199 protein-coding genes, 1 tRNA gene, 3 rRNA genes, 1 other RNA gene, 16 pseudogenes and 1 other annotated feature (1 of these 221 running past the window's edge) are annotated in these 230,686 nt (G+C 53.3%); of the genes and pseudogenes, 137 read left to right on the top strand and 83 right to left on the bottom strand.

Features of this window, described 5'->3' with window-relative positions; translation table 11 throughout:
• Positions 1 to 222 precede the first annotated feature (222 nt).
• The gene (locus ACQG19_RS18915; RefSeq protein ID WP_077681899.1) at positions 223 to 1,629 is read right to left on the bottom strand and encodes an MFS transporter; all 1,407 of its coding nucleotides are present in this window, start codon (positions 1,627 to 1,629) and stop codon (positions 223 to 225) included.
• Between the two features lie 340 nt (positions 1,630 to 1,969).
• Here ACQG19_RS18915 and ACQG19_RS18910 point away from each other — a divergent pair, with 340 nt between their 5' ends.
• The gene (locus tag ACQG19_RS18910; protein ID WP_013098383.1) at positions 1,970 to 2,884 is read left to right on the top strand and encodes a LysR family transcriptional regulator; all 915 of its coding nucleotides are present in this window, start codon (positions 1,970 to 1,972) and stop codon (positions 2,882 to 2,884) included.
• On the opposite strand, the gene ACQG19_RS18905 is transcribed toward ACQG19_RS18910, so the two are convergent.
• Positions 2,868 to 3,461: an L-threonylcarbamoyladenylate synthase gene (locus tag ACQG19_RS18905; protein WP_013098382.1), complete on the bottom strand. Its 594-nt coding sequence runs from the start codon at positions 3,459 to 3,461 to the stop codon at positions 2,868 to 2,870. The genes ACQG19_RS18910 and ACQG19_RS18905 overlap by 17 nt on opposite strands.
• Positions 3,462 to 3,499: 38 nt before the next feature.
• Positions 3,500 to 4,279 (bottom strand): L-threonylcarbamoyladenylate synthase, encoded by a 780-nt coding sequence (locus tag ACQG19_RS18900; protein ID WP_023620864.1) that lies wholly within the window; start codon positions 4,277 to 4,279, stop codon positions 3,500 to 3,502.
• A 235-nt stretch (positions 4,280 to 4,514) separates the two neighbouring features.
• Here ACQG19_RS18900 and ACQG19_RS18895 point away from each other — a divergent pair, with 235 nt between their 5' ends.
• The 7 genes from ACQG19_RS18895 (at position 4,515) to ACQG19_RS18865 (ending at position 11,160) form a co-directional block, all read left to right on the top strand.
• Positions 4,515 to 4,991, top strand: a complete 477-nt coding sequence (locus ACQG19_RS18895; RefSeq protein ID WP_013098380.1) for a YbhB/YbcL family Raf kinase inhibitor-like protein — start codon at positions 4,515 to 4,517, stop codon at positions 4,989 to 4,991.
• A gap of 10 nt (positions 4,992 to 5,001) precedes the next feature.
• Positions 5,002 to 6,228 (top strand): HlyD family secretion protein, encoded by a 1,227-nt coding sequence (locus tag ACQG19_RS18890; RefSeq protein ID WP_058660435.1) that lies wholly within the window; start codon positions 5,002 to 5,004, stop codon positions 6,226 to 6,228.
• A gap of 12 nt (positions 6,229 to 6,240) precedes the next feature.
• The gene (locus ACQG19_RS18885) at positions 6,241 to 6,846 is read left to right on the top strand and encodes an L-threonylcarbamoyladenylate synthase (RefSeq protein ID WP_038980932.1); all 606 of its coding nucleotides are present in this window, start codon (positions 6,241 to 6,243) and stop codon (positions 6,844 to 6,846) included.
• Complete coding sequence (locus tag ACQG19_RS18880) at positions 6,843 to 8,069, top strand: MFS transporter (RefSeq protein WP_246932870.1); 1,227 nt, start codon at positions 6,843 to 6,845, stop codon at positions 8,067 to 8,069. The genes ACQG19_RS18885 and ACQG19_RS18880 overlap by 4 nt, the downstream gene beginning before the upstream one ends.
• A gap of 108 nt (positions 8,070 to 8,177) precedes the next feature.
• Complete coding sequence (locus ACQG19_RS18875) at positions 8,178 to 9,533, top strand: 3-isopropylmalate dehydratase large subunit (RefSeq protein ID WP_246932872.1); 1,356 nt, start codon at positions 8,178 to 8,180, stop codon at positions 9,531 to 9,533.
• A complete protein-coding gene (locus tag ACQG19_RS18870) occupies positions 9,523 to 10,062 on the top strand; it encodes a 3-isopropylmalate dehydratase small subunit (protein ID WP_013098375.1) in 540 nt (179 codons plus the stop codon). The genes ACQG19_RS18875 and ACQG19_RS18870 overlap by 11 nt, the downstream gene beginning before the upstream one ends.
• A gap of 87 nt (positions 10,063 to 10,149) precedes the next feature.
• The gene (locus tag ACQG19_RS18865; protein WP_023620869.1) at positions 10,150 to 11,160 is read left to right on the top strand and encodes a TauD/TfdA family dioxygenase; all 1,011 of its coding nucleotides are present in this window, start codon (positions 10,150 to 10,152) and stop codon (positions 11,158 to 11,160) included.
• Between the two features lie 112 nt (positions 11,161 to 11,272).
• Here the strand turns inward: ACQG19_RS18865 and ACQG19_RS18860 are convergent, their stop codons facing one another.
• The 3 genes from ACQG19_RS18860 to ACQG19_RS18850 form a co-directional block, all read right to left on the bottom strand.
• Positions 11,273 to 11,662: a DUF7079 family protein gene (locus ACQG19_RS18860; RefSeq protein ID WP_246932879.1), complete on the bottom strand. Its 390-nt coding sequence runs from the start codon at positions 11,660 to 11,662 to the stop codon at positions 11,273 to 11,275.
• Between the two features lies 1 nt (position 11,663).
• Complete coding sequence (locus ACQG19_RS18855) at positions 11,664 to 11,951, bottom strand: hypothetical protein (protein ID WP_350415384.1); 288 nt, start codon at positions 11,949 to 11,951, stop codon at positions 11,664 to 11,666.
• 358 nt (positions 11,952 to 12,309) lie between these two features.
• The gene (locus ACQG19_RS18850) at positions 12,310 to 12,612 is read right to left on the bottom strand and encodes a hypothetical protein (protein ID WP_426725977.1); all 303 of its coding nucleotides are present in this window, start codon (positions 12,610 to 12,612) and stop codon (positions 12,310 to 12,312) included.
• 278 nt (positions 12,613 to 12,890) lie between these two features.
• On the opposite strand from ACQG19_RS18850, the pseudogene ACQG19_RS18845 reads away from it, so the two are divergent.
• From ACQG19_RS18845 to ACQG19_RS18835, 3 genes and pseudogenes are all read left to right on the top strand, one after another.
• A pseudogene (locus ACQG19_RS18845) lies at positions 12,891 to 13,678 on the top strand (nucleotidyltransferase domain-containing protein).
• Between the two features lie 138 nt (positions 13,679 to 13,816).
• Complete coding sequence (locus ACQG19_RS18840; protein ID WP_426725976.1) at positions 13,817 to 14,593, top strand: isocitrate lyase/PEP mutase family protein; 777 nt, start codon at positions 13,817 to 13,819, stop codon at positions 14,591 to 14,593.
• Positions 14,577 to 15,624: pseudogene (locus ACQG19_RS18835) on the top strand (bifunctional transcriptional activator/DNA repair enzyme AdaA). Before ACQG19_RS18840 ends, ACQG19_RS18835 begins: the two are co-directional and overlap by 17 nt.
• Positions 15,625 to 15,655: 31 nt before the next feature.
• Here the strand turns inward: ACQG19_RS18835 and ACQG19_RS18830 are convergent.
• On the bottom strand, positions 15,656 to 15,796 hold the full coding sequence (locus tag ACQG19_RS18830; protein ID WP_426725975.1) for a hypothetical protein: 141 nt from the start codon (positions 15,794 to 15,796) through the stop codon (positions 15,656 to 15,658).
• 267 nt (positions 15,797 to 16,063) lie between these two features.
• Here ACQG19_RS18830 and ACQG19_RS18825 point away from each other — a divergent pair.
• From ACQG19_RS18825 to ACQG19_RS18790, 8 genes and pseudogenes are all read left to right on the top strand, one after another.
• Positions 16,064 to 16,909 (top strand): annotated as a pseudogene (locus ACQG19_RS18825) (DUF6387 family protein).
• A gap of 280 nt (positions 16,910 to 17,189) precedes the next feature.
• Complete coding sequence (locus ACQG19_RS18820) at positions 17,190 to 17,396, top strand: helix-turn-helix transcriptional regulator (protein WP_000795663.1); 207 nt, start codon at positions 17,190 to 17,192, stop codon at positions 17,394 to 17,396.
• A 20-nt stretch (positions 17,397 to 17,416) separates the two neighbouring features.
• Positions 17,417 to 17,719, top strand: a pseudogene (locus tag ACQG19_RS18815) (hypothetical protein).
• 295 nt (positions 17,720 to 18,014) lie between these two features.
• Positions 18,015 to 19,214 (top strand): annotated as a pseudogene (locus ACQG19_RS18810) (tyrosine-type recombinase/integrase).
• Positions 19,207 to 20,514: pseudogene (locus ACQG19_RS18805) on the top strand (tyrosine-type recombinase/integrase). Before ACQG19_RS18810 ends, ACQG19_RS18805 begins: the two co-directional pseudogenes overlap by 8 nt.
• Positions 20,511 to 22,381, top strand: a pseudogene (locus ACQG19_RS18800) (DNA-binding protein). Before ACQG19_RS18805 ends, ACQG19_RS18800 begins: the two co-directional pseudogenes overlap by 4 nt.
• A 14-nt stretch (positions 22,382 to 22,395) precedes the next feature.
• Positions 22,396 to 22,783: pseudogene (locus ACQG19_RS18795) on the top strand (hypothetical protein).
• Between the two features lie 89 nt (positions 22,784 to 22,872).
• A pseudogene (locus tag ACQG19_RS18790) lies at positions 22,873 to 23,296 on the top strand (hypothetical protein).
• 50 nt (positions 23,297 to 23,346) lie between these two features.
• Here ACQG19_RS18790 and ACQG19_RS18785 read toward each other — a convergent pair.
• The 9 genes and pseudogenes from ACQG19_RS18785 to ACQG19_RS18745 form a co-directional block, all read right to left on the bottom strand.
• A pseudogene (locus ACQG19_RS18785) lies at positions 23,347 to 23,659 on the bottom strand (cell wall-binding protein).
• Between the two features lie 19 nt (positions 23,660 to 23,678).
• A complete protein-coding gene (locus ACQG19_RS18780; RefSeq protein ID WP_426725974.1) occupies positions 23,679 to 24,065 on the bottom strand; it encodes a hypothetical protein in 387 nt (128 codons plus the stop codon).
• 41 nt (positions 24,066 to 24,106) lie between these two features.
• Entirely contained in the window at positions 24,107 to 24,379 is a 273-nt protein-coding gene (locus ACQG19_RS18775; RefSeq protein WP_007666384.1) for a hypothetical protein, read from the bottom strand.
• A 295-nt stretch (positions 24,380 to 24,674) separates the two neighbouring features.
• A pseudogene (locus tag ACQG19_RS18770) lies at positions 24,675 to 25,823 on the bottom strand (IS3 family transposase).
• A gap of 66 nt (positions 25,824 to 25,889) precedes the next feature.
• Positions 25,890 to 26,213: pseudogene (locus ACQG19_RS18765) on the bottom strand (relaxase/mobilization nuclease domain-containing protein); the annotation flags it as partial.
• Positions 26,182 to 26,613: a hypothetical protein gene (locus tag ACQG19_RS18760; RefSeq protein WP_074169554.1), complete on the bottom strand. Its 432-nt coding sequence runs from the start codon at positions 26,611 to 26,613 to the stop codon at positions 26,182 to 26,184. The gene ACQG19_RS18760 and the pseudogene ACQG19_RS18765, both read right to left, overlap by 32 nt.
• 182 nt (positions 26,614 to 26,795) lie before the next feature.
• Positions 26,796 to 26,981: a hypothetical protein gene (locus ACQG19_RS18755; protein WP_426725973.1), complete on the bottom strand. Its 186-nt coding sequence runs from the start codon at positions 26,979 to 26,981 to the stop codon at positions 26,796 to 26,798.
• A gap of 1,017 nt (positions 26,982 to 27,998) precedes the next feature.
• On the bottom strand, positions 27,999 to 28,205 hold the full coding sequence (locus tag ACQG19_RS18750) for a hypothetical protein (protein ID WP_426725972.1): 207 nt from the start codon (positions 28,203 to 28,205) through the stop codon (positions 27,999 to 28,001).
• Between the two features lie 3 nt (positions 28,206 to 28,208).
• Complete coding sequence (locus ACQG19_RS18745; protein ID WP_426725971.1) at positions 28,209 to 29,111, bottom strand: hypothetical protein; 903 nt, start codon at positions 29,109 to 29,111, stop codon at positions 28,209 to 28,211.
• 308 nt (positions 29,112 to 29,419) lie between these two features.
• Between ACQG19_RS18745 and ACQG19_RS18740 the strand changes: the two genes are divergently transcribed.
• From ACQG19_RS18740 to ACQG19_RS18715, 6 genes are all read left to right on the top strand, one after another.
• The gene (locus ACQG19_RS18740) at positions 29,420 to 30,214 is read left to right on the top strand and encodes an AAA family ATPase (RefSeq protein ID WP_426725970.1); all 795 of its coding nucleotides are present in this window, start codon (positions 29,420 to 29,422) and stop codon (positions 30,212 to 30,214) included.
• Positions 30,169 to 30,954, top strand: a complete 786-nt coding sequence (locus tag ACQG19_RS18735) for an ATP-dependent nuclease (protein ID WP_426725998.1) — start codon at positions 30,169 to 30,171, stop codon at positions 30,952 to 30,954. Before ACQG19_RS18740 ends, ACQG19_RS18735 begins: the two co-directional genes overlap by 46 nt.
• 240 nt (positions 30,955 to 31,194) lie before the next feature.
• The gene (locus ACQG19_RS18730) at positions 31,195 to 31,566 is read left to right on the top strand and encodes a hypothetical protein (RefSeq protein ID WP_426725969.1); all 372 of its coding nucleotides are present in this window, start codon (positions 31,195 to 31,197) and stop codon (positions 31,564 to 31,566) included.
• Between the two features lie 3 nt (positions 31,567 to 31,569).
• Positions 31,570 to 31,725, top strand: coding sequence for a UvrD-helicase domain-containing protein (locus ACQG19_RS18725; RefSeq protein ID WP_426725968.1), 156 nt, complete (start codon positions 31,570 to 31,572; stop codon positions 31,723 to 31,725).
• The gene (locus ACQG19_RS18720) at positions 31,700 to 31,939 is read left to right on the top strand and encodes a UvrD-helicase domain-containing protein (RefSeq protein ID WP_426725997.1); all 240 of its coding nucleotides are present in this window, start codon (positions 31,700 to 31,702) and stop codon (positions 31,937 to 31,939) included. Before ACQG19_RS18725 ends, ACQG19_RS18720 begins: the two co-directional genes overlap by 26 nt.
• 101 nt (positions 31,940 to 32,040) lie before the next feature.
• Complete coding sequence (locus tag ACQG19_RS18715; protein ID WP_426725967.1) at positions 32,041 to 33,444, top strand: UvrD-helicase domain-containing protein; 1,404 nt, start codon at positions 32,041 to 32,043, stop codon at positions 33,442 to 33,444.
• Between the two features lie 32 nt (positions 33,445 to 33,476).
• On the opposite strand, the pseudogene ACQG19_RS18710 reads toward ACQG19_RS18715, so the two are convergent.
• From ACQG19_RS18710 to smpB, 7 genes and pseudogenes are all read right to left on the bottom strand, one after another.
• A pseudogene (locus ACQG19_RS18710) lies at positions 33,477 to 33,701 on the bottom strand (integrase); the annotation flags it as partial.
• A gap of 127 nt (positions 33,702 to 33,828) precedes the next feature.
• A pseudogene (locus ACQG19_RS18705) lies at positions 33,829 to 34,722 on the bottom strand (plasmid partitioning protein RepB C-terminal domain-containing protein).
• A pseudogene (locus ACQG19_RS18700) lies at positions 34,719 to 35,616 on the bottom strand (ParB/RepB/Spo0J family partition protein). Before ACQG19_RS18700 ends, ACQG19_RS18705 begins: the two co-directional pseudogenes overlap by 4 nt.
• A pseudogene (locus ACQG19_RS18695) lies at positions 35,606 to 37,171 on the bottom strand (recombinase family protein). The pseudogenes ACQG19_RS18700 and ACQG19_RS18695 overlap by 11 nt, the downstream one beginning before the upstream one ends.
• A 281-nt stretch (positions 37,172 to 37,452) precedes the next feature.
• Complete coding sequence (locus ACQG19_RS18690; protein WP_168697770.1) at positions 37,453 to 38,682, bottom strand: integrase domain-containing protein; 1,230 nt, start codon at positions 38,680 to 38,682, stop codon at positions 37,453 to 37,455.
• A 165-nt stretch (positions 38,683 to 38,847) separates the two neighbouring features.
• Positions 38,848 to 39,211, bottom strand: a transfer-messenger RNA (tmRNA) gene (ssrA, locus tag ACQG19_RS18685).
• Positions 39,212 to 39,300: 89 nt separating this feature from the next.
• Positions 39,301 to 39,783: an SsrA-binding protein SmpB gene (smpB, locus tag ACQG19_RS18680; protein WP_008502505.1), complete on the bottom strand. Its 483-nt coding sequence runs from the start codon at positions 39,781 to 39,783 to the stop codon at positions 39,301 to 39,303.
• Positions 39,784 to 39,939: 156 nt separating this feature from the next.
• Here smpB and ACQG19_RS18675 point away from each other — a divergent pair, with 156 nt between their 5' ends.
• Both ACQG19_RS18675 and ACQG19_RS18670 read left to right on the top strand, forming a co-directional pair.
• A complete protein-coding gene (locus ACQG19_RS18675) occupies positions 39,940 to 40,377 on the top strand; it encodes a type II toxin-antitoxin system RatA family toxin (RefSeq protein WP_008502504.1) in 438 nt (145 codons plus the stop codon).
• On the top strand, positions 40,367 to 40,654 hold the full coding sequence (locus ACQG19_RS18670) for an RnfH family protein (RefSeq protein ID WP_028028154.1): 288 nt from the start codon (positions 40,367 to 40,369) through the stop codon (positions 40,652 to 40,654). Before ACQG19_RS18675 ends, ACQG19_RS18670 begins: the two co-directional genes overlap by 11 nt.
• 108 nt (positions 40,655 to 40,762) lie before the next feature.
• On the opposite strand, the gene bamE is transcribed toward ACQG19_RS18670, so the two are convergent.
• The 3 genes from bamE to nadK form a co-directional block, all read right to left on the bottom strand.
• Complete coding sequence (bamE, locus tag ACQG19_RS18665; RefSeq protein ID WP_003863121.1) at positions 40,763 to 41,101, bottom strand: outer membrane protein assembly factor BamE; 339 nt, start codon at positions 41,099 to 41,101, stop codon at positions 40,763 to 40,765.
• A 138-nt stretch (positions 41,102 to 41,239) separates the two neighbouring features.
• A complete protein-coding gene (gene recN / locus ACQG19_RS18660; RefSeq protein ID WP_058682797.1) occupies positions 41,240 to 42,901 on the bottom strand; it encodes a DNA repair protein RecN in 1,662 nt (553 codons plus the stop codon).
• 85 nt (positions 42,902 to 42,986) lie between these two features.
• Complete coding sequence (nadK, locus tag ACQG19_RS18655; RefSeq protein WP_013098356.1) at positions 42,987 to 43,865, bottom strand: NAD(+) kinase; 879 nt, start codon at positions 43,863 to 43,865, stop codon at positions 42,987 to 42,989.
• 122 nt (positions 43,866 to 43,987) lie between these two features.
• Here nadK and grpE point away from each other — a divergent pair, with 122 nt between their 5' ends.
• Positions 43,988 to 44,581, top strand: a complete 594-nt coding sequence (grpE, locus tag ACQG19_RS18650) for a nucleotide exchange factor GrpE (RefSeq protein WP_048970717.1) — start codon at positions 43,988 to 43,990, stop codon at positions 44,579 to 44,581.
• Positions 44,582 to 44,633: 52 nt separating this feature from the next.
• On the opposite strand, the gene ACQG19_RS18645 is transcribed toward grpE, so the two are convergent.
• Together ACQG19_RS18645 and ACQG19_RS18640 are read right to left on the bottom strand one after the other, a co-directional pair.
• Complete coding sequence (locus tag ACQG19_RS18645; RefSeq protein ID WP_028028086.1) at positions 44,634 to 45,920, bottom strand: HlyC/CorC family transporter; 1,287 nt, start codon at positions 45,918 to 45,920, stop codon at positions 44,634 to 44,636.
• An 18-nt stretch (positions 45,921 to 45,938) separates the two neighbouring features.
• Positions 45,939 to 46,730 carry a cytochrome C assembly family protein gene (locus tag ACQG19_RS18640; protein ID WP_014832951.1) on the bottom strand — a complete coding sequence of 264 codons (792 nt, stop codon included), beginning with the start codon at positions 46,728 to 46,730 and terminating at the stop codon, positions 45,939 to 45,941.
• A gap of 166 nt (positions 46,731 to 46,896) precedes the next feature.
• Here ACQG19_RS18640 and ffh point away from each other — a divergent pair, with 166 nt between their 5' ends.
• The 7 genes from ffh (at position 46,897) to ACQG19_RS18605 (ending at position 52,313) form a co-directional block, all read left to right on the top strand.
• A complete protein-coding gene (gene ffh / locus ACQG19_RS18635; RefSeq protein WP_013098351.1) occupies positions 46,897 to 48,258 on the top strand; it encodes a signal recognition particle protein in 1,362 nt (453 codons plus the stop codon).
• A gap of 116 nt (positions 48,259 to 48,374) precedes the next feature.
• The gene (rpsP, locus tag ACQG19_RS18630) at positions 48,375 to 48,623 is read left to right on the top strand and encodes a 30S ribosomal protein S16 (protein WP_003863133.1); all 249 of its coding nucleotides are present in this window, start codon (positions 48,375 to 48,377) and stop codon (positions 48,621 to 48,623) included.
• Positions 48,624 to 48,638: 15 nt separating this feature from the next.
• Complete coding sequence (rimM, locus tag ACQG19_RS18625; protein WP_013098350.1) at positions 48,639 to 49,178, top strand: ribosome maturation factor RimM; 540 nt, start codon at positions 48,639 to 48,641, stop codon at positions 49,176 to 49,178.
• Between the two features lie 31 nt (positions 49,179 to 49,209).
• A complete protein-coding gene (trmD, locus tag ACQG19_RS18620) occupies positions 49,210 to 49,977 on the top strand; it encodes a tRNA (guanosine(37)-N1)-methyltransferase TrmD (protein WP_008502493.1) in 768 nt (255 codons plus the stop codon).
• Positions 49,978 to 50,020: 43 nt separating this feature from the next.
• On the top strand, positions 50,021 to 50,368 hold the full coding sequence (gene rplS / locus ACQG19_RS18615) for a 50S ribosomal protein L19 (protein WP_002914145.1): 348 nt from the start codon (positions 50,021 to 50,023) through the stop codon (positions 50,366 to 50,368).
• Positions 50,369 to 50,500: 132 nt separating this feature from the next.
• Positions 50,501 to 50,905, top strand: a complete 405-nt coding sequence (locus ACQG19_RS18610) for a DUF2946 domain-containing protein (RefSeq protein WP_246932909.1) — start codon at positions 50,501 to 50,503, stop codon at positions 50,903 to 50,905.
• A gap of 37 nt (positions 50,906 to 50,942) precedes the next feature.
• Complete coding sequence (locus ACQG19_RS18605; protein WP_246932907.1) at positions 50,943 to 52,313, top strand: PepSY-associated TM helix domain-containing protein; 1,371 nt, start codon at positions 50,943 to 50,945, stop codon at positions 52,311 to 52,313.
• A 2-nt stretch (positions 52,314 to 52,315) separates the two neighbouring features.
• Here the strand turns inward: ACQG19_RS18605 and ACQG19_RS18600 are convergent, their stop codons facing one another.
• From ACQG19_RS18600 to ACQG19_RS18585, 4 genes are all read right to left on the bottom strand, one after another.
• On the bottom strand, positions 52,316 to 52,801 hold the full coding sequence (locus ACQG19_RS18600; RefSeq protein ID WP_013098347.1) for an OmpA family protein: 486 nt from the start codon (positions 52,799 to 52,801) through the stop codon (positions 52,316 to 52,318).
• A 12-nt stretch (positions 52,802 to 52,813) separates the two neighbouring features.
• The gene (dgcN, locus tag ACQG19_RS18595) at positions 52,814 to 54,034 is read right to left on the bottom strand and encodes a diguanylate cyclase DgcN (protein WP_246932904.1); all 1,221 of its coding nucleotides are present in this window, start codon (positions 54,032 to 54,034) and stop codon (positions 52,814 to 52,816) included.
• Positions 54,027 to 54,563, bottom strand: a complete 537-nt coding sequence (locus ACQG19_RS18590; RefSeq protein ID WP_028028085.1) for a YfiR family protein — start codon at positions 54,561 to 54,563, stop codon at positions 54,027 to 54,029. The genes dgcN and ACQG19_RS18590 overlap by 8 nt, the downstream gene beginning before the upstream one ends.
• A gap of 154 nt (positions 54,564 to 54,717) precedes the next feature.
• A complete protein-coding gene (locus ACQG19_RS18585) occupies positions 54,718 to 55,092 on the bottom strand; it encodes a DUF2799 domain-containing protein (protein WP_020690780.1) in 375 nt (124 codons plus the stop codon).
• A 214-nt stretch (positions 55,093 to 55,306) separates the two neighbouring features.
• Between ACQG19_RS18585 and aroF the strand changes: the two genes are divergently transcribed.
• The 3 genes from aroF to ACQG19_RS18570 are packed head-to-tail and all read left to right on the top strand — an operon-like array spanning position 55,307 to position 58,448.
• Entirely contained in the window at positions 55,307 to 56,377 is a 1,071-nt protein-coding gene (gene aroF / locus ACQG19_RS18580; protein ID WP_246932902.1) for a 3-deoxy-7-phosphoheptulonate synthase AroF, read from the top strand.
• 10 nt (positions 56,378 to 56,387) lie between these two features.
• On the top strand, positions 56,388 to 57,509 hold the full coding sequence (gene tyrA, locus ACQG19_RS18575; RefSeq protein ID WP_013098342.1) for a bifunctional chorismate mutase/prephenate dehydrogenase: 1,122 nt from the start codon (positions 56,388 to 56,390) through the stop codon (positions 57,507 to 57,509).
• Positions 57,510 to 57,569: 60 nt separating this feature from the next.
• On the top strand, positions 57,570 to 58,448 hold the full coding sequence (locus ACQG19_RS18570; RefSeq protein WP_246932901.1) for an SMP-30/gluconolactonase/LRE family protein: 879 nt from the start codon (positions 57,570 to 57,572) through the stop codon (positions 58,446 to 58,448).
• Here the strand turns inward: ACQG19_RS18570 and pheA are convergent.
• From pheA to bamD, 4 genes are all read right to left on the bottom strand, one after another.
• Positions 58,445 to 59,605, bottom strand: a complete 1,161-nt coding sequence (gene pheA, locus ACQG19_RS18565) for a bifunctional chorismate mutase/prephenate dehydratase (RefSeq protein ID WP_013098340.1) — start codon at positions 59,603 to 59,605, stop codon at positions 58,445 to 58,447. The two genes, ACQG19_RS18570 and pheA, sit on opposite strands and share 4 nt — an antisense overlap.
• Before the next feature lie 30 nt (positions 59,606 to 59,635).
• Positions 59,636 to 59,761: a sequence feature (Phe leader region), on the bottom strand.
• A complete protein-coding gene (gene pheL / locus ACQG19_RS18560; protein WP_100249759.1) occupies positions 59,713 to 59,760 on the bottom strand; it encodes a pheA operon leader peptide PheL in 48 nt (15 codons plus the stop codon). It overlaps the preceding feature by 48 nt.
• A 103-nt stretch (positions 59,762 to 59,864) precedes the next feature.
• Entirely contained in the window at positions 59,865 to 60,206 is a 342-nt protein-coding gene (gene raiA, locus ACQG19_RS18555; protein ID WP_008502470.1) for a ribosome-associated translation inhibitor RaiA, read from the bottom strand.
• Positions 60,207 to 60,474: 268 nt separating this feature from the next.
• Positions 60,475 to 61,212 carry an outer membrane protein assembly factor BamD gene (gene bamD, locus ACQG19_RS18550; RefSeq protein ID WP_013098339.1) on the bottom strand — a complete coding sequence of 246 codons (738 nt, stop codon included), beginning with the start codon at positions 61,210 to 61,212 and terminating at the stop codon, positions 60,475 to 60,477.
• 131 nt (positions 61,213 to 61,343) lie between these two features.
• Here bamD and rluD point away from each other — a divergent pair, with 131 nt between their 5' ends.
• The 8 genes from rluD (at position 61,344) to ACQG19_RS18510 (ending at position 72,708) form a co-directional block, all read left to right on the top strand.
• Complete coding sequence (rluD, locus tag ACQG19_RS18545; protein WP_029882082.1) at positions 61,344 to 62,324, top strand: 23S rRNA pseudouridine(1911/1915/1917) synthase RluD; 981 nt, start codon at positions 61,344 to 61,346, stop codon at positions 62,322 to 62,324.
• Complete coding sequence (gene yfiH / locus ACQG19_RS18540) at positions 62,321 to 63,052, top strand: purine nucleoside phosphorylase YfiH (RefSeq protein WP_023621743.1); 732 nt, start codon at positions 62,321 to 62,323, stop codon at positions 63,050 to 63,052. The genes rluD and yfiH overlap by 4 nt, the downstream gene beginning before the upstream one ends.
• Before the next feature lie 129 nt (positions 63,053 to 63,181).
• Positions 63,182 to 65,755 (top strand): ATP-dependent chaperone ClpB, encoded by a 2,574-nt coding sequence (gene clpB, locus ACQG19_RS18535; protein ID WP_038980873.1) that lies wholly within the window; start codon positions 63,182 to 63,184, stop codon positions 65,753 to 65,755.
• A 429-nt stretch (positions 65,756 to 66,184) separates the two neighbouring features.
• Positions 66,185 to 67,724, top strand: a 16S ribosomal RNA gene (locus ACQG19_RS18530).
• A gap of 84 nt (positions 67,725 to 67,808) precedes the next feature.
• Positions 67,809 to 67,884 (top strand) — tRNA-Glu (locus tag ACQG19_RS18525).
• A 183-nt stretch (positions 67,885 to 68,067) separates the two neighbouring features.
• Positions 68,068 to 70,971, top strand: a 23S ribosomal RNA gene (locus tag ACQG19_RS18520).
• 64 nt (positions 70,972 to 71,035) lie between these two features.
• Positions 71,036 to 71,151: ribosomal RNA gene (gene rrf / locus ACQG19_RS18515) — 5S ribosomal RNA — on the top strand.
• Together the 16S, 23S and 5S rRNA genes with 1 tRNA gene alongside form the textbook arrangement of a ribosomal RNA operon.
• A 261-nt stretch (positions 71,152 to 71,412) precedes the next feature.
• Positions 71,413 to 72,708, top strand: a complete 1,296-nt coding sequence (locus ACQG19_RS18510; protein WP_013098335.1) for an MFS transporter — start codon at positions 71,413 to 71,415, stop codon at positions 72,706 to 72,708.
• Here ACQG19_RS18510 and ACQG19_RS18505 read toward each other — a convergent pair.
• From ACQG19_RS18505 to trxC, 5 genes are all read right to left on the bottom strand, one after another.
• Entirely contained in the window at positions 72,705 to 73,028 is a 324-nt protein-coding gene (locus ACQG19_RS18505) for a YfiM family lipoprotein (RefSeq protein WP_020685902.1), read from the bottom strand. The genes ACQG19_RS18510 and ACQG19_RS18505 overlap by 4 nt on opposite strands.
• 44 nt (positions 73,029 to 73,072) lie before the next feature.
• On the bottom strand, positions 73,073 to 74,428 hold the full coding sequence (gene pssA / locus ACQG19_RS18500) for a CDP-diacylglycerol--serine O-phosphatidyltransferase (protein ID WP_029882218.1): 1,356 nt from the start codon (positions 74,426 to 74,428) through the stop codon (positions 73,073 to 73,075).
• Positions 74,429 to 74,538: 110 nt separating this feature from the next.
• Positions 74,539 to 77,202 (bottom strand): bifunctional acetate--CoA ligase family protein/GNAT family N-acetyltransferase, encoded by a 2,664-nt coding sequence (locus tag ACQG19_RS18495; RefSeq protein WP_246932013.1) that lies wholly within the window; start codon positions 77,200 to 77,202, stop codon positions 74,539 to 74,541.
• A 35-nt stretch (positions 77,203 to 77,237) separates the two neighbouring features.
• Positions 77,238 to 77,936 (bottom strand): tRNA-uridine aminocarboxypropyltransferase, encoded by a 699-nt coding sequence (gene tapT / locus ACQG19_RS18490; protein ID WP_058678283.1) that lies wholly within the window; start codon positions 77,934 to 77,936, stop codon positions 77,238 to 77,240.
• A gap of 70 nt (positions 77,937 to 78,006) precedes the next feature.
• The gene (gene trxC / locus ACQG19_RS18485) at positions 78,007 to 78,426 is read right to left on the bottom strand and encodes a thioredoxin TrxC (RefSeq protein WP_058678282.1); all 420 of its coding nucleotides are present in this window, start codon (positions 78,424 to 78,426) and stop codon (positions 78,007 to 78,009) included.
• A gap of 204 nt (positions 78,427 to 78,630) precedes the next feature.
• On the opposite strand from trxC, the gene ACQG19_RS18480 reads away from it, so the two are divergent.
• On the top strand, positions 78,631 to 79,716 hold the full coding sequence (locus tag ACQG19_RS18480) for a tRNA/rRNA methyltransferase (RefSeq protein WP_246932012.1): 1,086 nt from the start codon (positions 78,631 to 78,633) through the stop codon (positions 79,714 to 79,716).
• A 38-nt stretch (positions 79,717 to 79,754) separates the two neighbouring features.
• On the opposite strand, the gene ung is transcribed toward ACQG19_RS18480, so the two are convergent.
• A complete protein-coding gene (gene ung, locus ACQG19_RS18475; RefSeq protein ID WP_029882221.1) occupies positions 79,755 to 80,444 on the bottom strand; it encodes a uracil-DNA glycosylase in 690 nt (229 codons plus the stop codon).
• A 314-nt stretch (positions 80,445 to 80,758) separates the two neighbouring features.
• On the opposite strand from ung, the gene grcA reads away from it, so the two are divergent.
• Positions 80,759 to 81,142, top strand: coding sequence for an autonomous glycyl radical cofactor GrcA (grcA, locus tag ACQG19_RS18470; RefSeq protein WP_013098327.1), 384 nt, complete (start codon positions 80,759 to 80,761; stop codon positions 81,140 to 81,142).
• Between the two features lie 53 nt (positions 81,143 to 81,195).
• On the opposite strand, the gene srmB is transcribed toward grcA, so the two are convergent.
• Positions 81,196 to 82,524, bottom strand: a complete 1,329-nt coding sequence (srmB, locus tag ACQG19_RS18465; protein WP_058678281.1) for an ATP-dependent RNA helicase SrmB — start codon at positions 82,522 to 82,524, stop codon at positions 81,196 to 81,198.
• A gap of 132 nt (positions 82,525 to 82,656) precedes the next feature.
• Between srmB and trmN the strand changes: the two genes are divergently transcribed.
• A complete protein-coding gene (trmN, locus tag ACQG19_RS18460; RefSeq protein ID WP_058678280.1) occupies positions 82,657 to 83,394 on the top strand; it encodes a tRNA(1)(Val) (adenine(37)-N(6))-methyltransferase TrmN in 738 nt (245 codons plus the stop codon).
• On the opposite strand, the gene nadB is transcribed toward trmN, so the two are convergent.
• Complete coding sequence (nadB, locus tag ACQG19_RS18455) at positions 83,379 to 84,998, bottom strand: L-aspartate oxidase (protein ID WP_013098324.1); 1,620 nt, start codon at positions 84,996 to 84,998, stop codon at positions 83,379 to 83,381. The two genes, trmN and nadB, sit on opposite strands and share 16 nt — an antisense overlap.
• 349 nt (positions 84,999 to 85,347) lie before the next feature.
• Between nadB and rseD the strand changes: the two genes are divergently transcribed.
• The 12 genes from rseD (at position 85,348) to acpS (ending at position 94,800) form a co-directional block, all read left to right on the top strand.
• The gene (gene rseD / locus ACQG19_RS18450; RefSeq protein WP_225368419.1) at positions 85,348 to 85,428 is read left to right on the top strand and encodes a rpoE leader peptide RseD; all 81 of its coding nucleotides are present in this window, start codon (positions 85,348 to 85,350) and stop codon (positions 85,426 to 85,428) included.
• Positions 85,425 to 86,000 carry an RNA polymerase sigma factor RpoE gene (gene rpoE / locus ACQG19_RS18445; protein WP_006176728.1) on the top strand — a complete coding sequence of 192 codons (576 nt, stop codon included), beginning with the start codon at positions 85,425 to 85,427 and terminating at the stop codon, positions 85,998 to 86,000. Before rseD ends, rpoE begins: the two co-directional genes overlap by 4 nt.
• Positions 86,001 to 86,031: 31 nt before the next feature.
• A complete protein-coding gene (rseA, locus tag ACQG19_RS18440; RefSeq protein WP_023620106.1) occupies positions 86,032 to 86,682 on the top strand; it encodes an anti-sigma-E factor RseA in 651 nt (216 codons plus the stop codon).
• The gene (gene rseB / locus ACQG19_RS18435; protein ID WP_013098322.1) at positions 86,682 to 87,635 is read left to right on the top strand and encodes a sigma-E factor regulatory protein RseB; all 954 of its coding nucleotides are present in this window, start codon (positions 86,682 to 86,684) and stop codon (positions 87,633 to 87,635) included. The genes rseA and rseB overlap by 1 nt, the downstream gene beginning before the upstream one ends.
• The gene (gene rseC / locus ACQG19_RS18430; protein WP_038420411.1) at positions 87,632 to 88,108 is read left to right on the top strand and encodes a SoxR-reducing system protein RseC; all 477 of its coding nucleotides are present in this window, start codon (positions 87,632 to 87,634) and stop codon (positions 88,106 to 88,108) included. The genes rseB and rseC overlap by 4 nt, the downstream gene beginning before the upstream one ends.
• Before the next feature lie 185 nt (positions 88,109 to 88,293).
• Positions 88,294 to 90,093, top strand: coding sequence for a translation elongation factor 4 (gene lepA, locus ACQG19_RS18425; protein WP_013098320.1), 1,800 nt, complete (start codon positions 88,294 to 88,296; stop codon positions 90,091 to 90,093).
• Between the two features lie 15 nt (positions 90,094 to 90,108).
• Positions 90,109 to 91,083: a signal peptidase I gene (lepB, locus tag ACQG19_RS18420; protein WP_013098319.1), complete on the top strand. Its 975-nt coding sequence runs from the start codon at positions 90,109 to 90,111 to the stop codon at positions 91,081 to 91,083.
• Between the two features lie 222 nt (positions 91,084 to 91,305).
• Positions 91,306 to 91,986 carry a ribonuclease III gene (gene rnc / locus ACQG19_RS18415; RefSeq protein ID WP_003860711.1) on the top strand — a complete coding sequence of 227 codons (681 nt, stop codon included), beginning with the start codon at positions 91,306 to 91,308 and terminating at the stop codon, positions 91,984 to 91,986.
• Positions 91,983 to 92,888 carry a GTPase Era gene (gene era / locus ACQG19_RS18410; RefSeq protein ID WP_013098317.1) on the top strand — a complete coding sequence of 302 codons (906 nt, stop codon included), beginning with the start codon at positions 91,983 to 91,985 and terminating at the stop codon, positions 92,886 to 92,888. The genes rnc and era overlap by 4 nt, the downstream gene beginning before the upstream one ends.
• A gap of 17 nt (positions 92,889 to 92,905) precedes the next feature.
• Positions 92,906 to 93,613: a DNA repair protein RecO gene (recO, locus tag ACQG19_RS18405; protein ID WP_013098316.1), complete on the top strand. Its 708-nt coding sequence runs from the start codon at positions 92,906 to 92,908 to the stop codon at positions 93,611 to 93,613.
• A gap of 75 nt (positions 93,614 to 93,688) precedes the next feature.
• Positions 93,689 to 94,420, top strand: coding sequence for a pyridoxine 5'-phosphate synthase (gene pdxJ / locus ACQG19_RS18400; RefSeq protein WP_013098315.1), 732 nt, complete (start codon positions 93,689 to 93,691; stop codon positions 94,418 to 94,420).
• Positions 94,420 to 94,800, top strand: a complete 381-nt coding sequence (acpS, locus tag ACQG19_RS18395; RefSeq protein WP_013098314.1) for a holo-ACP synthase — start codon at positions 94,420 to 94,422, stop codon at positions 94,798 to 94,800. Before pdxJ ends, acpS begins: the two co-directional genes overlap by 1 nt.
• Here acpS and ACQG19_RS18390 read toward each other — a convergent pair.
• Positions 94,797 to 95,057 carry a YfhL family 4Fe-4S dicluster ferredoxin gene (locus ACQG19_RS18390; RefSeq protein ID WP_020690052.1) on the bottom strand — a complete coding sequence of 87 codons (261 nt, stop codon included), beginning with the start codon at positions 95,055 to 95,057 and terminating at the stop codon, positions 94,797 to 94,799. The two genes, acpS and ACQG19_RS18390, sit on opposite strands and share 4 nt — an antisense overlap.
• Before the next feature lie 56 nt (positions 95,058 to 95,113).
• A complete protein-coding gene (locus ACQG19_RS18385) occupies positions 95,114 to 95,962 on the bottom strand; it encodes a MurR/RpiR family transcriptional regulator (RefSeq protein WP_013098313.1) in 849 nt (282 codons plus the stop codon).
• Between the two features lie 118 nt (positions 95,963 to 96,080).
• Here ACQG19_RS18385 and murQ point away from each other — a divergent pair, with 118 nt between their 5' ends.
• Genes murQ through tadA form a run of 4 tightly spaced genes read left to right on the top strand, consistent with a single transcriptional unit; the run spans position 96,081 to position 99,552 of the window.
• The gene (gene murQ / locus ACQG19_RS18380; protein ID WP_013098312.1) at positions 96,081 to 96,974 is read left to right on the top strand and encodes an N-acetylmuramic acid 6-phosphate etherase; all 894 of its coding nucleotides are present in this window, start codon (positions 96,081 to 96,083) and stop codon (positions 96,972 to 96,974) included.
• Positions 96,975 to 96,987: 13 nt separating this feature from the next.
• A complete protein-coding gene (locus ACQG19_RS18375; RefSeq protein ID WP_020690049.1) occupies positions 96,988 to 98,349 on the top strand; it encodes a PTS transporter subunit EIIC in 1,362 nt (453 codons plus the stop codon).
• Between the two features lie 3 nt (positions 98,350 to 98,352).
• Complete coding sequence (yfhb, locus tag ACQG19_RS18370) at positions 98,353 to 98,988, top strand: phosphatidylglycerophosphatase C (protein WP_013098310.1); 636 nt, start codon at positions 98,353 to 98,355, stop codon at positions 98,986 to 98,988.
• A 24-nt stretch (positions 98,989 to 99,012) separates the two neighbouring features.
• Positions 99,013 to 99,552, top strand: coding sequence for a tRNA adenosine(34) deaminase TadA (gene tadA / locus ACQG19_RS18365; RefSeq protein WP_246932010.1), 540 nt, complete (start codon positions 99,013 to 99,015; stop codon positions 99,550 to 99,552).
• Here the strand turns inward: tadA and mltF are convergent.
• Complete coding sequence (mltF, locus tag ACQG19_RS18360; protein ID WP_013098308.1) at positions 99,440 to 100,990, bottom strand: membrane-bound lytic murein transglycosylase MltF; 1,551 nt, start codon at positions 100,988 to 100,990, stop codon at positions 99,440 to 99,442. The two genes, tadA and mltF, sit on opposite strands and share 113 nt — an antisense overlap.
• Before the next feature lie 267 nt (positions 100,991 to 101,257).
• On the opposite strand from mltF, the gene purL reads away from it, so the two are divergent.
• The 5 genes from purL (at position 101,258) to glnB (ending at position 109,584) form a co-directional block, all read left to right on the top strand.
• Entirely contained in the window at positions 101,258 to 105,145 is a 3,888-nt protein-coding gene (gene purL / locus ACQG19_RS18355) for a phosphoribosylformylglycinamidine synthase (RefSeq protein WP_246932008.1), read from the top strand.
• 529 nt (positions 105,146 to 105,674) lie between these two features.
• Complete coding sequence (gene qseE, locus ACQG19_RS18350) at positions 105,675 to 107,102, top strand: two component system sensor histidine kinase QseE/GlrK (protein WP_246932006.1); 1,428 nt, start codon at positions 105,675 to 105,677, stop codon at positions 107,100 to 107,102.
• A 1-nt stretch (position 107,103) separates the two neighbouring features.
• Entirely contained in the window at positions 107,104 to 107,841 is a 738-nt protein-coding gene (qseG, locus tag ACQG19_RS18345) for a two-component system QseEF-associated lipoprotein QseG (protein WP_040023388.1), read from the top strand.
• Positions 107,828 to 109,165: a two-component system response regulator GlrR gene (gene glrR, locus ACQG19_RS18340; RefSeq protein ID WP_013098304.1), complete on the top strand. Its 1,338-nt coding sequence runs from the start codon at positions 107,828 to 107,830 to the stop codon at positions 109,163 to 109,165. Before qseG ends, glrR begins: the two co-directional genes overlap by 14 nt.
• Before the next feature lie 80 nt (positions 109,166 to 109,245).
• Positions 109,246 to 109,584 carry a nitrogen regulatory protein P-II gene (gene glnB / locus ACQG19_RS18335; protein ID WP_003860685.1) on the top strand — a complete coding sequence of 113 codons (339 nt, stop codon included), beginning with the start codon at positions 109,246 to 109,248 and terminating at the stop codon, positions 109,582 to 109,584.
• A gap of 81 nt (positions 109,585 to 109,665) precedes the next feature.
• Here the strand turns inward: glnB and hmpA are convergent, their stop codons facing one another.
• Entirely contained in the window at positions 109,666 to 110,856 is a 1,191-nt protein-coding gene (hmpA, locus tag ACQG19_RS18330; protein WP_246932005.1) for an NO-inducible flavohemoprotein, read from the bottom strand.
• 303 nt (positions 110,857 to 111,159) lie between these two features.
• On the opposite strand from hmpA, the gene glyA reads away from it, so the two are divergent.
• Positions 111,160 to 112,413: a serine hydroxymethyltransferase gene (gene glyA / locus ACQG19_RS18325; RefSeq protein ID WP_058650752.1), complete on the top strand. Its 1,254-nt coding sequence runs from the start codon at positions 111,160 to 111,162 to the stop codon at positions 112,411 to 112,413.
• A gap of 53 nt (positions 112,414 to 112,466) precedes the next feature.
• Here the strand turns inward: glyA and ACQG19_RS18320 are convergent, their stop codons facing one another.
• Positions 112,467 to 112,889 carry a DoxX family protein gene (locus ACQG19_RS18320; protein ID WP_013098301.1) on the bottom strand — a complete coding sequence of 141 codons (423 nt, stop codon included), beginning with the start codon at positions 112,887 to 112,889 and terminating at the stop codon, positions 112,467 to 112,469.
• Between the two features lie 172 nt (positions 112,890 to 113,061).
• Between ACQG19_RS18320 and ACQG19_RS18315 the strand changes: the two genes are divergently transcribed.
• Complete coding sequence (locus ACQG19_RS18315; RefSeq protein WP_013098300.1) at positions 113,062 to 114,201, top strand: 3-phenylpropionate MFS transporter; 1,140 nt, start codon at positions 113,062 to 113,064, stop codon at positions 114,199 to 114,201.
• Here ACQG19_RS18315 and csiE read toward each other — a convergent pair whose 3' ends face one another.
• Complete coding sequence (gene csiE, locus ACQG19_RS18310; RefSeq protein ID WP_246932003.1) at positions 114,202 to 115,479, bottom strand: stationary phase inducible protein CsiE; 1,278 nt, start codon at positions 115,477 to 115,479, stop codon at positions 114,202 to 114,204.
• A 125-nt stretch (positions 115,480 to 115,604) separates the two neighbouring features.
• Here csiE and ACQG19_RS18305 point away from each other — a divergent pair, with 125 nt between their 5' ends.
• On the top strand, positions 115,605 to 116,243 hold the full coding sequence (locus ACQG19_RS18305; RefSeq protein WP_023620117.1) for a DUF1007 family protein: 639 nt from the start codon (positions 115,605 to 115,607) through the stop codon (positions 116,241 to 116,243).
• Complete coding sequence (locus tag ACQG19_RS18300) at positions 116,234 to 117,214, top strand: nickel/cobalt transporter (protein WP_246932001.1); 981 nt, start codon at positions 116,234 to 116,236, stop codon at positions 117,212 to 117,214. Before ACQG19_RS18305 ends, ACQG19_RS18300 begins: the two co-directional genes overlap by 10 nt.
• 61 nt (positions 117,215 to 117,275) lie before the next feature.
• Here ACQG19_RS18300 and suhB read toward each other — a convergent pair whose 3' ends face one another.
• Positions 117,276 to 118,079: an inositol-1-monophosphatase gene (gene suhB / locus ACQG19_RS18295; protein ID WP_013098296.1), complete on the bottom strand. Its 804-nt coding sequence runs from the start codon at positions 118,077 to 118,079 to the stop codon at positions 117,276 to 117,278.
• A gap of 131 nt (positions 118,080 to 118,210) precedes the next feature.
• Here suhB and trmJ point away from each other — a divergent pair, with 131 nt between their 5' ends.
• From trmJ to sseB, 11 genes are all read left to right on the top strand, one after another.
• The gene (gene trmJ / locus ACQG19_RS18290) at positions 118,211 to 118,936 is read left to right on the top strand and encodes a tRNA (cytosine(32)/uridine(32)-2'-O)-methyltransferase TrmJ (RefSeq protein ID WP_013098295.1); all 726 of its coding nucleotides are present in this window, start codon (positions 118,211 to 118,213) and stop codon (positions 118,934 to 118,936) included.
• A gap of 236 nt (positions 118,937 to 119,172) precedes the next feature.
• Positions 119,173 to 119,664 carry a Fe-S cluster assembly transcriptional regulator IscR gene (gene iscR, locus ACQG19_RS18285; RefSeq protein WP_013098294.1) on the top strand — a complete coding sequence of 164 codons (492 nt, stop codon included), beginning with the start codon at positions 119,173 to 119,175 and terminating at the stop codon, positions 119,662 to 119,664.
• 117 nt (positions 119,665 to 119,781) lie between these two features.
• Entirely contained in the window at positions 119,782 to 120,996 is a 1,215-nt protein-coding gene (gene iscS, locus ACQG19_RS18280; protein WP_003860663.1) for a cysteine desulfurase, read from the top strand.
• A 24-nt stretch (positions 120,997 to 121,020) separates the two neighbouring features.
• The gene (iscU, locus tag ACQG19_RS18275; protein ID WP_003860661.1) at positions 121,021 to 121,407 is read left to right on the top strand and encodes a Fe-S cluster assembly scaffold IscU; all 387 of its coding nucleotides are present in this window, start codon (positions 121,021 to 121,023) and stop codon (positions 121,405 to 121,407) included.
• A gap of 13 nt (positions 121,408 to 121,420) precedes the next feature.
• The gene (gene iscA, locus ACQG19_RS18270) at positions 121,421 to 121,744 is read left to right on the top strand and encodes an iron-sulfur cluster assembly protein IscA (protein WP_003860659.1); all 324 of its coding nucleotides are present in this window, start codon (positions 121,421 to 121,423) and stop codon (positions 121,742 to 121,744) included.
• An 80-nt stretch (positions 121,745 to 121,824) separates the two neighbouring features.
• Complete coding sequence (gene hscB, locus ACQG19_RS18265) at positions 121,825 to 122,340, top strand: co-chaperone HscB (RefSeq protein ID WP_020690034.1); 516 nt, start codon at positions 121,825 to 121,827, stop codon at positions 122,338 to 122,340.
• Positions 122,341 to 122,354: 14 nt separating this feature from the next.
• Positions 122,355 to 124,205, top strand: a complete 1,851-nt coding sequence (hscA, locus tag ACQG19_RS18260) for a Fe-S protein assembly chaperone HscA (RefSeq protein ID WP_102752277.1) — start codon at positions 122,355 to 122,357, stop codon at positions 124,203 to 124,205.
• 1 nt (position 124,206) lies between these two features.
• Positions 124,207 to 124,542, top strand: a complete 336-nt coding sequence (fdx, locus tag ACQG19_RS18255) for an ISC system 2Fe-2S type ferredoxin (RefSeq protein ID WP_003860652.1) — start codon at positions 124,207 to 124,209, stop codon at positions 124,540 to 124,542.
• A 1-nt stretch (position 124,543) separates the two neighbouring features.
• Positions 124,544 to 124,744 carry a Fe-S cluster assembly protein IscX gene (iscX, locus tag ACQG19_RS18250; protein WP_003860650.1) on the top strand — a complete coding sequence of 67 codons (201 nt, stop codon included), beginning with the start codon at positions 124,544 to 124,546 and terminating at the stop codon, positions 124,742 to 124,744.
• A 53-nt stretch (positions 124,745 to 124,797) separates the two neighbouring features.
• A complete protein-coding gene (pepB, locus tag ACQG19_RS18245) occupies positions 124,798 to 126,084 on the top strand; it encodes an aminopeptidase PepB (protein WP_013098291.1) in 1,287 nt (428 codons plus the stop codon).
• 112 nt (positions 126,085 to 126,196) lie between these two features.
• Entirely contained in the window at positions 126,197 to 126,973 is a 777-nt protein-coding gene (gene sseB, locus ACQG19_RS18240) for an enhanced serine sensitivity protein SseB (RefSeq protein WP_102752275.1), read from the top strand.
• 17 nt (positions 126,974 to 126,990) lie between these two features.
• Here sseB and ACQG19_RS18235 read toward each other — a convergent pair whose 3' ends face one another.
• The 4 genes from ACQG19_RS18235 to ACQG19_RS18220 form a co-directional block, all read right to left on the bottom strand.
• Positions 126,991 to 127,761 carry a MurR/RpiR family transcriptional regulator gene (locus tag ACQG19_RS18235; protein ID WP_013098289.1) on the bottom strand — a complete coding sequence of 257 codons (771 nt, stop codon included), beginning with the start codon at positions 127,759 to 127,761 and terminating at the stop codon, positions 126,991 to 126,993.
• Positions 127,761 to 128,606, bottom strand: coding sequence for a 3-mercaptopyruvate sulfurtransferase (sseA, locus tag ACQG19_RS18230; RefSeq protein WP_058651812.1), 846 nt, complete (start codon positions 128,604 to 128,606; stop codon positions 127,761 to 127,763). The genes ACQG19_RS18235 and sseA overlap by 1 nt, the downstream gene beginning before the upstream one ends.
• Positions 128,607 to 128,696: 90 nt before the next feature.
• Positions 128,697 to 130,064 carry a 6-phospho-alpha-glucosidase gene (locus ACQG19_RS18225; RefSeq protein WP_222168700.1) on the bottom strand — a complete coding sequence of 456 codons (1,368 nt, stop codon included), beginning with the start codon at positions 130,062 to 130,064 and terminating at the stop codon, positions 128,697 to 128,699.
• A gap of 12 nt (positions 130,065 to 130,076) precedes the next feature.
• Positions 130,077 to 131,621, bottom strand: a complete 1,545-nt coding sequence (locus tag ACQG19_RS18220; protein ID WP_045293487.1) for a PTS transporter subunit EIIC — start codon at positions 131,619 to 131,621, stop codon at positions 130,077 to 130,079.
• Positions 131,622 to 131,895: 274 nt separating this feature from the next.
• Between ACQG19_RS18220 and ACQG19_RS18215 the strand changes: the two genes are divergently transcribed.
• The 16 genes from ACQG19_RS18215 (at position 131,896) to ACQG19_RS18140 (ending at position 155,150) form a co-directional block, all read left to right on the top strand.
• A complete protein-coding gene (locus tag ACQG19_RS18215; protein ID WP_246931999.1) occupies positions 131,896 to 136,848 on the top strand; it encodes an alpha-2-macroglobulin family protein in 4,953 nt (1,650 codons plus the stop codon).
• A gap of 1 nt (position 136,849) precedes the next feature.
• Complete coding sequence (gene pbpC, locus ACQG19_RS18210; protein ID WP_038420379.1) at positions 136,850 to 139,177, top strand: peptidoglycan glycosyltransferase PbpC; 2,328 nt, start codon at positions 136,850 to 136,852, stop codon at positions 139,175 to 139,177.
• A gap of 88 nt (positions 139,178 to 139,265) precedes the next feature.
• Positions 139,266 to 141,644 (top strand): DMSO/selenate family reductase complex A subunit, encoded by a 2,379-nt coding sequence (locus ACQG19_RS18205; protein ID WP_222168702.1) that lies wholly within the window; start codon positions 139,266 to 139,268, stop codon positions 141,642 to 141,644.
• Positions 141,641 to 142,270 (top strand): DMSO/selenate family reductase complex B subunit, encoded by a 630-nt coding sequence (locus ACQG19_RS18200; protein WP_013098282.1) that lies wholly within the window; start codon positions 141,641 to 141,643, stop codon positions 142,268 to 142,270. The genes ACQG19_RS18205 and ACQG19_RS18200 overlap by 4 nt, the downstream gene beginning before the upstream one ends.
• A complete protein-coding gene (locus ACQG19_RS18195; RefSeq protein WP_246931997.1) occupies positions 142,263 to 143,051 on the top strand; it encodes a dimethyl sulfoxide reductase anchor subunit family protein in 789 nt (262 codons plus the stop codon). Before ACQG19_RS18200 ends, ACQG19_RS18195 begins: the two co-directional genes overlap by 8 nt.
• A complete protein-coding gene (locus ACQG19_RS18190; protein WP_246931995.1) occupies positions 143,051 to 143,926 on the top strand; it encodes a 4Fe-4S binding protein in 876 nt (291 codons plus the stop codon). The genes ACQG19_RS18195 and ACQG19_RS18190 overlap by 1 nt, the downstream gene beginning before the upstream one ends.
• A gap of 124 nt (positions 143,927 to 144,050) precedes the next feature.
• Positions 144,051 to 144,482: a nucleoside-diphosphate kinase gene (ndk, locus tag ACQG19_RS18185; protein ID WP_003860625.1), complete on the top strand. Its 432-nt coding sequence runs from the start codon at positions 144,051 to 144,053 to the stop codon at positions 144,480 to 144,482.
• A 169-nt stretch (positions 144,483 to 144,651) separates the two neighbouring features.
• Positions 144,652 to 145,818 (top strand): bifunctional tRNA (adenosine(37)-C2)-methyltransferase TrmG/ribosomal RNA large subunit methyltransferase RlmN, encoded by a 1,167-nt coding sequence (locus tag ACQG19_RS18180; RefSeq protein ID WP_013098279.1) that lies wholly within the window; start codon positions 144,652 to 144,654, stop codon positions 145,816 to 145,818.
• Positions 145,819 to 146,109: 291 nt separating this feature from the next.
• Positions 146,110 to 147,123, top strand: coding sequence for a cytoskeleton protein RodZ (gene rodZ / locus ACQG19_RS18175; RefSeq protein ID WP_095439776.1), 1,014 nt, complete (start codon positions 146,110 to 146,112; stop codon positions 147,121 to 147,123).
• 26 nt (positions 147,124 to 147,149) lie between these two features.
• Positions 147,150 to 148,268 carry a flavodoxin-dependent (E)-4-hydroxy-3-methylbut-2-enyl-diphosphate synthase gene (gene ispG / locus ACQG19_RS18170; RefSeq protein WP_013098277.1) on the top strand — a complete coding sequence of 373 codons (1,119 nt, stop codon included), beginning with the start codon at positions 147,150 to 147,152 and terminating at the stop codon, positions 148,266 to 148,268.
• A gap of 81 nt (positions 148,269 to 148,349) precedes the next feature.
• Positions 148,350 to 149,624, top strand: coding sequence for a histidine--tRNA ligase (gene hisS, locus ACQG19_RS18165; RefSeq protein WP_222168705.1), 1,275 nt, complete (start codon positions 148,350 to 148,352; stop codon positions 149,622 to 149,624).
• Between the two features lie 13 nt (positions 149,625 to 149,637).
• Positions 149,638 to 150,258: a YfgM family protein gene (locus ACQG19_RS18160; RefSeq protein ID WP_013098275.1), complete on the top strand. Its 621-nt coding sequence runs from the start codon at positions 149,638 to 149,640 to the stop codon at positions 150,256 to 150,258.
• Between the two features lie 10 nt (positions 150,259 to 150,268).
• The gene (gene bamB, locus ACQG19_RS18155) at positions 150,269 to 151,447 is read left to right on the top strand and encodes an outer membrane protein assembly factor BamB (protein ID WP_029882244.1); all 1,179 of its coding nucleotides are present in this window, start codon (positions 150,269 to 150,271) and stop codon (positions 151,445 to 151,447) included.
• A 112-nt stretch (positions 151,448 to 151,559) separates the two neighbouring features.
• Entirely contained in the window at positions 151,560 to 153,035 is a 1,476-nt protein-coding gene (gene der / locus ACQG19_RS18150; protein WP_023620376.1) for a ribosome biogenesis GTPase Der, read from the top strand.
• A gap of 296 nt (positions 153,036 to 153,331) precedes the next feature.
• A complete protein-coding gene (locus ACQG19_RS18145; protein ID WP_058651804.1) occupies positions 153,332 to 154,876 on the top strand; it encodes a peptide MFS transporter in 1,545 nt (514 codons plus the stop codon).
• A gap of 52 nt (positions 154,877 to 154,928) precedes the next feature.
• Entirely contained in the window at positions 154,929 to 155,150 is a 222-nt protein-coding gene (locus ACQG19_RS18140) for a zinc ribbon domain-containing protein (protein WP_023620378.1), read from the top strand.
• On the opposite strand, the gene ACQG19_RS18135 is transcribed toward ACQG19_RS18140, so the two are convergent.
• Both ACQG19_RS18135 and ACQG19_RS18130 read right to left on the bottom strand, forming a co-directional pair.
• Positions 155,147 to 155,497, bottom strand: coding sequence for a protealysin inhibitor emfourin (locus ACQG19_RS18135; RefSeq protein ID WP_048972584.1), 351 nt, complete (start codon positions 155,495 to 155,497; stop codon positions 155,147 to 155,149). The genes ACQG19_RS18140 and ACQG19_RS18135 overlap by 4 nt on opposite strands.
• Positions 155,498 to 156,517 (bottom strand): M4 family metallopeptidase, encoded by a 1,020-nt coding sequence (locus tag ACQG19_RS18130; RefSeq protein WP_023620379.1) that lies wholly within the window; start codon positions 156,515 to 156,517, stop codon positions 155,498 to 155,500.
• A gap of 162 nt (positions 156,518 to 156,679) precedes the next feature.
• On the opposite strand from ACQG19_RS18130, the gene ACQG19_RS18125 reads away from it, so the two are divergent.
• Positions 156,680 to 157,813, top strand: coding sequence for an MFS transporter (locus ACQG19_RS18125; protein ID WP_038985669.1), 1,134 nt, complete (start codon positions 156,680 to 156,682; stop codon positions 157,811 to 157,813).
• On the opposite strand, the gene xseA is transcribed toward ACQG19_RS18125, so the two are convergent.
• Entirely contained in the window at positions 157,814 to 159,187 is a 1,374-nt protein-coding gene (gene xseA / locus ACQG19_RS18120) for an exodeoxyribonuclease VII large subunit (protein ID WP_214453312.1), read from the bottom strand.
• Between the two features lie 159 nt (positions 159,188 to 159,346).
• Between xseA and guaB the strand changes: the two genes are divergently transcribed.
• Together guaB and guaA are read left to right on the top strand one after the other, a co-directional pair.
• Entirely contained in the window at positions 159,347 to 160,813 is a 1,467-nt protein-coding gene (guaB, locus tag ACQG19_RS18115; RefSeq protein WP_013098265.1) for an IMP dehydrogenase, read from the top strand.
• A 67-nt stretch (positions 160,814 to 160,880) separates the two neighbouring features.
• Positions 160,881 to 162,458, top strand: a complete 1,578-nt coding sequence (gene guaA, locus ACQG19_RS18110; RefSeq protein WP_013098264.1) for a glutamine-hydrolyzing GMP synthase — start codon at positions 160,881 to 160,883, stop codon at positions 162,456 to 162,458.
• A 983-nt stretch (positions 162,459 to 163,441) separates the two neighbouring features.
• Here guaA and ACQG19_RS18105 read toward each other — a convergent pair.
• Entirely contained in the window at positions 163,442 to 164,182 is a 741-nt protein-coding gene (locus ACQG19_RS18105) for a hypothetical protein (protein ID WP_246931993.1), read from the bottom strand.
• A gap of 496 nt (positions 164,183 to 164,678) precedes the next feature.
• On the opposite strand from ACQG19_RS18105, the gene ACQG19_RS18100 reads away from it, so the two are divergent.
• From ACQG19_RS18100 to ACQG19_RS18090, 3 genes are all read left to right on the top strand, one after another.
• Positions 164,679 to 164,939 carry a YcgJ family protein gene (locus ACQG19_RS18100; protein ID WP_161669597.1) on the top strand — a complete coding sequence of 87 codons (261 nt, stop codon included), beginning with the start codon at positions 164,679 to 164,681 and terminating at the stop codon, positions 164,937 to 164,939.
• A 217-nt stretch (positions 164,940 to 165,156) separates the two neighbouring features.
• Positions 165,157 to 166,353, top strand: coding sequence for an NAD(P)/FAD-dependent oxidoreductase (locus ACQG19_RS18095; protein ID WP_246931992.1), 1,197 nt, complete (start codon positions 165,157 to 165,159; stop codon positions 166,351 to 166,353).
• Positions 166,353 to 166,733, top strand: coding sequence for a DUF1641 domain-containing protein (locus ACQG19_RS18090; protein WP_161669595.1), 381 nt, complete (start codon positions 166,353 to 166,355; stop codon positions 166,731 to 166,733). The genes ACQG19_RS18095 and ACQG19_RS18090 overlap by 1 nt, the downstream gene beginning before the upstream one ends.
• A 71-nt stretch (positions 166,734 to 166,804) precedes the next feature.
• On the opposite strand, the gene ACQG19_RS18085 is transcribed toward ACQG19_RS18090, so the two are convergent.
• Entirely contained in the window at positions 166,805 to 167,638 is an 834-nt protein-coding gene (locus ACQG19_RS18085; RefSeq protein WP_024908667.1) for a MurR/RpiR family transcriptional regulator, read from the bottom strand.
• Between the two features lie 292 nt (positions 167,639 to 167,930).
• Here ACQG19_RS18085 and ACQG19_RS18080 point away from each other — a divergent pair, with 292 nt between their 5' ends.
• From ACQG19_RS18080 to iolB, 10 genes are all read left to right on the top strand, one after another.
• Positions 167,931 to 169,436 carry a CoA-acylating methylmalonate-semialdehyde dehydrogenase gene (locus tag ACQG19_RS18080; protein ID WP_029882251.1) on the top strand — a complete coding sequence of 502 codons (1,506 nt, stop codon included), beginning with the start codon at positions 167,931 to 167,933 and terminating at the stop codon, positions 169,434 to 169,436.
• An 11-nt stretch (positions 169,437 to 169,447) separates the two neighbouring features.
• A complete protein-coding gene (iolD, locus tag ACQG19_RS18075; protein WP_246931990.1) occupies positions 169,448 to 171,373 on the top strand; it encodes a 3D-(3,5/4)-trihydroxycyclohexane-1,2-dione acylhydrolase (decyclizing) in 1,926 nt (641 codons plus the stop codon).
• A gap of 300 nt (positions 171,374 to 171,673) precedes the next feature.
• Positions 171,674 to 172,660, top strand: a complete 987-nt coding sequence (iolG, locus tag ACQG19_RS18070; protein WP_057071783.1) for an inositol 2-dehydrogenase — start codon at positions 171,674 to 171,676, stop codon at positions 172,658 to 172,660.
• Between the two features lie 31 nt (positions 172,661 to 172,691).
• On the top strand, positions 172,692 to 173,621 hold the full coding sequence (locus ACQG19_RS18065) for a sugar ABC transporter substrate-binding protein (RefSeq protein WP_013098256.1): 930 nt from the start codon (positions 172,692 to 172,694) through the stop codon (positions 173,619 to 173,621).
• Between the two features lie 48 nt (positions 173,622 to 173,669).
• Positions 173,670 to 175,217 carry a sugar ABC transporter ATP-binding protein gene (locus ACQG19_RS18060; RefSeq protein ID WP_029882255.1) on the top strand — a complete coding sequence of 516 codons (1,548 nt, stop codon included), beginning with the start codon at positions 173,670 to 173,672 and terminating at the stop codon, positions 175,215 to 175,217.
• Positions 175,218 to 175,228: 11 nt separating this feature from the next.
• On the top strand, positions 175,229 to 176,257 hold the full coding sequence (locus tag ACQG19_RS18055) for an ABC transporter permease (RefSeq protein ID WP_013098254.1): 1,029 nt from the start codon (positions 175,229 to 175,231) through the stop codon (positions 176,255 to 176,257).
• 8 nt (positions 176,258 to 176,265) lie between these two features.
• A complete protein-coding gene (locus ACQG19_RS18050) occupies positions 176,266 to 177,399 on the top strand; it encodes a Gfo/Idh/MocA family protein (RefSeq protein ID WP_246931988.1) in 1,134 nt (377 codons plus the stop codon).
• A gap of 12 nt (positions 177,400 to 177,411) precedes the next feature.
• The gene (locus ACQG19_RS18045) at positions 177,412 to 179,316 is read left to right on the top strand and encodes a bifunctional 5-dehydro-2-deoxygluconokinase/5-dehydro-2-deoxyphosphogluconate aldolase (protein WP_038420357.1); all 1,905 of its coding nucleotides are present in this window, start codon (positions 177,412 to 177,414) and stop codon (positions 179,314 to 179,316) included.
• Between the two features lie 11 nt (positions 179,317 to 179,327).
• Positions 179,328 to 180,218: a myo-inosose-2 dehydratase gene (iolE, locus tag ACQG19_RS18040; protein WP_246931987.1), complete on the top strand. Its 891-nt coding sequence runs from the start codon at positions 179,328 to 179,330 to the stop codon at positions 180,216 to 180,218.
• Positions 180,219 to 180,227: 9 nt separating this feature from the next.
• Positions 180,228 to 181,052, top strand: coding sequence for a 5-deoxy-glucuronate isomerase (iolB, locus tag ACQG19_RS18035; RefSeq protein WP_139936592.1), 825 nt, complete (start codon positions 180,228 to 180,230; stop codon positions 181,050 to 181,052).
• Between the two features lie 89 nt (positions 181,053 to 181,141).
• Here iolB and ACQG19_RS18030 read toward each other — a convergent pair whose 3' ends face one another.
• Together ACQG19_RS18030 and ACQG19_RS18025 are read right to left on the bottom strand one after the other, a co-directional pair.
• Positions 181,142 to 181,885, bottom strand: coding sequence for an alpha/beta fold hydrolase (locus tag ACQG19_RS18030; RefSeq protein WP_013098249.1), 744 nt, complete (start codon positions 181,883 to 181,885; stop codon positions 181,142 to 181,144).
• Positions 181,886 to 181,896: 11 nt separating this feature from the next.
• A complete protein-coding gene (locus tag ACQG19_RS18025; protein WP_013098248.1) occupies positions 181,897 to 182,358 on the bottom strand; it encodes a DUF6130 family protein in 462 nt (153 codons plus the stop codon).
• 212 nt (positions 182,359 to 182,570) lie between these two features.
• On the opposite strand from ACQG19_RS18025, the gene ACQG19_RS18020 reads away from it, so the two are divergent.
• Complete coding sequence (locus tag ACQG19_RS18020; RefSeq protein WP_080314660.1) at positions 182,571 to 183,296, top strand: SDR family oxidoreductase; 726 nt, start codon at positions 182,571 to 182,573, stop codon at positions 183,294 to 183,296.
• Between the two features lie 32 nt (positions 183,297 to 183,328).
• On the opposite strand, the gene ACQG19_RS18015 is transcribed toward ACQG19_RS18020, so the two are convergent.
• On the bottom strand, positions 183,329 to 183,517 hold the full coding sequence (locus tag ACQG19_RS18015) for a YfgG family protein (protein ID WP_086528036.1): 189 nt from the start codon (positions 183,515 to 183,517) through the stop codon (positions 183,329 to 183,331).
• A 351-nt stretch (positions 183,518 to 183,868) separates the two neighbouring features.
• On the opposite strand from ACQG19_RS18015, the gene ACQG19_RS18010 reads away from it, so the two are divergent.
• The gene (locus ACQG19_RS18010) at positions 183,869 to 186,109 is read left to right on the top strand and encodes a bifunctional diguanylate cyclase/phosphodiesterase (RefSeq protein ID WP_350389293.1); all 2,241 of its coding nucleotides are present in this window, start codon (positions 183,869 to 183,871) and stop codon (positions 186,107 to 186,109) included.
• Positions 186,110 to 186,113: 4 nt separating this feature from the next.
• Here the strand turns inward: ACQG19_RS18010 and ppx are convergent, their stop codons facing one another.
• The 4 genes from ppx to purM form a co-directional block, all read right to left on the bottom strand.
• Positions 186,114 to 187,652 (bottom strand): exopolyphosphatase, encoded by a 1,539-nt coding sequence (gene ppx, locus ACQG19_RS18005; protein ID WP_014832869.1) that lies wholly within the window; start codon positions 187,650 to 187,652, stop codon positions 186,114 to 186,116.
• A gap of 3 nt (positions 187,653 to 187,655) precedes the next feature.
• Positions 187,656 to 189,716: a polyphosphate kinase 1 gene (gene ppk1 / locus ACQG19_RS18000; protein WP_013098243.1), complete on the bottom strand. Its 2,061-nt coding sequence runs from the start codon at positions 189,714 to 189,716 to the stop codon at positions 187,656 to 187,658.
• Between the two features lie 206 nt (positions 189,717 to 189,922).
• Positions 189,923 to 190,564, bottom strand: a complete 642-nt coding sequence (gene purN / locus ACQG19_RS17995) for a phosphoribosylglycinamide formyltransferase (RefSeq protein WP_246931983.1) — start codon at positions 190,562 to 190,564, stop codon at positions 189,923 to 189,925.
• Positions 190,561 to 191,598 carry a phosphoribosylformylglycinamidine cyclo-ligase gene (gene purM, locus ACQG19_RS17990; RefSeq protein WP_013098241.1) on the bottom strand — a complete coding sequence of 346 codons (1,038 nt, stop codon included), beginning with the start codon at positions 191,596 to 191,598 and terminating at the stop codon, positions 190,561 to 190,563. Before purM ends, purN begins: the two co-directional genes overlap by 4 nt.
• A gap of 247 nt (positions 191,599 to 191,845) precedes the next feature.
• Here purM and bglK point away from each other — a divergent pair, with 247 nt between their 5' ends.
• The 5 genes from bglK (at position 191,846) to ACQG19_RS17965 (ending at position 197,207) form a co-directional block, all read left to right on the top strand.
• Complete coding sequence (gene bglK / locus ACQG19_RS17985; protein ID WP_246931981.1) at positions 191,846 to 192,739, top strand: beta-glucoside kinase BglK; 894 nt, start codon at positions 191,846 to 191,848, stop codon at positions 192,737 to 192,739.
• Positions 192,740 to 192,749: 10 nt separating this feature from the next.
• The gene (locus tag ACQG19_RS17980; RefSeq protein ID WP_161657329.1) at positions 192,750 to 194,180 is read left to right on the top strand and encodes a 6-phospho-beta-glucosidase; all 1,431 of its coding nucleotides are present in this window, start codon (positions 192,750 to 192,752) and stop codon (positions 194,178 to 194,180) included.
• Between the two features lie 227 nt (positions 194,181 to 194,407).
• The gene (gene upp, locus ACQG19_RS17975; protein WP_003860560.1) at positions 194,408 to 195,034 is read left to right on the top strand and encodes a uracil phosphoribosyltransferase; all 627 of its coding nucleotides are present in this window, start codon (positions 194,408 to 194,410) and stop codon (positions 195,032 to 195,034) included.
• 86 nt (positions 195,035 to 195,120) lie between these two features.
• Positions 195,121 to 196,410 (top strand): uracil permease, encoded by a 1,290-nt coding sequence (gene uraA / locus ACQG19_RS17970; RefSeq protein WP_013098238.1) that lies wholly within the window; start codon positions 195,121 to 195,123, stop codon positions 196,408 to 196,410.
• Between the two features lie 95 nt (positions 196,411 to 196,505).
• Positions 196,506 to 197,207, top strand: coding sequence for a DnaA inactivator Hda (locus tag ACQG19_RS17965; RefSeq protein WP_211944493.1), 702 nt, complete (start codon positions 196,506 to 196,508; stop codon positions 197,205 to 197,207).
• A gap of 77 nt (positions 197,208 to 197,284) precedes the next feature.
• Here ACQG19_RS17965 and ACQG19_RS17960 read toward each other — a convergent pair whose 3' ends face one another.
• From ACQG19_RS17960 to celB, 3 genes are read right to left on the bottom strand one after another with little or no spacing between them, the layout of a single operon-like run.
• Entirely contained in the window at positions 197,285 to 198,706 is a 1,422-nt protein-coding gene (locus ACQG19_RS17960) for a leucyl aminopeptidase family protein (protein ID WP_222168862.1), read from the bottom strand.
• A 2-nt stretch (positions 198,707 to 198,708) separates the two neighbouring features.
• Positions 198,709 to 199,662, bottom strand: a complete 954-nt coding sequence (locus ACQG19_RS17955) for a N(4)-(beta-N-acetylglucosaminyl)-L-asparaginase (protein ID WP_023620392.1) — start codon at positions 199,660 to 199,662, stop codon at positions 198,709 to 198,711.
• Positions 199,663 to 199,665: 3 nt separating this feature from the next.
• Entirely contained in the window at positions 199,666 to 200,985 is a 1,320-nt protein-coding gene (gene celB, locus ACQG19_RS17950; protein ID WP_020689980.1) for a PTS cellobiose transporter subunit IIC, read from the bottom strand.
• Positions 200,986 to 201,132: 147 nt separating this feature from the next.
• Here celB and ACQG19_RS17945 point away from each other — a divergent pair, with 147 nt between their 5' ends.
• Positions 201,133 to 201,957, top strand: a complete 825-nt coding sequence (locus tag ACQG19_RS17945; RefSeq protein ID WP_246931979.1) for an XRE family transcriptional regulator — start codon at positions 201,133 to 201,135, stop codon at positions 201,955 to 201,957.
• On the opposite strand, the gene arsC is transcribed toward ACQG19_RS17945, so the two are convergent.
• Positions 201,954 to 202,310: an arsenate reductase (glutaredoxin) gene (gene arsC / locus ACQG19_RS17940; RefSeq protein WP_013098232.1), complete on the bottom strand. Its 357-nt coding sequence runs from the start codon at positions 202,308 to 202,310 to the stop codon at positions 201,954 to 201,956. The genes ACQG19_RS17945 and arsC overlap by 4 nt on opposite strands.
• Before the next feature lie 13 nt (positions 202,311 to 202,323).
• Positions 202,324 to 203,787 (bottom strand): beta-barrel assembly-enhancing protease, encoded by a 1,464-nt coding sequence (gene bepA / locus ACQG19_RS17935; RefSeq protein ID WP_222168718.1) that lies wholly within the window; start codon positions 203,785 to 203,787, stop codon positions 202,324 to 202,326.
• A gap of 221 nt (positions 203,788 to 204,008) precedes the next feature.
• On the opposite strand from bepA, the gene ACQG19_RS17930 reads away from it, so the two are divergent.
• Positions 204,009 to 205,073, top strand: a complete 1,065-nt coding sequence (locus ACQG19_RS17930; protein WP_013098230.1) for an AI-2E family transporter — start codon at positions 204,009 to 204,011, stop codon at positions 205,071 to 205,073.
• A 129-nt stretch (positions 205,074 to 205,202) separates the two neighbouring features.
• Here the strand turns inward: ACQG19_RS17930 and bcp are convergent, their stop codons facing one another.
• Entirely contained in the window at positions 205,203 to 205,673 is a 471-nt protein-coding gene (bcp, locus tag ACQG19_RS17925; RefSeq protein ID WP_013098229.1) for a thioredoxin-dependent thiol peroxidase, read from the bottom strand.
• Positions 205,673 to 206,242, bottom strand: coding sequence for a glycine cleavage system transcriptional repressor (locus tag ACQG19_RS17920; RefSeq protein ID WP_013098228.1), 570 nt, complete (start codon positions 206,240 to 206,242; stop codon positions 205,673 to 205,675). The genes bcp and ACQG19_RS17920 overlap by 1 nt, the downstream gene beginning before the upstream one ends.
• 145 nt (positions 206,243 to 206,387) lie before the next feature.
• On the opposite strand from ACQG19_RS17920, the gene dapA reads away from it, so the two are divergent.
• The 6 genes from dapA (at position 206,388) to ypfH (ending at position 212,871) form a co-directional block, all read left to right on the top strand.
• Positions 206,388 to 207,266 carry a 4-hydroxy-tetrahydrodipicolinate synthase gene (gene dapA, locus ACQG19_RS17915; protein WP_013098227.1) on the top strand — a complete coding sequence of 293 codons (879 nt, stop codon included), beginning with the start codon at positions 206,388 to 206,390 and terminating at the stop codon, positions 207,264 to 207,266.
• A gap of 16 nt (positions 207,267 to 207,282) precedes the next feature.
• Positions 207,283 to 208,317 carry an outer membrane protein assembly factor BamC gene (gene bamC / locus ACQG19_RS17910; RefSeq protein WP_013098226.1) on the top strand — a complete coding sequence of 345 codons (1,035 nt, stop codon included), beginning with the start codon at positions 207,283 to 207,285 and terminating at the stop codon, positions 208,315 to 208,317.
• A 109-nt stretch (positions 208,318 to 208,426) separates the two neighbouring features.
• On the top strand, positions 208,427 to 209,140 hold the full coding sequence (purC, locus tag ACQG19_RS17905) for a phosphoribosylaminoimidazolesuccinocarboxamide synthase (protein WP_008501631.1): 714 nt from the start codon (positions 208,427 to 208,429) through the stop codon (positions 209,138 to 209,140).
• A gap of 119 nt (positions 209,141 to 209,259) precedes the next feature.
• Positions 209,260 to 210,129, top strand: coding sequence for a KPN_02809 family neutral zinc metallopeptidase (gene ypfJ / locus ACQG19_RS17900; RefSeq protein WP_102752252.1), 870 nt, complete (start codon positions 209,260 to 209,262; stop codon positions 210,127 to 210,129).
• A complete protein-coding gene (locus tag ACQG19_RS17895; RefSeq protein ID WP_246931977.1) occupies positions 210,129 to 212,102 on the top strand; it encodes a tRNA(Met) cytidine acetyltransferase TmcA in 1,974 nt (657 codons plus the stop codon). Before ypfJ ends, ACQG19_RS17895 begins: the two co-directional genes overlap by 1 nt.
• A 73-nt stretch (positions 212,103 to 212,175) precedes the next feature.
• Positions 212,176 to 212,871 carry an esterase gene (ypfH, locus tag ACQG19_RS17890; RefSeq protein ID WP_013098223.1) on the top strand — a complete coding sequence of 232 codons (696 nt, stop codon included), beginning with the start codon at positions 212,176 to 212,178 and terminating at the stop codon, positions 212,869 to 212,871.
• A gap of 91 nt (positions 212,872 to 212,962) precedes the next feature.
• Here ypfH and ACQG19_RS17885 read toward each other — a convergent pair whose 3' ends face one another.
• Genes ACQG19_RS17885 through ACQG19_RS17875 form a run of 3 tightly spaced genes read right to left on the bottom strand, consistent with a single transcriptional unit; the run spans position 212,963 to position 214,673 of the window.
• Positions 212,963 to 213,160 carry a YpfN family protein gene (locus tag ACQG19_RS17885; RefSeq protein ID WP_013098222.1) on the bottom strand — a complete coding sequence of 66 codons (198 nt, stop codon included), beginning with the start codon at positions 213,158 to 213,160 and terminating at the stop codon, positions 212,963 to 212,965.
• Positions 213,161 to 213,184: 24 nt separating this feature from the next.
• Positions 213,185 to 214,312: a succinyl-diaminopimelate desuccinylase gene (gene dapE, locus ACQG19_RS17880; RefSeq protein WP_013098221.1), complete on the bottom strand. Its 1,128-nt coding sequence runs from the start codon at positions 214,310 to 214,312 to the stop codon at positions 213,185 to 213,187.
• A gap of 10 nt (positions 214,313 to 214,322) precedes the next feature.
• Positions 214,323 to 214,673, bottom strand: coding sequence for an ArsC family reductase (locus tag ACQG19_RS17875; protein WP_020689972.1), 351 nt, complete (start codon positions 214,671 to 214,673; stop codon positions 214,323 to 214,325).
• Between the two features lie 387 nt (positions 214,674 to 215,060).
• Here ACQG19_RS17875 and ypfM point away from each other — a divergent pair, with 387 nt between their 5' ends.
• A complete protein-coding gene (ypfM, locus tag ACQG19_RS17870; protein ID WP_015572204.1) occupies positions 215,061 to 215,120 on the top strand; it encodes a protein YpfM in 60 nt (19 codons plus the stop codon).
• A gap of 109 nt (positions 215,121 to 215,229) precedes the next feature.
• On the opposite strand, the gene acrD is transcribed toward ypfM, so the two are convergent.
• Together acrD and narQ are read right to left on the bottom strand one after the other, a co-directional pair.
• Positions 215,230 to 218,343, bottom strand: a complete 3,114-nt coding sequence (gene acrD / locus ACQG19_RS17865; protein WP_246931975.1) for a multidrug efflux RND transporter permease AcrD — start codon at positions 218,341 to 218,343, stop codon at positions 215,230 to 215,232.
• Positions 218,344 to 218,489: 146 nt separating this feature from the next.
• Complete coding sequence (gene narQ, locus ACQG19_RS17860; protein WP_058679511.1) at positions 218,490 to 220,178, bottom strand: nitrate/nitrite two-component system sensor histidine kinase NarQ; 1,689 nt, start codon at positions 220,176 to 220,178, stop codon at positions 218,490 to 218,492.
• Positions 220,179 to 220,330: 152 nt separating this feature from the next.
• On the opposite strand from narQ, the gene aegA reads away from it, so the two are divergent.
• From aegA to ACQG19_RS17845, 3 genes are all read left to right on the top strand, one after another.
• A complete protein-coding gene (aegA, locus tag ACQG19_RS17855; protein WP_281506464.1) occupies positions 220,331 to 222,307 on the top strand; it encodes a formate-dependent uric acid utilization protein AegA in 1,977 nt (658 codons plus the stop codon).
• 67 nt (positions 222,308 to 222,374) lie between these two features.
• Positions 222,375 to 222,968, top strand: coding sequence for a GDP-mannose pyrophosphatase NudK (nudK, locus tag ACQG19_RS17850; RefSeq protein ID WP_023620399.1), 594 nt, complete (start codon positions 222,375 to 222,377; stop codon positions 222,966 to 222,968).
• Between the two features lie 105 nt (positions 222,969 to 223,073).
• Positions 223,074 to 224,117 (top strand): DUF1176 domain-containing protein, encoded by a 1,044-nt coding sequence (locus ACQG19_RS17845; protein ID WP_020689967.1) that lies wholly within the window; start codon positions 223,074 to 223,076, stop codon positions 224,115 to 224,117.
• Between the two features lie 42 nt (positions 224,118 to 224,159).
• Here the strand turns inward: ACQG19_RS17845 and tkt are convergent, their stop codons facing one another.
• Together tkt and tal are read right to left on the bottom strand one after the other, a co-directional pair.
• Entirely contained in the window at positions 224,160 to 226,148 is a 1,989-nt protein-coding gene (gene tkt / locus ACQG19_RS17840) for a transketolase (RefSeq protein ID WP_222168722.1), read from the bottom strand.
• 19 nt (positions 226,149 to 226,167) lie between these two features.
• Positions 226,168 to 227,118, bottom strand: a complete 951-nt coding sequence (gene tal / locus ACQG19_RS17835) for a transaldolase (protein WP_013098213.1) — start codon at positions 227,116 to 227,118, stop codon at positions 226,168 to 226,170.
• 246 nt (positions 227,119 to 227,364) lie between these two features.
• On the opposite strand from tal, the gene maeB reads away from it, so the two are divergent.
• Positions 227,365 to 229,644, top strand: coding sequence for an NADP-dependent oxaloacetate-decarboxylating malate dehydrogenase (gene maeB, locus ACQG19_RS17830; RefSeq protein WP_058679513.1), 2,280 nt, complete (start codon positions 227,365 to 227,367; stop codon positions 229,642 to 229,644).
• Between the two features lie 107 nt (positions 229,645 to 229,751).
• Here the strand turns inward: maeB and hemF are convergent, their stop codons facing one another.
• Together hemF and amiA are read right to left on the bottom strand one after the other, a co-directional pair.
• Positions 229,752 to 230,651, bottom strand: a complete 900-nt coding sequence (gene hemF / locus ACQG19_RS17825) for an oxygen-dependent coproporphyrinogen oxidase (protein ID WP_038420320.1) — start codon at positions 230,649 to 230,651, stop codon at positions 229,752 to 229,754.
• Positions 230,651 to 230,686 carry the end of an N-acetylmuramoyl-L-alanine amidase AmiA gene (gene amiA, locus ACQG19_RS17820; RefSeq protein WP_013098210.1) on the bottom strand. The gene runs 840 nt beyond the window's last position, so 36 of the gene's 876 nt are visible here — the last part of the coding sequence; its start codon lies off the right edge, out of view — the gene reads right to left on this strand; it ends in the stop codon at positions 230,651 to 230,653. The genes hemF and amiA overlap by 1 nt, the downstream gene beginning before the upstream one ends.

Raw genomic sequence — 230,686 nt, 5'->3', positions numbered from 1 at the left:
TATCCAATCTCGGCCAGTGCTGCCAGCGTCAGTAGAATAAAAAATACTATGGTGAAGGGTCTGTACATTGCTCTCTCCTTGTTTGCGCAAATATCATCCGTGTTGTTCCTGGTATGCTCCCGCCCGATGTTATTAGGGGCAACGTTATTATCTACAGGGCAGCGAAAATAATCATGGATGCCGCTCACAAGTTGTGAGACGGCATTTTATTAGTCACCGTGATTAAATATTTTCCAGGTCGATACCGCGCGTGTTGGGACCAAAAATACCAATGGTGAGCATAACAATCAGCATACTGATCACAATAAAGGCAATGACCGCCGTTGAGCCGCTATATTGCAGTATCAGACCGATAATTATACTGCTGAAGACGGTGGATAAACGGCTAAAGGAGTAACAAAAGCCGACCGCTCGCGCCCGGATACGGGTGGGGAAAATCTCTGACTGATAGGAGTGGTAGCTGTAAGTCAGCCAGGCATTGGACCAGGTAATAAAAAAGCCGCAGGCAATGAGCAGCAGTGGGTTGCTCTGAAACGCAAACAGCGAACCAAAGATGACCGTGGTCAGACAGGACAACACGATTTGCCATTTATTTTCCATTCGATCGGCATAGCGGCTGCAGATAAGCGCGCCAAGAGGATAGGCCAGCGTGATGAAAAAGGCGTATAACAAACTGTGCGTGACGGATGTCCCGCTGCCGGACAGCAGGGCGGGCAGCCAGTTTCCGAAGCCAAAAAAGCCAATCGCCTGAAAGATATTCATCACCACCAGCATCGCAACCCGGCCACGGTAGCGCGGAGACCAGATATCTTTAAACCTGCCCTTGAGTGAAACCTGTTCGTTGTGCTGCCCGGCGCGGAGAGGGAAATCAGCCTGTTCGCCGCTGCCGCAGCGCTTCTCCATCTCCTGCATGACGGTTCTTACCTCATGAAAGCGCTTTTGCTGCAGCAGCCAGCGCGGAGATTCCGGCAGCCCCTTGCGTACCAGCCAGATAATGATGGACGCCAGCGCGCCAGCGATCACCACGAACCGCCATCCGCTCAGGCCAAACCACATCTGCGGTACCAGCCACCATGACATCAGCGCGACGGCAGGAACCGAGAGAAACTGAATGAAAAAGGCGAAAGCAAAGGCGCGGGTGCGAAGGTGAGCAGGTACCCACTCTGTCAGATAGGTATCAATGGTAACCAGTTCAACGCCGAGGCCGATGCCTACCATAAAACGAAAAAAGATCACCCATTCCGCCTGATGCTGAAACGCCATGACGAGGGAGAACAGCCCGTACCAGAGCAGGGCATACATAAAGGTCGCGCGTCGGCCAATGCGATCAGCATAGGGGCTGAGCAGGCTGGCACCGATAAAAAGCCCCAGAAAAGTTGCGGACGCAAACGCGGCCTGGTCGGCCATACCGAACACGCCCTGCTGGCCGGTGTGGAAGATGCCATCAGCAATGAGACCGGCGCTGATGTAGCCTGTCTGAAACAGATCGTAAAGCTCAAAAAAACCGCCAAGGGACAGCAAGGCGATGAATCGCCAAAGTCCGGCGGAAGCCGGTAAGGCATCGATCCTTGCCGCAAGATCGTCCTCGCGGATGGGGTTTTGTGCCCCCCACTGTGTTCCTGAAACTATGCATTCACTCACGGTTAACCCTCTCGTAACATTCACCCTGAGTCGTTATGCTAGAGGGAAATCAGCGGATTTAAATTTTTAATTCGTATTCAGAAGCAATAAATAAAGCATAAAAAACCAGATATTTTTCTTTTAGTGCGTGGATATTCACCCTCTGAGTTAACCCATTTTTCGAAGAAAATATATTCTTGTTACGCGGTGAAAAATAGCTGTGCGGCGCTACGGAGTTATTATCGAGCCGGGGCAGAACGACAATGCTGGAAAATTTTCACTTGACGATAGCAAGGACTTTTGCCACTAATTATCGGGTGATGTTTGCTGACCTGGTGCAGATTGTAGAATGGAAAAAATCGAGAATTTAATTCCGATGGTGGTTTTCGCGCGTGTCGTCGAAACCCTGAGCTTCACCGAGGCCGCACTCTCTTTGGGAATGTCGAAGTCATCAGTTAGCCGGGATATTTCAACGCTGGAAAAACGTATTGGTGCAATGCTGCTTAAGCGCACCACCCGGAAAATAGAGATTACGGAGCTGGGGCTGAGCTACTATCAGCACTGCTTCAAAATATTGAATGAACTGCGCGCCGCAGAACGCTTTATACGGGATTATTATGAGGAACCAGCGGGGACAATAAAAATACTTGCCCCGGTGACGTTCGGAAAAGAGTATGTTGTGCCAGCATTAAATGCGTACTTAGAACGAAATATTATGGCCAACGTCGATCTCGATTTATCGGATAAAGCGGTGGATATCAAAGAGAGCCAGTACGATCTCTCTATCATTGTGGCGCAGGACACGCCAACCCATGAGCACACCAAATTTTTATGCTCCATCCAGTGGGGGCTTTATGCCACCCCTGACTGTATCGCCCGGATGCGTCCTGTTCTGACGCCGGGCGATCTCCCGGCCCACAACTACATTCTGTTTCGCGGTGTGGCGCGTACGGTTTCGCTGCCGTTCAGAAAAGAGAAACAGAAGGTCAATATTGACGTTCATAGCCGCTTCAGAAGCAACAACAGCGTGGCGCTGATCAGCATGGCGCTTTCCGGCCTCGGCATTGCTTACTTGCCCAATTACATTGCGCGAGAAAGCCTCGCCACCGGGAAACTGGTCCGGCTTTTACCCGGCTGGCAGATGGATGAATATAAAGTGTGGCTACTGTCCAAAAATAAAAACACGATGACCTCAGGCATTAAACGCTTTAGCGACGAACTTCAGCAGCTGATCGCCGGGGCCGAGGTCAAAGCAGGCTACTGATATCCAGCTCGCCATGACGCAGGATCGAGACTTTGTCATCCAGCAAAGAGATATGCGTGGTGGCGGTACGGCTGGGGTTTTTGCAGTTGGACGGGACAACCAGATCGACACAGTCTCCCATATCTTCCCGGGCGAGCGTAAAACTGACAAGATCGCCCTCATCCTGCGGATACCCTGCCGGGATCACCACCAGGGGCCTGCCTAAGCGGCTGATGATGGTTCGCATCTGACTGTTTTTCACGCAGACGACCGGGAGAATATCGCCTGCGCCGGGAAGAAAATCGGCGCGCTGTTTCTTTCGCAGGCTGATTTTAAGGGTGCCGGGCCAGCAGGCCCGGCTGAGCATTTCAATTTTGCTTCTTTGCCACGGGCTGACATCCACCCATTCCCATATGTCCGCCAGTTCGCAGAAGCAAAACGTCATCTCTCTGGTACAGGGCGATCTTTTTAACAGCGTCAGTTTTTCCACGGCATCCGGGCTGTAAGGATCGGCTGCCAGGGCAAAGTGGGTATCGGTAGGGATCAGGATGATCCCGCTATTACGCAATACGGTAATGGCCTTGTCTATAAATGACATGATTATCGATATCCCTGTGACGCGGTTAAACCCAAAAATTAATAGTAATCGCCGTGGCGATAGTCCCAGGTATTAAACTGGGCGGACATGAAATTAATAATTTTATTCACGTCGAGACCTTTGCGAATTAATACCGGGCAAGGAGTTACTTTTCTGGCACTACCCTGTTCAGGGACCAGTTTCCCTTCGCTGTCCACCATGGACACCATCACGCCTTGTTCATAGCGACTCTCCTGGGTTTCATCAGGCTGAATAGACTTAACGTACTCGTTGGCACAAATAATTAAGTCTGCACGCGATTCGATGCGTTCCCCAATGAATTCCACCATGCCGCGGTTGCCTTTTCCTGACGGATTCGCCGAGCTGGCAAAAGAGAATTTCTGATGATTTTCCCACAGCTCTTTAGCAATCATTTCGCCGGGTTTGCCAAATTTAATCACGAAGCAGCTGGTTTTTCTGCCGTCCATCATCAGCTCTTTAAGGCCGTTATCGGGTAATCTGGCGATGGCATCTTCTCGCCACGGTAAAATACAGCCCAGTAATACGTCTGCATCCCAGTGGGCCTGATAAAATGCCTCGATTTCCGGGTTCATCTCCGCCAGCGATTTCAGCTGTTCCATACTGCCGCACAATACCACGCCGGGTTTATTACGGTTTCGCTGTTTGGCTTCGAATTTTCTCTCCAGCCCCTCTTTATCTGAGGTCATAATGATATAACCCACTTTCGTAGGGCAAACAATCATTCCGCCTTCAGCCGATAATACGTTAATCGCTTCCGGCTGAACCTGACCATTCCACGCGACTTTCTTATTCATCATTCAATTCTCCCTGCACCGCACTGGTGTCATAAATTTAGGGAAAGGATGTCGTGTAATAAGAGGCTTCGCAATCAGCAGAGAAATTTTCACCGCATTGTTTCAGTGTTGGAACAATATCGCGTTATTCCTGGGCAATATGCCGGGTTGGTTAATTCTGTTACCGGTTTTGCTTTCAATCGGTTACCAATAGAACAACCCACCGGTAAATACCGATTTTCAAACAGAGGTTAACGCTATGAAAGTATCTATTGCAGGTTTAAGTGACTACGCTTTTCTCTCCAAAGCGAACGAATATCATAATTTTGGGGGGAATGGCGATAATGTCTCTCCCGCCTTGTCCTGGGAAAATGTCCCGCAGGGAACCAAAAGTTTTGCCGTAACCGCGTACGATCCTGATGCGCCAACGGGCAGCGGTTTCTGGCACTGGGTGGCGTATAACATTCCTGCCAGCCTGACCGGGCTTGCGGCAGGCGCGGGAAACCCGGCGAACACACCCGACATCAAACACGCCAGCTCCGATTTTGGTGCGCCTGGCTACGGCGGTTGCTGCCCGCCAGAGGGGGATATTCCGCACCGCTATATCTTCACCCTGCACGCCCTGAGCTGCGATGACCTGGGCGTGACGCCGGATCTGCCAAACGCGGTGATACGTTTCCTCATCAACATGCATACCCTTGAGAAAGCCAGCGTCGTCACGCTGTATAAGCGTTAATGAGGCGTGTGTGATTAACCGAATCAGAGCGGTTTTCGCCCGGCATAGCCTGCTCAAATGGGGCGTGGCGGGTGGCGTGCTGGTGGCCATTGTTCTGCTGTTTTTTGCGGGAATGGGGGTCTCCAGCAAGGAGGCCTTTATCAATGGCCGAATATCCACGGTGCTCTCCCCGCTGCCGGGACAGCTGGTGCTGGCGAAGAACATCGCGCCGGGACAGGCGGTCCGGGCCCGACAATCGCTGGGAAATGTGGTCACCACGCAGGCGAACGACCAGATCCCCGGCCTGGTGGCCCAGCGCAGCGTGCTGGAGATCCAGCTTGCTGAACTCGACAAGCAAATTTCGGGGATCGATCAACGACTGCAGGTTTATCAGCAGCAGCGGCAGCAGTACCTCGCCGAGAGCAGGATGCAGCAGCAGTTAGGTGAGAAACAATCGGCTGCCACGTTTGTGCAACTGAAGGAGGAGCTGAGCGCGATTAAGGCGCAAACCGCCTTCTCCCGACAGCAGCTTCAGCGCTATGAAAATCTCTACCAGCAGCGTTTCATCAGCCGCATGGAGTATGAAGAGCGTAAGAACAACACCCGGGTGTTGCAGGCCAGCCAGGAGGCGAAAGCAGCCGAGCTGCGTCAGCGTTTACTGGACGTGAATGCCGCCAAATCCGGCCTTCAGCTGACAGGGCCAAGAACGCTGGATGCGCCACAGCAGAATCAGCGCGATATGTCGCTCACAATTGAGAATATGCAGCAGGAGAAGCTACAGCTGATTGCCCGCAAGCAGGCGACGACGCAAAGCATTCAGGAAGTCGCTGCGCTCCTTCACTCCCGTCAGCAGGCGGCGCTCAACAGCAGCACGGACGGCGTGATCTGGGACGTGACGGAGGAGAGTGGTGCGAGCGTCCAGAACGGCACCCCGATTGTGCGCATTCTGGATTGCCGCACTCGCTGGGTTGAGGCGTTTTTTGATGAGGCTGACGCCGGCAGTCTGCGCCCGGGGATGGCGGTAACGGTGCGTCTGACCACCGCATCCGCCACGCGCTGGAAAGGAACGATAAGAACCCTCCGCGCTGGGAGTGGACGCGTAGCGGTCGGGGAGAGGGACGTACAGCCCCCGCCTGAAATCGCGCGCCGGCAGTTGCCCGTAAAAGTGCTGACTGCACATATCGATATCGACTGGAAAGACGTGCCGGATCCCGCCAGTTTCTGCCTCGCGGGACGTAGCGTAACCGTCAATATTTAAACAGGAAAAGAGATGCAGCATATACACAATACGGTCGCCGCCCTGAAGCGCGGCGAGGTGGTTCTGGTCCCCACGGACACGAATTACGCCCTGGCGGCAGACCCGTGGAACATTGACGCCTGCCAGAAAATTTACGATCTCAAAAAACGCGAACGACAGAAACCGCTGACGCTTTTCGTCGCGGAACCGGCGCAGGCATGGGATTACATCGCCGTCGATAAGGTCCAGCACCGCGCTGCGCTCGACAAACTGATTGGTGCCATGCCCGGCGCGCTGAATGTGGTGGTTCCGGCATCGGACAATGTGCCGCAGAACCCGTATCTGAAGCCGGAATCCATCTCTCTGGTGTGCAATCATCAGAGCGTGTTGCGAGAGGTGATTGCGCTGTTTGGCCGCCCGCTGGGGATGAGTTCTGCCAATCTTTCCGGCGTGGAGTCTGACTGCCTGATCGACATTGATGCCGCCCGCCAGACGTTTGGCGACCGTGTGGGCTATATTCTGCCCGCAGCCCAGCGTCCGGTGACAACGGTCTCCAGCACCATCGTCTCGTTACTGGAGAAGGAGATTAAAATCCTTCGTGCGGGAGATATGGATATTATGGCGATGCTGGCGTCATGACGACGCGCCGGTTTCATCCCGGGTCTGGCAACCATGGCCTGTTCCTGGCCTACCGTATTATTTCCCGTTGCTATTTCCATCTTCCCGTCTTGCTGCTCTATTTCTGGACAATAGACATGGGGATGTACCGGATTATTTTCCTGCTGGCGCTGTATGGATTGACCAGCACCTTCAGCAGCGGCATACCCGGCTGGCTGCTGCGCTTTTTGTCACCCAGACAGACGGTGATTGCAGGCGAACTGATGAAGGCGCTGGGAATGGCGCTGATGCTCTGGAGCACCCGGCAAAGTGAGGTTAACCTCTCTCTGCTGGTGGTGTCGCAGCTGCTTGGCGGCGCGGGATTTACCATTGCGCTGACCACGGATGCTGCCCTGCTGCGCCAGCTCACCGCAGGCGATCAGCACCGGTTTATGCAGATCCAGACCACGTCGCAAAGCGGGATGTTTATTGCCACCCTGATCGCCGGATCGCTGGGGAGTATTCTGTTTGACTACAACCCCCAGTGGCCGTTTATCACCGCCATTGTGGTGAGCGTTATCTCCGCCGGATGCGTGGCGTTGATTCGTGTGCAGGAGGCAGAGCCCGAAACTGCCCGGCCTGTTGAGCGGGTCTCTTTTTCGCCCAGAGGGGACCAGCTCTTCTGGATGCTGTTCTATTCCATCTCACGCGCTTTTACGCTGGCGCCGTTCATCGGCTTTATCCCGTTCTACTTTATTATGGTGAATGTCGACCCGCTGCTTTTCGGTGCCGTGCTGAGCTGCTTTACGCTCTCGTCCTGGGGAGCGATCAAAATAGCCGGGCCGTTTATCGCACGGTTTGGGGTAACGGCGTTACTGGCGACGACAAGCCTTTTTATGACGGCGGCGCTGGGGCTTTTTGCCAGCAATGAATGGCTTGCAGCGAGAGGCATGGACTATTTTGTCTCCGGGCTGCTGGCGCTGGTGCTGCTGGGGTTTGGCTCCGGGACGATCCGGCCCGTCACGCTTGCTAACCTCGATCTCTCTGCCAATACCCCGGATGAACGTATGCGCGTGTTCGGGCGCATGGAGCGTGATTTCGGGCTGGCCAATGCTTTTTTACTGGCCGTTGGGGCGTGGCTGCTGGTGAGCCGGGACTTTTCCACGCTGATGCTGATCTTCTGCCTGATCTATATTCTGGTGGTATGCATATCTGCACTGCTTTACTTAAAGAATTTGCGCAGCAGGGAGCACAGTTCCACCTGAGGAACAATTCATACGCAAAATGAAACTAATCTGACGAATAACGGATTCCCGTTGAAAGCCCCTCCTCTGTACGGTGTAATTTCCCCATCAGATAAAGAGGAGAGAAAAATGAATATTCACGAAACTGATGATTATGCGTCGGTAAATATAAAGCCGGGGATGACGTTAACCGAAAAAATAATCGCCAGAGCCAGCAAGAGATCGCATGTTTCACCGGGTGAAGTGCTTTTCGTGAATGTTGATGTATTAATGTCCCACGATCCCTGCACGCCTGGCGTCGCCAGCGTATTTAAAAAAGAATTTGGTGAAGAGGCAAAAGTCTGGAACCCGGATCGCTTTATTATGATCCCTGACCACTTTGTTTATTCCGCCGACCCGCAGGCGAATCAAAATATTCGGGTAATGCGGGAATTCGCAAAAGCACAAAATATTACCCATTTTTATGATGTGGGCACCCCGGACTATAAAGGCGTGTGTCATATCGGCCTGGCGGAAGGGGGACACACCCGGCCGGGAGAGGTGTTGTTGGGGACCGATTCTCACACCGTGACCGCCGGGGCCTTTGGTACCTTCGCCATTGGCGTGGGGATCACCGACGGGGCGTATGCCCTGGGTACGGGGGAGATCCCGTTGATGGTTCCCGCCACCATAAAAGTGAATTACTACGGTAAAAAAGCGAAAAGCGTTCAGGCGAAAGATTTAATTCTGGTGTTAATGAAAGAGCTGGGCGTGGAAGGGGCGACCTATAATGCCATCGAATTTACCGGCAACATCATCGATGAATTATCGGTCGAAGAGCGAATGACGATGTGCAATATGGTTGTGGAGTGCGGGGCTAAAAACGGCATTATGGTGCCAAACCAGGCCACGCTGGATTACCTGGCGACCAGAACCACCGTCCCGTATTCCGTGGTGACGCCTGATGAAAATGCGCATTACGTCCGCACGATTGATATTGACGTCTCGGCATTAACCAGCGTGATTGCGCGGCCACACTCCCCGGATAATGTGGTGGCAGTGACACAGCTGGAAAATATTGCCATTTCGCAAGCCTATATTGGCTCCTGCACGGGCGGTAAAACGGATGATTTTATCGCTGCTGCGGAAATACTGTGGCAGCGCAAGGTGGCCATCCCAACCTACGCCGTTCCCGCGACCAAAGAGGTTTTTCATAATCTGATCACCACCCAGGTGAAGGGCCGATCCGTGTATGAAATCCTGACCCGGGCTGGCGTTAAATTATCTTCTGAACCCGGCTGCGCGGCTTGCTGTGGCGGGCCAGCGGACACCTTTGGGAGAGTCAGGGATCCGATAAGCGTGATTTCCACCACCAACCGTAACTTTGTGGGGCGGATGGGAAATAAAGGCGCGATGATTTATCTGGCCTCACCTTATGCAGTGGCTGCTGCGGCAGTGACCGGTTTTATTACTAATCCAGAACGGTACTTAACTAATGACTATTAATAACGTAATGCGCGGTACAGTTTATGTGTTAGGCGATAATATCGATACCGACCAGATATTAACTGCTGAATATTTGAAAATTAACCCGGCCTCTGCCGAGGGGCGTGAAGAGCTGGCAACGCTCGCCATGTGCGGACTGCCGGAAGGGGCGCTGCCGTTTATCAATCCGCAGACGCAGCGAGCAGGGTATGACTTTATTGTGGCCGGGAAAAATTTCGGCTGTGGCTCATCGCGCGAGCATGCGGTGGTGGCTCTGGGAGCATCCGGCGTGAAGGCCGTCGTCGCCCAGTCGTTCGCCCGCATATTTTTCCGCAACTGTGTATCCACGGGGCAAATCATGCCCGTCACGCTGAATGAAGGCTGTGATATCCGTGCGCTGAAAACGGGGGATACCATTGAAATCGATTTAGACGCTCATCAGATTGGTACTGCTGATGGGATTCTGAAAACCGCTCCGGTAGGGGAACTTGCGAACATTGTCGCCGCCGGTGGCTTGTTCGCTTACGCAAGGCAAACAGGAAAGATTTAATCCAATACAACCATAAGACTCAAAACAAGACGCCTTACTTTCTCAGGGTGCAGCGTCTGTTTTGAGCGTACATAAGGCAATCAAACTATGATCACCCAGCTAGAGTTTAACGATCTTCAAAAAGATGAGCTATCAAAACTTATCAGCCGTGTCACCATCAGCCCTTATACAGACTACAAACTCTTCAAGCAGTCCATCACCGAACTCATCGAAAATGGTCTGGTGCCCACTTTTTTTGTTCAGGCCTGCGAGCGCGTCAGGCAAGAGCGCAAGGATCAAGGCATTAACGCGCATTTATTAAAAAACGTACCACTTGACACCATCATTCCTGAATTTGATCAGTCCAATCCCGTTAACGATAAGTACGCCAAAAAGCTCACCTTTGTAGGAGAGGCCCTGCTGGAGCTGTTCGCTCAGCTCACCGACTCCCCGTTACTGGCCTACCGTACGCGCAACAACGGTGATTTTTTCCATGATGTTTATGCCGACAAAAAATACAGCAACACACAAACGCAAAAGACGGACGGCGAACTTTATTACCACAACGATCGCACCGCTCACCCGGTGCGCGCTGATTTTCTCAGCTTATTAGGCATGCGTTGCAGCGAAGAAAACCTGATTTTTACCGGCTACCTGGACGGTAAAGCGATTCTGGATAATTTGAAAGCTGAATCCCAGGAGTGGTTACGCAAGCCACTTTTTATTACCCCTTTTGATGAATACTCTCGCGACTCGAACGCCAGCCAGATTGATTCTGAGCTGCATCCGATCCTGGAGAATATTCATACTTTCCGTTACTACGACACACGCACAACGTATTCTCCGGATGCGCCAGCAGAGGCGATCAAAGCATTAATTGACCTTAAGGTGGCCATCACCAAAGCGGCAAAAGGCCGCGTTGCTATTAACAAAGGCGACCTGTTCTCCTTCGCCAATCAGGACTCTTTACACAACCGGGAAATCATCCAGGTGAGAGATCCATACTCAGCGGAAAAACGCTGGTTGCTGAAAACCTACAGCTTCCGTAATCCCGAAGTGATGAATATGTATCACAACTACTTCGATGCCGATCTGCCGGGGTTTGTGATCGCCGAGTAAGAGTGACCTTGCTGGTATAAAAAAGCCCGCATGCCTGAGGTGTGCGGGTTTTTTGTTTGTGCGAGAAGACCTGTGCTAGTAACGTTCTTTGGTCATCATCTCGCTTTATAACTTATGACAAGCCGTTATCAAGCTTAGCGGATAGCCTGTTAAGTTCCTTGCTGATGTGTTTGCGCCGTTGTTTTAACAGTACCCGGGCCGGAATGATGCGCTCGATAAATGTCGGCTTTCTGTTCAAATACGCTGTCACAAGCCGTTTGATGTCTTCCTCTGACCAACCGTCCATCACCGGCGTTGGGTTGTAAAGCAGATTAGCCTGTAGAGCAGGGGCGACTTCCTCATCCACAATTCTGAAGATCTCTTCCTGGTTTAATCCGGATTTTTTCAGCACCTCTGCTATCCATTGATAGTCATACTCCTGGAGTTCGCGCCCGGTAAAAAGTTCTGATAAGGCGTGCCAGACGGGGACGCGGGCGATCAGCTGGGTTTCAGTCAAATGCATTTTAATTTCTCCCTTGCGATGAAACATACACGGTTCCGAACAGGAGGTCTGTTCCAATCGACGCAAGAATTCCGCCCACTAATGCCGCAACACCAATACAAACGGGCGCAGTTGCTGCGCACACACCCGTGGCTACCACCGCTTGCACAAACTCAGCAAACATTTTCAGAATATCGCGCAAATACTGCTGTCTGACACGCGAGTCCTGTATACAATGTGCTGCAAAATTTGACGCCTTTCCTTGCAGCGAAGCAAGAGCAGTAGAAAAGGCTCTCTGATCATTCTGCATTGCTCCAGCAACGGCGGGGTATGTGAATCCTATTCAGCACCTCATCATGACGAACAACGCGGTAGAGATAATATCTCTGGCTAATTTTCTCCTTATATAAACACTATACAATTTTTTGAATGCAACATTCATTAGTCATCCCTGTAATTACAGAAATGTTTTTATACTTTTTATATTGAACGCATGAAAATAGTTTTAATGTAACGCCTCATCGTATTTGATGACAGGGCCGACATAGGCTATTAAAGGTGAAAAAATTAGCCCATAAACTTTATAAAATGGGAAAACCTATAATACCGATGAACAAGAGTTTGCTCGCCAGGCAGAAAGGAGAGTTAATCTTCGTTGCGTAAAAATTTCACCGCCTTCCATGAGACAGACAGCGGTGCCATTCCCAGATAAAAAGAGATAAAACGATAATTATTGCGAAATAAATCCAACCATTACCATAATCATTAGTGATAGTTGCATAGGTAGCAAAAAACAGTAAACCAATGACAATGATCCAGGACGTGTAGAAGCGTCGTTTTAGCTCAACTAAAAGTGAATGCAGAGTCCGATCTTTACGTTTCGGATCTTCAAGTACGGCACGCAAAGCCGTAATGTTTTTATCAGTGAACCCGTATGAACGAAGTTTCGTTTCCTGTTGCGCGTCTATCACTCTTCACTCCTGAACGTTGAATGCTCCTGCTTAAATTATATAAAACAATAACAGGTATGGCTGATTAAAAACAGATTCAACAATCGCTGAAATGATGAATTACGACATCGTGCCTGGCAGTCAGAACATAACTATGCCCTTCATATCTAAGAGATCGCTTTATCGGCCAGCGAGTACACTCCTCAGGGACAAGACGGTTCCTGCAAAAAATATCTGGCCCTTATTTAAAGAGCTCGATATTCTGTAATGCTTTGTCTTTTTTGTGAACAGGAAAAAGTATGCTAAGTACATTACCCGATTTACACAGAAGTTTTGCAGAGCAACTCAAGCTTAAATTTCAGGCTGATTCGCGAATTCACTCTCTTCTCGCTGGCGGCTCGCTTATTCATGGCGGGTTCGATATTTACTCCGATCTCGATTTTGTCGTTGTGGTAGACCCTCTCAGCTATGACGAGATCATGGCGCAGCGTATTGAGTTCGCCGGAACACTGGGGCATCTGCTGCATGCCTTCACCGGCGAACATGTCGGAGAGCCTCGTCTGCTTATATGCCTGTATGGTCCTGAACTCCTCCATGTCGATCGAAATTTGTCACACTGGACATGCTCACTCAACGCGTTGAGGAGCCTGCAGTGTTATTTACCCGCGATCACCTGGCTCTGGAACAACAACTGGCAAAATATAGTGCTCAATGGCTTGACATGACGCCAGAGTGGTTTGAGTCCTGAGCCCTGATCTGGCTTTATTAAACGGCTGGTGGTGAAACTGGAAGGGGCGAACTCTTTGAAGCGATTGGTATGCTGTCATTCTTTCGCGAGCAAGTGCTGGGACCTATGCTGTGCCGTCGGGCAAATCTACCGCAACGTGGGGTTCGCCGCATTGAATTCCATGGCATTGATCCTGATGGCCTGCTTGCATCCACGCTGGCAACGCACGATCGTGACTCCGTCAGCATTGCCATCAGAAAGGCTATTGACGCTTATATCACTCTGCGGGCTGATGCGCTGCCGAAAAATATCGCAGACTATGCGGCACGATGGGCGGTTCTTGCCATGCTGAAAGCCTGAACCCGGCCTTGAAAGGTTTCGGTCTGGTTCGCCCCGGGTTCAGACGACGTTTGCTAAAAAAATGGTCGTCTGAATTTCGGTTGTGACGTTCTTGCGACTGCTTAGATTCATTTTCAATCTTATCGAGAGGATATGGATATGAATTTTGCAGAACTCCACAACCAGCATGAGCCACTTCTTATCGCTAATGTCTGGGATGCCGCCAGTGCTGTAGCAGCGCAAGAAGCAGGTTATCAGGCATTGGGAACGTCCAGCGCAGCAATCGCGTCCACACTGGGATATGAAGACGGGCAGGGAATGCCATTTGATGCATTATTTTATATGGTCACCCGTATCCAGGCTGTTAGCAAGCTGCCATTGAGCGTTGACATGGAAGCAGGGTATGGTGATTCAGCCGAAGAGATTACAGCCAATCTCAGGCGCCTTGCTCAGACAGGCGTCGCAGGCGTTAACCTTGAAGACAGCAGAGTCATAAACGGGGTGCGTCAGCTTGACGATGCCTCTGATTTTACCTGTACCCTAAGAACAGTATGCGATGCGCTGAGAAGCGAAAATCATAGCCTGTTTCTGAACATCCGGACTGACACTTACCTGCTCGGGCATGTAGATGTGTTGCAGGAGACGCTATTACGGGGTCAAAGTTATAAAGCTGCAGGTGCTGACGGCCTTTTTGTTCCCTGTCTGACGTCAGAGAAAGACATCAGCCTCATTGCAGAGGCAACGGCTTTGCCTCTTAATGTCATGTGTATGCCCGACCTTCCGTCGTTCGACAGGCTGAAGCTGGCCGGAGTAAGCCGCATTTCCATGGGCAATTTTGTGCATCCAGCCATGCAGTCAACGCTGACTGATGTCATGCATGCGATCCGTTCTCGTCAGACGTTTGAAGGACTTTTTGGTGATGAAAATAACCGATAAGAATTTATGTGATATCTGGTATCAGGCATTACTTGAACGTGCTTCAGAATATACTGGCGTGTTTTTTGTTGGCGTCAAAACCACTGGCGTGTTCTGCATTTCGGTATGTCGGGCGCGAAAGCCCAAACGTGAAAATGTCGAATTTTATAAAGATGCCAAATCTGCCCTTGCAGCCGGCTTTCGGCCCTGTAAGGTCTGCAGACCCGCTGAGAATGCGCACAGCGCGCCATTATTTGTTGAACAGGCGCTTGCGCTTGTCAGGCGCGATATTAAATCCCGTGTTGCAGACGCGGAGCTTCGCCAGCATGGAATCAGTCCGGAGCGGGTAAGGCGCTGGTTTCTGCAACATCACGGCATCACTTTTCAGGCTTTCCAGCGAATGCAGCGGGTGAACGTTGCCATGCAGGAGCTCAAAAGCGGACGAACGGCGACCGACGTTGCGCTGGACAACGGCTATGAATCCCTGAGCGGGTTTGGTTATACCTATAAGCGACTTACTGGTGCAGCGCCGACTCAGGCAACCCGCGGTGATTGTCATTCACCGTTTTACCACGACGCTTGGGCCGATGTTTGTCTGTGCGACAGAGCGGGGAGTTTGTCTACTGGAGTTTACCGATCGCCGGATGTTAGAAACAGAATTTCGCGATATTCAGCGTTTATTTAACGCCAGAATCGTCACCGGAGAAAACAGCCACACCCGGCAGACAGTAAAAGAGGTCAGCGAGTATTTTGCCGGAACGCGCCGACAGTTTGATCTCTCTGTAGATGCCCCGGGGAGTGATTTTCAACAATCCGTCTGGCGCGAGCTGCGGTCAGTTCCCTATGGACAGACCTCACACTATCAGGCCATCTCACTACGGATGAATAAGCCAAATGCTGTGCGCGCTGTCGCTGCTGCTAATGGTGCAAACCGAATTGCAATTGTGATCCCTTGCCACAGGATAATTGGTAAAGATGGAGCGATGACAGGTTATGGAGGGGGGATTTCTCGAAAAGAATGGCTCATTGAGCATGAGAGGAAGAATGTTTAATGGCGTGATGCACCAGTGCCGCCGGGAAATTTTATGGGCTTCGCAGGGCAAGTTGAGGGCACAAAAAAGCCCGCAGGGCTTGCGCCGTGCGGGCTTTCAGGACGTCCACCAGTCGACTCTGGTGATCGCTGATGGAGAATTTTGGTGGGCTGGCGTCCCTGTAATTAGCCATTCATTCCATTGATTTTTAATGTTATTTATACTTTGAATTTTATGTGTGGTTCTAAAAAAGGAACCATAAATCGTAATGGTATGGGTTATCACGATTAGCGGATTGGAGAATTGTATCAAAAGGAAACAAATTCTTCAGTTCAACTCCCTGCTAGTAGCTGAACTGCGCAAGCAGGATCTGCTTTTCACCGATTAGTGAATGCGGTAGTTTTTCAGCGAAACTGAATTCTATCCGTAGGGCAGTACCAGCATAGGTGGAGAATGGATTTTGAACAACTGGTCACCAGAGCACACAAAAGACATCAAGAGTTGGTTTAAGATTGATACATATCGCAAATTTGAAGACCTCTCATTGCTCCAGTTTTACCATGAGATATGGGCTCGTAACTTGTTCTTTAAAAAAGGAGTATCAAGAGTTTGAGAGCAGAACTCTTATGGGTTACTTCTCAAAAATTTTCAGTGGCAATCCTTTTTTAATTGAAGAAGGGCAACTGGGATACATGACTCCTGCCAATAAACTTTTTCAGCCTCCCCATTTTTTTCTAACAACTCTTGATCGCCTTGCTGAAACCAGCATCATTGCTATGCAACGCGGAGGTTTTGTTTGGGATGGTGATGACAATTATTCAATAAACAGAGATCTTCGGGAAGAATCACTTTCAGATATTATGCCAGATCAGTTTTCACGAACAGTCATGTTCGAGATTGATTTGGCAAGTGGCACAGACGAAGAGATTGCAGAGTCGCTTAAAGCTGCATTACCGCAGTGGCGTAAAATCAAAGGTATCGAACCAGATCCTTTAGAATCAGTTCGCTTTGGGTATGGAACTATCAAGAAACTCATCAGTTATCGTGTGATACCTATGCTGGATATCCTGTGTGGGCAGCCGTTAAAAAAATCCGTGTCTCTGACGAACAGTTATCCAGACTGCTATATACAGGCGATGACGAAGAAAGCGAAATGAGGCAGTCTAGCCAAATCAAAGATACCGACAGGCCTTTGGCTCTTAAATCCTGCACAACTGACTTTATCCGACAATTCCATTACTTCATGAACAAAAATAGCCATTTGAAGCAAATGAAAGTCTCTGATGTAATGAAACTATCTGATTAGAATTACATTTATAACTATTTGTTTTAATTGTTAAAATTAACTAAAGGCATCATTGTGAATGGTGCTTTTTTTTGCGATTTTTACTTTAAACCGGGCATTTTGACACTTGCTATAAAACGGGGGAATTTCAGCTACTCTCAAGTTCCCCTTTTCTGTACGGCACCAACTTCGAGAAAACCATCCTGCATAGCTACGAAGAACCTCCGCTTCAGGAGCTTCGCTCTTTTCTTTTCCCAACTGTTCGTATAGTGACTTCACCGCAACGACAAGGGATAACGAGATCAAAAATCAAGCAACCCGCCTAATACGATTACCAGAAGTTCTCGAACGAACTGGCTACGGAAAAGCCTGGATATATCGTCTGATCAACGATGGTAAGTTTCCTGCTCCTGTCAAAATTGGAAGTCGTGCAGTAGCTTTCGTTGAAAGTGAGATTGATACCTGGATTCAGTCTGTTATCGAAACAAGTCGAAATAATGTTGCTTAATTGAACTTAGGAGTGATTTTATGAATATCGAAGAATTTGTAAGCGAAGAAAACCATATGTGCAATTTATGCGGATATTTTTTCTGAAAAAGATCTTTGACCAAGAAGTGATTTATGACTTACCTAATAACGAGTTTAATAAAGAAATCATTTACTGGCTCAGTCAGTACCTTGTAGGAAATCTGAGAGAACCTTTAGACTCGATCTCTCGAAGTTGATGCTTGCAAACAGATATATGTTTACGAGACCTGGTTATCTCTAATTAAATGTCCTGATGAATTGAAACTCCTAGCGAAGCGGATAATTTTATATCTAATGGATTAAGAGCTTTTTATGAAAATGTAAAGTTTGGCTGCATAATTTATCTTAAAACTTTACAGAATAACTTACATTATTTTGGTTGCCGTTTATTAGCAAGGCAGTGAGATAGTTTTCGAAGTATTAGGTGTACATAATATTAACTAGATCTACCAGATGATAATTTGACAAAAATAATCGTCTATCTCACTGTTTTAATTTAAATAAATATCTTAATCGATCCAAATAAATTTGTAAATCTACGAAATGCTTATTATTAATATATTGGAATTATACTTTTTGTAAAGTTTAGGAGGAAAATATGTGCAGTATTTGTGTGGATTCTTTTATGTTCGAAAATGGTGAGAGATATTGTCATGTTGTAAATAAAGATACTGGTGAGCCATTGTATTATCCAAACTTGTATATAACAACACAAGTCAGGAATCGGTCAGAGTCTATATCAACAATGAAGGTTATCGCTGGATATTTCATTGTTATATCGATTCTTTATGAGAAAAAATATCAATATTGATGAAAGAATTCAGAAAAGGATATTTCTGGCTCCTCATGAAATTGAAGATTTGATTGAATTCACTTCATTCAATTTTCGAGATGGCGAGAATGATAATTTTAGAAGTTCAAATGTCAAAAAACCAACTAAGTACTTTCGGATAACAACCATAGCTAACTATCTGGAATGGCTGTGCAAAATACATCTTTCTCATACAGGACAGAAGGATACTCTCAATATATTTTAGATTTCATAAACAACATAAAACGAAAGAAACCGAGAAATAATGATAAATATAATATGGATATAGAAAAAAGTTTAAATAATGAACAATTGGATTCTTTGTTTAGCATTCTTGCACCGGGTAGCAAATTAAATCCTTTTTCAGAAAAAGTGCAAAAAAAGAAACAATCTAATATTCCTGCTATTACACTGCTTTGGCCTGAGAAGCAGGCGAACTTTTGAATCTGCGAATTGGTGATATAGATTTTGCAGAATCGACAATTGCAATAAGAAGAAGAGCAAATGATAAAACAGATTGTGAGTGTATCAGCCTTTAGTTAAAACTTGTGAGAGGAAATTAATTGCTGATAAAAAGCTCATGTTTGAAATTTCAGATTATATTCTGAATGATTGAAGAAACATAAAAAATTCTAACAAACATGATTTCCTGTTTATTACTTATAAGGAAGGAAAAACTCAAGGGCAACCTATTTCATTTTCTTCATATCACAAAGTGGTGAGTGTTGTTGTTAATCCTCCTCACTTCTAGGGGGATTGACAGGTCACAAACTCAGACATACATGGAATTATGAGTTTTCGAAAGCAATAGACAAGAATCAGGACATATCCGATGAAAAAGAGCAACAAATCCGTTCTTATCTCATGGGATGGCGACCGGGTTCAGAAACTTCAATGATTTATAATCGCAGGCATATTCATGAGCTATCGAAAAAAACTGCACTTGAACAACAAGAGCAACTATTCAAAGGAGAATTTGATGAATAATTTAATTAAAAATAAATCTGATAAAATGTCTTTGCATGAACATAAAATCGTCAGTTCGATTGAAAATAACGGAATCAATCTTACAAACTTAATATATGCTATGAACGAAAATTTGGTTTGTGGGTTTGTATATACAGTACAATATTATTATAATAGCAACAGCTATTTGTATGTGAAAAATATTGTTAGAAATATGGAGAGTCTTATCCGTAAACTATCTCCTACTCATATTGATGATAAGGTTCTAATTGAATATCAAAATAAGAAATTATCAAAAGCCTCAGCATCATTTCGCGTTTTACGACCATTTTTGATTAAATGGTTTGAGTTAGGATATCCGGGGAATAGATGAAAGTGCGGTAGAACTGTTAAAGCATTTGGACCTAAAAATAAAAAAATCTGGTCAGTCTGTGCTTCAAGATGATCCAACAGAGGGACCATTAAATAAAGAAGAACATACTTCTTTGATTAAGGCTATGAATCATGCATATAGAAAAGGTGAACTGTCACTTCCACATTATGCAATATCACTATTGATTGGTCTTACAGGTAGAAGACCTCAGCAGTTAGTTATGTTGAAATATAAAGACCTTCTTCAAAAGAACTTAGATAATGGCAAAGTAGAATATGTAATTTCAGTGCCACGAGTAAAACAACGGGGTAAAGAACTACGATATCGAGAACTTGCAATAATATCAGAGGTTGCATCAATTGTTCAATTGCAAGCTAATCAATCAGTGAAACTTGTTGAGCAAGCTCTTGGGAAAAACTCTTGATGATTATTCTAAACGAGAAGTTCCTATTTTCTTAAATGAGGAAAGAATGTTTTTAGATTTATCCATAACAGGTTCAATTCTTCTGGAATATAATAAATTATATGCGAAGCCTACAATTGCTAATGTAGCATTGAAAAGTATTGTTAATAATGGGAATGTAATATCCAACCGTACCGGTTCGATACTAAATATTACTCCTCGTAGGCTTCGTTATACAATAGCAACTATGCTGGCTAAGAATGGGCATAATGTTAATACTATAGCTGAATTATTGGATCATTCATCTACTTCAAGTGCGGGGATTTATATTAAAAATCATGCTGACAGTGTTGAAAGGATTGATTCCGCTGTTTCAGAACAATTGTCATTTGTCGCTGATATTTTTATGAACGGAATCAAATCGAAAAAGAAGTCATTTCAAATTTTTTTCTTCAAGTAGATGCCAGAGTCAGAATTCAGGATTTCCTTGCAATCAATGTATGTTTTTTATTCCGATTGATCGCAGTGAGGTGAATCAACTATGAATAATATTATTTTGTTCAAATCAAAAAAACATATTCTTGTAGAAGAAAATTATAATGAGTTCATAAAATTTTGTCGCTATCAACTGTCCGGACTAACCCGAAACTCAGGATTGGGAGCAGTATGCCTGGAAAGGATATGTCACATTTAGAAAAATAGGGATTGGAAATAAAATCTTTGATTCCATTGATGCAATGCACGAAGATTATATCAATTTTGCGAAAGCATATATCAGATATCAACACACATTGAAACCATTAAAAAATTATGGGGTTATTATGATGGCCTTGCGATGTCTCGAACAGGCCCTTTTGCAGGTTCAGAACACTGGTCTCATTTATAATGTTACAGCCGTTGTTTTCGATGAGGCAATGCAGATTGGGGAGTAAATATTTTGAAGGTAACGTTTTGGCTAAATGTGGAATACAGCTTGAAAAAATATCAAAGTTTCTGTGTGAACATAATCTTGTGAAGTCAGGATATATCTCATGGAAAAACCATGTAAAACAGAAAGTCAAAAACAATTATCTTCCTGAGATTGAGGATTATCACCGAAGCGATAAGTTACCAGATGAAGAAGCATTGCTCGCTATTGCTGATATTTTTTCTCAAAATGATGAGTTACTGAGTCCAAGGGATAAGTTCACCAGTTCAGTATTTGCACTTCTACTTTGTTGTCCGAGCAGAATTTCTGAAATTTTAGCCTTACCTGCTGATTGTGAGATTACACAAATAGATGGCAAGGGTATCGAAAGATATGGTTTGAGATTTTATTCGGTAAAAGGGTATGGCCCTAATATCAAATGGATTCCACGGGTTATGATACCAGTTGCAAAGAAAGCGATTAGAAGATTACTTTCCTTATCACAAAATGCAAGAGCACTTGCTCACTGGTGCGAAAAGTACCCGGATAAATTTTACCGACATGAGCTTTGCCCAACAGTTGATGAAAAAGCTAAATTGACCGTTGTACAAGTTTGCCATGCACTGGGGTATAATTTATTTGATCATAAATCATGTGTTTTAAAAATTAAAAGAACGAGTTTGGATGGTGGAAAAGTTTCTTAAACCACAATGATTACAACTATTCATTGAGTAATTTGTGGAAATTATTAGTTCTAATTTTAGCAGAGATTTTCCATGGTATGATAAAGAAAAATCCATAAAATTTAGTAATGCTTTATGCTTGCTCATATGTATTAATTTTCTTTATCAAGAATGACTTCAATTTTCACATTTTACAAACCTACTAAAAGTTTCTTTTTCAGTGACATACAAAGAAAAAGCTATGAGATGAATTATAAAAATATATTTTCCCGATATGGATATTATGATGATGAAGGTAAACCACTACTTATTCGCTCACACCAGCCACGGCACCTTTTAAACACAATAGCCCATTATGGTGAAATGTCTGAACTGGATATAGCTAAATGGTCTGGTCGTATCAATGCGAATCAGAACAGAGTTTATAACCATGTGTCGGAAGAAGATATGTTAGATAAAATCAAAGCTATTAAATTGAATAGGAGTAATTACTGTCAAAGGGAGTCAATACCCACAAATGAATTGACAATTGATTTTGATAACCTTAATCAAGGTGCAATACACTTAACTGAATTTGGTTACTGTGTACATAACTATTTAATCAAGCCTTGTGCAAAAATTAATCATCTTATTGAATGTGATAATGAAACACCGGACATTAACTCAGTAGATAGAATTAGACTGCAATCTGTCCGAGAGAAAGTAATGCAATTAAAGAGAATAACTCAGATCGCTTATGAAAATGGTGATTATGGTGCAGACAAATGGTTGCAACACCACAAAAAAAATTTGGAAAGAATTAATAAACTATTGAATAATTGAAACAGGAGATGCATATGGCAAAACATTTAAACAGGAGTGAAATAAAGGCAATTAAACACATTATACTGACTTGGGACGGTAAAATCACATGGAGCGATTTATGTGAATCAGTTTATAAGAATCTAAAACAGAACTATCACAAGGCAATCTCTAAGTGCTCATGATGAAGTTGTTGAAGCATATAGAACAAAGAAAAATTTGTCTAATTTGAAAAAATCTGGCCTTAAAAAGCCAGCTAACTTAACGATTGCGGCACAACAAATAATAAATCTTAAAGCCGAAAATGAAATGTTAAAAAAACAGAACAATAGATACAAAGAGCAGTTTAGCTATTGGCAGTATAATGCTCATAGACATGGTCTCACTATGGAACAATTGAATAGACCATTTAATAAAAAATAATGAGTTACATCTATTGACAAGTTAAATAAATACGATAAATATAAATATATGGTCAGGATGACTATTTCAATTATGCAAGGATGCATTTTATGGACAAAAACATCATCAATTCAGAGTTTACTCTGGAAGAGCAACTTATCATTATAATTGATAAATATATCTCAAAACGGTACCAGCCCGGAGATAAAAGTTTCTCATATCAACTTTACTTAATTTTTGTGGGATACCATTTAAAATATTTTTACCCTAAAAGGATTTATTCCAAATCCAATCGTAATATTGATAACATAATGACTATGTTTAGCTCGGTATACAAAGTCTGACAAGCAATCTTCTACAACGATTAAATAACAAAGAAGGAGTTATTAGGGAACTAACTTGTCTGTTAATTACATAGATAACAATCAAGAAAAAGCAGAGGAAATCTATGCTACTGTCAGAGCACAATATGAAATGAAAGTAATTGAGAAAGAGTTAACCCATGAAGTTCGCGTAAGAACCGTCAGGTTATAGGCAATAAAAAGCCCCTAAGCAGGGGCTAAAAAACTTCTTGATATAGGCTACTACTGAACTTCTTTCCAGACACCATCAGATTTGATTAGTTTTACTGGTTTTGTTTGTTTCATATTACTAATAGAGGCATCGACAATGCAGTTATAAACATTGTTTGCTTCTTCTGTGCAACTAACTTTCTTCACGTAATCGATTCTTAAAGATTTTTTCTGTAACTCTTGAATCAAGAGCTTTCATACTTGTATTTGTTCTATCTACAACACTTTTGAAAACATTGTATATATCGCCTTGCGATGGTTCATTGTTACATGCGGTTAGAAGGAAGGTGGTAATGATAACTGTGATAATTGAGTATATTTTCATTTTCTTATCCAAAAAACAATTAATTAAGAATGCCAGTTTTGGTGTTGTTATTGTCAGAGGAAAAAGTCCATTTACTTACAGTCTCTCCCTTGAAGTCGATTTCAAGAGTTTTAGACTGAGTTTGGGAACCGCCAAGTAACAGCCCCACAACAGGAATGAAAGTCGTTGCATTGAACTGATTGTTAGACATGAAATATTTCCATTGCTCATTTCCGTCATCGAGTGTGGTTCTTGTATTAGGCTCACCTAACTTAGTGAGTAATTCCGTCTTAGTTGTTTTGTTTTTAATGATCTTTGACTGGAGGCTTTGTGGTGTTTCGTTTTTAAGGTTCTGGTTCCCTGATGTTGAACAGCCAGAAAGCAGGAAGACAATAATAAAAAAAGAGGACGTTATAAATCGGTTCATTTACTTTCTCATTTTATGTTTGCGGTTGTGTGAAATTAATTTCACCGTATAAAAACAACTCTGTCTGCATACATTCTTTTGATTTTATAGATAAGAATAATGATGCTTACGAAAAACGTAATGACTGATACAAGAGTGCTGCCGGTCCACGAAAATGCTAACCACGCGAGACCAAATGCCACGAATTGAAACAGGAATGCCACACTGAGCGGGCTTTCACCGTAAGCGACCTTTGCATGACAGCCTTTGCAAATCCGCACACCATGAGGACTTTGTGTAAAGCAGAACGGGCACTTTATTGTTTCGTTTTCCATAGCTATCCCAATCTGGAAGATTAAATGGTGCGTTTACAGAGATCTGATTACTGACTCGCTTTAGTAAAATTGCTTGTACCGATTGATGATTGTTACTTGATAGTTATTGTCTATCATAACTAGATTATCGATCTGTAATAACGATCAATATTTTCTTGACGAAACACAAATTTATTACTACGCAATTGAGTTAGGTTACGAAAGGTGTTTACAACTAGCTGTCTATAAACGAATTTTTCTTGTAGGTTTCAGATGATGTGTTGAATAGACTTCTCTGTGAATCGCCACGGATAATCTAGACACTTCCGAGCCGTTGATAATACTGGTTTTCATATTCTGTCGGTGACATCTGTTCGCTTAGAACCATGCCGACGCTTACTGTTATAAAACATTTCGATGTAATCAAAAATATCACTGCGGGCTTCTTCCCGCGTTCCGTAGATCTTTTTCTTTATCCGTTCACGTTTCAACAACTGGAAAAAACTTTCTGCAACCGCATTATCATGGCAGTTACCGCGACGGCTCATGCTACCCTCCAGGCCGTGTGATTTCAGGAACGACTGCCACTCATGGCTTGTGTACTGACTGCCCTGATCCGAATGAACCAGCACCTGTTTTTCGGGATTACGCCGCCATACAGCCATCAGCAGTGCGTTCAGGACAATGTCCTTTGTCATCCGGGATTGCATGGACCAGCCGATAATTTTGCGTGAGAACAGATCAACAACAACGGCAAGATACAGCCAGCCTTCGTGGGTCCTGATGTAGGTTATGTCCGTTACCCAACGCTCATCAGGAGCATCCGGATTGAACTGTCGCTGGAGCCTGTTGGGTGACACGATACTGGCCTCGCCTTTACGTGCCCGCGGGCTTCGGTATCCGACCTGAGCCTTTATTCCGACACGTTTCATCAGTCTCCAGACTCTGTTTACTCCGCACTGTTGCCCGCTGTCACGCAGATCCAGATGGATTTTGCGATAACCATAGACGCATCCCGATTCCAGCCAGAACTGTTTAATCTGTCCTGTCAGTCTCAGGTCTGCCTGATGGCGTTGTGAATGCGGTGGCCGAAGCCAGGCGTAAAAACCACTGGGATGAACATCCAGCACCCGACAGAGCAGGCGAACAGGCCAGCAACAGGAGTTGTCACGGATAAAGGCGTACCTCAGTCGGACAGCTTTGCGAAGTACGCCGCGGCTTTTTTTAATATGTCCCGTTCGTCGGTAACCCGTTTCAGCTCTTTCTGGAGACGGCGGATCTCGGCCTGAGCATCTGACTGTTCTTTATTAGTGGAAGAATCCGGACCGTACTTCTTTATCCAGGCATAAAGGCTGTGGGTGGTGATATCGAGACGTGTTGCAACGCTGGCAACAGAATAACCGCGATCAACAACCTGTTTGACTGCTTCAGTTTTAAACTCTTCAGGATAACGCTTACCGCTCATGGGCACCTCTCTTTAAGTCATCTTAAATGACTCTGAGGTGTCTGTTAAACGCGTGGCGATTCACGGATCGTCATGAAGCACATAGCAACGAAGGTGAGTATCACTGAATCCCATTCTCCTCATATAGTCATCTGCGATGCTGGACCATTGTTCAGCCGTTAGGGATTCTACACTAGGCAGGCGAAGCGAGTTGTGCCAAACCGGTTTCTGGACATCTGGCCGAAGCTGTTTGGTGCCATCAAATTCAACTATCAGTTCGAGGGCTGAATCACCTAACATGTTCCCGCCAATGATGATGGGATCACTTTTATGATGTGCTCCCGGCTTCAATGCATATTGAACAACACCTGTGAAGCTCTTACCCCTTTTGATCTTCTGCATACCCTTCACGAGGGACACTCCAAATATCTGCATTAAGAAGATGTTGACGAAGTTCACTGATCTGTCTTCTGACTGCAAATAGTTCAGTATGGGTAAGCTTGCTGTCTTTGCTCTTGCTATCTACATGCAGAACAATGCGGTTCAGCTTCTGATTAATCTCACTCAACGTTTTCCAAGTTTCAATATTTATCGAAGGTATTACTAGAGGAGGCTTTTTCAATGATGATGTTCGCAGCCACTCGCCTTTGCTTTTTTTCCCTCTTCTCGCATTTAGAATATTGAGTTCTTCATTATTAAGCCGAACACTAACACAGTGAGTTCTGAGAGATATATAGAGGGAGGGGGTAATATAAGGATCTGCGTGCGAAATATTTGAATCAAATTGTTCGGTTTTTAATGTTTTTTCCATATGAAATCCTTTTCATGTATGATTATTAACTTGTATAGGAAACCTGAATATTGTCAATAGTAACACTCCAAAAAGACAAGTGTGTTAGATTTACTGGTTTTAAAACAGAGTGATGAGAAAGGATTTTTTACTGAACTCACCACTCTGAAATGTTAACTAGAAGTTAGTCAAATCCAATTTCTTTAAAGATTTATTCTTAATGGAAGTGATTTCCACTCGTCACCTTTGAATTTAATCCTGACATTTAATTTTATTACAGGTGGTGCGTGTATGATTTCTGCTTCTTTGTAAATGCTACCTTCTAGCATTAGGTCAGTCGCCTTAGCCATCCCACGCTTAATTCCACGAATATACCATTCAATAGCCATTGTTTTCATAGCATCTGGTATATCTGCTAACGCAGCATCAAAATCGAGACTTGGATAACGAGTATGAACAGGTTTTTTCCCGTAGCTTCCGATATGCCATTAACCGCTTTTCGTAATGTTGCAGAAGATGCACTAACTGGATTATTACTCATAGATTAAACCTTTTTATTTAGAATGGTCATTTGCTATAAAATTAAGTGGTTCGATTATACATTAAATGGCAGACTGATTAACAATTTTAATTAACTATATGTGAACCCATTCCAGCAACAGCAAAAAAATCATGCATTAATAGCTCTAAACCTTGAATTCACATTAGAAGATTGTATTACAGTTAAAAAATGCAGAAGCTCGTGTCGTATTCTTTTCAACTGAAAGGAGAAAAGCAAGGCAACTCAGAGAAGCGGAGCTTCGGAGAGTTAGCCCTTGCTTAATTAAAAAATCAATCCATATTGACTAAAGATTAAAAAAAGATAAAGTTAAAATAAAAAAGGAGATGAATATGTATAAATATATAAAATTTAAAGACACCAAGATAGATTATTGTTTCTTCTGCGAGTCTATATATTATTATTACTAATAAAAATAATCACATTGATTGTTTAGATATCAAGAAATAAAAATTACTCTATTCTTTGATAAATAGTATTTTGGTTCTCTTGTTTCATGGGAGGTGTATAGACGATATAATTTATAATAATTAAACAAGCAATGCCGAAAATTGAGTAATATAGATGCTTTAATGAATCAGCCTTCGATGTGTTTGGATTTCCATTCTTATCTTTACTTGGTTTCATGAAATATTGCAATGTTAATGCTATAGTAATAATTATATTGATTAGAAGTAAACCAAGCCAAAAAGAGTTATTAGTGTATTGGTTTTTAAAAACTTCAGTGGAGAATTTCAATATGTTGTCGATGAATCCAAACATATAATGTATCCTATTTTTATATAATTACCGATGTATGCTATCTATTTTTAAATCCAGCGAACACACTAAGTGTTCACTGGATTACTTAAGCTGCTAACCCTTCGTTAGGACGATTCGAATCCTCTCTGCTATCTTTTTCAGCAGCATAAGTAGATTCACGAGATTTCGTTGACATACCTGAACCATAGATTCGTTGAGCTTCACTATTCTCAGGTTTCCATGCCCAGTTTGAAACATCTACTTTTTGTTCCGATTCCATTTTTTCAAGAAAATTTAAACCAAAGACATTCATATTTCACCTGCTATTTGAAGTTAACCAATTTGCAATGGACCCGAAATATCCATGCCGGATAAAATCTTCGATTGACAACCATTGACCAGCAGAATTCACCTCTAAGAACCACCAGTAATTATTTTCATCAACGATGAAATCTAAAGCCCCATATCGAAGGTTTAACTTAGACATTAAAGAAATTATTTTTTCCTTCACCGAAGTGGGTGCGTCAATTTTCCAGTGCGGTGTATTAGGTATATCGTATCTACGCCAGTCTACTTTGGCCTTGTTTGAATGCTGAGAGTCTATAGCACAAGCAAAATGTTCATCTTCAATTACTGTGTATCTAACTTCGAATTTTTTATTAACATATTTTTGAAGAGTAATTGGGTTTTCTGAATCGTTAGAGAAACTTTCTAACTGTTCTAAAGTGATTTTGTTTACATATAGACCTAATATCTCACCTGATTCAGAGACATACATATCTTGCGACATGAATTTAACAACCGAATCAGGATAAGTAGTTAAGAAATTTTTGAGGTCTTCTTTGGAGTTTGAAGTTATAAATGCTGGATTATTTAGCCCAACTTCATTAGCTATTTTATGTTGAAAATACTTGTTATCAGCGAGAGTTGCATCTCTTACATGATTAAACCAGCAACTTTCAGATAATGCATTATATAGGCCAAAAAGGCTTTTATTCCATTCAGATCGCCATAATCTGAAACCGTTACTTTGATCTTGCTGTTGTTCAGAATTGACTTGAACAGACACCCGCCTTGGCCAAACACATTTTACGGATGAATTTTTGATTGTTTTTCCGTTTTGGGAGATAGTCCATTCAGAGCCATCAAAGCTAATTTTGGTATCTTTAAGGGCTTCTATATCTAAATTCAAACGGAAGTAGTTATCACCGAGTTTCATCGAAACTATGTCTGCATGAACATCGTTACTGTCAGTAAGTATCAAGATCATTGTTAGGATGTATCTGAAATTTTTTGTTCACTTAATATCCGATAGTTATGTTACATCGTCAATATTAATTTTTATTGATTGTAACATATTGATTTAAAAGTGTTTTAATCATTTTATTGGTTTTCATAAACTAATTTCAGTCAGGTATTATATCTTTTTTTTTTAGTGTTTTTTGTAAACTACCATGCTTTTTACTTGACTTAATTAGGCTTTTGAACTCGATGGCTTTGTGCTTCTGGTGGCTATGGAGTAATCTAATGTGTAGTAAAACTATGCTAAGGGCCCAACCGATTACTATGTATATCAATAAATTAGCTATTAGAAACTATAAAAATTTTCGAAGCTCAAATTTTTACTTTGTTAAAGACTCAGTGAATACAATTATCGGTGAGAATGCTTCAGGTAAAACGAATTTGTTTAATGCTATGAGGTTGATTCTAGATGATTCTCTCCCGATGAATTCTAGGATTCTATCTAATGAGGACTTTTATCGTGGATTATCTGAACCCTTCGGTCATTGGATAATAATTACGCTATATTTTGATGATTTAAGTGAGTCGGAGGAAGAACAGGTTCTTGCCAACTATACAGTAAATGATGGTAATGATAAGTCTATAAAGGAAGGTAACTACACTTTTATATATAGACCAAAATTTCATATTCGACAAAAGTTGTATGAATTAACATTAGAAGATGACAATGTGGAAGCAATATTCGCTTCTTTTACAGAATTTGTATCTAACCATATTATTTCTAAAGAAACATATGAAGCAGTAGCTTTTGTTAGAACAAAGGTTGATTTGAATAATGACGAAATTTATAAACAAGTAGTTGGTGATTTTGATAGTTACTCCTTTTCAAATCCTAATGATGATGATGCTACTGTATTAGGGGTTAAGAAGCCACCTTACTTTGCCTTAGGCAGCGAAGTCGCTTGTACTTATGTCAAAGCACTTAGGAATGTAGTTGCATATTTTAAATATTATAAAACGAATCCATTGTATAAATTACTTACTTTAAAAGTAAACAAATTGATAGAAAAGATATTGTAGAAAATGTTAAAGATATTAATGGTAAAATCTCAGCTATACCTGAAATTGAGAGATTGAGTAATAAGATATCTGCTTCGTTACTTAATACAGTAGGTTCGACTTATTCCCCTAAAATATTAGTATCCTCACAACTCCCAGAAGATTTCACAGAATTAATTCAATCACTTGGCTTAGTGGTTGAAGATTCTCTGGATTACAATGGCTCAGGAAAGATTGATGATCTGAGTCTTGGTGGAGCAAACTTAATTTATCTTGCTTTAAAGTTATATGAATATGAAGAAATAAGGGATAGTGAAGAGCATATTACTCACTTCTTGTTAATTGAAGAGCCCGAAGCACATATTCATAACCATATCCAAAAAACCCTTTTCGATAACTTCAATTTTAAAAACACGCAAGTGTTTGTTTCTACACATTCAACACAAATTAGTTCTGTATCAAAAATATCATCAATGAATATATTATCCCGCCAAAAAGGATTTACTGATGTATATCATCCATCGTTTGGTTTGACGCCGAAAGAAATTTCTTCCGTAGAACGATATCTTGATGCAATTCGTAGTGACCTTTTGTTTGCTAAAAGTGTCATTCTGGTAGAAGGCGATGCAGAACTTATTTTAATACCAGCAATGGTAAAAGAAACTTTGGGAATCAGCTTAGATGAGTTGGGCATAAGTCTGATCAAAGTAGATGGCACTGTTTTTAAACATATTTTAACCTTTTTCATGAAAAAAGGCTGAAAAGAAAATGTGCAATTCTCACGGATCTTGATTCGGCCTATGTAAAAAGTAGCTGATGATATTTTTGATGCGGACTTTGTCGAATCTCTGGTAGATGCCGAAGATGATGGGTTACGAAGAAAAGAAGAGTTAGACAAATATATTGAAGGTAATGAGTTTATTACGGTTCATTACGCAGAAAATACTTTCGAAACTGAGCTTGTTCGCTACGATGAAAACAATAACTTGTTTTTAGAGGTTATGAAAACAGAGTATAAAAAAGAAGCGTATTTTAAAAAGGCTGAAACAGATGTAAATTCATCTGATCTCAGAGTTCGATATAAAAGAGTATTAAAGTTTGCAAAGAAAATAGGGAAGGGATGGTTAGCTACTGAAATGGTAGAGCATCTTAGTGTTGATAATCGTGTTCCTGATTATATTTTACAGGCAATTCAATTTGTGCTTCGGGATAGAAATGTCGAGCCTATATATCAAAAAATGCTTGATTACAATATGTCTTTAATGGGGGTTAAAGAAGTTGACTGTATAAATGCCAAAAAGGATTTTTCTAGTAAAATGATAGAATATAAGAAACATTTCAATGACAGTTTTGTAAGACTGTTGGAGTTATAGATTATGCCATATAGAAATTTAACTTCTGAGCAAATGGATGCCGTTAAATTCAACGGGAATTTATTATTAACGGCATGTCCAGGGTCTGGTAAAACTAAGACATTGGTTTCTAAACTTTGTTTTATTTTAGAAAATAAAAGAACTATTTTGTATAGGTAAAAAAAAGATAATTGCTCTTACATATACAAATATAGCAGCCGATACAATTCTTGAACGAATTATGTCATTCGGCATAAGTAGTGAATCGTTATGGATTGGAACAATACACAGTTTTTGTTTGAATTGGATTATAAAACCTAATGTAGATAAGATACCAAGACTTTGCCGAGGATTTAGTGTAATTGATGAGCATGAAAAGGAATTTCTCTTATAAATGAATTAAAAGAAAAGCATGGCTTATCTGCAAATGATAAAGTTTTTACTAATTTAGATTTTAACCTTTGTCAGCTTTATTCTCGTGGGACCAAAGAATATTTGGTCGTAAAAGAATATCATAATTATTTGTATGAGCAAAAATTAATCGATTTTGATTTGATATTAAATCTGTCTTGTCGGGTGTTGACAAAATACAATGCACTTTGTGAAAGATTGTCTTTACTTTTAAGGTGTATTTTAGTCGATGAGTATCAAGATACATCCCTTATACAATATGAGATACTCAGACAAATTGTATTAAAGAAAAATACAATGATTACTTTTATTGGAGATAAAGAGCAAGCTATATACACTGGTTTGGGGGCTGTCGTTAAGAATAGAAATGAATTAATTGATTGTTTCCAACTTGATGATCTAACCGAGATGAAATTAACAGGGTGTTTTCGTAGTAGCCAATCTATTGTTGATTTTTATAGTAAATACAAAGACGAAGATTATGATATTAATTCACTTTCAGATAATAAGGATTTCAACTCAGTAATTTTTAAAGAAAGCGAGGTAGATGTTACTCAACTTCCTATTTATATATCAGGTATTATTAGAACTCATTTAGCACAGGGAGTGCTTTCAAATGAAATTGCTATTCTGTGTCCAGGCTGGTTTGATGTGATAAAACTGTCAAATGATATTGTTACTCTTAATCCGGATATAGAAATTGATGGAGTCATGATCTCTCCTATACCTAAAAACAATGAAAACCTCTGGCTTGCTTTGGTTAAACTCTTTTTAATTAAGAGAGTTCCATCTAATTTTAATACAAGACAGAAACTATTGCGTGATTTCCTTCAGGAATTAAATGTTGTTGCACCCTATACAGAGTCTTTGTCTCCTAAAAAAATATTGAAGATGATAAATAAAATATCATTATCCGTAGATTATAATTGTGAAATTGATGTTTGGTTGAGAGAGATTATAACGAGCTTTTGCCATTCTATTAATTTGAGTATAAGTATTGATAGCTACTATTATCAAGAAATGGATCTTTTGATTAATGCCACATTGAAAAGAATGTTGAAGTATAAAATGGCTTATAAAGCAAATGAATTACATTTATTTTTCAATTTTAGAAGCGGTGTTAAAATCACAACTTGTCATTCGACAAAAGGAGATGAGTATGAAGTAGTCATTTGCACTGGGTTACTAAATGGAAAAATACCTAATTGGAATGATATTATAAATTGTAGCTCAGAGCATCAAAATTATGTTGCCCGTAGACTTTTATATGTGGTTTCTTCGCGTGCAAAGAAACATTTATACATGATATCAGAGAGAGGTTACAAAACAAAAAAGGGGATATCCATATCAGACAACACCACAGCTATGATCTCGCATTTCTTGTGTTGTTTGCCAGTTCATAGAGAAAATCGTTTTTGTTCGTTACAGCCCATATATCTTGGTGTAGAAAAAGTGATGTTAAAAAAATGGTTATGTCTTGGTGGATAAGGGGCTGGGAGAATTAACCCCTTATAGAGTTGTTACGCCGCAATAGCCTTAAATTTTTGAGCAATGACGTAATCGCTCCACCACTGCATGAGAACCACTCGTTCTGCTAAGTATTCTGCACGATTATAGGCTGCGATGATTTCATCTTTCTTCGAATGGGCAAGGGCCGCTTCTAAGACACCAGACCTGAACTTACCAGATTCCTCTGTGGCCGTTCACGCAATAGATCTCATTTTGTTAACCATAAGTTCACCTCCTTAATCCGTTCGAATGATTACGGCTTATACTGCCTACTTATGCTAATATCTAAGAGAAACCTTTGTGATTGTGTAAGTATACTTCGGCTATATAAAACCATAACCATAACCATAACCATAACCATAACTATGACTGGCTGTTTTCAGCAAGAGTCTTATCATCTAAAGAATTTATTTTGAATTCTTTTTAACTCATTAAGATAATCAACCTCGTTTTCCAGAACGAATGAAGAACTTTAGAGTTACCAAGTAATTTATTAATATATGACTGGATTATAACGAATTTCAACATATCTGAACCATACTCGGTTTGAAGCTTTTTTGTTTCTTCCGAAGTTGTTGCCATTTCCTGTTCCAGACGTAGTATGGTTTTTTTTATGTCCTTTTTATAGGGAGTGTTTTTCCCTTTATTTACTATCATCGATGTCGGTGTAGCATCCAAGATGCTCATTGCAAATTTTTTACTATAGTTATCAAAATTAATCATTGTACCGACTGCTTCAATTTGACGAATTGGCTTCATTTTCCTCAAAACATCAAATGTAGCCTTAGGTATAGGTTTATCAGAAAGTTTCGCAATTACACTTGGATTCATACCATTCATCACATTAGCTTTATCTTTTATAGCATCAATAGATATCCCCAAAACAGCACTAAGTTTTTCAATTGATACTTTTGCCAGGACTTGATTATCATTCTATGTTCTTCAACTACATTTATATGATTGACTTGTTTGTTAGGAGTGAAACGCATTATCTATGCTCGAAAGTATACATGGAGCTTTTTCTAAGCCTAAATCTTTTAAAGCCTCAACCCTCAAATGGCCATCGAGTATCTTAATGGCATCTTTATCTTTGTCATAGAACACTATTATTGGTTCAATAATACCTAAGCTTTCAATTGAGGTAACTATTTGATGATATTTATGACTTAGCTTTACATTTTCTAACAATTCCTTTGAGGGAATTAGCTTGTTAGTTTCTAAATAAATAAAATTGTCGCCAAAACGTATCTGAATCATTTTGATGCCTCTTGTTCTATTGGATTGAGGATCTGAGATGGCAGTTCTGATAGATTCTCTTGTTCAAGTATATTTTGAAAGCTTTTATTCATCATTATGATGTTAAAAATCTCATTTACTATCAGCAAATTAGTTTTTATAAATTTAGAGTTGTTATAAACAGATTTATGTTCAGCGATACTATTTTCATAAAGCTCAATTAACTCCTCAGCAGTCATTCTTTTTGATGGTTTGTGATAATAAAACCCGGGTGGCTTTTGCACCTTTATTCCCGATTGTTCGCTGATTTAGAATGTGTTTTATCTTTATAATGTCCCGGCTTTTAATTAATTTTTTATCATATGCTTCGGTAAGAATATCTTGTGCTTCTTCAGTTTCACATCTTGCAAATTGCACTGCAAGATACAGAGGCAAATTCCCCCGTTCGACTGCAGAGAGAAGTTTATGCTCTCCCTTATCAAGAAGCATATTTATACTGCTCACCCAGTTCGATGAATACCCAGTAATCTCACTTATTTCGGAGTCTGAAAGTCCTCTGATTTTCATATCTTTTATTACCTGTAATAACTCATTGGAACGCGGTCTCCTCCTTGCAATGTTTTCAACTAAACTCATAACGTAAGCATCTTCTTCTGATACATCTCTTATAATTGCTGGAATAATTGTTTCACCTAATGCAATGAGAGCCTCTATCTTCCCTTGACCACAAATTAAAGCATATTTGAAATCGTCTTCATCAATCGCTCTCACGCTTATAGGCTTGCTTAATCCTCTTTTTTTTATGCTTTCCTTAATTTCTTCATGCACTACCTTATTTCTAGTTCGAGGGTTAAGAAATTTTATTTTTGCAATCTCAATTTGAATTATTGGGAATTCATTTGTTTCAGGCAGCATATAGTTCCCTCACTTTCATGCGAGTAATAATTTGTAGAAGTGTATCCAGATTATCAAATCTATAGAGATTTCGTAATCGAATGTTGTTTGTTTCCGTCATGCACATTTTACTATATTCGTTTTCTATCTTTGGTATGATATAAAAATCAAGAGGCGAAATATTTTGTGAATCCATTCGTATAACAATTGTTATGTCTGCTTTCTGTGACTTATTAAAACTGGACCTTCCATCTAAGTTTACCTGATTTCATATGTATGCATTTAGTAATAATGACGGAAATTAAAAGCTCATCATTGATGTAAAGCATTGGGGCATATTTATATTCGTCTATATAGCAGTTACTTTTTAAAATCCTACCCTTAAAATCCTCAATTATATCTGAGTAAAATGATCTTAGTGCTTCATTTTTTTGGAGATAGCTGTAATCATGTTCTGGCTTATAACCAATCAAAGTATATGCTCTTAAAAGACCACCAAATCGCGTTCTGTAAACAGAAGATGAAGGGCCTGTATCATCTTCATCAATGATAAAGCCAGATAGTTTTCCATTAGATTCTAATTTTTGTTTTAGCTTTTCTAAAAGCTCTTCATTAGTCAAATGTACGGATCGGAGCTGAATTATTTCTTGAGCTTTATTATATTTTTTCTTTGAAATAATGGGTTTATATGCCTTGTCGCATCTAACCCATTCATTTTTGGGGTTTTTTACAAGCCTACTTTTTAGTTTAGATGAGGTTTTGTTATATATGTTATTTCCAATATATTTTTCATTTGTCAAGATTTGATGTATTTTTGCACGAGTCCATAATGTTCCATTTTCTGCAGGTATATTCTGTTCATTTAGTCTCTCAGCAATAATGAATTCTGGCATGTTATCATCTATAAAGAGATCATAAATGCTATTTACAATTTTGATTCCATTTTTTGGTCCCGGAATTAATATCACCCTATCTGTTTGAATACTCTTTCTTTTGCGGATAAGCCCAATATTTCTTTAGCTATGCCATTTTCATCTACTAAAAGACGTCTTAGCCCATAACCAGCCATTCCGCCTTGATGATAACCAAGCTTTATTAAATTTACTTGCCCTATAAATACCTTTTCTGATAAATTCCTGCTGTGATATGCAGCACTAGATCTTTTTATATTCAGTATAACAGAAGACTCTAAAGGGAAATCTTTAGTGGGAATAGGTTCAGAACAGTATATAAGATCTACACCGTTTCTCTCAAATAGAAAGGAATAATATGCAGCTTCATCACTATTTTGAAAACGACCAAAACGGCTCACATCATAAAATAATACAGCCTGTATATCTATTTTCTTTTGTTCTACATCACTAAGTAACTGCTGCAAAGAATGCCGGCCTATGATACTGACTCCGCTCTTACCTGCATCATCGTAGGTATAAGCGATTTCCATATTGTTCTTTTCAGCATAATCTTTGATATATTCGGACTGATTATGTAAAGAATATTGCTGATGGTCGGTAGACATCCTCAATAATCTGCGCGACCTGAACTTTATGATTTTTCTATCATTTTCGCTAGCCATGCACGAAACCTCATGGATGATTCAATACAATGTAGAGGATAAAATTGATCAATTTTTAACCAAATTCAACTGTTTTATCATTGATTAGAGCGAATTTAGTAAATCTTCGAGGTGTATGATAATCGAGAAGAGATGTGAATTATTTAGCTGATATGACCGACAGCTTTCGTTATGTGGCCTCAAGGTACCCATTCGTAAATGGCTATGCTTAGTCCACATAGGTTAATAGTTTGATTATTAATTCTTTAACAAATCAAGATAGTTAACCCATCATGGAAGAGTTATGCGGCAATAATTTTGTATTTTTGAGACGAAACAAAGTCACTCCACCACTGCATGAGAACCACCCGTTCTGTGAGATACTCTGCACGATTGTAGGCTGCAATTATTTCATCTTTCTTCGAGTGGGCAAGGGCGGCTTCTAAGACATCTGTTCTGAACTTTCCAGACTCCTCTGCGGCCGTTCTTGCTATAGAACGCATTCCGTGGGCTACCAGTTCACCACCGAATCCCATTCGGATGATTGCAGCATTCGCTGTTTGTTCATGCATATGATTGAGTGGAGCTTTGATACTTGGGAAAACCCACTCTCTGTGCCCACTGATGGCTTTCATTGAATCCAAGACTCGCAAAGCTTCTTTGCTTAGTGGAACTTTGTGAGGCTTCTTCATTTTCATAAACTCAGCCGGGATGTTCCATATCGAGTTGTCAGTATCTATATCGGCCCATCTCGCACGAACGGCTTCCCCTGGACGAACCCAGGTCAGCAATTGCCATTCAATCAGCAATCTTGTCTCCATACGAACTGAGGCATTGTTTAACACCATTAGGAAGCGGGGTAACTCGGAAGGGGGTAATGCTGGCATATTCTGTTTTTTAGGCTTACTGAACCGTTGCCCAAGGTTGTCAGCCGGATTGAACTCGATAAGTTCTTCAGTCGCGGCCCATCGAAAAATCTCATTTAATCGGGAAATGATTCGCCGTAAGGTTTCGAGGACTCCTCGTTGCTCAATAGGGTCGAGATGTTGCTTTAAGAGTTTGGGTCGAATCTCATTGATAGGAACCTTACCCAAGCCGGGAAATATATTTCTCTCCAGGCTTCGCCAGATGTCTTCTGCATGGTCTTGTGAGATACCAGAGGTCTTAACCTTCTCATCCAACCATTTCCTTGCCACGGCTTGGAGAGTGTGTTCAGTAGCATTCTTTAAGGCATTAGCTTTATCGTTGTTATGAACTTGGGGATCAATGCCATTAGCAAGCAAGGAAAGGTATTCATCTCGTAAGGCTCTGGCTCTTGCCAGTGTAAGGTGAGGATAGGTCCCAAGGCTCATTTTGGTTCTTTTTTTACTCACTGGCACTGCATACCTGAAATACCAATTCTTCTTTCCTCCTTTCGAAAGGGGAGCGATTCGTAGTATCAAACCATCTCCGTCAAACAAGTTGATTTCTTTGTCGGCTGGCTTGGTGCTTTTGATTTCAGTGTCAGTGAGCTTCTTAGCGATTTTTGCCATTTTGGGACCCTCGGTTTTTGGACCCTTCTCAGTGGGTCCCATTCAGGGTGCCATATGTGATAGTTCTCAGCAATTCTCACTGGACGACAATAGACGTAAAAAAGCCCGCAGAGCTTGTGCTGTGCGGGCTTAGTGGACTTTACTGAACTTCAGTACATCAATATTTGGTGGAGCTGGCGGGAGTTGAACCCGCGTCCGAAATTTCTACATCCTCGGTACTACATGCTTAGTTTGTCTTTACATTCGCACGCCAGCTGCGGACAGACACGCCACTAACGAACTAGCCTGATTAGTTTTAACGCTTCAACCCCAGGCAGGGCTTCCACGCGATCTCTTTTGGATTTGACCTCTCTTTGATCCCCGTCTTAAGAGCGGAAGCTAGGGAGAGAGGGCTCAGAGCAGGTTATTAAGCTGCTAAAGCGTAGTTTTCGTCGTTTGCGACTATTTTTTTGCGGCTTTTAACGAGGCAAACCGCCCCTCGGCATGCACCTTGGGTTTCGCAAATCCCGTCGAATCCAGAATCAGCCCCAATAGTGTTGAACTCAGTATACCAGATTTCACTTCCTGGATACCAGCCCGGAACGCTAACTTATTGAATAGTACAATAAGTGTGCAGAATCAACGTCCTGCGTTTTTCATAATGCGCGCTTTGTCGAGCTGCCATTCGCGCTCTTTCAGGTCAGTACGTTTGTCGTGCTGTTTTTTACCTTTGGCAACGCCAACTTTTACTTTGCACCAGGCGTTTTTCCAGTACAGCGACAGCGCGACCACGGTAAAGCCCTCTCGGTTAATGCGCCCGTAGAGGGATTCCAGTTCACGCTTGTTCAGCAGCAGCTTACGGGTACGCGTTGGGTCACACACGTAGTGCGAAGAGGCGACGGTCAGCGGCGTAAAGTTGGCACCGAACAGGAAGGCTTCACCATCTTTCAGGATGACGTAGCTATCGCCGATGTTGGCTTTCCCGGCGCGCAGCGATTTTACTTCCCAGCCCTGCAGGGCAAGGCCAGCTTCAAATTCTTCTTCAATGAAATACTCATGGCGAGCACGCTTGTTGAGCGCAATGGTCGCCGAGCCTGGTTTATGTGCTTTTTTCTTCGTCATAAGTGTCGTAAAGCCGTCGGTAATCTGATTTCAAAAAGTCACCTCATTGCGTCCTGTGAGGTCTAACGCGCTATCTTAGCACGAGATGAGGCTTAGCGTTTTTTTAACAGGTGATAAATGTTATTATTTGTCCGTTGTGTGACCATGGGAAATGCTATGCCTCAGATTAGCCGTACTGCGCTTGTACCTTACAGCGCGGAACAAATGTATCAGTTAGTGAACGATGTTCAGTCTTATCCAGAATTTATCCCTGGGTGTACCGGGAGCCGCGTTCTGGAGTCTGGCCCGACGCAGATGACGGCGGCGGTGGATGTCTCCAAAGCGGGGATCAGCAAGACGTTCACCACCCGTAATACGCTGACGAACAATCAGAGTATTTTGATGCATCTGGTGGATGGTCCATTCAAGACCCTGATGGGAGGCTGGAAGTTTACGCCGCTGAGCGCTGATGCCTGCCGCATCGAGTTCCATCTGGACTTTGAGTTTACCAATAAGCTGATTGAGCTGGCGTTTGGCCGCATCTTCAAAGAGCTGGCGTCCAATATGGTTCAGGCGTTCACGACCCGCGCCAAAGAGGTCTACAGTGTCGCATAAGATAGCTGTGGAAGTGGTCTACGCGTTGCCTGAGAAGCAGTATCTGCAGCGCGTGACGCTGGAAGAGGGCGCAACCGTTGAGGCGGCTATCCGAGCTTCTGGCATTCTGGAGCTTCGTCGCGATATCGATCTGGCAAAAAATAAAGTCGGCATTTACAGCCGCCCGGTGAAACTGGGTGATGTGCTGAAAGAGGGCGACCGGGTGGAGATTTATCGCCCGCTGATTGCCGACCCGAAAGAGCTGCGTCGCCAGCGTGCGGAGAAATCAGCTAAGTAGTGCTTTCTTCTCCCGGTGGCGCTGTGCTTACCGGGGCTACGATCCAGTGCGAAATGTCAATACAAAAAAGGTGCTCATTGAGCACCTTTTTGCATTTCTGACGCCGGATTATTTGGTCAGGGCAGGTTTGTTGTCGATGTTGGTCAACACACCGGCGCTGCTGAAGGTCAGCGTCAGGGTCTGCTGGGTCACATCTTCGTGGCCTGGCTGCTGACGGAATACATAGAACCAGGTGTTGGTGCCGAACGGATCGGACATCATCGGGGTTCCCAGTGCATAAGCGACCTGCTGTTGTGTCATCCCTACACGGATTTTAGACACATCGTTAGGGGTAAGGTAGTTCCCCTGGTTGATGTCAGGACGGTAAACCACTTTCTCCAGAGTGGAACAGCCTGCGGTCAACATCAGAAGAACCGCAGCGGCAGCGGTCAGCGTTTTACAGCGCATAGTGATTTGATTCCTTTTCGGGCCCGAGCAGTACGCGGCTCATATGTAATATGCCGATGATAATAGACCTTGCCCCACTTTGAAACCGGTCTGGCGGCGTTTTTGTTGTTCTGTATGACCCTGAGATCCCGAAAAAGTTTATGCCGCCAGTAGTTCTTTCGCATTCGCGAGCGTATTGCGGGTAACTTCGCTGCCTCCCAGCAGACGAGCCAGCTCCTGCAGGCGCGAGCGTTTATCCAGCGGTTTCATGTGCGTTTCGGTCATTTCACCATCCGTTTCTTTGCTGACGATAAAGTGATGATGACCACAGCCCGCCACCTGCGGCAGGTGGGTGACGCACATCACCTGAGTCGATTCACCGAGCTGGCGCAGCAGTTTACCCACTACCGCCGCCGTCGGACCGCTAATTCCCACATCCACTTCATCGAAAATCAGGGCCGGGGTTTCCATTTTACGGGCGGTGATAACCTGGATCGCCAGAGCAATACGGGAGAGCTCACCACCGGATGCCACTTTGGAAATAGGCTGTAACGGCTGGCCTGGGTTGGTGGTGACACGGAATTCGATGCGATCCGCGCCTTCCGCCGTCAGGGAGTTCTCTTCGAAGCGGACATCAATCGTGAATATGCCGTGTGGCATCGCCAGCGTATGCATGCTGTCAGTGATGTGCTGGCTGAGTTCCTGAGCATAGTGCTGACGAACATCATGCAGCTTTTTCGCCGTGGTCAGCGCCTGCTGATGGTGCTGGTTTACCGCCAGAGTCAGGGTTTCCAGTGAATCAGCCTGATCGTCAAGTTGCTGCTGTTCATCAAGGAGAGACTGATAGAAAGCAGGCAACTCTTCCGGCGTGACGTGGTGCTTGCGCGCCAGCGAAATCTGACGGGAAATGCGCTGTTCCAGCTCAAACAGGCGATTGGGATCGAGATCCAGACGTTCACAGTAGTGGCGCAGTTCATCACCGGCTTCAGAGATTTGAATTGCCGCCTCTTCCAGCATATCCAGCACGCCGGACAGTTTGCTGTCCATGCCCGCCAGCTCGGTAACAAGCTGACGCACGTTATACAGCTGGCTTTGCAGATTAACGTCTTCGCCATCTGCCAGTAAGGTGAGGGCGTTCTGGCTGGTAGAGAGCAGATGGCCACTGTTGGCCAGACGCTTGTACTCTTCGTCAATGAGTTCGAACTCACCCGCCTGCGGATTAAACTCGTTCAGTTCTTTGAGCTGATACTCCAGCAGCTCGGCGCGTGCGGCACGCTCCTGGCTTTGCTGCTGATGCTGAGCCAGCTCGCGGCAGCTCTGGTGCCACTGGCGATAGTGTTCTGCCATCAACTGAGTAAGTGCATACTCACCTGCATAGCCATCGAGCAGCGATTTTTGCTGCTCCGGCTTAACCAGTTGCTGATGCGCGTGCTGACCATGGATTTGAATTAGCAACTGGCCCAGCTCGCGAAGCTGAGAAAGCGGTACCGCCGTGCCGTTGATAAAACCACGTGACCGACCGTCGCTGCTGATAACGCGGCGAAGTAAACACTCACGTCCATCTTCAAGCTGATTTTCTTCGAGCCAGCGCAGGGCTGCAGGGGTGTCTTTCAGGGAGAAGCGAGCGCAGAGGTCAGCACGGTTGGCACCCATGCGCACCATGTCACCCTCAGCACGCCCGCCAAGGCACAAGCCGAGGGCATCAATGGCAATGGATTTACCCGCACCGGTTTCCCCGGTGATCGCCGTCATGCCGCTGTGGAAATCGATCTCAAGCTCACGAACAATGGCAAAGTTGCTGATGGTCAGTTGTGCCAGCATAATTGTTTTCCTGTATGAAAAACCATAACTGTGTTTTCATACAGTATAAACTGGTTTTTTATACAGTAAAGTACTGGATGCAAAATCAGAACAATTTTTTTGACCAGCCAAGCTTCGAGCTTAATGTGTTGAAATAGCTGTAATCTTTCGGGTGAATAAGATTCAGGTGATAATCACACCGACGAATTAGCACATCTTCACCTTCCTGAATAGGCAGCGCGATCTGGCTGTCGCAGCTAATCTCCAGGTCATTACGGCGGTGCGAGAAACGCAGCCGGATGGTGCTGCTGCCGTTAATCACCAGCGGGCGGGCAGAGAGGGTGTGCGGGAACATCGGCACCAGCGTAATGGCATCCAGCGAAGGCGTCAGGATTGGTCCTCCCGCGGAAAGCGAATAGGCGGTCGAGCCCGTCGGCGTGGAGATAATCAGCCCGTCAGAGCGCTGGGAGAACGCGAAGATTTCATCGATATACACTTCGAACTCAATCATATGCGCCACTTTGCCGGGGTGAAGTACCACCTCGTTAATAGCGGTACTGATGCGTTTCTGGCAGTCCTGCTGACACACCTGTGCTTCCAGTAAAAAACGTTTTTCGCTGATGTAATGTCCTTCCAGCACATCGGCCAGTTGCTGCTGTGCGTTGTCCGGGTCGAGGTCGGTCAGAAAACCGAGATTGCCACGGTTGATGCCGATGACTTTTATGTCGTAGCGGGCCAGCGTGCGAGCCGCGCCGAGCATGTTGCCGTCGCCGCCGACCACCACGGCAAGATCCGCCTGCTGTCCAATCTCTGCCAGCGTGCCGGTTTTAACGCTCTTAAGCTGCAGCTCCTGAGCGATCTGCTGCTCAACCATCACCTCATAGCCTTTGCTACACAGCCAGCGATACAACATTTCATGTGTCGTCAATGCCGTAGGGTGACGCGGGTGCCCGACGATCCCAATACACCTGAAATGATTATTCATTTTCTGGAGGTCCTTGTGCCTGATGAATGATGACAATCTATCTTGTTCCCTTGAATCCAGGAAACTGATCCCCATAATAAGCGAAGTTAGCGAGATGAATGCAGAAAAACGCGGAGAAATTCATGAGTAGTAAAGAACAGAAAACGCCTGAGGGGCAAGCCCCTGAAGAAATTATCACGGAACAGCACGATGAAGTTGAGGCTGTAGAGCCAGACGCATCTGCTGAGCAGGTGGACCCGCGCGATGAAAAAATTGCGAATCTGGAAGCCCAACTGGTAGAAGCACAGAATCGCGAACGCGACAGTGTTCTGCGCATCAAGGCGGAAATGGAAAACCTGCGTCGTCGTACCGAACAGGACGTTGAAAAGGCGCATAAGTTTGCGCTGGAGAAATTCGTCAACGAACTGCTGCCGGTAATCGACAGCCTCGATCGCGCGCTGGAAGTGGCTGATAAAGCGAATCCGGAAAACGCGGCGATGATTGAAGGTATCGAACTGACGCTGAAATCCATGCTGGACGTGGTGCGTAAGTTTGGTGTGGAAGTGATTGCCGATACCGACGTCCCGCTGGATCCTAACGTGCACCAGGCAATTGCGATGGTGGAATCAGAAGACGTTGAAGCCGGTAAAGTGCTGGGCGTGATGCAGAAAGGGTATACCCTGAACGGCCGTACCATCCGTGCTGCGATGGTAACCGTGGCGAAAGCGAAAGCGTAATTTGCCGCTCCGTAGTGCCGGGCGGCGGCTTCGCCTTGCCCGGCCTACAACTTTATTCCGCGATACTTTCGCGCAGTGGTTTAACAGGCAGGACCTTCACCTGCTTAATCATATTGTCCTGCACGTCCAGGATATCAATATCATACTGTTCAATGCGCACCCGTGTGCCCGCCGCCGGGATCTCTTCCAGTGCTTCCAGAATCATCCCGTTCATGGTGCGAGCCTCATCTTCCGGCAGATGCCAGTTAAAGGCTTTATTGAGTTCGCGAATATTCGCGCTGCCGTCAATCAGCACCGAACCGTCGTTTTGCGGCGTGACCTCTTCCGCAAGAGAAGGGGACATGGAGGTGGTAAAATCTCCGACAATCTCTTCCAGAATATCTTCGACCGTCACCAGCCCCTGAATATCGCCATACTCATCGACCACCAGGCCGACTTTCTTCTTGTTACGCTGGAATTTCACCAGCTGCGTGCTGAGCGGCGTTCCTTCCGGCACGTAGTAAATCTCGTCGGCGGCGCGCAGCATCACCTCTTTAGTGAACTCTTTTTTCTCGGTCATCAGGCGATAGGCTTCCCGCACGCGCAGCATACTGATGGCGTCGTCCAGGGAGTCGCGATACAGCACAATGCGTCCGTGCGGGGAGTGGGTCAGCTGGCGGACGATGGCCTTCCAGTCGTCGTTAATATCAATCCCGACGATTTCGTTACGCGGCACCATAATGTCGTTAACGCTGACCTTTTCCAGATCCAGCACCGACAGGAGCATGTCCTGATTGCGGCGTGAAATCTGCGAGCGGGATTCGTTCACGATGGTGCGCAGCTCGTCTTTGCTGAGTGCACTGCTGATGGCGACGTCGGCTTTGATGCCGACCATGCGCATCAGGATACGGGTGACCATATTCAACAGCCAGACCAGCGGCATCATCAGGATCAGCAGCGGTGCCAGCAGGAAGCTGCTCGGGTAAGCCACTTTTTCCGGGTAAAGCGCAGCGATGGTTTTGGGCAGCACTTCCGCAAACACCAGCACTACAAACGTCAGTACGCCGGTAGCAATCGCGACCCCGGCGTTGCCGTACAGTCGCATCCCGACAATGGTGCCCAGCGCAGAGGCGAGGATATTGACGAGGTTGTTACCGATAAGCACCAGGCTTATCAGGCGATCCGGTTTACGGAGCAGTTTTTCAACGCGACGTGCGGCACGGTTACCCTGTTTAGCACGATGACGTAACCGGTAGCGGTTTAAGGTCATCATGCCGGTTTCCGAGCCAGAGAAATAGGCGGAGATGACCACCATGACGATCAGCGTAACGATCAGCGTGGTGGTAGAGATGTGTTCCAGGGGGAACTCCTTTGTTACTTAGCCAGCAAATTGCTGTATGAAGCGACTTCCGAAATAGGCAAGGGTGAGTATGCCCGCACCCGCGACATTGAACCAGACCACGCGACGACCGCGCCAGCCCTCATGATAATGGCCCCATAACAGCACAATATAGACAAACCACGCGATGATGGAGAGCACCGCTTTGTCGATATTCTCCACGCTGAACAGGTTTTTCATATAAAACAGGCCAGTGCAGAGCGTTAAGGTCAATAATACTACGCCGACCTGGGTGATGTGGAACATCTTACGCTCAATGACCATCAGCGGCGGCATCTCATGGTTAAACGCCAGCTTTTTGTTTTTCAACTGGTAGTCAATCCAGGCGAGCTGCATGGCATAGAGCGCGGCAATGATCAGCGTTGCGTAAGAGAACAGCGACAGGCCGATATGCACCAGCATGCCCGGCGTGGCTTCCAGATGCGTAATGAATTCATTGGGCATAAAGGTAGCCAAGGCCAGATTGATCAGCGCGAAGGCATAAACAATGGGCAGCAACAGCCAGCCGCGATTCTTAGAGGCGACAATTGTCATCACCGTACAGATCATCAGGCTGACCAGCGAACCGACGTTCAGCACGCTCAGGTTTTGCACGCTGCCGTCACCGGGAATGATGCGCGATTCCAGCGCAAAAGCGTGACTAATCAGTGCGATCACCGCCGACAGAATAGCCATGCGCCGCCAGCCGCTGTTTTTTTGCAGCAGTCCGGGAATAATCAGCGCAAGGCTGACAGAGTAGGCAACAAGGGCGATCAGTGCGAAAACAGGCATATAGGCATCGACAGTTGTCTTAATAAGAAAGAGAAGCAGTATAACGTTACGTGACGCCTGCTCCAACCGTTGCATAACAACAAAGGCGCCTTCATGTTATACTCCGGCAAAATTCTGTGTATGTGTCGCTCATGGCGGCCCAACGTTTCTACTCAGGCGAGAGACAATGTTTGATAATTTAACCGATCGTTTGTCGCGCACGCTGCGCAACATCAGCGGCCGCGGACGCCTTACCGAAGACAACATCAAGGAAACGCTGCGCGAAGTGCGCATGGCGCTGCTGGAAGCAGACGTCGCGTTGCCGGTTGTTCGTGATTTTATCAACCGCGTTAAAGAGAAGGCGGTTGGTCATGAAGTTAACAAGAGCCTGACCCCGGGTCAGGAGTTCGTCAAAATTGTTCGTAACGAACTGGTTTCGGCGATGGGCGAAGAGAACCAGGTCCTGAACCTGGCGGCTCAGCCTCCGGCCGTCGTGTTGATGGCGGGTCTGCAGGGTGCGGGTAAAACCACCAGCGTCGGTAAGCTGGGTAAATTCCTGCGCGAGAAGCACAAGAAAAAGGTGCTGGTGGTTTCTGCGGACGTTTATCGCCCGGCGGCGATCAAACAGCTGGAGACCCTGGCGCAGCAGGTTGGGGTCGATTTCTTCCCGTCTGACGTGGCCCAGAAGCCAGTCGACATCGTGAACGCGGCGCTGAAAGAGGCGAAGCTGAAGTTCTACGACGTGCTGCTGGTGGATACCGCCGGTCGTCTGCACGTTGACGAAGCGATGATGGACGAAATCAAACAGGTGCATGCTTCTATCAACCCGGTAGAGACCCTGTTTGTGGTTGACGCCATGACCGGTCAGGATGCGGCAAACACCGCGAAAGCGTTCAACGAAGCGCTGCCGTTAACCGGCGTGGTGCTGACCAAAGTGGACGGTGACGCCCGCGGCGGTGCGGCGCTTTCTATTCGTCATATCACCGGTAAGCCGATCAAATTCCTCGGTGTGGGCGAAAAAACCGAAGCGCTGGAGCCGTTCCACCCGGACCGTATTGCCTCCCGTATCCTCGGCATGGGCGACGTGCTGTCGCTGATTGAAGATATCGAGAGCAAAGTTGACCGTGCGCAGGCCGAGAAGCTGGCCAGCAAGCTGAAAAAAGGCGACGGTTTCGATCTGACCGACTTCCTTGAGCAGTTGCGTCAGATGAAAAACATGGGCGGCATGGCAAGCCTGATGGGCAAGCTGCCGGGCATGGGCCAGATCCCAGACAACGTAAAAGCGCAGATGGATGACAAGGTGCTGGTGCGTATGGAGGCGATCATCAACTCAATGACCCTCAAAGAGCGTGCTAACCCGGATATCATCAAAGGTTCCCGTAAGCGTCGTATCGCAGCCGGTTGCGGCATGCAGGTGCAGGACGTTAACCGCCTTCTGAAACAGTTCGACGACATGCAGCGCATGATGAAGAAAATGAAGAAAGGCGGCATGGCGAAAATGATGCGTGGCATGAAAGGCATGATGCCACCCGGTTTTCCTGGGCGATAATCGCTTTTGAGATTGCTTTTTGCCCGAAAATGAGTAAAATTTTCGGGCTTTTAATATGACACCCGGGCTCCGTTCCTCGATGGGGCCCGGTTGTTTTATTCACACAAGAGGATGTTATGGTAACTATTCGTTTAGCACGTCACGGCGCTAAAAAGCGTCCGTTCTACCAGGTTGTTGTGACTGACAGCCGTAATGCACGCAACGGTCGCTTCATCGAGCGCGTTGGTTTCTTCAACCCACTGGCCGCTGGCGCAGAAGAAGAAACTCGTCTGGATCTGGATCGTATCGCTCACTGGGTTGGCCAGGGCGCGACTGTTTCCGATCGCGTTGCTACGCTGATCAAAGCAGCAAACAAAGCAGCTTAATCTGTCACGGTGGTCATGATGAGCAATAAAGCACCTGTTGAACCGATTGTATTGGGCAAAATGGGTTCTTGCTACGGTATCCGTGGTTGGCTCAGAGTGTTTTCCTCCACTGAAGACGCTGATAGCATTTTTAATTACCAGCCCTGGTTTATTCAGAAAGGCGGTAAGTGGGAAGAGGTCGAGCTGGAAAGCTGGCGTCACCACAATCAGGACATCATCATCAAGCTGAAAGGCGTTGACGATCGTGATGCCGCGAATGCATTGACTAATTGTGAAATTGTCGTGGATTCGTCGCAGTTGCCGGAGCTCGAAGAAGGCGACTATTACTGGAAAGACCTTATGGGTTGCCAGGTAGTCACTACTGAAGGCTACAGCCTGGGGAAAGTCATCGACATGATGGAAACCGGGTCCAATGACGTTCTCGTCATTAAGGCAAACCTGAAAGATGCATTTGGCATCAAGGAGCGGTTGGTTCCGTTCCTCGATGGACAGGTTATCAAGAAAGTCGATCTCGCTACTCAAACGATTGAAGTAGATTGGGATCCTGGTTTTTAAATTCTCCGGATAAACGGTAAAAGACGGCGCTATGTGGATTGGCATAATTAGCCTGTTTCCTGAAATGTTCCGCGCGATTACCGATTACGGGGTAACTGGCCGGGCAGTAAAGAATGGCCTGCTGAGCATCCAGAGCTGGAGTCCTCGTGACTTCACGCATGACCGGCACCGTACCGTGGACGATCGTCCTTACGGCGGCGGACCGGGGATGTTAATGATGGTGCAACCCTTACGGGACGCCATTCACACAGCAAAAGCCGCGGCAGGTGAAGGCGCAAAGGTGATTTATCTGTCACCTCAGGGACGCAAGCTTGATCAAGCGGGCGTCAGCGAACTGGCGACGAATCAAAAACTGATTCTGGTCTGTGGTCGCTACGAAGGGATAGATGAGCGCGTAATTCAAACCGAGATTGACGAAGAATGGTCTATCGGCGATTACGTTCTCAGCGGTGGTGAGTTACCCGCAATGACGCTGATTGACTCCGTCGCCCGGTTCATTCCGGGAGTACTGGGCCATGAAGCTTCGGCAACGGAAGATTCTTTTGCCGATGGGTTGCTGGACTGTCCACACTATACCCGTCCTGAAGTGTTAGAAGGGATGGAAGTCCCGGCAGTGTTACTGTCAGGAAACCATGCTGAGATACGTCGCTGGCGTTTGAAGCAGTCGCTGGGCCGAACCTGGCTTAGAAGACCTGAACTTCTGGAAAACCTGGCTCTGACTGAAGAGCAAGCAAAGTTGCTGGCCGAGTTCAAAACTGAACACGCGCAACAGCAGCATGAACATGATGGGAATGCGTAATACGCTCCCGAATATCAGTTTACCCAGGATAAGAGATTAAATTATGAGCAACATTATTAAGCAACTTGAACAAGAGCAGATGAAGCAGGACGTACCTTCCTTCCGTCCAGGTGACACCGTGGAAGTGAAAGTATGGGTTGTTGAAGGTTCCAAAAAACGTCTGCAGGCATTCGAGGGCGTGGTTATCGCTATTCGTAACCGCGGTCTGCACTCTGCATTCACTGTTCGTAAAATTTCCAACGGCGAAGGCGTTGAGCGTGTCTTCCAGACTCACTCTCCGGTAGTTGACAGCATTGCTGTTAAACGTCGTGGTGCTGTACGTAAAGCTAAACTGTACTACCTGCGTGAGCGTACTGGTAAGTCTGCTCGTATTAAAGAGCGTCTGAACTAAGATTCGCTTAAGCGACATCCTGTTAGAAAGGGCTGGCCGAAAGGCTGGCCCTTTTTTTATCCCATCGCATCTCTCGTGTTAACCCTTTCGTCATAAATCATTTACAATGCTGGCCTGTTCCGTGGAGGGTAAGTGATTAACGTACTGCATCAGCATAACTGGAAACGCGCAGCGGCATTGACCGCGCTGTTTGCGATCCTGCTGATCGTGATCGCACCGCTGATCTCCGTCTCGCTGCAAAAAGATCCCATGAGTACCATGCCGGGGATGCACCATGACATGAGCATGATGTCGATGGATGAGCACCACGGCGATAAGCAGCACAGCATGCCGGTTGACCATGCGGAAGCCTGTGGCTACTGCGTGCTATTAGCCCACGTGCCGGGCATGATACTCGCGCTGATTGTGCTGCTCAGTATCGTGCTGCAAAGGCTGCGTGTCAGGATGCCGCGTCAGGCGGTCAGCCACTGGCACTTTTTCCCCTGGCTTTATCCTGATACCCGCGCGCCGCCGCGGCAGTCTGCTTTTTCCCTTTAAAAAATATCGATAACTTTTTGCCTTAAAAAGGAAAAGTATGACTACCTGCACTCCGCGCGCGGCATGGGGAAACCTGCTGCGTCGACTCCATTTCTATGTCGGGCTGTTTGTCGGCCCGTTTATTTTCTTCGCCGCGCTGACCGGTACGCTGTACGTGGCGACACCGCAGCTGGAAAATATTCTGTACCGGCACGCGCTCCATACGGATTCCGTGGGGGAACTCCAACCGCTGGCGAAACAGATCGCCGTGGCGGAAAAAACCATCGGCACCGAGCTGCGTTTATACGCCGTTCGTCCTGGCCTGGCTGCGGGTGAAACCACCCGGGTGATGTTTGCCGACCCGTCGCTTGGCCCATCGGAGACCCGCTCTATTTTTATCGATCCCGTTACTCTTGCGGTGCGTGGCGATATGACCGTGTATGGCACCAGCGGGATTTTACCGCTACGCCAGACTATTGATTATCTGCATACGTCCCTGATGCTGGGTAACGTTGGTCGGCTCTACAGCGAGCTGGCCGCCTCGTGGATGTGGGTCGCCGCGCTGGGCGGGATTGCGCTCTGGTTTTATACCCGGCCAAAACGTCGGCTCAACAATCGTTTTCAGAACCGGCGTCGCCTGCATGTCACGCTGGGCTGGGTGCTGCTGGGGGGAATGTTGCTGTTTTCTGCGACCGGTCTGACGTGGTCCCAGTGGGCGGGTGGCAACGTGGATAAACTGCGCGCGCAGATGAACTGGCTCACGCCGCAGGTGAGCACCACGCTTTCGGGTGCGCCCGTCACGATGGATGAGCACGCTGAACACCATGGGCATCATGCCGGCATGATGATGCCCGACATGACGATGGATCTGACCCAGTTCGATGGCGTATTGCACGCTGCCCGCCAGGCCGGGATTGATGCGAATAAACTCGAAATCCGCCCGGCGAAAAGCGCTGACCAGGCGTGGACCGTGACGGAAATTGACCGCCGCTGGCCGACCCAGGTGGATGCCGTTGCGGTGGATCCAAATTCTATGCAAATTCTGGACAGAACCCGCTTTGAGGATTTCCCGTTAATGGCAAAGCTGACCCGCTGGGGTGTGGATTTCCATATGGGGATCTTATTCGGGCTGGTTAACCAGTTACTGCTCGTCGCATTTGGCCTGGCGCTGTGTGTGCTGATTGTCTGGGGATACCGGATGTGGTGGATGCGTCGTCCGGCGCAATCGACGGCCGATCCGCTTCAGACGCTTTGTCAGTGCTGGCTGGCGCTCCCGGGATGGGGAAAAGCCGTCACGGTGGTGGTCAGCGTATTGCTGGGGCTGGCATTGCCGGTGATGGGCGTGAGCCTGGCGCTGTTTATGCTGATTGACTGGCTACGCTGGCGAGCGGCAACTGGCGTGTCGCTCGCACAATCATCCGTTAAATAAGGCTATGGCGTGCTGATGACCACCGCGACCCGACGGTTTTCAGCACGCCCTTGCGCCGTACTGTTGCTGGAAACCGGATATTTTTTTCCTAATCCCTGCGTGGTGAGGTTGCTGCGCGGGATATTGGCGCCTTTGGCCCAGACGTCAGCCACCGCATTGGCACGTTTTAACGACAGCGCTTCATTGTAGCTTTCTTCACCGTAATTATCGGTGTGGCCATCCATACGGGCGTGTTTCAGGCCGGTAGCCGCCAGGCGAGAGGCCATGGTGCGGATCTGCGCTTCACTTTCCGGGCGCAGTCTGGCGTCATTTTTATCAAACAGGATCGTATCTGACAGGCCCAAAGACCAGTCGCCATTCAGTTCGTTAAAACCGTATGACTTCATCGCCGCAATTTGCTCAGGGGAGAACTTACCTTCAGGCGGTGACTGACAACCCGTCAGTACCATCGAAGCGAGAAATAACGGCGCGAAGTATCGCTTTAACATATCGTATCCTTTCTAAGTTATTGCTTTTGTACGCTGGTTTTTATCCTGGTACATGTTGCGGTCGGCTTGCTCCAGTAATGCTTCCACAGAGGCACTTTCCCACGCCAGAGCAAAGCCAATGCTAAGTGACATCGTTGCTGTCTGCCCGTTATGCAGATCGAACGGGCGCATAAACTGCTGCGACAGCGCAGCACAAATCTGTTGAACCTCTGCGGCAGACTGTACGCCGTACAGCACCATCGCAAACTCGTCACCGCCAAGGCGGTATGACTGATGACGCTTATCGCCAAACTCAACCATCCGGCGGGCGACTTCAATCAGGACGCAATCGCCCGCAGCATGTCCCCAGGTATCGTTAATAAACTTGAAATTATCACCGTCGAGGAAGAGCAGGGCAGTGTTGGTTTTTGCGGAGGCGTCGTGCATTAATGCCGCGATGCTGCTACGAAACGCCGCCCGATTGGCGAGGCCGGTGAGAGGATCGTGCATGGCGGTACGCAGTAGCTGAGCGTTTTTCGCCTGCAGCTTAAGCTGCCACTCTTCCATTTCATCCAGCAGACTGTTGAAGTCTTCGCCAAACTGGTGGAATTCTTCGATGCGACCATCCTTCACCCGCCGGGAAAAGTTGCGGTTGGTGCGTACGTCATGCACGACATCGGTGATGTTTTGCAGCGCCGTGACCATGCCATGATGCAGAGATTGTGTAATCGTAAGCGCGACGGCGGTGGCAAAAAGAATACAGCCGGTAAGAACGGCAAACGACAACCAGATGAAATGGCTGATGAGATTATCGCGTGCGGTCAGGCGAATTTCGCCGATCGCATTACCGTTATGCATGATGGGCTGTGCGACCGGGTCGGGGAACAGCCAGCGGCTAACCAATGCACCCAGCGTGTCGTTATTCTCTTCCGGGTTCCAGGACCAGTAAGCAAACCGCTTTTTATGCGCGTTAAGTACCTCAGCCACGGCAAACTGGCCCTGTTTACCCAGGGTGGTGAGCGTTTCGTTAGCCGCCAGCGAATCATTAAACACCAGTGAGGCTTCAAGGCTGTGGCTCATTGTTGCGCCGGTTAATTCGAGATTTTTTTGGGCGTATTGCTTTAATGTCACCACGGAAGCAAAACAGAGCAGGAGCCAAATTAACGTCATGGTGATGATGACGCTTATCATGCTGATTCGTCTCAACGTGCTTTTAAACGTTGGACGTGGCGTTGAAGTGATTTCTTTATCCATGCTGCTTATTCCGTGCCAGCATTAATACATCCGGATTGACGCGTACGCCACTGCGCGTCAATGCATCCAGATTAACGGAAAATCTGACCTGGTTATGATCGATTATCAGGCAGAATGCACTGCCAATAACACATTCCGGATTCTGCTCTGAGATTAATAGCAATGCTCTGCCCTGATATTGACTTATTAATTCAAGTTGTTTTGCAGGCGATTCAGCCCCGAAATAAATAGCATCACACGTCGCGGACAGGGCTTCCTGATCGTTACGTACAATGACGGGAGTATAAGGTAACTCGCTTTGCCCCTCTTCGCTGCTCAGTGCTTGCGTGTAGTGAGATGAGGCATAAACGCAGAGTTTAGGTTGCCCGGAAAGTGACGGCCATCGGGTATAGCTCACAATACCCGATACAATCGAACGTACCGATTTATCGGTTTCCGTGAACGTGGCTGCCGGTGCTGGGCCCACCATAAAGAACAGCATTAGCACCAGAGTGAGTCGGAACAAAGAGATCAAGAATGAATTTCTCACCAGAATCCGCCATACCGCTCTGGAAAATAGATGTCCTTACGAGTTGTCGGCAGAATACCATTGTTTATCAAAGCCGTCATTATGTCAGAAATGTACTGAGTACGACCTAAGCTAAATCCTACAGTTGTATATATTCCGGCGTATAAAAAACGGCTTAATTAAGTCTGCTGGAACGCATACTTTCATCCATTCCTTGTTGCCATGATTCATGCAGTTTTGCTGCGTTTTCAACAGTATCACAACTGGCCGGGAAAGATTTACCTGCTACCCCCCAGGCGTGAATAAAACCTTCCTCACACACTTTTTTCTGTCCGTCGGCGTAGCCACGAAGATATTCACTACGATCAACCTGCGGGTCGTTAAAACTATCGGCCAGCGTCTGATTATCTTTAACCGGCAGACCATTCATGGCGTCTTCTTTACCCGCATCAAACCAGCTGGGACTAGTCCAGTCGGGCTGGAAGGTATAAGGGTTGATCTCACAGCCCGATAAAAACAGCGACAACAGCATCAGAGCGATTGAACGCATAGCCATTCTCCTTTTTTCTTCAGCATAGCCTGGCAAAAGAAAGTGGGGGTGTAATTTTATGTTTACGATTTTGTCGGCTGATTTTTGCAGTAAAATGGCTTTTGTAAAGTAAAGTGTACGTATTTTGGATTGAAATCTTTACTTGTTGTGGTATCGTTGTTTCACCTCTTCGAGGAAAACACCTATCGCAAACGAGCTTTACAGGATCGCCATCATGCAAAAAGACGCGCTGAACAACGTACATATCACTGACGAACAGGTTTTGATTACACCGGATCAACTGAAAGCGGAGTTCCCGCTGAGCGCCACGCAGGAGGCTCAAATTGAGCACTCGCGCCAGACCATTTCTGACATTATCGCTGGCCGCGATCCGCGTCTGCTGGTGGTATGTGGTCCTTGTTCCATTCACGATCCTGAAACCGCCATTGAGTACGCTCGTCGATTTAAAGCATTAGCGGAGGAGGTCAGCGATAGCCTCTACCTGGTGATGCGCGTCTATTTTGAGAAGCCACGTACCACCGTTGGCTGGAAAGGGTTGATTAACGATCCGCACATGGATGGCTCGTTTGATGTGGAAGCCGGTCTGAAGATTGCGCGTCGCCTGCTGGTTGAGCTGGTCAGCATGGGGCTGCCACTGGCAACCGAAGCGCTGGATCCGAACAGCCCGCAGTACCTGGGCGATCTGTTTAGCTGGTCTGCGATTGGTGCGCGTACTACGGAATCACAAACCCACCGTGAAATGGCGTCTGGTCTGTCGATGCCGGTTGGTTTTAAAAACGGGACCGACGGTAGCCTTGCCACGGCGATCAACGCCATGCGCGCCGCGGCTATGCCGCATCGCTTTGTAGGTATTAACCAGGCGGGCCAGGTTTGTCTCCTGCAGACGCAGGGTAATCCGGACGGTCATGTGATCCTGCGTGGCGGTAAAGCGCCAAACTACAGCCCGGCAGATGTGGCACAGTGTGAAAAAGAGATGGAGCAGGCGGGACTGCGCCCGGCACTGATGGTAGATTGCAGTCATGGTAATTCGAACAAAGATTACCGTCGTCAGCCTGCGGTGGCGGAATCGGTGGTCGCACAAATCAAAGACGGCAACCGTTCTATTATCGGTCTGATGATTGAGAGCAATATTCATGAAGGCAATCAATCATCTGAACAACCGCGCAGCGCAATGAAGTACGGTGTGTCCGTGACGGATGCCTGCATCAGCTGGGAAACCACCGATGCGCTGCTGCGTGAGATCCACAAAGATATAAACGGCCAGCTGGCGACGCGTCTGGCTTAAGAGGTTAGGTATGGTTGCTGAATTGACCGCATTACGCGATCAAATTGATGAAGTGGATAAGGCGCTGCTGGATCTGTTAGCGCGCCGTATGGCGCTGGTTGCCGAGGTGGGTGAGGTCAAAAGCAAATATGGCCTGCCGATTTACGTTCCGGAGCGCGAGGCCTCCATGCTGGCTTCCCGTCGTAAAGAGGCCCAGGCGCTGGGCGTCTCGCCGGATTTGATTGAAGATGTCTTGCGTCGTGTGATGCGGGAGTCCTACTCCAGCGAAAACGATAAAGGCTTCAAAACCCTTTGCCCGTCCCTGCGCCCGGTCGTTATTGTGGGCGGGGCGGGTCAGATGGGGCGGCTGTTTGAAAAAATGCTGACCCTGTCTGGCTATCAGGTGCGTATCCTGGAAAAAGAGGACTGGGCAAAAGCGCCGGAGCTGATGAAAGATGCCGGAATGGTCATTGTCAGCGTGCCGATTCACGTGACGGAGCAGATCATTGCGAAGCTTCCTCCGCTACCTGCAGATTGCATCCTGGTGGATTTAGCGTCCGTGAAAAATGGTCCGCTGCAGGCAATGCTGGCTGCGCACACGGGGCCGGTCCTGGGGCTACATCCTATGTTTGGCCCGGACAGCGGCAGCCTGGCGAAACAGGTGGTGGTCTACTGCGATGGTCGTCAGCCGGAAGCCTACCAGTGGTTCCTGGAACAGATTCAGGTTTGGGGCGCGCGGCTGCACCGCATCAGCGCGGTTGAACACGATCAGAACATGGCGTTCATCCAGGCGCTGCGCCACTTTGCGACCTTTGCCTATGGGCTGCATCTGGCGGAAGAGAATGTGCAGCTTGAGCAGTTATTGGCACTCTCTTCGCCTATCTATCGTCTGGAGCTGGCGATGGTAGGGCGTCTGTTTGCTCAGGATCCCCAGCTTTACGCCGACATTATTATGTCGTCTGAGAACAACCTGGCACTGATTAAGCGTTACTACCAGCGATTTGGCGAAGCCATTACGCTGCTGGAGCACGGCGACAAGCAGGCGTTTATCGACAGCTTCCGTAAGGTCGAACACTGGTTTGGCGATTACGCGCAACGTTTCCAGAGCGAGAGCCGCACGCTGTTGCGTCAGGCAAATGACAGTCGCCAGTAATGCGATGATGTATATACTGAAAGCCAGCATTGCTGGCTTTTTTCATTTTGGGGAACTGTCATGGCCGAACCGCAGCTGCTGTTGAACTACACCGGGCATCTGCCCGAATGCCCGACGTGGAGTGCAGAGGAAAATGCGCTTTACTGGGCGGATATTCTTGAAGGTGAGATCCACCGTTATCATTTACCCACGGCGGAACACACCGTGCTCTCTTTCCACGAAGAGGTGGGGTGTTTCGCCCTGCGCGAACGCGGCGGCTTTATCGTCGCGATGCGAAGCGGCATCTGGCTTTCCGATAAACACGGCCTGCTGCAGCGCAAAGTCTGTGATAACCCGTCGAATCCGCAGCTTGCGCGTTTCAATGATGGGGGAACCGATCACCGGGGCCAGTTCTACGCCGGGACCTTCTGGGCACCGGGTGATTACGATTACAACGGGGCGCTGCTGATGCGCATTGATAACGATCTGACGCCAAAAGTTATCCAGTGCGACATTCATGGCCACAATGGTCTGGCATTCAGCCCCGACCATCGGTGGATGTTTACCTCTGATACGCCAAACGGCGTTATCTACCGTACCCCGCTGGATGAGCAGGGGGAACCCGGTAAACGGGAGGTATTCCGCCGGTTCAACGACGGCGAAGGGATTCCTGACGGTGCCGCGATGGACGTGGAAGGCTGTTACTGGAGTGCGCTGTTTGATGGCTGGCGCATCGCGCGCTTTTCACCTCAGGGAGAGCAACTGGAAGAGTACCGTATGCCGGTCCGTTGCCCAACGATGGTCTGCTTTGGCGGTGACGATATGAAAACGCTGTTTATCACGACCACGCGGGAAAATATGGATGCGCAGGAGGTGGCGCAATATCCCCTCTCCGGCGCTATCTTCACCCTGCCGGTCAGTGTGGCAGGGATGAAGAAAAGCCGGTTTATCGAACGTTAGCTTGGGTCAACCGGTACCACGTTTTCGCTCGGATAACAGCCCAGCACCTTCATTGAACGGGTGATTTCGCTCAGTTCGCGCAGGGCTTTCTGCATGGACGGCGATTCCAGGTTGGCCTGAATGTCGAGATAGAACATCTCTTCCCACGGATTGCCGTGAATCGGGCGCGATTCGAGTCGGGTCATGATCAGATTGTGGTTACGCAGTACCAGCAGCGCTTCAACCAGTGCGCCAGCCTGCTGCCCGGTTGCCATCAACAGGGTGGTTTTGGCGGGCACCTGATCAGAGACATTGATGGCTTTGCGTGCCAGCACGATGAAGCGGGTAATATTTTGCGTCTGGTTTGCCAGGTTACGTTCCAGAACCTGGAGACCATACAGCGCACCGCCCGCCTCGCTGCCCAGCGCCGCGACGGTAGGGGAGTTTGCCTGGGCGACTTTTTCCATCGCTGCGGAGGTGCTTTCGGTGTACTCAATTTTCCAGTTCGGATAACGGTTGAGGAACTGACTGCACTGCTGGAACGGCTGCGGATGGCTGTAGACCGTCTCGATGGTGCTCAAATCGGTTGAGCCAGAGACCAGCACGCAGTGATCGATAGGGATTGTCAGCTCCCCAACCAGCGACAGGCTGGTGTGTTGCAGCAAATCGTACACGTCGTTGATGGCACCGGAACTGGTGTTCTCAATCGGCACGACGGCGTAATCCGCCTGGCCGGTTTCCACCTGATTGAAAATATCGGCGAACTTTGCGCAGCCGCTCTCAATGAACTCTTCAAAATGACGTGCAGCGTACTGGCGGGCAGCCAGATGGGAGTAGGAGCCCTTAGGGCCAAGAAACGCGATGCGGGCAGAGTGCGGGTTGGTTTTATTCAGATGCTGCTGCAACAGCGCTTGCTGGGTCAGAACAGAGTCTTCGATGATGAGCTGGAACAAACGGGTGATGTAATGTGCGTCAAGGTGATGGGCTTTGCCGAGTTGAATCAGACGTTCCAGCAGGTCGCGTTCGCGGTCGATATCACGTACCGGACGGTGGGAGTCCAGTTTGGCTTTACCCACTTCGATGGCGAGCGCGCGGCGTTCAGCCAGAAGTGCCAGTAATTTTTCATCCAGCGCGCTGATTTTTACTCGCAGATCCAGTAACGGGTTTTCCGGTGTCATAGTGTTGTCTGTCTCGTTTTATCGTTATCAATAAAAAAGGCCTCCCGGTGTGGGAGGCCTTGTTGTTCGTCTTCGCATTCTTTATCACACGACGAAACGCCTCCCGTTCAGGGGAAGGTAAAAAAGAATGCGAAGAAAAACGGCGTCAATTTCATGAAATCATCCTGTGGTTGATAACGTTAAAGTACCCGTACTGTTTTCACCCTGTCAATAAAAAACGCGCCCGAAGGCGCGTTGGCGGTAAACTCAATTTAAAGGATTACTCTTCTTCAACTTCTTCCGCGAAGCTGGCGTCTTTCACCGAGGTCGTGGCGCGACGGGCTTCACCTTTGTGCTGCACTTTATTGAGCTGCCGTTCCAGCTTGTTGATCAAATCGTTAATAGCGGTGTACATATCCTCGTGTTTTGCGCTGGCGACCAGATGGCCGTTTGGAGTATTGATAGTTGCGTCAGCGATGAAACCCTGCGGCTCCTTAGACAGGATGATATGTGGATTAATCAAGTGTGTTTGCCATTTATCCAGTTTGGCGAGACGGTCTGCGACGTGCTGGCGAATTGCCGGGGTAATTTCCATTTGTTTGCTGGTAATGTTCATTGTCATAAATTTTACCTCTTGTCTTTCCGTCTTGGTGATTCCAGCATACCTGTCCTAATGTCAAAATGTGTGATTTAGATCACGTTATTTTGTCGGTTTTTGTCAGGGAATCTTTTTTGTGAGGCAGGGCAGGAAGAGGTGAGATTTACCTTGTCGAAGGCAAAAATTGCGGTCATAGTTGATAGGATGTGTTGAAGCTAAACCGCTTCAGCTTTGTCTGAATTGAATAAAAAAACGGCAGCCCGCGGGCTGCCGTTTTGCTTTGACGTCGCTATCAGGTGTTGCTGCTGTTCGCGGCGATGATTTTTGCTACCTTGTCTGCCTGTGCGGTCATCTGCATCTGGCGGTAAGCATTTTCCATCAGCTTCAGGCCGTCGCGGGTCGCCTGCGTATCCGGATAATCACGCAGCATTCCTTCTACACGGTTAACCACGGCAACCCATGCGCCACGGCGGGTGTAGTATTCAGCAACCGAGTATTCGTATTTCGCCAGACGGTCTTTCAGGAACACCAGACGTTTGGTGGCGTCGGTCACGTACTGACTGTTCGGATAGCCGCGCACCAGTTTGGAAAAGTCGTTGAACGCATCACGCGCATGCTGCGGGTCACGGTCGGAGCGATCCACACCGAAGAAGCCCTGCAGGGCACTGTCATCCAGCGCCATGTTGGTCAGACCGCGCATGTACATTACATAGTCGATGTTAGGATGAGTCGGGTTCAGACGCATGAAACGATCGATGGTTGCCTGAGCCAGCGGCAGATCGGCATTTTTATAGTATGCGTAGATGAGATCTAACTGTACCTGCTGCGAATACGGACCAAATGGATAGCGATTATCCAACGCTTCCAGTTGCGTTATCGCCTGTTTCCAGTTACCGTCCTGCAACTTTTGTTGTGCAGTCGCATAGATTTCATTCGGCGGATTGTCAGGGACCTGTTCATTTGAACCGGAGCAGCCCACCAAAGCCAGGCTCAACGTGGCCGCTGCCACCAGATATTTCATGCGCGTCATGACGTTTTGACTTTCCTCAAATGTTTGTCCGGGAGAAACTCTGTTCCTGCTCCCGATTAAGACCAGCTACAATAGCACACTATATTAAACGGCAAAGCCGTAAAACCCAACGTTAAACGAAGAAGCAGTTTATGGCACAACGAGTAGAACTCACCGCAACAGTCTCCGAAAATCAGCTCGGTCAACGCTTAGATCAAGCTTTGGCCGAATTGTTCCCTGATTATTCGCGTTCACGCATAAAAGAATGGATTCTTGACCAGCGCGTGCTGGTAAACGGTAAAGTCTGGGACAAACCGAAAGAGAAAGTGTTAGGTGGGGAAGCTGTCGCCATCAATGCTGAAATCGAAGAGGAAATCCGCTTCGAGCCACAGGATATCCCACTGGACATCGTCTATGAAGATGATGACATTCTGGTGATTAACAAGCCGCGCGACCTGGTTGTTCATCCGGGAGCGGGGAATCCTGACGGTACGGTACTTAACGCACTTCTCCATTATTATCCGCCGATTGCTGATGTACCGCGTGCCGGTATCGTGCATCGTCTGGATAAAGACACCACCGGTCTGATGGTGGTGGCAAAGACCGTACCTGCCCAGACTCGCCTGGTGGAATCACTGCAGCTGCGTGAGATCACCCGCGAATATGAAGCCGTGGCTATTGGCCATATGACTGCTGGCGGTACGGTTGATGAGCCGATCAGCCGTCACCCTACCAAACGTACTCATATGTCGGTGCATCCGATGGGTAAACCGGCGGTAACGCACTATCGCATTATGGAACATTTCCGCATTCATACGCGTCTGCGTCTGCGTCTGGAGACCGGTCGTACCCACCAGATCCGCGTGCATATGGCGCACATCACCCATCCGCTGGTGGGGGATCAGGTTTACGGTGGTCGTCCGCGTCCCCCAAAAGGGGCATCGGACGAGTTCATTAGCGTACTGCGCAAGTTTGATCGTCAGGCGCTGCACGCCACCATGCTGCGACTTTATCACCCTATTTCAGGGATTCAAATGGAATGGCATGCGCCGATCCCGCAGGATATGGTGGAGCTTATTGACGCCATGCGCGCGGATTTTGAAGAACACAAAGATCAAGTGGACTGGTTATGACCAAACTGATTGTTCCGGAGTGGCCACTGCCTGAAGGTGTGGCTGCCTGCAGTTCAACCCGCGTTGGCGGAGTAAGCCAGGGGGCGTGGGCGTCTTTGAACCTTGGCGCACACTGCGGCGACAACCTGGAACACGTTGAAGAAAACCGCTCGCGGCTGTTTGCTGCGGGCAACTTACCGTCTAAACCGGTGTGGCTTGAGCAGGTTCACGGTAAAGCCGTGCTGAAGTTGACGGGAGAACCCTACGCGTCTAAACGTGCCGATGCCTCCTACAGCGATACGCCGGGAACAGTATGCGCGGTGATGACAGCCGATTGTCTGCCGGTGCTGTTTTGTAACCGTGCGGGTACCGAGGTTGCGGCTGCTCATGCGGGCTGGCGTGGTCTGTGTGAAGGCGTGCTGGAAGAGACCGTCGCCTGCTTCAAAGACGATCCTGCAAATATCATTGCCTGGCTTGGCCCGGCAATTGGTCCTCAGGCATTCGAGGTGGGCCCAGAGGTTCGTGAAGCGTTTATGGCAAAAGATCCGCAAGCCGTTAACGCTTTCGAACCCGTGGGGGAAAAATATCTGGCCGATATTTATCAGCTTGCACGTCAGCGTCTGAATAATGTCAAGGTGACGCAGATCTTCGGCGGTGACCGCTGTACGTTCACCGAAAAGGGTGATTTCTTCTCTTATCGCCGCGACAAGACGACGGGGCGTATGGCAAGTTTTATTTGGCTGATATAACCTAAAGAATCAAGACGATCCGGCACGTGCCGTTTTCTTTTCACATAATTCAGGTCATTAACCTTGAATAATTGAGGGATGACCTCATTTAATCTCCAGTAGCAAATTTGACCTGTTATGGGAGGAGTTATGCGTCTGGATCGTCTTACTAATAAATTCCAGCTTGCTCTCGCCGATGCCCAGTCCCTTGCACTGGGGCACGACAACCAATTCATCGAACCTCTTCATTTAATGAGCGCCTTGCTGAATCAGGAAGGGGGATCGGTACGTCCATTATTAACGTCTGCTGGCATTAATGCTGGCCAGTTACGCACTGCCATCGATCAGGCACTGAGCCGTTTACCGCAGGTAGAAGGTACCGGCGGCGACGTTCAGCCGTCCCAGGATCTGGTGCGGGTGCTGAACCTTTGCGACAAGCTGGCGCAAAAACGTGGGGACAACTTTATTTCGTCGGAACTGTTTGTTCTGGCGGCGCTTGAATCACGCGGTACCCTGACCGACCTGCTGAAAACTGCCGGCGCAACCACGGCCAATGTGACTCAGGCGATTGAGAAAATGCGTGGGGGTGAAAGCGTGAACGATCAGGGAGCCGAAGACCAACGTCAGGCTTTGAAAAAATTTACGGTCGATCTGACCGAGCGTGCTGAGCAGGGTAAACTTGACCCGGTGATCGGCCGTGATGAAGAAATTCGCCGTACTATTCAGGTTCTGCAGCGCCGTACCAAAAACAACCCGGTGCTGATTGGTGAACCGGGCGTCGGTAAAACCGCCATCGTTGAAGGGCTGGCGCAGCGTATTGTAAACGGTGAAGTACCGGAAGGGCTGAAAGGCCGCCGTGTACTGGCACTGGATATGGGGGCGCTGGTGGCCGGGGCGAAGTATCGCGGTGAATTCGAAGAGCGTCTGAAAGGCGTGCTTAACGATCTGGCAAAACAGGAAGGCAATGTCATTCTGTTTATCGATGAGTTACACACCATGGTCGGTGCCGGTAAAGCAGACGGCGCGATGGATGCCGGGAACATGCTGAAACCTGCACTGGCACGCGGTGAACTTCACTGTGTGGGTGCCACGACGCTGGACGAGTACCGTCAGTACATCGAAAAAGATGCTGCACTTGAACGTCGTTTCCAGAAGGTGTTTGTCGCGGAACCAAGCGTGGAAGATACCATCGCGATCCTGCGTGGTCTGAAAGAACGTTATGAGCTGCACCACCATGTGCAGATCACTGACCCGGCGATTGTTGCGGCAGCGACGCTTTCGCATCGTTATATCGCCGACCGTCAGTTACCGGATAAAGCGATCGACCTTATCGATGAGGCCGCATCCAGCATTCGTATGCAGATAGACTCGAAGCCGGAAGAGTTGGACAGACTCGACCGTCGTATCATTCAGCTCAAACTGGAACAGCAGGCACTCAAGAAAGAGTCTGATGAAGCCAGTAAAAAACGCCTCGATATGCTCAATGAGGAACTGGACGATAAAGAGCGCCAGTATTCTGAGTTAGAAGAAGAGTGGAAGGCAGAGAAAGCGTCACTCTCTGGCACTCAGACCATTAAGGCTGAACTCGAACAGGCAAAAATTGCCATTGAGCAGGCGCGTCGTGTGGGTGACCTGGCGCGAATGTCAGAGTTGCAGTACGGCAAAATCCCTGAGCTGGAGAAACAGCTTGAGATTGCGACGCAGTCTGAAGGCAAAACAATGCGTCTGTTACGTAACAAAGTAACGGATGCGGAAATTGCAGAGGTGCTGGCGCGCTGGACCGGTATTCCGGTAGCACGCATGATGGAAAGCGAACGCGATAAACTGCTGCGCATGGAGCAGGATCTGCATCAGCGCGTGATTGGCCAGGACGAGGCGGTTGAAGCGGTTTCTAACGCCATCCGTCGTAGCCGCGCCGGATTGTCTGATCCTAATCGTCCGATTGGTTCGTTCCTGTTCCTGGGCCCTACCGGGGTGGGGAAAACCGAGCTGTGTAAGGCGCTGGCTAACTTTATGTTCGACAGCGACGATGCGATGGTGCGTATCGACATGTCCGAGTTTATGGAGAAACACTCCGTTTCACGTCTGGTGGGTGCGCCTCCGGGATATGTCGGTTATGAAGAAGGTGGTTACCTGACAGAAGCGGTACGCCGTCGCCCTTATTCCGTCATCCTGCTGGACGAAGTGGAAAAAGCGCACCCGGATGTGTTCAATATTCTGCTGCAGGTCCTGGATGATGGTCGTCTGACCGACGGGCAGGGGAGAACGGTGGATTTCCGTAATACGGTCGTGATCATGACATCGAACCTGGGTTCCGATTTGATTCAGGAACGTTTCGGTGAACTGGATTACAGCCATATGAAGGATCTGGTTCTGGGTGTGGTTAGCCATAACTTCCGTCCGGAGTTCATCAACCGTATCGATGAAGTGGTGGTATTCCATCCTCTGGGTGAGAAACACATTGCGTCGATTGCACAGATCCAGCTGCAGCGTCTGTACAAACGTCTGGAAGAGCGTGGATATGAAATTCACATCTCTGACGATGCGCTGAAACTGCTGAGCGAAAATGGTTACGATCCGGTTTACGGGGCACGTCCGTTGAAACGTGCTATCCAGCAGCAGATCGAAAACCCGCTGGCGCAGCAGATACTGTCAGGCGAACTGGTTCCGGGCAAAGTTATCCGTCTGGAAGCCAACGAGGACCGAATTGTGGCAGTGCAGTAAGTCACAAAACGCAAAAACGAGCCGCTTGCGGCTCGTTTTTGTTTAAAAACCAGGCCAGAATTGAGGTCTGGGATGTAATTTGCCTGGAAAGTGAGCAGTCAGTAAATAATTTTCACTTTATCCTTGCAGCTTCAGAATTACTCCCTATAATGCGCCTCCACTGACACGGAACAACGGCACACACGCCGCCGGGTCAGCAGAGAAAAGCAAATTAAACGCTTGACTCTGAAGCGGGAAAGCGTAATATGCACACCCCGCGCCGCAGCGAAAACGAAGCGGCACTGCTCTTTAACAATTTATCAGACAATCTGTGTGGGCACTCAAAGTGACATGGATTCTTAACGTCGCAAGACGAAAAATGAATACCAAGTCTCAACGAGTGAACACGTAATTCATTACGAAGTTTAATTCATTGAGCATCAAACTTTTAAATTGAAGAGTTTGATCATGGCTCAGATTGAACGCTGGCGGCAGGCCTAACACATGCAAGTCGAACGGTAGCACAGAGAGCTTGCTCTCGGGTGACGAGTGGCGGACGGGTGAGTAATGTCTGGGAAACTGCCTGATGGAGGGGGATAACTACTGGAAACGGTAGCTAATACCGCATAACGTCGCAAGACCAAAGAGGGGGACCTTCGGGCCTCTTGCCATCAGATGTGCCCAGATGGGATTAGCTAGTAGGTGGGGTAACGGCTCACCTAGGCGACGATCCCTAGCTGGTCTGAGAGGATGACCAGCCACACTGGAACTGAGACACGGTCCAGACTCCTACGGGAGGCAGCAGTGGGGAATATTGCACAATGGGCGCAAGCCTGATGCAGCCATGCCGCGTGTATGAAGAAGGCCTTCGGGTTGTAAAGTACTTTCAGCGGGGAGGAAGGTGTTGTGGTTAATAACCACAGCAATTGACGTTACCCGCAGAAGAAGCACCGGCTAACTCCGTGCCAGCAGCCGCGGTAATACGGAGGGTGCAAGCGTTAATCGGAATTACTGGGCGTAAAGCGCACGCAGGCGGTCTGTCAAGTCGGATGTGAAATCCCCGGGCTCAACCTGGGAACTGCATTCGAAACTGGCAGGCTGGAGTCTTGTAGAGGGGGGTAGAATTCCAGGTGTAGCGGTGAAATGCGTAGAGATCTGGAGGAATACCGGTGGCGAAGGCGGCCCCCTGGACAAAGACTGACGCTCAGGTGCGAAAGCGTGGGGAGCAAACAGGATTAGATACCCTGGTAGTCCACGCCGTAAACGATGTCGATTTGGAGGTTGTGCCCTTGAGGCGTGGCTTCCGGAGCTAACGCGTTAAATCGACCGCCTGGGGAGTACGGCCGCAAGGTTAAAACTCAAATGAATTGACGGGGGCCCGCACAAGCGGTGGAGCATGTGGTTTAATTCGATGCAACGCGAAGAACCTTACCTGGTCTTGACATCCACAGAACTTTCCAGAGATGGATTGGTGCCTTCGGGAACTGTGAGACAGGTGCTGCATGGCTGTCGTCAGCTCGTGTTGTGAAATGTTGGGTTAAGTCCCGCAACGAGCGCAACCCTTATCCTTTGTTGCCAGCGGTTAGGCCGGGAACTCAAAGGAGACTGCCAGTGATAAACTGGAGGAAGGTGGGGATGACGTCAAGTCATCATGGCCCTTACGACCAGGGCTACACACGTGCTACAATGGCGCATACAAAGAGAAGCGACCTCGCGAGAGCAAGCGGACCTCATAAAGTGCGTCGTAGTCCGGATTGGAGTCTGCAACTCGACTCCATGAAGTCGGAATCGCTAGTAATCGTAGATCAGAATGCTACGGTGAATACGTTCCCGGGCCTTGTACACACCGCCCGTCACACCATGGGAGTGGGTTGCAAAAGAAGTAGGTAGCTTAACCTTCGGGAGGGCGCTTACCACTTTGTGATTCATGACTGGGGTGAAGTCGTAACAAGGTAACCGTAGGGGAACCTGCGGTTGGATCACCTCCTTACCTTAAAGAACCTGCCTTTGCAGTGCTCACACAGATTGTCTGATGAAAAGTAAATAGCAAGGCGTCTTGCGATTGAGACTGTACGTCCCCTTCGTCTAGAGGCCCAGGACACCGCCCTTTCACGGCGGTAACAGGGGTTCGAATCCCCTAGGGGACGCCACTTGCTGGTTCGTGAGTGAAAGTCACCTGCCGTCATATCTCAAAACTGACTTGCGAGTCATGTTTGAGATATTTGCTCTTTAAAAATCTGGATCAAGCTGAAAATTGAAACGACACATCTTTAATGGTGTGTTCGAGTCTCTCAAATTTTCGCAATCAGAAGTGAAACATCTTCGGGTTGTGAGGTTAAGCGACTAAGCGTACACGGTGGATGCCCTGGCAGTCAGAGGCGATGAAGGACGTGCTAATCTGCGAAAAGCGCCGGCGAGGTGATATGAACCCTTGACCCGGCGATGTCCGAATGGGGAAACCCAGTGTGATTCGTCACACTATCGTTAACTGAATACATAGGTTAACGAGGCGAACCGGGGGAACTGAAACATCTAAGTACCCCGAGGAAAAGAAATCAACCGAGATTCCCCCAGTAGCGGCGAGCGAACGGGGAGCAGCCCAGAGTCTGAATCAGCTTGTGTGTTAGTGGAAGCGTCTGGAAAGTCGCACGGTACAGGGTGAAAGTCCCGTACACGAAAATGCACAGGCTGTGAACTCGAAGAGTAGGGCGGGACACGTGGTATCCTGTCTGAATATGGGGGGACCATCCTCCAAGGCTAAATACTCCTGACTGACCGATAGTGAACCAGTACCGTGAGGGAAAGGCGAAAAGAACCCCGGCGAGGGGAGTGAAAAAGAACCTGAAACCGTGTACGTACAAGCAGTGGGAGCACCTTCGTGGTGTGACTGCGTACCTTTTGTATAATGGGTCAGCGACTTATATTCTGTAGCAAGGTTAACCGTATAGGGGAGCCGAAGGGAAACCGAGTCTTAACTGGGCGTTAAGTTGCAGGGTATAGACCCGAAACCCGGTGATCTAGCCATGGGCAGGTTGAAGGTTGGGTAACACTAACTGGAGGACCGAACCGACTAATGTTGAAAAATTAGCGGATGACCTGTGGCTGGGGGTGAAAGGCCAATCAAACCGGGAGATAGCTGGTTCTCCCCGAAAGCTATTTAGGTAGCGCCTCGTGAACTCATCTTCGGGGGTAGAGCACTGTTTCGGCTAGGGGGCCATCCCGGCTTACCAACCCGATGCAAACTACGAATACCGAAGAATGTTATCACGGGAGACACACGGCGGGTGCTAACGTCCGTCGTGAAGAGGGAAACAACCCAGACCGCCAGCTAAGGTCCCAAAGTCATGGTTAAGTGGGAAACGATGTGGGAAGGCCCAGACAGCCAGGATGTTGGCTTAGAAGCAGCCATCATTTAAAGAAAGCGTAATAGCTCACTGGTCGAGTCGGCCTGCGCGGAAGATGTAACGGGGCTAAACCATGCACCGAAGCTGCGGCAGCGACACTATGTGTTGTTGGGTAGGGGAGCGTTCTGTAAGCCGTTGAAGGTGGCCTGTGAGGGTTGCTGGAGGTATCAGAAGTGCGAATGCTGACATAAGTAACGATAAAGCGGGTGAAAAGCCCGCTCGCCGGAAGACCAAGGGTTCCTGTCCAACGTTAATCGGGGCAGGGTGAGTCGACCCCTAAGGCGAGGCCGAAAGGCGTAGTCGATGGGAAACAGGTTAATATTCCTGTACTTGGTGTTACTGCGAAGGGGGGACGGAGAAGGCTATGTTAGCCGGGCGACGGTTGTCCCGGTTTAAGCATGTAGGCGGAGGTTCCAGGTAAATCCGGTACCTTTTAACGCTGAGGTGTGATGACGAGGCACTACGGTGCTGAAGTAACAAATGCCCTGCTTCCAGGAAAAGCCTCTAAGCATCAGGTAACACGAAATCGTACCCCAAACCGACACAGGTGGTCAGGTAGAGAATACCAAGGCGCTTGAGAGAACTCGGGTGAAGGAACTAGGCAAAATGGTGCCGTAACTTCGGGAGAAGGCACGCTGATATGTAGGTGAAGCCCCTGCGGGTGGAGCTGAAATCAGTCGAAGATACCAGCTGGCTGCAACTGTTTATTAAAAACACAGCACTGTGCAAACACGAAAGTGGACGTATACGGTGTGACGCCTGCCCGGTGCCGGAAGGTTAATTGATGGGGTTAGCGGTAACGCGAAGCTCTTGATCGAAGCCCCGGTAAACGGCGGCCGTAACTATAACGGTCCTAAGGTAGCGAAATTCCTTGTCGGGTAAGTTCCGACCTGCACGAATGGCGTAATGATGGCCAGGCTGTCTCCACCCGAGACTCAGTGAAATTGAACTCGCTGTGAAGATGCAGTGTACCCGCGGCAAGACGGAAAGACCCCGTGAACCTTTACTATAGCTTGACACTGAACACTGGTCCTTGATGTGTAGGATAGGTGGGAGGCTTTGAAGCGTGGACGCCAGTCTGCGTGGAGCCGTCCTTGAAATACCACCCTTTAATGGCTGGTGTTCTAACGTAGACCCGTAATCCGGGTTGCGGACAGTGTCTGGTGGGTAGTTTGACTGGGGCGGTCTCCTCCCAAAGAGTAACGGAGGAGCACGAAGGTTAGCTAATCCTGGTCGGACATCAGGAGGTTAGTGCAATGGCATAAGCTAGCTTGACTGCGAGAGTGACGGCTCGAGCAGGTGCGAAAGCAGGTCATAGTGATCCGGTGGTTCTGAATGGAAGGGCCATCGCTCAACGGATAAAAGGTACTCCGGGGATAACAGGCTGATACCGCCCAAGAGTTCATATCGACGGCGGTGTTTGGCACCTCGATGTCGGCTCATCACATCCTGGGGCTGAAGTAGGTCCCAAGGGTATGGCTGTTCGCCATTTAAAGTGGTACGCGAGCTGGGTTTAGAACGTCGTGAGACAGTTCGGTCCCTATCTGCCGTGGGCGCTGGAGAATTGAGGGGGGCTGCTCCTAGTACGAGAGGACCGGAGTGGACGCATCACTGGTGTTCGGGTTGTCATGCCAATGGCACTGCCCGGTAGCTAAATGCGGAAGAGATAAGTGCTGAAAGCATCTAAGCACGAAACTTGCCCCGAGATGAGTTCTCCCTGAGACTTAAAGTCTCCTGAAGGAACGTTGAAGACGACGACGTTGATAGGTCGGGTGTGTAAGCGCAGCGATGCGTTGAGCTAACCGATACTAATGAACCGTGAGGCTTAACCTTACAACGCCGAAGATGTTTTGGCGAAGAGACAGATTTTCAGCCTGATACAGATTAACAGAATTTGCCTGGCGGCTTTAGCGCGGTGGTCCCACCTGACCCCATGCCGAACTCAGAAGTGAAACGCCGTAGCGCCGATGGTAGTGTGGGGTCTCCCCATGTGAGAGTAGGGAACTGCCAGGCATTAAATAAGAAGAACCCCGTACCGTAAGGTGCGGGGTTTTTTGCTTTTGTTTTCTCCCTCACTCTCACGCTCTCCCTGCGGAAGAGGGCATCAGACCGCACCATTCCCCTCCTGGGCTTTCTCCGGAACTTACCTTGCTAACGAAATTTGTGATCTCCCTCGCAATGTTATTTATAACAAAATAATAACATTTAATTTACAAGGTATTGAGTTCCTTCAGAGCTCAACATGCCGTTGTTTATGGCAGGAGTATAATCATAATGACCGAAAGCATTACATCGAACGGGACGCTGGTTGCCAGTGATACCCGAAGAAGGGTATGGGCAATTGTTAGTGCCTCATCCGGTAACCTGGTTGAATGGTTCGACTTTTACGTCTACTCATTCTGTTCACTTTACTTCGCACATATTTTCTTCCCGTCAGGAAACACCACAACGCAGCTACTGCAAACGGCAGGTGTATTTGCAGCAGGATTCTTAATGCGGCCGATTGGTGGCTGGTTATTTGGCCGTATCGCAGACCGTCGCGGGCGTAAAACCTCCATGCTGATCTCGGTCTGCATGATGTGTTTTGGTTCCCTTATCATCGCCTGTCTGCCGGGGTATGACGCTATTGGAACCTGGGCGCCCGCCCTTTTATTGCTGGCTCGTTTATTCCAGGGACTCTCCGTTGGGGGAGAGTACGGCACCAGCGCCACGTACATGAGTGAAATTGCACTTGAAGGTCGGAAGGGTTTTTACGCCTCTTTCCAGTATGTCACGCTCATCGGCGGTCAACTGCTGGCCATTCTGGTTGTCGTGATCCTGCAGCAGATCCTCACAGACAGCCAGCTTCATGAATGGGGATGGCGAATTCCTTTCGCGATGGGAGCTGCACTGGCGATCGTGGCGCTTTGGCTGCGCCGTCAGTTAGACGAAACCTCGCAAAAAGAGGTCAGGGCGCTGAAGGAAGCGGGATCGTTTAAAGGACTGTGGCGAAACCGCAAAGCTTTCCTGATGGTTCTCGGTTTCACCGCCGGTGGTTCACTCAGTTTTTATACTTTTACCACCTACATGCAAAAGTATCTGGTGAATACCACGGGAATGCACGCCAACGTCGCCAGCGTCATCATGACCGCCGCGCTGTTCGTCTTTATGCTGATACAGCCGCTAATTGGTGCGCTCTCAGATAAGATCGGCCGTCGCACATCAATGTTGATTTTTGGTGGCATGTCCGCCTTATGTACCGTCCCCATTTTGACTGCGCTTCAGCATGTCTCATCACCTTATGCCGCATTTGCACTGGTGATGCTGGCGATGGTGATTGTGAGTTTCTACACCTCGATCAGCGGGATACTCAAGGCCGAGATGTTCCCGGCACAGGTGCGTGCTTTGGGAGTAGGGCTTTCTTATGCGGTTGCCAATGCCCTGTTTGGTGGTTCGGCGGAGTACGTTGCGCTGTCCCTGAAATCATGGGGAAGCGAAACGACATTCTTCTGGTATGTGACGATCATGGGGGCGCTGGCCTTTATCGTATCCCTGATGCTGCATCGCAAAGGGAAAGGTATTCGTCTTTAATAATGCGCCATCTGCCACACGGCATAGCCGGTCGTGGCACCGGCAACATCCCAGGCAAAATCTTTCCAGCTCCAGCCGCTCCCTGAGGGGCGGCTATCCCATAATTCTTTAGATGCCCCAAGACTGACTGAGAACATCAGGCCGATTGCCGCACTACGATCCCGGCTATACCCCTGGTGCTGGGCGTACTCATTACCGGCAGCGGACAACATCGCGGATGCGAGGAAGTGTTGCGCTTTATCCTGGCCGGACCAACTATCGTTCGCCATATGGCTACAGCCGGTTAAACAGAGGGTCATGACTAACAGAAGAAGACGCATCAACAGCTCCATAAAAAAGCCCTGCGGGTGGCAGGGCCTGGATATTACAGAATACGGCTGATAAGACGATCGATACGGATGCGACGCAAACGGCGAATAAGCTTACGAACCTTCACCGGATAATCGGCAATGCTCTGTAGCTCGCGGTAATGACGAACCACCGTCGTATGTGTACGAATAAGTTCCAGTTCACGTTCACGCTGCGCGGCCAGCTCATGTTGTGGATCGTGGATCAGAATTGCGTTTTCCAGATCCAGACGCCAGGCACGAGGGTTCAGGTTGTTGCCGGTCAGCAGCATCCATTCATCATCAACCCACATTCCTTTGAGATGATAGCTGTTATCTTCATCTTTCCAGAGACGCACCACCAGCTGGTCGGTGTTTACGTAATACTGTAAGCGACTGAGGAAACGACGCAGGTTAATCTCATAAAGGTAGGGCAGGGCGCCGATGATTTTGAAGGGTTGATCTTCAGGAATGAAAAAGTCATTAGCCGTTTTATCACCGACAATAATTTCCACTTTTTTACCGTCGCGCAGCAGCTGAATGATATTGCGCACCAGCACGGCGGGAAGGTTAAAGTACGGCGTACAGATAGTGAGCTTCTGCTCTGCGCACGGCATCAGATGGAAAATCGTTTTGTTCAGCAGGCTGGATTTGCCTAAGCCCACCAGAGGTGTAACGGACAACTCTTCGTTGTTTGCATCGCCCTGGAAATGATAAACCGCATCGCGCAGCTCCTGGCGGAACGCGCGAACGTCGTTTTTGATTTCCGGGCTTTTCGGGCGATGAGGATCGTCAAGGCGATTCACACCACGGCCATGTACCAGATGCTTATCCACCCAGTTAAACATGATGTCGGCCATCTGCGAATTACGGATCAGATGGTAGCGGTCGTAGCGATACTTATCGAGCTGATGAAGGTAAACATCATTCAGACTCGCGCCACTATAAAGCACGCTGTCATCGATGATGAACCCTTTGAAATGGAGTACGCCAAGCGCTTCACGGGTATTCACCGGCACCCCGTAAACAGGGACATCAACGCCAGGATTTTCCTGCGCCGTGCGGCAATACCAGTCTGCGTTTGTATTTGAAGCAGCAGCGCCAATGCGGCCACGCTGAGCGCGGTGCCAGTCAACCAGCACGCGAACATCCAGTTCAGGACGCTGACGCTTGGCTTCGTAAAGCGCATTCAGGATCGCGCGGCCACCTTCATCTTGTTCAAGATAGAGTGCCACAATGCAAATGCGTCGTGTGGCGCTGGCAATCTTTTCCAGAAGCGTCTCCCGAAAATGAGCGGGAGCGTAAAAGAACTCTACATCATCAACTGACTGAGAAATCTTCGGTAGTTGAGCAAGGTGTTGTTGATGTTTATTACGCTTAAATTTTGACAACATCACAGTGCGTTTCTTCTCTGTTCATTGAAGGGTTGTCTGTACCATGCAAACAACATAAGCGGACAATGATACCACCAGTCCCGTCCAAAGTGGGTAACATTTCCAGTAGCTTACTCGGGTTTATCCGGCGATTTCAGAGTGAGGGAGAGGGCAACAATACCCTCGTCCAGCTGAATATCAACGTCAAAACCGAGTTTTCGCGCCAGGGTCACCATACCGCGATTGTTTGGCATAGTAATGCCATTCAGGCGTAACAATCCGTGATCGCGCGTATAACTGATGAGTTTTTCCAGTAGCCGCCGCCCAAGGCCCAGGCCTTTAAGATCGGAGCGCACCAGTACGGCAAACTCCGCATCGACGTTATCCGGATCTGAAATAGCACGCGTCACGCCAAGGATCTCATCACCGTTTTCGGAACGACGAACGGCGACAAAGGCCATTTCTCGATCGTAGTCGATCTGGGTCATATTGGCTAAATCATCATGGGTAAATTCGTTGATTTCGCTGAAGTAGCGATAGTAAAGATCCTCTTTCGTGACCTGAGAGATAAACGTCCGCAGTTGCGGTTCGTCTTCCGGCAAAATGGGGCGAAACAGCGAACGCTCACCGTTCTTCATCTCCACCCACTCTTCCAGTTGCAGAGGATAAGGACGGATCGCCAGACGGCTCTCTCTGTCGCCTTCGAATGGCGCGATATCCAGGGTGACGTCCAGCGCCGTGAACTCATTGCCGGAGGCGAGCAGAGGATGAATGTCCAGCCGCTGGATCTCCGCGCAATCGACTATCAGGTTTGAGACCTGCACCAGGAACTGGCTTAACCCCGCAATGTCGAGCGGACGCAGGGCGCTCCGGCCACGGATTTTTTTGCTTTTGATGGCCTGAATAATCAGATAGCGAGCAAGGTTCATGTTCAACGGCGGTAAGGCCACCACGGCTTGTTCTTCAGGGCGCCATTCCACGCCACCTTCTCCCAGCATGATGAGCGGGCCAAAAACCGGATCGTGCTCAACAACCACCCGCAGTTCCTGTGCGCCCGCGCGGTTCGCCATGCTTTGCACCAGCAGTCCGTGGATCCTGGCCTGAGGCCAGGCCATTTTTACGCGGTCGAAAATAGCATCTGCCGCTTGCTGAACTTCAGCCGCGGTTCGAAGATACAGCATTACCCCCTGCACATCGGACTTGTGGGGAATATCCGGTGAGCGAAGCTTAAGGGCGACCGGATAACCAATCTGTTCGGCAATATGTACTGCTTCCGCGCTGTCGCTGGCGATCCAGGTGGGCAGCGTCTGCATCCCATAGCTACCAAGAATGGGTTGCACTTCGTGAGTGTCCAGCGATGTCGCACCTTCATCGATAGCCTGTTGCAACAGCCGGTGAACGTCGACGGAATTTGCCGTCAGATTGCCGGGCAATGCTGGGGTTTCACGCAACTGTTTCTGGTTACGACGGTACTCCACCATATGCATAAAGGCGGTAATAGTCCCTTCCGGGGTACGGTACGTTGGCAACCCCGCTTCGCTGAACAGTCGCCGTGCCTCCTGAGAGGAGAACTCACCGCACCAGTTGGTGAGCAGAGTGACGTATTTACCACGCGGATGGTTACGCACTGCTTCAATGAGGGCTCGCGCGCTCCCACTGCCAGGAGCGACCGCGCTGGGGGAGTGGATAATCATCAGCGCATCGAAATCCTGACTATCCAGCAAAATAGAAATGGCTTTGATATAGCGATCGCTACTGGCATCATCGCGTAGATCAAGGGGATTCCCGGGGGCAACGCTGATGGGTAAAGCCTCTCTCAGGCGCTGAAGCGTCTCTTCACCGAGCGTGGCCAGCTTGCCATTACGTAACCACAGTTCGTCCAGCGCCAGCGCCGCCGGAGCTGCACCGTTACTGACGATCATTAATTTCTCTCCGCGCAACGGACGCATATGACTCAACGTCTCGACGGCGGAAAAAAGTTCGTGCGTGTCCTGTACCCGCAGTAAACCCGCGCGCTGGATAGCCGCATCCCAGGCGGGATCCATCCCGGAGTGGGAATGCAGCAGGCTCTGTGCTGCAGGGCTGCGTCCGCTCTTGATGACCAGGATGGGTTTATTACGTGACGCGCTGCGCGATGCCGACACAAAACGACGGGCGTCGCTGAGGTGTTCAAGATAAAGCAGGATCGCACTGGTTTTGCTGTCACGCGCCAGAAAATCCAGCAGTTCATCCACGTCGATATCCAGGCTGTCACCCAGGGCGATGAAGTAGGAGAACCCCATCTCACGCTGCTGCGCCCAGTCAAGGATTGTGTTCGATACCGCAGCCGACTGCGAAATAAAAGCAAGTTTGCCTTTACGGATCGGCACTGGAGAAAAGCTGGCATTCAGTCCTTGCCAGGGGGCGAGCAGCCCCAGACTGTTCGGCCCGAGAATACGCATTTGATAGCGGCTGGCGCACGCCAGAAGCTCGGGCTGCTGTTCAGGAGGAGATGAGAGGATAATGCAGGTCTTACACCCTTTCTTGCCGAGCGATTCCAGCAGTTCCGGGTTACGTTTCGCATTTGTACAAAGTACGGCCAAATCGGGTACGAAAGGCAGGCTCTGCACATCAGGCCACGCAAGCACCCCCTGAACGGCCTTATAGGCCGGTGTAACGGGCATAACGGGGCCATTAAATCCGCCAGCCAGCAGGTTGCGCATCATCAGATAGCCAGCGCGATCCGGTTTCATTGATGCGCCGATAACGGCTATGGATTTAGGACGTAGTAGCGCTTCTAACCCTCGCTGGCTCATGCAGGCCTCCTGTGAATGCAAGCGACCTGATGATTTTAAACGTTTTCTGTCCCGGTTGCTGTGACACTGCCCTTATGAACGGTTTTTCCCGCCAGATAGCGTTCGCGAAAACGGGAGAAATGGCTGCCCAGCGCGGCAGCCGCCTCGGTATCACCCGCTAAATCCAGCAGTGCGATCGCCACTTCGGCGGTGCAGTATTGTCCCTCGGCATGGGCTTCACGTAAGCGGTAGGCCGATACGCGAGAGAGGTCGACAGAAATGATCGGCAGCGCGTCAAGGTAAGGACTTTTACGGAACATTTTCCGCGCTTCTGTCCAGGTGCCATCCAGCATAATAAACAGCGGTGGTTTTCCGGATGGTGGGGCTGACAGTACCTGACGGTCGGCGCCTGCATAGGAGGCGGGGAAAACGACCATCGGCTGATAGTCCGGGCTTGCCACTAAGTCGAGCAGGGCCTGAGGAGGCTCCGTTCGCGACCACTGAAACGCGGCCGTATCAGGCAGAATATCGGCGATCAGACGGCCCGTATTGCTGGGTTTCATCGGTTCGGTATCAAACATGACCAGGCAAAAACGGCTTTCCGCCGTGGCCGGTTCCAGCGTGTCGCACAGGCACACTTTTAACGGCAGCAGGCAGCGCTGGCAGCGACGGATGCGGTTGCCACGAGCGAGAAAAGGGCGAGTCGCGCGGGCAAGGCGTTCGGCGCGTAATTGAAGTACAGCGTTATCAGTCATGGGCGAAAGGGCAGGAAAAACCCCATTTTCGCAGAGGCGGGAACGGGGCACAAGATGTGCCCCGTGAATGTTACAGCGACTCGTTCAACCAGCTCTCGAAAGGCGCTTTGGGTACTGCGCCGTTGAGCATGTCGATGACTTCACCATTTTTGAAAATCATGATGGTCGGAATGCTACGAATACGAAAACGGGCGCTGAGCTCGCGTTCTGCCTCCGTATTCACCTTCACAAAACGCATCTTCCCGCTGCGCTCTTCGGCGACATCTTCGAAGATTGGCGCGAAGTTACGGCACGGGCCACACCATGGTGCCCAGAAATCGACAACCACCGGGAGATCGTCCTTGAGGAGTTTGTCCAGCGTAGCACCTGTAGCGTTAATCACATCGCCATCAAACAACTCATGGCCACAACGCCCGCATTTCGCACCATCCTCGATCCGAGCGTCCGGAATGCGGTTAAGAGCCTGACAGTTGGCACATACGGTATTCATAACTAACCTCTGATAGAACCATGGGACAGCGGCAGTATGCCGATAATGTTTCTAATATGTTACATATTATCAATGAGCCTGTTTGAAACGACAATGCGTTTTATTCAATGAGAACAATAGTCACAGGCTTTTGTACGAAATTATGGCTATGCGCTTGCACATCGGGTAATCTGCGCGCTTCGCGCAGCGCTGGTGGAGAAAAGCATGAACGACGAAATGAAAAATAAAAGCGGCAAGGTCAAAGTGATGTATGTCCGCAGTGATGATGACTCTGATAAACGCACCCAAAATCCGCGTACCGGAAAAGGTGGCGGGCGTCCGGCGTCCTCTCGTGCAGACGGTGGCCGTCGCCCCGCCCGCGATGACAGAAACAACCGCGGCGATGACCGCAAACGTGATGACCGCAAGCGTGACGATCGCAAACGCGATGATTTTGCACGTGAGGGTTCGTCACCATGGCGTACCGTGTCCCGCGCGCCTGGCGATGAGACGCCTGAAAAAGCCGATCATGGCGGCATCAGCGGTAAAAGCTTTATCGATCCGGAAATGCTGCGCCGTCAGCGTGCGGAAGAGACACGCGTGTATGGCGAAAACGCCTGTCAGGCTCTGTTCCAGAGCCGCCCTGAGTGTATCGTTCGTGCATGGTTTATCCAGAGCGTCACCCCTCGCTTCAAAGAAGCCCTGCGCTGGATGGCGGCAAACCGTAAAGCCTACCATGTGGTTGATGATGCTGAGTTGACGAAAGCGTCAGGCACCGAACACCACGGTGGTGTCTGCTTCCTGATCAAAAAACGCAACGGCACAACGGTGCAACAGTGGGTCAGCCAGGCCGGTGCCGATGACTGCGTGCTGGCGCTGGAAGATGTGGGTAACCCGCACAACCTGGGTGCGATGATGCGCAGCTGCGCGCACTTCGGCGTTAAAGGAGTACTGCTGCAGGATGCTGCGCTGCTGGAATCCGGTGCTGCGATCCGTACTGCGGAAGGCGGTGCCGAGCACGTTCAGCCGATCACCGGCGACAGCGTTCTGGATGCCATCGAGCAGTTCCGTAAAGCTGGCTATTCCATTGTGACGACCTCCAGCCATGCCGGTACGCCGCTGTTTAAAGCGACGCTGCCGCGCAAGATGGTGCTGGTGTTAGGTCAGGAACGTGATGGTCTGTCAGACGCGGCACTCTCAAGTGCGGATCTGAGCGTCTCTATTGACGGGACGGGCAATGTGGAAAGTCTGAACGTTTCCGTCGCGACCGGCGTACTGCTGGCGGAGTGGTGGCGTCAGAACAAAGCATAAGCTCTTTATGTGCCGGGCCAGCCCGGCACATTCATTTCTTACTCGCTTTCTGCCGGTAACACGGGCATCCAGTCAATCGGCGTTTCGCCACGTTTTTCCAGCCACTCATTCGCCAGAACAAAATGATTACAGCCAAAGAAACCACGATGGGCTGACAGCGGAGACGGGTGTGGTGCTTTCAACACGTGATGACGCTGACGGTCAATAATCGCCCCTTTCTTCTGCGCATGCGATCCCCAGAGTAAAAACACTACCCCCTCACGATGTTCATTGATAAGGCTGATGACTTTATCCGTAAAGGTTTCCCACCCAAGGCTGGCGTGAGAGTGCGCCTGACCTGCTCGTACGGTTAAGACAGTATTCAGTAACAGCACGCCCTGGCGCGCCCAGCTTTCCAGATAACCATGATTGGGCCGGGTAAAACCGGGGATCGTTCCTTCAAGCTCTTTATACATGTTCAGCAGAGAAGGGGGGATAGCCACGCCCGGGCGCACGGAGAAGGCCAGCCCATGAGCCTGACCAGGGCCGTGGTAAGGATCCTGACCCAGGATCACGACTTTGACATCGCTCAGTTCGGTATAGCGAAACGCGTTAAATACGTCTTTCTGGGGCGGATAAATCGTCTGGCCAGACTGCCGCTCTGCCGCAACGGTACTGAGAGTGTTGATAAAATAGGGCTGCTGTTTCTCTTCTGCCAGCACATCGTGCCATGTCAGCGGTGTCGTCATCTCGCTCTCCTGCGAATCTCATTCTGCGCCTAGCTTAACCGCTAAATCCTGCGGTGCAAAATTCCATGCGGAAATTAGCCCTAACTCCTTAAATTATGGTTGAAAAATTACAGATTGATTTGAATTGGTAAGGCTGGGAAATTGATCTGAAACAATAAAACCAGACCACACTCTTTGTGTGGTTGGTGATTTTGTTGATTTAAATCAATAAATCACTGGGGTGTGAATGATATATATACACACAAGAAACAATGGTTTTACCAATTGGCCGCGAAAGGCCGACACCAGTTAATGTAGCCTAAGGGAGGCAACACATGATTACAGGTATCCAGATTACTAAAGCTGCAAACGACGATCTGCTCAACTCTTTCTGGCTGCTGGACAGCGAGAAAAACGAAGCACGCTGTGTGGTAGCAAAAGCGGGTTTTGCGGAAGATGAAATCGTTCCAGTTAATAAGCTGGGCGAAATTGAATACCGCGAAATCCCAATGGAAGTGAAACCAGAAGTGCGTGTTGAAGGTGGTCAGCATCTGAACGTGAACGTACTGCGTCGCGAAACGCTGGAAGATGCGGTTAAGCATCCTGAAAAATACCCACAGCTGACTATTCGTGTGTCTGGCTACGCGGTGCGTTTCAACTCCTTGACCCCGGAACAGCAGCGCGACGTTATCGCGCGTACCTTTACTGAAAGCCTGTAAGGTTTTTAGCCACGGGGGTGGAACAAAAAGCCGGGATATTTCCCGGCTTTTTTTTACTCTTCAGTTTTCGCTTCTGACGCAGTACCGCTTGGCTTACGGCGTTTACCAATATTCTTGGTATCGCGATGACGCTGCTTCACGCGCGGCTTCTCTTTTTCTTTCTCTTTTCTCTCCGCACGTTTCGCCAGTGCTTTTTTAGACGGTTTGCCCGTCATTTTTTCACTCGGTGCACGCGTGCTTGGGCGCAGGCCATCGACAACGCGGGATTTCAGCGGCTCGTCGATATAGCGACCAATTTTCTGCAGCAGCAGATGGTCGTGCGCTTCAACCAGGGAGATCGCTGTACCTTTACGCCCGGCGCGGCCGGTACGGCCGATGCGGTGCAGATAGGTATCACCGCTGCGCGGCATATCGAAGTTGATCACGTGGCTGACGTCCGGAATGTCAATCCCGCGAGCAGCAACATCTGTTGCCACCAGCACGTTAACGCGGCCATCGGTCAGACGCTTAATGCCTTCGGTACGTTTGATCTGTGCCATCTCGCCTTCGAGGTAGCAGTTGTTAATCCCGGCATTACGCAGCATTTCAGCCAGCTCATGCACACGCTCGCGCTTACGCACAAAGACGATAGTGCGGGTGGCCTCTTCCTGCTTCAGCAGGTGCTTGAGCAATTCAACCTTGTGCTCAAGGTTGTCCGCGCGATAGTACCACTGGTGGATCTTCTTGCGTTCACGGGTAGAAGGCGTTGCCGACACTTCCACCGGATCTTCCAGCAGGCGCTCTGCGAAGTCTTTGATCGCGTCCCCTTCGAGGGTGGCAGAGAAGAGCATTGTCTGGTTGCGCCAGCGCGTTTCACCGGCGATGTGTTCGATATCCTGCGCGAAGCCCATGTCCAGCATACGGTCGGCTTCGTCCAGAATCAGGGTTTCTACCGCGCGGCAGTCAAAGTTCTCTTCTTTAATGTATTGCAGCAGACGGCCTGTCGTCGCAACGACGATATCCTGGTTTTCGCTGAACACTTCGGCGTGGTTCATATACGCAACGCCGCCGGTGATTGTTGCGATATCCAGATGGGTATTCGCTGCCAGCTCGCGTGCGTGATCGGCAACCTGCATAGCCAGTTCACGGGTAGGCGTCAGGATCAAAATACGCGGCGGGCCTGATTTTTTACGAGGAAAATCGAGCAGGTGCTGCAACACAGGCAGCAAGTAGGCTGCTGTTTTCCCCGTGCCGGTTGGCGCAGAACCGAGCACATCGCGGCCCTCAAGCGCAGGCGGAATGGCCGCTGCCTGAATGGCGGTCGGGCGTGTAAAGCCTTTGCTCTCAAGTGCATTGAGCAGGCTTTCATCGAGTTCAAGTTCGGAAAAAGTCGTTACAGTCATGTTCTACCTCTGTGTGGGGCGCTGATTATAGACGTTACGGCTGTAATCTTCATCTGTTTGTATGGATATCGCTTTTCGGCCACTTCGCTTTCCCCTATGCTACTCCAGTTTCACTTAGAAGGTTGCTCTGACATGTCTCAACTCAAAGCGCAATTGCGCCGCGATGGTTTTACGTTTAAACAATTTTTTGTTGCTCACGATCGCTGTGCCATGAAAGTCGGTACAGACGGTATTCTACTGGGAGCGTGGGCGCCTGTCGCAGGGGTTAAGCGCATTCTGGATATTGGCACCGGCAGTGGTCTGCTGGCATTAATGCTGGCTCAGCGCACGGATGAACATGTCACCATTGATGCGGTTGAACTGGATGCACAGGCAGCAGGGCAGGCGAGTGAAAATGCGCTCGAATCCCCCTGGGCAACCCGAATAAAAGTTGAATGCGCGGACGTACTGGCCTGGGCACCAGAGCAAACGGCGCGTTATGATTTGATTGTCAGTAACCCTCCCTACTACGCGCCCGGCGTGGAGTGCGGTACGCCTGAGCGCGAACAGGCTCGCTATACCGGTTCGCTCAATCATAAAGCCCTGTTAACCAGCGCGGCGAATTTAATTTCCGAAGAAGGGTTCTTCTGCGTGGTTCTTCCCGAAAGTACCGGTAATACCTTTATTGAGATCGCACGTGAGATGGGCTGGAACTTACGGCTGCGAACCGATATCTCGGATACGGAAGGGCGGTTACCACACCGGGTCTTGCTGGCGCTTTCACCAAAAGAGGGTGAATGTTTTAACGACAGGATGGTTATCCGTGGGCCAGACCAGCGTTACTCCGAAGATTACACTGCGCTGACCCAGGCATTTTATCTGTTTATGTGACGCTGCGGGGAGAGAACCGACGGGCCGGATTCAGGCAGCGTGTCGGGATAGTCCAGGGTGTAATGTAAACCCCGACTCTCTTTACGCATCATCGCGCAGCGAACAATCAACTCGGCAACCTGCACCAGGTTACGCAGCTCCAGCAGATTGTTGGAAACGCGGAAATTGGCATAATACTCATCAATTTCCTGCTGCAGCATGGTGATACGGCGTAAGGCTCGCTCAAGACGCTTCGTCGTGCGTACAATGCCAACGTAGTCCCACATAAATAGCCGAAGCTCATGCCAGTTATGCTGGATCACAACCAGCTCATCCGGGTTTTCCACGCGGCTCTCATCCCAGGCCGGTAAGTGCTCAGCGTGGCGGGCATACGGCATGCGTTTGGTTATATCCACCGCCGCGGACCAGCCGTAAACCAGACACTCCAGCAACGAGTTGGATGCCATGCGGTTCGCGCCATGCAGCCCGGTATAGCTCACCTCGCCGATGGCATACAGACCATCCACGTCCGTACGGCCATGATCGTCAACCATGACGCCACCACAGGTATAGTGAGCGGCTGGCACAATCGGTACCGGGTCACGCGTCAGATCAATCCCAAGGCTGAGCAGCTTTTCATAAATCATCGGGAAATGCTGACGGACAAACTCAGCCGGTTTGTGGCTGATATCCAGATACATGCAATCCACGCCAAGACGTTTCATCTCGTGATCGATAGCGCGGGCGACGATATCACGCGGCGCGAGCTCGCCCCGCGGGTCAAAGTCCGGCATAAAACGTGAGCCGTCCGGGCGCTTCAGATACGCGCCTTCACCGCGCAGGGCTTCCGTCAGCAGGAAATTGCGCGCCTGCGGATGAAACAGTGCGGTTGGGTGAAACTGGTTGAACTCAAGATTGGCAACACGACACCCGGCGCGCCAGGCCATGGCGATACCATCACCAGAGGCAATGTCCGGGTTGGTGGTGTATTGATATACTTTGGAGGCGCCACCTGTTGCCAGCACCACGGCTTTCGCCTGACAGGTTTCGACCTTTTCTTTGTTACGATTCCAGACCCAGGCCCCCACCACCCGGCGCGTGCCCGGCAGGCCGATTTTGTCAGAAATAATCAGGTCAACGGCATTACTGCGCTCAAGCACCCGAATATTAGGATGGCTGAGCGCCTTGCTGACCAGGGTGGTTTCCACCGCTTTACCGGTGGCATCTGCAGCGTGCAGGATCCGGCGGTGGCTGTGTCCGCCTTCGCGGGTAAGGTGGTAACTCTCTTCGCCGTTTGGCTGAACCTGAGTATCAAAGAGTACACCCTGGTCAATAAGCCACTGGACGCAGTGACGCGCATTGCTGGCGACAAATTCCGCAGCATGTTCATCGACGATCCCGGCTCCGGCAATCAACGTATCTTCGACGTGTGACGCAATGCTGTCTGTTTCATCAAACACGGCGGCAATTCCGCCCTGGGCATAAAATGTGGAGCCTTCGCTCATCGGTCCTTTACTCAGAACAATTACGCTCTGATGCTCAGCCAGACGCAGCGCCAGCGAGAGTCCTGCCGCGCCGCTACCGATGATCAGTACATCACAATGTAGTTCAGGTGTTGTGTTCATGATTTTTGTTTAATTTACTAAACAGTGTTTGGGCAGAATAGCATCTCAGTGCGAGATATCGCACGTTTTTTTTATTCTCAGTTGCAATGACTAAACGCGCATGCGCGGATTTCCGGCATGTAAAAGAAGGAAAATATTTTGCGAAGCAGGTCGTTAGCTTCAGATTTTGTGGTGAAATAAAGCCTGGGTTGCGTTACTCTTCTGACCGGATAAGAGATGTTTGAAGTCAGAAAGTGGGTATGTATCGTGAACAGACTTATAATGAGAGAAAATAAACAGTCTGTGACGCGATGAACAAAAACAAAGGCGTTACGGAACTTATTGAAGAATAGACACTCCAACTCGGTGCTTGCTCAAAAGTGCGGGATTTGTAGAGTGGCGTTTCGATAACGCGTGGAATTTTGGTTTGGGGAGACATTACCTCGGATGAGCGAGCAGTTAACGGACCAGGTCCTGGTTGAACGGGTCCAGAAGGGAGATCAGAAAGCCTTTAACCTACTGGTGGTGCGCTACCAGCATAAGGTGGCGAGTCTGGTTTCCCGCTATGTACCGTCAGGTGATGTGCCTGATGTTGTACAAGAGTCTTTTATTAAGGCCTATCGCGCGCTGGACTCGTTCCGGGGAGATAGTGCTTTTTATACCTGGCTGTACCGTATTGCGGTCAATACGGCAAAGAATTATCTGGTCGCTCAGGGCCGTCGTCCGCCTTCAAGTGATGTGGACGCAATCGACGCCGAAAACTTCGAAAGTGGCGGTGCGCTGAAAGAAATTTCGAACCCTGAGAACTTAATGTTGTCAGAAGAACTGAGACAAATTGTTTTTCGCACGATCGAGTCGCTCCCGGAAGATTTACGCATGGCAATTACGTTACGGGAGCTTGATGGTCTGAGCTATGAAGAGATAGCCGCTATCATGGATTGTCCGGTCGGCACGGTACGTTCACGAATTTTCCGTGCGCGAGAAGCTATTGATAATAAAGTTCAACCGCTTATCAGGCGTTGACGATAGCGGGATACTGGAAAAGGTATTAGGCATGCAGAAAGAAAAACTTTCCGCTTTAATGGATGGTGAAACGCTGGATAGTGAGCTGCTCAATGAGTTGTCTCATTCTCCCGAAATGCAAGAGACCTGGGAGAGTTACCATCTCATCCGTGACACCCTTCGTGGTGACACCAGCGAGGTTATCCATTTCGATATCTCAGCCCGCGTGATGGCGGCTATTGAGAATGAGCCTGTTCATCAGACCACTCCGCTGATTCCTGAAGCTCAACCTGCACCACACCAGTGGCAGAAAATGCCGTTCTGGCAGAAGGTGCGTCCGTGGGCCAGTCAACTTACTCAAATGGGTGTGGCGGCATGCGTATCGCTTGCAGTTATCGTTGGCGTCCAGCACTATAATACTCAGTCTGAAACTAATCAGCAGCCAGAAGCGCCAGTGTTCAATACACTGCCGATGATGGGCAAAGCCAGCCCGGTAAGTTTGGGTGTACCGGCTGATGCCTCCGCCAGTGGCGGTCAGCAACAGCAGGTTCAGGAGCAGCGCCGTCGCATTAATGCGATGTTGCAGGATTATGAGTTGCAGCGTCGTCTGCACTCAGAACAGCTTCAGTTTGAGCAGGCACAAACCCAGCAGGCTGCTGTGCAGGTGCCAGGAAACCAAACTTTAGGAACGCAATCGCAGTAATGAAGCAACTTTGGTTCGCCATGTCTCTGATGGCGGGTAGCCTGTTCTTCTCTGCCAACGCCTCGGCTGATGTTTCATCCGGGGCGTTGTTGCAGCAAATGAATCTGGCCAGCCAGTCACTCAATTACGAGTTGGCATTTATCAGCATCAATAAGCAGGGCGTCGAGTCGTTACGCTATCGCCATGCCCGTCTTGATAATCAGCCGCTCGCGCAACTTTTACAGATGGATGGCCCGCGTCGGGAAGTGGTTCAGCGTGGTAACGAAATCAGCTATTTCGAGCCAGGCCTGGAGCCTTTTACCCTCAATGGCGACTATATCGTTGATTCTCTGCCATCGCTCATCTACACCGACTTCAAGCGCCTTGCCCCTTACTACGATTTTATTTCGGTAGGGCGTACGCGCATCGCTGACAGATTGTGTGAAGTGATCCGCGTTGTCGCCCGCGACGGGACGCGTTACAGCTACATTGTCTGGATTGATGCCGAAACCAAGCTTCCAATGCGTGTAGACCTGCTTGATCGCGATGGTGAAACGCTGGAACAGTTCCGCGTTATCTCCTTTAGCGTCAATAATCAGGTGGGTAATAGCATGCAGAATCTGGCGAAAGCCAGCCTGCCGCCGCTGCTCTCCGTTCCGGCGGGAGATTCCGTGAATTTCAACTGGGTTCCTTCCTGGATCCCGCAAGGCTTTACGGAAGTATCAAGCAGCCGCCGACAACTGCCTACCATTGAAACGCCGGTTGAATCGCGCCTCTACTCCGATGGCTTGTTCAGCTTCTCGGTGAACATCAATCGCGCGACGGCAAACAGTGCCGAACAAATGCTGCGTACCGGACGTCGAACAGTCAGTACCACGGTACGCGACAACGCGGAGATCACCATCGTCGGCGAATTACCCCCGCAAACGGCGAAGCGTATTTCTGACAGCATCAAATTCAGGGCTGCACAATGATTAAAGAGTGGGCTACGGTTGTATCATGGCAGGACGGTGTTGCGCTGGTAAGCTGTGATGTAAAGGCCTCCTGTAACAGTTGTGCATCCCGGGCAGGTTGCGGCAGCCGCGTGCTAAATAAGCTCGGGCCGCAAACCTCGCACACGCTTTCCGTGCCAAGTGAGCAACCGCTGGTGGCAGGACAGAAGGTTGAACTGGGCATTGCCGAAGGCAGCCTGTTGGGTTCCGCAATGCTGGTTTATCTCTCCCCGCTGGTGGGGCTCTTTGTGATGGGCGGCGTGTTTCAGATGCTGTTTGGTACCGATGCGGCGGCTATGTGCGGCGCTGCATTGGGAGGTGTGGGTGGTTTCTGGCTTGCCAAAGGTTTCTCCCCAAGGCTCGCAGCCCGCGAAGCGTGGCAGCCTGTTATTCTCAGCGTAGGGCTGGCACCAGACCAACTTCGTGTTGAGACGCTCTCCTCTGAGGCCCGGTGATCCATCGGGCTTTATCATCATTTACATCTTAAAAAAGAAAACACCATTTCTTCACGCTATACCTGGCGCTAAGTGCATTTCCAGGTAACGGAGATGTAGTGTAGAATGCTGCGTTTTCGCACTGAAAAACGTCAGGCTAAGAACAGCGGCCTCCAGGAATTCGTAAGGCATAATTATTTAACTATATGAAGAACATACGTAACTTTTCGATCATTGCTCACATTGACCACGGTAAGTCGACGCTGTCTGACCGTATTATCCAGATTTGCGGTGGCCTGTCTGATCGTGAAATGGAAGCCCAGGTTCTGGACTCCATGGACCTGGAACGCGAACGTGGTATCACCATTAAAGCGCAGAGCGTCACGCTCGATTACAAGGCGGCTGATGGTGAAACCTACCAACTGAACTTTATCGACACCCCAGGCCACGTTGACTTCTCCTATGAAGTTTCTCGCTCGCTGGCAGCCTGTGAAGGCGCGCTGCTGGTGGTGGATGCGGGGCAGGGCGTAGAAGCCCAGACCCTGGCAAACTGCTACACGGCGATGGAAATGGATCTCGAGGTGGTGCCGGTTCTGAACAAGATCGACCTGCCAGCCGCTGACCCTGAGCGCGTGGCGGAAGAGATTGAAGATATCGTCGGAATTGACGCGACCGATGCCGTGCGTTGCTCGGCCAAAACCGGCGTGGGCGTTACCGATGTGCTGGAACGTCTGGTGCGTGATATTCCGCCACCAGAAGGTGACCCGGATGCCCCACTGCAGGCACTGATTATCGACTCATGGTTCGATAACTATCTGGGCGTTGTCTCGCTGGTGCGTATTAAAAACGGCACCATGCGTAAAGGCGACAAAATTAAGGTAATGAGCACCGGGCAGGTCTACAACGCAGACCGTCTCGGGATCTTCACACCAAAACAGGTTGACCGTACCGAGCTGAAATGCGGCGAGGTGGGTTGGCTGGTTTGTGCCATTAAAGACATTCTCGGTGCGCCAGTGGGCGATACCCTGACCGGCGCGCGTAACCCGGCAGAAAAAGCGCTGCCAGGCTTTAAAAAGGTGAAACCACAGGTTTATGCCGGCCTGTTCCCGGTCAGCTCTGACGACTACGAGAACTTCCGTGATGCGCTTGGCAAGCTGAGCCTGAACGACGCCTCGCTGTTCTACGAGCCAGAAAGCTCCACGGCGCTCGGCTTCGGCTTCCGCTGCGGCTTCCTTGGTCTGCTGCACATGGAGATCATTCAGGAACGTCTGGAGCGTGAATACGATCTGGATCTGATCACCACCGCGCCGACCGTAGTGTACGAAGTGCAGACCACCAACAAAGAGATCGTCTACGTCGACAGCCCGTCCAAGCTGCCGCCGCTGAACAACATCGATGAGTTGCGTGAGCCTATCGCAGAGTGTCATATGCTGCTGCCGCAGGAATATCTGGGTAACGTTATCACGCTGTGCGTGGAGAAACGTGGCGTTCAGACCAACATGGTTTACCACGGTAACCAGGTTGCGCTCACCTATGAAATCCCAATGGCGGAAGTGGTTCTCGACTTCTTCGACCGTCTGAAGTCTACGTCTCGTGGCTATGCGTCACTGGATTACAACTTCAAACGCTTCCAGGCTTCGAACATGGTACGTGTGGATGTGCTGATCAACGGCGAACGTGTTGATGCGCTGGCCCTGATCACCCACAACGACAATGCCCCGTACCGTGGCCGTGAGCTGGTTGAGAAGATGAAAGATCTGATCCCGCGTCAGCAGTTTGATATCGCGATTCAGGCGGCCATCGGCAACCACATTATCGCCCGCTCTACCGTGAAACAGCTGCGTAAAAACGTTCTGGCGAAATGCTATGGCGGTGACGTCAGCCGTAAGAAAAAGCTGCTCCAGAAGCAGAAAGAAGGTAAGAAGCGTATGAAGCAGGTCGGTAACGTCGAACTGCCGCAGGAAGCATTCCTTGCCATTCTGCATGTTGGTAAAGACGGCAAATAACCCTAAGGAGTTGGCATGGCGAACATGTTTGCCCTGATCCTGGTCATCGCTACCCTGGTGACAGGTCTGTTGTGGTGTCTGGATAAGTTTATTTTCGCCCCAAAACGCCGTGAACGTCAGGCTGCCGCGCAGGCAGCCACAGGTGATGGGCTTGATGCGAAAACCCTGAAGAAAGTTGGCCCGAAACCGGGCTGGCTGGAGACCGGGGCATCGGTATTCCCGGTGCTGGCGATTGTGCTGGTGGTGCGTTCGTTTATTTACGAGCCGTTCCAGATCCCGTCAGGCTCCATGATGCCAACGCTGCTGATTGGTGATTTTATTCTGGTCGAGAAGTTTGCCTATGGCATTAAAGATCCGATCTACCAGAAAACGCTGATCGAAACGGGCCATCCGAAACGTGGCGACATTGTGGTGTTTAAATACCCGGACGATCCACGCCTTGACTACATCAAGCGCGCGGTGGGTCTGCCGGGTGATAAAGTCACCTACGATCCGGTTGCCAAAGAAGTGACCGTTCAGCCTGGCTGCAGCTCCGGTACCGCGTGTGAAAACGCGCTGCCAATCACCTACTCAAACGTTGAGCCAAGTGATTTTGTGCAGACCTTTGCCCGTCGTAACGGCGGTGAAGCGACCAACGGTTTCTTCCAGGTGCCGAAAGATGAAACCAAAGAGAACGGTATTCGTCTGGTCGAACGTAAAGAGACGCTGGGTGATGTGACGCACCGGATCCTGACCGTGCCAATTGCGCAGGATCAGGTCGGGATGTATTACAAACAGCCAGGTCAGCAGCTGGCCACCTGGATCGTACCGCCGGGACAGTACTTCATGATGGGTGATAACCGCGATAACTCCGCGGACAGCCGTTACTGGGGCTTTGTGCCGGAAGCGAATCTGGTGGGTAAAGCAACCGCAATCTGGATGAGTTTCGAGAAACAGGAAGGCGAATGGCCGACCGGGGTACGCCTGAATCGTATTGGCGGGATCCATTAATTCTCAATAATTGAACACGTAGTCGCTTTAATTAGCGGCTACGTGAATTATTTCAGCGATAAATCTCTTCGAACTAACGACATCCCCTGTCGTTGTGTATAGAATATTCCCCCGAAGTTTAAGGTTGGCCCTGCAAGGGTGCCACGGCACACGAAACCGCGTTGGTTTTCTCAGGTCGGTTTCGTGTGCTGCATTTTTGACGCATTCATTTATTGGTATCGCATGAACCCCATCGTAATTAATCGGCTTCAACGGAAGCTGGGCTACACTTTTCATCATCAGGAGCTGTTGCAACAGGCATTAACCCATCGCAGTGCCAGCAGCAAACACAATGAGCGCCTCGAATTTTTAGGTGACTCTATTTTGAGTTTCGTGATTGCTAATGCGCTTTATCATCGTTTCCCGCGTGTGGATGAAGGTGATATGAGCCGCATGCGCGCCACGCTGGTAAGGGGTAACACCCTTGCGGAAATCGCACGCGAATTTGAACTGGGCGAATGTCTGCGTCTTGGGCCGGGTGAACTGAAAAGCGGCGGCTTCCGTCGTGAATCTATTCTTGCCGATACGGTTGAGGCATTAATCGGTGGCGTGTTCCTGGACAGCGATATCCAGACCGTAGAAAAACTGATCCTGAACTGGTATCAGACCCGTCTGGATGAAATCAGTCCGGGCGATAAACAAAAAGATCCGAAAACGCGTTTGCAGGAATATTTGCAGGGTCGTCACCTCCCGCTGCCATCTTATCTGGTGGTGCAGGTGCGTGGTGAAGCGCACGATCAGGAATTTACCATCCATTGCCAGGTCAGTGGCCTGAGTGAACCGGTGGTGGGCACAGGTTCAAGCCGTCGTAAGGCTGAACAGGCTGCCGCCGAACAGGCGTTAAAAATGCTGGAGCTGGAATGAGCGAAGAAAAAACCTATTGCGGATTTATTGCCATCGTCGGACGTCCGAACGTGGGTAAATCCACCCTGCTGAATAATCTGCTTGGGCAGAAGATTTCGATCACCTCGCGTAAGGCACAGACCACGCGTCACCGCATTGTCGGTATCCATACTGAAGGCGCGTATCAGGCGATCTACGTCGATACCCCAGGCCTGCACATGGAAGAGAAGCGTGCCATTAACCGCCTGATGAACAAAGCGGCGAGCAGCTCGATTGGTGACGTGGAGCTGGTTATTTTCGTTGTGGAAGGCACCCGCTGGACGCCGGACGACGAAATGGTCCTGAACAAGCTGCGTGACGGTAAAACGCCGGTGATCCTCGCGGTCAACAAAGTGGATAACGTACAGGAAAAAGCCGATCTGCTGCCGCACCTGCAGTGGCTGGGTAGCCAGATGAACTTCCTCGACATCGTTCCGCTGTCTGCAGAGACCGGTCTGAACGTGGATACCATCGCCGGTATCGTGCGTAAGCATCTGCCGGAAGCGACTCACCACTTCCCGGAAGATTACATCACCGATCGTTCTCAGCGCTTTATGGCTTCTGAAATCATCCGCGAAAAGCTGATGCGTTTCCTTGGCGCAGAACTGCCGTACTCCGTGACGGTAGAGATTGAGCGTTTCCAGAGTAACGAGCGTGGCGGTTACGACATCAATGGCCTGATCCTCGTTGAGCGTGAAGGGCAGAAGAAGATGGTCATTGGCAACAAAGGCGCCAAGATCAAAACCATCGGTATTGAAGCCCGTAAAGACATGCAGGAGATGTTTGAAGCACCGGTTCACCTGGAGCTGTGGGTGAAAGTGAAATCTGGCTGGGCCGATGATGAGCGTGCTCTGCGCAGCCTCGGTTACGGCGAAGATCAGTAAACCAAGACGACGCGCAAATGGAAGGCTGGCAGCGCGCTTTTGTTCTGCATAGTCGTCCCTGGAGCGAAACCAGCCTGATGCTGGACGTCTTCACGGAAGAGTCGGGTCGCGTGCGCCTTGTTGCAAAAGGCGCACGTTCCAAACGTTCCAACCTCAAAGGCGCCTTACAGCCCTTTACGCCGCTGCTGGTCCGCTTTGGCGGGCGAGGGGAAGTCAAAACCCTGCGCAGCGCTGAAGCCGTCTCTCTGGCGCTTCCCCTTTCTGGCATCACGCTTTACAGCGGTCTGTACGTCAATGAACTCATTTCACGCGTTCTTGAACATGAGACTCGCTTCTCTGAACTTTTCTTCGATTATCTGCACTGTATCCAGGCCCTTGCTGGCGCAACCGGTTCGCCTGAACCCGCCCTGCGCCGTTTCGAGCTGGCGCTGCTGGGTCACCTGGGATATGGCGTCGATTTTCTGCATTGTGCGGGGAGTGGAGACGAGGTCGAAGACGGGATGACCTACCGGTATCGGGAGGAAAAAGGGTTTATCGCCAGCGTCGTGATTGATAACAACACCTTTACCGGACGCCAGCTCCGGGCGCTGTATGAGCGCGAATTTCCGGACCAGGATACCCTTCGTGCTGCAAAACGCTTTACCCGGATTGCGCTCAAGCCGTATCTTGGGGGCAAACCCCTGAAGAGCCGCGAATTGTTCAGGCAGTTTATGCCGAAACGTTAACGTTTTATCCCTCACCCCAGCCCTCTTCCGGAGGGAGAGAGGGAAGGAAAATGAATCAAAATACCGAGGATTGTCATGGCTGAATTACTGTTAGGCGTCAACATCGATCACATCGCCACGCTGCGTAATGCTCGCGGTACGGCTTATCCCGATCCGGTTCAGGCGGCGTTTATCGCTGAGCAGGCTGGCGCCGATGGCATTACCGTTCATCTGCGCGAAGACCGCCGCCACATCACCGACCGTGACGTGCGTATTCTGCGTCAGACGCTGGATACCCGTATGAACCTGGAGATGGCGGTCACGGAAGAGATGCTGACGATTGCCTGTGACACCAAACCGCATTTCTGCTGCCTGGTACCGGAAAAGCGTCAGGAAGTGACCACCGAAGGCGGTCTGGACGTGGCGGGGCAGCGTGACAAAATGCGCGATGCCTGCAAACGTCTGGCGGACGCGGGTATCTTGGTTTCTCTGTTCATTGACGCTGATGCGGAGCAGATCAAAGCGGCGGCTGACGTGGGTGCACCGTATATTGAAATTCACACCGGCTGCTACGCCGATGCCAAAAACGATGCCGAGCAGGCTAAAGAGCTGGAGCGTATCGCGAAAGCGGCTACTTACGCCGCGAGCCTGGGTCTGAAGGTTAACGCAGGGCATGGGCTGACCTACCACAACGTTAAAGCCATCGCCGCCCTGCCGGAAATGCATGAGCTGAACATCGGCCACGCCATTATTGGCCGTGCGGTGATGAGTGGCCTGAAAGAGGCGGTTTCAGAAATGAAACGCCTGATGCTGGAAGCGCGTCAGTAATGGCTATTCTGGGCTTAGGTACCGACATCGTCGAGATAGCCCGCATTGAAGCGGTGATCGCCCGTAGTGGCGATCGTCTGGCAAGGCGCGTGCTGAGCGATAACGAATGGGCCATCTGGGAAGCGCATCAGCAGCCGGTACGTTTCCTGGCCAAGCGCTTTGCCGTTAAAGAGGCAGCGGCCAAAGCCTTTGGCACCGGTATTCGTAACGGTCTGGCGTTTAACCAGTTTGAAGTGTTTAACGATGAGCTGGGTAAGCCGCGCCTGCGTTTATGGGGCGAGGCCTTGAAGCTGGCAGAGAAACTCGGCGTGGCGCACATGCACGTGACAATCGCGGATGAACGGCACTATGCCAGCGCAACGGTGATTATCGAGAGTTAAAGTTTGTCCGCGTGATGCATCAGGACAAACTTATCCCACAGCTGCTCTTCGCTTTCGACGTGTGCCGGATCCTTCAGGATAGTATTGGGGATCGGGCACACCTTCTGGCAGGTCGGCGTTTCATAGTGGCCAATGCACTCGGTGCAACGGTCAGTGTTAATCTCATAAATGCTGTCGCCCATCGAAATGGCCTGGTTAGGGCATTCCGGTTCGCACATATCGCAGTTGATGCATTTTTTGGTGATTAACAGCGCCATCAGGAAATTCTCAGAAACAACACAAACAGGGCGGGCATTATACGCTCATTCGTTGTTCAAACCAGTTTTTTTACCAGCTCTTCGCTGTGACGAATCCGCTCAGGCGCATGCTCCAGATCCTGCTGCACCAGTGCCATAAACAGCAGATCCGTCAGCATCATTTGCGCGCTGGTGGACGAGATAGCCGCGCTGCGCGTGGCCTGCTCCTCGGCAATGGTATACAAGCAGCGCGTTGCCCGCTGCTGCAGTGCATTGGGCGTAAAACCGGTAATAGCCAGAATTTTACCACCCACACGCAGGGCCTCGTCGGTGGCCATGTTGATTTCACGGCGTTCCCCGGTATAGGAGATCGCCAGCAGCAGATCGTCCGGATCCATGGCCTGCACTGTCGCCAGCAGGGCATGCATATCCTGTTCGACGATGGCGTTATACCCGATTTTCGTCAGCTTCCAGCCAAAATTACGCGCCACCAGCCCGGACGCGCCGATACCGGTCAAAATGATCCGTCGTGCCGCACGCAGCATTGCCACGCTTTCCAGTAATTTTTCTTCAGTGTTGACATCGAGAGTGGCGTGCATGGCCGCGACGTTCTCTTTGATCAACTTCTCGCCCACCAGACGCATGGGATCATCGCCACGGATCTGATTATGCACCGGCATGGATTGCGGATTGGGGTTACTCACCAGGGCTTCGCTGATTGCCAGTTTCAGTGCCGGGAAGCCCTTAAAGCCAATCTTCTGGGCAAACTTCACCACGCTGGACTGGCTCACACCCGCTTCGCTTGCCAGCTGCTGAGAGCTGAGATGGCGGGCATGGTCGGGCTGAGAAAGCAAAAAATCCGCCAGCTTTTTGTCGCTTTGAGCAAAGCCTGCATAACGCTGGCGAATGCGAATTAAACAGTTCATACGTTCTCCTGGCGAAAATGTGATTGTCTGCGCAAATACGAATTTTGCTCGCCTGAATGAATTTTATATTCCATTATAGTGCGATTATTATGAATTAAAAATTCCAGAGGTAAAAAAGATGAATCTTGGCTCACTTGTATCAGAAACGCGCAACCCGCAAACCATGGATCTGGATGCTCTCTCCACCCTGGAGCTGGTTAACCGTTTTAATCAACAGGATACGCTGGTCGCACTGGCAGTGAAAGAGACATTACCAGAGGTGGCGAAGGCCGTCGATGCTGCGGCACAGGCGCTCAAGGCGGGGGGCCGCATTATTTATATGGGCGCCGGAACCAGCGGACGACTCGGCGTGCTGGATGCCTCTGAATGTCCGCCTACGTTCGGCGTTCCGCACGGGCTGGTGGTCGGTCTCATTGCCGGTGGGCCTGGCGCGCTGCTGAAGGCGGTAGAAGGGGCGGAAGACAACAAACAGCTCGGTGAAGATGATCTGAAAGGGCTTAACCTCAACGCAAACGATCTGGTGGTCGGGCTGGCCGCTTCCGGGCGCACACCTTACGTCATTGGTGGCCTGGAATATGCCAATCAGACGGGCTGCACTACCGTGGCTATCTCCTGTAATCCAGGCTCGCCCATTGCGCAGGTGGCCCACATCGCTATTTCGCCGGTCGTCGGGCCCGAAGCGCTCACCGGCTCCACGCGTCTCAAATCCGGGACCGCGCAAAAACTGGTGCTCAATATGATCTCCACCGGCGCGATGGTGAAGTTCGGCAAGGTGTATCAGAACCTGATGGTGGATATGCAGGCCACCAACGTCAAGCTGGTGGACCGGGCCTGTCGCATGGTGATGGAAGCGACCGGTGCGAGCCGCGAAGAGGCGGAAGCCGTACTCAAACAAACCGATCACGATGTGAAACCGGCCATTCTGATGATCCTGAGCGGGCTGGATGCCGCCGCCGCGCGAGCCAGGCTTGCCGAGCATAATGGATTCTTACGGGCGGCATTAGAAAACTAACACAGAGGCGTGTATGGAAAAAACAGCAGCGCTCGCCAGCCATATTTTGCAGGGGATCGGCGGAGAGAAGAACATTCAGCGTCTGGAAAACTGCATGACGCGTGTGCGCGTCGAGGTGCATGACGACGACCAGCTTGATATCGCGCACCTTAAGCAGCTTCCTGGCGTCAGCGGGTACGTAAAGCAGGGGCAGCAGCATCAGCTGATCGTCGGGCCGGGAAAAGCGGCGCAGGTCGTTGATGCCATGCGCGCATTGATGGGCGGAGGGGCGGCCGTGCCGGTTGACGATGCCGAGCGCACCAAAGCGCAGGCAAAGGCCAAATACAAAGCCCCCATGAGCGATGCGCTGCGACAGCTGGCAAACGTCTTTATTCCACTTATTCCGGCGTTTATTGCCTCCGGGTTGATCACCGGGATCATCAATATCCTCAAGCGTCCGGATATTGTCGGCGATTTTGCCACGCACTATCCGAACCTGCTCGGCATTCTGGGGATCTTTGGTAGCGCTGTCTTCGCCATCATGAACATTCTGGTTGGGGTTAACACCGCCAAAGTGTTTGGCGGCTCAATGGCGATGGGCGGGGTGATGGCCGGTATTCTCTCCAGCCCGCAGCTTGCGCAGATAACCCTGTTTGGCGAGGCTCTCCAGCCCGGGCGCGGCGGGGTGATTGCGGTGCTGCTGGTGGTCATCCTGATGTGCTGGATTGAGAAAAAGCTGCGCGCCGCTCTGCCCGGTTCCATTGAGCTGATCCTCAATCCGCTGCTGACCACGCTTATCACCGGCTGTGTGGCGATTGTGGCCCTGCAGCCGCTGGGCGGCTGGATCTCTGAGGTGATTGCCCACGGCGCTTCTCTGGCTATCGATCGCGGCGGGTTATTAGTGGGCGCTGTGCTGTCAGGGACCTTCCTGCCGCTGGTGCTGACCGGGCTGCATCAGGGGCTGGTGCCGATCCACGTCGAGCTGGTGCAGGCTCATGGTTATAACGCGCTACTGCCCATTCTGTCGATGGCGGGGGTAGGTCAGGTTGGTGCGGCGATTGCCGTGCTGATGAAAACCCGTAACGCGCGCCTGAAAAAAGTGATTAAAGGGGCGCTACCGGTTGGATTGCTGGGCATTGGCGAGCCGCTGATTTTTGGTGTCACGCTGCCGCTCGGTAAGCCTTTTCTCGCGGCCTGTCTGGGCGGGGCGGTGGGCGGGGCGCTTATCAGCTACTGGAAAGTTGCCACTGTTATCACCTTTGGACTCTCCGGTTTACCGCTGGCGCTCACCATCGTGACCGGAAAAGTCATGCTCTATCTGTTAGGCTATCTGGTAGCGGTGATCGCCGGGTTCCTGTTTACCTGGCTGGCGGGATTCAACGACCCAGAGGAGTAAGGTTTGGCTAATCACGAGCGTCGTGTTGTCTTTTTCGACCTGGATGGAACGCTGCATCAGCAGGATATGTTTGGCACGTTTATGCGCTACCTGCTGCGGCGTCAGCCCCTGAACGCACTGCTCGTCTTACCTTTGTTACCCGTGATTGGCCTTGCGCTGCTGGTGAAAGGCCGGGCAGCGCGCTGGCCAATGAGCCTGCTGCTCTGGGGCTGTACCTTTGGCCACAGTGAAGCCCGGCTCAAACAGCTTGAGCAAGACTTTGCGCACTGGTTTCGCGATCATGTGACGGCGTTTCCGGTTGTGCAGGCACGGCTGACCAGCTACCTCGATGCGAACGACGCCGATATCTGGTTGATTACCGGCTCGCCGCAGTCGCTGGTAGAGCAGGTCTATTTTGATACGCCGTGGTTGCCGAGAGTGAACCTGATCGCCACGCAGATCTCTCGTGGTTACGGCGGGTGGGTATTGAGCATGCGCTGTCTGGGGCATGAAAAGGTGGCCCAGCTGGAGATGCGCATTGGCACGCCGCTGCGCCTGTACAGCGGTTACAGTGACAGTAAGCAGGACAACCCGCTGCTCTATTTTTGCCAGCACCGCTGGCGCGTCACGCCTGCGGGTGAACTTCAGCAACTCGAATAGTTTTATCCATAGCGGGTGTGTATAATGCCGCCCGCTTTTCGACTGGAGTATCAACCGTTGTCCAACCCTGAATTCTCACACGAATACTGGATGCGCCATGCGCTCACCCTTGCCCGGCGCGCCTGGGACGAGGGAGAAGTGCCCGTGGGTGCGGTGCTTGTCCATAACAACCAGGTAATTGGAGAAGGGTGGAACCGCCCGATTGGTCGCCACGATCCTACCGCTCACGCAGAAATCATGGCGCTTCGTCAGGGTGGGCTGGTACTGCAAAACTACCGTCTGCTCGACACCACGCTGTACGTCACGCTTGAGCCATGCGTCATGTGTTCCGGCGCGATGGTGCACAGCCGTATCGGTACGCTGGTCTTTGGCGCGCGGGATGAAAAAACCGGTGCTGCGGGCTCGCTGATGGACGTGCTTGGACACCCGGGAATGAACCATCAGGTGAAGACTATCGGTGGGGTGCTTGCACCAGAGTGTTCGGGGCTATTAAGTGATTTCTTTCGAATGCGCCGTCAGCAGAAAAAGCAACAAAAGGTAGAATTGAAGTCGTCGGGCGATTAATTTCGTCCGGTGCCACAACCGGATAGCTTTGCGCCAGCTGTTTCGCCTCTGTCGCCTCTTTTTCCTTCTCCAGCAGATACCCCACCAGGCTAATCTGATATTTACGAATATTTTCCACGTAGGCATAAGCCTCATGCCCGCGCGCATAGCCGTAGGTGAGCTTGTTGTACCACGGCTTCTGGCTCAGGAGCGGCAGACGCTGTTTTACGTCAGACCAGCTGTCGGGGTTGCCTTTAGTTTTTGCCGTCAGGGCCCGGGCGTCGAGCATGTGGGCATAGCCCATGTTGTAGGCGGCCAGCGCGAACCAGATACGCTCCTCTTCTGGCACTGTCTCGGGGACTTTGGCCATCATATCCTGCAGGTAGCGCGCGCCGCCGCTGATGCTCTGTTCCGCATCGGTACGGTCGGTTAGCCCGAGGCTCTGCGCGGTATTTTTAGTCAGCATCATCAGGCCGCGCACGCCGGTGGGGGAGGTGGCCTGGGTGTCCCAGTGGGACTCCTGATACGAGATAGCCGCCAGCAGTTTCCAGTCAATCTCCTGCGCATATTTTTCGAACAGAGGCTGCAGGTCAGGCAGGACGCTGTCTACCGCGCGCAGGAAGCTGCGGGTGTCAACGTAGTCAAAGTCATCACCATGGCCGAGGTACTTCTCTTCCAGGCGTGCCAGGGTGCCGTCTTCATTAATGGTGTTATAAAAATCGAGCATGGCCGCAGAGAGGGTCTGATCGTCATCAAGATGAGTAAACCAGGTCACGGGCTGTTCGTCCGTCACGTCCAGCGCCACGGCGATTTCAGGATGCACCCGCTGGAACAGGCTGATCGCCACGGAGTCGGCGATGGTGTAAGGCAGTTTCTGATCTTTGACCTGGTCCAGCAGCTCCGTCGTGCCGAGTTTAGGGTCAACGGTCCAGCTCAGGTCAGGGTATTTCTTCTCCTTCAGCTCACGCAGATCGTCAATCACCACATGGCCAGGGGCAATCGTCAGTTGTTGAGCGTTGATCGAGGCCAGCGTACGCGGGCGCAGGCTACCGACGCGATAGACCAGCTGCTGTGAAACGGAGTAATAGGTCGGGCCCGGCTGGTAATTCTTGCTGCGCTCGCTGTTGTACACCAGCCCGGCGGCGAGGATATCGGCATCGTTGTTATCCAGGTCATCAAACAGCTGGCTGATGTTCTGGCGCACGGTGATTTTGAGCTTCACGCCGAGGTAATCGGCAAACTGCTGAGCCAGCTCATAGTCCAGACCGATGGTTTTGCCGTTGATGTCGCTGTAAATCAGCGGAGAGTTAAGCGTGCTGACACGCAGCTCCCCCCGCTCCTGAATGGCGGCGATACGGTTTTCGGCTTTGCCGAACCAGGGGATGGAAGGCCAGAGGGCCACTGCCAACAGCAACGTTACAATGCCGATGAGCAGATAATTAATCTTTAATTTTTTCAATTAGTTAATTCTCTGCGACGCCGGTTGCCTTAGTATGCTGTAGCCATGTTAAAAATAAGGTTTGCCATTGATTGAGCGGCATTTTGCGTAAAGTTACGCCACTTGGCAACAAATTAGAGAGAGAGGTCACATCTATTGTTAAACGATGCCGTCGATTTTATTTCGACGCAAACGGTTTCGTCGACGCTCAGGATTCTCTATAATGACGCCCGTTTTCCCCCCTTGCGCACACTGTAAGCGCCCCGGCGCTTCGAAGACGAGAGACTTATGATGGAAATTCTGCGTGGTTCGCCTGCACTGTCTGCCTTCCGTATTAACAAACTGCTGGCACGTTTTCAGGCAGCCGACCTTCCGGTAAGCAATATTTACGCTGAGTATGTCCATTTTGCTGACCTGAATGCCCCCCTGAATGCAGAGGAGCGCGTACAGCTGGAACGCCTGCTCAAGTATGGCCCAAGTCTGAGCAGCCATACCCCAACCGGTAAACTGATCCTTGCGACGCCTCGTCCAGGCACCATCTCCCCCTGGTCTTCCAAAGCGACTGACATCGCTCACAACTGTGGTCTGAACCAGATTAACCGTCTGGAACGCGGCGTGGCGTATTACGTTGAAGCCTCCACCCTGAGCGACGCCCAGTGGCAGGCGGTGGCCGCAGAGCTGCATGACCGCATGATGGAGAGCGTATTTGCTTCTCTGGATGATGCGCAGAAACTTTTCTCCCACCATCAGCCTGCGCCAGTACAGAGCGTGGATTTGTTGGGGCAGGGCCGTCAGGCGCTGATTGACGCTAACCTGCGTCTCGGCCTGGCACTGGCAGAAGATGAGATTGACTACCTGCAGGATGCGTTCGTTAAGCTGAACCGCAATCCAAACGACATCGAACTCTATATGTTCGCGCAGGCTAACTCTGAGCACTGCCGCCACAAGATTTTCAACGCCGACTGGATTATTGATGGCGAACAGCAGCCGAAGTCGCTGTTCAAAATGATCAAAAACACCATGGAGAAAACCCCTGACCACGTGCTGTCTGCCTATAAAGACAACGCCGCGGTGATGGAAGGTTCCGAGGTGGGCCGCTTCTTCGCCGATCGCGAAGTGGGGCGCTATGACTTCCATCAGGAGCCGGCGCATATCCTGATGAAAGTGGAAACTCACAACCACCCGACGGCGATCTCTCCGTGGCCGGGTGCGGCAACCGGTTCCGGCGGTGAAATCCGTGACGAAGGGGCGACGGGCCGTGGTGCGAAACCAAAAGCGGGCCTGGTCGGTTTCTCTGTTTCCAACCTGCGTATCCCGGGCTTTGAACAGCCGTGGGAAGAAGATTTCGGCAAGCCAGAGCGCATCGTGACCGCGCTGGACATCATGACCGAAGGTCCACTGGGCGGCGCGGCATTCAACAACGAATTTGGTCGTCCGGCGCTGAACGGTTACTTCCGTACCTATGAAGAGAAAGTGGACAGCCACAACGGCGAAGAGCTGCGCGGCTACCACAAACCGATCATGCTGGCGGGCGGGATCGGTAACATTCGCGCCGATCACGTGCAGAAAGGTGAGATCGTCGTCGGTGCGAAGCTGATCGTCCTCGGTGGACCGGCGATGAACATCGGTCTGGGCGGTGGTGCGGCCTCTTCAATGACATCCGGTCAGTCTGACGCCGATCTCGACTTTGCCTCCGTTCAGCGTGACAACCCGGAAATGGAACGTCGTTGCCAGGAAGTGATCGACCGCTGCTGGCAGCTGGGTGATGCAAACCCAATCCTCTTTATTCACGACGTTGGCGCGGGCGGCCTGTCCAACGCCATGCCGGAGCTGGTGAGTGACGGTGGTCGCGGTGGTCGTTTCAACCTGCGCGACATTCTGAGCGATGAGCCGGGCATGAGCCCGCTGGAGATCTGGTGTAACGAATCTCAGGAGCGTTATGTGCTGGCCGTCGCAGCCGATCAACTGCCGCTGTTTGACGAGCTGTGCCGCCGCGAGCGCGCGCCGTACGCGGTAATCGGTGAAGCGACCGAAGAGAAACACCTGACCCTGAGCGATACCCATTTCGACAACCAGCCAATCGACCTGCCGCTGGACGTGCTGCTCGGCAAAACGCCGAAGATGACCCGCGACGTGCAGACCCGCAAAGCGGCGGGCAACGCGCTGGATCGTCAGGGCATTACCGTAGCAGACGCGGTGAATCGCGTGCTGCACCTGCCTGCAGTGGCGGAGAAAACCTTCCTGGTCACCATCGGCGACCGTACCGTGACCGGTATGGTCTCGCGCGATCAGATGGTGGGGCCATGGCAGATCCCGGTGGCGAACTGCGCCGTGACCACTGCGAGCCTCGACAGCTACTACGGTGAAGCGATGGCGCTGGGCGAACGTACACCGGTAGCGCTGCTGGACTTCGCGGCCTCTGCTCGTCTGGCCGTCGGTGAAGCACTGACCAACATCGCCGCGACTCAGATTGGCGATATCAAACGTATCAAATTGTCCGCGAACTGGATGGCCGCTGCCGGTCACCCGGGCGAAGACGCGGGCCTGTACGAAGCTGTGAAAGCGGTGGGTGAAGAGCTCTGTCCTGCGCTCGGCCTGACCATTCCAGTGGGTAAAGACTCCATGTCGATGAAAACCCGCTGGCAGGAAGGCAACGAGCAGCGCGAAATGACTTCGCCGCTGTCGCTGATCATCTCCGCGTTTGCCCGTGTGGAAGACGTGCGCCATACCGTGACTCCACAGCTCTCGACCGAAGACAACGCCCTGCTGCTGATTGACCTGGGTAAAGGTCACAACGCGCTGGGTGCCACCGCGCTGGCACAGGTTTACCGTCAGCTGGGTGATAAACCGGCGGACGTGCGTGATGTGGCCCAGTTAAAAGGCTTCTACGACGCCATTCAGGCGCTGGTGGCGCAGCGTAAACTGCTGGCCTACCACGACCGTTCCGACGGCGGCCTGCTGGTGACCCTGGCGGAGATGGCCTTCACCGGACATTGCGGTGTTGAAGCGAACATCGCGACGCTTGGAGAAGATCGTCTGGCGGCACTGTTTAACGAAGAACTCGGCGCGGTGATTCAGGTGCGCGCGGCCGATCGTGACGCGGTTGAAGCTCTGCTGGCTCAGCACGGCCTGGCAGACTGCGTACACTACCTGGGTAAAGCCGTTCAGGGTGACCGTTTCGTCATTGAAGCGGATGGCCATGCGGTGTTCAGCGAAAGCCGCACCACGCTGCGTATGTGGTGGGCGGAAACCACCTGGCAGATGCAGCGCCTGCGTGATAACCCGGACTGTGCCGATCAGGAACACAACGCCAAGGCCAACGACAACGATCCTGGCCTGAACGTGAAGCTCTCCTTCGACATCAACGAAGACATCGCTGCACCGTACATTGCGACCGGCGCGCGTCCGAAAGTCGCCGTGCTGCGTGAGCAGGGCGTCAACTCCCACGTTGAGATGGCTGCGGCCTTCCACCGTGCGGGCTTTGATGCCATCGACGTTCATATGAGTGACCTGCTGGCAGGTCGCACCGGTCTGGAAGATTTCCATGCGCTGGTGGCGTGCGGCGGTTTCTCCTACGGTGACGTGCTGGGTGCCGGTGAAGGCTGGGCGAAGTCCATTCTCTTCAACAACCGCGTGCGCGATGAGTTCGAAAGCTTCTTCCATCGTCCGCAAACCCTGGCGCTTGGCGTGTGTAACGGCTGCCAGATGATGTCTAACCTGCGCGAGCTGATCCCGGGCAGTGAAGCGTGGCCACGCTTTGTGCGTAACCAGTCCGACCGCTTTGAAGCACGTTTCAGCCTGGTCGAAGTGACTCAAAGCCCGTCTCTGCTGCTGCAGGGAATGGTAGGGTCGCAGATGCCAATCGCCGTTTCTCACGGTGAAGGTCAGGTAGAAGTGCGTGATGCTGCCCATCTGGCTCAGCTTGAGAGCGAAGGACTGGTGGCGCTGCGCTTTGTCGATAACTTCGGCAAGGTGACGGAAACCTATCCGGCTAACCCGAACGGCTCGGTGAACGGGATCACGGCGGTCACCAGCGAAAGTGGCCGTGCGACCATCATGATGCCACACCCTGAGCGCGTGTTCCGCACCGTGAGCAACTCCTGGCACCCGGAAAACTGGGGTGAGGACAGCCCGTGGATGCGTATCTTCCGCAACGCACGTAAACAGTTGGGTTAATCGATATTGCCCTTTAAAGCCCGGTACGCGAAAGCGCTACCGGGCTTTTTTATGTGTGTCGCAATTTCGCGACAGACCCGTCATGCCACTGTCTCCAAAAGGAGACATTTAACTCATTGATTTATATATGGCAGGGGCGGTTCCCGTTAAGGTGTTGCTGATTAGCGACACTTAGCCTGGAAATCATTCAGCGAGCAATTAACGGTGGAAACCCATAAATTATATAAATATCAATGCGATAATATATTTATTTGCATTCTGGCACATCTATTGCATAATATTAATCAGTGGCTCATTCACCTTCTTATGTCAGCCCCTTCGGGACGTGCTACATAAACTTCGAATGACGCACAAAAAGGTGCCTGCCGTCCAACTACTGATCATAGCGTTGCTTTATCAGGACAGGGCGAAACGTCGAGTTAGGCACCGCCTCATTCCATGACAAAGCCGGGTTTTTACCCGGCTTTGTTGTATCTGAAGGGCAGACTCAGTTACGCTCTCCTCAAACCCATTCAAAGAGAGTAATGCGTTGAAACGCTGGCCCGTTTTCCCCCATTCCCTGCGTCAACTCGTAATGATGGCCTTTTTGCTGATCCTGCTGCCTTTACTGATCCTGGCCTGGCAGGCGTGGCAAAGCCTGAACGCGCTCAGTGCTCAGGCGGCACTGACTAACCGCACGACGCTCATTGACGCCAGACGCAGTGAGGCGATGACCAACGCCGCGCTGGAGATGGAGCGTAGCTATCGTCAGTATTGCGTGCTTGACGATCGCACGCTGGAAAAGGTCTACCAGAATCAGCGTAAACGCTATAGCGAGATGCTGGATGCGCATGCCGGCGTGTTGCCGGACGATAAGCTCTACCAGGCATTACGTCAGGATTTGAACGATCTGGCCCAGTTGCAGTGTAAGAACAGTGGCCCTGATGCCGCCGCAGCCGCTCGCCTTGAAGCCTTTGCCAATGCCAATGCTGAGATGGTGCAGTCTACCCGTGCGGTGATTTTCTCTCGCGGTCAGCAACTGCAGCAGGAGATTGCCGAACGCGGTCAGTTCTTTGGCTGGCAGGCGCTGGTGCTGTTCCTGGTCAGCCTCGCGCTGGTGTTACTTTTTACCCGAATGATCATCGGCCCGGTGAAGGGCATCCAGCGGATGATCAATCGTCTGGGGGAGGGGAAATCACTGGGCGATACGGTGGCCTTTAAAGGCCCGCGCGAGTTGCGTTCCGTGGGGCAGCGGATTATCTGGCTTTCGGAGCGCCTGTCGTGGCTGGAATCCCAGCGTCACCAGTTTTTACGTCATATTTCCCACGAGCTTAAAACGCCGCTGGCCAGCATGCGCGAAGGCACGGAATTGCTGGCAGACGAAGTGGCGGGGCCGATGACGGTGGAGCAGAAAGAGATTGTTGAGATCCTCGACGCCAGCAGCCGCAATCTGCAGAAATTAATTGAGCAACTGCTCGATTATAACCGCAAGCTGGCGGATGGAGCGGTCGTCCTTGAAAATGTCGAGATTGAGCCGCTGGTGGATATGGTGATCTCTGCCCACAGCTTGCCTGCAAGAGCTAAAATGATGCATACCGGGGTGACGCTGAATGAGCCAACCTGCCTGGCTGAACCGATGTTATTGATGAGCGTTCTGGATAATCTTTATTCCAATGCGGTGCACTATGGTACTGAATCCGGTAACATTTATATCCGAAGCTATACGAATGGTTCACGGGTCTTTATTGATGTCGCCAACACCGGCACCCCGATCCCCGATGACGAAAGAGAGATGATATTTGAACCCTTCTTCCAGGGAAGTCATCAGCGAAAAGGTGCGGTTAAAGGAAGCGGTCTGGGGTTAAGTATCGCCCGGGACTGTATACGACGCATGCAGGGGGAGCTAAACATTGTCACGGATGAACGTTCCGATGTTTGCTTCCGTATCGAACTGCCCCTGAGCCGGAAAAACCAATAAAATGAAGCTATGTCTGGTGAGTATGTCACACGTCTTTTTCCGCGCCATACGCGCGGTGTTTTCCCGTAAAACGTTGCGCCTGAGCCTGCCTTGTTTATTGCTGGCGGGGTGTGTTTCCCATGTGCCAAAAAGTGCCATTAGCGATAAACAGGAAGATAAATGGCCAGAGAATCAGCTGGCAGATTTTCTCTCAACCCGCTGCGACGACATCTGGAACCTGTCGGGGCATGACGTCGAAACCAATCCTCTGTTCTGGCTACGCGGAATAGACTGCGCGCAGCGTCTGGCTCCGGTTGAAGCCCGCTCAAAAGCGGCGATGCTGGACGACGATACCTGGCAGGACGCCTTCAAGCGCGGAATATTGCTTGGGGATGCCAAAATTACCCCTGTCGAACGACGCACGAACGTCACGCGGCTCGACAACTTTGTGGCATATCTTCCCGCTCAGGTACGCCCTGTTTATCAGCTCTGGCGCGATGGGCAGACATTACAACTTCAGCTGTCTGAAGAGCGCTCCCGTTACAGCAAGCTACAACAGTCAACCGACAGCGAGCTGGATACCCTGCGTCAACAGCAACAACATTTGCGTACGCAACTGGATACCACGACCCGTAAGCTGGAGAACCTGACCGATATCGAAAGACAGCTCTCGTCGCGTAAATATCAGCCTGGGAGTTCATCTGCTGCACCGGACAGCGATACACCGAAACAAGAGGATGTGAAGCATGACGAGCCGTAAACCTGCCCATCTCCTGCTGGTGGATGACGATCCCGGTTTGCTCAAGTTGTTGGGAATGCGTCTGGTCAGTGAAGGCTACAGCGTCGTGACGGCTGAAAGCGGGCTGGAGGGGCTGAAAATTCTCGCCCGGGAGAAAATTGACCTGGTGATAAGCGACCTGCGGATGGATGAAATGGATGGCCTGCAGTTGTTCGCAGAGATCCAGAAGCAGCAGCCGGGCATGCCGGTGATTATCCTGACGGCGCACGGCTCGATCCCGGATGCCGTCGCGGCGACACAGCAGGGGGTTTTCAGCTTCCTGACCAAGCCGGTGGACAAAGACGCGCTGTATAAGGCCATCGACAGTGCGCTGGAACATGCTGCCCCGTCGAGCGATGAGGCGTGGCGGGAGCCTATTGTCACGCGTAGCCCCATCATGCTGCGTCTGCTGGAACAGGCCCGGATGGTGGCGCAGTCTGACGTCAGCGTCCTGATTAACGGGCAGAGTGGCACCGGGAAAGAGATCCTGGCACAGGCCATCCATAATGCCAGCCCACGCAGCAAAAACGCCTTTATTGCCATTAACTGCGGCGCACTGCCTGAACAACTGCTCGAATCTGAACTGTTCGGCCACGCCCGCGGTGCGTTCACCGGTGCAGTCAGCAGTCGGGAAGGCCTATTCCAGGCGGCGGAAGGCGGTACGCTTTTCCTGGACGAGATTGGCGACATGCCTGCACCGCTGCAGGTCAAATTACTGCGCGTGCTGCAGGAGCGAAAAGTGCGCCCGTTGGGCAGCAACCGCGATATCGACATTAACGTGCGCATCATCTCCGCCACGCACCGTGATTTACCGAAGGTGATGGCGCGCAATGAGTTTCGTGAAGATCTCTACTACCGCCTGAACGTCGTGAACCTGAAAATTCCGGCGCTGGCCGAGCGTGCGGAAGATATCCCTTTGCTGGCGAATCACCTGCTGCGCCAGTCTGCGGATCGCCACAAACCGTTTGTGCGGGCGTTTTCCACCGATGCGATGAAGCGGCTGATGGCCGCAAGCTGGCCGGGAAACGTGCGTCAGCTGGTCAACGTGATAGAGCAGTGCGTGGCGCTGACGTCGTCACCTGTCATCAGTGACGCGCTGGTCGAGCAGGCGCTGGAAGGCGAGAACACGGCACTGCCGACGTTTGCCGAAGCGCGTAACCAGTTCGAGCTAAACTATCTGCGTAAGCTGTTGCAGATCACCAAAGGTAACGTGACCCACGCGGCACGCATGGCCGGACGCAACCGCACCGAGTTCTATAAGCTGCTGTCACGCCATGAACTGGAAGCCAACGATTTTAAAGAGTAGTACCGCAAACTTCGAATGAATATGATACTGTGAGCAATCGATTACGACGCAGCTTACAGGCAAGAGTTTAAGGACCCACCATGAAAAAGATTGATGCGATTATTAAACCTTTCAAACTGGATGATGTACGTGAAGCGCTGGCGGAAGTGGGCATCACCGGTATGACCGTGACCGAGGTGAAAGGTTTTGGTCGTCAGAAGGGCCACACCGAGCTTTACCGTGGTGCAGAGTACATGGTGGACTTTCTGCCGAAAGTGAAAATTGAAATCGTGGTAAGCGACGATATTGTCGATACCTGTGTGGATACCATTATCCGTACGGCGCAAACGGGTAAAATTGGCGACGGTAAAATCTTCGTCTTTGACGTGGCGCGCGTCATCCGTATCCGTACCGGCGAAGAAGACGACGCTGCGATTTAACATTGTCAGCGGTTTTGCAGACCGGGTCAGGCGCAGCCGCCATCCGGCAAAAAAAGCCCCTCGTTCGAGGGGCTTTTTGTATTACAGCACTTTATGCGGTCCAAAACATTCGTAATGGATGTTGTCTTTATTGACGCCCAGTTCAACCAGCTGTTTCGCGGCATACTGCATAAACGCCACCGGACCGCAGACGTAGAACTGCATCTCCGGCGCGCTGAACGCACCTTCATGCTGGCGTAAATCCATCAACCCTTCGCTGTCAAAGCGGGCCGCTGTACGATCGGCATCCGTTGGCAGACGATACCAGGTGTGCGCGGTGAAACGCGGCAGGATAGCACCCAGCGTTTTCACCTCATCAGCAAAGGCGTGCACATCCCCGTTTTCAGCGGCGTGGAACCAGTTAACCTGCGCGCTGTGGCTGGATTTCGCCAGCGTGTCCAGCATCGCCAGCATTGGCGTTTGACCCACACCCGCAGAGATCAGCGTCACCGGGGTATTTGCCTCAACGGCCATAAAGAAATCGCCCGCCGGCGCAGCCAGATGAACCACGTCGCCCACGCTGGCTTCGTTATGCAGCCAGCTGGAAACCTGACCGCCGTCCTCGCGTTTCACCGCAATACGGTAGCCTTTGCCGTTTGGCTTACGGGTGAGGGAGTACTGGCGGATCTCCTGATGCGGGAAACCTTCAGGCTTCAGCCAGACGCCGAGATACTGCCCCGGCTGATAATCGGCAACGGGTTGACCATCCACCGGCTCGAACTCAAAACTGGTAATCAGCGCGCTACGCGGCGTTTTCTCAACAATGCGAAAGGCGCGGGTCCCTTCCCAGCCACCGTTCTTGCTGGCGTTTTCGCTGTAGATCTGCGCTTCACGGTTGATAAAGACATTTGCCAGCACGCCGTAAGCTTTGCCCCAGGCGTCCAGTTCCTCCTGACCCGGGCTGAACATCTCGTCCAGCGTCGCCAGCAGGTGACCGCCCACAATGTTGTACTGCTCGGGTTTGATTTGGAAACTGGTATGCTTCTGCGCGATTTTCTCCACCGCAGGCAGCAGGGCTGGCAGATTTTCAATGTTGCTGGCGTAGGCCGCGATGGCATTGAAAAGCGCTTCCCGCTGATCGCCGTTACGCTGGTTACTCATGTTGAAAATCTCTTTCAACTCCGGGTTGTGCGCGAACATGCGGTCGTAGAAATGAGCGGTGAGCTTAGGGCCTGTCTCCACCAGCAGGGGAATGGTGGCTTTAACGGTAGCGATGGTTTGAGCGTCGAGCATGAGCGCGTCCTTCTGATGTGAACTTAATGATGTATTTTAAATGCATCTTATAAAAATAACCCTGCGATGTAAATGGTTCTTTGCGAGATGAAATATATGCATCACAAACCTGAAAAGAAATCCGTTGAAAATGACGAGGGCTTTATTCCTCAAACCCTTGCGTGGCGTGAAGGAAAACGTTTGCGTAAAATCGTTTGTCAAGACCTGTTATCACAGAACTATTCAGTTATACTGTTGCCCGTCGTCCAACAGGACTGCCTTTTCAGGCCAAATTTTACTTGTTAGCTGAGTCAGGAGATGCGGATGTTAAAGCGTGAAATGAACATTGCCGATTATGATGCCGAACTGTGGCAGGCTATGGAGCAGGAAAAAGTACGTCAGGAAGAGCACATCGAACTGATCGCCTCCGAGAACTACACCAGCCCGCGCGTCATGCAGGCGCAGGGTTCTCAGCTGACCAACAAATATGCTGAAGGTTATCCGGGCAAGCGCTACTACGGCGGTTGCGAGTACGTTGATATCGTTGAGCAACTGGCGATTGACCGTGCGAAAGAACTCTTCGGCGCTGACTACGCTAACGTCCAGCCGCACTCCGGCTCTCAGGCAAACTTCGCGGTCTACACCGCGCTGCTGCAGCCGGGCGATACCGTTCTGGGTATGAACCTGGCGCAGGGCGGTCACCTGACTCACGGCTCCCCGGTAAACTTCTCTGGCAAACTGTACAACATCATCCCTTACGGTATTGATGAGTCAGGCAAAATTGACTACGAAGACATGGCGAAGCAGGCTAAAGAGCACAAGCCGAAGATGATCATCGGTGGTTTCTCTGCTTACTCCGGTATCGTTGACTGGGCAAAAATGCGTGAAATCGCAGACAGCATCGGTGCTTACCTGTTCGTGGATATGGCGCACGTTGCCGGTCTTATCGCCGCAGGCGTTTACCCGAACCCGGTTCCTCATGCTCACGTTGTGACCACCACCACGCACAAAACCCTGGCGGGTCCACGCGGTGGCCTGATCCTGGCGAAAGGTGGCGATGAAGAGCTGTACAAAAAACTGAACTCCGCTGTGTTCCCAAGCGCACAGGGCGGCCCGCTGATGCACGTGATCGCGGCAAAAGCCGTCGCGCTGAAAGAAGCGATGGAGCCAGAGTTCAAAGTCTACCAGCAGCAGGTTGCCAAAAACGCCAAAGCGATGGTGGAAGTGTTCCTGGACCGTGGTTACAAAGTGGTGTCCGGCGGTACTGAAAACCACCTGTTCCTGCTGGATCTGGTTGATAAGAACCTGACCGGTAAAGAAGCTGACGCCGCCCTGGGCCGCGCCAACATCACCGTGAACAAAAACAGCGTACCAAACGATCCGAAGAGTCCGTTCGTGACCTCCGGTATCCGTATCGGTTCTCCGGCTGTTACTCGCCGCGGTTTCAAAGAAGCGGAAGTGAAAGAGCTGGCTGGCTGGATGTGTGACGTTCTGGACAATATCAATGACGAAGCGGTTATTGAGCGCGTAAAAGCGAAAGTTCTGGATATCTGCGCACGCTTCCCGGTATACGCATAATTCTTCTGCTTAGCAGAAATAAAAAGGCCGCGTTTGCGGCCTTTTTTTATGTCTTAACGTCGGTCGAGGGATATTGCTCCCGGTCCCACAATGGCCAGCAGGATAAATGCGCCCGCAATACTGACGTTCTTGTAGAAATTAATCATATTCGGCACAACCGCATCCCCGGTCATGTCCCAGTAATGGTGACCAATAACTGCCGTGCCCAGCGTGTAGAACACAAACAGTACGGCGAGAGGGCGGGTGAAAAAGCCCAGCACGATCAGGATGGCGGCAGGGACTTCCATCACCACGGCGATAATGGCCGCCAGCATGGGCATTGGCGCGCCAAGCGACGTCATATATTGTACGGTGCCGTTAAACCCCGTCAGTTTTGGATAGCCGAAGATAATAAAGAGTACGACAAGCGCGATACGGGCAATCAACAACAACAGGTGGCGTGACTGACCGAAATCGAAATAGCGAAGTGAGTTCATGGCAGAAAACCTCTGCAAGTGGAGTAATTTAAACGTAATACACATTTTCGTTCCCTGCCATAAGCCAGACGATTGCACTGAATGTTAATTTTTCGTTAATTTATAGCAGGCTATCTACTTGCTTAATTTTTATATTCTCGCCAGACTATGGCCTCCATTTCGGGAGGGATTCATGGTCTTGCATTCCACGCGCTGGCTGGCGCTCAGCTATTTCACCTATTTCTTTAGTTACGGTATTTTTCTGCCTTTCTGGAGCGTCTGGCTCAAGGGAATTGGCCTTACTCCGGAAACCATCGGTGTCCTGCTGGGGGCGGGGCTGGTGGCGCGTTTCCTTGGCAGCCTGCTGATTGCACCGCGCGTCAGCGATCCCTCCTTACTCATCAAAGCGGTGCGTATTCTTGCCTTGTTAACGCTGGTCTTTGTGGCCTGCTTCTGGGTTAGCCATCAGTTTGCCTGGCTGATGGTGGTGATGGTCGGCTTTAACCTGTTCTTCTCCCCGCTGGTTCCCCTGACGGACGCCCTGGCAAACACCTGGCAAAAGCAGATCACCATGGACTACGGTCGCGTGCGCCTGTGGGGCTCCATTGCGTTTGTGATTGGCTCTGCGCTGGTGGGGAAACTGGTCAGTCTTTACGATTACCGCGCCATTCTTGCCCTGTTAAGCATCGGTATCGCCTCGATGTTGCTGGGCATGCTGCTGCGACCGTCAGTCATGCCGCAAGGCGAAAGCCGCCATCAGGAAAGCGCAGGCTGGCCCGCCTGGCGAAGCCTGGTGGCGCAAAGCTGGCGTTTTCTGGCCTGCGTCTGCCTGCTTCAGGGGGCGCACGCGGCGTATTACGGCTTCAGCGCCATTTACTGGCAGGGCGCCGGTTACTCTGCCTCTGCCGTGGGCTACCTGTGGTCGCTTGGCGTGGTGGCCGAAGTGATTATCTTTGCGCTCAGCAAGAAACTGTTCCGCCGCTTCGGCGCGCGCGACCTGCTGCTGCTCTCCGCCGTGTGTGGCGTGGCGCGGTGGGGCATTATGGGCTGGACGACCGAACTGCCCTGGCTGATCGTGGCGCAAATTCTGCACTGCGGCACCTTTACCGTCTGCCATCTGGCGGCCATGCGCTATATCGCCGCGCGTGAAGGCGGGGATGTGATTCGCTTGCAGGCGGTCTATTCTGCGGTGGCGATGGGCGGCAGCATTGCCGTGATGACGGTCTTTGCGGGCTTCCTGTATCAACATCTGGGACACGGCGTGTTCTGGGTAATGGCACTGGTCGCGCTACCGGCGATGTTTATTCGCCCGAAAGTGGCCGCGCGCGCCTGACTACGATTCCAGCATAGCGCGAATATGTTCTTGCTGCTGTGCGTTCAGCGATTCCACGGCGTGGATCAGCGGCGGCGAGAACAGGGGCAGGGCGGTGGGGTAGGGGGTAATGACCAGCGCCGCTTCGCGCGGAGCCCCCTCTTTCTGAAAAGCCTGCAGCGTCAGATAACGAATATTGAGCGGCAGCAGCGTTAGTTCGCGCAGCTGCTGTTCAATCACCTCTTCACAGGATTTATCCTCTCCGGTTAATAACACCACCTGTTTTTCGTGCAGATCGGTCTCCTGCATCAGCCAGGCGCCAAAAATCACCGCCACCAGACTCATCTCTTCATCAGAAAAACGCAGGCCAAACTCCGCCTCCAGCTCAAACAACGCCTCCTTGGTGGTGCGTAACAGACGGGGATAAAGGCGATGGATCTCTTCTGGCAGGCTGTTGTCGATGCCGATCTCAAACAGCGACCGGTCCAGCGCCTGTGCCAGATGAACGTAGAGCTGATCGGTCAGCCCTTGTTCATCGCTGAAGTTCATTCCTGTCTGGGCGCGAAAACGGGCAATCATCCGCACGATGGCCCGGCGCAGACGCTGATCCTGCTGATGTTTATCGAGCACCGGATCGGGCGTGCGCAGCATCATAAACAGCAGCGCGAGGAACAGTTGTTCGTCGCTGTGGGTGCCCTGCGGCACGCGGCGTTTCCAGTGACGCACAATTTCCTGCGCCGTAAAGTATTCCCCTCGCGACTGTGTCCAGCTGCGCTGAATGGGGGAAAACTGCGGCGTATTGCCCTGGTGATGCTGGATCAAACAATACTGCAAGAAGAGCTGTAAAAACTGCACGTCACGGCAGTCAAAGGGGCGCTGTAGCTTTCGCGAACAGAAGCTGATCAACGCCCGCAGATTCGTATCGTCATAAAGCGGACGCGCGATGCCCTGCTGTTTAAGCGCGGTTTTAAGCGCCGGGGTAAACTGTTGCGAAACAAAATGTGGGCACAGGCGGAGCGCCCTGCGCAGCCAGTGCAGCAGACATAAACGCTGATTCAGGACCGTGCCTTCAATCCGGTAGCTGCCGTCATGGTGCGTGACAATGTCCAGCCGGTGATAGCGCTGGATTTCATCGCGCGTCTCGGCTATATCTTGCCGTGCCATGGCGTCGTCCACGCCGTTGGTTGCGATTATGCTCTGTGCGGTGACGGCAGCATCGGGCAGGTAAAGCATCAAAAGCACCTGGCAGCGGCGCTGCGAACTGGAAAGCACAGATGGAATTTCAAGCGTTGTCATCATCTGTTGGGTATCCAGTGTGAATGTCTGGTAAGAATAGCTAAAGGATCGACGCTGAAAAGCGTACCGGCAGCCCTTTCACTCAGGATTGCTGGCGAACATCACAGAATTTTTGACGTGAGGAATTGATGCAAACAGTTAAACACAGCGCGATGGCGTTATTTTTGGCGGTTATCACTTTCACCGCCGGCGCGCATCCTCACAGTTTTATCAGTCTCAAAACCGAGCTGGTGACTGACGGAACCCAGTTGAGCGGCCTGAAAATGCGCTGGACGATGGATGAAATCACCTCGGCCGATCTCCTGTATGACGCGGGAAATGCAAAGCCAGGCGATGAGATCTGGAAAAAGCTGGCGGCGGAGGTGATGGCCAACGTGCTGGGACAGCACTACTTCACCGAGTTCTGGCATAACGGACAAAAGGTGAAGTTTATGAATCGCCCGACGGAGTACGGCATGTCGCGCGACGGTCATCAGGCGGTGCTGACGTTTGTTCTCCCGCTGGCGCATCCTCAGCCGCTGGCAGGACAGACGTATACCTTTTCCACCTTCGACCCCACCTATTACGTCGATATGAGCTATGCGAAGGAGAGTGACGTGACGCTACCGACTACCCTGCAAAAATCCTGCAAACTCGCTGTTCATACGCCAAAACCCAGCGAAGAGACGCTCAACTTCGCCGTCTCTCTGGATAAAGAGGATGCCCCTCCTGAAGATATGGAACTGGGTAAACAGTTTGCACAGCAGGTGACGTTACAATGTCAGTGATCGCCTCTTCCGCCCGCAAACCACGTCGCTGGCTTCATCTCTGGCCGCTGGCGCTTTTTTTATTGTTGGCCGTGTGCGGCGCGCTGTGGTTATGGCAGGCCTGGCCGCAGGTTATGATGAAAAGCATTCTCTGGCAGCGTGACGTTAACCAGCAGATGAGTGGACTACTCAAGGCGGTGGCGGATAACCCAACAAAAGCAGGTGGTTCCCTGCTGGCATTCAGTTTTGTCTACGGGGTGCTGCATGCGCTGGGGCCGGGGCACGGCAAGATTGTGATCGCTACCTGGCTTGCCACCCATCCCTCGAAGCTGAAATCGAGCATCGGTCTGACACTGGCCTCTTCGCTGCTGCAGGGCGGCGTCGCTATCGGGCTGGTAGTGGTCGTCCTCTCGCTGTTACAGCTTCCCGCTCGTCAGCTGCACCTGAGCAGTTTCTGGCTGGAGAAGGGAAGTTATGCGCTGGTGGGCGTGCTGGGGGTGATCCTCTGCTGGCGGGCGCTGAAAAAACTGCGCGTACTGCTGCAAAAGCCAACCTTCAAATCCTTTACGCCACATCATGTCCATGATGCCCACTGCGGCTGCGGACATCAGCATCTGCCTACGCAGGCGCAGTTGCAGAGCGGCGACGACTGGCGTGCGCGGGTGATGATTGTTCTTTCAATGGGGATGCGACCATGTTCAGGCGCGATCATGGTGCTGCTGTTCAGCAAAGTGATTGGCGTATTCGGCTGGGGCATGCTCTCTGCGCTGGCTATGGCGGCAGGAACGTCCCTGACCATTTCGTCACTGGCATTACTGGTTCACAGCTTCCGTCAACTGGCGGTAAAACTCAGCGGCAATAAGACGCCGGTGCTGTGGCGACAGGTAGGCTGGACGACGCTCGCGCTGGCGGGCGGGGTGATTCTGCTGGTAGCGGCGGTGACGATGTGGATGAGTGCGATGCCGGTGGGAAGGGGATTGCGGCCGTTTTAGTAGGGTGCGGTCTGATGCCCTCACCCTGACCCTCTCCCACAGGGAGAGGGAATTACCGGGATTAACGCTTCAGCGCATCGCTCAGTTCATCACGCATGTTTGCCAGCATGGCTTTAACAACGCGTGGGTTACCTGCAACGATGTTGCCGGTAGACATATAGTTATGGCCGCCGGTGAAATCGCATACCAGTGCGCCTGCTTCACGCGCGATCAGCTCGCCCGCAGCAAAGTCCCACGGCTTAAGCGCCAGTTCGAAGTAACCGTCAACGCGGCCGGTCGCCACGTAGGCCAGATCCAACGCGGCAGAGCCGGTGCGACGGAAGTCCGCGCATTCGGTGAACAGTTTGCCGAGGATATTCATGTAGGTGGTTGCGTGCTGTTTCGCCTTGAACGGGAAACCGGTCGCCAGAATGGTGCCGTCCAGATCGCGTGCATTGCTGCAGCGCAGACGGTAACCGTTCAGCTGCGCGCCCTGACCGCGGGTAGCGGTGAACAGTTCGTTACGCATTGGATCATAAACAACGGCAACTTCAGTACGGCCTTTAATGCGTACTGCGATAGACACAGAGAAGTGTGGCAGGCGTTTAACGAAGTTGGTGGTGCCATCCAGTGGATCGATAACCCATTGAACATCCTGATCGGTACCTTCATGTTCACCGCTTTCTTCGGTGATGATGGTGTGCTGTGGGTAAGATTTGCGGATCGTTTCGATAATAATCGCTTCTGCGGCTTTATCGACGTTAGTCACGAAATCATTGCTGCCTTTCTGGCTGGTTTCTACGGAGTCTGGCGTTTCGTAGTGTTTGGCAATTACATTACCCGCCTTGCGCGCTGCGCGCACGGCGATGGTCAGCATCGGATGCATCGGTCTCTCTCACTGGATGTTAAAGAACAGGAAAATCGGCGCAGAGTATAGCAGCGGGATCGGAATATGTCTCTCGTTTATGATAATATGCCCGAATATTCTTTAGACACTGAATTCAGACATCCAAAACTATGCTGCAAAACATTCGAATCGTGCTGGTCGAAACATCGCATACCGGCAATATGGGCTCCGTTGCCCGCGCTATGAAAACCATGGGCTTAACGAATCTGTGGCTGGTTAATCCGCTGGTGAAACCGGACTCTCAGGCCATCGCACTGGCCGCCGGTGCCAGCGACGTGATTGGCAACGCGCAAATTGTTGATACCCTGGACGAAGCGCTGGCGGGTTGCAGTCTGGTCGTCGGTACCAGCGCGCGTTCCCGTACGCTGCCGTGGCCAATGCTCGACCCGCGCGAATGCGGCCTGAAAAGTGTCTCAGAAGCGGAACAGGCGCCTGTGGCGCTGGTGTTTGGGCGTGAGCGCGTCGGCCTGACCAATGACGAACTGCAGAAGTGCCATTACCACGTCGCAATTGCGGCGAACCCGGAATACAGCTCGCTGAACCTGGCGATGGCGGTACAGGTCATTGCCTACGAAGTGCGGATGGCCTGGCTGGCGACCCAGGAGAAAGTGGCAGAACCGAAAGAAGAGACCGCCTATCCGCTGGTGGACGATCTGGAGCGCTTCTATGGTCACCTGGAGCAGACGCTGCTCTCTACCGGTTTTATCCGCGAAGGCCATCCGGGGCAGGTGATGAATAAGCTGCGTCGTCTGTTCACCCGTGCGCGTCCGGAAAGCCAGGAGCTGAACATCCTGCGTGGGATTCTGGCGTCGATTGAGCAGAAGAATAAAGAGTAGTGTCGTCTGTTCGCCGGGTGGCGCTGCGCTTACCCGGCCTACAAAACCCGTAGGCCCGTGCAAGCGCAGCGCCGCCGGGCAAAAGAATACGGCACGGAAGGTTAAATACCTGACTAAAACAGTCAAGTAAATAGTTGACCAATTTAGTCAGGAATGTCAGACTTGGCCCTGCTATGCAATACCCCATTTTACTATAAAAAACCCCGGGCAGGGGCGAGTTTGAGGTTAAGTAAGACATGAGACTGACATCTAAAGGGCGTTATGCCGTAACCGCGATGCTGGACGTTGCGCTCAACTCCGAAGCGGGCCCGGTTCCGTTGGCTGATATTTCTGAACGACAAGGGATCTCCCTCTCTTATCTGGAACAGCTGTTCTCCAGACTGCGTAAAAATGGACTGGTTTCCAGCGTTCGTGGCCCAGGCGGCGGTTATCTGCTGGGTAAAGACGCGGGCAGTATTGCGGTTGGCGAAGTCATTAGTGCGGTTGACGAATCCGTTGACGCGACCCGTTGCCAGGGTAAAGGTGGCTGCCAGGGCGGCGATAAGTGCCTGACCCACGCGCTGTGGCGCGATCTGAGCGACCGCCTGACCGGCTTCCTGAACAACATCACCCTTGGTGAACTGGTGAATAACCAGGAAGTTCTGGATGTATCGGGCCGTCAGCACAGCCAGGAATCTCAACGCAGCACCCGTGCGCAGGACGCTATCGACGTTAAATTACGCGCGTAATAAAAAGATAAGTATTTCAGAATCAGGCCGGGGCGAAGCTGCCCCGTGTACTCGGTCGTACATCCAGCCGGTTGCCTGATTCCTTGCATTGAAGCGATGTACGGAGTTTATAGAGCAATGAAATTACCGATTTATCTCGACTACTCCGCAACCACGCCGGTGGACCCGCGTGTTGCCGAGAAAATGATGCAGTGTCTGACCCTGGACGGAAACTTTGGTAACCCAGCTTCCCGTTCACACCGTTTTGGCTGGCATGCTGAAGAGGCGGTAGATATCGCCCGTAATCAGATTGCTGACCTGGTGGGTGCCGACCCGCGTGAGATTGTGTTCACCTCCGGTGCGACTGAATCCGACAACCTGGCGATCAAAGGTGCAGCCAACTTTTATCAGAAAAAAGGCAAGCACATCATCACCAGCAAAACCGAACATAAAGCTGTGCTGGACACCTGCCGTCAGCTCGAGCGTGAAGGCTTTGAAGTCACTTACCTGGCGCCACAGAGCAACGGTATTATTGACCTGAAAGAGCTCGAAGCGGCGATGCGTGATGACACCATCCTGGTTTCCATCATGCATGTAAACAACGAAATCGGCGTGGTGCAGGATATCGCGACCATCGGCGAAATGTGCCGCGCCCGCGGTATCATCTACCACGTGGACGCGACTCAGAGCGTGGGCAAACTGCCAATCGACCTGAGCCAGCTGAAAGTCGACCTGATGTCCTTCTCCGGCCACAAAATCTATGGCCCGAAAGGCATTGGCGCGCTGTACGTTCGTCGTAAGCCACGTATCCGCATTGAAGCGCAGATGCACGGTGGCGGTCATGAGCGCGGCATGCGTTCCGGTACGCTGCCTGTTCACCAGATTGTGGGCATGGGCGAAGCTTACCGCATTGCGAAAGAAGAGATGGAAACCGAGATGGCGCGCCTGCGCACGCTCCGTAACCGTCTGTGGGACGGCGTGAAAGATATGGAAGAAGTGTATCTGAACGGCGATCTCGAGCAGGGCGCACCCAACATCCTCAACGTGAGCTTCAACTATGTTGAAGGCGAATCGCTGATCATGGCGCTGAAAGACCTGGCGGTCTCTTCCGGTTCTGCCTGTACGTCTGCAAGCCTGGAGCCATCCTACGTGCTGCGCGCGCTGGGTATGACTGACGAGCTGGCACACAGCTCTATCCGTTTCTCTTTAGGTCGTTTCACTACCGAAGAAGAGATTGACTACACCATCAAGCTGGTTCGCAACTCCATCGGCCGTCTGCGTGACCTTTCTCCACTGTGGGAAATGTTCAAGCAGGGCGTGGATCTGAACAGCATTGAATGGTCACATCACTAATCGGTACATAAGGAGAATTCAATCATGGCATACAGCGAAAAAGTTATCGATCATTACGAGAACCCGCGCAACGTTGGCTCTTTTGACAACAGCGACGAGAGCGTAGGTAGCGGTATGGTTGGCGCGCCAGCCTGTGGCGACGTGATGAAGTTGCAGATTAAAGTCAACAATGAAGGTATCATTGAAGACGCGCGCTTCAAGACCTACGGCTGCGGTTCTGCTATCGCGTCCAGCTCCCTGGTCACCGAGTGGGTGAAGGGCAAGTCTCTGGACGAGGCACAGGCAATCAAGAACACGGATATTGCTGAAGAACTCGAACTGCCACCGGTGAAAATTCACTGTTCTATCCTGGCAGAAGACGCGATCAAAGCCGCCATTGCGGATTACAAAAGCAAACGTGAAGCAAAATAATTGAGGTTTGAGTATGTCGATTACCCTTAGCGACAGCGCTGCCGCGCGAGTAAGCTCTTTTCTGGCGAACCGTGGTAAAGGCTTTGGCCTGCGACTGGGCGTACGTACCTCCGGCTGTTCTGGTATGGCTTACGTACTGGAGTTTGTTGACGAACCAGCGTCCGATGACACTGTGTTTGAAGACAAGGGCGTGAAGGTGGTGGTCGATGGCAAAAGCCTGCAATTCCTCAACGGCACTCAGCTGGACTTTGTAAAAGAAGGCCTGAACGAAGGGTTCAAATTCACGAACCCGAACGTCAAAGACGAGTGTGGTTGCGGCGAAAGCTTCCACGTTTAATCGCGCGTCATCCGAAACCCCACCGTGGCTTTATTTGCTACGCGTGGGGTTTGTTCTAACAGGCTACCCCTGAGATTGTTATGGATTACTTCACTCTCTTCGGTTTACCCGCTCAATACCCGATTGATCTCCAGGCGCTGACGATCCGTTTTCAGGACCTGCAGCGTCAGTATCATCCGGACAAATTCGCCAGCGGTACTCAGGCTGAACAACTGGCTGCGGTGTCGCAATCCGCGACCATCAACCAGGCCTGGCAGACGCTGCGCCATCCGCTGGCGCGTGCTGAATATCTGCTTTCGCTCCACGGCTTTGATCTGGCGAGCGAACAACACACCGTACGCGACACGGCGTTTCTGATGGAACAGCTTACGCTTCGCGAAGAGCTGGATGAGATTGAACAGGCCAAAGACGAAGCGCGTCTGGAAGGGTTCATCACGCGCGTGAAGGGCATGTTTGATACCCGCCATCAGCAGATGGTGGCGCAACTGAACAACGAGACCTGGGACGTGGCGGCAGACACTGTGCGCAAACTCCGTTTTCTCGATAAACTGCGAAGCAGTGCTGAACAACTCGAAGAAAAGCTGCTCGATTTTTAATTTCGGAAGCAATTATGGCCTTATTACAAATTAGTGAGCCTGGCTTAAGTGCCGCACCGCACCAGCGTCGTCTGGCGGTGGGTATTGATCTTGGCACCACCAATTCCCTCGTGGCGACCGTGCGTAGCGGCCAGGCGGAGACGCTGGCTGACGAGCAGGGCCGCCATCTGCTGCCTTCCGTGGTCCACTACCAGCAGCAGGGCCACGCGGTGGGCTTTGATGCCCGCGCTAACGCCGCGCGCGATCCGGCGAATACCATCAGCTCCGTTAAGCGGATGATGGGCCGCTCGCTGGCCGATATTCAGACCCGTTACCCGCATCTGCCGTATCAGCTGCAGGCCAGTGAAAACGGCCTGCCGATGATTGCGACTGCGGCCGGGCTGCTGAACCCGATTCGCGTATCCGCTGACATCCTAAAAGCGTTGGCGGAGCGTGCCACGGCAACGCTCGGCGGCGATTTAGACGGTGTGGTGATTACCGTTCCGGCCTACTTTGATGACGCACAGCGTCAGGGCACCAAAGACGCCGCGCGTCTGGCGGGCCTGCACGTGCTGCGCCTGCTGAACGAACCGACAGCGGCAGCGATTGCCTACGGCCTCGACTCCGGTCAGGAAGGGGTGATTGCGGTTTACGATCTCGGCGGCGGCACCTTTGATATTTCGATCCTGCGCTTAAGCCGTGGGGTGTTTGAAGTGCTGGCGACCGGCGGGGACTCCGCGCTGGGCGGCGATGACTTTGACCATCTGCTGGCGGATTACATTCGTGAGCAGGCGGGCATTAGCGATCGCAACGATGCGCGCGTACAGCGTGAACTGCTGGATGCGGCCATCGAGGCCAAAATTGCGCTAAGCGATGCTGAGTCAGTCAGTGTGAACGTGGCGGGCTGGCAGGGTGAGATCGCCCGTGAACAGTTTAACGATCTCATCGCCCCCCTGGTGAAACGCACGCTGTTAGCCTGCCGTCGTGCGCTGAAAGATGCCGGCGTTGAGGCGGATGAGGTGCTGGAAGTGGTCATGGTGGGTGGCTCCACCCGCGTACCGCTGGTGCGTGAGCGTGTAGGCGAATTCTTTGGCCGCACGCCGCTGACCTCCATTGACCCGGACAAAGTGGTTGCCGTGGGCGCGGCGATTCAGGCGGATATTCTGGTCGGCAACAAGCCTGACAGTGAAATGCTGCTGCTGGACGTTATCCCGCTGTCGCTGGGTTTAGAGACCATGGGCGGACTGGTGGAGAAAGTCATTCCGCGCAACACCACCATTCCGGTGGCACGTGCGCAGGAGTTCACTACCTTTAAAGACGGTCAGACGGCCATGTCCATTCACGTGATGCAGGGCGAACGCGAACTGGTGCAGGACTGCCGCTCGCTGGCGCGCTTTGCGCTGCGGGGCATTCCGGCGCTGCCTGCGGGCGGGGCGCATATTCGCGTCACCTTCCAGGTGGATGCGGACGGCCTGCTGAGCGTCACGGCGATGGAAAAATCGACCGGTGTCGAATCGTCCATTCAGGTGAAGCCGTCCTACGGCCTGACCGATGGCGAAATCGCCTCCATGATTCAGGACTCAATGAGCTACGCCGAGCAGGATGTGAAGGCGCGTATGCTGGCCGAACAAAAAGTGGAAGCCGCACGCGTGCTGGAAAGCCTGAACGGCGCGCTCGCTGCCGATGCCGCGCTGTTAAGCGCCGCTGAGCGTCAGGTGATTGACGAGGCTGCTGCGCACTTAAGCGTGGTCGCCCAGGGCAATGACGCTGACACAATAGAAGAAGCCATTAAAAACGTTGATAAACAAACCCAGGACTTTGCTGCTCGCCGCATGGACAAATCTGTCCGCGTCGCGCTGAAAGGCCAGTCCGTGGACGAGGTTTAATATGCCAAAGATTGTTATTTTGCCTCATGCGGACCTCTGTCCGGATGGCGCTGTTCTGGAAGCGAAGACCGGTGAAACCATTCTCGATGTTGCCCTGCGTGCAGGTATCGAAGTGGAACACGCCTGTGAAAAATCCTGTGCCTGCACAACATGCCACTGCATCGTGCGTGAAGGTTTCGACTCGCTTGCCGAGAGCACCGAAGACGAAGATGACATGCTGGATAAAGCATGGGGTCTGGAGCCCGACAGCCGCTTAAGCTGCCAGGCAGCGGTGACCGACGAAGATCTGGTCGTGGAGTTCCCACGCTACACCATCAACCACGCACGCGAGCATTAATATGGGACTGAAGTGGACAGACAGCCGTGAAATCGGCGAAGCGCTCTACGACGCTAACCCGGATCTCGATCCAAAAACCGTACGCTTCACCGATATGCATCAGTGGATCTGCGATTTAGAGGATTTTGACGACGATCCCAACGCATCCAATGAAAAAATTCTGGAGGCGATTCTGTTAGTCTGGTTAGATGAAGCAGAGTAAATCACGTAACGGGCTGCCTTCAGGCGGCCCGTTTGCTAATAAGGATAAATAAAATGACCGAAGCGATGAAGATTACGCTCTCTACGCAACCCGCCGATGCGCGTTGGGGCGAAAAAGCCACTTACAGTATCAACAACGACGGTATTACCCTGCACCTGACGGGCAACGACGATCTGGGCCTGATCCAGCGCGCCGCGCGTAAAATTGATGGGCTCGGCATTAAGCATGTCTCTCTGGCAGGCGAGGGCTGGGACACCGACCGCAGCTGGGCGTTCTGGGCCGGTTATAAAGGGCCAAAAGGCACCCGTAAAATTGAGTGGGCCAACCTTGACGAAGCCGGTCAAAAAGAGCTGGAAAGCCGCCTGACCATTATCGACTGGGTACGTGACACCATTAACGCACCGGCAGAAGAGCTGGGGCCGGAACAGCTGGCACAGCGCGCCGTTGACCTGCTGTGCGGCGTGGCCGGCGATAACATGTCTTATCGCATCACCAAAGGTGAAGACCTGCGCGAGCAGAACTACATGGGCATTCACACCGTGGGGCGCGGCTCTGAGCGTCCACCGGTGCTGCTGGCGCTGGACTACAACCCAACCGGCGATAAAGACGCGCCAGTGTTTGCCTGCCTGGTCGGGAAAGGTATCACCTTCGATACCGGTGGCTACAGCCTGAAGCAGAGCGCGTTCATGGACTCCATGAAATCCGACATGGGCGGGGCGGCAACCATTACCGGTGCGCTGGCGTTTGCGATTACCCGTGGCCTGAAAAAACGCGTGAAGCTGTACCTGTGCTGCGCGGACAACATGGTAAGCGGTAACGCCTTCAAGCTGGGCGACATCATTCGCTACCGCAACGGCAAAAATGTTGAAGTGATGAACACCGATGCAGAAGGCCGTCTGGTGCTGGCCGATGGTCTGATCGACGCTTCTGCCCAAAAGCCAGAGTTGATTATCGATATGGCCACCCTGACCGGCGCGGCAAAAACGGCGCTGGGTAACGACTACCATGCGCTGTTCAGCTTTGACGACAAGCTGGCGGCCCGCCTGCTGGCAAGCGCCGCGGCAGAAAACGAACCGTTCTGGCGTCTGCCGCTGGCGGAATTCCACCGCAGCCAGCTGCCGTCTAATTTTGCCGAACTGAATAACACCGCGAGCGCGGCATACCCGGCGGGTGCAAGCACCGCAGCAGGCTTCCTGTCCCACTTCGTTGAGAACTATCACGAAGGCTGGCTGCATATCGACTGCTCCGCAACCTACCGTAAAGCGGCGGTTGAGCAGTGGTCTGCGGGCGCGACCGGCCTGGGCGTGCGTACCGTGGCGAACCTGCTGACGGCTGAGTAATGCTTTTTGCCCTCACCCTAACCCTCTCCCACGGGGAGAGGGGATGGTTTGCTCCCTCTCCCTTGAGGGAGAGGGCCGGGGTGAGGGGGGAAATTCGACATCTGGAATTGTTATGTCCGAAACCAAAAACGAATTAGAAACCCTGCTGGAACAGGCGGCGACCGAGCCCGCCCACCGTCCGGCATTTTTCCGCACGCTGCTGGAATCCACCGTCTGGGTGCCAGGAACCGCGGCGGAAGGTGAGCAGGTTGTTGAAGACAGCGCGCTGGATCTGCTGCACTGGGAGAAAGACGACGGCACCTCGGTGATCCCGTTCTTTACCTCGCTTGAAGCGCTGCAGACCGCCGTTGAAGACGAACAGGCGTTCGTGGTGATGCCGGTGCGCACGCTGTTCGAAATGACGCTGGGCCAGACGCTGTTCCTTAATGCGAAACTGCCGACCGGGAAAGAGTTCACGCCGCGTGAAATCAGCCATCTGATTGGTGAAGAGGGTAACCCGCTCAGCACCCAGGAAGTTCTGGAAGGGGGCGAAACGCTGCTGCTCTCTGAAGTGGCCGAACCGCCAGCGCAGATGATCGATTCCCTGACCACGTTGTTCAAAACCCTGAAGCCGGTAAGACGCGCGTTCCTCTGTTCGATTAAAGAGCAAGCGGATGAACAGCCGGTACTGTTGATTGGTATTGAAGCTGACGCTGATATTGATGAGATCATCCAGGCGGCGGGCAGTGTGGCCACTGATACGTTGCCGGGCGATGAGCCAATTGATATCTGCCAGGTGAAGAACGGTGAGAAGGGCATCAGCCACTTTATTACCGAGCACATCACACCGTTTTATGAGCGTCGCTGGGGCGGTTTCCTGCGCGATCTCAAAACCAACCGCATCATCTGATTACAGCGGGGTGACTGTCACCCCGTTGCTTCCAGCAGCAGTAAATCCATCAGCAGTACCAGATTCGACTCAAACGACGTCACCCCTGCGGCTTCCGCGGCGTAATGCACCGCCTCGTCATAGAGAGCGAAGTGCACGTCCGCCATGCCCGCCAGCGTATTGGCCGAGGCGCGGGTAAACGCGACAATCGTCATCCCGACGTTTTTGGCGATCCGCGCTTTATCCAGCACCTGCTCTGTTTCGCCGCTGCGCGAGACGGCAATAAATACCTGATAACGGGCGGCGTTACTGAGAAAGATGTTCCGGCTGTCACCCGGCCCGGAGATAAACGCCGTTTTCCCCAGCACCTGCAGTTTTTTGGTCAGGTATTCGGCAAACAGATAGGAAAACCCGGCACCGTAGAGAAAGAAGCTCTCTTTGTGACGCAGCAGGTCGGCAAACTGCAGACGCTTCTCATCGGTCACCCACTGGAATGTCTGCTGATAGTTGGCAATAAACTGGCTGAACAGCGCGGGCAACTGCGGAAGGGCGTTTCCTTGCGTCGTAATATGCGGCGTGTCGGTGAGGAGCTGTTTGCAGTGCCAGATAAACTCGCTAAACCCGCTGAACCCCAGCTTCTGACACAGCCGCATAATCGTCGCGGTAGAGACAAATGTCGCCTGCGCCAGTTCCCGCACCGTGATGTTACCCACCAGCAGCGGATGCTCCGTGAGATGGGCGAGTACGCGATATTCCGCGCGGGTCAGCGATTCCCCGCGCGTTAACAGCGTGGCCAGGCGGTTATCCATTATTTCGCGGGTTCAACCGGCAGGTCGTCCCGCGCACCCCACTCACTCCAGGCGCCGTCGTACAGCGTGACGTCGTTTACGCCGAGCGTGGCGAGCGCCAGGATCACCACGCAGGCCGTTACGCCGGAACCGCAGCTGGCAATAATTGGACGGTGTAAATCCACGCCCTGACGATCAAAAATCGCGCGTAGCTCATCGGTGGTTTTCAGCTCGCCCTCAAACACCAGATCGCCCCACGGCACGTTCAACGCCCCCGGAATGTGTCCGCGTTTCAGGCCAGGGCGAGGTTCGTCCGCTTCAGCGTTAAAACGTGCGGCAGGACGCGCATCGACGATTTGAGCAGTGTTTTCATGGCTGACGACCAGCACGTCGGTCAGGCGTTTCACCACATTTGCGTCAAACGTCGCGTCAAAATCCCCCTCCGGCAGCGTCACGTCCCCCTGCTGCAGCGGCAGTTCGTCGCGCTTCCAGCCAGCCAGACCCCCCGCCAGAATCGAGACTTTCTCGACGCCGAAGTTTTTCAGCATCCACCACGCGCGCGGGGCAGAGAAGAGGTTACCTTCATCATAAACAACGAGGTGTTTGTCTTTGCTGATGCCCAGCTCGCGCATCGCTACGGAGAAGGCTTCCGGGCGCGGCAGCATGTGCGGCAGAGGGGAGGTGTGATCGGAGAGGGTTTCGATATCAAAAAATACCGCGCCCGGCAGGTGCCCTGCGCGGTATTCACCGGGAACGTCACGATGCTCCTGGCCCGGAGGAGCCATACGCGCGTCAATAATCTGCACTTCAGGATCGTCGCCGTGCTCAATCAGCCAGTCGGCGGCGACAAAATATGAGGTGGACATGGGTTGCCTCCATTCTTTTCCGTAAAAAAGGATTGTCGATGTTTTTTCTGACACCGACAAGCAAACCACGTTCAACTCGCGAGCAAGCCCCTATTTTTTCACCGCTTCGCCGTTCTGCCAGGCTTTTTGCAGCGCAGGCCAGTACTCGCGGTTAGCCTCGATCATCTCATCCAGAATCGCTTTCGCGTGCTCCATGGTCGGTACGGTGCGATTCAGGGTAAATGCCTGCAGCGCTTTCTCATAGCTCCCTTCAATGGTTGCTTCCACCAGCAACTGTTCAGAGGCGAGCTGCTGTTGTAGCAGCGTCTGATGAAACAGCGGCACCTGGCCCACGCGGACAGGCTCTGGCCCCTCTGAGGTGATATAAGCGGGAACCTCAACGACCGCATCGTACGGCAGATTGGTAATTGCCCCGCGGTTTTCCACCATCACCAGATGACGGCTCCGCAGGTTGAAGGCCAGCGAGCAGGCGACATCGACGATAAACTCGCCGTGAACGCCAACGTGGAAGGCGTCCGGCAGGATCCCGGTACGCTTATATTCTTCGGCTGCGGCAAACAGCTTTTTCTCACGCCCGTTCATCACTTCGTTAGCGCGAGTGTAGTCCGGGTTCTGATGCTCAACAATCTGGTTCGGCATCAGGTAGTACTGCAGATACGGGTTCGGCAGATACTCCGGGAAGTTATCCATGATCGGCTTGATGTTGCGCCAGGTTTTCACCCACGACGGATCGGAGTGCTGCGGGTCGGTTTTGGCGGCATCTTCTGTCAGCAGACCAAACTTCGCGATATGTTTACGCAGCTCCGGCAGCTTGTCCTCGCCGTCCACCAACACACGGGTAAACCAGCCGAAGTGATTCAGCCCAAAGTAGTCCACCTCCAGCTTGCGGCGATCGACCCCCAGAATGGCTCCCATGTTACGCATTGCGGCAACCGGCATATCGCAAATATTCAGCACGCGGGCGTTCGGCCGCAGGCGACGCACCCCCTCTGCGACGATTGCCGCCGGATTGGAGTAGTTTACGATCCATGCTTTTTCATGCGCGTAGCGATCCACCAGATCGATAAGCTCGACCATTGGCAGGATCGTACGCAGCCCGTAAGCCAGCCCGCCGGGGCCGCAGGTCTCCTGACCAACCACGCCGTGGCGCAGCGGGATCTTCTCATCCTGCTCACGCATTTTATACTGGCCAACGCGCATCTGGGCGAAGACGAAGTGTGCGCCGCTGAAGGCCACTTCCGGGTCATTGGTGATGGTAAATTTGATGCTCTGGCTGTGGTCGCGGATCACTTTTTCCACCACCGGGGCAATCGTGTTCTGACGCGCCTCGTCGATGTCGTAAAGGCGGATTTCGGCCAGCGGGAAGTCCTGCAGACGCACCATCAGGCTTTTCACAATACCTGGCGTGTAGGTGCTACCGCCGCCAGCAATCGACAGAATGAATGGGGGTGTAAACATCTTTAGCTCCTTTCAGAGAAACGTCTCAACGGCTTCTCGCATTTTTTTGACATGCAGCCCGTAGACCACCTGAACGTTGTTACCTTGTTTGATAATCCCTTTTGCGCCGGTCGCTTTCAGGCGCGGCTCATCAATGATGGCGACATCCTTTACCGTCACACGTAAGCGGGTGTAACAGTTATCCACCACTTCAATATTTTCCCGGCCGCCCAGACCGACGACGATGGATTCACCCAGCCCGTCGTTATTGCCCTTCGCCTGGTACTCCTGTTTGCTGTAAAGGCGCGTCTCCTGGTCCTCATCTTCACGGCCTGGCGTTTTCATGTTGAAACGCAGGATCAGGAAGCGGAACACCACGAAGTAGAGGGCGAACATGATCAGCCCGACCACGATGTACATCGGCCAGTTGGACTTCTCCGTACCGAGCGGCAGGTTGTAGAGAATAAAATCGATAATCCCGTTAGCGCCGATGGCGTGAACACCCAGCAGGGAGAACAGCATCATCCCGATACCCGTCAGCACCGCGTGCACCACGAACAGCAGCGGGGCGACAAACAGGAAGGAGAACTCGATGGGCTCGGTGACACCGACCAGCAGTGAAGTGAGCGCCGCCGGGATCAGAATCGCTTTTGCTGCCGCTTTACGCTCCGGCTTTGCGGTCATGTACATCGCCAGCGCCGCCGCCGGCAGGCCAAACATCTTGCTGATGCCGCGCGCATCCCATACCACCGTGCTGCTGAGCTGTTTCACCTCCGGGCAGGCCATTTCCGCGAAGTAAATGTTGCGCGCGCCCTGATAAACCGTACCGCACACCTCTTGCGTGCCGCCCAGTTCGGTATACAGGAACGGGGTATAGACCAGATGATGCAGACCGGTGGGCACCAGAATGCGCTCAAGGAAGCCGTAGATCGCCACGCCGAACGGACCAGAACCTTTGATGGCAAGCGCCATTGCGCTAATGCCGTGCTGGGCAAACGGCCACAGCTCGCTCATCACTACGCCGAGCAGCATGGAAACGGGCAGCATCACAATGGCGACAAAACAGTGACCAGAGTAAATCGCCATCGCGCCGTTAAACTGTACGCCGGAGTATTTGTTGTACAGGTATCCAGAAAGCGCGCCGGTCAGGATCCCGGCGAACACGCCCATCTCCAGCACCTGAACGCCCAGCACCATAGTCTGCCCGGCGGCTTTCATCTGTGCTGCGGGTGCCAGTTCGCCCTGAAGCTGTAGCGTGACATTCATGGCGTTGATAAACACCACAAACGTTACCAGCCCAATCAGCGCCGCGTAGCCTTTGTCCCGTGTTGCCAGACCAATCGGGATGCCGACGGCAAACACCAGGGCCAGGTTAACCAGCACCGACACGGCAGATTTGGCGATCAGCTGGCCGATGTTCTGGATCAGCGGATGGCCGAGAAACGGCAGATACTCGGCCAGGTTGCCATTGCCCAGCACATTGCCAAAGGCGATAAACAGACCGACGATCGGTAAAATAAGTACCGGTCCGTACAATGATTTTCCGAAATTTTGTAGGGCGTTCACGGCTCGTTTCATGGCTTTCTCTCTTATTGAACCGCGCACTCGGGGTGCGTCTTGAGCTTAAAACTAGCAGGCTCCCGGCGAGCTTATCCAGCTATCTTCTTGTTTTAAAAACAAATGACGTGAAAGGTAACATGTGACGTTTGACGTTGTGATCGGTGTAACATCACCACGCTGACGATGCGAGCCGCCTTCCAGATCCTAAAAATGGACTTTTTGTATTAACGAAACTTGCGGATAATACTTATCCGGAAGACGACCAACAGGCTCCATGGGCCAGGGACAAAGGATGAAACCGTTTCGCTTAGCCGCGCTCTCTCTTGCGCTGCTCACCACGTTTACGCTTGTCGGCTGTGATAACAGCGACGATAAACCTCAGGCTGCGGCTCCCGCGGCATCTACATCAACCACACCAAAAGCGGCGGAAAAGCCAGACGCTGACAAGCTGGCAAAACTGGCGGCACAAAGTCAGGGCAAAGCGCTCACTCTGCTTGATGCCTCTGAAGTGCAGCTGGACGGCGCCGCCACGCTGGTGCTGACATTCTCTGTTCCACTGAATCCGGATCAGGATTTCTCGAAAACCGTGCATGTCGTGGATAAGAAAAGCGGCAAGGTTGACGGGGCGTGGGAACTGGCGCCGAACCTGAAAGAGCTTCGTCTGCGCCATCTGGAGCCTAACCGCAATCTGGTCGTCACCGTGGAACGCGATCTGCAGGCGTTAAACAAAGCGACTTTTGGCATCGACTACGAAAAAGCCCTGACCACCCGGGATGTCGAGCCGACGGTCGGCTTCGCCAGCCGCGGGTCACTGCTGCCGGGGAAAGTCGTGGAAGGCTTGCCGGTCATGGCGCTCAACGTCAATAACGTGGACGTGAACTTCTATCGCGTGAAACCGGAATCGCTGGCTTCATTCGTCAGCCAGTGGGAATACCGTAACTCGCTGACCAACTGGGAATCTGACAATCTGCTGAAGATGGCCGAGTTGGTTTATACCGGTCGTTTCGATCTTAACCCGGCACGCAACACGCGTGAAAAACTGCTGTTGCCGCTGAAAGATATCAAGCCGCTCCAGCAGTCGGGCGTCTATATTGCAGTGATGAATCAGGCAGGGCACTACAACTACAGCAATGCCGCCACGCTCTTCACCTTAAGCGATATTGGGCTGTCCGCTCACCGTTATCATAACCGTCTCGATATCTTCACCCAGAGCCTGGAAAACGGTGCGGCGCAATCCGGCGTAACCGTCACGCTGTTAAACGATAAAGGGCAGACCCTGGCTGAGGCGAACAGCGATGCCGACGGCCATGCAAAGCTCGAAACTGACAAAGAAGCCGCGCTGATCCTTGCCAGTAAAGATGGCCAGACTACGCTGCTTGACCTCAAGCTGCCGGCACTCGATCTGGCGGAGTTCGACATTGCTGGTAGCCCGGGCTACAGCAAACAATTCTTTATGTTTGGCCCGCGTGACCTCTATCGCCCAGGCGAAACGGTGATCCTGAACGGCTTACTGCGCGACAGCGACGGTAAACCGCTGCCCGCGCAGCCGGTGAAGCTGGATGTGCTTCGTCCGGACGGGCAGGTAGCGCGTACCGTCGTCGTCCAGCCGGAGAACGGCCTCTATCGCTTTAACTATCCGCTGGACAGCGGGGCGCAAACCGGCATGTGGCATATCCGCGCCAATACGGGCGATAACCAGCAGCGTCTGTGGGACTTCCACGTCGAAGATTTTATGCCAGAGCGTATGGCGCTGAATCTGAGCGGACAAAAAACGCCGGTTGCACCGCAGGATAACGTCGACTTTAACGTGGTGGGATATTACCTCTACGGCGCGCCGGCCAACGGTAATGCCCTGCAGGGGCAGCTCTTTTTGCGTCCACTGCGTGAAGCGGTTCCGGCGCTGCCTGGCTTCCAGTTTGGCGATATCGCCGAAGACAACCTGAGTCGCAGCCTGGATGAAGTGCAGCTTACGCTTGATGAACAGGGGCGTGGGCAGGTCTCTACGGAAAGTCAGTGGAAAGAGGTGCACTCTCCGCTTCAGCTGATCCTGCAGGCCAGCCTGCTGGAATCGGGCGGTCGTCCGGTGACGCGTCGTGCTGAACAGGCTATCTGGCCAGCAGCCGAATTACCGGGTATTCGTCCTCAGTTCGCCAGCAAGGCGGTGTATGATTACCGCACCGATACCACCGTTAACCAGCCTATCGTCGATGAAAACGGCAACGCCAGTTTCGACATTGTCTATGCCGATGCCAGTGGGGCGAAAAAGGCTGTTTCCGGGTTACAGGTGCGCCTGATCCGCGAACGCCGCGACTACTACTGGAACTGGTCAGAAAGCGATGGCTGGCAGTCCCAGTTTGATCAAAAAGATCTCATTGAAGGCGAGCAGGAGCTGACCCTCAAGGCCGATGAAACGGGTAAAGTGACGTTCCCGGTAGAGTGGGGCTCCTATCGTCTGGAAGTGAAAGCGCCTGATGACATGGTCAGCAGCGTACGTTTCTGGGCCGGGTACAGCTGGCAGGATAACAGTGACGGCACGGGAGCCGCGCGCCCCGACCGCGTGACCCTGAAACTGGATAAGCCTTCTTACCAGCCGGGTGACACCATCCAGTTGCATATCGCCGCACCTGCCGCAGGTAAAGGCTATGCGATGATCGAATCCAGCGAAGGGCCACTGTGGTGGAAAGAGATCGACGTCCCGGCCAACGGACTGGATCTGTCTATTCCGGTAGACAAAGCCTGGAAACGCCACGACCTCTATCTCAGCACGCTGGTGGTTCGCCCTGGCGATAAATCCAAATCCGCCACGCCGAAGCGGGCGGTTGGCCTGCTGCATCTGCCGATGGGGGATGAAAATCGCCGTCTGAATATCGCGCTGGATAACCCGCAGAAAATGCGCCCTAACCAGACGCTTTCCGTGAAAGTAAAAGCCAGCGTGAAAGAGGGCCCGGTACCACAGAAAGTGAACGTGCTGGTCTCCGCGGTGGACAGCGGCGTGCTGAACATTACCGATTACGTCACGCCGGATCCGTGGCAGGCCTTCTTTGGTCAGAAGCGCTATGGCGCGGATATCTACGATATCTACGGCCAGGTGATTGAAGGCCAGGGACGTATGGCCGCGCTGCGTTTTGGTGGTGACGGCGATGAGCTTAAACGCGGCGGTAAGCCGCCGGTGAACCATGTCACCATTATCGCCCAGCAGGCACAGCCAGTGACGCTTGATGCGAATGGTGAAGGGTCCATCACACTGCCAATTGGAGACTTCAACGGTGAGCTGCGTCTGATGGCGCAGGCCTGGACGGAAGAGGATTTCGGCAGCAGCGAAAGCAAAGTGATTGTGGCCGCGCCGGTCATTACCGAGCTTAATACGCCGCGCTTCCTGGCAAGCGGCGATACCTCACGGTTGACACTGGATCTCACTAACCTGACCGATCAGCCGCAAACGCTAAATGTGGCCTTAACCGCGACCGGCAAGCTGTCGCTGGAAGGGGCACAGCCGCAGCCTGTCAAACTGCCACCGGGTGCGCGCAGCACGCTGTTTATTCCGGTGCGTGCACTGGAAGGTTACGGTGACGGCGAAGTGACGGCGCAGGTAACAGGACTTCAGCTGCCTGGCGAGACCTTCGCTCCGCAGCAGAAGAGCTGGAAAATCGGCGTCCGTCCTGCGTTCCCGGCGCAGACGGTGAATACCGGGGCCATGCTGAACCCGGGTGAGTCCTGGACTGCGCCAGGGCAGCATATCAACGGCTTCTCTCCCGCTACATTGCAGGGACAACTGCTGCTTAGCGGCAAACCGCCGCTTAATCTGGCGCGCTATATCCGTGAGCTGCAGGCATATCCTTATGGCTGTCTTGAACAAACCACCAGTGGTCTGTTCCCGTCGCTCTATACCAACGCGTCACAGCTGAAGGCGCTTGGCATTAAAGGCGACACGGACGACAAACGTCGTGCTGCCATTGATATTGGCATCTCCCGCCTGCTGCAGATGCAGCGTGACGACGGTGGTTTTGCGCTCTGGGATAAAAACGGTCCGGAAGAGTACTGGCTGACTGCCTATGTCACTGACTTCCTGGTGCGTGCCGGTGAGCAGGGCTACAGCGTGCCGACGGATGCGGTCAATAATGCCAATAGCCGACTGCTCCGCTACCTGCAGGATCCGGGCATGATGTCCATCCGCTACAGCGACAATACTCAGGCCAGCAAATTTGCCGTGCAGGCCTATGCCGCACTGGTACTGGCGCGCCAGCAAAAAGCCCCGCTGGGTGCGTTGCGTGAAATCTGGGATCGTCACGGGCAGGCGGCTTCCGGTCTGCCGCTGATGCAGCTCGGTATGGCACTCAAACTGATGGGGGATGCCCCGCGCAGCCAGCAGGCGCTGGATCTGGCCCTCAAAACGCCGCGCAACGACAGCAGAAACTGGATGGCGGATTACGGTAGCGCGCTTCGTGATAACGCGCTGATGCTCTCCCTTCTGGAGGAATACAAGCTGCTGCCGGATGCGCAAAATAGGCTGCTGAATGCCCTGTCTGAACAGGCCTTCAGCCAGCGCTGGCTGTCTACGCAGGAGAGTAACGCGCTGTTCCTGGCCGGACGTTCGCTACAAACTCTGTCCGGAGCATGGCAGGCGGAAACCTCACTCTCGGGTACCGCATTGAGTGGTGACAAGGCGCTGGTGCAGAATATGAATGGCGATCAGCTTGGTGCGCTGCAGGTGACCAACACCGGCACGACACCGCTGTGGGTGCGTCTGGATAGCACCGGTTACCCGGACTCAGCCCCTCAGCCATCCTCGAATGTTCTACAGATTGAGCGCCATATTCTGGCAACCGACGGCAGTTCGAAATCGCTCTCTTCGCTGAAGAGCGGTGAGCTGGTGCTGGTATGGCTGGAAGTGAAAGCCAGCCAGAACGTGCCGGATGCGCTGGTGGTGGATCTCCTCCCGGCGGGTCTGGAGCTGGAGAACCAGAACCTGGCAAGCAGCAGCGCCAGCCTGCAGGACAGCGGCAGCGAAGTGCAGAACCTGCTTAGCCAGATGCAGCAGGCGGATATTCAGCATATGGAGTTCCGCGACGACCGCTTTGTGGCCGCAGTGCCGGTAAACGAAGGGCAGCCGGTTACGCTGGTTTATCTGGCGCGCGCCGTGACGCCGGGAACGTACCAGGTACCGGTGCCGCTGGTGGAGTCCATGTATGTTCCGCAGTGGCGGGCAACGGGTGCGGCCAGTGGCCCGCTGATTGTTGTACCGTAATATGTCAGTTGCACGTCTGATACGCTCCCGCTGGCTGTGGCTGGCGGGGGCGCTTCTCATTTTATGGGGGCTGATTGTCGCCGCCGACCGCCTCTGGCCGTTGCCGCTGAAAGAGGTTAACCCCGCCCGGGTGGTGGTCGATGAGAAGGGCACGCCGCTCTGGCGTTTTGCCGACAGCGAAGGGATCTGGCGTTATCCGGTCACGATTGAAGAGGTCTCTCCTCGCTATCTTGAGGCCCTGATCCAGTATGAAGATCGCTGGTTCTGGGAGCATCCAGGCGTGAATCCTTTCTCTGTGCTGCGCGCCGCCTGGCAGGATCTGACGTCCGGTAAGGTTGTCTCCGGGGGCAGCACGCTGACCATGCAGGTTGCGCGTCTGCTGGATCCGCATCCGCGCACCTTTGGCGGTAAAATTCGTCAACTCTGGCGGGCGATGCAGCTTGAATGGCACCTCTCCAAGCGCGAGATCCTCACCCTCTACCTTAACCGCGCCCCGTTTGGCGGGACGCTCCAGGGAATAGGTGCTGCAAGCTGGACCTATCTGGGTAAACCGCCATCACAGCTCAGCTATTCCGAAGCGGCCCTGCTGGCGGTGCTACCTCAGGCCCCCAGCCGTTTACGCCCGGACCGCTGGCCGGCGCGGGCGGAAGCGGCGCGCAACAAAGTGCTCGACCGGATGGTAACGCAGGGCGTCTGGTCAGCCCGACAGGTTAACGAATCCCGTGAAGAGCCGGTATGGCTGGCTCCCCGGCAGATGCCCCAGCTGGCGCCGCTCTTCGCACGCATGATGCTGGGAAAAAGCCGTGATACCAAAATTGTCACCACTCTGGATGCCGCCTTACAACGGCAGCTGGAAGAGCTGGCAATGAACTGGAAATCCCGCCTGCCAGCGCGCAGTTCACTGGCGATGATCGTCGTGGATCATACCAATATGAAAGTGCGCGGCTGGGTCGGTTCGGTGGATATTAACGATGACACCCGCTTCAGCCATGTGGATATGGTGAATGCGATCCGATCCCCGGGATCGGTACTGAAACCTTTTATCTACGGTATGGCGCTCGACGATGGATTGATCCATCCCGCTTCGCTGCTTCAGGATGTTCCCAGGAAAACCGGTGATTATCGTCCCGGTAACTTTGACAGCGGATTCCATGGGCCGGTGAGCATGAGCGAAGCGCTGGTGCGCTCCCTTAATCTGCCTGCCGTGCAGGTGCTGGAGGCGTACGGGCCTAAGCGTTTTGCCGGCATGCTCAGCAACGCAGGGTTGCCGCTTATTTTGCCTGCGGGGGCGCAGCCAAATCTGTCGTTGATCCTGGGCGGGGCGGGAGCGCGGCTGGCAGATATTACTGCTGCCTACAGCGCTTTTGCCCGCCACGGTAAAGCGGGAAGGCTGCGCTTACAGCCAGGTGATACGCTGGTTGAACGTCCGCTGTTGTCACCCGGCTCGGCCTGGATTATTCGCCGTATTCTGGCGAATGAAGCCCAACCGTTACCGGATAACGCACTGCCGCAGGTTGCACCGCTGGCATGGAAAACGGGCACCAGCTACGGCTATCGCGATGCCTGGGCCATTGGCCTGAATGCGCGTTACGTGATTGGCATCTGGACAGGAAGGCCGGACGGCACGCCCGTGGCGGGACAGTTTGGTTTTGCCAGTGCCGTACCTCTGTTAAATCAGGTGAATAACCTGCTTCAGTCGCGCTCAACGATAGACGAAGCGCGCCTGCCACGCGATCCGCGCCCGGAAAGCGTCGGGCGAGGCGTGATCTGCTGGCCTGGCGGGCAATCGTTGCCGGAGGGCAGTGAAAACTGCCGTCGACGCCTGTCGACCTGGCTGCTGGAAGGGAGTGAGCCGCCGACGCTGTTGCTGCCGGAGCAGGAGGGCATCCGCGGGATCCGTTTCCCGATCTGGCTGGATAAAACTGGCAAACGCGTGGCGGCAGATTGCCCGGATGCCACAGAGAAAGTGCTGGACGTCTGGCCGCTGCCCCTGGAGCCGTGGCTACCGGCAGCGGAAAAAAGAGCGGCACGTCTTCCTTCTCCCTCAACGGTTTGTCCACCGCTGGATGATAACAATGCGGCACCGCTAATGATTTCGGGTGTCAGAGAGGGGGCGGTCATTAAGCGTCTGCCGGGTGAGGACAATGTGACAATTTCCGTCACGACCAGCGGGGGAGAAGGGCAGCGATGGTGGTTTTTAAATGGCGAGCCTCTTGAACATAAAAATCGGAATTTTTCAATGCAGTTATCTTTGCCCGGTAAATATCAATTAGTTGCCATGGATGAGGCCGGGAAATTGGCTACGCTTAATTTTGAATTAAGCCGCTAACCCCTACTCCCTATTAATTAGCTTGATAATAATCAATGTTCGTTCCTGCGAAAAAACGAGAATGCGTTTTTATTTGAAGGAATGAGCAATGACAAAAATAAAAAGCCAGGGAGACGGCCTTTTACCCGCTGTATCCCGACGTCAGTTTATTCAGGCCGGGTCGGCGCTTGCTGCCCTGCCGTTTGTCGCCCGCGTTGGCAAAGCAGAGTCGAGTGAAGGCACCGCTGCACAAGATGAGCCTGCGGAAAACATTATTCAGACCTGCAGCACATTTGACTGCGGGGGGAAGTGTGATATTCGGGCCCACGTCAACGATGGCGTGGTGACCCGAATTTCTACGCGCCCGGATAATGAGCTGGATCCGCAAATGCCGGTGATGCGCGCCTGCGTTCGTGGCCGGGCTTACCGGAAATTTGTTTACCATCCTGACCGTTTAAAATATCCGATGAAACGCGTGGGTAAGCGCGGTGAAGGAAAATTTGAACGTATTTCGTGGGATGAAGCTACCACGCTTATTGCCGAACGGTTAAAAACGATCACGCAACAATATGGCGCAGCCTCGCGCTATGTTCATGTGGGTACGGCGGTTTCCGGGGGCACCTTTTCCGGGGATAAGATGGTCCGTCGTTTGCTCAACTTAACCGGCGGATACCTTGAAAGCTATCATTCGGTCAGTATGGGCAATACAGCTGCCGCGACGCCTTACACCTACGGCACCGCCGCCAGCGGCAGTTCGCTGGATACACTGCAGGATACCCGGCTGGTGATCCTCTGGGGTCATAACCCAACGGAGACCATTTTTGGTCACAGCAACCACTATTTCCAGAGGATGAAGCAAAACGGCACGCGTTTTATCGTGGTCGATCCACGCTATTCAGATACCGTTTCATCCCTTGCCGATCAATGGATCCCCTTATTACCGACGACCGATAACGCGCTGATGGACGCGATGATGTACGTTATCGTCACGGAAAACCTGCACGATCGCGAATTTATTCAGCGCTATACGCTGGGCTTCGATGAAGCCTCAATGCCTGAAGGTGTGCCCGCCAACGAGTCTCTTGTCGCCTATCTGACCGGTGCGAAAGATGGAGTGGTGAAAACTCCCGAATGGGCAGAGCAAATTACCCATGTGCCAGCGCAGACCATCCGGCAGCTGGCACGCGACTATGCCACAACAAAACCTGCCGCGTTAATTCAGGGCTGGGGTCCACAGCGCCACAACTGCGGCGAACGCACTGCGCGTGGCTCTACGCTGCTGGCAACGCTGACGGGCAATGTTGGCGTAAAAGGTGGGTGGGCTGCAGGATATGGTGGTTGTGCCAACCGGAAATTTGCGGTCGGTCCTGACATGCCGGATAACCCGGTCAAAGCAAAAATATCGGTGATGAACTGGGTTCAGGCCGCTGACGATGCCTCACAGGTCACACCGGATGTCGGCCTGAAGGATGCTGAAAAGCTCGACAGTAATATCCGCATTCTGTTTTCTCTGGCGGGTAACTATCTTGCTAACCAGAACCCCGATCTGCATCAGGCGACACGGGTACTGGAAGACGAGTCGAAAATTCAGTTCATCGTGGTAAGCGATCTCTTCATGACGCCGAGTGCCCGCTATGCCGATCTTCTGCTGCCGGAAACCAGCTTTATGGAACGCTGGAATATCGGTGAAACCTGGGGGACCGCAAGCTATCTGATCCTCTCGGAAAAGCTGATCAAACCCGAATTTGAACGCCGTTCAGACTATGACTGGCTGCGCGAAGTAGCCGCTAAGCTGGGTATCGAACCGGCCTTCAGCCAGGGGCGGGATGAAAAGGCGTGGATTGAACACATATGGGAGCAGACACGCCTGGCGATGCCAGAGGAAAACTTGCCTGACTTCGCGACGCTGCAAAAGACGCGGCAACATCTCTTCAAAAGCGCACCGTATGTCGCTTTTGAGGACAATATTCGCGACCCGCAAAATTATCCTTTCCCGACGCCATCCGGAAAAATTGAGATCTTCTCGAAGCGTCTTTACGACATGCATCACCCGGAAATCCCTGCGCTGTCGCATTACGTGCCAGCCTATGAAGGACCGGAGGATGAACTGGCGAAGACGTTCCCGCTACAGCTCATTACCTGGAAGGGGAAAAACCGCGCCAACTCCACTCAGTATGCCAACCCATGGCTGATTGAGGTTCAGCAGCAAAAGTTATGGATTAACCCACAGGACGCGCAAAAACGCGGTATTGCGCAGGGAGATACCGTGCGTATTCACAATGCACGGGGGATATGTGAAATCCCGGCCGAAGTCACGCCGCGCATCATTCCTGGCGTTGTTGCCATGCAGGCTGGCGCCTGGTGGCAGCCGGACGAGCGGGGCATTGATAAAGGTGGCTGCGCGAACGTGCTCAGCTCCGCCCGCATTACCGCACTTGCGAAAGGGAATTCTCATCAAAGCATGCTGGTGGAGGTCGCAAAAGCATGAGTCAGTTTAAACACTACGCGCCGGTGAGCGACAAACAGCTGGGCTTCTATATCGACTCATCCCGCTGCTCGGGCTGCAAGGCCTGCCAGGTGGCGTGCAAAGATAAAAACAACCTTGAACCCGGGCGTCGTTTCCGTCGCGTGTACGAAATCAACGGCGGGAATTTCATCCCAACCGGCCAGGGCGGCGTCAGCAATAACGTTTTTGCCTACACACTTTCTGTCTCCTGCAACCACTGTGCGGATCCTGTCTGCACCAAAAACTGCCCGACCACCGCGATGCATAAGCGTCCGGGTGACGGCATCGTGCGCGTCGATACGGATAAGTGCGTCGGCTGTGGATATTGTGCGTGGTCATGCCCCTATGGCGCGCCGCAGCTCAACGAGCAGACCGGGCAGATGTCCAAATGCGATTTTTGCGTGGATCTGCAGGCGAAAGGCGAACAGCCTGTCTGCGTGGCAACCTGTCCCCTTGAAGCGATCAAATTCGGGCCGATTGATGAACTTCGGGCGAAATACGGTGTGGTCTGTGACGTGAAGGGATTGCCTGATTCCTCCATCACCAAACCTAACCTGGTGATCAAAGCACATCAGGGCGCAGAGAAAGAGGGGACACGTCATGCATGAGTTACCGTTGCTGATTTTTACCCTGTTCCTTCAGGGATCGGTAGGCGTTACGCTCTGGCTGGCGCTCGGAGGCGCGCAGGCTTCGCCGCGTAACGCGCTGCTGCCTGCTGCCGGGGCATTCGTGCTGGCCTGCCTGGGGCTGCTCGCCTCGACGCTGCATATGGGCTACCCGCTCAATGCTCTCAACGCGCTGCGCCACGTATCCAGCTCCTGGCTGAGCCGTGAGATTGTATTTGCCAGCCTTTACCTTGCGGCGCTTGGTCTTGCGACGCTGCTGATGTTCGCGAAAAAACCAGGCTGGAAGCCGCTTCTGGCGGTGGCGGGGCTTGTCGGGCTGGTGGACGTGTTCTGCATGGCGCAGATTTATATCCATACGTCGGTTGTCACCTGGCAGCACATCAACACGCTGGTGCTGTTCATCGGCTCGGTGGGAATCATTGGCTCAGCCTGCGTGGCCGTTGGGGCGCCTTCCCGGATTAACCTGCGCGCGGCGGTTGTGATTATTACCCTGCTGGTGCTTGTGCGTCTGGTGATGCAGCCCGTCTGGCTGGCCGACATTACAGCCATGGACAACACCGTGGTGACATTCCCTCACGCTCCGTTACGGATGCTGGAGCAACTGCGCACGGTGCATCTGCTGAGCTGGTGCGTTTCCGTTGCGGGCATGCTGTGTTTTGCCGCGGGCGGTCTGAAGGCCGCGCGAGGCCCGGTGCTGCTGGGCAGCGCATTACTGATTGTGGGTGAGCTGATGCTGCGCTTCGTTTTCTTCAGTATTGGCTGATGGCCGGATTAACGCTTATCCCGGCGATGGACGTGACGCATGCGTGCGTTTGTCGCCGTTTCCGCCATGCCTCCTGCCACGCCTGTGCGGACGCTTGCCCTGTGCAGGCGTTCTCTTTTACGGACTCGGGCGTTCTGATTGATGACAGCCGTTGTATTGAATGCGGTGACTGCCTGTTTGTCTGCCCAGCCGGAGCCATTACCGGCATCGTACCGCGAAAACGCTTTTTGCGTGGAGATACGCTTGTCGGGCCGTTTGCGGAACGCGCACCTGGAGTGAATGAGCTGCTACTGTGGCACGCGCAATACCGCGTTCGTTTTATCAGTATTGAGGTGGAGCACCATCCTGACTGGCTGCTGGCGCTTGCCCGGCTTAATCTTACGCTTCGCCGACGCGGTGAAGCGGCGTGGGCATTTAAGCTCATCCCGCACAACGAGGTGAATCTCGCCCGCCGTGCGCTAATGCACGTTCACCGTGAGGATGTTCGTGCCTGTTGCGTCATGCCCGGCCTGCGTGAGTTGCGAAGGGCTTTTCCCGCGTTTAGCGAGGCAGAGATCGCTCTCGACGCCGGAAAGTGCGTGCTGTGCGGGGCGTGCTGGCGAAGCTGTCAGGAAAAGGCGATTCGTTTTGAGAACGCCAGTCTGAGGGTGGAAACCGAATATTGCACCGGTTGCGGTGGTTGTGAAGCGGTTTGCCAGCATGCGGCGATAAAAGTGACACAAACAGAGGGAATAGCGAAAACGGTAACCATGCCCGCATATGAGGCCAATTGCCAGACGTGCCGCCGTCAGTTCTGGTCATTTACGCCGGAAGAAAAGCAGTGCCCGCTCTGTTTCCACCATCACTACGGGATGCGAAATCTGTCCTGTTGCTAATCTTCGTCTCATTTTAAAAAAATGTTATGTATAACCATAGGCAATGGCGCTATTGCTCTTTATAATCCGCGCCACACCATACTCAGGTATGCAAAAACAACAGAACATTTTACAGAGGTTATCAATGGCTATTGAACGTACTTTTTCCATCATCAAACCAAACGCGGTGGCAAAAAACGTTATTGGCAGCATCTTCGCTCGCTTTGAATCAGCAGGGTTTAAGATCGTTGGCACCAAAATGCTGCATCTGACCGTTGAGCAGGCTCGTGGTTTCTACGCTGAGCATGAAGGTCGCCCATTCTTTGACGGTCTGGTTGAGTTCATGACCTCTGGCCCGATCGTGGTATCCGTGCTGGAAGGCGAAAATGCGGTACAGCGTCACCGTGACCTGCTGGGTGCAACCAACCCGGATAACGCGCTGGCAGGTACGCTGCGCGCTGACTACGCTGACAGCTTCACCGAGAACGGCACCCACGGTTCTGACTCTGTTGAATCTGCAGCGCGCGAAATCGCTTTCTTCTTCGCAGAAGGCGAAGTGTGTCCACGTACCCGTTAATTTAACGGTTTCGTTTACACATTATTTTCGTAAATGCCACGTGCAAACGTGGCATCCCTGCGCCAGACTTTGTACAATGCAACGCCCCGGACGAGCAGAACGCTTTCCGGGGCGTTTCTTTTCAACCCTCCATGGGCCATAACGTGTAACAACGAGGCCGGAAAATATTATGTCTGAATTAGTGAATACCTCCGAAGTCGCCACGCCTGCGGTTCCAAATAAAAATGGAAAAATTAACCTGCTGGATCTGAACCGTCAGCAGATGCGCGAGTTCTTTAAAGAGTTGGGCGAGAAGCCGTTTCGTGCCGATCAGGTCATGAAATGGATGTACCACTATTGCAGCGACAATTTTGATGACATGACTGACATCAACAAAGTGCTGCGCAACAAGCTCAAAGAAGTGGCTGAAATCCGCGCACCGGAAGTGGTGGAAGAACAACGCTCTTCAGATGGCACCATCAAATGGGCGATTGCCGTTGGCGATCAGCGTGTTGAAACCGTGTATATCCCGGAAGACGATCGCGCCACGCTGTGCGTCTCTTCTCAGGTTGGCTGTGCGCTGGAGTGCAAATTCTGCTCAACCGCGCAGCAAGGTTTTAACCGTAACCTGCGTGTATCGGAAATCATTGGCCAGGTCTGGCGTGCCGCGAAAATCGTTGGCGCGGCGAAAGTGACCGGAACCCGCCCAATTACCAACGTGGTGATGATGGGGATGGGTGAACCGCTGCTGAACCTGACTAACGTGGTTCCGGCAATGGAAATCATGCTGGACGATTTCGGTTTTGGCCTCTCCAAACGTCGCGTGACGCTTTCTACGTCAGGCGTGGTTCCGGCTCTGGATAAGCTGGGTGACATGATTGACGTGGCGCTGGCCATCTCTCTGCATGCGCCAAACGATGAAATCCGCGACGAAATTGTGCCGATCAACAAAAAGTACAATATCGAAACCTTCCTTGCGGCGGTGCGTCGCTACCTGGAAAAATCCAACGCCAACCAGGGCCGCGTAACCATCGAGTACGTGATGCTCGACCACGTGAACGACGGTACCGAGCATGCGCATGAACTGGCTGCACTGCTGAAAGATACGCCGTGCAAAATTAACCTGATCCCATGGAACCCGTTCCCGGGAGCGCCGTATGGCCGCAGCTCGAACAGCCGTATCGACCGTTTCTCGAAGGTGTTGATGGAGTACGGTTTCACCACCATCGTGCGTAAAACCCGTGGTGATGATATCGATGCCGCATGCGGTCAGCTGGCGGGTGATGTGATTGACCGAACCAAACGTACCCTGCGTAAACGCATGCAGGGCGAGACGATTGCGGTCAAAGCTGTTTGATTATTATGCAATCACGGCGCATTATTGCGCCGTGAAGCATAATCTTACTGAATAATCAGTCAGATTCGTGATGACTGAGTAATAATTACGGTGCGTTTCATACGACTTTCGGGCAGTATGTAACGACGTAACAACAGTTTAGCTTCACGGGCAGGGCGCACTGTCATCTCCGGGCTGACAGTCTTATACTGACTGTTCAAGGTTAACTGACCAGAAGTTTCGCGGTGCGGGTGGCATTGTGACTCACCGGCACCTGAACCCTTATTTTTCACGTACCAGTAGTTGTAGCGAATGAATACTGAAGCCACTCACGACCAACATGAAGCACTCTCCACTGGCGTTCGTCTTCGCAACGCCCGTGAACAACTCGGACTCAGCCAGCAAGCCGTTGCAGAACGCTTGTGCCTGAAGGTTTCCACGGTTCGCGATATTGAAGAAGATAAGGCACCTGCCGATCTGGCTTCAACATTCTTGCGCGGGTATATCCGCTCTTACGCAAAACTGGTGCACATCCCCGAAGACGAATTACTGCCAATGATGGAGAAGCAGGCACCGGTTCGTGCAGCCAAAGTTGCACCGATGCAGAGCTTCTCTTTGGGCAAACGTCGTAAAAAACGTGATGGCTGGCTGATGAGCTTCACCTGGTTGGTGCTGTTTGTGGTGGTCGGTCTGACCGGCGCATGGTGGTGGCAAAACCACAAGGCGCAGCAGGAAGAGATCACCACGATGGCCGATCAATCCTCTGCCGAACTTAACCAGGCCGGAAACGGTAACGCGCAGAGCGTTCCACTGAGCACCGAAAGCGCGGCAACGACCAGCGAACCACAAACCGCGACGACCGATACGCCAGCTACCGACGCTGCGCAGACCCCAGCGGCAACGGCTAACACGTCAGCGCCTCAGACGCAGGCTCCAGCGCAGGATCAAAACGCGGTGGTTGCACCTTCTCAGGCTCCTGTGGATACCGCAACGAACGCACCGGCGGCGAACACCGCTGCACCTCTGCCGACCGATCAGGCCGGTGTCGCAACGCCCGCGGTTGACCCTAACGCGCTGGTGATGAATTTCACTGCTGACTGCTGGTTAGAAGTCACTGACGCAACAGGTAAAAAACTGTTCAGCGGCCTGCAGCGTAAAGATGGCACGTTAAACCTAACCGGTCAGGCACCGTATAAACTTAAAATCGGCGCTCCGGCAGCGGTACAGATCCAGTATCAAGGAAAACCTGTCGATCTGAGCCGCTTTATCAGAACTAACCAGGTTGCACGTCTTACCGTTAATGCCGAACAATCAGCAGCACAGTAACAGACGGGCTACGCGGGAGATTTTTCATGCATAACCAGGCTCCGATTCAACGTAGAAAATCAAAACGGATTTACGTTGGGAATGTGCCAATCGGCGATGGGGCGCCTATCGCCGTCCAGTCGATGACCAATACGCGCACCACGGATGTGGAAGCGACGGTCAACCAAATCAAAGCATTAGAACGCGTAGGCGCGGACATTGTTCGCGTCTCCGTGCCGACCATGGACGCCGCAGAGGCGTTCAAACTGATCAAACAGCAGGTCAGTGTGCCGCTGGTTGCAGACATCCACTTCGACTACCGCATTGCGCTTAAAGTTGCCGAATACGGCGTCGACTGCCTGCGTATCAACCCAGGCAACATCGGTAACGAAGAGCGTATCCGCATGGTGGTGGACTGTGCACGCGATAAGAACATCCCCATCCGTATCGGCGTGAACGCCGGTTCTCTGGAAAAAGATCTGCAGGAAAAGTACGGCGAACCCACGCCGCAGGCGCTGCTTGAATCCGCGATGCGTCACGTTGATCATCTGGATCGTCTTAACTTCGATCAGTTCAAGGTCAGCGTAAAAGCCTCTGATGTCTTCCTGGCGGTAGAGTCCTATCGTCTGCTGGCGAAGCAGATCGATCAGCCCCTGCACCTTGGGATCACCGAGGCAGGTGGCCTGCGCAGTGGCTCTGTCAAATCAGCCATCGGCCTGGGTCTGCTGCTCTCGGAAGGGATCGGCGACACCCTGCGCGTTTCGCTGGCGGCCGATCCGGTCGAAGAGATCAAAGTTGGCTTCGACATCCTGAAATCACTGCGTATCCGCGCACGTGGGATCAACTTCATTGCCTGTCCAACCTGTTCACGTCAGGAGTTTGACGTCATCGGAACCGTGAATGCCCTGGAGCAACGTCTTGAAGACATCATCACCCCAATGGACGTCTCCATCATCGGTTGTGTGGTGAATGGCCCGGGTGAAGCGCTGGTGTCAACGCTGGGCGTCACCGGCGGTAACAAGAAAAGTGGTCTCTATGAAGATGGCGTTCGTAAAGATCGTCTGGATAATAGTGATATGATCGATCAGCTTGAAGCGCGCATTCGTGCCAAAGCGTCGATGATGGACGAAGCGCAGCGCATCAGCGTTCAGCAGGTTGAAAAATAACGTGATGGGAAGCGAAGTGCTTCCCATGTATGATTGAACCCATTCTTTGGGTTCTTTTTTGTATATAGAAAGAGAATAAACGTGGCAAAAAACATTCAAGCCATCCGCGGCATGAACGATTATCTGCCTGGCGAAACCGCCATCTGGCAGCGCATTGAAGGCACACTGAAACAGGTGCTCGGCAGCTACGGTTACAGCGAAATCCGTTTGCCGATTGTAGAGCAGACCCCGTTATTCAAACGCGCGATCGGCGAAGTGACCGACGTGGTTGAAAAAGAGATGTACACCTTTGAGGACCGCAACGGCGACAGCCTGACACTGCGTCCTGAAGGTACGGCGGGCTGCGTACGCGCCGGCATCGAACATGGTCTCCTGTACAATCAGGAGCAGCGCCTGTGGTATATCGGCCCGATGTTCCGCCACGAACGTCCGCAGAAAGGTCGTTATCGCCAGTTCAACCAGTTGGGTGTGGAAGTGTTTGGCCTGCAAGGCCCCGACATTGACGCTGAGCTGATCATGCTGACCGCCCGCTGGTGGCGTGCGCTGGGCATCTCTGAGCACGTCTCTCTGGAGCTGAACTCTATCGGCTCTCTGGAAGCGCGTGCCAACTACCGCGATGCGCTGGTGGCGTTCCTTGAAGAGCACAAAGAGAAGCTGGACGAAGACTGCAAACGTCGCATGTACAGCAACCCGCTGCGCGTGCTTGATTCCAAAAATCCGGACGTGCAGGCGCTGCTGAACGATGCGCCTGCATTAGGCGATTACCTGGACGACGAGTCTCGCGAACACTTTGCTGGTCTTTGCAAACTGCTCGAAGCAGCAGGCATTGCCTATACCGTTAATCAGCGCCTGGTGCGCGGTCTGGACTACTATAACCGTACCGTGTTTGAGTGGGTTACCACCAGCCTCGGTTCGCAGGGCACCGTGTGTGCTGGCGGCCGTTATGACGGTCTGGTTGAGCAGCTTGGCGGCCGTGCCTCGCCTGCGGTTGGCTTCGCAATGGGCCTTGAGCGACTTGTTTTGCTGGTTCAGGCAGTTAATCCGGAATTTAAAGCAGATTCCGTTGTCGATATATACCTGGTGGCCTCAGGCGCGGAAACGCAGTCTGCGGCGATGCAGCTTGCTGAACGCGTGCGCGATGCACTGCCGGAGGTTAAGCTGATGACCAACCATGGCGGCGGCAACTTCAAAAAACAGTTTGCTCGTGCCGATAAGTGGGGCGCAAGTATTGCACTGGTGCTGGGTGAGTCCGAAGTGGCCAACGGCGAAGTGGTAGTGAAAGACCTGCGCTCTGGTGAGCAGACAACGGTAACGCAGGACGGCGTTGCGGCGCACTTGCGCACTCTATTGGGCTAAGGAGAAGGACTGCGTGGAAATTTACGAGAACGAACACGACCAGGTCGACGCGATCAAACGCTTCTTTGCTGAAAACGGCAAAGCGCTGGTTGTTGGGGTTATTTTAGGTGTAGGTGCATTGATTGGCTGGCGCTACTGGAACAATCATCAGGCGGATTCCGCGCGCGGCGCGTCTCTGTCCTATGAAAATACCGTGAGCGCCATTCGTGCCGATCAGCCGCAAACGCTGACGGCAGCAGAGAAATTTGCCGCTGACAACAAAAACACCTACGGTGCGCTGGCCGCGCTGGAAGTGGCTCAGCAGTACATCGACAAGAACGAACTGGATAAAGCGGCTGCCCAGCTGTCGCAGGGGCTTGCGGCCGCCAGCGATGACAATCTGAAAGCGGTTATCAATCTGCGCCTGGCCCGTATCCAGGTTCAGCAGAAAAAAGCTGATGAAGCGCTGAAAACGCTCGATACCATCAAAGGCGAAGGTTTTGCTGCCATCGTTGCCGATCTGCGCGGTGAAGCACTGCTGAGCAAAGGTGATAAAGCGGGCGCGCGTAAAGCGTGGCAAGCCGGTGTAGATAGCAATGCATCCCCTGCGCTGAGCGAAATGATGCAGATGAAAATAAATAATTTGTCCGTCTGAGAGGGACCCGATGCAATTGCGTAAATTACTTCTGCCAGGACTGCTTTCTGTTACGTTATTGAGTGGCTGTTCACTGTTCAGTGGCGAAGAAGACGTTGTGAAAATGTCCCCGCTGCCGACGGTTGAAAACCAGTTTACTCCGTCAACCGCGTGGAGTACTTCCGTGGGGGATGGAATTGGTGATTTCTATTCCAACCTGCACCCGGCTTTTGCTGACAGCGTTATCTATGCGGCTGACCGTAAAGGTACCGTAAAAGCGCTTAACGCCGATGACGGAAAAGAAGTGTGGTCCGTTAACCTGGCGGAAAAAGACGGCTGGTTCTCCCGTAAACCTGCACTGCTGTCTGGCGGCCTGACCGTTGCCGGTGGTCATGTATACGTGGGAAGCGAAAAAGCACAGGTCTATGCCCTGAACACCAGCGACGGTTCTGTTGCCTGGCAAACCACGGTTGCCGGTGAGTCTCTGTCTCGTCCGGTGGTGAGCGACGGCCTGGTGCTGATCCACACCAGCAACGGCCAGCTGCAGGCGCTGAACGAAGCCGATGGTCTGGTGAAATGGACCGTCAACCTGGATATGCCATCACTCTCCCTGCGCGGCGAATCTGCCCCGGCGACAGCCTTTGGTGCTGCCATTGTGGGTGGTGATAACGGTCGCGTGAGCGCGGTGCTGATGCAGCAAGGTCAGATGATCTGGCAGCAGCGTATCTCTCAGGCGACGGGGTCAACTGAAATCGACCGTCTGAACGACGTCGACACGACGCCTGTTATCGTCAACGGTGTGGTTTATGCGCTGGCGTACAACGGCAACCTGACCGCGCTGGATCTGCGCAGTGGCCAGATCATGTGGAAACGTGAACTGGGCTCAGTGAATGATTTCATTGTTGATGGTAACCGTATCTATATGGTTGACCAGAACGACCGTCTGCTGGCGCTGAGCACCGATGGCGGCGTGACGCTGTGGACGCAAAGCGATCTGCTGCACCGTCTGCTGACCGCACCGGCGCTGTATAACGGTAGCCTGGTGGTGGGTGATAGCGAAGGCTACATGCACTGGATCGATCCGGAGACGGGCCGCTTTACTGCGCAGCAAAAAGTCGACAGCTCTGGCTTCCTCACCGACCCGGTTGTGGCTGACGGTAAACTGCTGATTCAGGCAAAAGACGGCACGCTGTACGCGATCACGCGTTAATTACCCGGCGGTTGTAGTATACTAAACGGCTCCTGTTCACTCAGGAGCCGTTTTGACATTTTTAAAAACGCTGCGAAAGCGACGTTATTTTGAATTTTATGAGGCTTCAAACATGGTACCTGTGGTCGCGCTTGTCGGGCGCCCTAACGTTGGAAAATCCACTCTTTTTAACCGTTTAACACGCACCCGTGATGCGCTGGTTGCGGATTTCCCGGGGCTGACGCGTGACCGTAAGTACGGTCGTGCAGAGGTGGAAGGACGCGAGTTCATCTGTATCGATACCGGTGGTATCGACGGGACAGAAGACGGCGTTGAAACCCGCATGGCGGAGCAGTCTCTGCTGGCCATCGAAGAGGCAGACGTGGTGCTGTTTATGGTGGATGCCCGTGCTGGCCTGATGCCTGCGGATTCCGCCATTGCTAAACATCTGCGTTCGCGTGAAAAACCGACCTTCCTGGTGGCGAACAAAACTGACGGTATCGATGCCGATCAGGCGATCGCCGATTTCTGGTCTTTAGGTCTGGGTGATATCTACCCGATCGCCGCATCGCATGGCCGCGGCGTGACCAGCCTGCTGGAAACCGTTCTGCTGCCGTGGGTTGACGAAGTGAACCCGCCGGAAGAGGTGGACGAAGACGCGGCATACTGGGCGCAGTTCGAAGAAGGTGAAGAAGGCGAAGAAGAAGAGCCTGAAGAGACATTCAACCCGCAGGATCTGCCGATTAAATTGGCCATTGTAGGGCGTCCAAACGTAGGTAAGTCTACGCTCACTAACCGTATTCTGGGCGAAGAGCGTGTGGTGGTATACGACATGCCGGGCACCACCCGCGACAGCATCTACATCCCGATGGAGCGTGATGAGCGTGAGTATGTGCTCATCGACACTGCGGGCGTGCGTAAGCGCGGAAAAATCACCGATGTGGTGGAGAAATTCTCCGTCATCAAAACCCTGCAGGCGATTGAAGATGCCAACGTTGTGCTGCTGGTTATCGACGCGCGTGAAGGTATCTCCGATCAGGACTTGTCGCTGCTCGGCTTTATCCTCAATAGTGGGCGCTCACTGGTTATCGTGGTGAACAAATGGGATGGCCTGAGCAATGAAGTTCGTGAGCAGGTGAAAGAGACGCTGGACTTCCGTCTGGGCTTCATCGATTTTGCTCGCGTGCATTTTATCTCTGCGCTGCACGGCAGCGGTGTGGGTAACCTGTTCGACTCTGTGCGTGAAGCGTATGATAGCTCCACCCGTCGTCAGAGCACCGCTATGCTGACCCGCATCATGAACATGGCAGCAGAAGACCATCAGCCGCCGCTGGTGCGTGGCCGTCGCGTGAAGCTCAAATACGCCCACGCCGGTGGTTATAACCCGCCAATCGTGGTGATTCACGGCAACCAGGTGAAAGACCTGCCGGATTCCTACAAGCGTTATCTGATGAACTACTTCCGTAAATCGCTGGACGTGATGGGCACCCCTATCCGTATCCAGTTCAAGGAAGGGGATAACCCGTTTGCCAACAAGCGCAACACCCTGACGCCAAACCAGATGCGTAAGCGTAAGCGTTTGATTAAGCACATTAAGAAAAGCAAATAAGCTTTGCGATCTTACAAAAACCCGCGCCTGTCGCGGGTTTTTTTCGCCCATACAAAACGCCTGCCTTCCCTGTGTGATGTCAATCACTATTCGCTTTTAACCATGTTTAAATCTAAGAAAGTAGACAATCGTCGAATTTTCATCTTAAAGTCCAGGGTCTGGTACTAGACAAAACTAGCGCCTGGTTATCAAATGGTTAACTCATTTTTCGCCGCATGTAAAAAATCGGTCAGATACGTAACTGGCCGGCGTACGCGCGGTGCTTTCAGCACAACGACATACCTTTCGGGAGAATTATGCAATCCTCTGTTAATCAAAAAGAAAGCCGAACGTTCTTCGGCCATCCTTATCCGCTCGGTTCGCTGTTCTTTACCGAGATGTGGGAGCGTTTCTCGTTTTACGGCATTCGTCCGTTACTGATCCTCTTTATGGCCGCCACCGTCTATGACGGCGGCATGGGGCTGGCGCGTGAAAACGCCTCGGCGATTGTCGGTATCTTCGCCGGTACCATGTACCTGGCCGCGCTGCCGGGTGGATGGCTGGCCGATAACTGGCTCGGCCAGCAGCGAGCCGTGTGGTACGGTTCGATTCTGATTGCGCTCGGCCACCTGTCGATTGCGCTCTCGGCGGTGATGGGGAACAACCTGTTCTTTATCGGCCTGATGTTTATTGTGCTGGGATCGGGCCTGTTCAAGACCTGTATCTCCGTGATGGTCGGCACCCTGTATAAAAAAGGCGATGCGCGTCGTGACGGAGGATTCTCGCTGTTCTATATGGGCATCAACATGGGCTCGTTCATTGCGCCGCTGATTTCCGGCTGGTTGATTAAAACCCACGGCTGGCACTGGGGCTTTGGTATTGGCGGCATCGGGATGCTGGTGGCGCTGATTATCTTCCGCGTGTTTGCTGTCCCGTCCATGAAGCGCTACGACAGCGAAGTGGGCCTCGATTCCACCTGGAACAGCCCGGTGGTCAAACGCAACGGCGTGGGCGCGTGGCTGCTGGCGCTGGCGGTTGGGGTGGCGATTCTCGTCACGCTGATCGCCCAGGGGGTCATTGTGATTAACCCGGTCGCGGTGGCCAGTATGCTGGTCTATGTGATTGCGGCATCCGTTGCGCTCTACTTTATTTATCTGTTCATCTTCGCGGGTCTGACCCGTAAAGAGCGCGCCAGACTGCTGGTCTGCTTTATCCTGCTGGTTTCCGCTGCGTTCTTCTGGTCCGCGTTTGAACAGAAACCGACTTCCTTTAACCTGTTTGCCAACGACTACACCAATCGCATGATCGGTGATTTCGAAATTCCGGCCGTATGGTTCCAGTCGATCAACGCCCTGTTCATCATTCTGCTGGCACCGGTATTCAGCTGGGCGTGGCCGAAGCTTGCCACCATGAACATTCGCCCGAGCAGTATCACCAAGTTTGTTATCGGTATTCTCTGTGCGGCGGCGGGCTTTGGCCTGATGATGCTGGCGGCGCAGAATGTGCTGAGCAACGGCGGGGCAGGCGTTTCGCCGTTCTGGTTGGTAGGCAGTATTTTGATGCTGACGCTGGGTGAGTTATGTCTGAGCCCGATTGGTCTGGCTACCATGACCCTGCTGGCACCAGAAAGAATGCGCGGTCAGATGATGGGGCTGTGGTTCTGCGCAAGTGCGTTGGGTAACCTGGCTGCCGGTCTGATTGGCGGCCACGTGAAGGCCGACCAGCTGGATATGTTGCCAGATCTCTTCGCGCGTTGCTCCATCGCGCTGCTGATTTGTGCTGCGGTACTGATCGTTCTCATTGTGCCGGTTCGTCGCATGCTGGAAAATGCCCGGACGAAACCTGCCACTGAGGCGGTATAATCGATCCGCCGGGGCGACCGCTTCGCCCCGGCAACCTGCTTAAGGAGTTACTATGTCGATCGCCTGTCCAACCTGCCATACCGAGCTGGAGCCGCAAAACGGCGTGGCTTACTGCGAACACTGTCACAAAGATATTGCGCTCGAAGCCCGCTGCCCGGAGTGCCATCAGCCACTCCAGGTATTAAAGGCCTGCGGTGCGGTGGACTATTTCTGCCAGAACGGCCACGGCCTGATCTCTAAAAAACGCGTGGAGTTCGTCCCTGTCGGGGCTTAATCACACACGCAGCCTTCGCCTTTCTGCCAGAGTTCAACCAGCGATTCGGGCGCTTCCTGCTCCGGTACCAGCACAATAATATCGGTATACTGCGCTTCGTTGTGCCGGGTCCAGAAGATCTGGATACGAAAATAACGCTGGTCACCGCTGCCTGGTGACGACGTCTGACCAGGCGGTTGCCCACGCGGAATGGCTTGCTGCAGAATACTCACCACGCGCTGACGCTGCGCCTCATTGAGAGATGAGAGCGTGATGGTGCGCTGGCCGCTCAGCCTGGGAATAAAAGCGACGCCGCCTTCCCGGGCCAGCTCAACCACGGCGTCATCCGTCAGTTCCGGAACCTGCATTTACAGCACTCCCACCTGTTCCCAGGCTTGTCTTATCGCCGCCCCAACGTCGCTGCCCGAGCGCTTTTCGCCGTGGGCTATCGTCAGTTTTGCGAAGGCATCAAAATCCGCATCTTGTGGCAGATTGCGATCGCAAACTGTGTCGTACCAGGCATAACCCGCTTTTTCCCAGGCATACCCGCCGATTGCCGTTGCGGCCAGATAAAACGCCCGGTTGGGAATGCCGGAGTTCAGGTGGACGCCGCCGTTATCTTCACGCGTTTTGATGAAATCCTTCATGTGCGCCGGTTGCGGATCTTTACCGAGCAGAGGATCGTCATAGGCGGTGCCCGGCTCCGACATGGAGCGCAGCCCTTTGCCGTTAATCCCTTTCGCCAGCAGACCTTCGCCAATCAGCCAGTCGGCCTGGTCGGCGGTTTGCTTCAGGTGATACTGTTTAACCAGCGAGCCAAACACGTCCGACAGGGACTCATTCAGCGCACCCGATTGTTCAAAATAGATCAGCCCGGCTTCGGTCTCGGTAACGCCATGGCTGAGTTCGTGCGCCACAACGTCGATGGCAATGGTAAAACGGTTAAATATTTCCCCGTCGCCATCGCCAAAGACCATCTGCTGACCGTTCCAGAAGGCGTTCTGGTATTCCCGGCCATAATGCACGGTGCCGGTGAGGATCAGCCCTTTATTATCGAGCGAGTCACGCTGGTATTCTTTCCAGAAGAAATCGTGGGTGATGCCTAAATAGTCATAGGCTTCATCGACCGCCACATCCCCATTGGACGGCTGGCCTTCATAGCGCACCTGCGTGCCCGGCAGCTCCTGGGTCTGTTTCGCATCGTAGATATCACGCTCCAGCTGTCCGGCTTTGCTCACGTGCGGCGCGGCTGGTTTACCGGGCATGTGGGCCATCAGCGTCTGAACATGGGTTAAAGTCTGGCGGGCGCAGCGCTGCTGCGGCTCTGAACCGCTTTCGATAATACGACGAAGAATATAGGGGGGGATCACGCTGTGAATTCGGGTCATGCAACTCTCCTGTTTTCTGGCAATGCCGAAAAAAGAATCTTCTTAAGTGTAAAACATTAAACCGGTGCTGGTTGTAAGTCGGACAATTCGTCTCCTTAAAAACTGGCGCAACGCTTCACCACCGTTTAGGTTTTTTAAACGGCATTAACTAAGAGGAGCGTAATGAACAGGCAGACTTCGCTGAGCATAACCGGGTTTTCAATCATCGCGGTGACCTATGGTATGGCAAGGTTTTCGTGGGGCCTGATGCTGCCTGATATCCGCCAGGCTATCCCTTTCACCCCGCAGGTGGCGGGGTTTATAGCCTCCTGTAGTTATGCGGCGTATTGCATGTCGATATTTATGGCCTCTTACCTTATTGCGCGCGTAGGGCCTCGTTTGCCCGCCTTGCTGGCGGCCATCGCCGCCGCCGCGGGGTTGTTTATTCTCGCGACTTCGGCACATTCAACGATGCTGGCGATAGGTTTATTTATTGCCGGGCTGAGCTCGGGCCTGGCCTCACCGGCCCTTGCCGGGGCGGTTAATGACAGGATCGCCCCTGACCGTCAGCTCCATGTGAATACCACCATCAATGCCGGAACGAGCGGTGGGATCATTCTCTCGGTGCCCGTTCTGTTTTTCATGCCCGGGGGCTGGCGGGCAGCCTGCGTTGTGTTCGCCATTATGGCGCTGCTGTGCCTGCCGGCTTTGTGGCGGTATCTGCCGTCATCTGCGGCGAAATCCCGTGAGTCAACGCCAAAGGTGCTATCTATCGTACGCAAACCCGGCATGTTTCGGCTGCTGGGGATTGCCTTTATCAGCGGTATGGCCAGCGCCGCATGGTGGAGCTTTGGCCCGGAAATACTTATGCGTCACACGGAGCTGGATAGCGCAGCGACCAATGTTCTCTGGCTGATAAGCGGCGGGGCGGGGATTGTTGCCATATTTACCGGAAGTATGGCAAGGCGTATCGGCATGCGGGGGGTCTATCGTTTATCCCAGATCTTCATGGCCATTTCTCTGGCGGTTCTGACAGTAAGCCACGGTTTCTCCTGGTGGCTTATTCCGGCAGTGGCCATGAGCGGCGCGGGGTATGTGATTTTGTCCGGGGTATTGCTGGTGAAGGGGGCAGAGATCGCACATCCTTCACCTGCGGCTGGAGTCAGCCTGGCCTTTCTTATGCTGGCAGGTGGGCAGGTTGTGGGGGCTATCCTTTTTGGCCTGCTTCTGGGGTTAACGAGCGCAGTGGCTGCGCTGGCGATTTTTTCAGGCATGTCCTGGCTGATGCTAGCCGTCACGCCAGAGAGCCATCGCTGATTACGCCTTTTTACGGGCGCGAGGTTTTTTTACCGGCATCACGCCTTTCACTTCGCTTTCCACCCAGCCGTCCGACAGACGGGTGGTCAGCACGTCTCCGGCTTTCACCTGTTTGGTTTGCTTCAGCACTTTGCCGTCAGTGGCGGTGGTAACGCTATAGCCGCGTGCCAGGGTAGAAAGTGGGCTAACCGCTTCAAGATGGGTCACCGCATTGCCAAAGCGTTCGCGGGTGGTGCTAAGTCGTGCCCGGACAGTTTCTGCCAGACGATACTCCAGCTGCTGAATGCGCGTTTGTGCGCGGTAAATTTTCGGCTGCGGGTTTTGCTGGTTCAGGCGCTGCGTCACGCGCTGCTGACGCGACATCGCGCGCTTGAGCTGATTATCCAGCGCGAAGTTCATCCGCTGGCGCAGACGCTCCAGCACGGTTTGCTGACGCGCAAGGCGAAGCTGTGGATGCTGCTGCTGCAGGCGGTGATGAAGCTGGGTAAAGCGGCGGGTACGGTTAGCGAGGAAGTAGTCCATCGCCATCTCCAGGCGCTGCTGGCCGTTCTGGATCTGACGCAGCAGCTCCAGCTGATTGCGGCTCACCACTTCCGCCGCAGCAGACGGCGTAGGCGCGCGTAAATCCGCAACGAAATCGGCTATCGTCACATCCGTTTCATGCCCGACCGCGCTCACGATGGGAATAGCACTCGCAAAAATCGCCCGCGCCACGCGCTCGTCGTTGAAGCTCCACAAATCTTCCAGCGAGCCGCCGCCACGCCCAACGATTAATACGTCGCACTCATGACGCGCGTTCGCCAGCTCGATGGCACGCACAATCTGGCCTGGCGCATCGTCACCCTGAACAGCGGTCGGGTAGATGATGACGGGCAGGGAAGGATCGCGACGCTTGAGGACGTGCAAAATATCGTGCAGCGCGGCACCGGTTTTCGAAGTGATTACCCCAACGCAGTGGGCTGGTGAGGGCAGGGGCTTTTTATACTGCTGGTCGAACAACCCCTCTTGCGAAAGCGCAGCCTTAAGCTGTTCATACTTCTGCTGGAGTAAGCCTTCGCCCGCAGGTTGCATGCTCTCGACGATGATCTGGTAGTCGCCGCGCGGTTCATACAGCGTAATATTGGCGCGCACCAGCACCTGCTGGCCATGCTGAGGACGAAACGTCACGCGGCGGTTGCTGTTGCGGAACATGGCGCAGCGCACCTGGGCGGTGTCGTCTTTTAACGTAAAGTACCAGTGGCCGGAAGCGGGCTGCGTGAAGTTAGAGATCTCGCCGCTGATCCAGACCTGCCCCATTTCCCGCTCAAGCAGCAAACGCACCGTCTGATTCAGGCGGCTGACAGTATAAATTGAGGGGGATTGAGAGGATAACATGTGAGCGGGATCAAATTCTAAATCAGCAAGTTATTCAGTCGATAGTAACCTGCTGAGAGGTGAGTGCAAGGTTTTTTTATAAAAAAGTGTGGATGCAATCGGTTACGCTCTGTATAATGCCACGGCAATATTTAACCACCCAGGTCAGAGATATTGCCCATGCTACGTATCGCTAAAGAAGCACTGACGTTTGACGACGTCCTCCTCGTTCCCGCTCACTCCACCGTTCTGCCGAATACTGCCGATCTCAGCACGCAGTTGACGAAAACCATTCGCCTGAACATTCCTATGCTCTCTGCGGCAATGGACACCGTGACTGAAGCGCGCCTGGCTATTGCCCTGGCACAGGAAGGTGGCATTGGCTTTATTCACAAAAACATGTCTATCGAGCGTCAGGCTGAAGAAGTTCGCCGCGTGAAGAAGCATGAATCCGGCATCGTATCCGATCCACAGACCGTTCTGCCAACCACCACCCTGCACGAAGTGAAAGCCCTGACCGAACGTAACGGCTTTGCCGGTTACCCGGTGGTGACCGAAGAGAACGAGCTGGTGGGTATCATCACCGGCCGTGACGTGCGTTTCGTGACCGACCTGAACCAGCCGGTTAGCGTATATATGACACCAAAAGAGCGTCTGGTGACCGTGCGTGAAGGTGAAGCGCGTGATGTCGTCTTCGCAAAAATGCACGAAAAACGCGTTGAGAAAGCGCTGGTTGTGGATGCGAACTTCCACCTGCGCGGTATGATCACCGTTAAAGACTTCCAGAAAGCAGAACGTAAACCTAACGCCTGTAAAGACGAGCATGGCCGTCTGCGCGTTGGCGCTGCGGTTGGCGCAGGTGCCGGTAACGAAGAGCGTGTTGATGCGCTGGTTGCCGCAGGCGTTGACGTGCTGCTGATTGACTCCTCCCACGGCCACTCCGAAGGCGTTCTGCAGCGTATTCGCGACACCCGTGCGAAATATCCTGATCTGCAGATCATCGGCGGTAACGTGGCGACGGGCGCAGGTGCTCGCGCGCTGGCTGACGCAGGTTGCAGCGCGGTGAAAGTGGGTATCGGCCCAGGCTCCATCTGTACAACCCGTATCGTGACCGGTGTAGGTGTTCCACAGATCACTGCGGTTTCTGACGCGGTTGAAGCGCTGGAAGGCACCGGTATTCCGGTCATCGCAGACGGCGGTATCCGCTTCTCTGGCGACATCGCTAAAGCGATCGCCGCAGGTGCTTCCGCGGTGATGGTTGGCTCCATGCTGGCAGGGACTGAAGAATCCCCGGGTGAAATCGAACTCTACCAGGGCCGTTCTTACAAATCTTACCGCGGTATGGGCTCTCTGGGCGCGATGTCCAAAGGTTCTTCTGACCGTTACTTCCAGACCGATAACGCTGCTGACAAACTGGTGCCGGAAGGTATCGAAGGCCGCGTTGCCTATAAAGGCCGTCTGAAAGAGATCATTCACCAGCAGATGGGCGGCCTGCGCTCCTGTATGGGTCTGACCGGCTGTGGTACCATTGACCTGCTGCGTACTAAAGCGGAATTCGTACGCATCAGCGGTGCGGGTATCCAGGAGAGCCACGTTCACGACGTGACGATCACCAAAGAGTCCCCGAACTACCGTCTGGGCTCCTGATAAGTTTCCGCGCCCGGCTCATGCCGGGCGCTCTGTTTTTGTTTCACTTGCCTCGGAATTAGCGTCAATGACGGAAAACATTCATAAACATCGCATTCTCATCCTGGACTTTGGTTCTCAGTACACTCAGCTGGTGGCGCGTCGCGTGCGTGAACTGGGCGTTTACTGTGAACTGTGGGCGTGGGATGTCACGGAAGCACAGATTCGCGAATTCAATCCTAGCGGCATTATCCTGTCCGGCGGCCCGGAAAGCACCACCGAAGAGAACAGCCCGCGTGCGCCGCAGTATGTTTTCGAAGCGGGCGTGCCGGTATTCGGCGTCTGCTACGGTATGCAGACCATGGCAATGCAGCTGGGCGGCCACGTAGAAGGCTCCAACGAGCGTGAGTTTGGCTACGCACAGGTTGAAGTGGTGAACGACAGCGCGCTGGTGCGCGGTATCGAAGACTCCCTGACCGCAGACGGCAAACCGCTGCTGGACGTGTGGATGAGCCACGGCGATAAAGTGACCGCTATCCCGTCCGACTTCGTGACCGTTGCCAGCACCGAAAGCTGCCCGTTCGCGATTATGGCGAACGAAGAGAAACGCTTCTACGGCGTGCAGTTCCACCCGGAAGTGACCCACACCCGTCAGGGTATGCGCATGCTGGAGCGCTTCGTGCGCGATATCTGCCAGTGTGAAGCGCTGTGGACCCCGGCTAAAATCATCGACGACGCCGTTGAGCGTATCCGTCAGCAGGTTGGCGATGACAAAGTCATTCTCGGCCTGTCCGGTGGCGTTGACTCCTCCGTAACCGCGATGCTGCTGCACCGCGCTATCGGTAAAAACCTGACCTGCGTATTCGTGGACAACGGTCTGCTGCGTCTGAATGAAGCCCAGCAGGTCATGGACATGTTTGGTGACCACTTCGGTCTGAACATCGTTCACGTGGAAGGCGAACAGCGCTTCCTGGACGCGCTGGCCGGTGTCAACGATCCGGAAGCCAAACGTAAGATCATCGGCCGCGTCTTCGTGGAAGTGTTCGACGAAGAAGCGCTGAAGCTGGAAGACGTGAAGTGGCTGGCACAGGGCACAATCTACCCTGACGTGATCGAGTCTGCGGCATCCGCAACCGGTAAAGCACACGTCATCAAATCTCACCACAACGTGGGCGGCCTGCCGAAAGAGATGAAGATGGGTCTGGTTGAACCTCTGCGTGAGCTGTTCAAAGACGAAGTGCGTAAGATCGGTCTGGAACTGGGTCTGCCGTACGACATGCTCTACCGTCACCCGTTCCCGGGGCCGGGTCTGGGCGTGCGTGTGCTGGGCGAAGTGAAGAAAGAGTACTGCGACCTGCTGCGTCGCGCGGATGCTATCTTCATCGAAGAGCTGCACAAAGCTGACCTGTATAACAAAGTGAGCCAGGCGTTCACCGTGTTCCTTCCAGTTCGCTCCGTCGGCGTTATGGGCGATGGCCGTAAGTACGACTGGGTTGTTTCCCTGCGTGCGGTGGAAACCATCGACTTCATGACCGCGCACTGGGCGCACCTGCCGTATGACTTCTTAGGCCGTGTGTCTAACCGCATCATCAACGAAGTGAACGGTATTTCCCGCGTGGTGTATGACATCAGCGGTAAGCCACCGGCTACGATTGAATGGGAATGATTTTCTACCCGGAAGCTTCTGGCACTAACATGTTCTAAATTATCTCTAAGCCCGCGGATTGCGGGCTTTGTTTTGCCATGGCTGGCAACACCATGCATGGTTTGAACGTAGTATTTTGAGAAGAATGATTTATCGGCAAAACTATGGATTACACCTGATATCATGCTCCGCCAATTCAAAGCTAAAGATTAACGTTACAAAGAAGATAACCATGATGTTTATGTGTATTTCTGTTACCGCTGACCTGTCTCTTCTCGCTCGGAAAAGGATACAGGCAGTACTTATTCTGGATGATCGGGTGCTGACTGGTTCAGGTTACTACAATACTGGTTGAAATCTTGCTGAAATGGCGCATTCCGGGTCTGAAGTCAGAAAATGGGTCCACGAAGCTCCACAGTAGAAAACCCGGCTTTGCAATATGGGGAATGGCTGAAGCCGTAGCGCATTTTTTGTCCTCGCTGAAGCTGCGGGAGTGTCGTCCTTAAGCGCCTCCCATGCCCTGACGGGTGTAGACAGAATGGTCTGGGTTTCAAGAGGAAGCAGATATGACCATGAAAGGGCCAGTGATGTATAATCAATCATGACAAAATTAATGTCATGTGGAAATGTTAAAAAGGGAATTTATGAGTCATTTTTTTGGTTATACTCCGTATTTTGGTTGGGTATTCGAATTAACGTTCTTTTTTGTAGTATACGGACTGCCTGCTCTGGCTTTTCTTCTTTTGGTTTTTATGGTATTTAGATACGGTTCAAGGCTTGGGAAAATCTCACTAGCAGCGTTTATTTGTCTGGTTGCGGTTGTATTATACAGGGTATTTTCGAATTGATATGGTATCAGTCCCAGTAGATATAAAACGCTGTCTGTCCAGGTGATTTTAGGGAATTAAAAGAATGAAGAAAAGGCGACTGGTGCGGCTCGATGGCTGCATCCAGTTCTCACCGGAAGTGCGTCATGCGAGATCGCATGATAGATGAATTATTAATTAACATTGCGAGTAGTGGTTATACATATCACGTCCTCCCTTCTGCACTACTTTGAAAACATTACCCGGTTCATTACAGTGGCGACTTTCATAGAAGTTATTCGTTGTTATATTATGTAAACAGATAAGACGTGTTCCATTAGTAATATCTTCGCGATCGCGAGGAACCACTTCCTGTTCCGGTCCATACCAATATAATCTGGCTTTATCGCCCTTTGCGATAAATGGAGCGGGCCCGCCAGCAGCTTCCTTATATTCAAATGTAAATTTTTCTCCATCACAAACCATGTTCACCATACATTTTATATAGCTTGTAGTGTAAGATAAGTCTGAACCAGTGTTGGGCTCGTATACAGTTACATTTCTTTTCTCCCGGTATACAGAGTCTATGGTAACTGTTCTTCGGTTAAGTTCCTTAGGTAATCTTAGGCTAAGCTCATAATCTTGTTCATGCTGGCAACTTGATGGTAAGTTTATAAAAGAGGAAAACAAACCTTTTTCTTGCATAAGGTTTTTGCGCATCAAATTTCGAAATTGGATGAATACAGCGGAGTAGGTATGACAAAAATCCAAGAGTGTCAGGATAAAACCAAACAAGCTCAGTAATAAAAATGGGACATAACATACAAATATGTCAATGCTAGATGAGTAATATGCACCTATAGATAGTGAAAATAAAATCAGACCAAGCAACACAGCTAAAGATGCAGACTTTCCACGATTTCTTTCAGTGTCCATCATTCTGAACTCGACGCAATCGCAATCTCCTAGCCAGCATATCCTATAGTTCTTAGGCGATATTTCATATACAATGATATAAAGATCTCTGTTTTTGGGAATGCATTCAATGCAATTAAAATGTGGTGTGACTGGTCTCAAATCGTAATAACTTAAATAAAAGTAGCACTCATTGTAGGTGATTCGTACATATGAGGCATTGTTACCTTTCTCATCACACACTCTGTCGATTTTTACTTTGTCAAAGGGCAACCTGAGGCACTTGTACATATCTTTGCGAGCTAAATTATATTGGATGTTTATATCGTGGCTCAAATTATAGAAGAAATAGTCCATGAAAACAATTCATGCATTTTATGTATGATTTTATGAAATGTAATCACAGGGTGAATTTTAATTACCAGAAAACTGGACAGAACAACCTGAACGTCCAATCTGACGATTGCTCCGATCCGTTAAATTCACAGCCAGCAAAAGGCTTTTAGTTGTTGTCAATGGGATGGTATTTCAGCAAAATGAGGTTGCCTTTAAGCATGACCATTTTTTTAGCGAGTTAACAGAGACGTATCTCGGTAAGAAGGCTGCTGCAAACGAGGTGTTCACGTCGAGCAATGTCGATCTGACCGAATTCACCTTTGCCAACGGCATTTTCTGCGATGTAAAGGAACGACTGTGCCGTGAAGATCGCTATTATGGCGCGAACGGACAGCGTTCCGGGGCCGTATCTAAAAAGTACACAAAGCTGCTCTTTGGCGAATAATGGTAATGAAAAGAGACCACAGCCAGAGGCTACGGTATAGGGATATAAGTTATATTTTGTAGCGTACATTATAAATGATGATGTGATTATCAAAATTAAATTTCACATTAAGGATTAAATTGCGAGATATTATTCCATTGCTACCCTTTAGCTGAGCGTAACAGTGAAGCGGTCTGGTTACGTGAATTCCCATTCACTACCATGAGCGAATAAAGGAATGAAAAACCGCATAATTATTGTCGGCGGCGGCACGGGAGGGACGATTGTCGCCAACCTGCTGGCCAGAAAATTACGGCATGAATTTGCTGCCGGTCAGGTAGAGTTGATGCTGATTTCCGAATCGCCGGTGCATTACTACAAACCGGCGTTTATGTACGTCGCGTTTAACCTCTTCCACCACCATGAACTGGCCCGGCCTGAGCGGCAATTATTGAGTCCGGAAATTCGATTTATTACCGATAAGATTGAATCTTTCGATTTTAAACAGCGTCGACTGTACGGTGCCAGTAAGCAATATTACGACTGGGACCTGCTGGTTATCGCAACCGGCTGCACGCCTTTCCCGCAGAAAATCCCCGGGCTTGCCGAAGCGGGGGACCATTTTTATCAATATGCGGCGTCAAGACAGTTAGCGCATAAGCTCTCCACCATTAAAAAAGGGCGAATATTTATTACCGTCTCTTTCCCGGAAACTCCGAATGTTCCCCATCAGTGCGGCATCGCCCCCATTGAAACCACGCTGATGGTTGACGACTATCTGCGTCAGCGCGGCGTACGTAATCAGGTTGAGATCGTTTATACCTATCCGACCGTAGCGCAGTTGCTGCGAAACTGTCTGTTCCTGCAGCGTCCGGTGGGGGAGGCGCTGGGCGATATTTTTGCTGCCAAAGGAATACAGCATCAGCGCGGCTTTACCTTAAGTCATGTCGATCCTGACAGCAAAATTGCCTATTCCGCCGAGGGCGATTCACAGAACTTCGACATCCTGATGGCAACGCCTCCCATCAGGGCGGTTGAAGCAGTGCGTAATACGGGCCTCAGTGAGGTTCAGAACGGTGAAGGCTGGCTGCCGACGGATCACCAAACGCTGGGCGTCTACGGCCTGGAAGGGGTGTATGTGATCGGCGATACCGTTGACCTCCCGATCAGTAAAGCCGGGGGATCGTGCCACAACCAGGCGCCCATCATTGCTGATAACATTGTGGCGGAGCTGTACGGCAGACCGCCCGGAAGCGGTAACCATTATGATGGACGGGTTCAGGCCGTTGCGCAGATGGGACTCTGGGCCGGTATGCCGTTGGTGTATGACTATCGCAATGACGTGACGCCCATGCCTGCGACTAAACTTGGTGGCATGCTGCGAAACGGTTTTAACCGTGGTCTCTATTGGGGTGTCGTGAGGGGGATGTTCTGATGAGCGAACAGGAACAGTTACTTAAAAGCCTTGCCCCGCTCATGGCGGGCAATCGCCTGAATAATCTGGTTGATCTGCTGGCCTTAGCAGCAGACATGCTGGAAATGACCGATAGCGCGATGGTCGAAAAACTGGCTGGCGTATTTGAAGATGTGGTCACCGTCGGCTGGGAAGGCGGAACCGCGCTACGCATGGCGTGGGGAGAGCAAATTAACCGGGAAGGGGATATTTCGCTTCTGCAGGTGTTTGCCATGCTCAACGATCCTGATACCCGCCGCGGCATTATGCTTTTATTGCGGGTGTTACAGATTACGGGGCAACGTCTGAATTCCCTCTCTTCCGTCAGTTATTCTGATTGCCCCGAGATAAGGAGCCGTTAATGTCTGGCTGATGCATTTCAGGTGGTCGGGTATCGGCTATGCCTTACCCGGTCCACCAAACTGCGCCGGGGCTATTTCTCCCCACTCCCCAACCTATACGCCAGCGCCACCACCAGCGACTGCACCAGGCACAGCGTTGCCGATTGAGATCGAAACGCATCCACCTGCGCCTCTTTCACCACAAAGCAGAGATCGCTAAATGTCGCCAGCGGGCTAATCTGGCTGTCCGTAATCACAATCTGCCGCGCGCCGACGCTGGCGGCGGTTTCGCTGACCATCACCGTCTCTTCCGCGTATGGCGAGAAGCTGATCGACACCACAATGTCGCGCGCCTTAATGCGGCTGATCTGCTCACGCAGCATGCCGCCCATGCCGTCGAGCAGAATTGGGCGGCACTCCAGGTGGCTTAAAGCATAGGTGAGATAAGCAGCGACGCTAAAGGAGCGGCGCAGTCCGGCGATGTAGATGGTGTCCGCGTCGGCCAGAAGCTGTACGGCGCGCTCCAGCATCTCCGGTTCAGCACGGGCGGCCAACTGCTGCAGCGCCTGCGCGTTCGAGCGGGCAAACTCCTGCAGGATATCGAGCGGCGTTTCCGGCACGGCTTCGCTCTCCATTTCGCGGAACAGCCGCGCGCGATCGCTGTAGCTGGCGGTCTCCTCCACCAGGTTCATACGAAACAGCTGTTTCATCTCGTTGAAGCCGGTAAAGTCAAAGGCATTGGCAAAACGGATCAGCGTCGAGGGCGGCACATCGGCACGCTCGGCAATGACCGCAACCGTATCAAACGCCACACTGTTCGTATTATCCAGTACATAGCGGGAGACCTGCTGCAGCCTCTTGCTCAGGCTATCGTAGCGATCGCGGATTTGCTGCTGCAGTTCGTTCAGGCTGGTTGCTGTCGTCATGTTATCCCCCAAATACAGTCTTATGATTCTAAACGCAAAACCGCGTCTTTTAAATGTTGGCCATCCATCTGGCAGCAAAAATGAAACAGAAACTTCACTCATTTCATCGCCTGAAAATCCTTAATAGCGCACGCTGCGTCAGTGTTGTTGGCTGTTAACATAAAAATCCATCCTTGATCACAATAATCATCATTTATTTTATTTCAACTTAAAATGGAATATTTGTTTCATATATAGTGTTCAGTACACAGTGTTCAGGTAACAGTCACGTATCAACAGCGAGAGGTTAAGGATGGAGACGGTAGCGAATTTTATTCACGGCGAATGTGTCACCGGTTCAGGCCAGCGCGTTCAGGCGATCTTCAACCCGGCCACCGGCGAGCAGATCCGTCAGGTGGTGATGAGTACGGCACAGGAAACGGAGCAGGCGATTGCCGCCGCGCAGCAGGCGTTTCCGGCGTGGGCGCGTCATTCTCCGCTTAAGCGCGCGCGTGTGATGTTCCGCTTCAAAGCGCTGCTGGAAGAGAATATGGAACGTCTGGCCCGTCTTATCAGCGAAGAGCACGGCAAGGTCTTCTCCGACGCGGTAGGCGAGCTGACCCGTGGCCTGGAAGTGGTGGAGTTCGCCTGTGGCATTCCGCATCTGCAAAAGGGTGAACACTCTGCCAACGTGGGCACCGGTGTGGACAGCCACTCGCTGATGCAGCCGCTCGGCGTCTGCGCCGGGATCACGCCGTTTAACTTCCCGGCGATGGTGCCGATGTGGATGTTCCCGATTGCGCTGGCGACCGGCAATACCTTCGTGCTGAAACCATCAGAAAAAGATCCCTCTCTGGCGCTCGCGCTGGCAAAACTGCTGAAAGAGGCCGGCCTGCCGGACGGCGTGTTTAACGTGGTGCAGGGGGATAAAGAATCCGTTGATGTGCTATTGACCGACCCGCGCGTGCAGGCCGTGAGCTTTGTTGGCTCTACGCCGATTGCGGAATATATCTACCAGACCGCATCCGCCCACGGCAAACGCTGTCAGGCGCTGGGTGGGGCGAAAAACCACTGCATTTTAATGCCGGATGCCGACATGGAGATGGCAACCAACGCCATTATGGGCGCGGCCTACGGCGCGGCGGGGGAACGCTGTATGGCGCTTTCTGTGGTACTGGCGGTGGGCGATAAAACCGCCGATGACCTCTGCGCCCGTCTGGAAAAACAGATTGCCGCGCTGCGCGTTGGGCCAGGGCTGGACCAGACGCCAGAAAACGAAATGGGACCGCTTATCTCCTCCGCGCACCGCAGCAAGGTGCTGGGCTACATTGACAGCGGGGAAGCGCAGGGGGCGAATCTGCGCGTGGACGGCCGCGGCTTTAGCGTGCAGGGGCACGAGAAGGGCTATTTTGTCGGGCCGACGCTGTTCGATAACGTCACCCCGGAGATGACGATCTATAAGGAAGAAATTTTCGGCCCGGTGCTTTCTGTGGTACGTGTAGCAGATTACGCCAGCGCGGTGGATCTGATTAACCGCCATGAATATGGTAATGGTTCAGCCATTTTCACCCGCGACGGCGGCTGCGCGCGCCGCTTCTGCGAAGAGGTGCAGGCGGGCATGGTAGGGGTTAACGTGCCGATCCCGGTGCCGATGGCGTTCCACAGTTTCGGCGGCTGGAAGCGCTCGATTTTTGGTGCACTCAACGTTCACGGTAACGACGGCGTGCGTTTCTACACCCGAATGAAAACCGTCACCGCACGCTGGCCGGAAATGCAGCAGGAGACAGGCGCTGCGTTCTCCATGCCGACGCTGGGCTGACAGGAGGTTTTATGCAAACCGAACGTATGACCATGGCCCAGGCGCTGGTCCGGTTCCTTAATCAACAGTACGTCAGCATGGATGGCATTGAAACGCCCTTCGTGGAGGGCGTGGCGACCATTTTTGGTCATGGCAACGTGCTGGGCATCGGCCAGGCGCTGGAACAGGATCCGGGCCATCTGCAGGTAATGCAGGGCTGTAATGAGCAGGGCATCGCCCACATGGCGACAGGATTCGCCAAACAGCATCGCCGTCAGCGCATTTTCGCCGTGACTTCTTCCGTCGGGCCGGGAGCCGCCAATATGATCACCGCGGCGGCGACCGCCACGGCGAACCGTATTCCGCTGCTGCTGCTGCCGGGGGATATCTACGCCAGCCGCCAGCCGGACCCGGTGTTGCAGCAGATCGAGCAGTATCACGATCTGAGCATCAGCACCAACGACTGCTTCCGCCCGGTCTCCCGCTACTGGGACCGCATCAATCGCCCGGAGCAGTTAATGAGCGCCATGTTAAATGCGATGCGAACGCTCACTGACCCCGCAGATACCGGTGCGGTAACCCTTTGCCTGCCGCAGGACGTGCAGGGCGAAGCCTGGGATTACCCGCTGAGCTTCTTCGCGCGTCGCGTGCATCACATCGAGCGTCGACCGCCAGATCCGCAGCGTCTGGCGCAGGCGCAGGCGTTGATTGCGCGTAAACGCCGTCCGCTGGTGGTGTGCGGCGGCGGTGTACGCTACTCCGGCGCGCATGAGGCGTTGCGCGAATTTGTCGAAACGCTGCATCTGCCGTTTGCCGAAACCCAGGCCGGAAAAGGGGCGCTGGTAAGTGACCACCCACTTAATATGGGCGGGGTGGGCGTGACGGGCGGAATGGCCGCCAACCAGCTTGCGCCGCAGGCCGATTTAGTGATTGGCGTGGGGACACGTCTTACCGATTTTACCACCGGCTCCAAGGCGCTCTTTTCCCACCCGGACGTCGAGTTTCTGCTGCTGAACGTGGCCGAGTTTGACGCCCTGAAGCTTGACGCCACCGCGCTGATTGCCGATGCCCGGACCGGGCTGCAGACCTTAACCCACTCGCTCAGGGAGTATCGCAGCGGCTGGGGAGAGGAGATTGCGCAGGCAAAAGTCGCCTGGCACGACGAGTGCCGCCGTCTCTGGGATCGCCAGTGGCGCCCGGACGAGGCACCGGAAGTGGCGGGCCATCTTGATGCCCAGCTGACGGAATATGGCGAGACGCTCAACACCCGCATGACCCAGACGCGGGTACTGGGGCTGATTAATCAGCATGTTGAAGATAACGCCATCGTGGTGGGCGCAGCCGGTTCGCTGCCGGGAGATTTACAGCGCCTCTGGCAGGTCAAAATGCCTGATACCTATCATCTGGAGTACGGTTACTCCTGCATGGGTTACGAGATTGCTGCGGCGCTTGGCGCGAAGCTTGCCCGACCCGGGCAACCGGTTTACGCCATGGTGGGGGATGGCTCTTACATGATGCTGCACTCCGAGCTGCAAACCGCGGTGCAGGAGGGCATTAAAATCACCGTTCTGCTGTTTGATAACGCCAGCTTTGGCTGCATTAATAACCTGCAGATGGGACATGGAATGGGAAGCTTTGGCACGGAAAACCGCCACCGTAACCCGCAGACCGGGCAGCTTGACGGGCCGCTGGTGAAGGTCGATTTCGCGCAAAACGCGGAAAGCTACGGCTGTCGCGCGTGGCGGGTATATGATGAGCAAAGCCTGCTGGCGGCGCTGGAGGCGTCCCGCGCCCATCCAGGCCCGACGCTGCTGGACATCAAAGTGCTGCCGAAGACCATGAGCCACGATTACGCCTCCTGGTGGCGAACCGGCGATGCGCAGGTAGCAGCGTCTCCTGCCGTGCGCGAAGCCGCGGCGCAGACGCAGGCGCAGGTGAAAAAAGCACGTCAGTATTAAGATTTCCCGCCGTAACGAAATTTTCATTTCATTTTTCTTTTTCCCCTCACCCTAACCCTCTCCCACTGGGAGAGGGGATAGTTCGGTGCGGTTTTCCCTCCCTCTCCCTGAGAGAGGACCGGGGTGAGGGGAAGATGTCCTCCCTCCCATGTTGTGAGATTGATAACAAAATTTATCTCATTCATCTCAAAAGTGTTAACCCACGCTCAAAAACATAATTTTCACTATTTATAAAAATGAAATAAATGTTTTATTTAAAGGGTCGTTAGTTCACAGCATTCACCAACACCGGGAGCCGTTATGTTTAACATTGCTTTACTGGGCGCTGGCCGAATTGGCCAGGTACATGCAGCTAACATCGCCAGCCACAGCGCGACCACACTCTGGTCCGTGGTTGACCCGAATCAGGAATTTGCCACCCGTCTCGCCACGCAGTATCAGGCCCGCCAGCAGAGCCTGATTGAGGCGATGACCGACCCAGACGTTCATGCCGTGCTGATCGCCTCGGCGACCGATACCCATGCGGACCTGATTGAAATGGCCGCCCGTCATGGCAAAGCCATCTTCTGTGAAAAACCGGTACACCTCGACCTCGCCCGCGTGCGCGACTGCCTGAAAGTGGTTAAAGAGTACGACGTGCCGCTGTTCATCGGCTTTAACCGCCGCTTTGACCCGCAGTTCCGCCGCGTGAAAACCGACGCCCAGGCCGGGCGTATCGGCAAACCGGAATCGCTGCTGATCATCTCCCGCGATCCGTCTCCACCACCGGCGGAGTATGTCCGCGTCTCTGGCGGCATGTTCCGCGATATGACCATTCACGACTTTGATATGGCGCGCTTCATCATGGGTGAAGAGCCGGTGTCAGTGTATGCCCAGGGCAGTAACCTTGTGGATCCGGCGATTGGCGAGGCGGGGGACATCGACACCGCATTTATCGTTCTGAAATATGCCTCCGGCGCAATGGCGACCATCGTCAACAGCCGCCGCTCCTCTTACGGCTACGACCAGCGCCTGGAGCTGCACGGCTCTGAAGGGCTGCTCTGCGCGGGCAATATTCTTGAAAATCAGGTGCAGCACTACGGCAAACAGGGTTGCACCAGCGCGCTGCCGGAACACTTCTTCCTGCAGCGCTACAAATCCGCTTACGCCGCGGAATGGGAACACTTTGTTGCGGTATTGCGCGGCGAAGCAATGCCTGACTGCAGCGGCGATGATGGTGAACGTGCGCTGTACCTCGCGGATAAAGCGCTGGAGTCGCTGCGTAGCCAGCGCGAGATCGTCCTCTAAACACAACCACCCTACACAGAGAGACATAATAATGAAAAAGCTGATCTTAGCCGCCCTCATCGCCATGACGTCCGGGGCTGCCCTCGCCGAAAACGAGCAAATTGTTTTCAGTACGCCAAACCTGGCGATGCCGTTTGAAGTTCACATGCAGCGCACGGCGGTGAAAGCCGCAAAAGAGATGGGCGTCAAGTTGCAGGTGCTGGATGGGCAGGGCAGTTCACCAAAACAGGTGGCTGACCTGGAAAACGCCATCACTCGCGGAGCGCAGGGGTTCATCGTCTCCCCGAACGACGTGAACGCGGTCTCCAGCGCGGTGGATGAAATTCAGGATGCGAAGCTGCCGGTGGTCACCCTTGACCGCTCCGTCGACAGTCAGAAGAAAGTGCCGCACTTTGGTGCCAACAACTATAAAGGCGGCCAGGCGATTGGCGACTTCGTGAAAAGCAAATTCCCCGACGGGGCAGAGATCATTCTGCTCACCGGCCAGCCGGGTTCCTCTTCCAACATCGAACGCACCAAAGGGATCCGCGACAGCCTGAAAGCGGGTGGCGATAAATACAAGATCGTCGCCGATCAGACCGGCAACTGGATGCGTTCTGAAGGGATGCGCATTGTAGAAAGCGTTCTGCCGTCACTGCCGAAACGCCCGCAGGTGATCCTTTCCGCCAACGATGATATGGCGCTGGGGGCGATTGAAGCCCTGCAGAGCCAGGGCGTGAAGCCCGGTGAAATCCTGGTAACCGGCTTTGATGCGGTTCCTGAAGCGCTGGCTCGCGTGCGTGACGGCTGGCTGGCGGTGACTGCGGATCAGCGCCCGGGCTTTGCGGTGCAAACGGCAATGAGCCAGCTGGTGGCCAACGTGCGTGAGAAGAAAGCCATCACCGGCGCGGACTACCCGCCAACGCTTATCACCAAAGAGAACCTGCAGCAGGCTGAGCGTATCGGTGAGGCCGGTAACTAATATGTCCCGAGCCGCCTTTGGCGGCTCATCATGAGGAGGAGCAGACAGATGTCGCAACCCTTACTGAAAGTGACCGAGCTGGCGAAAAGCTTTTCCGGCGTCTGGGCGCTGAGCAATGCCCAGTTGACCGTCGGGCCAGGAGAAATCCACGCCCTGCTGGGGGAAAACGGGGCGGGAAAATCCACGCTGCTGAAGGCGCTTGCGGGCGCGCAGCCGCAAACGCGCGGGGAGATCTGGTTCAACGGCGAAACGCTGCCGGTAGATGACTCCCCGGTGGAACGACAGAACAAGGGCATTATCACCATCTATCAGGAATTTAACCTGCTGCCCAACATGACCGTCGCGGAAAACATGTTCCTTGGGCGCGAGCCGCGCAAGCGGAACCTGATCGTCGATGAAAAAGCGGTAAACCAGGAGGCGCAGGTCATTCTCGATTACCTGCAGCTGAACGTCGCGCCGACCACACCCGTTGCCCGCCTGAGCGTGGCCCAGCAGCAGATGGTCGAGATCGCGAGAGCGCTGACCCTCAACGCCAGGCTGATCATCATGGATGAACCTTCCGCCGCGCTGAGCGACAGCGAAGTAGAAAGCCTGCACCGTGTGGTGCGGGAGCTTAAAAACCGCGGGGTGAGCATTATCTATGTGACACACCGCCTGCATGAAGTTTTCCAGCTTTGCGACCGTTTCACCGTTTTCCAGGATGGCCGTTTCACCGGTACCGGCGCGGTGGCAGAAACGAACGTAGAGCAGCTGATCCGCCTGATGGTCGGGCGCGACGTGGCGTTTAACCGCCGTCCCGCCAGCGAAACCCACCATGAGGATAAACCCATCCGTCTGGCCGTGAAGGGGCTGAGCCGCGAAAAGCCGCCGCTGGATCCGCACGGTATTGCCCTGCATGACATCAGCTTCCATGTCCACGCGGGTGAGGTGCTGGGCATCGCCGGACTGGTGGGGGCCGGACGCACCGAAGTGGCCCGCTGCCTGTTTGGCGCAGACGCGTTTACCTCTGGCAGCTTTGAGCTTGACGGCGTGCCGTACCAGCCGCGCGACCCGCTGTATGCCCTCGATCAGGGCGTGGCGCTGGTGCCGGAAGATCGCAAAAAAGAGGGGGCGGTGCTGGGGCTGTCGATTCGCGACAACCTGTCGCTCTCCTGCCTTTCGTCACTGCTGCACTGGCGCTGGTTCGTCAATACCCGCAAAGAGGACGATCTGATTGAGTCCTACCGCCAGGCGCTGCAGATCAAGATGGTCAACAGCGCGCAGGAGGTGCGCAAGCTCTCCGGCGGTAACCAGCAAAAAGTGATCCTCGCGCGCTGCATGGCGCTCAACCCACGGGTGCTGATTGTCGATGAGCCAACGCGTGGCATCGACGTGGGGACCAAATCAGAAGTGCACCAGGTGCTGTTTGACATGGCGAAAAAGGGCGTGGCGGTGATCGTGATCTCCTCCGATCTGCCTGAAGTGATGGCGGTGTCCGACCGGATCATCACCCTGAGCGAAGGCCGGGTCACCGGCGAGATCCACGGCGATGATGCCAACGAAGAGCGGCTGATGACGATGATGGCCATCAACCACAACGCCCTGAACGCGGCATAACGGAGTTTCTCATGACGCAGATGATTTCTAAAACGCAGGCCCCGGTCAAACGCGCCGGACGCATCGATCCCATCGCCTTCTTCGAGCGCTTTGGGGTGCTGATTTTCATGATCCTGCTGCTGATCTTCTTCCAGTCGCAGAACAGCAATTTTTTCTCTGAACGCAACATTTTCAACATCCTGACCGAAGTCTCCATCTACGGGATCATGGCCGTGGGGATGACCTTCGTCATCCTGACCGCCGGGATCGACCTCTCCGTCGGCTCCATTCTGGCGGTGTGCGCCATGACCGCGGCGTACGTGATTAAAGGCGACAACTTTACCACCGTCGACCCGAACGCCTGGGGCGGTATGAGCTGGCTGATTGGGCTGGGGATTTGTCTGGCGATGGGCACGGCGATTGGTTTTCTGCATGGCCTGGGCGTCACCCGCCTGCGCCTGCCGCCGTTCATCGTCACCCTCGGGGGGATGACCATCTGGCGCGGCCTGACCCTGGTGATTAACGACGGCGCGCCAATCGCCGGTTTCGATCAGGGCTACCGCTGGTGGGGACGGGGCGAGCTGCTCGGTATCTCCATTCCGATCTGGATCTTCGCCATCGTCGCCGTTGGCGGTTATCTGGCGCTGCACAAAACCCGCTGGGGGCGCTTCGTTTACGCCATCGGTGGCAACCCGGAGGCGGCGCGTCTGGCGGGTGTGAACGTGAAGCGCGTACTGGTCAGCGTCTATGTGCTGATTGGCTGCCTGGCGGGGCTGGCGGGCTTTATTCTCAGCGCGCGACTGGGGAGCGCCGAGGCGGTGGCCGGGATCTCCTTTGAGTTGCGCGTCATTGCCTCGGTGGTGATTGGCGGCACCTCGCTGATGGGCGGCTACGGACGCATCGGCGGCACCATTATCGGCTCCATCATTATGGGCATTCTGATTAACGGCCTGGTGCTGATGAACGTCTCGGCTTACTACCAGCAGATTATCACCGGGTTAATTATCGTTCTGGCGGTGGCGTTCGACACCTACGCCAAGAGCCGTCGCGGCGCACTGTGAGGATCACGATGAAAGAGGTTCGTATTGGATTAATTGGCACCGGGTATATCGGCAAGGCGCATGCCATCGCCTATGCCCAGGCCCCGACGGTATTCAACCTGCGCGGCAAGCTGGTGCGTGAGATGGTGGCCGAGGTAAACCCGACGCTGGCGGCAGAGCGAGCGCAGGCGTTTGGCTTTAACCGTTCAACGGGAGACTGGCGGGCGCTGGTGGCCGACCCGGCCATTGATGTAGTGGATATTTGCTCGCCCAACCATCTGCATAAAGAGATGGCGCTGGAGGCGATCCGCCACGGCAAGCACGTTTACTCGGAAAAACCGCTGGCGCTGAACGCCCACGACGCGCGTGAGATGGTCGAGGCCGCTAAGCGGGCTGGGGTGAAAACCCTGGTGGGCTTCAACTACATGAAAAACCCGACGGCGCAGCTGGCGAAAGAGATTATCGCCCGCGGCGAAATAGGCAAGGTGATCCACTTCTACGGCACCCACAACGAAGACTACATGGCCGACCCGCTTTCGCCCATTCACTGGCACTGCTTCAAAGAGACTGCCGGGCTGGGGGCGCTGGGCGATCTGGCGGCGCATATCGTCAATATGGCGCAGTACCTGGTGGGGGAGATTGAGCAGGTTTGCGGCGACCTGAAGATTGTGGTCCCGGAACGTCCGGCGAAGGCCGGGTCGTCGGAGATGATTGCCGTCGAAAACGAGGATCAGGCCCACGCGATGGTACGTTTCGCGGGCGGGGCGCAGGGTGTGATTGAAACCTCCCGCGTCGCCTGCGGCCGCAAGATGGGGTTGTCATATGTGATCACCGGAACGAAAGGCGCCATCAGCTTCACTCAGGAGCGCATGGCCGAGCTGAAGCTCTATCTGCATGACGATCCGGTCAACCGTCAGGGATTCCGCACGCTGCTGGTTGGCCCGGCACACCCGGACTACGGCGCGTTCTGTATGGGCGCAGGCCACGGTATTGGCTTTAACGATCAAAAAACGGTGGAAGTGCGTGACCTGGTGGATGGCATTGCCGCCGACGCACCGATGTGGCCGGACTTTGAAGAGGGGTGGAAGGTCTCGCGCGTGCTGGACGCCATCGCACTCTCACACCAGCAAGGCCGCTGGCTGAACGTGAATGACATTGTCTGAAGAGGTATCAACGTGGAAAAGCAGTTTGATGTGATATGCATGGGCCGCGTGGCGGTAGACCTCTACAGTCAGCAGATTGGTGCGCGGCTGGAGGATGTGTCGAGCTTTGCCAAATATCTCGGTGGCTCGTCCGGCAACGTGGCGTACGGCACGGCGCGGCAGGGGTTGCGTTCGTCGATGCTGGCGCGCGTGGGCGACGAGCATATGGGCCGATTCCTGCGCGAAGAGCTAAATCAGGTGGGCTGTGATACCAGCCATCTGATCACCGATAAAACACGCCTCACGGCGCTGGTGCTACTCGGCATTAAAGACCGGGACACCTTTCCTCTGATTTTTTATCGCGATAACTGCGCGGATATGGCCATTACGGCCAGCGATGTGGACGAAAACTACATCGCCTCCGCACGGTGTCTTGCCATCACCGGGACTCACCTTTCTCATCCGCAGACCCGCGAGGCGGTGCTGACGGCGCTGGGCTACGCCCGTCGTCACGGCGTGCGCACGGTGCTGGACATTGATTACCGCCCGGTGCTGTGGGGGCTGACCTCCTTAGGCGACGGCGAAACGCGCTTTATCGCGGCCGATCAGGTCACCCGTGAACTTCAGGAGGTGCTGCACCTCTTCGACGTCATTGTCGGCACCGAGGAGGAGTTTCACATTGCGGGCGGCAGCACGGACACCCTGCAGGCGCTGGCGCAGGTGCGTGCCGTGAGTCAGGCCACGCTGGTCTGCAAACGCGGCGCGCTTGGCTGTTCGGTCTATACCGGTGCCATTCCGGCCCGTCTGGATGACGGCCTGACGGTGACCGGCGTGCGCGTGGAGGTGCTGAACGTCCTCGGCGCGGGCGATGCCTTTATGTCCGGCCTGCTGCGCGGCTACCTGAACGACGAGGGCTGGGAGCAGGCGTGCCGCTATGCCAACGCCTGCGGCGCGCTGGTGGTCTCGCGCCACGGCTGCGCCCCGGCGATGCCGAGCAAAATTGAGCTGGATGATTATCTCTCGCGCGCCGCGCTCGTTCCACGCCCGGATCTCGACCCGCGTCTGAACCATCTGCACCGGGTCACCACCCGCCGCCGCGAATGGCCGGAATTGTGCGTAATGGCGTTCGATCACCGCAGCCAGCTTGAAGATATGGCGCTGCAGTGCGGGGCGTCGCTCAAACGTATTCCGGCGCTCAAGCAGCTGATCCTGCAGGCCAGCCGCGAGGCGGCGAGCCGTGCCGGGCTGGCAGGCAAAGCGGGCCTGCTGTGTGACGGTACGTTTGGTCAGGACGCGCTCAACGCCATTACCGGTGAAGGGTGGTGGATCGGGCGACCCATTGAGCTGCCGGGCTCCCGTCCGCTGGAGATGGAGCACGGCAACATCGGCACCCAGCTTATCAGCTGGCCGCAGGAGCATGTGGTGAAGTGCCTGGTCTTTTTCCACCCGGAAGATGCTCACGGCCTGCGCCTGGAGCAGGAGCAGAAAATTGCCGAGGTCTACCACGCCTGCTGCCAGTCCGGGCATGAGCTGCTGCTGGAGGTGATATTGCCCGCCAGCATGCCGCGCAGCGATGAACTTTATCTGCGTGCCATCTCCCGCTTCTACAACCTGGGTATTTACCCGGACTGGTGGAAATTGCCGCCGCTGACGTCCGATGGCTGGACGGCACTGAGCGAGATTATCCAGCGCCGGGATCCGCACTGTCGTGGGGTGGTGATCCTCGGGCTGGATGCGCCTGCCGAGCAACTGCGTGCCGGGTTTAACGCCGCGGCAGGGCACGAACTGGTGAAAGGATTTGCCGTGGGGCGCACGCTGTTTGGCGAAGCTTCCCGCGCATGGCTGAAACACGATATCGACGATGCGCAGCTGGTGGCGCGCATCCGGGACAATTACCTGCAGCTTATCGCCTGGTGGCGCGAGCGCGGACACGCATAATGGAGACGACAATGAGTGTGCAATTAGGCATTAACCCCCTGACGTGGACTAACGACGATCTGCCTTCCCTTGGTGCCGAAACGCCGCTGGAGACCTGTCTGAGCGAGGGGAAAGAGGCCGGTTTTGCCGGTTTCGAACTGGGCAATAAATTCCCGCGTGAAGCGCGCCTGCTTGGCCCCATTTTGCAGCACCACGATCTGCAACTGGTCTCTGGCTGGTACTCCGGCCGACTGCTGGAGTGCAGCGTGGAAGAGGAGATTGCCGCCGTGCAGTCCCACCTGACGCTGCTGCGTGAGCTGGGGGCAAAGGTGCTGGTATTTGCGGAGGTGAGCGGCTGCATTCACGGCGAGCAGCAGACGCCGGTGCATCTGCGCCCGCGCTTCCCGCAGGCACGCTGGAAAGAGTATGGCGAGAAGCTCACGGAATTTGCCCGCTACACTCAGCAGCAGGGGGTGCAGATTGCCTATCACCACCATATGGGGACGGTGATTGAGTCCGCCGACGACGTGGACAACCTGATGACCCATACCGGCGAAGAGGTCGGGTTGCTGCTGGACACCGGTCACCTGACCTTTGCCGGGGCCGATCCGCTGGCGGTGGCGCAGCGCTGGGCGTCGCGCATCAACCACGTTCACTGCAAAGACGTGCGTGCCGACGTGCTGGCAGATGTTAAAAACCGCAAAACCAGCTTCCTCGATGCGGTGCTGAGCGGCGTGTTTACCGTGCCGGGCGACGGTTGCGTGGATTATCCGCCGATCATGCAACTGCTGAAAGCGCAGAATTATCACGGCTGGCTGGTGGTGGAGGCGGAGCAGGATCCTGCGATTGCCCATCCGCTGACCTATGCCCGTCTGGGGTATAACAACCTGAGCCGTCTGGCGCGCGACGCCGGGCTTATCTGAGGAGGTGACATGTCACGTCTGCTATCACGCTGGCAACAGCCGAACGCTGAAGGGCGGACCCAGTCCGTCACGCCGGAACGCGCCGGGTGGGGATATGTTGGCTTTGAGGCCTATGAGTTGCAGGAGGGGCAGCAGTTGACGCTGCCCGCCGTCAGCGAAGAGCGCTGTCTGGTGCTGGTGGCCGGGCGCGCCTCCATCAGCACGCCTTCCGCGCAGTTTAACGATATTGGCGAGCGGATGAGCCCGTTCGAGCGCATCAAGCCGTGGGCGGTGTACGTTACCCCGCAGGAGACGGTGCAAGTGAAGGCGCTCACGAAGCTGGAACTGGCGGTTTGTGCCGCTCCGGGTAAAGGTAGTTGGCCGACGCGGCTGATTGCACCGCAGGATATCGACGCTGAAGCGCGCGGCAAAGGCCATAACCAGCGCTATGTGCACAACATTCTGCCGGAAGACAAACCGGCTGACAGCCTGCTGGTGGTGGAGGTCTGGACCAACGAAGGCTGCACCAGCTCGTACCCGAGCCATAAGCACGACACGGATAATCCGCCCCAGGAGACGTATCTGGAGGAGACCTATTACCATCGCCTCAACCCGGATCAGGGGTTCTGCATGCAGCGGGTCTACACTGACGACAGAACGCTGGATGAATGCATGGCGGTCTACAACCGTGACGTGGTGATGGTGCCGAAGGGCTACCACCCGGTGGCAACCTTGGCGGGGTATGACAGCTACTACCTCAACGTGATGGCCGGGCCGGTGCGCAAATGGATGTTCACGTGGGAAGAGGACCACGCGTGGATTAACCGGGATTATCCCGCAGAGAGTGGGGGCTGAAGCGGCCTTTCTTGTCGGGTGGCGCTGCGCTGACCCGACCTACGAAACCGTAGGCTCGCACAAGCACAGCGCCGCTGGTCGAATTGTCTTCAGTGCATCTGCCTCGCCTGCTCAATCGTGCGGGCAATGGCTTCCGGCTGGCTCACCATCGACACGTGGCTTGCCGCGACCTCGGTGGTGTTCGCGTGGATGGCCTTCGCCATCGCGCGTTCAAGCTCAGGATTGATCATCCGGTCGTTCTTGCTTACCACATACCAGCTCGGCTTCGCGTGCCACGCCGCGCGAGTGACTTTTTCGCCAAACGCATCGCCCTTTATTGGCCCCTGTGTGGCGGCGATGATCTGTTGTTCACCCGGTTTCACATCCGGTGCGAAGTCCTTACTGACCGACGCAGGCGGCAGGTATAAAAAGCCGTCCGCGGTTTTTGCGATACCGGCGCTCCCCGGTGGCGCCGGGTAGCTATTCGCCAGCTCTGCCGTTGACTGACCGGCGTCCGGCGCGAACGCCGCCACATACACCAGTGATTTCACCCGCGCATCGTTGCCGGCTTCGCTAATCACGGTGCCACCCCAGGAGTGACCTACCAGTACCACGTCCCCGTGTGCGCGAGCGATGGCGCGCCGGGTGGCTGCTACATCATCTTTTAGTGAGGTCAGCGGCAACTGGACGGCTATGACTTCGGTGTGGCGTTTCTGCAAAAGGGAAATCACCTTGTTCCAGCTGCTACCGTCGGCAAAGGCGCCATGCACCAGCACCACGCTGGTTTCACTCTGCGCAAAGGCGCTGGCCGACATCGCCAGCAGACCCGCCGTCAGTATCGATAATGTTTTCATCTTCAGGCTCCTCAGAAATGGTGGACCGGCGCATGCGGCGGCACGGTGAATTCAAGGGTTTTATGGTCGAGAGGCTTATGTGTCGGGTCGGCCAGGATAATGGTCACCTTGTGTTTTCCGGCGGGCAGTCCCACCAGAATCACCGGCTCACCGCTGGTGTCCGCCCAGTGCCAGGGTGCGTCATCCACCACAACGTGAATATGGCCGATGCGCGGAGTGACTTTCAGTGCGTCGGGTCCAAAGACAGGTTCAATGCGCAGGTTTTCAACACGGTACTGAATAAAGACAGCCCCCTTACTCAGCGGGCCTGCCAGCGGCGGATCGACAATCAGCCTGGCGGGTGGCTGGGGCTGCTCAAGCGGGGCAACGGCAGCCGGACCGTTGACGTCGGCGGCGCTGAGGCCGCTCAGGGGCGCGGCGCAGACGGAAGACGTCAGCGCGAGTAAAGGTAGCAACAGATGCTGGCGAATCATTTTGGTCTCTCCTCGTGGGGTCATGTCACGAGAGACAGCAGACCATTTTTATGTATCGCGTCTGTTTGCTGATGCGGGATTTTTGTATCGATGCGTAAGCCAGATGAGGGAGATACAGTGCGATACATTTCCCCCGGGCATGACGAGAAGTTTGCTGGCATGGTGTCTTCAGGCGCATCCATCGGATGCGGAGATTTCCCGGAGAAAACATCATGAATAGTGAAAAAGTTGCGTTGATTTTCGGCGGCGCACGTGGAATTGGTGCGGCTATAGCGGCACGGCTGGCGAAGGAGGGATATCGCGTTGCCGTGACATGGGTATCACGTCCGGACCGGGCTAATGCACTGGTCTCATCCATTACTGATGCGGGCGGGGTGGCGCTGGCGATTAACGCTGATAGCGCAGATGCAACTGCAATTCAGGCTGCGGTTGATGCCACGATCAACCATTACGGCAGGCTGGATGTTGCCGTAGTGAACGCAGGCGTACTGCGGCTGGGCATGCTTGAGGATTATTCAGTGGACGATCTGGATGCCACGCTGTCGGTGAACGTGCGCGGCGTTTTCCTCTCTGTGCAGGCGGCAGTTAAACGAATGAGGGAAGGGGGAAGGGTGATCACCATTGGCAGCAATACCGCTGTGCGAACCGGGCATGCGGGTAGTAGCGTTTATGCGATGAGTAAAGCTGCGGTGGCAGCCATGGTGCAAAACCTGGCGCTGGATCTGGCTCCGAAGCGGATCACAATTAACAATATCCAGCCCGGCCCCATCGCCACGGATATGACGGCCGGAATGGCGGAGCAGATCACTGCACATATCCCTTTAAAACGCATTGGGCAGCCTGAGGAGATCGCATCACTTGCCGCATGGCTTGCTGGAGAAGAGTCTGGATATATGACAGGCGCGAGCCTGACGATTGACGGTGGATTCGTGCTTTAACTGCCAGGGGGCAGGGAAGCCCGACATTCTGACTAGCGCACGGGTGCGTCGACCACCAGACCCGTTTGCTGCGACTGAAGTTTGTCCTGATGGTGATACCAGGCACCAATGGAGGAATAAACGAAGCGGCCAAAGAAAAACAGGAAGCTGATAAGCAATATGATGCGGGTCATTCGAGTGTTAAATCGATGTCGTTTTCGCATACGTGTGGCCTGACTCACTGTGTTTTTCCTGGACATACCCTTTTGGGCGACGCGGATATTAAGGCACAGCGGGAAGGGTGGGTCAATTCTGCGATGTGTAAATAACCGTCAACATATACATTAACCGATGTTATTAAAAATAATAATTGCATTTACGATATTGATAACACGAAGAAAATTAACCGGAAAAAAACAGAAGAAAGGAAATTTTGAATTAAATAGTTTGATTTAAGTCAACGGATTCCCCGCAGTGGTATTTAAAATCCCTCCTCCATACTGCTTGCCCCGGGTGTTTGCGGGCAGCACGTACGTCAGGTCGGATGCCTGTCTTCATTTTCCCTCAGGAGAAAGGGGTTTAACCGGGCATCTATGAACACTATTGCTTTCCTGAAACAGAATAAAGACCGCTGGTGGGCGCTGCCGCTTATTTTACCGGTGGTGTTGCTGCCCGTGCTGAGCGCGGCCAATACCCTGACGCAACTGGGCGACGGCATTGTGGCACTCTATTATCTGCCGCTCTTTTTCCTGCTCACCTTAATGCTGTTTTTCGGCGTTGGGGCTATTCCCGGAATAGTGCTGTCGCTGTTTATTCGCTATTACCCGCAAGTTGGGCTGTTTGAAACCGTTGCCGGGATCTTCCATTTTATTATTCCCTTAGTGCTGAGTTGGGGCGGTTATCGCGTCTTTGCCCCCAGACGCAATATGACGGCTTACGGCGATATACGGCTGATGGCGCAGCGCATTTTCTGGCAGGTGTTATGTCCGGCAACGCTGTTTCTGGTGCTGTTTCAGTTTGCGGTTTATCTGGGCGTGTATGAGAGTCGCCAGAGCCTGGCGGGGCTGAACCCGCTTAATATTCACACGCTGATCAACTATCAGGCGCTGCTGGTCAGCGGCTTAACGGGCGTACCGCTGAGTTACCTGATAATCCGGCTGATTCGCCATCCGCGTTACTTCAGGGCATTGATTTCACAGAGCCGCGCGCAGATAGATAAAAAGGTGACGCTCATCGAGTTTCTGGTCTGGTTGATCATACTGGGCGGGCTGCTGCTGTTGCTGCTGATACCAATGAATGAGAACAGCTCTATCTTCACCACTAACTACACGCTGTCGCTCCTGATGCCGGTGATGCTCTGGGGCGCGATGCGCTTTGGTTACAGGCTGACATCCCTCATCTGGACGCCGGTCCTGCTGGTCTCTATTCACTATTTTTACCGTTATATCCCTGTGAATCAGGGCTACGACATTCAACTGGCGATCACCTCTTCCAGCTACCTGGTCTTCTCGTTTGTGGTGGTCTATATGTCGATGCTGTCGACCCGCCAGCGTACCGTGAATAAGCGCTCCCGCAGGCTGGCGCTCCTCGACCCGGTTGTCCATATGCCTAACCTGCGGGCGTTGTTACGCGATCTGGCCCGGAACCCGTGGTCGGCGCTCTGTTTACTGCGTATTCCTGAACTGGAAGTGCTGGGCCGAAATTATGGCGTATTGCTGCGAATTTTATACAAACAGCAGCTGGCACAGTGGGTTAATGGCACACTCCAGCCCAATGAGCGGGTGTATCACCTTACCGGGTATGATCTGGCGGTGCGACTCAACGCGGAATCGCACCAGCAGCGAATCGAGACGCTGGATGAGCATATCAAACAGTTCCGTTTTATCTGGGATGGCATGCCGCTTCAGCCGCAGGTGGGCATGAGTTACTGCTATGTACGCTCACCCGTGAACCATCTCTATCTGGTGCTGGGGGAGCTCGGAGTCATTGCCGATCTGTCGCTCTCAACCAACCACCCGGAAAACCTTCAGCAGCGTGGTGCTGTCCATCTGCAGCGCAGCCTGAAGGATAAAATCGCGATGATGAGCCGCCTGCAAAAGGCACTCGACAACAACGAATTCACCCTGCTGGCGCAGCCCGTTCGCGGCCTGCGTGGCGATCGCTATCATGAAGTGCTGCTGCGGATGCCGGATGCGGATGGCGCGTTACTTACTCCCGATCGGTTCCTGCCCATCGCTCAGGAGTTTGGCCTGTCGTCGCGGGTCGATTTGTGGGTGCTGGAGCGCACGCTGCGTTTCCTGGCCGAACACCGTGACAGGCTGCCCGGCCAGCGCTTTGCCATTAATCTTGCGCCCTCAACCGTTTGTCGGGTTCAGTTCCCGCTGGAGGTGAGCCGTCTTCTGAATAAATACGCCGTGGAGGCGTGGCAGTTGATCTTCGAGGTGACCGAGTGCAGTACCTTCGGCAGCGCGGAGCAGGCGATGCATACCCTCCGGCAGCTACAAAAAATGGGCGTACGCATTGCGATAGATGATTTTGGTACCGGCTATGCAAGCTATGCGCGGCTGAAAAGCGTGGACGCAGACATCCTCAAGATTGACGGCAGCTTTATTCGCAATATCGTCAGCAACAGCCTGGATTACCAGATTGTGGCCTCTATTTGCCATTTAGCGCGAATGAAAAAGATGCTGGTGGTTGCGGAATATGTGGAGACCGAAGAGATACGTAGCGCGGTTCACGCGCTCGGTATCGACTATGTGCAGGGCTATCTGATAGGTCGGCCGGTGGCACTTGATTCACTGCTGGAGGCAGAGGCGTCCTTGACGGACGCCTGAGCCGTTACGCCGCGACGTCGGCGCTCTCTTCTTCGATTTTGAGCAGCCAGCCGGTGACCGCTTCCCAGTACTGCTGCTCTTTTTCCAGATCCAGCAGAACCAGAGCATTCTGGCTAAACCAGTCGTGCGGGAAGCTCAGCGTCCAGTGATGGTCATCCGTTTTGAGTTTCAGCGTAGGCGGCGTGGTGGTGGCCTGACGCTGGTTATTCAGCAGCACGCCCAGACGCAGCAGCTGAATAAGCGGCAGGAACTGCTTTTTCTTGAACAGCGTGAAGCGCGGCAGATCGTCGAGCTTAATGGCTTTGCGATGATAGCGCACCAGCGTCGCCATCATGGTTTGCTGCTCCTGGTTGAAGCCCGGCAAATCGCTGTTTTGCAGAATGTAGGCGGAATGACGGTGCATGCCGCTGTGGTTAATGTTCAGCCCCACTTCGTGCAGCATCGCGGCCCATTTCAGCAGGGCGGCAAGCTGCGGATGGGCAAGCTTCGGATTCTGCTCCTGCCACTGATCGTACATCTGTACGGTCGTTTCCAGCACCCGCTTCGCCTGTTCGCGGTCGATGTTGTACTGGTTTGCCAGGCTTTGCGCGGTGCGGCTGCGAATATCCTGATGGCGGAAGCGGCCTTCCATCTCATACAGCACGCCTTCACGCAGCGCGCCGTCAGAGAGACGCAGCTCCTTAATGGCCAGCGCATCGAATACGCCGCACAGGATAGCCAGCCCCGGTACAAACACCGCTTTACGCTCGTCGGAAAGACCCGGCAGGCTTAACGCGTCGAAACTTTTATGTTTCAGCACCTCTTCGGTCAGCAACGTCAGGCGTTCGGGGGTGATAAAACCGTCTTTTTCACCCATCGCCAGCAGCACTTCATGGGCCGCTTTGATGGTGCCCGAGGCCCCCAGCGCGACGTTCCAGCCCTGGATACGGTACTGCCAGGCCAGATTTTCCAGCTTCTGAACGGCGGCCATGCGCGCCCGCTGGAAGTTTTCCCGCGAGATCGCACCGCCCGGGAAATACATCTGCGCAAAGCTGACGCAGCCCATACGGCGGCTTTCCACCAGACGCGGTTCAAAGTCTTCGCCAATGACCAGCTCTGTGGAGCCGCCGCCGATATCAATCACCAGCTTGCGGCCTTTTTCCGGCTGCGTGTGCTCAACGCCCATAAAAATCAGACGCGCCTCTTCGTTACCGGAGATGATCTCAATGGGGTAGGGGATCACTTTTTCCGCACGCTTGAGGAATTCAGGGGCATTCAGCGCCTGGCGTAGGGTATGCGTTCCCACAATGCAGACACTGGAGGGTGAGAAGCCCTGCAGGCGTTCGGCAAACAGCGACAGGCAGTTCAGGCCGCGCTCCATCGCCTCTTCGCTGAGCATGCTGCGTTCATCAAGACCATCTGCCAGGTGTACGCGCTGCTTCAGACGACCGATGATCTGCAGCGCGCCATCCACCTCACGGGCGATGACCATGTGGAAACTGTTAGAACCAAGGTCGACCGCGGCGAATTCCTGTGGTCGTGGGGTCTTATCATTTATCGGCATAGGTTAATCGGGTTGCTCGAGTGATTTGATATAGTCGTAAATCGCCAGTTGCGACCGCACTTTGCGGCGGTTGCCGCGCGGTACATAGCGGTTACTGAGTTCTTTGTCGATATAGCGCGCTTTCACCGTGTCGCTAAACAGAATCTCGATAATGTCGAGAATACGCTGTTTCAGGCGCGGATCCAGCAGTGGCGCTGCGACTTCAATTCGATAATCAATATTGCGCGTCATCCAGTCTGCCGAAGAGAGATAGACCTGTTTATCTCCCGCATTATCGAAAATATAGACCCGATCGTGCTCCAGGTAGCGGTCGACAATGCTGATGACGCGAATATTATCGCTGATACCTTCCAGTTCCGGGATGAGGGAGCACATGCCGCGGATCAGCAGGTTAACCGGAACGCCGGAGCTGGACGCCGCATAGAGTCTGTCCACGAGACCTTTGTCGACCAGATTGTTGAGCTTCAGCGTGATGCCGGACGACAAGCCTTTCTGGGCGTTGGCAATTTCTTTGTCGATCATATCGTACAGCAGGCGGCGCGAGTTCTGCGGTGACACCAGCAGATAATCAAAGCTCACCGGGCGGTACGGGTTCTCAATAAAGTTGAACACCCGGCGCACCTCGTTGGTGATGCGCGCGTCGGCGGTCAGCAGCGAGTAGTCGGTATAAATTCGTGCGGTTTTCTCGTTAAAGTTCCCGGTACCGATGTGGGCATAGCGCACCACGTCGTCACCCTCTTTACGGGAAATAAGGAACAGCTTGGCGTGAATTTTCAGCCCCGGGGCGGAGAAGATAACGTGTACACCCGCTTCCGTCAGACGGCGCGCCCAGTGGATATTGGCCTCTTCGTCGAAACGTGCCTGCAACTCAACCACCACGGTCACTTTTTTGCCGTTGTGCGCGGCGTGGATCATCGCGTCGATGATGCGGGAGTCTTTCGCCACGCGGTAAATATTGATTTTGATTGCCAGCACGCTCGGGTCAAAGGAGGCCTGACGCAGCAGCTCCAGCACGTGTTCAAACGTGTGATACGGATAGTAGAGCAGGACGTCGCGTTCACGGATGGCATCGAAACCGTTACGGAACTTATCGAACCAGAGATGACGCAGGCGCGGCAGCGGTTTATTCACCAGATTGGCTTTGCCGACGTTCGGGAAGCCAATAAAGTCTTTAAAGTTATGGTAACGACCGCCCGGCACGATGGAGTCATAGCGCGAGATAGTCAGCTTGTCGCGCAGCATTTCCACCATCGCGTCTGGCATATCACGCTGATAGACAAAGCGCACCGGTTCGGCCGTCAGACGCTGCTTGAGGCTGGAGGACATCAGTTCCATCAGGCTGGCTTCCATCTCGTGCACCAGGTCATATTCGGCGTCACGGGTCATCTTCATCGAGTAGGCGTTTAACGCGTCGTAATCGAAGAAGCCTTTGAAGATATCGTCCAGACAGTAGCGCAGGATGTTATCCAGCAGGATCATCGGTTTGCGTCTGCGCGGGGTTTCCGGCGGCAGGTTCACAAAGCGTGGCACCTTGTCGGACGGGATCTCCAGCAGCGCGTAACGGATGGATTCACCGCGAATAATTTCCACCGCCAGGTAGGTGTAGTCATCTTTCAGGAACTGCACCAGATCGGTTTCGCGGTTGATCAGAATAGGGGTGATGTGCTGGCGCAGATACTGTTTAAAGTAGTGGCGCAGCCAGTTTTGTTGGTTAACGGAGAGCTGACGTTCGTTAATCAGGAAGATTTGATTGCGTGCCATCTCCAGCAGCAACTCGTTATAGAGGCCGTCAAATTCCTGATCGGCTTTCAACACGCGGGACTGAATTTTGCCTAACAGATGGCGAGAGTGAGAGTTTAAGCCCTGCTCTTCGCTGATGATGATCCGCCGTTTCAGCTCGGCAAAGCGAACCTTGTAGAACTCATCAAGGTTGTTGGAATAAATGCCCAAAAAACGCATGCGCTCAATAAGCGGGTTGCTTTTGTCCGCCGCTTCCTGGAGTACGCGTTCGTTGAATGCTAACCAGCTTAGCTCTTTCTCGATATATAACTTTTCCTGACCCATTACAGCTCACACTCCAGTTCAATCACAGGACGTGGTAAATCCGTCTCGTCCTTATTATGGCGAGCATTTCCACGATATGTCCAACAGTGCCAGAAAAGTATGACAGTTATTTTTTTGTTGGAGATTTTAGAAGGTTGGAGAAGGGAATATCGGGTAATGCGCTTTGTTGGTCGGGTAAGCGCTGCTGCGCCACCCGACAGAACAGACTACTCTTCGGCCGCGTAACCCTGCGGGGGCAGTTTCACGCCATCCAGCCAGGCAGCACCGTCGCGCATCGCCAGACGCCCGTCGACAAACCAGCTGACCACCAGTGGATAAATGGCATGTTCCTGGCTCTGCACCCGTTCGGTGATGTCGTCTTCGGTGTCGCCGTCAAAGACCGGGACTTTCGCCTGCAGGATCACCGGTCCGCCGTCCAGCTCATCGGTCACGAAATGCACCGAGGCCCCGTGCTCTTCATCGCCGTTTTCCAGCACCTGACGATGGGTGTGCAGGCCGGGATATTTCGGCAGAAGCGAAGGGTGGATATTCAGCAGACGCCCGGCGTAGTGCCCGACAAATGCCGGGCTCAGGATACGCATATACCCCGCCAGCACCACAACGTCCGGCGCGTAGGCATCAATCTCCTGAACCAGTTCGCGGTCAAACGCTTCACGGCCAGCGAACTGACTGGCCTCCAGCGCGTGCGCGGGAATGTTTGCTTCCCGGGCGCGCTCAAGGCCGAACGCGTCGGCCTTGTTGCTGAATACTGCCCGAATGGTGCCATTGATTTTCTTCTGTTTGCAGGCGTCAATGATGGCCTGCAAATTGCTTCCGTTGCCGGAAATGAGCACCACGATGTTTTTCATTCAATGACCACACGCTGTTCGGAATCGGAAGCTTTGATAATACCGATTTTCCACGCGTTTTCACCTTTGTCCGTCAGCAGCTTAACGGCTTTATCCGCTTCGCTCGCTGGCAGGGCGATCACCATACCTACGCCACAGTTAAAGGTGCGGTACATTTCGTGAGAACTCACGTTGCCCGCGGTTTGCAGCCAGTTAAAGACCGCTGGCCACTGCCAGGACGATTCGTCGATTACCGCCTGGGTGTTGTCCGGCAGTACGCGCGGAATGTTTTCCCAGAAGCCGCCACCGGTCAGGTGGGCAATGGCGTGAACGTCAACGTTCTCAATCAGCTCCAGCACGTTTTTCACGTAGATGCGGGTCGGTGCCAGCAGATGGTCAGCCAGAGGTTTACCTTCAAGTTCGGTGGTTTGTGGGTCGCAACCGCTTACTTCGAGGATTTTACGCACCAGCGAGTAGCCGTTAGAGTGCGGGCCGCTGGAGGCCAGCGCAATCAGCACATCACCATCAGCCACTTTACTGCCGTCGATAATTTCTGATTTTTCTACCACACCCACGCAGAAGCCTGCGACGTCATAATCTTCGCCGTGATACATGCCTGGCATTTCTGCGGTTTCACCGCCAACCAGCGCGCAGCCAGACTGCAGACAGCCTTCGGCAATACCGTTGATCACGCTGGCTGCGGTATCCACATCCAGTTTGCCTGTCGCGTAGTAGTCGAGGAAGAACAGCGGCTCAGCGCCCTGTACCACCAGGTCGTTTACACACATCGCGACCAGATCGATACCGATCGTGTCGTGACGTTTTAAATCCATCGCCAGGCGCAGTTTTGTGCCTACACCGTCAGTACCCGAGACCAGAACAGGTTCACGATATTTTTGCGGCAGCGCGCACAGTGCGCCGAAGCCACCCAGACCACCCATCACTTCCGGGCGGCGGGTTTTTTTCACCACACCTTTGATTCGGTCAACCAGCGCATTACCTGCGTCAATATCAACACCGGCATCTTTGTAGCTGAGAGAAGTTTTGTTGGTCACGGCTCAAGTCCCCACGCGATTGCATAGCTAGTAAGAAAAATCGGCGCAATTCTAACAGTCCAGGCAAACGTTTGCGAGCCTATTCTCGGCGCGAGGATCTTTTTTTCTGCTCCGCCCCCGGCGGCGCGCAAACTTGACTCCGTTCACGAAAATGAAACCGGTTTCGGCGATCTGCTTGCATGCGGTTTAGGGAATGAACATCATGAAATGAAACCGGTTTCAGTTTCATTTAGGAGGAATGAAGGCCATGAACATCGCCGCATTTGATATCGGTGGCACCGCGTTAAAAATGGGCATTGCGACAGCGCAGGGAGAGCTACTGCAAACGGATAAGGCCGCCATCAGGAACAGCGACGGTGACGCCATTCTTGCGCAGATGCTGAACTGGGTAACGGCCCATCCCGGGCTTAAGGGGATCGCCATCAGCGCGCCGGGGTATGTTAATCCGCATACCGGCTTTATTGAGATGGGCGGGGCCATTCGCCGCTTCGACCAGTTCGCAATGAAAGGCTGGCTTGAGGCGAAAACGGGTTTACCGGTCACCGTCGAGAATGACGCTAACTGCGTGCTGCTGGCGGAGCGCTGGCAGGGCAAGGCGAAAGATATCGATAACTTTCTGGTACTGACCATCGGCACCGGGATCGGCGGGGCGATTTTCTGCAACGGCAGGCTGGTTCACGGGGCGCGTTTTCGCGCCGGAGAGTTCGGCTACATGCTCACGGAAAGGGCAGACTCAAGACGTGTTGCCCGCCACTCCATGAATGAAAACTGCACGTTACGCACGCTTCGCAAGCGCTATGCCGATTTTCATGGTCTGACGCTTGAGAGCGTCACCGGCGAGGCCATTTTTGATGGCTATGACGCAGGCGACACCGTATGCCGCCGCCTGGTGGATGATTTTCTTAACGGCATTGCGACAGGGCTCTACAACCTGGCGAATGTGTTCGACCCGCAGACCATCTTCATTGGCGGCGGTATCGCGGAGCGGCCCGGGTTTAGGGATCTGCTTCGCACCCATCTTGCGTGGTTTGGCATCGCGGATATCGCCGATGTCGTCAGCCACGGCAACCGGGCCGGTCTTGTCGGCGCGGTTTACCACTTCAGACAGCAGTATCCGTCAGCAATCAGCAACATCGAATGAGGGAAAGAGTATGTCAGGATTTAAAGAAGGTTTTCTGTGGGGCGGCGCGGTGGCCGCGCACCAGCTGGAAGGTGGCTGGAAAGAGGGCGGTAAAGGCGTAAGCGTCGCCGATGTTATGACCGCTGGCGCCCACGGCGTGCCGCGTGAAATCACCGACGGCGTGCTGCCAGGAAAAAATTACCCGAACCACGAAGCCATCGATTTTTACCATCGCTATAAAGAAGACATCAAACTCTTTGCGGATATGGGGTTCAAATGCTTCCGTACCTCCATTGCCTGGACGCGTATTTTCCCGAAAGGGGATGAGCTGGAGCCGAACGAAGCGGGCCTTCAATTCTACGATGACCTGTTCGATGAGTGCCTCAAATACGGCATCGAACCGGTTATCACCCTATCGCATTTTGAGATGCCGTATCATCTGGTCACCGAGTACGGCGGCTGGCGCAACCGTAAGCTGATCGACTTCTTTGTCCGCTTCGCAAAAGCGGTCTTCCAGCGCTATCAGCATAAGGTGAAGTACTGGATGACCTTTAACGAGATTAACAACCAGGCTAACTTCCACGAAGATTTTGCGCCGTTTACCAACTCCGGGCTGAAGTATGCGCCGGGTGAAGACCGTGAGCCAGTGATGTTCCAGGCCGCGCACTATGAGCTGGTGGCCAGCGCGCTGGCGGTAAAAGCCGGGCGCGAGATTAATCCTTCCCTGCAGATCGGCTGCATGATTGCCATGTGCCCCATTTATCCGCTGACCTGCGCGCCTGACGACATCATGATGGCGATGAACGCGATGCATCGTCGCTACTGGTTCACCGACGTTCACGTGCGCGGCAAGTATCCGCAGCATCTGCTTAACTACTTTGCGCGTCGTGGTTTCACGCTGGACATTACCGAAGAAGACAAAGCGGCACTCACGCAGGGCTGCGTGGATTACATCGGCTTTAGCTATTACATGTCCTTCGCCACCAAAGCGACGGCGGATAACCCGGAACTGGATTACGATGAAAGCAAGAGCCTGGTCTCCAACCCGTACGTGCAGAAATCTGACTGGGGTTGGCAGATTGACCCGGTTGGCCTGCGCTACTCCCTGAACTGGTTCTGGGATCACTACCAGCTGCCGCTGTTCATCGTTGAGAACGGCTTCGGCGCGATTGACGTGCAGGAGAGCGACGGCACGGTGAACGACCAGTACCGCATTGATTATCTCTCGGCGCACATCCGCGAGATGAAAAAAGCGGTGGTGGAAGATGGCGTGGATCTGATGGGCTACACCCCGTGGGGCTGTATCGATCTCGTTTCTGCCGGCACCGGCGAGATGAAGAAACGCTACGGGTTTATCTTTGTTGATAAAGACAACGAAGGGAACGGCACGCTGAACCGCAGCAAGAAAAAGTCGTTTGACTGGTATAAGCAGGTGATTGCGAGCAACGGCGATAACCTGTAATTGTCGGGTGGCGCTTACGCTTACCCGACCTACACTTCACGTAGGCCCGCGTAAGCGCAGCGCCACCGGGCAGAACCCCGCACCCAAGCCGGAGTCTCGCCTCCGGTTTTTTTGTCTCTAAATCACTTTGCTTGATATACGTCAAGCAAGATGGGTATGGCCTAATCCGAAAAAAGCGGTATAATCCCGCGATTTTTTTGCGGATGCCACCTCAGAGGAGAAAGAGAATGAAGATTGTGGAAGTGAAACACCCACTCGTTAAACACAAGTTGGGCCTGATGCGTGAGCATGACATCAGCACGAAGCGTTTTCGCGAACTGGCATCTGAAGTCGGCAGCCTGCTGACCTACGAAGCGACCTCTGACCTCGAAACGGAAAAAGTGACCATCGAAGGCTGGAACGGCCCGGTGCAGGTTGAGCAGATCAAAGGTAAGAAAATTACCGTGGTGCCAATCCTGCGTGCTGGTCTTGGCATGATGGAAGGCGTGCTGGAGCACGTACCGAGCGCGCGTATCAGCGTGGTGGGGATCTACCGTAATGAAGAAACCCTGGAGCCGGTTCCGTACTTCCAGAAGCTGGTGTCTAACATCGACGAGCGTATGGCGCTGGTGGTTGACCCGATGCTGGCGACCGGCGGCTCAATGATTGCCACCATCGACCTGCTGAAAAAAGCAGGCTGCAGCAGCATCAAAGTGCTGGTGCTGGTTGCGGCACCGGAAGGGATCGCGGCGCTGGAAAAAGCACACCCGGATGTGGAGCTGTACACCGCGTCTGTCGACCAGGGGCTCAACGAGCACGGGTACATCATCCCGGGGCTGGGCGATGCCGGCGATAAGATCTTTGGTACGAAATAATCGAATAACGATAAATAAGCCGACTTTGAAAGTCGGCTTTTTTTTGAATAAAACACACATAACTAACCATCTCAGAGGAAAACACTATGACGCGCCGTGCTATCGGGGTGAGTGAAAGACCGCCGCTTTTACAGACTATCCCGCTTAGTTTGCAGCACCTGTTCGCTATGTTTGGCGCAACCGTGCTGGTGCCAATCCTGTTTCACATTAACCCGGCTACCGTGCTGTTGTTCAATGGTATCGGGACGCTGCTGTACCTCTTTATCTGTAAAGGCAAAATCCCGGCGTATCTGGGGTCGAGCTTTGCCTTTATCTCGCCGGTGTTGCTGCTGCTGCCCCTGGGGTATGAAGTGGCGCTGGGCGGCTTTATCATGTGCGGTGTGTTGTTCTGCCTGGTCTCTTTCATTGTGAAGAAGGCCGGTACCGGCTGGCTGGATGTGATGTTCCCACCGGCGGCGATGGGGGCCATCGTTGCCGTCATCGGTCTGGAGCTGGCAGGCGTGGCGGCGAATATGGCTGGCCTGCTGCCTGCTGATGGGCAGTCGCCGGACTCCAAAACCATCATCATCTCACTGGTGACGCTGGGCGTGACGGTATTTGGCTCCGTGCTGTTCCGCGGTTTTATGGCGATTATCCCGATCCTGATCGGCGTGCTGGCGGGTTATGCACTCTCCTTCGTGATGGGTGTTGTCGATACCACGCCAATTGCTCAGGCGCACTGGTTTGCCCTGCCAACCTTCTATACGCCACGCTTTGAATGGTTTGCTATCTTCACTATTCTGCCTGCCGCGCTGGTGGTTATTGCTGAACACGTTGGCCACCTTGTGGTGACGGCGAACATCGTCAAACGTGACCTGATCCGCGACCCGGGTCTGCACCGTTCGATGTTTGCAAACGGCTTCTCGACGATCATCTCCGGTTTCTTTGGCTCCACGCCAAACACCACCTACGGTGAGAATATTGGCGTCATGGCGATCACCCGCGTTTACAGTACCTGGGTTATCGGCGGTGCGGCAATCATCGCAATCCTGCTCTCCTGCGTGGGTAAACTGGCGGCAGCGATCCAGATCATCCCGGTTCCGGTGATGGGCGGCGTGTCTCTGCTGCTGTACGGCGTAATTGGCGCATCCGGTATTCGCGTGCTGATTGAGTCCAAAGTGGACTACAGCAAAGCGCAGAACCTGATCCTGACTTCCGTTATCCTGATCATCGGCGTGAGCGGCGCGAAGGTACACATCGGCGCGGCCGAGCTGAAAGGCATGGCGCTGGCGACCATCGTTGGTGTGGGCCTGAGCCTGATTTTCAAGCTGATTTCCGTGATCCGCCCTGAAGAGGTGGTGCTGGACGCCGACGAAAGCGAAAAAGCGTCACACTGATCGTAAAACCGGGTGGACGATCCGCCCGGTTCTCTCCTGGCAGGTTCCGTGCTAAACTCCGTTCCGATTTTATGTAAGATCTGGTTGAGGTACTTCTGAACGGACCGGCACAGCTCTCTCTGCCACTCTATCTCCCTGACGACGAAACTTTCGCGAGTTTCTGGCCGGGTGATAACCCCTCTTTACTGGCTGCACTGCAGAACGTGCTGCGCCAGGATCACAGCGGATACATCTATATCTGGTCACGCGAAGGCGCGGGACGCAGTCATCTGTTGCATGCCGCCTGTGCTGAGCTTTCAGCGCGGGGGGATGCGGTAGGCTATGTACCGCTGGATAAACGTACCTGGTTTGTGCCTGACGTGCTGGAGGGAATGGAACATCTCTCCCTGGTCTGCATCGATAACATCGAATGCGTGGCGGGGGATGAGCCGTGGGAAATGGCGATCTTTAACCTCTATAACCGTATCCTGGAGTCGGGTAAAACCCGGCTGCTGATCACCGGCGATCGTCCGCCGCGCCAGCTGAATCTGGGGCTGCCGGATCTGGCTTCCCGACTCGACTGGGGGCAAATCTACAAACTGCAACCGCTGTCAGATGAAGACAAACTCCAGGCGCTTCAGCTGCGCGCCAGACTGCGCGGATTTGAACTGCCGGAAGACGTAGGGCGCTTCCTGCTCAAGCGTCTGGACAGGGAAATGCGCACGCTGTTTGATACGCTCGATCAGCTCGATCGTGCCTCCATTACCGCCCAGCGCAAGCTCACCATTCCGTTTGTGAAAGATATTCTGAAGCTTTGAGTTTTTTTGCCCGGTGGCGCTGCGCTTACCGGACCTACGGGATCGAGTAGGCCGGGTAAGGCGTAGCCGCCACCCGGCTAGAGATCTCCCATCAGGTGCTCCACCAGCAGCGGAATCGGCCTCCCTGAGGCCACGCTTCTGCCACCCTCACGCCACAGCGCCGTACCGCTAATATCCAGATGCGCCCACGGGATTGTCGGCGGGCAGAAGTGATGCAGCAGCCACGCCGCCGAGGCACTGATCGCCGCATTGTTGGGCGGCGTATTGCACAGATCGGCGATGGCGCTGTCGGTCTGCTTTTTCAGCCGCGCATCCAGCGGCAGGGACCACACTTCATCTCCGCTCTGTTTTCCTGCCTGCGTCAGCGCCTGGCGCAGTGGCTCGTCCTGGGTCATCAACCCGCTCAGCTCATATCCCAGCGCTTTGACCACCGCACCCGTCAGCGTTGCCATATCGATAATGTAGCGCGCCTGCGGATGGCGCTGGCTGGCCCAGGCGATAGCGTCTGCCAGCACCAGTCGGCCTTCGGCATCGGTATTGTTGATTTCGACCGTGGTGCCGTTGCAGGCTCTGGCTACCGTGCCAGGCTGCATGGCGTCCGGGCCGATGGCGTTTTCTGCCAGCGCCAGCACGCCCATGAGGCGCACGGGGAGCGCCAGCTCTGCAACGGTCAGCATCAGCCCCAGCACGTTCGCTGCCCCGCACATGTCATATTTCATGGTGTACATGCCCGCGCCATCCTTGAGCCACAGGCCGCCGGTATCGAAGGTAATGCCTTTACCTACATAGCAGCGCACCGGGCCGTCAGAAACACCGTCATAGTGAATAGCCAGCAGTCGTGGCGGGCAGGAGGCGCCTTTGCCAACGGCGTGAAGCAGCCCCAGACCCTGCTCAACGATCTGCTTTTCATCCAGCACTTCACAGCGCAGGGCAGGGAAGGCCGCGCACAGCGTCTGCGCCTCCTGCACCATAAACTGCGGCGTGCAGCGGTCGGAGGGGATATCGGCCAGACGGCGTGCGGCGACCATTCCACGGCCAATGGCGAGCTGCTGGCGGAAGATAACGTCCAGCCGCGCCTGCTGTTCTGGCAGGCAGAGGGCGGTAAAGTGCTCAACGCGCAAAGTGACATCGTCCGCTTTCTTCAGCTGCAGATCGCTAAGCCTGTGTGACTGATTAAAAAGAAAACGCAGGACCTGTTGCAGCACAACGTCGTCAATGTGGGTGACATCCAGGACCACGTCGGTGCTGACGGGCGTGGCTAGCAGCGGACGGAGTGCCGTAAGCAATCCTTCGGTAAGGCTATCCTGCCAGAGAGCATCCGGCACCAGCGTGATGCGCGCAAAAGGCGCACAGCCAAAACGGGTGTCGGCAACGGTATCTTGCCCGCGCATTTCCGCAATCAGTGGCGTGTCCGGCAACAGCGTAGACGAGCTGCGGGCGATGAGGTGGCCGTGTGGTTTTACGTCAGAAAGGGCGGTTATCAGCTGATACGTCATCATCATTACTCCTCAATCGGTGCGCGGATCCGTGCGGCATAGGCCTGCATCCATTCATCATCCACCGCCTGATAGTGCGTTTTTTCCCGCAGGCGTTCGGCGCGAAACACGGTCAGCGGCTGGCGTGCCGTCGCCACCACAAAGGAGAACGTTTTAATGTTGGTGGCGGCGCCAAATTCACCTTTGTTATTCATGCATACCACGGAGAGATCCCCCGCGCGGCCAAAGCGCGACATCAGCCTGTCTTCCAGCTCGAACACCACGGAATCTGCCGCCTGCTGCGGAGACATCCCCTGCGCCATGCGGCGAACAATTTCGTAGCTGGTGCAGCCTTTCATCAGATCTTCGCCCACGCCCGTGGCGGTGGCGGCGCCGGTTTCACTGTCGCAGTAGAAGCCGGAGCCGATGATCGGCGAATCGCCAAGTCGGCCGCGCTTTTTCATAAACAGGCCGCTGGTGGAGGTCGCCACGCTCATGGATCCCTGTTTGTCGAGACCGATAATCCCGACCGTGTCATGGCCATCGTAGGGGCTTAAGCCTTTATCCAGCGTCTCCCGGCAGCGCTTGCGGTAGTGCTGCATGGCCCGGTCGGTGAGCATCGTTTTGTCGGCAAAACCCTGGCTCAATGCCCACTCGCGTGCGCCCTGGCCGACCAGCAGGCTATTATAGCGCTGGCGGCTTAACGCCTGCGCCACGCGTACCGGATTGGCGATATCCACCAGATTTCCCACGGCGCCAAACGCCAGTGTGTCGCCGTCCATGTAGGCGGCGTCCAGTTCCACCTCGCCATTTTCGGTTGGTAGCCCGCCGTAGCCGACCGATTTATAGAACGGGAAGTCCTCGACGGCGGCAACGGCATCCACGACCGCGGCAGCCACCGGTTTTCCTGCTGCCAGCGCAGAGGCCGACTCGGTGACGCCTTCAAGCGCCATTCGCCAGGTGGCGATAATTCCCCACATGCTTTACTCCTGTTTTGCAAGGGTGGTGTCGGTTTGCGTCACGGCGGCAATCTCCGCGGCGCGGTACTGTTTATCCACGATACGCATGAATGGCAGATACAGCATGGCGCCAATCAGCAGGTTGATAAGCTGCATGATGCTGCCGCTGAGATGCCCGGTGACGATAAAACCGCTGATAACAGGCGGCAGCGTCCAGGGGATAAACACCCCGGTGGTGACGGCGACCGCACCAATTTTCATTGCTACGTACTGCACGGTGACCAGCACCAGCGGCACCAGATTGAACGGAATGAGCATGATCGGGTTCATGATCACCGGCAGGCCGAACAGAATCGGCTCGTTGATGTTAAACACCGAGGCCCCCGCGCCCAGACGTGCCACTTCGCGCATGTTTTTACTGCGGGCGAAAATCAGCATCGCAATCACCAGCGACAGCGTGGCCCCTGCGCCGCCCATCCAGATCATGTCAAAAAACTGTTCGGTGATAATGTGCGGTGGGGTGGCGCCGGCCTGAATGGCGGCGATGTTATCGGTCTGGTTCTCCATCCACAGCGGGCGAATAATGCCGTTGATCATCGAACCGGAGTTAATGCCCACTGACCACAGAATGGTGATGCTGAAGACCGTCATCAGCGCGCCAAAATAGGAAGTGCCGTAGTGGCGAACCGGGGTTGCCACTACCTCGTAAATAAACTGATGGATGGTGTTGTAATGGGTGTTTTCAAAGCCGATGCGGATCATCAGCACCAGGATCATCACCAAGAGGGCAGGGATCAGCGCCGCGAACGACTCCTGCACCGCTGGCGGCACGCCATCCGGCATTCTGATAACCAGTTTTTTGCGCTTCAGCCAGCAGAACAGCTCCGTCCAAAGCAGAGAGCCAATCATCGCCACGAATAGCCCTTTACTGCCAATCCACTCTACCGGCATGACGGTGATGCCACCCTGTTCCGCCACTTTGATAAAAGGGGTCAGGATCAGAAAGGCGACCAGCGCCAGAATGCCGCAGGAGATACGGTCTTCGCCATAGTGTTCAGCCAGGCGATAGGCGACCAGGAAGCTAATAAACAGCGACATGGTCGAGAACACCGCGTTGAACGGGATTTCGATAATCGCGCTCCAGCTTTCCCCAAACGCCTGAGACATAAACTGCTGATAGGTTTGATTGGGAAAGGAGGAGATCACCAGCAGGATAGAGCCGACGATGATAAACGGCATGAATGAAACGTAGGCACCGCGAATGGCACCAAGATGACGCTGCTGGGCCGTTTTGGCCGCCAGCGGCATCAGTTTTGCTTCAAGAAATCCCAGAACATTGTTCATTGTGAACTCCGTACAAGATTGAGAGGTGTTGTTTATGTTATCTCTGGGGATTATCAGTGAAGCGCGGCGAGTGAAAGGTGAAATCGGTCACAAAGCAATCGCTGGTGCATTATAAATCTCATAAGATTAGTTCTGGAGTTTGTTGCGATGGAAATCAAACTGCACGCCAATGCGACCACGACGCCGCGCATCCGTCGTTATCTTCAACAGTCGGATAAGAGCGACAGAGATCTGGCCGTCGAGCTGGGCATTTCGGTCACTACCGTCAGACGCTGGCGCAATCGCGACCAGGTGTCGGATAACCATACGACGCCTAAAGTGATACACAAAGCGATGAGACAAGATCAGGTTGCGCTGGTGAATGCCCTGCGTGACATCCTGGGTGCGCCGTTGGACGACCTGCTGCTTATGGTCAACGACGTCCTGGGGATCGCTGTTTCCCGCGCCACCCTGAACCGCTATCTCAAACCAGCCGCTGCAAAGCAAAAAGGGGCCCCCTTGCAGGGGAAAAAGGCGCTGAAAGCGGGTATTACGCCCCATACGCTGGAACTGCACCATTTGCCTTTGTCGCTGCATATGGATGACGGCGGGGAGCAGCATCTGCTTTGGGCGCGAGAGCCGGTGAGCGGCTGGTGCTATGCCCGGCTTTATGCGGGGCTGTCGCCTCAACGACTGAATACCTGGACGCAGGAGGTGCTGGCGGCGTGTCCGGCTGCTATACAATCTATTGAGACTTTTGGTTTTGAGGCGACGCTGGCTGTTAACAACATTGCGGTGAAGGCACATCAACGTACCTGCAGGGCACTTCAGGTGATAGTGCCCTTACGCGATATTATTCCGCGCGTGAATGATGAACCGGCGGGGGCGCTATTGATGACCTTGTGCGAGTTTTACAACCGGGGTAAAGCGCAAAAAAAACTGGGGGAAAGTACGCCGCAGGCCTTCCTGGAAGGGCTGCGGCGCGAGGCTTAAAGAATGTCGAGCACATCTTCCGGCGGACGCCCGATGCGCGCCTTGCCGTTTGCCACCACAATTGGGCGTTCAATGAGCTTCGGGTTGTCAACCATCGCCTGCACGAGCTCAGCTTCAGTGAGACGCGGGTCGTCCAGGTTAAGTGACTTATAGAGATCCTCTTTCTGGCGCATCAACTCACGTGCACTGCCCATACCCAGCATATGCAGGAGCTGGCGGATTGTCTGCGCGTCTGGTGGTGTCTCCAGATACAGCACCACCTCAGGCTCTACGCCGTTGGATTTCAGCAGGCTGAGGGTGTCGCGGCTCTTGGAGCAGCGAGGGTTATGGTAGATTTTTACCGCGTCAGTCATATTTTCTTCCTTTTTACATCTTTTCGTACGGCTTGAAGCGCTGCTGTAGCGCGCGCAGCTGATCGATACGCGCATCGTAACGGGCTTGTTGCAGGCTGCCAAGTTTGACCTGTGAACTGGCGCTGCTGAGCATCGAAATGGCCTGATCCAGACGCCCCACCAGGGCAAATCCTTCGGCGCGTGCCGCCAGCTCCTGATCGCGGTTGCCCAGTTGGGCTTCTGCCTGAGCGAGCAGATCCCAGCCGTTTTGATCGTCTTTATTGTCGAAGGTGTAGCGGTTCAGAATGGTGGCCGCTTCACCCGGCTGGCCGCCCTGCAGATAAGCGTTCGCCAGGTTAAGCTGCAGCACCGGGTTGGTCCGCACCTCTTTGGCACCTTTCAGGCGGTTAATCGCATCGGCAGGTCTCTTCTGCCCCAGATCGATATCCGTGGAGAGATCGAGATACCACGGGTTATTCGGGTCGGCGGCCAGCAACGGTTGCAGCGTTTTTCGCGCTTCGTCGTATTTGCTGGCTTCCATCGCCTGCAGGGCACGGCCGTATTGCGCCGCTTTCTTCTCGCGCACGTTGCCTTTTGCCAGGGCATCCAGCAGGTCGCTGGTGAGCTGGTTGCGCCCGGAATTGTACATGCCCAGCGTTCTCACTTTCGCCATGTAGAAATCCTGTGAGGATTGCACCACCACCGGACGCATCTGATTGGCACGGTTACGCGCATCGGACAGACGGCTTTCCGGTAACGGGTGGGTGAGCAGAATTTCGGGTGGACGTGACGAGTAGCGTGCCTGATCGAGCAGTTTTTCCAGGAAGCTGGGCATGGCCTGTGGGTCAAAGCCCGAGCGCTGCAACACCTGGATGCCAATGCGGTCCGCTTCCTGTTCGTTTTGCTGGGTGAAACTGATCATACCCTGGCGCGTGCCTGCCAGCGTGCCGGTTAATGCGGCCATCCCGGCCTGCGGGCTGGCCATCGCCAGCAAAATAGAGCCCAGCGCACCCACCCAGGTCAGGGGCGCGTTGCGTTTCTGGTCTTCCATCGCACGGGCCAGATGGCGCTGGGTCACGTGGGAAATTTCGTGCGCCATGACCGACGCCAGCTGGCTTTCGTTATCGGAATAACGGAATAACGCCGAATGCAGCACCACGTTACCGCCAAAAAAGGCGAAGGCGTTGATTTCGTCGTTATTGATTAAATAGAAGTGGAAGGGGGTTTTTACCGAGTTGGCGTGCGCGACCAGGCGCATCCCCAGACCATTAATGTACTGCACCAGCAATGGGTCATTGATCAGCGGAGCACTGCCGCGCAGCTGGCGAACATAGTAATCACCCATCTGCATCTCCTGACCAATGGAGAGCGTGCTTCCTGCTGTGGTGCCCATGTCCGGCAATGAATCGGACGAATCAGCGAAAGCTGGCAACACCTGACCGACCGTTACGGCGGCAATCAGTGTCGCAACCACTGTTTTTTTCAACTGCCTGAACATAACCACTGTCCTGTATTTTGGATGTGCTAATTTGACCGATGAACCCGCATATCGTTCATCTCCACTGCCCTGCGAGTGTAGCCGTGTTGTGGCATGAAGAAAATCCCATTCATCAGGCTTTTGCGGATTGTGACAGCGATACAAAAAGCGAAAGTCTTTTTTGTGACAGTTAGATACAATTCACCTTCTGACTCCCGTCATTCGATTCAGGGAAGGGTTGTATGCTCGAAATGTTAATGCAGTGGTACCGGCGCCGGTTTAGCGACCCGGAAGCCATTGCTTTGCTTGTTATTCTGGTTGCCGGGTTCGGTATTCTGTTCTTCTTCAGCGGCCTTCTGGCGCCACTGCTGGTGGCGATTGTGCTGGCCTATCTGCTGGAGTGGCCAACCGCGCGGCTGGAGAATATCGGTTGCTCCCGACGCTGGGCGACCAGCATCGTGCTGGTGCTGTTTGTTGGCATTCTGCTGTTGATGGCGTTTGTGGTCATGCCCGTCGCCTGGCAGCAGGGGATCAACCTGATCCGCGATATGCCCGGCATGTTAAATAAGCTTTCCGATTTTGCCGCCACGCTGCCGCGTCGTTATCCGGCGCTGATGGACGCGGGGATCATCGATGCGATGGCCGAAAACATGCGCGCCCGCATCATGACCATGGGCGATTCGGTGGTGAAATACTCCCTGGCGTCGCTGGTTGGGCTCCTTACGCTCGCCGTCTACCTGGTGCTGGTACCGTTGATGGTGTTCTTCCTGGTGAAGGACAAAGATCAGATGCTCAACGCCGTGCGGCGTATTCTGCCGCGTAATCGCGGGCTGGCCGGGCAGGTGTGGGAAGAGATGAATCAGCAGATCACCAACTACATTCGCGGCAAGGTGCTGGAGATGATTGTGGTTGGGGTCGCGACGTGGATTGGCTTCCTGATCTTCGGGCTTAACTACTCGCTGCTGCTGGCGGTGCTGGTGGGGCTGTCGGTCCTTATTCCGTATATTGGCGCATTTGTGGTCACCATTCCTGTTGTTGGGGTCGCGCTGTTCCAGTTTGGCCTGGGCACCGAGTTCTGGAGTTGCTTCGCGGTGTACCTGATTATTCAGGCCCTGGATGGCAATCTGCTGGTGCCGGTGCTGTTCTCAGAAGCGGTGAATCTGCATCCGCTGGTGATTATCTTATCGGTGGTGATTTTCGGCGGGCTGTGGGGATTCTGGGGCGTGTTCTTTGCTATTCCGCTGGCGACGCTGATTAAAGCCGTCGTCCATGCATGGCCGGATGTGCCAGCGGTGGAAGAGAAGTAGTTTTTGTGCGGCCTGATGCCCTTCTCTCACGGGGGGAGAGGGGGAAAACACTAAAAACGGCAACCAGGTTGCCGTTTTGCATTTATCTTGTAGGTCGGGTAAGGCGAAGCCGCCACCCGACACTCACTTTCAGGCACTTTGTTTCAGCCAGTTCAGCACCACGTCGTGGTGGTTGCTGGTTTTGAAGTCGTCAAAGACATGTTCCACTTTACCGTCAGCGTCAATCAGGAAGCTGATGCGGTGAATGCCGTCATAGGTTTTGCCCATAAACGTCTTCTCGCCCCAGACGCCGAACTGCTCACAGACCTGATGATCTTCGTCGGAAAGCAGCGTGAAGTTCAGCAGCTCTTTTTCAGCAAATCGTGACAGCTTTTCTGGCTTATCGGTGCTGATGCCCAGCACTTCCACGCCGGCTTTTTTCAACTCGTCCATGTTGTCGCGTAAGCCGCAGGCCTGCACGGTGCAGCCCGGGGTCATGGCTTTCGGGTAGAAATAGACCAGAACACGCTGTCCCTGGAAGTCGGTCAAATTTACTTGCTCACCATCCTGATCCGGTAAGCTAAATTTCGGTGCGATGTCACCGGCTTTCAGTGGGTTCATTACTCAACTCCATCCTGTTCATGCTGCGAATAATTTACGACGCTTATACTGCCTTGCGCGTGTAATTCTGTACAGAGGGCTTTGAACGCTTGCTCGATATTTGACGCATCCTGTGATGCAGGACTGTGGGCGGTGATTTGAATAAAGAGGGTAGGAACGGCACTCTCATCAGCCGGTTGTGTGCGGGAAACCAGCTCGGCAATGTTCATCTGATGGCTGTCAAACAGCGCGGTAAAACGCTCAATCAGATGAGGGGAATCAGGAACTTCAACCTGTACCCAGACGGTGGCAGGCATGGCCGGACGCGGACGCGCATTGGTGCGTTTCATCACGATCAGCAAATCCAGCTCCGCGCCTTTCAGCGGCAGGGTAGATTCGATAAGCGTGATGGCGTTCCATGTCCCGGACAGCAGCATAATAAACGTGAACTCTTCGCCCAGCATCGCCAGACGGCTGTCCTCGATATTACAGCCGCAGCTGCTCACGTGGCGGGTAATGGTGTTCACGATACCCGGCCTGTCAGCACCCAGCGCAGTGATAACCAGGTAATGTTGTGATGAGGTTGTCAAACCTGTTCTTCCTTTGCTTGGTTAAGTCTTCCTAAGGAAAGCATAAAAAAAACATGCATACAACCGCCTGAGGGCCTCAGGTCGCTTGCTTTTATTACAGTTCCAAACGTACCATTGAGGCTCTTGTTCGCACAGAGGATGGCTCATGTTCACGGGAAGTATTGTCGCGCTTGTAACACCGATGGATGAAAAAGGTAATGTCTGCCGGTCAAGCATGAAGAAGCTGATTGATTACCATGTCGCCAATGGAACCTCGGCGATCGTTTCGGTAGGGACTACCGGTGAATCTGCAACGCTGAGCCACGAAGAGCACGGCGATGTGGTGATGTTGACCCTCGAACTGGCTGACGGACGTATTCCGGTCATCGCGGGAACGGGCGCGAATGCAACCGCAGAAGCGATCAGCCTGACCCAACGTTTTAACGACAGCGGCGTTGTTGGCTGTCTGACGGTCACCCCTTACTACAACCGTCCTACTCAGGAAGGTTTGTTCCAGCATTTCAAAGCCATCGCTGAACATACTGACTTGCCACAAATTCTGTATAATGTGCCGTCCCGTACTGGCTGCGATATGCTGCCGGAAACCGTTGGTCGTCTCTCGAAAGTAAAAAATATTATCGGGATTAAAGAGGCGACAGGGAACTTAAGCCGCGTTCATCAGATCAAAGAGCTGGTTTCAGACGACTTTATCCTGTTGAGCGGTGACGATGCGACCGCGCTGGACTTCATGCAGCTCGGTGGTCATGGCGTGATCTCCGTAACGTCGAACGTTGCGGCCCGCGATATGGCGGAAATGTGCAAGCTGGCGGCGGCAGGTCACTTTGATGAAGCCCGTCTCATTAATAAACGTCTGATGCCGTTGCACAATAAATTATTTGTCGAACCCAATCCGATCCCGGTGAAATGGGCATGTAAGGAGTTGGGACTTGTAGCAACCGATACGCTACGTCTGCCAATGACACCGATTACCGACCACGGTCGTGAAATCGTCACTGCAGCGCTGAAGCATGCCGGTTTGCTGTAAAGTTTAGGGAGATTTGATGGCTTATTCAGTACAGAAGTCGCGCCTGGCGAAGGTTGCGAGTGTTTCGCTTGTTATGCTGCTCGCTGCCTGTAGTTCAGACTCGCGCTACAAGCGCCAGGTGAGCGGTGATGAATCCTATCTGGATGCGACCCCGCTTGCTGAACTTCATGCACCGGCTGGCATGATCCTGCCGATTCAGAACGGCGATTATAATATCCCCGTGACCAACGGCAGCGGCCCGGTGGGCAAAGCGCTTGATATTCGTCCGCCAGCACAGCCTCTGGCGCTGGTGAGCGGGGCGCGCACCCAGTTTACCGGTGATACCGCGTCTCTGATGGTGGAAAGCGCACGTGGCAGCACGCTGTGGCCACAGGTGGTGAGCGTCATTCAGTCGAAGAACTACACGATTGACAAGCGCGATGACGCCAGCCAGACGTTAACCACCGACTGGATCGAGTGGAACCGTCTGGATGAAGACCAGCAGTACCGTGGTCGTTATCAAGTCTCCGTTAAACCGCAGGGCTATCAGCAGGCGGTTACCGTTAAGCTGTTGAACCTGGAGCAGGCGGGCAAACCGGTGGCGGATGCTGCCTCTATGCAGCGTTACAGCACTGAAATGCTGAACGTGATTGCGGCGGGTCTGGATAAGAACGCCACAGACGCGGCTAACGCCTCACAGAACCGCAACGGCATGACGTTTGATGTCCAGAGCGGCGCGGATGATACTGGCCTGCCAATGCTGGTTGTTCGTGCGCCATTCAACCAGACCTGGCAGCGCCTGCCAGCGACGCTGGAGAAAGTGGGCATGAAGGTGACCGACAGCACGCGTTCAACCGGTAGCATAACCGCAACGTATAAGCCGCTGTCCGACAGCGCATGGCAGGAGCTGGGCGCACGCGATCCACAGCTCGCTTCCGGCGACTACAAGATTCAGGTAGGCGACCTTGATAACCGCAGTAGCCTGCAGTTTATCGATCCGAAAGGTCACACGCTGACCCAGTCGCAGAACGATGCGCTGGTCGCGGTCTTCCAGGCTGCATTCAGCAAATAAATACGAGGGCTGGTGAATCCAGCCCTTTTTATTTTCGTGCTACGCAAACGTGTGCGTGGCATAATATGCCCAGTTTTGAACACAAATCATCACACCAGGAGTAATCAAGATGCAGAAGCAAGCTGAGTTGTATCGTGGCAAAGCGAAGACCGTATACAGCACGGAAAACCCGGATCTGTTGGTGCTCGAGTTCCGCAATGATACGTCAGCAGGGGATGGCGCACGCATTGAGCAGTTCGATCGTAAAGGCATGGTGAACAACAAGTTCAACCACTTCATTATGACCAAACTGGCCGAAGCGGGTATCCCGACTCAGATGGAAGCGTTGCTGTCCGATACGGAATGTCTGGTGAAAAAACTGGATATGGTTCCGGTTGAGTGCGTCATTCGTAACCGTGCCGCGGGCTCCCTGGTGAAGCGTCTGGGCATTGAGGAAGGCATCGAGCTGAATCCACCGCTGTTCGATCTGTTCCTGAAAAACGACGCCATGCACGATCCGATGGTCAATGACTCCTACTGTGAAACCTTCGGCTGGGTGAACAAAGAGAACCTGGCGCGCATGAAAGAGCTGACCTACAAAGCCAACGACGTGCTGAAAAAACTGTTTGATGATGCTGGCCTGATCCTCGTCGACTTTAAGCTGGAGTTCGGTCTGTTCAAAGGCGAAGTGGTACTCGGCGACGAGTTCTCACCGGACGGCAGCCGTCTGTGGGACAAAGAAACGCTGGATAAAATGGATAAAGACCGTTTCCGTCAGAGCCTGGGTGGCCTGATTGAAGCGTACGAAGCAGTGGCTCACCGTTTAGGCGTTAAGCTCGACTAACTCCCTCATCGCCAAAGGATGTTCATATCCTTTGGCGTCTTACCTTTGTTTCCTATGGTAATCTTGCCGTTAACCGCCTACGATCATAGCTATTATTAATGGAATAGTTCGAGGTAGTTATGCGCTGGCAAGGGCGTCGTGAAAGTGACAATGTAGAAGACAGACGTGGTGATAGCGGTGGCGGCCCTTCCATGGGTGGCCCCGGCTTCCGTTTACCCAGTGGAAAAGGCGGAATCATTCTGCTGATTGTGGTGCTGGTTGCGGGTTACTACGGGGTCGATCTCACCGGGGTAATGACCGGTCAGCCGCTGCAGCAACAGCAGCAATCTCAGCGCTCCATCAACCCAAATGAAGATGAAGCGGCCAAATTTACCTCCGTTATTCTCGCGACCACTGAAGACACGTGGAGCCAGCAGTTTGAGAAAATGGGGCGCAGCTACCAACAGCCGAAGCTGGTGATGTACCGTGGTGCGACCCGCACCGGCTGCGGCACCGGACAGTCGGTGATGGGGCCGTTCTACTGTCCGGCAGACAGCACCGTCTATATCGATCTCTCTTTTTATGATGACATGAAACGCAAACTCGGTGCCGACGGTGATTTTGCTCAGGGCTACGTGATTGCGCATGAAGTGGGGCATCACGTGCAAAAATTGCTGGGCATTGAGCCTAAGGTTCGTCAGCTTCAGCAAAACGCCTCGCAGGCGGAGGTCAATCGCCTTTCCGTGCGTATGGAGCTGCAGGCGGACTGCTTCGCGGGCGTCTGGGGTAACAGCATGCAGAAGCAGGGCGTGCTGGAATCTGGCGACCTGGAAGAGGCGTTAAATGCCGCAGAAGCCATTGGTGACGACCGTCTCCAGCAGCAGAGCCAGGGCCGGGTTGTGCCGGACAGCTTCACTCACGGGACGTCAGAACAACGTTACACCTGGTTTAAACGCGGTTTTGACAGCGGTGACCCGGCGCAGTGCAATACCTTCGGTAAAGCCATGTAATGGTGGCGTTTGACCAACTGATTAGCCAGCTTGAGCGCACCGGCCAGCGTCGGCTGGTGGTGCTCAGCGGTGATGCGCAGTGGTCCCTGGCGCAGGCCGGGGCGCTGCGTGATACGCTTTCCGGGGATTGGGTGTGGCTGGATGAAAACCCTTCCCGGGAGATAAGCGGGCTGCTGGGGCGCGAGTTCCGGCATGCTGTTTTTGATGCCCGCGTCGGGTTTGATGTCTCAGCCTTTGCCGCCCTGAGCGGAACGCTGCGTGCCGGGAGCCTGCTGGTGCTGTTGGCTCCCCCGCTTGCGGTGTGGGCAGACACGCCCGACAGTGATTCCCTGCGCTGGAGCGACAGCGCGGAACCCATTCCCACGCCGAATTTCATTCGCCACTTTTGTCAGACGATTACCCGCGACCCCGATGCAATCGTCTGGCAGCAAAACCAGCCGTTAACCCTTCCTCCGTTTCCTGATGCCCCTGACTGGCAACCCGCTAACGGTGCACCCCAGCGCGAGCAGGCGGAGATCCTGCAGGCACTTCGTGCAATGCCGAAAGGCATTGCGGCCGTTACCGCCCCGCGCGGGCGGGGAAAATCGGCGCTTGCCGGCATGCTGCTGAACAGCATTGAGGGCAGAGCAGTTGTCACCGCACCGGCAAAGGGAGCAACGGAGGTCATCGCACGGTTTGCGGGTGAACATTTTCACTTTATGGCACCGGATGCGCTGCTGGCCTCCTCACACCATGCCGACTGGCTGATTGTCGATGAGGCGGCGGCCATACCCGGCCCTGTGCTGGAGAAGCTGGTTGCGCGCTTTCCACGGGTACTGTTAACCACGACGGTACAAGGATATGAAGGAACCGGAAGAGGGTTTTTGCTTAAATTCTGCGCGCAGTTCAGCGCCTTGCAGCGTTATACCTTATCCACCCCCGTTCGCTGGGCTGCGGGATGTCCGCTTGAGCGGGTAGTCGCCAGCGCACTGCTGTTTGACGACACGCTCATCGACCAGCAGCCGAAAGGAGAGGTGCAACTGACCTCTCTGGCCCCCGACGCATGGGAGCACACGCCTGCACTCGCCGCGAGTGTCTACGAGCTGCTTTGTGCGGCTCATTACCGTACCTCGCCGCTGGATCTGCGCCGTATGATGGACGCCCCCGGTCAGCACGTTGCCGTCGCGCAAACGGACCCGGTCATTGCGGGCGCGCTGTGGCTGGTAGACGAAGGCGGGTTAAGCCCGGCGCTAAGTCGCGCAGTATGGGCGGGTTTTCGTCGACCTCGCGGCAACCTTGTCGCGCAGTCTCTGGCCGCGCATGGCGGCACGCCTCTGGCAGCAACGCTGAAAGGTCGACGGATCACGCGCATCGCTGTTCACCCTCACCGGCAACGGGAAGGGATCGGCCGGGCGCTCATCCGCGAGGCCTGCGGGGAGGATTATCTCTCGGTGAGCTTTGGCTTTACCAACGCGCTGTGGCATTTCTGGCAGCAGTGCGGCTTTGAGCTGGTACGGATAGGCAGCCACCGCGAAGCCAGCAGCGGCTGCTATACCGCAATGGCATTATTGCCGCAAAGTGAGGCGGGGCATCGTCTGTGTGAACAGGCCCGGCTGCGCCTGCATCGCGATGCGCGTGTCTTATCATTGTGGAATGGCGAAAAGATCCCGGTGGCAGATGAGTGGGAAGCTACCCTTAATAGTGACGACTGGCTGGAGCTGGCAGGCTTTGCCTTTGCACACCGGCCCTTTGCTACGTCCGTTGCCGCATTGACGCGTTTGCTGCTCGCCGTGGATCTGCCGCTTCCGGCCCTGCGCGGTAAAATTGAGGCACGAAGAGAGGACGCTGCGCTCAGTGATGAACTGTCGCTCACCGGGCGAAAAGCGGTGCTGGCAAGATTACGCGCTGAAACGGCGCAGGCCCTTGAATGTCTTGATAAAGCGCGCAGTCAGCAGCTCAAAAGCGACATTTTGCAATGGCAATTTTTTCAATGACTTCTTCAGTAAAGTGGCATGGTCATTCCCCCCGCAAAGCGTAGAATCCAGGTCATCAATTAAGGAGACCGCCATGAAACACGATCATTTTGTTGTTCAAAGCCCCGACAAACCGGCTAAACAGTTACTGCTGCTGTTTCATGGCGTTGGCGATAACGCCGTCAATATGGGAGAGATTGGTCGCTGGTTTGCACCTGTTTTTCCTGAGGCGCTGATTGTCAGCATCGGCGGCGTGGAGCCGTGTGGCCCTGACGGACGGCAGTGGTTCTCCGTTCAGGGCGTGACGGAAGAGAACCGTCAGGCACGTATTGATGCCATTATGCCGGTCTTTATCGAAACCGTGCGTTACTGGCAGCAGCAGAGCGGCGTCGGTGCCGACGCGACCGCGCTGATTGGCTTTTCACAGGGGTCAATTATGTCGCTGGAGAGCGTGAAAGCAGAGCCGGGTCTGGCTTCGCGCGTGATTGCCTTTAACGGCCGTTTCGCGACGCTACCGACGAGCGCGACCACGCAGACAACGATCCACTTGATCCACGGTGGCGAAGACCGGGTGATTGAGCTTTCGCATGCCGTAGCTGCGCAGGAAGCCCTGATCCGGGAAGGCGGGGATGTGACGCTGGATATCGTTGACGATCTGGGCCATGCGATTGACGATCGCAGCATGCAGTTTGCGCTCGACCATCTGCGCTATACCGTACCGAAGCACTACTTTGATGAAGCGCTCAGCGGCGGTAAGCCGGACGATGATGATATTGTTGAGTTTATGTGATTATTTCCCCTCACCCTAACCCTCTCCCCAGAGGGGAGAGGGAACATGGCACCCCTCGCCCCTCTGGGGAGAGGGGCTGGGGGTGAGGGGATTACTTCTTCTGGTCTTTCTTTGGCCAGTCGTCGTCGTCGTCCCACTTGTCGTTAAAATCACGATGAGGCGGAAGATCCGGCTTGTTGGCGAGGAATTTTTTATGGTCAACGCGCTTAAGATCTTTAATCACGTTAAGCAATACGCCTACCAGAAACACTAACACCAGAATCCACCAGTACTTTGCAAGCCAATCCATTCGCTATTCCTCTCAGAGCGCTCGTCAGGCGACGATTTGCTCCATAATACGTTGATACATACGGGCCAGCAGTTGTAAATCCGCGGCATTTACACACTCATTGATTTTATGAATGGTCGCGTTCACTGGCCCCAGTTCGACAACCTGAGCTCCCATGCGGGCGATAAAGCGTCCGTCTGAAGTGCCACCCGTCGTCAGCAGTTGTGGCTTAATTTCATTATAGTGCTCGATGGCGTTCACCACCGCATCCACCAGTTTGCCACGCTGTGTCAGGAATGGCTGGCCGGAAAGCCACCAGTCCACGGTGTAACGCAGCTGATATTTTTCCAGCAGGGCGATAACGCGCGCTTTGATCATCTCATCGGTCAGCTCCGTGCTGAAACGGAAGTTAAACTGAACGAAACAATCGCCCGGGATCACGTTGTTGCTGCCGGTTCCGGCCTTCACGTTCGCAATCTGCATGCTGGTTGGCGGGAAGAACTCATTGCCTTTGTCCCACTCAATGCTCACCAGTTCACTCAGCATTGGCGCTGCGCGGTGAACTGGGTTATCGGCCAGATGTGGGTACGCCACGTGTCCCTGTACGCCGTGAATGGTCAGGTTACAGGTTAACGAACCGCGGCGGCCATTTTTCACCACATCGCCCACCACCTCGGTGCTGGACGGCTCGCCGACCAGACAGTAGTCCAGACGCTCGTTGCGGGCCATCAGGGCCTCAACTACCTTGACTGTGCCGTTATGGGCGCTGGCTTCTTCATCAGAGGTAATGAGAAACGCGAGACGGTTTTTATGGTTCGGGTGCTGGGCGACAAAGCGCTCAGCCGCCACAACCATTGCCGCCAGGGAGCCTTTCATGTCTGCGGCGCCGCGGCCAAACAGCATGCCATCGCGGATGGTTGGTTCAAACGGAGGGTTGATCCAGCGGTCCGCATCACCTGCGGGAACCACGTCGGTATGCCCGGCAAAGGCCAGCGTTTCGCCCTGGCCACGCCACGCCCAGAAATTCTGGGTGTCGCCAAAATCCATCCGCTCCACGGTAAAACCGATGGCACGCAGGCGCTCAATCATTAATGCCTGACAACCTGCGTCGTCCGGGCTAAGGGAAGGACGGCGAATAAGCTGCTGAGTCAGCTCAATGACCGGGCATGACATAAACTACACCTCAACGAAAAAAGTCGGAATAAAGGGTTTCACTGAAACCCAGCAGCATAGGCTGCCCGGGCGCGCAGAGCAATGGGCGTTTGATGATTGCTGGCATTTCAAGCATCAGATTTGCTGCGCTGTTGGCATCCTTGATGCTGGCACGCAGTGATTCGTCCAGCTTGCGCCAGGTCGTGCCGCGGGTGTTCAGCAGCGCGTCCCACCCCAGTTCGTTAATGGCGGTATGCAGAAATTCTGCATCAAGCCCATCGGCACGGTAATCGTGGAAGCGGTACTCGACGTTGTTAGCTTCGAGCCAGCGACGGGCTTTTTTGATCGTGTCACAATTTTTAATGCCGTACATGACAACCATGTTGAATCCTTTTGTTCTTATGACCATTAAATGTTCAGTAAATTCGAAGATATATCCTTAAACGGAATATAGCACATTCAGAAACGCTCTGGATTAACACCTCTTTTTAATTCAACTCACACCTGTACGCTGAATATTCTTTCATCATTTAAGCATAGATGTCCATCAGGTATAAATTGCCTGTAAACTCAGCGGGTAAAATAAAACTCACCCGTGCGTAGGGTTATTTCAAAATATTGCTGGCCGTCACACAAAATTTAAGGTTCTCCGTTCATATTTATCATAAATCCAGCGCGCAGACGGGGTACAATCACAGCAATCGGTTAAATTGTCTTCACAATGATGATACGTTTTCGTAGAATGCGCATAATAATAAGAGAGGTTGTTATGATTGAACGTGAACTGGGGAACTGGAAAGATTTTATCGAAGGCATGCTTCGTAAATGACATTCAGTAAGAATTGCAAGAGCACTTAAATAAGTAAAATAACCATAGTGTGAATTAATCACACAGTAAAAAGGCGGCCTACTGAGCCGCCTTTTTTATTTTCACTATCTTATTCAGGCCGTTCCCTGAGCGGGAAGCGGCGACGCACCAGCACGAAGAACAGCGGCACAAAATAAATGGCCAGGATCGTGGCTGAAATCATTCCTCCCATGACGCCTGTACCTACCGCATGCTGGCTGCTGGAGCCTGCACCTGAGCTGGTTGCCATTGGTAACACCCCGAAGACAAACGCCAGCGAGGTCATCAGGATTGGACGTAAGCGCTGACGGCAGGCATGCAGCGTGGAAGCCATCAGCTCATGGCCTTTCGCATTCATCTCATTGGCAAACTCAACAATCAGGATGGCGTTTTTCGCCGACAACCCAATCACGGTGAGCAGCCCCACCTGAAAGTAAACGTCGTTCTCCAGACCGCGCATCCAGGTGGCGAGCAGCGCGCCGATCACGCCAAGCGGCACCACCAGCATGACCGAGAACGGGACTGACCAGCTTTCATACAGCGCCGCAAGACAGAGGAAGACCACCAGCAGCGAAAGCGCGTAAAGCGCGGGAGCCTGCGCCCCGGAGAGCCGCTCCTGATAAGACATGGCCGTCCACTGCAGACCAAAGCCAGCGGGCAGCTGTTGCACCAGCTTTTCCATGGTGTCCATCGCCGTACCGGTGCTGACGCCCGGCGCGGCTTCACCGACGATCTCAACGGCGGAATAGCCGTTATAGCGCTCCAGACGCGGAGAACCGCTCTCCCAGTGCGAGGAGGCGAAGGCGGAGAACGGCACCATGCCGCCCGCATTGTTGCGGACATACCAGCGGTTAATATCGTCCGGCAGCATGCGGTATGGCGCGGCGGATTGCACATACACTTTTTTAACGCGACCGCGATCCATAAAGTCATTCACATAGCTTGAACCCCACGCCGTTTGCAGGGTGTCGTTAATATCGTCGATGGAAACGCCCAGCGCCTGCGCCTTACGCTGATCAATATCGACCTGCAGCTGTGGGCTGTCATCCAGACCGTTGTGACGGACGCGGGTCAGACCCGGATCTTTACCGGCCAGCTCTAACAGCTTGTCGCGTGCCGCCATCAGCGCCGTGTGGCCCGCACCGGCATGGTCCTGCAACTCCATGTCAAACCCGGCAGAACTGCCGAGACCGCTGATAGCCGGTGGGCTGCTGGCAAAAACGCGAGCCTCTTTGATACGGGAGAAGGCTTTGGTCGCGCGTTCGATAATGGCAAACGAGGTGCCCGTTTTCGTATCGCGTGCGTCCCAGTCTTTCAGGCGCACAAACATACGTGCAACGTTCTGCCCGTTCCCGCCCGGGCCGGAGCCGACGGTGGAGAAGACCGACACCACGTTATCTTTCTCTTTGGTAAAGAAGTACTGCTCCACCTTCTGAACTACCTTCAGCGTTTGCTGCTGCGTTGACCCGCTCGGGAGCTGCACCGAAGTGATGAACATCCCCCGGTCTTCCTGCGGCAGGAACGAAGTCGGCAGATGCAGGAACAGCCACACCATACCGCCCAGCAGCACAACATAAATCATCATCCAGCGCAGGCTGCGGTGCAGCACCTTGCCGACGGCGGTTTCATAACGCGCAGCACTGCGGTTGAACATGCGGTTAAACCAGCCAAAGAAGCCCTTCTGACCGTGCTGCTCCCCTTTATGTAGCGGCTTGAGGAGGGTGGCGCAGAGGGCAGGCGTGAGGATCAACGCCACCAGCACCGAGAGCACCATTGCGGAGACGATGGTGATTGAAAACTGACGATAAATGGCGCCGGTTGTGCCGCCGAAAAACGCCATCGGGATAAAGACCGCCGAGAGCACCATCGCGATGCCAACTAACGCCCCCTGAATTTGTCCCATCGATTTACGCGTGGCCTGACGCGGGGAAAGCCCTTCCTCGCTCATGATGCGCTCGACGTTTTCGACCACCACGATGGCATCGTCCACAAGCAGGCCAATCGCCAGCACCATTGCAAACATCGTCAGGGTGTTAATGCTGTAACCAAACGCGTAAAGCACCGCGAAGGTACCCAGCAGCACCACCGGAACGGCAATGGTCGGGATCAGCGTTGCGCGGAAGTTTTGCAGGAACAGGTACATGACCAGGAAGACCAGCGCGATCGCTTCCAGCAGCGTTTTCACCACATCTTCAATAGAGGCTTTAACGAAGGAGGTGGTTTCGTAGGCGACTTTATATTCCAGCCCGTGGGGAAAATAGTGCGACAGCTCATCCAGACGATCCAGCACCAGCTGCGCGGTGGCCATTTCATTGGCCCCGGAGGCCAGTTTTACCCCCAGACCGGAGGCCGGGTTACCGTTAAAGCGGCTGAGATAATCATATTTCTCTGCCCCCATTTCTACCGTGGCGACATCGCCCAGGCGGACCTCTGAACCATCCTGATTTACGCGCAGGGTAATGTTGCGAAACTGCTCCGGGGTCTGAAGCAGCGACTGTGAGTTAATGGTGGCATTCAACGCTTGTTTATCGACAGAGGGCGTTCCCCCCAGTTGTCCCACCGCAATCTGGGCGTTCTGGGATTTAATGGCATCCGTCACGTCGGTTGCCGTCATCTGGAAGCTGTTCAGCTTATTCGGATCAAGCCAGATACGCATTGAATACTGAGAGCCGTAAGCATCGATATCACCGACGCCGTTAATACGGCTGAGGGGATCCTGAATATTACTGGCGACGTAGTCCGCAATGTCCTGCTTATCCATGGAACCGTCGGTAGAGACAAACGCAATAGTCAGGATGTTGGTGTCACCGGTTTTACGTACGGTAACCCCCTGATTCTGCACCGCCTGAGGCAGTTTACGCATCGCCGACTGCAGCTGGTTTTGCACCTGCTGTACGGCTTCGTCTGGATCCGTACCGGCGGTAAAGCTCAGGGTGACGGTCGCCTGGCCCGTGGCGCTACTCTGCGAGGACATGTACATCAGGTTATCCAGACCCGTCATGTTCTGCTCGATAACCTGCGTGACGGTATTTTCCAGCGTTTGTGCTGAAGCTCCGGGGTAGTTTGCCGTGACGCGCACGTTTGGTGGTGCCAGGTCGGGATATTGCTCAACAGGAAGTGAAGTAATGGCCAGGACACCTGTCAGACATAACAGTATGGCAAGTACCCAGGCAAAAATGGGGCGATCGATAAAAAAATTCGCCATGAAAATGAGACCTCGTTTTGCTGCACGTCATTATTGTTTATTGCCCGCATCACTTTAGCGGCAAGACGAAGACCAAACGTGGAGAAATAAAGGAGATAGTGTAAATTATCATGCGCTTTTCTCTGCGCTTCACCTTTTACCGTTATTTACCTCCCGGCCCCGTTTGTCGGGAAGATCACGCTCACCAGCGTCCCCCCGTTTTGCGGCTGGGAAAAGTGCAGCGTTCCGCCAAGTCTCGCCGCCCGTTCGCGCATAATATTCAGCCCGTAATGCCCCGGTGGCTCGCTGGCTTCGCCAATCCCGATACCGTTATCGCGAATGCTGACGCTGTGGGTGCCGTCAGCAGACGTCACGCAGCTGACGGTTATCTCGCTGGCCTGGGCGTGCTTCATCGCATTCAACACCGCTTCACGCACGATCTGCAGCAAATGCACCTGTTTCTGGGCATCCAGCGCCAGCGAGGAGAGGCGGCAGTCGAGGTGCAGCTTTGCCTGCGTCTGGCTCTGTAACCCGTCCAGTGACTCCTGTAGGGCCGCGGGCAGATTGGCGTGGTTAAGCGTCAGGCGGAAGGTGGTAAGCAGCTCGCGCAATTGATGCCAGGCGTTGTTAAGCTCGCGGGAAAAGTCGGTGATAATGGTCTGCGCCGGGGCATTCTCCTGCGGGATAGCGCGTTTCAGCAGCGCCAGCTGAATACGTAAATACGACAGTACCTGCGCCAGGGAATCGTGCAGCTCGCGGGCGATCGTCGCGCGCTCTTCCATCAGCAGCAACTGCTGGTAGTGCTTTTGCGCCTGGTTGAAATACAGTCCGCGTCCGAGCATTGTCGCCACGCTTTCCATCAGCGGCAGAGGAACGTGGCCCGTCTCGCTTTGCCAGCGTAATTCCCCGTACAGGGTATCCTGCATCAGCACGGGCAGCGTTTGGACAGGGCTCCCGTTTGATTCGATACCCTCACTGAGCCGCCAGTCGTCGCTGGTGCGCAACTCCAGGTAGTTCATCTGCGTGTACTCATGCACTATCTGCAAAATATGCCGGAAACAGTGGCTGTCTATCTGGCCGGTATTCAGTGCCTGAGAGCATTTAAACAGCATCTCGAGTTGCTGATGCGCCTCATTCAGATGCTGCGTCTTTTCCGCTACGGAGTGTTCAAGCGAGCGATACAGTGTATGCAGCTCGGCAGACATGTGGTTGAACGCCCGGGAAAGTTGGCCCAGTTCGTTTGGCAGCGCGGTATCCGGTGCAGGCGTATCGAATTGCCCCCGCTCAATGCGCTCGCTGGCCGCCACCAGATTATTCAGCGGTAACACCACCTGGCGGCGGATGCGTCGCAGGGTAAAGATCGTCAGGATCAGGATGCCCATCCCGCCCGCCAGGGAGATCAGAATCACCGCCCGGATTTTATGTTCGGTGTAGTGCTGAAGGGCGAGCACAAAGGCGTCAATCCGGCCGACAAAGTCTTCAATGTGGGCCTGATACCACCCGATATCGCCGCGAGCGATGTGGTTGTCCATCTCCTGCCATGCCAGATGCAGCTGCTGATAGCGCGCCTTAACATCGTCCGGCACGTACCAGCGGCTCAGCTTCTGTAGCGCAGGGGCGCTCAGCGTCTGCTGCCAGCTCTCGCGATGCGCCGCCAGGGCATCGCTGTTGCGTTGCATCTCATAGCCCAGACGGTAGCTCTGCATTCGCAGGGAACCGGCAATATTGATGGCTTCTGCATCCCGCTGGCTGCTGGCAAGCGTGAACAGTGCGACGGTGCTGGTCAGAACGGACAGCACGATAATGGAAATGAAAGCCCGAGCCAGGCTTCCGGAAACGGGTCGTTTAACGGTCACAGAACAGCTTCCTGAAAAAAATTGATCTGCCACAGGTTCACTGGAGATAGTTCGGCTTCCTGGGCATTTGTACATTGCCTGATAGCGCCGCCGTGGGTAAATACAATATTCCTATAAAGAATAAGGTTATTGAACCAAAAACAGGTGTCGTTATGAATCGTTTTATTATGGCCAACAGCCAGCAGTGTATAGGGTGCCGTGCCTGCGAAGTGGCCTGCGTGATGGCGCACAACGATGAACAACACGTGCTGAGCGAACGCCATTTTCATCCCCGCATCACTGTCCTGAAATCTGGCGCGAAGAGCACGCCTGTAACCTGCCACCATTGCGAAAATGCGCCCTGCGCGCAGAGCTGCCCTAACGGGGCCATCAGCAAATGCGATGACAGCGTACAGGTGAATCAACAAAAATGCATTGGCTGTAAAGCCTGCGTGGTTGCCTGTCCGTTCGGCACGATGGAGATCGTTGTTACGCCTCTCGACAAGGGCAACGTAAAAGCCTCGGCGCATAAATGCGATCTTTGCCACACGCGCCCACAGGGCCCGGCCTGCATCGAAAATTGTCCGGCACAGGTGCTTACCCTGGCGACGCCCGCCGTACTGAATAACCTGGCGAAAACCCGCCGCCAGCGCACCGCCCGTCAGGAGGCGCAGCCCTGGCACGGCGAGGCGGTAAGGCCAGACCTGCCGCACACCCGCTTTGAGCAGATGAGAAACACACCGCGACGCGGGGAGCCGGATAAACTCGCCGCGAGTGCACGCGTCAGCCATTTTCAGGAGATCTACCTGCCGTTTCGGGCAGAGCAGGCCGCGCGTGAGGCATCGCGCTGCCTGAAGTGCGGCGAACACAGCATTTGTGAATGGACCTGTCCGCTGCACAACCATATCCCCCAGTGGATTGAACGCGTTAAAGCGGGGGATATCGCCGGGGCGGTTGAGCTTTCACACCAGACCAACTGTTTACCTGAAATTACCGGCCGCGTCTGCCCGCAGGACCGATTATGTGAAGGCGCCTGTACCGTGCGTGATATCTCAGGCGCGGTGACCATTGGCAACATCGAGCGCTATATCTCTGACCAGGCGCTGGCGATGGGCTGGAAGCCGGATCTGAGCGGCGTGACGCCGGTTGATAAACGTGTGGCGGTGATCGGCGCGGGGCCTGCGGGGCTTGCCTGTGCCGACGTGCTGGCGCGCAGCGGTGTCAGCGTCACGGTCTATGACCGGCACCCGGAGATTGGCGGCTTGCTGACGTTTGGTATCCCGGCCTTTAAGCTCGATAAATCGCTGCTCGCACGGCGCAGGGAGATATTCACGGCCATGGGGATCCAGTTCGTTCTGAACTGCGACGTCGGACAGGATGTGCCGCTGTCACAGCTGCAACGCGAATACGATGCACTGTTTATTGGTGTGGGAACCTATCGTTCCATGAAAGCGGGTATCGCACATGAAGATGCGCCCGGCGTCTATGACGCGTTACCTTTCCTGGTGGCAAACACCCGCCACGTGATGGGGCTTGAGGCAACAACCAAAGAGCCATTTATCGATACCCGGGGGCTGAACGTGGTGGTGCTCGGCGGGGGCGATACCGCCATGGACTGTGTCCGCACCGCGTTACGTCACGGTGCGGCGAAGGTAACCTGCGCCTACCGCCGGGATGAAGCCAATATGCCGGGCTCGAAAAAAGAGGTGAAGAATGCGAAGGAAGAGGGCGCCGCGTTTGAGTTTAACGTTCAGCCCGTGGAGTTAACTCTGGCACCTGACGGACAGGTCAACGGCATTCGCATGCTGCGTACCGAACTCGGCGAACCGGATGCTCAGGGCCGTCGTCGGCCGGTACCGATAGCGGGGAGCGAATTTGTGATGCCTGCGGATGCGGTGATCATGGCATTTGGTTTCAATCCACACGAGATGCCGTGGCTGCAGGCGCAGGGCGTGGAGACGGATAGCTGGGGACGAATTATCGCCTCGGTGGAGAGCCGCTATCGCTATCAGACCTCTAACCCGCAAATTTTCGCAGGCGGTGACGCCGTACGCGGCGCAGATTTAGTGGTCACCGCCATGGCGGAAGGGCGACATGCTGCGCAGGGTATCCTCGACTGGCTGGGCGTCAGCGCGTTAAAAACGCATTAAATCGGGTGGGCGACAAAGCGGGGTTCACGGCGTAATATAGGCAGACTCATTGTGTCGTGGAGCCCGTATGACCCTGAAAATTGACGTTATCAAAGACAAAATCCTTTCTGATAATTACTTTGTCCTGCGTAACATCACCTATGATTTAACGCGTAATAACGGGGACGTGATCCGCCACAAACGTGAGGTTTACGACCGCGGCAATGGGGCAACCATTCTGCTTTATAACCGTGAAAAGCAGAGCGTGGTGCTGATCCGCCAGTTCAGGGTGGCGACGTGGGTCAATGGCAATCCGGACGGACGGCTGATTGAAACCTGCGCAGGTCTGCTGGATGACGATGAGCCGGAAGTGTGTATCCGCAAAGAAGCCATCGAGGAGACGGGCTTTGAAGTGGGTGAGGTTAAAAAAGTTTTCGAACTGTTTATGTCACCCGGCGGCGTGACGGAAATCGTCCATTTCTTTATTGCCGAATACAGCGATGCGCATCGTATCCATCAGGGCGGTGGGGTGGAAGATGAAGATATCGAGGTGCTGGAGATACCGTTTGTCCAGGCGCTGGCGATGATCCGTTCCGGGGAAATTAAAGATGGTAAAGCTGTAATATTACTGCAGTATTTACAAACAACCGGGCTGATGGATCCCTCTTTCGAACGGATGTAGTTTGTTTTTCGGATAAATCTATCCGATAAATCCGATTGAGCAACCCCGGCGGGAACACGAAGATACTGCCCAGTTAAGCGTTTTCGTTCCGGGATTGTGCCATTCATGCGCTACTGCGTTTTTATTTTTTTCCTGATTTGTGTGCTCCCCGCACCGCGGGTGTGGGCTGCGCCTGCACAGCAATCATTCTCAGACTGGCAGGTGACCTGCAATAACCAGAATTTTTGCCTGGCACGCAACACCGGTGAACACCGTGGTCTGGTGATGACGCTTAGCCGCAGCGCTGGCGCGAAAACCGATGCCTCGTTACGTATTGATCTCGGCGGTCTTTCAGACCCGTCTGTCAAAGAGCCTGCAATTGCGCCGCGCCTGCTGCTTGATGGGGTGCCCGTGACGCTGGAGCGCCAGCACTGGCAGTTAACGCCGTGGCATCTGAAAACGGACGATGCTGCGACCATCACTGCATTTCTTAAGCATATCCAGGAAGGGAAAGCGCTAACCCTGCGTGATGGCAAGCAGGCGATCTCCCTCAGTGGCCTGAAAGCGGCGCTGTTGTTTATCGATGCGCAGCAAAAGCGCGTCGGCAGTGAAACCGCCTGGATTAAAAAAGGTGACGATCCGCCGTTAAGCGTGCCGCCCGCACCGGCCCTGAAAAAGGTGGCGGTTGTGAATCCCACCCCGACACCGCTCTCCCACAGCGAACTGAACGATCTGCTGGATTATGGTACCTGGCGGATGAATAACAGCCAGTGCTCGCTCGACCCCAACCGTCGGGAAGTGCGCGTCACTGCGCTTACCGATGACAAAGCGCTGCTGATCGTCAGTTGCGAAGCGGGGGCGTATAACACCGTCGATCTGGCCTGGCTGGTATCACGTAAAAAACCGTTTTCTTCCCGTAGCGTCAGGCTGCGTCTGCCGTTTACGCCGTCCAGCGGCAGCAGTGAAATGGAGTTAATGAACGCTCGCTTTGATGAGAAAACGCGTGAGTTGACCACCCTGGCGTTAGGGCGGGGGATTGCCGACTGCGGTATCCAGACGCGCTGGCGCTTTGACGGCCAGCGCTTCCGTCTGGTGCGTTATGCCGAGGAGCCCAGCTGCGATAACTGGAATGGGCCAGATGCCTGGCCCACGTTGTGGATCACACGCTAGTTTTGCCCGGTAAGCGTAGCGTCACCGGGCACGCAGGCCGCACTAAAGCACGCTTAACGCCTTCTCAACGACGTTCTCAACGGTAAAACCGAAATACGGGAACAGCTTGTCGGCCGGCGCCGATTCACCGTATCCCCGCATGCCGACAATGGCCCCTTTCAGCCCGACATATTTGTACCAGTAGTCGGCAATGCCCGCCTCAACTGCCACGCGGGCCGTCACGCTGGATGGCAGGACCGATTCACGATACGCCTCATCCTGCGCGTCAAAGATGTCGGTTGAAGGCAGGGAAACCACGCGCACCGCGTGACCTTCGGCAGTCAACTTCTCCGCCGCTTTGACAGTGATCTCCACCTCGGAACCGGTGGCAATCAGGATCACATCCGGCTTGCCGCCGCTGTCCTTCAGAATGTAACCGCCGCGGGCAATGTCTTTCACCTGCTCCGGCGTGCGTTCAATCTGCGCCAGGTTCTGACGTGACAGGATCAGCGCCGTCGGTCCGTTATGGCGCTCTACTGCCAGCTTCCAGCCCACCGCGGCCTCAACCTGATCGCACGGACGCCAGGTGCTGAAGTTTGGCGTCAGGCGCAGGCTCGCCAGTTGTTCAACGGCCTGGTGGGTTGGCCCGTCTTCCCCAAGCCCGATGGAGTCATGGGTGTAAACCATAATCTGCCGCGCTTTCATCAGAGCCGCCATGCGTGCGGCGTTACGGGCGTATTCCACAAACATCAGGAATGTGGCGGTGTAGGGGACAAATCCCCCGTGATGAGCGATACCGTTGGCAATGGCGGTCATGCCGAACTCGCGTACGCCATAGTGAATATAGTTTCCGGCGATATCCTCTTTCAGCGATGTCGAGCCAGACCAGATGGTCAGGTTGCTGGGGGCCAGATCCGCCGAGCCGCCCAGCAGTTCAGGCAGGATTGGGCCAATCGCATTCAGGGTGTTTTGCGATGCCTTACGGGTGGCGATTTTGGCCGGGTTAGATTGCAGGTTTTCAATCAGCGCCTGCGTTTTCTCTTCCCAGCCCTCCGGTAGCCCTCCGCTCATGCGGCGGGTGAATTCGGCCGCCAGCTCCGGGTAGGCCTTTTTGTAGGCGGCAAATTTCTCGTTCCAGGCGTGCTGGGCCTTTTCACCCTCTTCACGGGCATCCCATGCGCGGTAAATCTCTTTCGGAATTTCGAACGGCGGATATTTCCAGCCCAGTTTCTGCCGGGTCAGCGCCACTTCCTCATCACCCAGCGCCGCACCGTGCGCCTCTTCTTTACCTGCTTTGTTCGGCGAACCAAAGCCGATAACCGTGCGGCAAATAATCAGCGACGGTTTGTCCTTCACGCTTTGCGCTTCCTGAATCGCTTTTTTCACCGCCTCGGGATCGTGGCCGTCAATTTCATGCACCACATGCCAGTGGTAGGCCTCAAACCGTTTTGCCGTGTCGTCGGTAAACCAGCCCTCGGTTTCCCCGTCTATGGAGATGCCGTTGTGGTCATAGAAGCCAATCAGCTTGCCCAGCCCCAGCGTGCCCGCGAGCGAACAGACCTCATGGGAGATCCCCTCCATCAGACAACCGTCACCCATAAAGACGTACGTGTAGTGATCGACGATGTCATGCCCCGGCTGGTTAAACTGCGCACCCAGCGTGCGTTCCGCGATGGCCAGCCCAACGGCGTTGGCTAAACCCTGTCCCAGCGGCCCGGTGGTGGTTTCCACCCCTGGCGTATAACCAATCTCCGGGTGGCCGGGGGTTTTCGAATGCAGCTGGCGGAAGTTTTTCAGCTCTTCGAGCGGCAGATCGTAGCCGGACAAATGCAGCAGGCTGTAGAGCAGCATCGACGCGTGGCCGTTAGAGAGAATAAAACGGTCGCGATCGTACCAGGTGGGGTCGTTAGGGTTGTGCTTCAGGAAGTCATTCCACAACACTTCGGCAATATCTGCCATGCCCATTGGTGCGCCAGGGTGGCCGGAATTGGCTTTTTGCACGGCATCCATGCTGAGGGCGCGAATGGCATTGGCTAACTCTTTACGGGACATAGTTCACTCCGTGGCAAGGTTAAAGTTTGGCGGCGAGAAGATCTTCAAGTTTGCGCTGGTCGACGGCGAACTGGCGGATGCCGTCCGCCAGTTTTTCCACGGCCATTGGGTCCTGATTGTGCTCCCAGCGGAATTCCGCTTCGGTCATGGCTTTCGGTTTGGGCAGTACGGTGGAGGTCGGCACCAGTTTACGGATCACCGTCTCTTCTTTGTCCTGCAGCTTTTTCAGCAGGTCAGGGGAGATGGTCAGGCGGTCACACCCTGCCAGCGCCAGGATCTGCTCGGTGCGGCGGAAGCTGGCCCCCATTACGATGGTTTCGTAGCGGTGCTGCTTGTAATAGTCGTAGATATTACGTACCGACTTCACGCCCGGGTCTTCTTCTACCACGTACGGATCCATCGGCTGTTTTGCCTGATACCAGTCGTAGATGCGCCCGACGAACGGTGAGATCAGGAATACGCCCGCTTCGGCACAGGCGCGCGCCTGTGCAAACGAGAACAGCAGCGTCAGGTTGCAGTGGATCCCCTCTTTTTCCAGCACTTCCGCCGCGCGGATGCCTTCCCAGGTGGAGGCGAGCTTAATCAGAATGCGTGATTTGTCGATCCCCTGCTCCTGGTAGAGTTCGACGAGGCGGCGGGCTTTATTGATGCTCTTCTCTTTATCGAAAGAGAGGCGGGCGTCGACTTCGGTGGAGACGCGCCCCGGGATGCTTTTCAGAATTTCCGCACCGAAATTAACCGCCAGCTTGTCACTGGCTTCGGCAACCTGTTGTTCCTGGGTTTTGCCGCGCTGTTTGCCATAGGCAATGGCGTCATCAATCAGATGACTAAAATGGGAAAGCCCTGCCGCTTTGAGCAGCAACGACGGGTTGGTGGTTGCGTCTTCAGGCTGGTAGTGCCGAATCGACTCGATATCGCCGCTGTCTGCAACCACGGTAGTGAATTGTTTGATGCCGTCAAGTTGGTTCATAAGTCATGACTCCTTGAAAATAAAAGCGTTAGACGAGTGCGTTAGTTCACACTTCTGGAAAAATCATGATGGACTTAACAAAAAAGCATAGCAGACGGGGGAGGCATTGCTTTTGAGACGGGTAACATGGCTGTTATAAATTGATAACAATTTTTAATGTGTGATGGTGAGAGTTTGGCAGCCTTCAAAGTTTATGCGGCAGCCTGCGGCGATACTATCTGACCGATACGTAAAAGGAATAACAAGATGGACGATCAGTTAAAACAGAGTGCCCTCGATTTTCACGAGTTTCCTGTCCCGGGTAAAATTCAGGTCTCCCCGACAAAACCGCTGGCAACCCAGCGCGACCTGGCGCTGGCCTACTCGCCGGGCGTGGCGGCACCGTGTCTCGAAATTGAAAAAGATCCGCTCGCCGCTTACAAATATACCGCGCGCGGCAACCTGGTCGCCGTGATCTCTAACGGTACGGCGGTGCTGGGCCTGGGCAACATTGGTGCGCTGGCCGGTAAGCCTGTGATGGAAGGGAAGGGCGTTCTGTTCAAGAAATTCGCCGGTATCGACGTGTTTGATATCGAAGTGGACGAACATGATCCCGATAAATTCATCAACGTCGTGGCGGCGCTGGAGCCGACCTTTGGCGGTATTAACCTCGAAGACATCAAAGCGCCGGAATGTTTCTACATTGAGCAGAAACTGCGTGAACGTATGAACATTCCCGTGTTCCATGATGACCAGCACGGGACGGCGATTATCAGCACCGCCGCCATTCTTAACGGCCTGCGCGTGGTGGAGAAAAATCTTTCTGACGTGCGCATGGTAGTTTCCGGCGCGGGTGCGGCGGCCATTGCCTGTATGAACCTGCTGGTGGCGCTCGGGATGCAGAAACACAACATTGTGGTCTGCGACTCCAAAGGCGTGATCTACAAAGACCGCGAACCGAACATGGCGGAAACCAAAGCAGCCTACGCGGTGGACGACGACGGCAAGCGTACGCTTGAGGATGTCATTGACGGCGCGGATATCTTCCTGGGCTGTTCAGGCCCGAAAGTGCTGACCCAGGAGATGGTGAAGAAGATGGCGCGTGCGCCAATGATTCTGGCGCTGGCGAACCCCGAGCCGGAAATCCTGCCGCCGCTGGCGAAAGCGGTGCGTGAAGATGCCATCATCTGTACCGGTCGCTCCGACTACCCGAACCAGGTAAACAACGTGCTCTGCTTCCCGTTCATCTTCCGTGGGGCGCTGGACGTAGGCGCGACGGCCATTAACGAAGAGATGAAGCTCGCGGCGGTGCACGCCATTGCGGAACTGGCACACGCCGAGCAGAGCGAAGTGGTTGCTTCAGCCTATGGCGATCAGGATCTGAGCTTTGGCCCGGACTACATCATTCCAAAACCGTTCGACCCGCGTCTGATTGTCAAAATCGCGCCAGCGGTTGCGAAAGCGGCGATGGACTCTGGCGTGGCGACGCGCCCGATAACCGATTTCGATGCTTACGTGGATAAGCTCACCGAGTTTGTCTACAAAACTAACCTGTTTATGAAGCCGATTTTCTCTCAGGCTCGTGCCGACGCGAAGCGGGTGGTGCTGGCGGAAGGGGAAGAGGCGCGCGTGCTCCATGCCACGCAGGAGCTGATCACTTTAGGGCTGGCGAAGCCGATCCTGATTGGCCGTCCGAGCGTTATCGAGATGCGTATCCAGAAGCTGGGCCTGCAGATCAAACCGGGCGTTGATTTTGAGATCGTCAACAATGAATCCGACCCGCGCTTTAAAGAGTACTGGAGCGAATACTACGCGATCATGAAACGTCGCGGGATCACTCAGGAGCAGGCGCAGCGGGCGGTGATCAGCAACACCACGGTGATTGGCGCAATCATGGTTCATCGCGGCGAGGCGGATGCGCTGATCTGCGGCACCATCGGTGATTACCACGAGCACTTCAGCGTGGTGCAGGAGATCTTCGGCTATCGCGAAGGTGTGCACACGGCCGGTGCGATGAACGCGCTGCTGCTGCCAAGCGGTAACACCTTTATCGCCGATACCTACGTCAACGACGATCCAACCCCGGACGAGCTGGCGGAGATCACCGTGATGGCGGCTGAAACCGTGCGTCGCTTTGGTATCGAACCGAAGGTGGCGCTGCTGTCGCACTCTAACTTCGGCTCCTCTAAATCTGCGGCGGCCTGCAAAATGCGACAGACGCTGGAGCTGGTTCGCGAGCGCGCACCGGAGCTGATGATTGACGGTGAGATGCACGGCGACGCCGCGCTGGTGGAGAGCATCCGCAATGAACGTATGCCAGACAGCCCGCTGAAAGGCTCAGCGAATATCCTGATTATGCCAAACGTGGAAGCGGCGCGTATCAGCTACAACCTGCTGCGCGTCTCGAGCTCTGAAGGGGTGACCGTGGGGCCGGTGCTGATGGGGGTGGCAAAACCGGTGCATGTGTTAACGCCAATTGCCTCTGTACGCCGTATCGTGAATATGGTGGCGCTGGCGGTGGTTGAGGCGCAGACGCAGCCGCTGTAATTAACCCCGCCCTTCACCCTAACCCTATCCCCATAGGGGAGAGGGGACTGTTCCGAGCCATCTTTTCGACCCTCGCCCCTTTGGGGAGAGGGCCGGGGTGAGGGGGGTTAAACCCAGTCCCGAACCTTAATAAACTCACTCAAGGCAGCCTCCGGGCTGCCTTCTTTTGGCTCGTAGCAGTACTCCCAGCGCACCAGCGGCGGCATTGACATCAGAATCGACTCCGTGCGCCCGCCGGTTTGCAGGCCAAACAGCGTCCCGCGATCCCACACCAGGTTAAACTCCACGTAGCGCCCGCGACGGTAAAGCTGGAACTCGCGTTCGCGCACGCCGTAGTCGGTGTTTTTACGCCGTTCAACAATGGGCAGATAAGCGTCGGTATAGCCTTCGCCCACCGCACGCATAAAGCTGAACGCGGTATCAAAATCAGGCGTGTTCAGATCGTCAAAGAACAGCCCGCCAATGCCGCGCTGTTCGTCGCGGTGTTTGAGGTAAAAGTAGTCGTCGCACCACTTTTTGTATTTCGGGTAAACGTCTTCGCCAAACGGCAGGCAGAGATCGCGTGCGGTCGTATGCCAGTGCACGGCATCCTCTTCAAAGCCGTAGTAGGGGGTCATGTCGAAACCACCCCCAAACCACCAGACCGGATCGGCCCCCGGTTTTTCCGCAATGAAAAAACGCACGTTGGCGTGGCTGGTTGGCACAAACGGGTTGTGCGGGTGTACCACCAGCGAAACGCCCATCGCCTGGAAGCTGCGGCCTGCCAGTTCAGGACGATGCGCCGTTGCAGAAGCGGGCATGGCCTCCCCGTAAACGTGGGAAAAATTGACGCCCGCCTGTTCAAAGATACCGCCGTTTCGCAACACACGGCTACGCCCGCCGCCGCCGGCCTCGCGCTGCCAGTTATCTTCCTGAAAATTACCGCCGTCTGCAGCGGCCAGTTTCTGGCAAATCTCATCCTGCAACTGCAGCAGGAAGGTTTTTACCCGCTTTGCATTCGGTTTCATTAACGTTTCCTGGAGTGCGCTTTTTGATTATCGAA

Source organism: Enterobacter cloacae complex sp. 277I4 (assembly GCF_050031465.1).
In the GTDB taxonomy this organism is placed as follows: Bacteria; Pseudomonadota; Gammaproteobacteria; order Enterobacterales; family Enterobacteriaceae; genus Enterobacter; species Enterobacter cloacae.
This window is presented reverse-complemented; position numbering and strand designations above follow the sequence as displayed.

Bases quoted from the DNA above. Each gene is read 5' to 3' on its own strand.
- ACQG19_RS18100 (WP_161669597.1), top strand. From the start codon at position 164,679: ATGGTATTTCAGCAAAATGAGGTTGCCTTTAAGCATGACCATTTTTTT.
- ACQG19_RS18910 (WP_013098383.1), top strand. From the start codon at position 1,970: ATGGAAAAAATCGAGAATTTAATTCCGATGGTGGTTTTCGCGCGTGTC.
- ACQG19_RS18080 (WP_029882251.1), top strand. From the start codon at position 167,931: ATGGAGACGGTAGCGAATTTTATTCACGGCGAATGTGTCACCGGTTCA.
- ACQG19_RS18065 (WP_013098256.1), top strand. From the start codon at position 172,692: ATGAAAAAGCTGATCTTAGCCGCCCTCATCGCCATGACGTCCGGGGCT.
- ACQG19_RS17895 (WP_246931977.1), top strand. From the start codon at position 210,129: ATGGTGGCGTTTGACCAACTGATTAGCCAGCTTGAGCGCACCGGCCAG.
- nudK (WP_023620399.1), top strand. From the start codon at position 222,375: ATGACCCTGAAAATTGACGTTATCAAAGACAAAATCCTTTCTGATAAT.
- ppk1 (WP_013098243.1), bottom strand. From the start codon at position 189,716: ATGGGTCAGGAAAAGTTATATATCGAGAAAGAGCTAAGCTGGTTAGCA.
- ACQG19_RS18585 (WP_020690780.1), bottom strand. From the start codon at position 55,092: ATGCGTTCAATCGCTCTGATGCTGTTGTCGCTGTTTTTATCGGGCTGT.
- bglK (WP_246931981.1), top strand. From the start codon at position 191,846: ATGAACATCGCCGCATTTGATATCGGTGGCACCGCGTTAAAAATGGGC.
- bamB (WP_029882244.1), top strand. From the start codon at position 150,269: ATGCAATTGCGTAAATTACTTCTGCCAGGACTGCTTTCTGTTACGTTA.
- csiE (WP_246932003.1), bottom strand. From the start codon at position 115,479: ATGATGACAACGCTTGAAATTCCATCTGTGCTTTCCAGTTCGCAGCGC.
- ACQG19_RS18055 (WP_013098254.1), top strand. From the start codon at position 175,229: ATGACGCAGATGATTTCTAAAACGCAGGCCCCGGTCAAACGCGCCGGA.
- qseG (WP_040023388.1), top strand. From the start codon at position 107,104: ATGAAGCTATGTCTGGTGAGTATGTCACACGTCTTTTTCCGCGCCATA.
- ACQG19_RS18875 (WP_246932872.1), top strand. From the start codon at position 8,178: ATGAATATTCACGAAACTGATGATTATGCGTCGGTAAATATAAAGCCG.
- ACQG19_RS18860 (WP_246932879.1), bottom strand. From the start codon at position 11,662: ATGCATTTGACTGAAACCCAGCTGATCGCCCGCGTCCCCGTCTGGCAC.
- aegA (WP_281506464.1), top strand. From the start codon at position 220,331: ATGAATCGTTTTATTATGGCCAACAGCCAGCAGTGTATAGGGTGCCGT.
- grpE (WP_048970717.1), top strand. From the start codon at position 43,988: ATGAGTAGTAAAGAACAGAAAACGCCTGAGGGGCAAGCCCCTGAAGAA.
- ACQG19_RS18905 (WP_013098382.1), bottom strand. From the start codon at position 3,461: ATGTCATTTATAGACAAGGCCATTACCGTATTGCGTAATAGCGGGATC.
- ACQG19_RS17980 (WP_161657329.1), top strand. From the start codon at position 192,750: ATGTCAGGATTTAAAGAAGGTTTTCTGTGGGGCGGCGCGGTGGCCGCG.
- iolE (WP_246931987.1), top strand. From the start codon at position 179,328: ATGAGTGTGCAATTAGGCATTAACCCCCTGACGTGGACTAACGACGAT.
- ACQG19_RS18900 (WP_023620864.1), bottom strand. From the start codon at position 4,279: ATGATGAATAAGAAAGTCGCGTGGAATGGTCAGGTTCAGCCGGAAGCG.
- rluD (WP_029882082.1), top strand. From the start codon at position 61,344: ATGGCACAACGAGTAGAACTCACCGCAACAGTCTCCGAAAATCAGCTC.
- iscS (WP_003860663.1), top strand. From the start codon at position 119,782: ATGAAATTACCGATTTATCTCGACTACTCCGCAACCACGCCGGTGGAC.
- srmB (WP_058678281.1), bottom strand. From the start codon at position 82,524: ATGACTGTAACGACTTTTTCCGAACTTGAACTCGATGAAAGCCTGCTC.
- ACQG19_RS18030 (WP_013098249.1), bottom strand. From the start codon at position 181,885: ATGAAAACATTATCGATACTGACGGCGGGTCTGCTGGCGATGTCGGCC.
- ACQG19_RS18510 (WP_013098335.1), top strand. From the start codon at position 71,413: ATGACCGAAAGCATTACATCGAACGGGACGCTGGTTGCCAGTGATACC.
- ACQG19_RS18300 (WP_246932001.1), top strand. From the start codon at position 116,234: ATGTCAGTGATCGCCTCTTCCGCCCGCAAACCACGTCGCTGGCTTCAT.
- pbpC (WP_038420379.1), top strand. From the start codon at position 136,850: ATGTCAGTTGCACGTCTGATACGCTCCCGCTGGCTGTGGCTGGCGGGG.
- bamE (WP_003863121.1), bottom strand. From the start codon at position 41,101: ATGCGCTGTAAAACGCTGACCGCTGCCGCTGCGGTTCTTCTGATGTTG.
- iscU (WP_003860661.1), top strand. From the start codon at position 121,021: ATGGCATACAGCGAAAAAGTTATCGATCATTACGAGAACCCGCGCAAC.
- maeB (WP_058679513.1), top strand. From the start codon at position 227,365: ATGGACGATCAGTTAAAACAGAGTGCCCTCGATTTTCACGAGTTTCCT.
- hscB (WP_020690034.1), top strand. From the start codon at position 121,825: ATGGATTACTTCACTCTCTTCGGTTTACCCGCTCAATACCCGATTGAT.
- trmN (WP_058678280.1), top strand. From the start codon at position 82,657: ATGTCTCAACTCAAAGCGCAATTGCGCCGCGATGGTTTTACGTTTAAA.
- ACQG19_RS18200 (WP_013098282.1), top strand. From the start codon at position 141,641: ATGAGTCAGTTTAAACACTACGCGCCGGTGAGCGACAAACAGCTGGGC.
- ACQG19_RS18125 (WP_038985669.1), top strand. From the start codon at position 156,680: ATGAACAGGCAGACTTCGCTGAGCATAACCGGGTTTTCAATCATCGCG.
- purL (WP_246932008.1), top strand. From the start codon at position 101,258: ATGATGGAAATTCTGCGTGGTTCGCCTGCACTGTCTGCCTTCCGTATT.
- smpB (WP_008502505.1), bottom strand. From the start codon at position 39,783: ATGACGAAGAAAAAAGCACATAAACCAGGCTCGGCGACCATTGCGCTC.
- ispG (WP_013098277.1), top strand. From the start codon at position 147,150: ATGCATAACCAGGCTCCGATTCAACGTAGAAAATCAAAACGGATTTAC.
- rimM (WP_013098350.1), top strand. From the start codon at position 48,639: ATGATGAGCAATAAAGCACCTGTTGAACCGATTGTATTGGGCAAAATG.
- ACQG19_RS18320 (WP_013098301.1), bottom strand. From the start codon at position 112,889: ATGAACTCACTTCGCTATTTCGATTTCGGTCAGTCACGCCACCTGTTG.
- raiA (WP_008502470.1), bottom strand. From the start codon at position 60,206: ATGACAATGAACATTACCAGCAAACAAATGGAAATTACCCCGGCAATT.
- iolG (WP_057071783.1), top strand. From the start codon at position 171,674: ATGTTTAACATTGCTTTACTGGGCGCTGGCCGAATTGGCCAGGTACAT.
- ACQG19_RS18760 (WP_074169554.1), bottom strand. From the start codon at position 26,613: ATGGAAAAAACATTAAAAACCGAACAATTTGATTCAAATATTTCGCAC.
- sseA (WP_058651812.1), bottom strand. From the start codon at position 128,606: ATGTCCACCTCATATTTTGTCGCCGCCGACTGGCTGATTGAGCACGGC.
- dgcN (WP_246932904.1), bottom strand. From the start codon at position 54,034: ATGGATAAAGAAATCACTTCAACGCCACGTCCAACGTTTAAAAGCACG.
- ACQG19_RS18675 (WP_008502504.1), top strand. From the start codon at position 39,940: ATGCCTCAGATTAGCCGTACTGCGCTTGTACCTTACAGCGCGGAACAA.
- hemF (WP_038420320.1), bottom strand. From the start codon at position 230,651: ATGAAACCGAATGCAAAGCGGGTAAAAACCTTCCTGCTGCAGTTGCAG.
- ACQG19_RS18135 (WP_048972584.1), bottom strand. From the start codon at position 155,497: ATGCAGGTTCCGGAACTGACGGATGACGCCGTGGTTGAGCTGGCCCGG.
- tkt (WP_222168722.1), bottom strand. From the start codon at position 226,148: ATGTCCCGTAAAGAGTTAGCCAATGCCATTCGCGCCCTCAGCATGGAT.
- ACQG19_RS18480 (WP_246932012.1), top strand. From the start codon at position 78,631: ATGAACGACGAAATGAAAAATAAAAGCGGCAAGGTCAAAGTGATGTAT.
- ACQG19_RS18215 (WP_246931999.1), top strand. From the start codon at position 131,896: ATGAAACCGTTTCGCTTAGCCGCGCTCTCTCTTGCGCTGCTCACCACG.
- ACQG19_RS17885 (WP_013098222.1), bottom strand. From the start codon at position 213,160: ATGGATTGGCTTGCAAAGTACTGGTGGATTCTGGTGTTAGTGTTTCTG.
- ACQG19_RS18025 (WP_013098248.1), bottom strand. From the start codon at position 182,358: ATGATTCGCCAGCATCTGTTGCTACCTTTACTCGCGCTGACGTCTTCC.
- ACQG19_RS17945 (WP_246931979.1), top strand. From the start codon at position 201,133: ATGGAAATCAAACTGCACGCCAATGCGACCACGACGCCGCGCATCCGT.
- ACQG19_RS18050 (WP_246931988.1), top strand. From the start codon at position 176,266: ATGAAAGAGGTTCGTATTGGATTAATTGGCACCGGGTATATCGGCAAG.
- ACQG19_RS18870 (WP_013098375.1), top strand. From the start codon at position 9,523: ATGACTATTAATAACGTAATGCGCGGTACAGTTTATGTGTTAGGCGAT.
- ACQG19_RS17955 (WP_023620392.1), bottom strand. From the start codon at position 199,662: ATGTGGGGAATTATCGCCACCTGGCGAATGGCGCTTGAAGGCGTCACC.
- hmpA (WP_246932005.1), bottom strand. From the start codon at position 110,856: ATGCTCGACGCTCAAACCATCGCTACCGTTAAAGCCACCATTCCCCTG.
- suhB (WP_013098296.1), bottom strand. From the start codon at position 118,079: ATGCATCCGATGCTGACCATCGCCGTGCGCGCAGCGCGCAAGGCGGGT.
- ACQG19_RS18095 (WP_246931992.1), top strand. From the start codon at position 165,157: ATGAAAAACCGCATAATTATTGTCGGCGGCGGCACGGGAGGGACGATT.
- ACQG19_RS18010 (WP_350389293.1), top strand. From the start codon at position 183,869: ATGAACACTATTGCTTTCCTGAAACAGAATAAAGACCGCTGGTGGGCG.
- celB (WP_020689980.1), bottom strand. From the start codon at position 200,985: ATGAACAATGTTCTGGGATTTCTTGAAGCAAAACTGATGCCGCTGGCG.
- ACQG19_RS18750 (WP_426725972.1), bottom strand. From the start codon at position 28,205: ATGAATGTCTTTGGTTTAAATTTTCTTGAAAAAATGGAATCGGAACAA.
- bamC (WP_013098226.1), top strand. From the start codon at position 207,283: ATGGCTTATTCAGTACAGAAGTCGCGCCTGGCGAAGGTTGCGAGTGTT.
- ACQG19_RS18235 (WP_013098289.1), bottom strand. From the start codon at position 127,761: ATGGATAACCGCCTGGCCACGCTGTTAACGCGCGGGGAATCGCTGACC.
- yfiH (WP_023621743.1), top strand. From the start codon at position 62,321: ATGACCAAACTGATTGTTCCGGAGTGGCCACTGCCTGAAGGTGTGGCT.
- iscX (WP_003860650.1), top strand. From the start codon at position 124,544: ATGGGACTGAAGTGGACAGACAGCCGTGAAATCGGCGAAGCGCTCTAC.
- ypfJ (WP_102752252.1), top strand. From the start codon at position 209,260: ATGCGCTGGCAAGGGCGTCGTGAAAGTGACAATGTAGAAGACAGACGT.
- iscA (WP_003860659.1), top strand. From the start codon at position 121,421: ATGTCGATTACCCTTAGCGACAGCGCTGCCGCGCGAGTAAGCTCTTTT.
- ACQG19_RS17845 (WP_020689967.1), top strand. From the start codon at position 223,074: ATGCGCTACTGCGTTTTTATTTTTTTCCTGATTTGTGTGCTCCCCGCA.
- bepA (WP_222168718.1), bottom strand. From the start codon at position 203,787: ATGTTCAGGCAGTTGAAAAAAACAGTGGTTGCGACACTGATTGCCGCC.
- ACQG19_RS18880 (WP_246932870.1), top strand. From the start codon at position 6,843: ATGACGACGCGCCGGTTTCATCCCGGGTCTGGCAACCATGGCCTGTTC.
- ypfH (WP_013098223.1), top strand. From the start codon at position 212,176: ATGAAACACGATCATTTTGTTGTTCAAAGCCCCGACAAACCGGCTAAA.
- ACQG19_RS18725 (WP_426725968.1), top strand. From the start codon at position 31,570: ATGCCATATAGAAATTTAACTTCTGAGCAAATGGATGCCGTTAAATTC.
- trmD (WP_008502493.1), top strand. From the start codon at position 49,210: ATGTGGATTGGCATAATTAGCCTGTTTCCTGAAATGTTCCGCGCGATT.
- ACQG19_RS18740 (WP_426725970.1), top strand. From the start codon at position 29,420: ATGTGTAGTAAAACTATGCTAAGGGCCCAACCGATTACTATGTATATC.
- ACQG19_RS17960 (WP_222168862.1), bottom strand. From the start codon at position 198,706: ATGATGACGTATCAGCTGATAACCGCCCTTTCTGACGTAAAACCACAC.
- ACQG19_RS18570 (WP_246932901.1), top strand. From the start codon at position 57,570: ATGGCCGAACCGCAGCTGCTGTTGAACTACACCGGGCATCTGCCCGAA.
- ACQG19_RS18085 (WP_024908667.1), bottom strand. From the start codon at position 167,638: ATGACGACAGCAACCAGCCTGAACGAACTGCAGCAGCAAATCCGCGAT.
- pssA (WP_029882218.1), bottom strand. From the start codon at position 74,428: ATGTTGTCAAAATTTAAGCGTAATAAACATCAACAACACCTTGCTCAA.
- ACQG19_RS18220 (WP_045293487.1), bottom strand. From the start codon at position 131,621: ATGAAACGAGCCGTGAACGCCCTACAAAATTTCGGAAAATCATTGTAC.
- bcp (WP_013098229.1), bottom strand. From the start codon at position 205,673: ATGAACCCACTGAAAGCCGGTGACATCGCACCGAAATTTAGCTTACCG.
- era (WP_013098317.1), top strand. From the start codon at position 91,983: ATGAGCGAAGAAAAAACCTATTGCGGATTTATTGCCATCGTCGGACGT.
- tal (WP_013098213.1), bottom strand. From the start codon at position 227,118: ATGAACCAACTTGACGGCATCAAACAATTCACTACCGTGGTTGCAGAC.
- ACQG19_RS17875 (WP_020689972.1), bottom strand. From the start codon at position 214,673: ATGGTTGTCATGTACGGCATTAAAAATTGTGACACGATCAAAAAAGCC.
- ACQG19_RS18755 (WP_426725973.1), bottom strand. From the start codon at position 26,981: ATGGCTATTGAATGGTATATTCGTGGAATTAAGCGTGGGATGGCTAAG.
- ACQG19_RS18895 (WP_013098380.1), top strand. From the start codon at position 4,515: ATGAAAGTATCTATTGCAGGTTTAAGTGACTACGCTTTTCTCTCCAAA.
- ACQG19_RS18385 (WP_013098313.1), bottom strand. From the start codon at position 95,962: ATGAACTGTTTAATTCGCATTCGCCAGCGTTATGCAGGCTTTGCTCAA.
- ndk (WP_003860625.1), top strand. From the start codon at position 144,051: ATGGCTATTGAACGTACTTTTTCCATCATCAAACCAAACGCGGTGGCA.
- ACQG19_RS18505 (WP_020685902.1), bottom strand. From the start codon at position 73,028: ATGCGTCTTCTTCTGTTAGTCATGACCCTCTGTTTAACCGGCTGTAGC.
- rpoE (WP_006176728.1), top strand. From the start codon at position 85,425: ATGAGCGAGCAGTTAACGGACCAGGTCCTGGTTGAACGGGTCCAGAAG.
- rodZ (WP_095439776.1), top strand. From the start codon at position 146,110: ATGAATACTGAAGCCACTCACGACCAACATGAAGCACTCTCCACTGGC.
- ACQG19_RS18145 (WP_058651804.1), top strand. From the start codon at position 153,332: ATGCAATCCTCTGTTAATCAAAAAGAAAGCCGAACGTTCTTCGGCCAT.
- ACQG19_RS18020 (WP_080314660.1), top strand. From the start codon at position 182,571: ATGAATAGTGAAAAAGTTGCGTTGATTTTCGGCGGCGCACGTGGAATT.
- ACQG19_RS18745 (WP_426725971.1), bottom strand. From the start codon at position 29,111: ATGAAACTCGGTGATAACTACTTCCGTTTGAATTTAGATATAGAAGCC.
- tapT (WP_058678283.1), bottom strand. From the start codon at position 77,936: ATGACTGATAACGCTGTACTTCAATTACGCGCCGAACGCCTTGCCCGC.
- murQ (WP_013098312.1), top strand. From the start codon at position 96,081: ATGAATCTTGGCTCACTTGTATCAGAAACGCGCAACCCGCAAACCATG.
- ACQG19_RS18730 (WP_426725969.1), top strand. From the start codon at position 31,195: ATGAAAACAGAGTATAAAAAAGAAGCGTATTTTAAAAAGGCTGAAACA.
- dapA (WP_013098227.1), top strand. From the start codon at position 206,388: ATGTTCACGGGAAGTATTGTCGCGCTTGTAACACCGATGGATGAAAAA.
- ACQG19_RS17930 (WP_013098230.1), top strand. From the start codon at position 204,009: ATGCTCGAAATGTTAATGCAGTGGTACCGGCGCCGGTTTAGCGACCCG.
- ACQG19_RS18315 (WP_013098300.1), top strand. From the start codon at position 113,062: ATGGTCTTGCATTCCACGCGCTGGCTGGCGCTCAGCTATTTCACCTAT.
- ACQG19_RS18775 (WP_007666384.1), bottom strand. From the start codon at position 24,379: ATGGAAAACGAAACAATAAAGTGCCCGTTCTGCTTTACACAAAGTCCT.
- lepA (WP_013098320.1), top strand. From the start codon at position 88,294: ATGAAGAACATACGTAACTTTTCGATCATTGCTCACATTGACCACGGT.
- ACQG19_RS18205 (WP_222168702.1), top strand. From the start codon at position 139,266: ATGACAAAAATAAAAAGCCAGGGAGACGGCCTTTTACCCGCTGTATCC.
- recN (WP_058682797.1), bottom strand. From the start codon at position 42,901: ATGCTGGCACAACTGACCATCAGCAACTTTGCCATTGTTCGTGAGCTT.
- xseA (WP_214453312.1), bottom strand. From the start codon at position 159,187: ATGTTATCCTCTCAATCCCCCTCAATTTATACTGTCAGCCGCCTGAAT.
- aroF (WP_246932902.1), top strand. From the start codon at position 55,307: ATGCAAAAAGACGCGCTGAACAACGTACATATCACTGACGAACAGGTT.
- der (WP_023620376.1), top strand. From the start codon at position 151,560: ATGGTACCTGTGGTCGCGCTTGTCGGGCGCCCTAACGTTGGAAAATCC.
- upp (WP_003860560.1), top strand. From the start codon at position 194,408: ATGAAGATTGTGGAAGTGAAACACCCACTCGTTAAACACAAGTTGGGC.
- ACQG19_RS18105 (WP_246931993.1), bottom strand. From the start codon at position 164,182: ATGATGGACACTGAAAGAAATCGTGGAAAGTCTGCATCTTTAGCTGTG.
- dapE (WP_013098221.1), bottom strand. From the start codon at position 214,312: ATGTCATGCCCGGTCATTGAGCTGACTCAGCAGCTTATTCGCCGTCCT.
- tyrA (WP_013098342.1), top strand. From the start codon at position 56,388: ATGGTTGCTGAATTGACCGCATTACGCGATCAAATTGATGAAGTGGAT.
- ACQG19_RS18855 (WP_350415384.1), bottom strand. From the start codon at position 11,951: ATGCAGAATGATCAGAGAGCCTTTTCTACTGCTCTTGCTTCGCTGCAA.
- ppx (WP_014832869.1), bottom strand. From the start codon at position 187,652: ATGCCGATAAATGATAAGACCCCACGACCACAGGAATTCGCCGCGGTC.
- sseB (WP_102752275.1), top strand. From the start codon at position 126,197: ATGTCCGAAACCAAAAACGAATTAGAAACCCTGCTGGAACAGGCGGCG.
- ung (WP_029882221.1), bottom strand. From the start codon at position 80,444: ATGACGACACCGCTGACATGGCACGATGTGCTGGCAGAAGAGAAACAG.
- acrD (WP_246931975.1), bottom strand. From the start codon at position 218,343: ATGGCGAATTTTTTTATCGATCGCCCCATTTTTGCCTGGGTACTTGCC.
- glrR (WP_013098304.1), top strand. From the start codon at position 107,828: ATGACGAGCCGTAAACCTGCCCATCTCCTGCTGGTGGATGACGATCCC.
- guaB (WP_013098265.1), top strand. From the start codon at position 159,347: ATGCTACGTATCGCTAAAGAAGCACTGACGTTTGACGACGTCCTCCTC.
- ACQG19_RS18640 (WP_014832951.1), bottom strand. From the start codon at position 46,730: ATGCCTGTTTTCGCACTGATCGCCCTTGTTGCCTACTCTGTCAGCCTT.
- rseC (WP_038420411.1), top strand. From the start codon at position 87,632: ATGATTAAAGAGTGGGCTACGGTTGTATCATGGCAGGACGGTGTTGCG.
- ACQG19_RS18690 (WP_168697770.1), bottom strand. From the start codon at position 38,682: ATGGCAAAAATCGCTAAGAAGCTCACTGACACTGAAATCAAAAGCACC.
- ACQG19_RS18605 (WP_246932907.1), top strand. From the start codon at position 50,943: ATGACTACCTGCACTCCGCGCGCGGCATGGGGAAACCTGCTGCGTCGA.
- glnB (WP_003860685.1), top strand. From the start codon at position 109,246: ATGAAAAAGATTGATGCGATTATTAAACCTTTCAAACTGGATGATGTA.
- ACQG19_RS18390 (WP_020690052.1), bottom strand. From the start codon at position 95,057: ATGGCGCTGTTAATCACCAAAAAATGCATCAACTGCGATATGTGCGAA.
- trxC (WP_058678282.1), bottom strand. From the start codon at position 78,426: ATGAATACCGTATGTGCCAACTGTCAGGCTCTTAACCGCATTCCGGAC.
- rpsP (WP_003863133.1), top strand. From the start codon at position 48,375: ATGGTAACTATTCGTTTAGCACGTCACGGCGCTAAAAAGCGTCCGTTC.
- ACQG19_RS18195 (WP_246931997.1), top strand. From the start codon at position 142,263: ATGCATGAGTTACCGTTGCTGATTTTTACCCTGTTCCTTCAGGGATCG.
- ACQG19_RS18780 (WP_426725974.1), bottom strand. From the start codon at position 24,065: ATGAACCGATTTATAACGTCCTCTTTTTTTATTATTGTCTTCCTGCTT.
- bamD (WP_013098339.1), bottom strand. From the start codon at position 61,212: ATGACGCGCATGAAATATCTGGTGGCAGCGGCCACGTTGAGCCTGGCT.
- ACQG19_RS18140 (WP_023620378.1), top strand. From the start codon at position 154,929: ATGTCGATCGCCTGTCCAACCTGCCATACCGAGCTGGAGCCGCAAAAC.
- uraA (WP_013098238.1), top strand. From the start codon at position 195,121: ATGACGCGCCGTGCTATCGGGGTGAGTGAAAGACCGCCGCTTTTACAG.
- trmJ (WP_013098295.1), top strand. From the start codon at position 118,211: ATGCTGCAAAACATTCGAATCGTGCTGGTCGAAACATCGCATACCGGC.
- acpS (WP_013098314.1), top strand. From the start codon at position 94,420: ATGGCTATTCTGGGCTTAGGTACCGACATCGTCGAGATAGCCCGCATT.
- glyA (WP_058650752.1), top strand. From the start codon at position 111,160: ATGTTAAAGCGTGAAATGAACATTGCCGATTATGATGCCGAACTGTGG.
- recO (WP_013098316.1), top strand. From the start codon at position 92,906: ATGGAAGGCTGGCAGCGCGCTTTTGTTCTGCATAGTCGTCCCTGGAGC.
- grcA (WP_013098327.1), top strand. From the start codon at position 80,759: ATGATTACAGGTATCCAGATTACTAAAGCTGCAAACGACGATCTGCTC.
- ACQG19_RS18495 (WP_246932013.1), bottom strand. From the start codon at position 77,202: ATGAGCCAGCGAGGGTTAGAAGCGCTACTACGTCCTAAATCCATAGCC.
- ACQG19_RS18840 (WP_426725976.1), top strand. From the start codon at position 13,817: ATGAATTTTGCAGAACTCCACAACCAGCATGAGCCACTTCTTATCGCT.
- tadA (WP_246932010.1), top strand. From the start codon at position 99,013: ATGCCGCCCGCTTTTCGACTGGAGTATCAACCGTTGTCCAACCCTGAA.
- ACQG19_RS18060 (WP_029882255.1), top strand. From the start codon at position 173,670: ATGTCGCAACCCTTACTGAAAGTGACCGAGCTGGCGAAAAGCTTTTCC.
- iolB (WP_139936592.1), top strand. From the start codon at position 180,228: ATGTCACGTCTGCTATCACGCTGGCAACAGCCGAACGCTGAAGGGCGG.
- fdx (WP_003860652.1), top strand. From the start codon at position 124,207: ATGCCAAAGATTGTTATTTTGCCTCATGCGGACCTCTGTCCGGATGGC.
- rnc (WP_003860711.1), top strand. From the start codon at position 91,306: ATGAACCCCATCGTAATTAATCGGCTTCAACGGAAGCTGGGCTACACT.
- ACQG19_RS18130 (WP_023620379.1), bottom strand. From the start codon at position 156,517: ATGACCCGAATTCACAGCGTGATCCCCCCCTATATTCTTCGTCGTATT.
- ACQG19_RS18225 (WP_222168700.1), bottom strand. From the start codon at position 130,064: ATGTTTACACCCCCATTCATTCTGTCGATTGCTGGCGGCGGTAGCACC.
- ACQG19_RS18865 (WP_023620869.1), top strand. From the start codon at position 10,150: ATGATCACCCAGCTAGAGTTTAACGATCTTCAAAAAGATGAGCTATCA.
- purN (WP_246931983.1), bottom strand. From the start codon at position 190,564: ATGAAAAACATCGTGGTGCTCATTTCCGGCAACGGAAGCAATTTGCAG.
- ffh (WP_013098351.1), top strand. From the start codon at position 46,897: ATGTTTGATAATTTAACCGATCGTTTGTCGCGCACGCTGCGCAACATC.
- rseA (WP_023620106.1), top strand. From the start codon at position 86,032: ATGCAGAAAGAAAAACTTTCCGCTTTAATGGATGGTGAAACGCTGGAT.
- nadB (WP_013098324.1), bottom strand. From the start codon at position 84,998: ATGAACACAACACCTGAACTACATTGTGATGTACTGATCATCGGTAGC.
- ACQG19_RS18830 (WP_426725975.1), bottom strand. From the start codon at position 15,796: ATGGCTAATTACAGGGACGCCAGCCCACCAAAATTCTCCATCAGCGAT.
- ACQG19_RS18600 (WP_013098347.1), bottom strand. From the start codon at position 52,801: ATGTTAAAGCGATACTTCGCGCCGTTATTTCTCGCTTCGATGGTACTG.
- rplS (WP_002914145.1), top strand. From the start codon at position 50,021: ATGAGCAACATTATTAAGCAACTTGAACAAGAGCAGATGAAGCAGGAC.
- ACQG19_RS18190 (WP_246931995.1), top strand. From the start codon at position 143,051: ATGGCCGGATTAACGCTTATCCCGGCGATGGACGTGACGCATGCGTGC.
- ACQG19_RS18180 (WP_013098279.1), top strand. From the start codon at position 144,652: ATGTCTGAATTAGTGAATACCTCCGAAGTCGCCACGCCTGCGGTTCCA.
- guaA (WP_013098264.1), top strand. From the start codon at position 160,881: ATGACGGAAAACATTCATAAACATCGCATTCTCATCCTGGACTTTGGT.
- rseB (WP_013098322.1), top strand. From the start codon at position 86,682: ATGAAGCAACTTTGGTTCGCCATGTCTCTGATGGCGGGTAGCCTGTTC.
- nadK (WP_013098356.1), bottom strand. From the start codon at position 43,865: ATGAATAATCATTTCAGGTGTATTGGGATCGTCGGGCACCCGCGTCAC.
- ACQG19_RS18885 (WP_038980932.1), top strand. From the start codon at position 6,241: ATGCAGCATATACACAATACGGTCGCCGCCCTGAAGCGCGGCGAGGTG.
- clpB (WP_038980873.1), top strand. From the start codon at position 63,182: ATGCGTCTGGATCGTCTTACTAATAAATTCCAGCTTGCTCTCGCCGAT.
- ACQG19_RS18375 (WP_020690049.1), top strand. From the start codon at position 96,988: ATGGAAAAAACAGCAGCGCTCGCCAGCCATATTTTGCAGGGGATCGGC.
- iolD (WP_246931990.1), top strand. From the start codon at position 169,448: ATGCAAACCGAACGTATGACCATGGCCCAGGCGCTGGTCCGGTTCCTT.
- pheA (WP_013098340.1), bottom strand. From the start codon at position 59,605: ATGACACCGGAAAACCCGTTACTGGATCTGCGAGTAAAAATCAGCGCG.
- hscA (WP_102752277.1), top strand. From the start codon at position 122,355: ATGGCCTTATTACAAATTAGTGAGCCTGGCTTAAGTGCCGCACCGCAC.
- purC (WP_008501631.1), top strand. From the start codon at position 208,427: ATGCAGAAGCAAGCTGAGTTGTATCGTGGCAAAGCGAAGACCGTATAC.
- pepB (WP_013098291.1), top strand. From the start codon at position 124,798: ATGACCGAAGCGATGAAGATTACGCTCTCTACGCAACCCGCCGATGCG.
- lepB (WP_013098319.1), top strand. From the start codon at position 90,109: ATGGCGAACATGTTTGCCCTGATCCTGGTCATCGCTACCCTGGTGACA.
- ACQG19_RS18090 (WP_161669595.1), top strand. From the start codon at position 166,353: ATGAGCGAACAGGAACAGTTACTTAAAAGCCTTGCCCCGCTCATGGCG.
- arsC (WP_013098232.1), bottom strand. From the start codon at position 202,310: ATGACTGACGCGGTAAAAATCTACCATAACCCTCGCTGCTCCAAGAGC.
- pdxJ (WP_013098315.1), top strand. From the start codon at position 93,689: ATGGCTGAATTACTGTTAGGCGTCAACATCGATCACATCGCCACGCTG.
- iscR (WP_013098294.1), top strand. From the start codon at position 119,173: ATGAGACTGACATCTAAAGGGCGTTATGCCGTAACCGCGATGCTGGAC.
- ACQG19_RS18305 (WP_023620117.1), top strand. From the start codon at position 115,605: ATGCAAACAGTTAAACACAGCGCGATGGCGTTATTTTTGGCGGTTATC.